The sequence below is a fragment of the Nocardia shimofusensis NBRC 100134 genome (assembly GCF_001613125.1).
Lineage (GTDB): Bacteria > Actinomycetota > Actinomycetes > Mycobacteriales > Mycobacteriaceae > Nocardia > Nocardia shimofusensis.
This window is the reverse complement of record NZ_BDBT01000008.1, coordinates 1-230,686: the sequence shown is the minus strand read 5'-3', so window position 1 is coordinate 230,686 and position 230,686 is coordinate 1. Positions and strand designations below refer to the sequence as shown.

Annotated in this window: 197 protein-coding genes, 7 tRNA genes, 1 other RNA gene and 2 pseudogenes (1 of these 207 cut by a window edge); 103 read left to right on the top strand and 104 right to left on the bottom strand. The window is 69.4% G+C overall.

The genetic code is table 11. The annotated features are described in order from the left end of the window. From NS3_RS11755 to NS3_RS11745, 3 genes are all read left to right on the top strand, one after another. A protein-coding gene (locus NS3_RS11755; RefSeq protein ID WP_067858090.1) for an acyl-CoA dehydrogenase family protein crosses the window boundary here: on the top strand, positions 1–360 show its 3' portion. The gene continues 561 nt to the left of window position 1, outside the view; the window shows 360 of its 921 coding nt (coding positions 562–921); its start codon lies beyond the left edge, outside the window; the stop codon is at positions 358–360. Positions 361–879: 519 nt separating this feature from the next. Next, positions 880–1,872: an ATP-binding cassette domain-containing protein gene (locus tag NS3_RS11750; RefSeq protein ID WP_067858087.1), complete on the top strand. Its 993-nt coding sequence runs from the start codon at positions 880–882 to the stop codon at positions 1,870–1,872. Between the two features lie 41 nt (positions 1,873–1,913). After that, positions 1,914–2,726 carry an ABC transporter permease gene (locus NS3_RS11745; RefSeq protein ID WP_169811635.1) on the top strand — a complete coding sequence of 271 codons (813 nt, stop codon included), beginning with the start codon at positions 1,914–1,916 and terminating at the stop codon, positions 2,724–2,726. A gap of 33 nt (positions 2,727–2,759) precedes the next feature. Here the strand turns inward: NS3_RS11745 and NS3_RS11740 are convergent, their stop codons facing one another. Continuing rightward, entirely contained in the window at positions 2,760–2,978 is a 219-nt protein-coding gene (locus tag NS3_RS11740; protein ID WP_067858084.1) for a hypothetical protein, read from the bottom strand. Between the two features lie 111 nt (positions 2,979–3,089). Here NS3_RS11740 and NS3_RS11735 point away from each other — a divergent pair, with 111 nt between their 5' ends. Continuing rightward, positions 3,090–3,959 carry a rhomboid family intramembrane serine protease gene (locus NS3_RS11735; protein WP_084495411.1) on the top strand — a complete coding sequence of 290 codons (870 nt, stop codon included), beginning with the start codon at positions 3,090–3,092 and terminating at the stop codon, positions 3,957–3,959. Positions 3,960–4,082: 123 nt separating this feature from the next. Here the strand turns inward: NS3_RS11735 and NS3_RS11730 are convergent, their stop codons facing one another. Further along, positions 4,083–4,550 carry a PH domain-containing protein gene (locus tag NS3_RS11730; RefSeq protein ID WP_245649572.1) on the bottom strand — a complete coding sequence of 156 codons (468 nt, stop codon included), beginning with the start codon at positions 4,548–4,550 and terminating at the stop codon, positions 4,083–4,085. A 105-nt stretch (positions 4,551–4,655) separates the two neighbouring features. Continuing rightward, positions 4,656–4,919: a cell division protein CrgA gene (gene crgA / locus NS3_RS11725; RefSeq protein WP_067858075.1), complete on the bottom strand. Its 264-nt coding sequence runs from the start codon at positions 4,917–4,919 to the stop codon at positions 4,656–4,658. A 108-nt stretch (positions 4,920–5,027) separates the two neighbouring features. Here crgA and NS3_RS11720 point away from each other — a divergent pair, with 108 nt between their 5' ends. Both NS3_RS11720 and NS3_RS11715 read left to right on the top strand, forming a co-directional pair. Then, positions 5,028–5,672 carry an aminodeoxychorismate/anthranilate synthase component II gene (locus tag NS3_RS11720; RefSeq protein ID WP_067858072.1) on the top strand — a complete coding sequence of 215 codons (645 nt, stop codon included), beginning with the start codon at positions 5,028–5,030 and terminating at the stop codon, positions 5,670–5,672. Beyond that, on the top strand, positions 5,669–6,796 hold the full coding sequence (locus tag NS3_RS11715) for a dihydrofolate reductase family protein (RefSeq protein ID WP_245649571.1): 1,128 nt from the start codon (positions 5,669–5,671) through the stop codon (positions 6,794–6,796). The genes NS3_RS11720 and NS3_RS11715 overlap by 4 nt, the downstream gene beginning before the upstream one ends. A 30-nt stretch (positions 6,797–6,826) precedes the next feature. Here NS3_RS11715 and NS3_RS11710 read toward each other — a convergent pair whose 3' ends face one another. From NS3_RS11710 to NS3_RS11675, 8 genes are all read right to left on the bottom strand, one after another. Then, entirely contained in the window at positions 6,827–7,246 is a 420-nt protein-coding gene (locus NS3_RS11710; protein WP_067858069.1) for a CBS domain-containing protein, read from the bottom strand. A 151-nt stretch (positions 7,247–7,397) separates the two neighbouring features. Next, entirely contained in the window at positions 7,398–9,317 is a 1,920-nt protein-coding gene (pknB, locus tag NS3_RS11705; RefSeq protein ID WP_067858066.1) for a Stk1 family PASTA domain-containing Ser/Thr kinase, read from the bottom strand. After that, a complete protein-coding gene (locus NS3_RS11700; protein WP_067858063.1) occupies positions 9,314–10,885 on the bottom strand; it encodes a serine/threonine-protein kinase in 1,572 nt (523 codons plus the stop codon). The genes pknB and NS3_RS11700 overlap by 4 nt, the downstream gene beginning before the upstream one ends. Before the next feature lie 35 nt (positions 10,886–10,920). Further along, the gene (locus NS3_RS11695) at positions 10,921–12,387 is read right to left on the bottom strand and encodes a peptidoglycan D,D-transpeptidase FtsI family protein (RefSeq protein WP_067858060.1); all 1,467 of its coding nucleotides are present in this window, start codon (positions 12,385–12,387) and stop codon (positions 10,921–10,923) included. After that, positions 12,384–13,859: an FtsW/RodA/SpoVE family cell cycle protein gene (locus tag NS3_RS11690; protein ID WP_067858057.1), complete on the bottom strand. Its 1,476-nt coding sequence runs from the start codon at positions 13,857–13,859 to the stop codon at positions 12,384–12,386. Before NS3_RS11690 ends, NS3_RS11695 begins: the two co-directional genes overlap by 4 nt. Continuing rightward, complete coding sequence (locus NS3_RS11685; RefSeq protein WP_067858054.1) at positions 13,859–15,466, bottom strand: PP2C family protein-serine/threonine phosphatase; 1,608 nt, start codon at positions 15,464–15,466, stop codon at positions 13,859–13,861. The genes NS3_RS11690 and NS3_RS11685 overlap by 1 nt, the downstream gene beginning before the upstream one ends. Next, entirely contained in the window at positions 15,463–15,930 is a 468-nt protein-coding gene (locus tag NS3_RS11680) for an FHA domain-containing protein FhaB/FipA (RefSeq protein WP_067858051.1), read from the bottom strand. Before NS3_RS11680 ends, NS3_RS11685 begins: the two co-directional genes overlap by 4 nt. A 159-nt stretch (positions 15,931–16,089) precedes the next feature. Next, positions 16,090–17,616, bottom strand: coding sequence for an FHA domain-containing protein (locus tag NS3_RS11675; protein ID WP_067858049.1), 1,527 nt, complete (start codon positions 17,614–17,616; stop codon positions 16,090–16,092). Positions 17,617–17,879: 263 nt separating this feature from the next. Here NS3_RS11675 and NS3_RS11670 point away from each other — a divergent pair. The 3 genes from NS3_RS11670 (at position 17,880) to NS3_RS11660 (ending at position 19,893) form a co-directional block, all read left to right on the top strand. Then, positions 17,880–17,962, top strand: a tRNA-Leu gene (locus tag NS3_RS11670). Positions 17,963–18,126: 164 nt separating this feature from the next. Next, entirely contained in the window at positions 18,127–19,116 is a 990-nt protein-coding gene (locus NS3_RS11665) for an exodeoxyribonuclease III (RefSeq protein WP_067858046.1), read from the top strand. Between the two features lie 9 nt (positions 19,117–19,125). Continuing rightward, a complete protein-coding gene (locus NS3_RS11660; RefSeq protein WP_067858043.1) occupies positions 19,126–19,893 on the top strand; it encodes an SDR family NAD(P)-dependent oxidoreductase in 768 nt (255 codons plus the stop codon). A 40-nt stretch (positions 19,894–19,933) separates the two neighbouring features. Here the strand turns inward: NS3_RS11660 and NS3_RS11655 are convergent, their stop codons facing one another. Continuing rightward, positions 19,934–20,602: a TetR/AcrR family transcriptional regulator gene (locus NS3_RS11655; protein WP_067858039.1), complete on the bottom strand. Its 669-nt coding sequence runs from the start codon at positions 20,600–20,602 to the stop codon at positions 19,934–19,936. Positions 20,603–20,692: 90 nt separating this feature from the next. Between NS3_RS11655 and NS3_RS11650 the strand changes: the two genes are divergently transcribed. After that, positions 20,693–22,849 carry an MMPL family transporter gene (locus tag NS3_RS11650; protein ID WP_067858036.1) on the top strand — a complete coding sequence of 719 codons (2,157 nt, stop codon included), beginning with the start codon at positions 20,693–20,695 and terminating at the stop codon, positions 22,847–22,849. Between the two features lie 712 nt (positions 22,850–23,561). Here NS3_RS11650 and NS3_RS11645 read toward each other — a convergent pair. Further along, a complete protein-coding gene (locus tag NS3_RS11645; protein ID WP_084495379.1) occupies positions 23,562–24,701 on the bottom strand; it encodes a stage II sporulation protein M in 1,140 nt (379 codons plus the stop codon). A gap of 44 nt (positions 24,702–24,745) precedes the next feature. On the opposite strand from NS3_RS11645, the gene NS3_RS11640 reads away from it, so the two are divergent. Next, positions 24,746–25,522, top strand: coding sequence for an RDD family protein (locus tag NS3_RS11640; RefSeq protein WP_067858033.1), 777 nt, complete (start codon positions 24,746–24,748; stop codon positions 25,520–25,522). A 35-nt stretch (positions 25,523–25,557) separates the two neighbouring features. Here the strand turns inward: NS3_RS11640 and NS3_RS11635 are convergent, their stop codons facing one another. From NS3_RS11635 to NS3_RS11615, 5 genes are read right to left on the bottom strand one after another with little or no spacing between them, the layout of a single operon-like run. Beyond that, positions 25,558–26,853 (bottom strand): DUF58 domain-containing protein, encoded by a 1,296-nt coding sequence (locus tag NS3_RS11635; RefSeq protein WP_067858030.1) that lies wholly within the window; start codon positions 26,851–26,853, stop codon positions 25,558–25,560. A gap of 2 nt (positions 26,854–26,855) precedes the next feature. Next, entirely contained in the window at positions 26,856–27,878 is a 1,023-nt protein-coding gene (locus NS3_RS11630; protein ID WP_245649576.1) for an AAA family ATPase, read from the bottom strand. 8 nt (positions 27,879–27,886) lie between these two features. Continuing rightward, entirely contained in the window at positions 27,887–28,906 is a 1,020-nt protein-coding gene (locus NS3_RS11625; protein ID WP_067858027.1) for a DUF4129 domain-containing protein, read from the bottom strand. Next, positions 28,903–29,781 (bottom strand): hypothetical protein, encoded by an 879-nt coding sequence (locus tag NS3_RS11620; RefSeq protein WP_067858024.1) that lies wholly within the window; start codon positions 29,779–29,781, stop codon positions 28,903–28,905. Before NS3_RS11620 ends, NS3_RS11625 begins: the two co-directional genes overlap by 4 nt. A 10-nt stretch (positions 29,782–29,791) precedes the next feature. Further along, a complete protein-coding gene (locus NS3_RS11615; RefSeq protein WP_067858021.1) occupies positions 29,792–31,480 on the bottom strand; it encodes a DUF4407 domain-containing protein in 1,689 nt (562 codons plus the stop codon). 1,004 nt (positions 31,481–32,484) lie between these two features. Here NS3_RS11615 and gltB point away from each other — a divergent pair. From gltB to NS3_RS11600, 3 genes are all read left to right on the top strand, one after another. After that, a complete protein-coding gene (gene gltB, locus NS3_RS11610; RefSeq protein ID WP_067858018.1) occupies positions 32,485–37,131 on the top strand; it encodes a glutamate synthase large subunit in 4,647 nt (1,548 codons plus the stop codon). Beyond that, positions 37,124–38,593 carry a glutamate synthase subunit beta gene (locus NS3_RS11605; RefSeq protein WP_067858015.1) on the top strand — a complete coding sequence of 490 codons (1,470 nt, stop codon included), beginning with the start codon at positions 37,124–37,126 and terminating at the stop codon, positions 38,591–38,593. Before gltB ends, NS3_RS11605 begins: the two co-directional genes overlap by 8 nt. A gap of 324 nt (positions 38,594–38,917) precedes the next feature. After that, a complete protein-coding gene (locus tag NS3_RS11600; protein WP_067858012.1) occupies positions 38,918–39,817 on the top strand; it encodes a cutinase family protein in 900 nt (299 codons plus the stop codon). Positions 39,818–40,076: 259 nt separating this feature from the next. Here NS3_RS11600 and NS3_RS11595 read toward each other — a convergent pair whose 3' ends face one another. The 3 genes from NS3_RS11595 to lysX all read right to left on the bottom strand — a co-directional run bounded on the left by NS3_RS11595 (position 40,077) and on the right by lysX (position 44,838). Beyond that, positions 40,077–40,691: a histidine phosphatase family protein gene (locus NS3_RS11595; protein ID WP_067858009.1), complete on the bottom strand. Its 615-nt coding sequence runs from the start codon at positions 40,689–40,691 to the stop codon at positions 40,077–40,079. Positions 40,692–40,835: 144 nt separating this feature from the next. Continuing rightward, complete coding sequence (locus NS3_RS11590) at positions 40,836–41,375, bottom strand: hypothetical protein (protein ID WP_067858006.1); 540 nt, start codon at positions 41,373–41,375, stop codon at positions 40,836–40,838. 145 nt (positions 41,376–41,520) lie between these two features. Then, positions 41,521–44,838 (bottom strand): bifunctional lysylphosphatidylglycerol synthetase/lysine--tRNA ligase LysX, encoded by a 3,318-nt coding sequence (gene lysX, locus NS3_RS11585; protein ID WP_084495377.1) that lies wholly within the window; start codon positions 44,836–44,838, stop codon positions 41,521–41,523. Positions 44,839–44,962: 124 nt separating this feature from the next. Here lysX and rraA point away from each other — a divergent pair, with 124 nt between their 5' ends. Beyond that, positions 44,963–45,463, top strand: coding sequence for a ribonuclease E activity regulator RraA (rraA, locus tag NS3_RS11580; protein WP_067857999.1), 501 nt, complete (start codon positions 44,963–44,965; stop codon positions 45,461–45,463). Positions 45,464–45,487: 24 nt separating this feature from the next. Here the strand turns inward: rraA and NS3_RS11575 are convergent, their stop codons facing one another. The 6 genes from NS3_RS11575 to NS3_RS11550 form a co-directional block, all read right to left on the bottom strand. Further along, positions 45,488–45,709: an RNA-binding S4 domain-containing protein gene (locus NS3_RS11575; protein ID WP_067857996.1), complete on the bottom strand. Its 222-nt coding sequence runs from the start codon at positions 45,707–45,709 to the stop codon at positions 45,488–45,490. A 54-nt stretch (positions 45,710–45,763) separates the two neighbouring features. After that, entirely contained in the window at positions 45,764–46,144 is a 381-nt protein-coding gene (locus NS3_RS11570; protein ID WP_067857993.1) for a DUF5313 family protein, read from the bottom strand. A 69-nt stretch (positions 46,145–46,213) separates the two neighbouring features. Beyond that, positions 46,214–46,672, bottom strand: coding sequence for an SRPBCC family protein (locus NS3_RS11565; RefSeq protein ID WP_067857991.1), 459 nt, complete (start codon positions 46,670–46,672; stop codon positions 46,214–46,216). Positions 46,673–46,718: 46 nt separating this feature from the next. Further along, positions 46,719–47,681: a CopD family protein gene (locus tag NS3_RS11560; protein ID WP_067858259.1), complete on the bottom strand. Its 963-nt coding sequence runs from the start codon at positions 47,679–47,681 to the stop codon at positions 46,719–46,721. A 14-nt stretch (positions 47,682–47,695) separates the two neighbouring features. After that, a complete protein-coding gene (locus tag NS3_RS11555; RefSeq protein WP_067857988.1) occupies positions 47,696–48,235 on the bottom strand; it encodes a copper resistance CopC family protein in 540 nt (179 codons plus the stop codon). A gap of 5 nt (positions 48,236–48,240) precedes the next feature. Beyond that, complete coding sequence (locus NS3_RS11550; RefSeq protein ID WP_067857984.1) at positions 48,241–48,864, bottom strand: DUF6474 family protein; 624 nt, start codon at positions 48,862–48,864, stop codon at positions 48,241–48,243. 244 nt (positions 48,865–49,108) lie between these two features. Between NS3_RS11550 and NS3_RS11545 the strand changes: the two genes are divergently transcribed. The 3 genes from NS3_RS11545 (at position 49,109) to NS3_RS11535 (ending at position 53,837) form a co-directional block, all read left to right on the top strand. Beyond that, complete coding sequence (locus tag NS3_RS11545) at positions 49,109–50,875, top strand: TM0106 family RecB-like putative nuclease (RefSeq protein WP_373865295.1); 1,767 nt, start codon at positions 49,109–49,111, stop codon at positions 50,873–50,875. After that, positions 50,872–52,830: a molecular chaperone HtpG gene (htpG, locus tag NS3_RS11540; RefSeq protein ID WP_067857981.1), complete on the top strand. Its 1,959-nt coding sequence runs from the start codon at positions 50,872–50,874 to the stop codon at positions 52,828–52,830. Before NS3_RS11545 ends, htpG begins: the two co-directional genes overlap by 4 nt. A gap of 245 nt (positions 52,831–53,075) precedes the next feature. Then, positions 53,076–53,837, top strand: coding sequence for a TMEM165/GDT1 family protein (locus NS3_RS11535; RefSeq protein ID WP_067857978.1), 762 nt, complete (start codon positions 53,076–53,078; stop codon positions 53,835–53,837). A 4-nt stretch (positions 53,838–53,841) separates the two neighbouring features. Here the strand turns inward: NS3_RS11535 and NS3_RS11530 are convergent, their stop codons facing one another. Continuing rightward, positions 53,842–54,498, bottom strand: coding sequence for a TetR/AcrR family transcriptional regulator (locus NS3_RS11530; RefSeq protein WP_067857975.1), 657 nt, complete (start codon positions 54,496–54,498; stop codon positions 53,842–53,844). A gap of 112 nt (positions 54,499–54,610) precedes the next feature. Between NS3_RS11530 and NS3_RS11525 the strand changes: the two genes are divergently transcribed. Then, on the top strand, positions 54,611–55,378 hold the full coding sequence (locus NS3_RS11525) for an SDR family NAD(P)-dependent oxidoreductase (protein ID WP_067858253.1): 768 nt from the start codon (positions 54,611–54,613) through the stop codon (positions 55,376–55,378). 123 nt (positions 55,379–55,501) lie between these two features. On the opposite strand, the gene NS3_RS11520 is transcribed toward NS3_RS11525, so the two are convergent. The 4 genes from NS3_RS11520 to NS3_RS11505 all read right to left on the bottom strand — a co-directional run bounded on the left by NS3_RS11520 (position 55,502) and on the right by NS3_RS11505 (position 58,714). Further along, positions 55,502–56,320 (bottom strand): class I SAM-dependent methyltransferase, encoded by an 819-nt coding sequence (locus NS3_RS11520; RefSeq protein WP_067857971.1) that lies wholly within the window; start codon positions 56,318–56,320, stop codon positions 55,502–55,504. 71 nt (positions 56,321–56,391) lie between these two features. Next, positions 56,392–56,919 (bottom strand): peptidase, encoded by a 528-nt coding sequence (locus NS3_RS11515; protein ID WP_067857969.1) that lies wholly within the window; start codon positions 56,917–56,919, stop codon positions 56,392–56,394. A 206-nt stretch (positions 56,920–57,125) separates the two neighbouring features. Then, on the bottom strand, positions 57,126–57,746 hold the full coding sequence (locus NS3_RS11510; RefSeq protein ID WP_067857966.1) for a superoxide dismutase: 621 nt from the start codon (positions 57,744–57,746) through the stop codon (positions 57,126–57,128). 356 nt (positions 57,747–58,102) lie between these two features. Then, positions 58,103–58,714 (bottom strand): hypothetical protein, encoded by a 612-nt coding sequence (locus NS3_RS11505; RefSeq protein WP_067857961.1) that lies wholly within the window; start codon positions 58,712–58,714, stop codon positions 58,103–58,105. Between the two features lie 627 nt (positions 58,715–59,341). On the opposite strand from NS3_RS11505, the gene NS3_RS11500 reads away from it, so the two are divergent. The 4 genes from NS3_RS11500 to NS3_RS11485 all read left to right on the top strand — a co-directional run bounded on the left by NS3_RS11500 (position 59,342) and on the right by NS3_RS11485 (position 62,593). Continuing rightward, positions 59,342–59,668: a rhodanese-like domain-containing protein gene (locus NS3_RS11500; RefSeq protein WP_067858250.1), complete on the top strand. Its 327-nt coding sequence runs from the start codon at positions 59,342–59,344 to the stop codon at positions 59,666–59,668. Positions 59,669–59,867: 199 nt separating this feature from the next. Then, on the top strand, positions 59,868–60,851 hold the full coding sequence (locus tag NS3_RS11495; protein WP_245649570.1) for a DUF4328 domain-containing protein: 984 nt from the start codon (positions 59,868–59,870) through the stop codon (positions 60,849–60,851). Continuing rightward, on the top strand, positions 60,848–61,615 hold the full coding sequence (locus NS3_RS11490) for a glycerophosphodiester phosphodiesterase (RefSeq protein ID WP_067857955.1): 768 nt from the start codon (positions 60,848–60,850) through the stop codon (positions 61,613–61,615). Before NS3_RS11495 ends, NS3_RS11490 begins: the two co-directional genes overlap by 4 nt. Before the next feature lie 57 nt (positions 61,616–61,672). Then, a complete protein-coding gene (locus NS3_RS11485; protein ID WP_067857953.1) occupies positions 61,673–62,593 on the top strand; it encodes a DUF5926 family protein in 921 nt (306 codons plus the stop codon). Between the two features lie 313 nt (positions 62,594–62,906). Here the strand turns inward: NS3_RS11485 and NS3_RS11480 are convergent, their stop codons facing one another. From NS3_RS11480 to NS3_RS11460, 5 genes are all read right to left on the bottom strand, one after another. Further along, entirely contained in the window at positions 62,907–63,458 is a 552-nt protein-coding gene (locus tag NS3_RS11480; protein ID WP_067857950.1) for a ferritin, read from the bottom strand. Between the two features lie 137 nt (positions 63,459–63,595). Then, entirely contained in the window at positions 63,596–64,135 is a 540-nt protein-coding gene (locus tag NS3_RS11475; RefSeq protein ID WP_067857947.1) for a ferritin, read from the bottom strand. Between the two features lie 9 nt (positions 64,136–64,144). Further along, on the bottom strand, positions 64,145–65,659 hold the full coding sequence (locus NS3_RS11470) for an LCP family protein (protein ID WP_373865294.1): 1,515 nt from the start codon (positions 65,657–65,659) through the stop codon (positions 64,145–64,147). Positions 65,660–65,820: 161 nt separating this feature from the next. Further along, a complete protein-coding gene (locus tag NS3_RS11465; protein ID WP_174550459.1) occupies positions 65,821–66,606 on the bottom strand; it encodes a CPBP family intramembrane glutamic endopeptidase in 786 nt (261 codons plus the stop codon). 383 nt (positions 66,607–66,989) lie between these two features. Continuing rightward, positions 66,990–67,751 carry a DUF2470 domain-containing protein gene (locus NS3_RS11460; protein WP_067857937.1) on the bottom strand — a complete coding sequence of 254 codons (762 nt, stop codon included), beginning with the start codon at positions 67,749–67,751 and terminating at the stop codon, positions 66,990–66,992. Positions 67,752–67,927: 176 nt separating this feature from the next. Here NS3_RS11460 and NS3_RS11455 point away from each other — a divergent pair, with 176 nt between their 5' ends. From NS3_RS11455 to NS3_RS11445, 3 genes are all read left to right on the top strand, one after another. Further along, positions 67,928–68,353 (top strand): hypothetical protein, encoded by a 426-nt coding sequence (locus tag NS3_RS11455; RefSeq protein ID WP_067858248.1) that lies wholly within the window; start codon positions 67,928–67,930, stop codon positions 68,351–68,353. Between the two features lie 103 nt (positions 68,354–68,456). Then, entirely contained in the window at positions 68,457–69,371 is a 915-nt protein-coding gene (gene pheA, locus NS3_RS11450; RefSeq protein ID WP_067857934.1) for a prephenate dehydratase, read from the top strand. Beyond that, entirely contained in the window at positions 69,368–70,048 is a 681-nt protein-coding gene (locus NS3_RS11445; RefSeq protein WP_067857931.1) for a histidine phosphatase family protein, read from the top strand. The genes pheA and NS3_RS11445 overlap by 4 nt, the downstream gene beginning before the upstream one ends. 28 nt (positions 70,049–70,076) lie before the next feature. Here NS3_RS11445 and NS3_RS11440 read toward each other — a convergent pair whose 3' ends face one another. The 5 genes from NS3_RS11440 to NS3_RS11420 form a co-directional block, all read right to left on the bottom strand. After that, positions 70,077–70,913 (bottom strand): ESX secretion-associated protein EspG, encoded by an 837-nt coding sequence (locus NS3_RS11440; RefSeq protein WP_067857928.1) that lies wholly within the window; start codon positions 70,911–70,913, stop codon positions 70,077–70,079. Then, entirely contained in the window at positions 70,910–72,067 is a 1,158-nt protein-coding gene (locus NS3_RS11435) for a PPE family protein (protein ID WP_067857925.1), read from the bottom strand. The genes NS3_RS11440 and NS3_RS11435 overlap by 4 nt, the downstream gene beginning before the upstream one ends. A gap of 37 nt (positions 72,068–72,104) precedes the next feature. After that, positions 72,105–72,428: a PE domain-containing protein gene (locus NS3_RS11430; protein WP_067857922.1), complete on the bottom strand. Its 324-nt coding sequence runs from the start codon at positions 72,426–72,428 to the stop codon at positions 72,105–72,107. Between the two features lie 214 nt (positions 72,429–72,642). Continuing rightward, positions 72,643–72,993 (bottom strand): metallopeptidase family protein, encoded by a 351-nt coding sequence (locus tag NS3_RS11425; RefSeq protein WP_067857919.1) that lies wholly within the window; start codon positions 72,991–72,993, stop codon positions 72,643–72,645. A 59-nt stretch (positions 72,994–73,052) separates the two neighbouring features. Then, entirely contained in the window at positions 73,053–74,162 is a 1,110-nt protein-coding gene (locus tag NS3_RS11420) for a septum formation family protein (protein ID WP_157101283.1), read from the bottom strand. A 107-nt stretch (positions 74,163–74,269) separates the two neighbouring features. Here NS3_RS11420 and serS point away from each other — a divergent pair, with 107 nt between their 5' ends. The 4 genes from serS to NS3_RS11400 all read left to right on the top strand — a co-directional run bounded on the left by serS (position 74,270) and on the right by NS3_RS11400 (position 79,903). Beyond that, positions 74,270–75,532: a serine--tRNA ligase gene (gene serS / locus NS3_RS11415; protein WP_067857916.1), complete on the top strand. Its 1,263-nt coding sequence runs from the start codon at positions 74,270–74,272 to the stop codon at positions 75,530–75,532. 84 nt (positions 75,533–75,616) lie between these two features. Next, positions 75,617–77,452, top strand: coding sequence for a putative bifunctional diguanylate cyclase/phosphodiesterase (locus NS3_RS11410; protein WP_245649569.1), 1,836 nt, complete (start codon positions 75,617–75,619; stop codon positions 77,450–77,452). Between the two features lie 164 nt (positions 77,453–77,616). Then, entirely contained in the window at positions 77,617–78,903 is a 1,287-nt protein-coding gene (locus NS3_RS11405) for an MFS transporter (RefSeq protein WP_067858242.1), read from the top strand. A gap of 31 nt (positions 78,904–78,934) precedes the next feature. Continuing rightward, on the top strand, positions 78,935–79,903 hold the full coding sequence (locus NS3_RS11400; protein WP_245649567.1) for a DMT family transporter: 969 nt from the start codon (positions 78,935–78,937) through the stop codon (positions 79,901–79,903). A 61-nt stretch (positions 79,904–79,964) separates the two neighbouring features. Here NS3_RS11400 and NS3_RS11395 read toward each other — a convergent pair whose 3' ends face one another. Continuing rightward, entirely contained in the window at positions 79,965–81,500 is a 1,536-nt protein-coding gene (locus NS3_RS11395) for a Rieske 2Fe-2S domain-containing protein (protein WP_067857910.1), read from the bottom strand. 90 nt (positions 81,501–81,590) lie between these two features. Continuing rightward, positions 81,591–82,577 carry a hypothetical protein gene (locus tag NS3_RS11390; protein ID WP_067857907.1) on the bottom strand — a complete coding sequence of 329 codons (987 nt, stop codon included), beginning with the start codon at positions 82,575–82,577 and terminating at the stop codon, positions 81,591–81,593. 117 nt (positions 82,578–82,694) lie between these two features. Between NS3_RS11390 and NS3_RS11385 the strand changes: the two genes are divergently transcribed. The 4 genes from NS3_RS11385 (at position 82,695) to NS3_RS11370 (ending at position 84,943) form a co-directional block, all read left to right on the top strand. Then, positions 82,695–83,444: a lysophospholipid acyltransferase family protein gene (locus NS3_RS11385; protein ID WP_067857904.1), complete on the top strand. Its 750-nt coding sequence runs from the start codon at positions 82,695–82,697 to the stop codon at positions 83,442–83,444. Between the two features lie 92 nt (positions 83,445–83,536). Continuing rightward, a tRNA-Gly gene (locus NS3_RS11380) sits at positions 83,537–83,612 on the top strand. A 106-nt stretch (positions 83,613–83,718) separates the two neighbouring features. Then, complete coding sequence (locus tag NS3_RS11375; RefSeq protein WP_067857901.1) at positions 83,719–84,153, top strand: ATP-binding protein; 435 nt, start codon at positions 83,719–83,721, stop codon at positions 84,151–84,153. Beyond that, positions 84,146–84,943 carry an RNA polymerase sigma factor SigF gene (locus NS3_RS11370; protein WP_067857898.1) on the top strand — a complete coding sequence of 266 codons (798 nt, stop codon included), beginning with the start codon at positions 84,146–84,148 and terminating at the stop codon, positions 84,941–84,943. Before NS3_RS11375 ends, NS3_RS11370 begins: the two co-directional genes overlap by 8 nt. 29 nt (positions 84,944–84,972) lie before the next feature. Here NS3_RS11370 and NS3_RS11365 read toward each other — a convergent pair whose 3' ends face one another. The 10 genes from NS3_RS11365 to NS3_RS11320 form a co-directional block, all read right to left on the bottom strand. Beyond that, positions 84,973–87,267, bottom strand: coding sequence for a heavy metal translocating P-type ATPase (locus tag NS3_RS11365; RefSeq protein ID WP_067857895.1), 2,295 nt, complete (start codon positions 87,265–87,267; stop codon positions 84,973–84,975). A gap of 33 nt (positions 87,268–87,300) precedes the next feature. Then, positions 87,301–88,278: a DUF8832 domain-containing protein gene (locus NS3_RS11360; protein WP_084495376.1), complete on the bottom strand. Its 978-nt coding sequence runs from the start codon at positions 88,276–88,278 to the stop codon at positions 87,301–87,303. Positions 88,279–88,494: 216 nt separating this feature from the next. Beyond that, the gene (locus NS3_RS11355; RefSeq protein ID WP_067857892.1) at positions 88,495–89,148 is read right to left on the bottom strand and encodes a sterol desaturase family protein; all 654 of its coding nucleotides are present in this window, start codon (positions 89,146–89,148) and stop codon (positions 88,495–88,497) included. Continuing rightward, positions 89,145–89,966: a FadR/GntR family transcriptional regulator gene (locus NS3_RS11350; protein WP_067857889.1), complete on the bottom strand. Its 822-nt coding sequence runs from the start codon at positions 89,964–89,966 to the stop codon at positions 89,145–89,147. The genes NS3_RS11355 and NS3_RS11350 overlap by 4 nt, the downstream gene beginning before the upstream one ends. A 116-nt stretch (positions 89,967–90,082) precedes the next feature. After that, positions 90,083–90,766 (bottom strand): hypothetical protein, encoded by a 684-nt coding sequence (locus NS3_RS11345; RefSeq protein WP_157101282.1) that lies wholly within the window; start codon positions 90,764–90,766, stop codon positions 90,083–90,085. Continuing rightward, positions 90,763–92,427: an ABC transporter family substrate-binding protein gene (locus tag NS3_RS11340; RefSeq protein ID WP_067857883.1), complete on the bottom strand. Its 1,665-nt coding sequence runs from the start codon at positions 92,425–92,427 to the stop codon at positions 90,763–90,765. Before NS3_RS11340 ends, NS3_RS11345 begins: the two co-directional genes overlap by 4 nt. Positions 92,428–92,470: 43 nt before the next feature. Then, entirely contained in the window at positions 92,471–94,153 is a 1,683-nt protein-coding gene (locus NS3_RS11335) for an ABC transporter family substrate-binding protein (RefSeq protein ID WP_067857880.1), read from the bottom strand. Positions 94,154–94,163: 10 nt separating this feature from the next. Continuing rightward, positions 94,164–96,290, bottom strand: a complete 2,127-nt coding sequence (locus NS3_RS11330) for a dipeptide ABC transporter ATP-binding protein (RefSeq protein ID WP_245649566.1) — start codon at positions 96,288–96,290, stop codon at positions 94,164–94,166. Continuing rightward, the gene (locus tag NS3_RS11325; RefSeq protein WP_067857877.1) at positions 96,287–97,204 is read right to left on the bottom strand and encodes an ABC transporter permease; all 918 of its coding nucleotides are present in this window, start codon (positions 97,202–97,204) and stop codon (positions 96,287–96,289) included. Before NS3_RS11325 ends, NS3_RS11330 begins: the two co-directional genes overlap by 4 nt. A gap of 55 nt (positions 97,205–97,259) precedes the next feature. Further along, positions 97,260–98,237 (bottom strand): ABC transporter permease, encoded by a 978-nt coding sequence (locus NS3_RS11320; protein ID WP_067858233.1) that lies wholly within the window; start codon positions 98,235–98,237, stop codon positions 97,260–97,262. A 202-nt stretch (positions 98,238–98,439) separates the two neighbouring features. On the opposite strand from NS3_RS11320, the gene NS3_RS11315 reads away from it, so the two are divergent. Further along, positions 98,440–99,240, top strand: a complete 801-nt coding sequence (locus tag NS3_RS11315; protein WP_067857872.1) for a Cof-type HAD-IIB family hydrolase — start codon at positions 98,440–98,442, stop codon at positions 99,238–99,240. Positions 99,241–99,342: 102 nt separating this feature from the next. After that, complete coding sequence (locus NS3_RS11310; protein WP_067857869.1) at positions 99,343–100,584, top strand: DUF1444 domain-containing protein; 1,242 nt, start codon at positions 99,343–99,345, stop codon at positions 100,582–100,584. Positions 100,585–100,704: 120 nt separating this feature from the next. Here the strand turns inward: NS3_RS11310 and NS3_RS11305 are convergent, their stop codons facing one another. Further along, positions 100,705–102,834 (bottom strand): N-acetylmuramoyl-L-alanine amidase, encoded by a 2,130-nt coding sequence (locus NS3_RS11305; RefSeq protein ID WP_245649565.1) that lies wholly within the window; start codon positions 102,832–102,834, stop codon positions 100,705–100,707. A gap of 298 nt (positions 102,835–103,132) precedes the next feature. Here NS3_RS11305 and NS3_RS11300 point away from each other — a divergent pair, with 298 nt between their 5' ends. The 19 genes from NS3_RS11300 (at position 103,133) to NS3_RS11210 (ending at position 131,992) form a co-directional block, all read left to right on the top strand. After that, the gene (locus NS3_RS11300) at positions 103,133–104,530 is read left to right on the top strand and encodes a SpoIID/LytB domain-containing protein (protein ID WP_245649564.1); all 1,398 of its coding nucleotides are present in this window, start codon (positions 103,133–103,135) and stop codon (positions 104,528–104,530) included. 121 nt (positions 104,531–104,651) lie between these two features. Continuing rightward, positions 104,652–105,425, top strand: a complete 774-nt coding sequence (locus NS3_RS11295) for a MerR family transcriptional regulator (RefSeq protein WP_067857862.1) — start codon at positions 104,652–104,654, stop codon at positions 105,423–105,425. 237 nt (positions 105,426–105,662) lie between these two features. Further along, positions 105,663–106,220 carry a hypothetical protein gene (locus NS3_RS11290; RefSeq protein ID WP_067857859.1) on the top strand — a complete coding sequence of 186 codons (558 nt, stop codon included), beginning with the start codon at positions 105,663–105,665 and terminating at the stop codon, positions 106,218–106,220. Positions 106,221–106,515: 295 nt separating this feature from the next. After that, a complete protein-coding gene (gene glf, locus NS3_RS11285; RefSeq protein WP_067857857.1) occupies positions 106,516–107,739 on the top strand; it encodes a UDP-galactopyranose mutase in 1,224 nt (407 codons plus the stop codon). 74 nt (positions 107,740–107,813) lie between these two features. Further along, on the top strand, positions 107,814–109,724 hold the full coding sequence (locus NS3_RS11280; RefSeq protein ID WP_169811632.1) for a glycosyltransferase: 1,911 nt from the start codon (positions 107,814–107,816) through the stop codon (positions 109,722–109,724). Between the two features lie 101 nt (positions 109,725–109,825). After that, on the top strand, positions 109,826–110,356 hold the full coding sequence (locus NS3_RS11275) for a phosphatase PAP2 family protein (RefSeq protein ID WP_067858225.1): 531 nt from the start codon (positions 109,826–109,828) through the stop codon (positions 110,354–110,356). Positions 110,357–110,449: 93 nt separating this feature from the next. Then, complete coding sequence (locus NS3_RS11270) at positions 110,450–111,382, top strand: decaprenyl-phosphate phosphoribosyltransferase (RefSeq protein WP_067857851.1); 933 nt, start codon at positions 110,450–110,452, stop codon at positions 111,380–111,382. 7 nt (positions 111,383–111,389) lie between these two features. Continuing rightward, positions 111,390–113,327, top strand: coding sequence for an arabinofuranosyltransferase AftB family protein (locus NS3_RS11265; RefSeq protein WP_067857848.1), 1,938 nt, complete (start codon positions 111,390–111,392; stop codon positions 113,325–113,327). A 247-nt stretch (positions 113,328–113,574) separates the two neighbouring features. Further along, the gene (locus NS3_RS11260) at positions 113,575–114,618 is read left to right on the top strand and encodes an alpha/beta hydrolase (protein WP_067857845.1); all 1,044 of its coding nucleotides are present in this window, start codon (positions 113,575–113,577) and stop codon (positions 114,616–114,618) included. A 342-nt stretch (positions 114,619–114,960) separates the two neighbouring features. Then, positions 114,961–116,040, top strand: a complete 1,080-nt coding sequence (locus tag NS3_RS11255) for an alpha/beta hydrolase (RefSeq protein WP_067857842.1) — start codon at positions 114,961–114,963, stop codon at positions 116,038–116,040. Between the two features lie 367 nt (positions 116,041–116,407). Next, positions 116,408–117,445, top strand: a complete 1,038-nt coding sequence (locus tag NS3_RS11250) for an alpha/beta hydrolase (RefSeq protein ID WP_084495370.1) — start codon at positions 116,408–116,410, stop codon at positions 117,443–117,445. A 193-nt stretch (positions 117,446–117,638) separates the two neighbouring features. After that, positions 117,639–119,492, top strand: coding sequence for an alpha/beta hydrolase-fold protein (locus tag NS3_RS11245; protein ID WP_084495368.1), 1,854 nt, complete (start codon positions 117,639–117,641; stop codon positions 119,490–119,492). Between the two features lie 73 nt (positions 119,493–119,565). Then, positions 119,566–120,111, top strand: a complete 546-nt coding sequence (locus tag NS3_RS11240) for a DUF732 domain-containing protein (protein ID WP_067857838.1) — start codon at positions 119,566–119,568, stop codon at positions 120,109–120,111. After that, positions 120,108–121,097, top strand: coding sequence for a cutinase family protein (locus tag NS3_RS11235; protein WP_157101280.1), 990 nt, complete (start codon positions 120,108–120,110; stop codon positions 121,095–121,097). The genes NS3_RS11240 and NS3_RS11235 overlap by 4 nt, the downstream gene beginning before the upstream one ends. 198 nt (positions 121,098–121,295) lie before the next feature. Beyond that, a complete protein-coding gene (locus NS3_RS11230) occupies positions 121,296–122,315 on the top strand; it encodes an LLM class F420-dependent oxidoreductase (RefSeq protein ID WP_067857835.1) in 1,020 nt (339 codons plus the stop codon). Between the two features lie 192 nt (positions 122,316–122,507). Then, positions 122,508–124,424, top strand: coding sequence for a long-chain-fatty-acid--AMP ligase FadD32 (gene fadD32, locus NS3_RS11225; protein ID WP_067857832.1), 1,917 nt, complete (start codon positions 122,508–122,510; stop codon positions 124,422–124,424). Between the two features lie 121 nt (positions 124,425–124,545). Further along, positions 124,546–129,840: a polyketide synthase Pks13 gene (gene pks13 / locus NS3_RS11220; RefSeq protein ID WP_084495366.1), complete on the top strand. Its 5,295-nt coding sequence runs from the start codon at positions 124,546–124,548 to the stop codon at positions 129,838–129,840. Continuing rightward, positions 129,837–131,381, top strand: coding sequence for an acyl-CoA carboxylase subunit beta (locus NS3_RS11215; RefSeq protein ID WP_067857829.1), 1,545 nt, complete (start codon positions 129,837–129,839; stop codon positions 131,379–131,381). Before pks13 ends, NS3_RS11215 begins: the two co-directional genes overlap by 4 nt. Before the next feature lie 236 nt (positions 131,382–131,617). Further along, positions 131,618–131,992 (top strand): hypothetical protein, encoded by a 375-nt coding sequence (locus tag NS3_RS11210; RefSeq protein ID WP_067857826.1) that lies wholly within the window; start codon positions 131,618–131,620, stop codon positions 131,990–131,992. 61 nt (positions 131,993–132,053) lie between these two features. Here the strand turns inward: NS3_RS11210 and NS3_RS11205 are convergent, their stop codons facing one another. Then, positions 132,054–132,551, bottom strand: coding sequence for a peptidylprolyl isomerase (locus NS3_RS11205; RefSeq protein ID WP_067857823.1), 498 nt, complete (start codon positions 132,549–132,551; stop codon positions 132,054–132,056). A 158-nt stretch (positions 132,552–132,709) separates the two neighbouring features. On the opposite strand from NS3_RS11205, the gene NS3_RS11200 reads away from it, so the two are divergent. Continuing rightward, complete coding sequence (locus NS3_RS11200; protein ID WP_084495364.1) at positions 132,710–136,039, top strand: arabinosyltransferase domain-containing protein; 3,330 nt, start codon at positions 132,710–132,712, stop codon at positions 136,037–136,039. A 96-nt stretch (positions 136,040–136,135) separates the two neighbouring features. On the opposite strand, the gene NS3_RS29510 is transcribed toward NS3_RS11200, so the two are convergent. The 5 genes from NS3_RS29510 to dprE1 form a co-directional block, all read right to left on the bottom strand. Beyond that, positions 136,136–136,297: a hypothetical protein gene (locus NS3_RS29510; protein WP_169811631.1), complete on the bottom strand. Its 162-nt coding sequence runs from the start codon at positions 136,295–136,297 to the stop codon at positions 136,136–136,138. A gap of 146 nt (positions 136,298–136,443) precedes the next feature. After that, on the bottom strand, positions 136,444–139,680 hold the full coding sequence (locus NS3_RS11195; protein ID WP_067857820.1) for an arabinosyltransferase domain-containing protein: 3,237 nt from the start codon (positions 139,678–139,680) through the stop codon (positions 136,444–136,446). A 153-nt stretch (positions 139,681–139,833) separates the two neighbouring features. Then, entirely contained in the window at positions 139,834–142,026 is a 2,193-nt protein-coding gene (locus NS3_RS11190) for an arabinofuranosyltransferase (RefSeq protein WP_084495362.1), read from the bottom strand. Positions 142,027–142,197: 171 nt separating this feature from the next. Then, positions 142,198–142,977: a decaprenylphospho-beta-D-erythro-pentofuranosid-2-ulose 2-reductase gene (gene dprE2, locus NS3_RS11185; RefSeq protein WP_067857817.1), complete on the bottom strand. Its 780-nt coding sequence runs from the start codon at positions 142,975–142,977 to the stop codon at positions 142,198–142,200. Then, positions 142,974–144,455, bottom strand: a complete 1,482-nt coding sequence (dprE1, locus tag NS3_RS11180; RefSeq protein ID WP_245649561.1) for a decaprenylphosphoryl-beta-D-ribose oxidase — start codon at positions 144,453–144,455, stop codon at positions 142,974–142,976. Before dprE1 ends, dprE2 begins: the two co-directional genes overlap by 4 nt. Before the next feature lie 155 nt (positions 144,456–144,610). On the opposite strand from dprE1, the gene NS3_RS11175 reads away from it, so the two are divergent. After that, positions 144,611–145,075: a GtrA family protein gene (locus NS3_RS11175; RefSeq protein ID WP_084495360.1), complete on the top strand. Its 465-nt coding sequence runs from the start codon at positions 144,611–144,613 to the stop codon at positions 145,073–145,075. A gap of 27 nt (positions 145,076–145,102) precedes the next feature. Here the strand turns inward: NS3_RS11175 and NS3_RS11170 are convergent, their stop codons facing one another. The 3 genes from NS3_RS11170 to NS3_RS11160 form a co-directional block, all read right to left on the bottom strand. Next, the gene (locus NS3_RS11170; protein WP_067857814.1) at positions 145,103–145,738 is read right to left on the bottom strand and encodes a pyridoxamine 5'-phosphate oxidase family protein; all 636 of its coding nucleotides are present in this window, start codon (positions 145,736–145,738) and stop codon (positions 145,103–145,105) included. Between the two features lie 290 nt (positions 145,739–146,028). After that, on the bottom strand, positions 146,029–148,209 hold the full coding sequence (locus tag NS3_RS11165) for a molybdopterin oxidoreductase family protein (RefSeq protein WP_067857809.1): 2,181 nt from the start codon (positions 148,207–148,209) through the stop codon (positions 146,029–146,031). A 193-nt stretch (positions 148,210–148,402) separates the two neighbouring features. Next, on the bottom strand, positions 148,403–148,885 hold the full coding sequence (locus tag NS3_RS11160) for a hypothetical protein (RefSeq protein WP_067858196.1): 483 nt from the start codon (positions 148,883–148,885) through the stop codon (positions 148,403–148,405). Between the two features lie 243 nt (positions 148,886–149,128). Between NS3_RS11160 and NS3_RS11155 the strand changes: the two genes are divergently transcribed. Beyond that, on the top strand, positions 149,129–149,722 hold the full coding sequence (locus NS3_RS11155) for a DUF4282 domain-containing protein (protein ID WP_067857806.1): 594 nt from the start codon (positions 149,129–149,131) through the stop codon (positions 149,720–149,722). Between the two features lie 160 nt (positions 149,723–149,882). Further along, positions 149,883–150,758 carry a helix-turn-helix domain-containing protein gene (locus NS3_RS11150; protein ID WP_174550457.1) on the top strand — a complete coding sequence of 292 codons (876 nt, stop codon included), beginning with the start codon at positions 149,883–149,885 and terminating at the stop codon, positions 150,756–150,758. Between the two features lie 111 nt (positions 150,759–150,869). On the opposite strand, the gene NS3_RS11145 is transcribed toward NS3_RS11150, so the two are convergent. Together NS3_RS11145 and rfbA are read right to left on the bottom strand one after the other, a co-directional pair. Next, positions 150,870–151,418: a dTDP-4-dehydrorhamnose 3,5-epimerase family protein gene (locus NS3_RS11145; RefSeq protein WP_067857803.1), complete on the bottom strand. Its 549-nt coding sequence runs from the start codon at positions 151,416–151,418 to the stop codon at positions 150,870–150,872. 1 nt (position 151,419) lies between these two features. Next, positions 151,420–152,292 (bottom strand): glucose-1-phosphate thymidylyltransferase RfbA, encoded by an 873-nt coding sequence (gene rfbA / locus NS3_RS11140; protein WP_067857800.1) that lies wholly within the window; start codon positions 152,290–152,292, stop codon positions 151,420–151,422. A gap of 248 nt (positions 152,293–152,540) precedes the next feature. Between rfbA and NS3_RS11135 the strand changes: the two genes are divergently transcribed. After that, complete coding sequence (locus tag NS3_RS11135; RefSeq protein WP_067857797.1) at positions 152,541–153,506, top strand: alpha/beta hydrolase; 966 nt, start codon at positions 152,541–152,543, stop codon at positions 153,504–153,506. Positions 153,507–153,584: 78 nt separating this feature from the next. Here the strand turns inward: NS3_RS11135 and NS3_RS11130 are convergent, their stop codons facing one another. After that, a complete protein-coding gene (locus NS3_RS11130; protein WP_067857794.1) occupies positions 153,585–154,295 on the bottom strand; it encodes a DUF8020 domain-containing protein in 711 nt (236 codons plus the stop codon). Between the two features lie 251 nt (positions 154,296–154,546). Between NS3_RS11130 and rfbB the strand changes: the two genes are divergently transcribed. After that, the gene (gene rfbB / locus NS3_RS11125) at positions 154,547–155,563 is read left to right on the top strand and encodes a dTDP-glucose 4,6-dehydratase (RefSeq protein WP_067857791.1); all 1,017 of its coding nucleotides are present in this window, start codon (positions 154,547–154,549) and stop codon (positions 155,561–155,563) included. 16 nt (positions 155,564–155,579) lie between these two features. Here the strand turns inward: rfbB and NS3_RS11120 are convergent, their stop codons facing one another. Both NS3_RS11120 and NS3_RS11115 read right to left on the bottom strand, forming a co-directional pair. Then, positions 155,580–157,259, bottom strand: coding sequence for a DUF2142 domain-containing protein (locus tag NS3_RS11120; RefSeq protein WP_067857788.1), 1,680 nt, complete (start codon positions 157,257–157,259; stop codon positions 155,580–155,582). After that, positions 157,256–158,251 (bottom strand): glycosyltransferase, encoded by a 996-nt coding sequence (locus tag NS3_RS11115; protein WP_067858190.1) that lies wholly within the window; start codon positions 158,249–158,251, stop codon positions 157,256–157,258. The genes NS3_RS11120 and NS3_RS11115 overlap by 4 nt, the downstream gene beginning before the upstream one ends. A gap of 151 nt (positions 158,252–158,402) precedes the next feature. Between NS3_RS11115 and NS3_RS11110 the strand changes: the two genes are divergently transcribed. Together NS3_RS11110 and NS3_RS11105 are read left to right on the top strand one after the other, a co-directional pair. Next, entirely contained in the window at positions 158,403–158,873 is a 471-nt protein-coding gene (locus NS3_RS11110) for a GtrA family protein (protein WP_067857785.1), read from the top strand. Positions 158,874–158,975: 102 nt separating this feature from the next. After that, a complete protein-coding gene (locus NS3_RS11105; protein ID WP_067858187.1) occupies positions 158,976–160,880 on the top strand; it encodes a glycosyltransferase in 1,905 nt (634 codons plus the stop codon). Between the two features lie 127 nt (positions 160,881–161,007). Here NS3_RS11105 and NS3_RS11100 read toward each other — a convergent pair whose 3' ends face one another. The 6 genes from NS3_RS11100 to NS3_RS11075 all read right to left on the bottom strand — a co-directional run bounded on the left by NS3_RS11100 (position 161,008) and on the right by NS3_RS11075 (position 167,224). Next, entirely contained in the window at positions 161,008–161,853 is an 846-nt protein-coding gene (locus NS3_RS11100) for an SDR family oxidoreductase (protein ID WP_067857782.1), read from the bottom strand. A gap of 270 nt (positions 161,854–162,123) precedes the next feature. Beyond that, positions 162,124–163,170, bottom strand: a complete 1,047-nt coding sequence (rsgA, locus tag NS3_RS11095) for a ribosome small subunit-dependent GTPase A (RefSeq protein ID WP_067857779.1) — start codon at positions 163,168–163,170, stop codon at positions 162,124–162,126. A gap of 256 nt (positions 163,171–163,426) precedes the next feature. After that, positions 163,427–164,338, bottom strand: a complete 912-nt coding sequence (glfT1, locus tag NS3_RS11090) for a galactofuranosyltransferase GlfT1 (RefSeq protein WP_067858184.1) — start codon at positions 164,336–164,338, stop codon at positions 163,427–163,429. 371 nt (positions 164,339–164,709) lie between these two features. Beyond that, positions 164,710–165,564 carry a galactan export ABC transporter ATP-binding subunit Wzt/RfbE gene (gene wzt / locus NS3_RS11085; RefSeq protein WP_067857776.1) on the bottom strand — a complete coding sequence of 285 codons (855 nt, stop codon included), beginning with the start codon at positions 165,562–165,564 and terminating at the stop codon, positions 164,710–164,712. A 9-nt stretch (positions 165,565–165,573) separates the two neighbouring features. Then, positions 165,574–166,407, bottom strand: a complete 834-nt coding sequence (gene wzm, locus NS3_RS11080) for a galactan export ABC transporter permease subunit Wzm/RfbD (RefSeq protein ID WP_067858181.1) — start codon at positions 166,405–166,407, stop codon at positions 165,574–165,576. 208 nt (positions 166,408–166,615) lie between these two features. Beyond that, a complete protein-coding gene (locus tag NS3_RS11075; protein WP_067857773.1) occupies positions 166,616–167,224 on the bottom strand; it encodes a bacterial proteasome activator family protein in 609 nt (202 codons plus the stop codon). 117 nt (positions 167,225–167,341) lie between these two features. On the opposite strand from NS3_RS11075, the gene NS3_RS11070 reads away from it, so the two are divergent. Beyond that, a complete protein-coding gene (locus tag NS3_RS11070) occupies positions 167,342–168,544 on the top strand; it encodes a cysteine desulfurase-like protein (protein ID WP_067857770.1) in 1,203 nt (400 codons plus the stop codon). A 48-nt stretch (positions 168,545–168,592) separates the two neighbouring features. On the opposite strand, the gene NS3_RS11065 is transcribed toward NS3_RS11070, so the two are convergent. Continuing rightward, the gene (locus tag NS3_RS11065) at positions 168,593–169,588 is read right to left on the bottom strand and encodes an NAD(P)H-quinone oxidoreductase (protein WP_067858178.1); all 996 of its coding nucleotides are present in this window, start codon (positions 169,586–169,588) and stop codon (positions 168,593–168,595) included. A 98-nt stretch (positions 169,589–169,686) separates the two neighbouring features. On the opposite strand from NS3_RS11065, the gene NS3_RS11060 reads away from it, so the two are divergent. The 3 genes from NS3_RS11060 to NS3_RS11050 all read left to right on the top strand — a co-directional run bounded on the left by NS3_RS11060 (position 169,687) and on the right by NS3_RS11050 (position 171,506). Continuing rightward, positions 169,687–170,862, top strand: coding sequence for a lactate 2-monooxygenase (locus NS3_RS11060; protein WP_067857767.1), 1,176 nt, complete (start codon positions 169,687–169,689; stop codon positions 170,860–170,862). A 47-nt stretch (positions 170,863–170,909) separates the two neighbouring features. Then, positions 170,910–171,398 carry a MarR family winged helix-turn-helix transcriptional regulator gene (locus NS3_RS11055; protein ID WP_067857763.1) on the top strand — a complete coding sequence of 163 codons (489 nt, stop codon included), beginning with the start codon at positions 170,910–170,912 and terminating at the stop codon, positions 171,396–171,398. A gap of 20 nt (positions 171,399–171,418) precedes the next feature. Further along, positions 171,419–171,506 (top strand) — tRNA-Ser (locus tag NS3_RS11050). A 26-nt stretch (positions 171,507–171,532) separates the two neighbouring features. Here NS3_RS11050 and NS3_RS11045 read toward each other — a convergent pair. The 4 genes from NS3_RS11045 to NS3_RS11030 all read right to left on the bottom strand — a co-directional run bounded on the left by NS3_RS11045 (position 171,533) and on the right by NS3_RS11030 (position 173,502). Beyond that, positions 171,533–172,417, bottom strand: coding sequence for an alpha/beta fold hydrolase (locus NS3_RS11045; protein ID WP_084495355.1), 885 nt, complete (start codon positions 172,415–172,417; stop codon positions 171,533–171,535). 65 nt (positions 172,418–172,482) lie between these two features. Further along, positions 172,483–172,555: transfer RNA gene (locus NS3_RS11040), tRNA-Arg, on the bottom strand. 34 nt (positions 172,556–172,589) lie between these two features. After that, positions 172,590–172,679, bottom strand: a tRNA-Ser gene (locus NS3_RS11035). A 91-nt stretch (positions 172,680–172,770) separates the two neighbouring features. Further along, positions 172,771–173,502, bottom strand: coding sequence for a dienelactone hydrolase family protein (locus NS3_RS11030; RefSeq protein WP_067857757.1), 732 nt, complete (start codon positions 173,500–173,502; stop codon positions 172,771–172,773). Positions 173,503–173,671: 169 nt separating this feature from the next. Here NS3_RS11030 and hisC point away from each other — a divergent pair, with 169 nt between their 5' ends. After that, on the top strand, positions 173,672–174,766 hold the full coding sequence (gene hisC / locus NS3_RS11025; RefSeq protein ID WP_067857754.1) for a histidinol-phosphate transaminase: 1,095 nt from the start codon (positions 173,672–173,674) through the stop codon (positions 174,764–174,766). Between the two features lie 137 nt (positions 174,767–174,903). On the opposite strand, the gene NS3_RS11020 is transcribed toward hisC, so the two are convergent. From NS3_RS11020 to NS3_RS11005, 4 genes are all read right to left on the bottom strand, one after another. Further along, positions 174,904–175,632, bottom strand: coding sequence for a maleylpyruvate isomerase family mycothiol-dependent enzyme (locus NS3_RS11020; RefSeq protein ID WP_067857751.1), 729 nt, complete (start codon positions 175,630–175,632; stop codon positions 174,904–174,906). A gap of 27 nt (positions 175,633–175,659) precedes the next feature. Next, the gene (locus NS3_RS11015) at positions 175,660–176,049 is read right to left on the bottom strand and encodes a Rid family hydrolase (RefSeq protein ID WP_067858175.1); all 390 of its coding nucleotides are present in this window, start codon (positions 176,047–176,049) and stop codon (positions 175,660–175,662) included. Positions 176,050–176,268: 219 nt separating this feature from the next. After that, positions 176,269–176,760 (bottom strand): very short patch repair endonuclease, encoded by a 492-nt coding sequence (locus NS3_RS11010; RefSeq protein ID WP_067857748.1) that lies wholly within the window; start codon positions 176,758–176,760, stop codon positions 176,269–176,271. Beyond that, positions 176,757–177,890, bottom strand: a complete 1,134-nt coding sequence (locus NS3_RS11005) for a DNA cytosine methyltransferase (protein WP_174550461.1) — start codon at positions 177,888–177,890, stop codon at positions 176,757–176,759. Before NS3_RS11005 ends, NS3_RS11010 begins: the two co-directional genes overlap by 4 nt. Before the next feature lie 165 nt (positions 177,891–178,055). Between NS3_RS11005 and NS3_RS11000 the strand changes: the two genes are divergently transcribed. Further along, entirely contained in the window at positions 178,056–178,661 is a 606-nt protein-coding gene (locus NS3_RS11000) for a putative glycolipid-binding domain-containing protein (RefSeq protein WP_245649559.1), read from the top strand. Between the two features lie 39 nt (positions 178,662–178,700). Here the strand turns inward: NS3_RS11000 and NS3_RS10995 are convergent, their stop codons facing one another. Continuing rightward, the gene (locus NS3_RS10995) at positions 178,701–179,651 is read right to left on the bottom strand and encodes a prephenate dehydrogenase (protein WP_067857742.1); all 951 of its coding nucleotides are present in this window, start codon (positions 179,649–179,651) and stop codon (positions 178,701–178,703) included. Positions 179,652–179,709: 58 nt separating this feature from the next. On the opposite strand from NS3_RS10995, the gene NS3_RS10990 reads away from it, so the two are divergent. The 4 genes from NS3_RS10990 (at position 179,710) to NS3_RS10975 (ending at position 182,221) form a co-directional block, all read left to right on the top strand. Beyond that, positions 179,710–180,249, top strand: coding sequence for a tRNA adenosine deaminase-associated protein (locus NS3_RS10990; protein ID WP_040793938.1), 540 nt, complete (start codon positions 179,710–179,712; stop codon positions 180,247–180,249). Positions 180,250–180,316: 67 nt separating this feature from the next. After that, positions 180,317–180,751, top strand: coding sequence for a nucleoside deaminase (locus NS3_RS10985; RefSeq protein ID WP_067858169.1), 435 nt, complete (start codon positions 180,317–180,319; stop codon positions 180,749–180,751). Positions 180,752–180,808: 57 nt separating this feature from the next. Further along, positions 180,809–180,899: transfer RNA gene (locus NS3_RS10980), tRNA-Ser, on the top strand. Positions 180,900–180,982: 83 nt separating this feature from the next. Next, entirely contained in the window at positions 180,983–182,221 is a 1,239-nt protein-coding gene (locus NS3_RS10975; protein WP_067857739.1) for an amidohydrolase, read from the top strand. 78 nt (positions 182,222–182,299) lie between these two features. On the opposite strand, the gene NS3_RS10970 is transcribed toward NS3_RS10975, so the two are convergent. Both NS3_RS10970 and NS3_RS10965 read right to left on the bottom strand, forming a co-directional pair. Beyond that, positions 182,300–183,082, bottom strand: a complete 783-nt coding sequence (locus tag NS3_RS10970; protein ID WP_067857736.1) for a DUF899 domain-containing protein — start codon at positions 183,080–183,082, stop codon at positions 182,300–182,302. A gap of 146 nt (positions 183,083–183,228) precedes the next feature. Next, positions 183,229–183,888 (bottom strand): maleylpyruvate isomerase family mycothiol-dependent enzyme, encoded by a 660-nt coding sequence (locus tag NS3_RS10965; protein ID WP_245649558.1) that lies wholly within the window; start codon positions 183,886–183,888, stop codon positions 183,229–183,231. A 183-nt stretch (positions 183,889–184,071) separates the two neighbouring features. On the opposite strand from NS3_RS10965, the gene NS3_RS10960 reads away from it, so the two are divergent. Together NS3_RS10960 and NS3_RS10955 are read left to right on the top strand one after the other, a co-directional pair. Next, the gene (locus NS3_RS10960) at positions 184,072–184,323 is read left to right on the top strand and encodes a type II toxin-antitoxin system Phd/YefM family antitoxin (protein WP_067857730.1); all 252 of its coding nucleotides are present in this window, start codon (positions 184,072–184,074) and stop codon (positions 184,321–184,323) included. Continuing rightward, complete coding sequence (locus NS3_RS10955) at positions 184,316–184,729, top strand: type II toxin-antitoxin system VapC family toxin (protein WP_067857728.1); 414 nt, start codon at positions 184,316–184,318, stop codon at positions 184,727–184,729. Before NS3_RS10960 ends, NS3_RS10955 begins: the two co-directional genes overlap by 8 nt. A 219-nt stretch (positions 184,730–184,948) precedes the next feature. On the opposite strand, the gene NS3_RS10950 is transcribed toward NS3_RS10955, so the two are convergent. Beyond that, entirely contained in the window at positions 184,949–185,938 is a 990-nt protein-coding gene (locus tag NS3_RS10950; protein WP_067857725.1) for a YeiH family protein, read from the bottom strand. 266 nt (positions 185,939–186,204) lie between these two features. Between NS3_RS10950 and NS3_RS10945 the strand changes: the two genes are divergently transcribed. The 12 genes and pseudogenes from NS3_RS10945 (at position 186,205) to NS3_RS10890 (ending at position 197,311) form a co-directional block, all read left to right on the top strand. Then, a complete protein-coding gene (locus tag NS3_RS10945) occupies positions 186,205–187,044 on the top strand; it encodes a GntR family transcriptional regulator (RefSeq protein ID WP_084495351.1) in 840 nt (279 codons plus the stop codon). Positions 187,045–187,049: 5 nt separating this feature from the next. Next, a pseudogene (locus tag NS3_RS10940) lies at positions 187,050–189,715 on the top strand (fumarate reductase/succinate dehydrogenase flavoprotein subunit). Continuing rightward, the gene (locus NS3_RS10935) at positions 189,715–189,942 is read left to right on the top strand and encodes a 4Fe-4S dicluster domain-containing protein (protein ID WP_067857722.1); all 228 of its coding nucleotides are present in this window, start codon (positions 189,715–189,717) and stop codon (positions 189,940–189,942) included. The pseudogene NS3_RS10940 and the gene NS3_RS10935 overlap by 1 nt, the downstream one beginning before the upstream one ends. A gap of 16 nt (positions 189,943–189,958) precedes the next feature. Further along, complete coding sequence (locus NS3_RS10930; protein ID WP_067857719.1) at positions 189,959–191,389, top strand: ABC transporter substrate-binding protein; 1,431 nt, start codon at positions 189,959–189,961, stop codon at positions 191,387–191,389. A gap of 38 nt (positions 191,390–191,427) precedes the next feature. Next, positions 191,428–192,303: an ABC transporter permease gene (locus NS3_RS10925; protein WP_067857717.1), complete on the top strand. Its 876-nt coding sequence runs from the start codon at positions 191,428–191,430 to the stop codon at positions 192,301–192,303. Further along, the gene (locus NS3_RS10920) at positions 192,300–193,058 is read left to right on the top strand and encodes an ABC transporter ATP-binding protein (RefSeq protein ID WP_067858166.1); all 759 of its coding nucleotides are present in this window, start codon (positions 192,300–192,302) and stop codon (positions 193,056–193,058) included. Before NS3_RS10925 ends, NS3_RS10920 begins: the two co-directional genes overlap by 4 nt. After that, positions 193,055–193,390 carry a ferredoxin gene (fdxA, locus tag NS3_RS10915; RefSeq protein ID WP_067857715.1) on the top strand — a complete coding sequence of 112 codons (336 nt, stop codon included), beginning with the start codon at positions 193,055–193,057 and terminating at the stop codon, positions 193,388–193,390. Before NS3_RS10920 ends, fdxA begins: the two co-directional genes overlap by 4 nt. A gap of 10 nt (positions 193,391–193,400) precedes the next feature. Then, a complete protein-coding gene (locus NS3_RS10910) occupies positions 193,401–194,798 on the top strand; it encodes an FAD-dependent oxidoreductase (protein WP_067857713.1) in 1,398 nt (465 codons plus the stop codon). Continuing rightward, positions 194,795–195,658 carry an Mrp/NBP35 family ATP-binding protein gene (locus NS3_RS10905; RefSeq protein WP_067857710.1) on the top strand — a complete coding sequence of 288 codons (864 nt, stop codon included), beginning with the start codon at positions 194,795–194,797 and terminating at the stop codon, positions 195,656–195,658. The genes NS3_RS10910 and NS3_RS10905 overlap by 4 nt, the downstream gene beginning before the upstream one ends. Positions 195,659–195,665: 7 nt before the next feature. Further along, positions 195,666–196,595: a LysR family transcriptional regulator gene (locus NS3_RS10900; protein WP_067857708.1), complete on the top strand. Its 930-nt coding sequence runs from the start codon at positions 195,666–195,668 to the stop codon at positions 196,593–196,595. 178 nt (positions 196,596–196,773) lie between these two features. Beyond that, on the top strand, positions 196,774–196,983 hold the full coding sequence (locus NS3_RS10895) for a hypothetical protein (protein WP_067857706.1): 210 nt from the start codon (positions 196,774–196,776) through the stop codon (positions 196,981–196,983). Positions 196,984–197,074: 91 nt separating this feature from the next. Next, a complete protein-coding gene (locus NS3_RS10890) occupies positions 197,075–197,311 on the top strand; it encodes a hypothetical protein (RefSeq protein ID WP_245649557.1) in 237 nt (78 codons plus the stop codon). Between the two features lie 80 nt (positions 197,312–197,391). Here the strand turns inward: NS3_RS10890 and NS3_RS10885 are convergent, their stop codons facing one another. Next, positions 197,392–199,683, bottom strand: coding sequence for an MMPL family transporter (locus tag NS3_RS10885; protein ID WP_067857703.1), 2,292 nt, complete (start codon positions 199,681–199,683; stop codon positions 197,392–197,394). A gap of 202 nt (positions 199,684–199,885) precedes the next feature. On the opposite strand from NS3_RS10885, the gene NS3_RS10880 reads away from it, so the two are divergent. From NS3_RS10880 to tgt, 5 genes are all read left to right on the top strand, one after another. Continuing rightward, positions 199,886–200,479, top strand: a complete 594-nt coding sequence (locus tag NS3_RS10880; RefSeq protein ID WP_067857700.1) for a TetR/AcrR family transcriptional regulator — start codon at positions 199,886–199,888, stop codon at positions 200,477–200,479. Between the two features lie 59 nt (positions 200,480–200,538). Further along, a complete protein-coding gene (locus tag NS3_RS10875) occupies positions 200,539–201,003 on the top strand; it encodes an RrF2 family transcriptional regulator (protein WP_067857698.1) in 465 nt (154 codons plus the stop codon). Positions 201,004–201,139: 136 nt separating this feature from the next. Then, complete coding sequence (locus NS3_RS10870; RefSeq protein ID WP_067857695.1) at positions 201,140–202,876, top strand: ABC transporter ATP-binding protein; 1,737 nt, start codon at positions 201,140–201,142, stop codon at positions 202,874–202,876. Beyond that, positions 202,873–204,792 carry an ABC transporter ATP-binding protein gene (locus NS3_RS10865; protein ID WP_067857692.1) on the top strand — a complete coding sequence of 640 codons (1,920 nt, stop codon included), beginning with the start codon at positions 202,873–202,875 and terminating at the stop codon, positions 204,790–204,792. The genes NS3_RS10870 and NS3_RS10865 overlap by 4 nt, the downstream gene beginning before the upstream one ends. A gap of 194 nt (positions 204,793–204,986) precedes the next feature. Further along, a complete protein-coding gene (tgt, locus tag NS3_RS10860) occupies positions 204,987–206,243 on the top strand; it encodes a tRNA guanosine(34) transglycosylase Tgt (protein ID WP_067857690.1) in 1,257 nt (418 codons plus the stop codon). Between the two features lie 73 nt (positions 206,244–206,316). Here the strand turns inward: tgt and NS3_RS10855 are convergent, their stop codons facing one another. Next, a complete protein-coding gene (locus NS3_RS10855) occupies positions 206,317–207,099 on the bottom strand; it encodes a queuosine precursor transporter (protein WP_157101278.1) in 783 nt (260 codons plus the stop codon). Between the two features lie 28 nt (positions 207,100–207,127). Between NS3_RS10855 and NS3_RS10850 the strand changes: the two genes are divergently transcribed. Then, positions 207,128–207,781, top strand: a complete 654-nt coding sequence (locus NS3_RS10850; RefSeq protein ID WP_067857688.1) for a DUF4190 domain-containing protein — start codon at positions 207,128–207,130, stop codon at positions 207,779–207,781. Between the two features lie 67 nt (positions 207,782–207,848). Here the strand turns inward: NS3_RS10850 and NS3_RS10845 are convergent, their stop codons facing one another. The 3 genes and pseudogenes from NS3_RS10845 to NS3_RS10835 all read right to left on the bottom strand — a co-directional run. Next, on the bottom strand, positions 207,849–208,535 hold the full coding sequence (locus NS3_RS10845; protein ID WP_067857685.1) for an RDD family protein: 687 nt from the start codon (positions 208,533–208,535) through the stop codon (positions 207,849–207,851). Between the two features lie 52 nt (positions 208,536–208,587). Beyond that, entirely contained in the window at positions 208,588–209,514 is a 927-nt protein-coding gene (gene gluQRS / locus NS3_RS10840; protein WP_373865293.1) for a tRNA glutamyl-Q(34) synthetase GluQRS, read from the bottom strand. Positions 209,515–209,645: 131 nt separating this feature from the next. After that, positions 209,646–210,131 (bottom strand): annotated as a pseudogene (locus tag NS3_RS10835) (DUF309 domain-containing protein); the annotation flags it as partial. 423 nt (positions 210,132–210,554) lie between these two features. Between NS3_RS10835 and NS3_RS10830 the strand changes: the two are divergent. Then, positions 210,555–210,764, top strand: a complete 210-nt coding sequence (locus NS3_RS10830; protein ID WP_067857679.1) for a DUF397 domain-containing protein — start codon at positions 210,555–210,557, stop codon at positions 210,762–210,764. A gap of 224 nt (positions 210,765–210,988) precedes the next feature. Continuing rightward, positions 210,989–212,365, top strand: a complete 1,377-nt coding sequence (locus NS3_RS10825; protein WP_169811630.1) for a wax ester/triacylglycerol synthase domain-containing protein — start codon at positions 210,989–210,991, stop codon at positions 212,363–212,365. A 71-nt stretch (positions 212,366–212,436) separates the two neighbouring features. Here the strand turns inward: NS3_RS10825 and NS3_RS10820 are convergent, their stop codons facing one another. From NS3_RS10820 to NS3_RS29775, 6 genes are all read right to left on the bottom strand, one after another. Further along, positions 212,437–213,084: a hypothetical protein gene (locus tag NS3_RS10820; protein WP_157101277.1), complete on the bottom strand. Its 648-nt coding sequence runs from the start codon at positions 213,082–213,084 to the stop codon at positions 212,437–212,439. Positions 213,085–213,287: 203 nt separating this feature from the next. Then, entirely contained in the window at positions 213,288–214,892 is a 1,605-nt protein-coding gene (locus NS3_RS10815; RefSeq protein WP_067857671.1) for a TROVE domain-containing protein, read from the bottom strand. Between the two features lie 428 nt (positions 214,893–215,320). Then, entirely contained in the window at positions 215,321–215,746 is a 426-nt protein-coding gene (locus NS3_RS10810; RefSeq protein ID WP_067857668.1) for a hypothetical protein, read from the bottom strand. A gap of 1 nt (position 215,747) precedes the next feature. Beyond that, positions 215,748–216,032: a DUF7718 family protein gene (locus NS3_RS10805; RefSeq protein ID WP_067857665.1), complete on the bottom strand. Its 285-nt coding sequence runs from the start codon at positions 216,030–216,032 to the stop codon at positions 215,748–215,750. A 297-nt stretch (positions 216,033–216,329) separates the two neighbouring features. Next, a complete protein-coding gene (locus tag NS3_RS10800) occupies positions 216,330–216,809 on the bottom strand; it encodes a hypothetical protein (RefSeq protein ID WP_067857662.1) in 480 nt (159 codons plus the stop codon). Between the two features lie 14 nt (positions 216,810–216,823). Beyond that, positions 216,824–218,380 (bottom strand): NsdA family TPR-like regulatory protein, encoded by a 1,557-nt coding sequence (locus NS3_RS29775; RefSeq protein WP_218018221.1) that lies wholly within the window; start codon positions 218,378–218,380, stop codon positions 216,824–216,826. Positions 218,381–218,409: 29 nt separating this feature from the next. Here NS3_RS29775 and NS3_RS10790 point away from each other — a divergent pair, with 29 nt between their 5' ends. Further along, positions 218,410–218,745: a hypothetical protein gene (locus tag NS3_RS10790; RefSeq protein WP_067857659.1), complete on the top strand. Its 336-nt coding sequence runs from the start codon at positions 218,410–218,412 to the stop codon at positions 218,743–218,745. Positions 218,746–219,011: 266 nt separating this feature from the next. Here the strand turns inward: NS3_RS10790 and NS3_RS29770 are convergent, their stop codons facing one another. Continuing rightward, positions 219,012–219,392, bottom strand: coding sequence for a hypothetical protein (locus NS3_RS29770; RefSeq protein WP_067857656.1), 381 nt, complete (start codon positions 219,390–219,392; stop codon positions 219,012–219,014). 3 nt (positions 219,393–219,395) lie between these two features. Continuing rightward, positions 219,396–219,483 (bottom strand) — tRNA-Ser (locus NS3_RS10780). Positions 219,484–219,588: 105 nt separating this feature from the next. On the opposite strand from NS3_RS10780, the gene ffs reads away from it, so the two are divergent. Both ffs and NS3_RS10770 read left to right on the top strand, forming a co-directional pair. Beyond that, positions 219,589–219,683: signal recognition particle sRNA small type (ffs, locus tag NS3_RS10775), an RNA gene on the top strand. Positions 219,684–219,954: 271 nt separating this feature from the next. Next, on the top strand, positions 219,955–221,241 hold the full coding sequence (locus tag NS3_RS10770) for an aspartate aminotransferase type Ic (RefSeq protein ID WP_067858153.1): 1,287 nt from the start codon (positions 219,955–219,957) through the stop codon (positions 221,239–221,241). Between the two features lie 91 nt (positions 221,242–221,332). On the opposite strand, the gene NS3_RS10765 is transcribed toward NS3_RS10770, so the two are convergent. Both NS3_RS10765 and NS3_RS10760 read right to left on the bottom strand, forming a co-directional pair. Then, complete coding sequence (locus NS3_RS10765) at positions 221,333–222,139, bottom strand: class I SAM-dependent methyltransferase (protein WP_067858150.1); 807 nt, start codon at positions 222,137–222,139, stop codon at positions 221,333–221,335. 102 nt (positions 222,140–222,241) lie between these two features. Continuing rightward, on the bottom strand, positions 222,242–222,694 hold the full coding sequence (locus NS3_RS10760; protein WP_067857653.1) for a VOC family protein: 453 nt from the start codon (positions 222,692–222,694) through the stop codon (positions 222,242–222,244). Positions 222,695–222,843: 149 nt separating this feature from the next. Between NS3_RS10760 and NS3_RS10755 the strand changes: the two genes are divergently transcribed. The 3 genes from NS3_RS10755 to NS3_RS10745 all read left to right on the top strand — a co-directional run bounded on the left by NS3_RS10755 (position 222,844) and on the right by NS3_RS10745 (position 225,879). After that, entirely contained in the window at positions 222,844–223,431 is a 588-nt protein-coding gene (locus NS3_RS10755) for an HhH-GPD-type base excision DNA repair protein (protein ID WP_067857650.1), read from the top strand. A 135-nt stretch (positions 223,432–223,566) separates the two neighbouring features. Then, positions 223,567–224,268, top strand: coding sequence for a DUF8020 domain-containing protein (locus NS3_RS10750; protein WP_067857647.1), 702 nt, complete (start codon positions 223,567–223,569; stop codon positions 224,266–224,268). A 342-nt stretch (positions 224,269–224,610) separates the two neighbouring features. Beyond that, complete coding sequence (locus tag NS3_RS10745) at positions 224,611–225,879, top strand: ROK family protein (RefSeq protein WP_067857644.1); 1,269 nt, start codon at positions 224,611–224,613, stop codon at positions 225,877–225,879. Between the two features lie 136 nt (positions 225,880–226,015). On the opposite strand, the gene NS3_RS10740 is transcribed toward NS3_RS10745, so the two are convergent. Next, complete coding sequence (locus NS3_RS10740; protein ID WP_067857639.1) at positions 226,016–227,635, bottom strand: DUF2207 family protein; 1,620 nt, start codon at positions 227,633–227,635, stop codon at positions 226,016–226,018. A 409-nt stretch (positions 227,636–228,044) separates the two neighbouring features. Between NS3_RS10740 and NS3_RS10735 the strand changes: the two genes are divergently transcribed. After that, a complete protein-coding gene (locus NS3_RS10735; RefSeq protein ID WP_067857636.1) occupies positions 228,045–228,971 on the top strand; it encodes a neutral zinc metallopeptidase in 927 nt (308 codons plus the stop codon). A 64-nt stretch (positions 228,972–229,035) separates the two neighbouring features. Further along, positions 229,036–230,686, top strand: a 1,651-nt coding sequence (locus NS3_RS10730) for a DNA polymerase III subunit gamma and tau (protein WP_245649555.1), incomplete at its 3' end; no start/stop codon positions are given.

Here is a 230,686-nt window from a genome sequence, read left to right as displayed (position 1 = left end):
CCGTTCCGCACGATCGAGGACATTCACGTGACCGCCGCGGCACTGGGGTGGCTGGTGCGGGTCGGCAGACAGGCGGACTGGCCACGGCCGGTGCTGCAACGTCTGCTCGGGATCGTCGCGGCGCTGCGCGGGCTGGGCGGGTGTCGGCCGTCCTCGTCCGGTGTGCACGTCGCCCTCGCCGGGATATTCGACGATGCCGAACGGCTGTTCGGGGAGATCGAGCCGCTCTGGGCCCGGGTCGAGGAGCAGACGCGGGCGCGCTGGGAGCGGGATCGCCCGTTGCTCGGCGTCGCGGGGCGGGCGCGGGATCTGCGACTGGCAACCGCCTGGCGAGCGGTCGGGACCGGGGATCGAGGATGACCGCTCGACCTGCCGCGGACATGGAGCGGGCCTCGGCGAAGGGGGGGAGTTAGCCGAGGCCCGCGTATGGTCGGCCCGGGGGGGAGGGGCCGACGCCAACGATCCTACGCGATAACCGGCCGATTGTGTGCGCGGCACGGCTGCGATTTCGCAGACATTCTCGACGTGTCCGACGGAGGTTCGACGCCGGCTTTCGGGTCTGCCCGCATCGGTGTGCAGCCGAACCGGAACGCCGTGGCATTCGGCCGGTTACGTTCGATTTCGTGATCTCGACGATCGCCGCGAGGTCGCGTGAATACGCGCTACCGATCGCCACGGGCGAACATGTCGTACCCCGGTGCCAAGATGGCGCGATGGCGATCGGGACGCGGGGGAGGCCGGTGTGACGACGGAACCGAGCGGGCGCGCGGCACGCGCGAAAAATGGGCTGCGTCCGGCGGGTGACGGGCAGATACTGGCACCAGCGCGCAACGGACGCCGAGAACCTCAGAGCGAGCAATCGTCTACGTCAGGAGAATAATGCCCGACGCAATAGTTGCCGAGGGGCTGGTCAAGCGTTACGGCCGGTTGGTCGCCCTCGACGGCCTGGACCTGACGGTGCCGGAGGGCACCGTGACCGCCCTACTCGGGCCCAACGGGGCGGGCAAGACCACCACCGTCCGCGTGCTCACCACGCTGCTCATCCCCGACGCGGGCAGCGCCACCGTCGCGGGTATCGACGTGCTGCGCAATCCACAGGCGCTGCGCTCCCGGATCGGCGCCTCCGGGCAGTACTCGGCGGTGGACGAATATCTCACCGGGTTCGAAAATCTGGAGATGGTGGGGCGGCTCTACCACCTGGGCGTCAAGCGCAGCAAGGAACGCGCGCGCGAACTGCTGGAGCGTTTCCGGCTCACCGACGCCGCCGACCGCCCGGTGCGCGGCTACTCCGGCGGTATGCGACGCAGGCTCGACCTGGCAGGCGCGCTGGTGGCCAACCCGCCGGTGTTGTTCCTCGACGAGCCGACCACCGGCCTGGATCCGCGGGCGCGGCTGGACCTGTGGGACGTGATCGAGGAACTGGTCGCCGGCGGCACCACGCTGCTGCTCACCACGCAATACATGGAGGAAGCCGATCGGCTGGCCGACGCCATCGCGGTGATCGACCACGGCAAGGTCATCGCGCGCGGCACCGCGGACGAGCTCAAGACCATGGTCGGCGGCGACCGGATCGAACTCACCGTGGAATCCGCCGCCGTGTTGCCCACGGCCGAGCGCGTGCTGAAACCGCTGGCAGACGGGGACATTCACCTCGAGCCGGGGTTGCGGCGCATCATCGTTCCGGTCAGCAACGGCTCGCAGGCGCTGGTGGACGCCATCGGCCTGCTCGGCGGCGCGGGCGTACAGATCCACGACGTCGGATTGCGCAGACCCTCGCTCGACGACGTGTTCCTCACCCTCACCGGCCACGAGGCCGAAGAACGCCCGTCCGGTCCGGGTGCGAGCGACGCGACGGAAAGGATCTCTCGATGACCTCGGCACCGACGACGTTCGACCCCGCGGCGGAACCGGGCATGACCAGCCGGATCGCCATGGTCGTCACCGACAGCATCACGGTCACCAAGCGCAATGTCATCAAGATCAAGCGTGTACCGGACGTCCTGATCTTCTCGACGCTCTCGCCGATCATGTTCGTGCTGCTGTTCGCCTACGTGTTCGGCACCGCGATCCAGGTGCCCGGCCTCGAGGGCGGCTACCGCGAGTTCTTGATCGCGGGCATCTTCGCCCAGACCGTCGTGTTCGGCGCGTCCTTCACCGGTGCGAGCCTGGCCGAGGACATGCAGAAGGGCATCATCGACCGGTTCCGTTCGCTGCCGATGGCGCCGGTGGCGGTGCTGATCGGCCGGACCGTCAGCGACGTGGTGATCAACATCGTCAGCCTGACGGTCATGTCGGTGACCGGACTGCTGGTCGGCTGGCGCATCCGCGGATCGTTCCTGGACGCGGTGCTGGCCTACCTGCTGCTGTTGCTGTTCGCCTACGCGCTGTCCTGGATCATGGCCGTGGTGGGCCTGCTGGTCCGTTCACCGGAGGTGTTCAACAACGCCAGCTTCATGGTGATGTTCCCGCTGACCTTCCTGGCCAACACCTTCGTCCCGATCGAGGATCTCCCCTCGGTGCTGAAGACGTTCGCCGAGTGGAACCCGGTCTCGGCAGTGGTGGCGGCGACCCGTGAACTGTTCGGCAACACCGGCGGGCTCACACCGCAGTCCGACGCCTGGTCGATGCAGCATCCGGTGGCGACCACGCTGATCTGGGTGGTCGTGATCCTGGTGGTGTTCGTGCCGCTGTCCTTGCGGCAGTACAAGCGGACCGTCAGCCGCTGAGCCCGCGAGGCGGGGACGCGCGCCGGCCCCGCCTCAGTGCGCGTCGGCCCCGGTCTGCGGAGCCGACGTCGCGCCCTCGGGCGAGGCGATGTCGCGGGTGTGGCCGATGCGCGGGGGCTCGGGGGCCGGCTCCGGCGTCATCGGTCGCTTGCTGCGCACGATCCAGGCCGCGCCGCCCGCCGCGCCGAGCAGGGCCGCGGCGATGAGCCGGTTACGGGAGTTCGGGGAGAGGAGCGAGGGCCTCGAGGTCATCGGACCACTCTCGCACAACGCGGCACATGATGCAGAAACCCCTGGTGACTGGTGGTGGAAGGATCGCTCGCCGCGGGCCGGTGTCCGAATCTGATTAGCATGGCCAGGGTGATGAACGCTCGCCCGTACGCGCCCACCTGCGTCCGACACCCCGATCGCGCGACAGGTCTGTCGTGCACGCGCTGTGGACGACCGGCATGCCCGGAGTGCCTGCGGCCCGCGGCCGTCGGACAGCACTGCGTGGATTGCGTGCGGGAAGGACAGTCGCAGGTGCGTCCGGTGCGCACGGTGGCGGGCGCGCCGGTCGCGCAGACCTCGACGCCCTATGTCACCTACGGCCTGATCGCGGTGAACCTGGTGTTCTACGCCATCACCGTGCTGCAGTCGGGCAGCCTGATGGAGAACTACCGCTCCTCGCTGTTCCTGCGGTTGGCGTTGATACCGTCCCTGGTCGCAGACGGGGAGTGGATCCGGTTGCTCGGGGCGGGCTTCCTGCACTGGGGGCCGCTACATCTGGCGCTCAATATGTTCGCGCTCTATGTGATCGGCATTCAGATCGAACCGGTCCTGGGTCGCTGGCGCCTGCTGTCGCTCTATCTCGTCTCGCTGATCGGCGGCGCCGCCGCGGGCATGCTGTTGGAGGCGCCGAACTCGATCGGGGCGGGCGCGTCCGGTGCGGTGTACGGCATGTTCGGCATGATCGCGGTGGTGATGTTCCGGTTGCGGATGAATCCCACGCAGATCCTGGTCATCATCGGCATCAATGTGTTCCTCAGCCTGAGCCTGCCGGGGATTTCGCTCTGGGTGCATCTCGGTGGCCTGGTGGCGGGCACGCTGGCCACGCTCGGTGTGCTGTTCCTGCCGGAGTGGCTGCGGGTGCGTGACGCCGAGACCGCGCGGCAGGTCGGCTGGGCGTCGATCGCCGGGGTGGCCGTGGTGTCGATCGTCGTCATCCTGGTGGCGGCAGCGCTGCTCAGCTGACCCATCGCGGTGATGCCTCGGCGGTGATGACTCAGTGGTGATGCCTCGGCGGTGATGACTCAGTGGTGATGCCTCGGCGGTGATTGCTTCACGTGAAACGTTGCGTGGAGCCGGTCCGGACGGTCAATCGCGCAGGAAGGCGAGGCGGTGCACGACCAGCGCCTCGAATACATTCTCCGGGTTGGTCCCGAGATCCCAACGGCCGAAGATCAGCAATCGCTCGCCGTCACCGTGGCGGACGTCGATCTCCAGCATGGGGGTGCGGCGGCCGAGCCTGCGATAGCTCACGACTCGGGCCCGGATCAACTCGTCGGGGCGATACTCGGTCGGGCCGAGCAGGTTACGCACGATCAGGCGCGGTTCGGCGCCCGGGCGCACTTCCAGGCGGGGGCGTTGCCGTACGCCGAGCACGGTGAGTCCGAGCAGGGCGGCCGCGGCCACGCCGACGATCAGCTTGCTCGGCGCGTCACCGGCGAAGAGAGCGGCGACCGCCAGCACCACGCCGCCGATCCCGACGGCGACCAGTGCCGGGGTGGGGGTGGACCAGGTGAGGCGAGACGGCGATTCCGGGTCGGTCGATTCCGGGTTCACGTGGAGCTGTCCCCCATCCATCCTCGAGTTGTCCACAGGCTCATCCACAGGGTGTGCATGAATGACACAGGTGTAATTAACCGGCCCGGTACGGATGGGCGCAGGTCAGCGCCATCGCATGGTCATGATGAGACCGACCACCATGAGGCCGAAGCCGATCAGGAAGTTCCACGCGTTGAGGTCGCTCATCCAGCTGATCTGCTCGGCGGCCAGGTAGTACACCAGCAGCCAGAGCAGCCCGGCGAGCATGAAGCCGAGCATGATCGCGACGTACCAGACCGGCGATGGACCCGCTTTGACCTTGACCGGAGTACGGCTGGCGGGGTTGATCGAGTAATCGGCCTTCTTGCGGACCTTCGACTTCGGCATGACATCCTCGGTATCGGCGTACGGTGGACCGGAGGGCGGTCGCTGTCAAGGCTATCCCAACAGGTAATCGATGGGGCAGCCCGGCGAACCTGCACTAATGTCGAAGCCATGCGTGTTCTGGTCGTCGACAACTACGACAGCTTCGTGTTCAACCTGGTGCAGTACCTGGGCCAGCTGGGAGCCGAGGCCATCGTCTGGCGCAACGACGATCCCCGGCTGGCGGATGCCGAAGCCGTCACCGCCGATGTCGACGGCATTCTCATCAGCCCCGGCCCCGGCACCCCGGACCGCGCGGGCGCCAGCATCGACCTCGTGCGCGCTTGCGCGAAGACCGGTACGCCACTGCTCGGCGTGTGCTTGGGCCACCAGGCCATCGGCGAGGCGTTCGGCGCCACCGTCACCCGTGCCCCCGAACTGCTGCACGGCAAGACCAGTTCGGTCTTCCACATCGGTGCGGGCGTGCTCGCCGGGCTGCCCGACCCGTTCACCGCCACCCGATACCACTCGCTGACCGTGCTCGAAGAGACTCTGCCCGCCGAGATCGAGGTGCTCGGGCGCACCGAATCGGGCGTGGTGATGGCGATGCGCCATCGAGAACTGCCGATCCACGGCGTTCAGTTCCATCCCGAGTCGGTGCTCACCCAGGGTGGGCACCGGATGCTGGCGAACTGGCTGGGCGTGTGCGGTGAGCGCCCGGCCGAGGGGCTGGTGGAGAAACTGGAGGCGGAGGTCGCGTCGCTGGTGCTGCGGTGAGCGCGCCCGCCAGGCCGTACGTGCTGCTTTCGGCGGCGATGAGCCTGGACGGCTATCTCGACGACGACGGTCCGCACCGCCTGCTGCTCTCCGATGCGGCGGATTTCGACCGTGTCGATCAGATTCGCGCCGAATCCGACGCGATCATGGTCGGCGCCCAGACCCTGCGTTCGGACAACCCGCGCCTGCTCGTCGCCGACGAGTCCCGCAGGCGGGCGCGGATCGCGGCGGGCAAGCCGGAATTCCCGGCGAAGGTCACCGTCACCGCCGGCGGCCGGCTGGATCCGCGGCTGCGGGTATGGCACGACGGCGGGGTGAAACTCGTCTACACCACCGAGGCGGGCGCCGCGGCGATCGGTGATTCGCTGTCCGGGCTGGCCGAGGTGATCGTGCTCGGCCGGCAGGTGGATCTCGGCGCGCTGCTCGACGACCTGGGCGCGCGGGGGATCGAGAGGTTGATGGTGGAGGGCGGGACCAGGATCCACACCGCGTTCCTGGCCGGTGAGCTCGCCGACGAACTGCGCCTGGCCGTCGCTCCCTTGCTCGTGGGCGCGGCGAACGCGCCGCGCTTTGTGGATCCGGCGACATTTCCCCGGCGACGGGCGGTACTGGCCGACCTCACCCGTGTCGGCGATATGGCTGTGCTGCGGTATCTGTTGCGCGGGGAATCCATCGCCGACCGGGACCGGCGTTTCCTGCGCCGCGCGATCGAGCTGGCCGAGGCGTGCCCGCCCAGCCCGACGGCCTTCTCGGTGGGTGCGGTGATCGTCGCCGACGGTGTGGAGATCGCCACCGGGTATTCCCGCGAGACCGACGAGAAGGCGCACGCCGAGGAGTCGGCGCTCGCCAAGCTCGACCCGGCCGATCCGCGCCTGGCCGGGGCCACGATCTACAGCACGCTGGAACCGTGCTCGCAGCGCGCGACCGCGACCCGGCTGCCGTGCACCGACCGCATCCTGGCCGCGGGCATCGGCCGGGTGGTCATCGCCTGGCGTGAGCCCGCGACCTTCGTCCGCGATTGCGTGGGTGTGGAGAAACTGCGGGACAACGACGTCGAGGTGGTCGAGATCCCCGAGCTGGCCGAGGCGGCGATGTCGATGAACCGCCACCTCGACCTGGGCTGACCGGCTCTCGGGACGCGGTGATCGGGGCGGTTACGGCCTGCCGTAGACGGCGGTGACGAATTCGCCGAGCTGGTTGTCGTCGAGATGCCTGGCCAGATCGGCCTCGCTGATCATGCCGACCAGCCGCTTGTTGTCGATCACGGGCATCCGCTTGACCCGATGATTCTCCATCGCGTCGAGCACGTCCTCGACATCGGCGTCGGCCGACACCCAGCGCGGGGTCGCCTGACAGAGCTCGGCGGCGCGCGTGTCGGCGGGCGAGCCGCCGCGGGCCACGCACTTCAGCACGATGTCGCGGTCGGTGACGATGCCGCACATCCGTTCGTTCTCGTCGGCGACGACGAGCGAGCCGACGTCGAGCTCGGCCATCAGCTGGGCCGCGTGTTCGACGGTGTCCTGCTTGGAGATCCACTGTGCGCCGGGCTTCATGATGTCCCTGGCTGTGGTCATGGGTTCTTCTCCTCTTCCCTGCGGGATATTTGGTCCGGACGATCGGTCGTCCGACGAAGACCTGCCCATTCTCACGCCGCGGCCACCCGATCGCGCCCGTCATTCGGGTAACGATCGGGTGGCCGGGCCGAGCGAGGAGAGAGCCGGGGGATCAGGGTGGGCCGAGGACACCGGTGGTGATGGTGATGGTGCCGGTCTTCGACACCGATGAACCGGCCTGCGGCTGCTGGCTGACGATGCGGCCGACGCTGCCGGTGTCGAAAGTGCCGACGGTGGACTGGCTGATCTGCGCGGAGGTACCGGTCCAGCCCGCCTGGCGCAAGCGGTCCACCGCCTGGGAGGGGGTCAGCCCGACCAGGCTCGGCATGGTGATGTTGTCACCGGTGGAGACCTGCACGGTCACCGTCGAGCCACGATCGGCGCTGGTGCCGCCCGCCGGGTTGGTGCCGATCACCTCGCCCTTCGGGCGCGCCGAATCGACCTCCTCGATGGTGATCTTGAAGCCCGCGCTGTCGACGAGGTTCGGTTCTGCCACGCTGATGTCCTGGCCGACCACACTGGGCACCCGGACCTTCTCCGGCCCCTTGCCGACCCACACCACGATCGCCTGATCGATGTCGACACGCGAGCCGGCCGCGGGCTCGGTGCCGATCACCGAGTCGATGTCCTGGACGCTGGACTCCTTGCGTACCACGTTCGGGTCCATCCGCAGGCCGACGGCGTTGAGTTCCTGCTGGGCCTGCTCCACTGTCAATCCGTCGAGGCGGGGCACCTGCACCTGCGCGGGTCCGGAGGACACCTGCACGGTCACGGTGCTGCCCTCGTCGATGCGAGAACCGCCCAGCGGCTGAGTCGCGATGACATTGCCCGCGGCGACCTTGCTGTCGGGTTTCTGCTGGATCGCCACCGAGAAACCGAGCCGTTGCAGGGTGTCCTGCGCCTGCTGGGACGTCTTGTTCGACAGGTCGGGCACGGCCACCTGATCGGGCTTGCTGCCCGGACCGAGGAACACCCAGAACAGGGCGAACGCCACGGCCAGCACCGCCGCGGCGCCGAAGGCCAGGTAGGCGGTCCGCCGTCCGCGGCCGGGGTCGGCGGCCTCCTGCTCGGCGGTGGCAGGGTCGGCGTTCTCCTCGCGCGGATGCGTGCGGTAGCCGCGCGGCGCGGGCTCCTCGTCATCGAGGAAGGTGGTGCGGTCCTCGTCGGTCATCACCATCGGCGCGCTGGGCTTCTGCCCGCCCAGCACCCGGATCAGATCCGCGCGCATCTCCGCGGCGGTCTGATACCGGTTGGCCGGGTTCTTGCTCATCGCCTTGAGCACGATCGAGTCCAGTTCACGCGGCACCCCGTGGTGGACGTGCGAGGGCAGCCGCGGATCCTCCTTGACGTGCTGATAGGCCACGGCGACGGGGGAGTCGCCGCTGAACGGCGGTTCTCCGGTGAGGATCTCGAAGAGCACGCAGCCGACCGAGTACACATCCGAGCGGGCGTCCACGGTCTCACCGCGCGCCTGCTCGGGGGACAGGTACTGGGCGGTGCCGATGACGGCCGCGGTCTGGGTCATCGGGTTGGCGGCGTCGGCGATCGCGCGCGCGATGCCGAAGTCCATCACCTTCACCGCGCCGGACCGGTTGATCATGATGTTGGCCGGCTTCATGTCGCGATGCACGATGCCGTGTTTGTGGCTGAAGTCCAGCGCGGCGCAGACGTCGGCGACGACCTCCATGGCTCGTCTCGGCGCGAGCGGGCCCTTGCCACGCACGATGTCGCGCAGGGTGTCGCCTTCGACGTACTCCATGACGATGTAGGGCAGCGGGCCGCCGTCGATCTCGGCTTCGCCGGTGTCGTAGACGGCGACGATGGCCGGGTGGTTCAGCGCCGCGGCGTTCTGCGCCTCACGCTTGAAACGCAGGTAGAACGTGGGGTCGCGGGCCAGGTCGGCGCGCAGCACCTTGATCGCGACATCGCGGCTCAGCCGCAGATCCCTGGCCCTGTGTACTTCCGACATCCCGCCGAATCCGATGATCTCGCCCAGTTCATAGCGCGACGAGAGATTCTTCGGGGTCGTCATTGTTGTCCTTGCTCAGGTGTGGTGGGCGCGCTGGGAGTGGCCGTCGGACCTCCGGCACCGGAATCGGAATCCTCCGGGAATGGTAGGTCGAAAGTCGGGAACAAGGTGCGAGTAGTGGTCGTGCGCCGGGTCCGGGTCGGCTCCTGAGTGGTGGTCGGCGTTTCGGTCGTCGGCGCCACCGTGGTCGTGGTGGGCGGGACGGTCGTGGTGGTCGGCTCCGGCGTGGTCGTCGTCGGCTCCGGCTCGCTGGTCTGCGGCGGAGCGGGCGGCACGTACTGGGTGGTGGTCGGGTCGGCGGTGGTCGTTGTCGGTTGCGTCGGCGCCACCGTGGTCGTGGTGACCGGCGGGGTCTTCGGATCCGGGTTGGTGTCGCCGCCGAAGAGCAGCCACAGCACCGCGCCCGCCAGCACGAGCGCGGCCGCGCTGAGGCCGGCCATTACCTTCTGGGTGGTCGTCCACGGCTTGTCGCCGCCCTGCGGGTCCGGACCGTAATGACCGGGCGCGGCGTTCGGCCCCGTCCCGCTGTATCCGCCGCCGTTGTGATTGCTCATCATGGTCGCGGGTGCGTCGGCCTGACCCATGCCCGCGCCGACGGCGGCCGCGGCCGGTCGGCTGTAGCGCACTGTCGGACCGTCGTCGTGCGTCACGGGAATGGCGACCGTCGGCCCGGGCGGCAACAGTTGGGTGGCATCCTCGATCGGCCCCGACCCCGCGACGCCCTTGGGCGGCGGCGGACGATGTCCGGCGCGCACCGCGGCCACGGCGTCGGCGAATTCGCCGCCGCTGGCGTAGCGCCGCTGCGGGTCCTTGCCGATGGTGATCTCGATGAGTTCGCGCACGTTCGGCGGTACGTCCGACGGCAGTGGCGGCGGGGTCTCGCGCACGTGCTTCATCGCCACCGTGATGGCGCCGTCGCCGGTGAACGGGCGCTTGCCCGCCAGCGCCTCGTAGCCGACCACGCCGAGGGAATACACATCGCTGGCCGAGGTCGCGTCCTCGCCGACGGCCTGTTCGGGCGCGATGTACTGCGCGGTGCCCATCACCATGCCGGTTTTGGTGACCGGGCTGGCGTCGACCGCCTTGGCGATGCCGAAGTCGGTGATCTTCACCTGGCCGGTCGGCGTCACCAGGATGTTGCCCGGCTTGACGTCTCGGTGCACGACACCGGCGGCGTGCGCGGCTTCGAGCGCCCGGCCGGTCTGCTCGAGCATGTCCAGGCCCTGGTTGACCGAGAGCTTGCCCAGCCGGTTGAGCACCGCGTTGAGCGGTTCGCCCTGCACCAGCTCCATCACCAGGTACGAGGTCTCACCCGCGCTCGGGTCGTAGGTCTCGCCGTAGTCGTAGATTCCGGCGATGCCGGAATGGTTCAGCTGGGCCGTGGTCTGGGCCTCGGTCCGGAACCGCTGCCGGAAGGTCGGGTCGGCGGAGAATTCGGCCTTGAGGACCTTGACCGCCACCCGGCGGTTCAACCTCGTGTCCAGCGCTTCCCAGACCTGGCCCATGCCACCGGTGGCGATCAGGCGTTGCAGTCGGTAGCGGTCGGCGATCAGCGCACCGTTGTTCAGCATCGGGGCCCCCGAACCTCTCCTCGCACGTTCAATTCCTAGCCCCCTTGCAGACCGGCGTCGAGCACGGCCCTGGCGATGGGCGCCGCCACCGAGCCGCCGGTCGCCGCGAGCGCGCGGTCGCCGCCGTCCTCCACGATGACCGCGATGGCGATCTTCGGGTTCTGCGCCGGCGCGAAAGCGATGTACCAGGCGTGCGGCGGGGTGTTCCGCGGATCGGAACCGTGCTCGGCGGTGCCGGTCTTGGACGCGATCGTGTAGCCGGACCGCCCGCCGCCCGTGGTGTTCTTCTCCGACTCGATCATCATGGCGGTCACCTGGGAGGCCACGCCCGCGCTGACCGCCTGCCCGACCGAGACCGGCTTGGTCTCCGACAGCTCGCTCAGATCCGGGCCCTGTGTGGAGTCCACCAGGTACGGCTGCATGCGGACCCCGCCGTTGGCGATGGTGGCCGCGATGACCGCGTTGTCGAGCGGGGTGAGTGCCACGTCGCGCTGCCCGATGCTGCTCTGCCCGAGCGCGGCGTCGTCGGGGATGGGGCCCAGCGTGCTCTCGTACCAGTCCAGCGGGGTGCCGGGGTGCTCGCCGACGCCGAACGCCGCCGCGGTGTCCTCGAGCGCGGACGCGCCGACATCGATGCCCAGCTCCACGAAGGCGGTGTTGCACGACAGCCGGAACGCGTTGGTCAGCGTCGTGGTCGGGTCGCCGCCGCACGGATTGCCGTTGTAGTTCTCCAGCGAGGTGGTCGTGCCGGGCAGGGTGATCGACGGCGCGGCGGTGAGCTGGGTGTCCGGGGTGGCGACGCCGTTGGCCAGCGCGGCCGCGGTGACCACGACCTTGAACGTCGAGCCGGGCGGATAGGTCTGCGACACCGCGCGATTGAGCATCGGCTTGTCCGGATCGGACTGGAGCTCCTCGAGCGCCGCGGTGGTCTGCGCCGCGTCGTGGCCGGCCACCATGTTCGGGTCGTAGCTGGGGGTGGAGACCATGGTCAGGATCTTGCCGGTGCTCGGCTCGACGGCCACCACCGAGCCGGTGTAGCCCTTCGCCGTGAGCTGCTCGTAGGCGACCTGCTGCATCACCGGGTCGAGGGTGGTCAGCACATTGCCGCCGCGCGGATCCCGGCCGGAGACCAGGTCGATGAGTCTGCGGCCGAACAGCTGGCTGTCGGAGCCGTTGAGCAGCGGATCCTCGGTGCGTTCCAGCCCGCCGCTGCCGTTCTGCATCGTGTAGTACCCGGTGACCGGCGCGTAGGCCTGCGGATCGGTCGGGTAGACGCGCAGGTACTTGTACCGGTCGCCGGTCTCGATCGAGGAGGCCAGCACCGTGCCGCCCGCGGCGATCTGCCCACGCTGGCGGGAGTACTCGTCGAGCAGCACCCGGGAGTTGCGGGGGTCGTTGCGGTAGTCGTCGGCCTTGATGACCTGCACGTAGGTGGCGTTCATCAGCAACGCGACGACCATCACCATCACCGCGACCGCTACCCGTCGTAGTGGTGTGTTCATTCTGGGTGCCTCTGGTCCGGACGGCGGAGCATCTCGGTCTGCGCCTCGGCGATCGGCGCCGCCGGCTCACGCTTACGTACCGGAGCCGGGGCGCGGGCCGCGTCGGACACTTTGATCAGCAGCGCGAGCAGCGCGTAGTTCGACAGCAGCGAGGAGCCGCCGTAGGACATGAACGGTGTGGTCAGGCCGGTCAGCGGGATCAGCTTGGTGACACCGCCGACGACCACGAAGATCTGGATGGCCAGGGTGAAGGCCAGGCCCGCGGCGAGCAGCTTGCCGAAGCTGTCGCGCACCGCGAGCGCGGTGCGCAGTCCGCGCACGATCAGCACCAGGAACAGGATCAGCACGGCGGTCAGGCCGATCAGCCCCATCTCCTCGCCGATGGTGGTGACGATGAAGTCGGTCTTGGAGAAGGGCACCTGGTTCGGGCGTCCGCTGCCGAGTCCGGTGCCTGCCAGCCCGCCGGTGGCCAGTCCGAACAGCGACTGGGAGATCTGGTAGCCGGTGTTGCTGTAGTCGGCGAACGGGTCCAGCCAGGTGTCGATGCGGACCTTCACATGCCCGAAGATCTGGTAGGCGAAGACGAAACCGGCCAGCAGCAGGCTGAATCCGATGATCAGCCAGCCCACCCGCTCGGTGGCGATGTACAGCATCACCAGCACGGTGCTGAAGATCAGCAGCGAGGTGCCCAGGTCCTTCTCCAGTACCAGCACGCCGATGCAGATCACCCAGACCGCCAGGATCGGGCCGAGGTCGCGGGCGCGGGGGAAGTCCATGCCCAGCCAGTGCTTGCCCGCCACGGTGAACAGGTCGCGCTTGGAGACCAGCACCGAGGCGAAGAAGATGATCAGCAGCAGTTTGGCGAACTCGCCGGGCTGCACGCTGAAGCCGGGCAGCCTGATCCAGATCTTGGCGCCGTTGATCTCGGACATACTCGCGGGCAGCAGCGCCGGGATCATCAGGGCGACAAGGCCGATCAGGCCCAGGGTGTAGCTGTAGCGGGCCAGCGTGCGGTAGTCGCGCAACACCATGAGCACCGCGACGAACACCACCATGCCCAGTGCCGTCCACAGGATCTGCTGGTTGGCGTCGGGGGAGGGGATCGGCACCGAGTTGAACACCGCGTCCTGCGCCGCGCCCAGGTCGAGACGATGGATCAGCACCAGCCCGAGACCGTTGAGCACGGCCACGATCGGCAGCAACAGCGGATCGGCGAACGGCGCGAACCGGCGCACCGCCAGGTGCGCGACCGCGTACAAGGCCAGGAAAGCCGCGCCGTACTTGGCGATATCCCAGGTGATCGACTGCTCCTGGCTGGCTTCGACGAGGAACAGCGCGGCGGTCACCAGGACAGCCGCGAATCCGAGCAGCAGCAATTCGACATTGCGCCGGGTCGATGGTGGCGGCGCCGGCGCGAAACCACCCGGTGGACTCGGAAAGGCCCCGGCGGACGGCGGTGCCGGTGCGGACATCAGTCCGTCACCCGGCAGTTCTCCCCCGCGGTCTGGGGGCTCGGCGCCGGAGTCGCCGCGGCCGTCGGAACGCCGGTCTCGGGCGCCGGCTGCGGTGCGGGCTCGGGTGCGGGCGGTGCGGGCTCACCGGTCGGAGCGGGCGCCGGCTCACCGGTCGGAGCGGGCGCCGGCTCACCGGGCGCGGGCGCCGGTGCGCCGGGCACCGGTTGGCCACCGGGTGCGGGCTCGCCGGTGGGCGCGTTCGGCTGTGGCTGACCGGGTGCCGGAGTTCCGGGTGCGGGAGTTGCGGGTGCGGGCGTGGCAGGTGCGGGCGTGGCAGGCGCGGGCGTGGCGGGTTCGGTGCGGCACGGCGGCAGCAGTTCCTGCTCGGCGAGCACCCTGATCTGCTCCTGCGCCTTGTCCAGCGCACCGGGCGGCAGGCCGGCCTCGACCTTGTCCCGGCCGGTCTGGGCGAGGTCGTCGACGCGCAGCTTGTGGCATCCGGCGGGCAGCGGTTCGCCGGGGGCCAGCGTCGTCAGTTCGCCCTCGGCGTTCACGCAGCCCACGGTATGGACCTCGTGGATCGAATATCCGAGGATCGAGCCGGGCAGCCCGCGCAGGATCACCACCTGGCCGTCGTCCGCACCGACGTAGTAGTTGTTGCGGATCATCTTGTAGCCCACCAGAAGACCGGCGACGACCGCCACGATCAGGCCGACCGCGAGCAGCGCCCAGCGCAGCTTGTGCGACTTGGCGGGCGGCGGCGGTTCGGCCGGGGTGGCGGCGCGGCGTGGCGGAGTGGCGCGCGGCGGGCGCATGGCCGCGGCCCGGCCCGCGGCGGTGTTCGGCGGCGGGGTGTCCTCGTCCTGGCCGGAGGCGGCGCCCGCGACGATCGGATGGCTCTGGCCGTAGTCCAGGTCGATCACATCGGCGACCACGACGGTGACGTTGTCGGGTCCGCCGCTGCGCAGCGCGAGTTCGATGAGCCGGTCGGCGCACTCGTCGGTGGTGCCCTCGCGCATGGTGTTGGCGATGGTCTCGTCGCTCACCACATCCGACAGCCCGTCCGAGCACAGCAGGTAGCGGTCACCGGCGCGGGCTTCGCGCATGATCAGCGTGGGCTCGATCTCGTTGCCGGTGAGCGCGCGCATGATCAGCGACCGCTGCGGATGGGTGTGCGCCTGCTCGGCGGTGATCCGGCCCTCGTCGACCAGCGACTGGACGAAGGTGTCGTCCCTGGTGATCTGGTTCAGTTCGTCGCCGCGCAGCAGATACGCGCGGGAGTCGCCGATGTGGGCGAGGCCGAGCTTCTTGCCCGCGAACAGGATGGCGGTGAGCGTGGTGCCCATGCCGTCGAGTTCGGGTTCCTCCTCGACCTGATCGGCGATGGCGGCATTGCCCTCGCGCACCGCGCGATCGAGCTTGCCGAGCAGATCGTCGCCGGGTTCGTCGTCATCGAGGTGGGCGAGCGCGGCGATCATCAGCTGTGAGGCGACTTCGCCCGCCGCGTGTCCGCCCATGCCGTCGGCGAGAGCGAGCAGTCGCGCCCCGGCGTAGACGGAATCCTCGTTGTTGCCTCGGACGAGACCGCGGTCGCTGCGCGCTGCGTAGCGGAGAACAAGTGTCACGGTCGGAGCTCGATCACTGTCTTACCGACCCGGACCGGAGTACCGAGCGGAACACGGACGGCGGTGGTGACTTTCGCGCGATCCAGATAGGTGCCGTTGGTCGAGCCGAGATCCTCGACGTACCAGTCGTCACCCCGCGGCGAGAGTCGTGCGTGCCTGGTGGAGGCGTAGTCATCGGTGAGTACCAGCGTCGAGTCGTCCGCACGCCCGATCAGCACCGGCTGGGTGCTCAGGGAGATGCGGGTGCCGGCGAGTGAACCTTGAGTCACCACAAGATATTTGGCGCCCTTCTGGCCTCGACGCAAGGATGGCAGCACCGCGGAACCGCGCGCGGCCCTGGGCTGGATCCGAATGCCGGATGCCGCGTAGATGTCGCTGCGCAGAGTCCGCAGCACCGCCCAGACGAACAGCCACAGCAGCAGCAGGAACCCCGCGCGGGTCAGTTGCAGGATCAATCCCTGCACGGCGTTCCACCTCCTGCTTCGACCATGGGTATTCCGGTGCCATCGGTGCGGATCGGCCGACCCCCACACAACTGCCTGCCGCGAGACTCCGTGCGGAGCCGCGCGTAGGCAGCATCATAGGGCTGTCGGCCGATTCTCGATGATCGCGAGCTTACGGGATCACACGATCCGGATCAGGATCTCCGAATGTCCGGCCCGGATCACGTCGCCGTCGGCGAGTTGCCAGTCCTGCACCGGTGAGCCGTTGACCAACGTGCCGTTGGTCGAGCCGAGGTCGGAGAGCATGGCCGTCTGGCCGTCCCAGCGGACCTCGATGTGGCGGCGCGAGACGCCGGTGTCGGGCAGCCGGAAATGCGCGTCCTGACCACGGCCGATGATGTTCGAGCCCTCGCGCAGCTGGTAGGTACGGCCGCTGCCGTCGTCGAGCTGGAGGGTGGCCGAGTAGCCGGAGCCGGCGGCCGGAGCGCCGCCGTAGGCGGGAGCGGCGTAACCGGCCTGCTGGCCGTAGCCCGGCTGTTGCGGGTAGCCGCCGCCCGCGGCCGGAGCGGGAGCCGGGGCCGCCTGGCCGTATCCGGCAGCCGGTTCGTCGGCGCCGTAGCCGGGCTCGGCGTAACCGGGATCACGGTAGCCGGGTTCGGCGTAGCCCGGCTGGCCGTAGCCGGGCGCGCCCTGGCCGTAGCCGGGTTCGGCGTAGCCCTGGTCGCCGTAGCCGCCCTGCTGGGCGCCGTAGCCCGCGCCCTGTCCGTAGCCGCCCTGGTCGGCGTAGCCCTGCTGGCCCGCGCCCGGCTGTCCGTAGCCGGGATCGGCGTAGGCCTGCTGGCCGCCGCCCTGTCCGTAACCGCCCTGGTCGGCGCCGCCCTGGGCATAGCCCTGATCGCCGCCGTAGCCGGGCTGCTCGTAGCCCTGATCGCCGTAGCCGGGCCGACCGTAACCGCCGCCCTGCGGGGCGTACCCGGGCGCGCCGCCCTGCTGGTAGTCGGCGCCCTGCTGGTAGTCGGCACCCTGCTGGTAGTCGTAGCCGTTCTGGTAGTCGCCGTACCCCTGACCGGACTCCGGTGCGCGGTAATCGCCGCCCCCGCCGCCGTACGGCGCGCCACCGCGGCCGTACTCGTCGGGGTATGCGCCGTTCGGGCCGGCGGCGGGACGGCCCGCGGGCGGCGGAGCGTACCCGCGATTACGTGGATCGGACTCCGCGGGCTCACGGCTCGGGTCGTAGCCAGAGTTCTGCGTCATGGGGCCAGCTCCTGGGTGCGGGTGTGCAGGTCGTTGTGGCGTGGGTTCTGGGCTCGGGGCCGGGGAGCCCCGGCGACCGACGTCCGGATCGACGCGGCCGCTCGCCCTGAACTGTCCGGTGTGCAGCGTAGGTGATGCCTCGAACGCTACGTGTACTTCGCCGTAGGTCTGCCACCCTTGATCACGGATGTAGTCCTGGAGATGTTTGGCGAACGCGCGGGTCGTGAGGTCGTGATCGGCGTCCAGTTGCTGGTGGTCTGCGGAGTTGATGGTGATCACATAGCTGTTGGGAGCCAACAGGTGACCGCCACCCACGTCCTGCACATTGTCGGCGGCTTCGCGCTGCAGCGCAGCCTCGACTTCCTGGGGCACGACGCTGCCCCCGAAGACCCGGGCGAACACGTCACCGACGGCGCCCTGCAGACGACGCTCGAACCGTGAAACGATGCCCATGCCGGCCTCCCTTCGGTGAGCGTCTTCCTTTGGTCATTCCCAGCTTGATAACAACGACACACGCGGCGGGCGTGTCGTCGAACGGCCACGTCCCCTGCATGATATCCGCGAACCGGCACCGCTGATTCGCTACATCGGTAACTCACGGGAACACCACAGGGTTCCCGGGTCGTTCTCCGGGCTGTACACAGGACCGTACAACCAACCCTGAGCTGCCGATTTCATGTCTCCCAGATCGGCGTGTTACTGTCTTCGAGTCGCTCGGGCGAGTGGCGGAATGGCAGACGCGCTGGCTTCAGGTGCCAGTGTCCGAAAGGACGTGGGGGTTCAAGTCCCCCTTCGCCCACAGAGAGCAGTTCGGTGAACTGTGACAGATGAGGCCGGGAACTCGCATCGAGTTCCCGGCCTCATCTGTGTTCCGCCCGGCTGATCCGACCCGGCTGTACCGACCCGGGCTCGATCGAGCACCGGCTCAGGAATCCGGACATATCGAATCTAGACTCGCCGATCGTGCGCATCGCGACCTTCAATATCAACGGGATTCGTGCGGCGCAGCGCCGCGGGTTCGAGGAGTGGCTGCGTGCTCGAGCGCCCGATGTGGTCGCGTTGCAGGAAGTCCGTGCGCCCGCGGCGGCGATTCCGGCCGGAGTGTTCGGTGATCACCACCTCACCTATGAGCAGGGAACCGTGCCGGGACGCAACGGCGTCGCGATCCTGACCCGCCACCCGCCGCGGGCGGTGCGTTCGTGGAGCGGCACGGTGCTGCTTCGGCAGCCGGGCGGCGATCACCTCGACACGGTGGATCTCGACACGGTGGACCTCGACCCTGTCCCCTTGGCGCGGGGGTTGCGGGAATTCGCCGATCAGGGCCGCTATGTCGAGGTCGAGCTCGCGGACGCGCCGATCACCGTGGCGTCGCTGTATCTGCCGAAGGGCGGGTTACCCGCTCATCTGCAGAAGCCGGGCCGGATGCGGGAGGCGCCGGACGGTGGCGCCCGCTATCACCGCAAGATGCGGTTCCTCGAGGCGTACGCGCGTCAGCTCACCAGGGCCAGGCGCGCCGCTCGTGCGCAGGGCCGAGAACTGTTGCTGATGGGCGACCTCAATATCGCGCACACCCGGCACGACGTGCGGAACTGGCGCCGTAGTAATCAGGTCGAGGGCTACCTCCCCGAGGAACGGGCGTGGTTCGACTCGATCCTTTCGCCGCGCACCCTCGTCGACGTGGTGCGTCACCATCATCCGGGTATCGACGGACCGTATTCGTGGTGGTCCTGGCTCGGGCGGTCGTTCACCGACGATGTCGGCTGGCGCATCGACTACCACCTCGCGACGCCGGCACTCGCGCGCGCCTCGGTCTGCGCGGGAACCGATCGGGATCCGGCGGCGGACCGGCGGATCAGCGATCACGCGCCGGTGGTCGTCGACTACGACCTCGCGGCCCTGGAGAGCGGGTCCGCGAGGCGCCGCACTGTTGATCTGGACGATAACCTGTTCTAGTTTCTCTCCATGCGTAGATACGACGGTCGTCGCGTCCTGGTCACCGGTGCGGGCTCGGGCATCGGACAGGGCATCGCCCTGCGGCTGCTGGCGGAGGGGGCGCAGCTGGTCGCCGCCGACATCGACTCCGCCGGGCTCGACCTCACCGCCGAGAAGGCCGGCGAGGACGCCGACCGGCTGCGGTCGGTGCAGATCGACATCACCGCCCCGGACTCGGTCGCGGCCGCCCTCGCAAGCGCGCGCGAATTCCTCGGCGGGCTCGATGTGCTGGTCAACGCCGCGGGCATCCTGAAACCGGCGCGCACCCACGAGATGCCGCTGGAGGCATGGAACCAGGTCATCACCGTCAACCTCACCGGCACCTTCCTGGTGACGCAGGCCGCGCTGCCCGCGCTGGTGGAATCCGGGCACGGAGTGGTGGTGAACCTGTCCTCCACCTCGGCCTTCAGTGCCGCGCCCTACCTCGCGGCCTACGCGGCGTCCAAGGGCGGCGTGAACGCTTTCACCCACGCCATCGCGCTGGAGTACGCCAAGGACGGTCTGCGCGCGGTGAACATCGTGCCCGCGGGCATCACCAGCGGGATCACCACGAAATCGATCATGGATCAGCCCGACGGAGCCGATTTCAGTCTCTACGCCCGCCAGATCGGCTGGCTCGACGGCGGCAAGCTCGGCTCGCCGGAGGATATCGCGGGCGTGGTCGCGATGGTCGCCTCCGACGACGGTCGCTACATGACCGGCACCGAGATCCGCGTCGACGGCGGCGCGCTCATGTGAGTTCGCCGACAGTGTGACGGGTGATTCCGCGAGTGCGGGGTCACCCGTTTCGCGTTCGTCCGACCGGCGTCGCCGCGGCCAGCAGTGTCGCGGCGTTCGGTCCGGTCGCCAGGCCGAAGCGCACCAGGTCCAGGGTGCGGGCGATGGCGGCCGCGCGTTCGTCGGAGTTCAGATGGCCGACCGCGCGGTCGACGATGAGCGAGGCCATCCCGTGCACCGCGGCCCAGGCGGCGTATTCGGCGTCGGGCCGGTGTGCCGGATCGGTGAAGCCGATCTCGACCAGTTCGTCGAGCACCGTCGAGAGCAACTGGAAGGCGGGCGCGTTCCATTCGCCGGGGCCGGTCGGTTCGGGCTTGCTGCAGAAGGCGGTGCGGAACAGGCCGGGCTCGCGCTGGGCGAAGGTGATGTATCCGTGCCCGATCGCCGAGAGCCGGGCCACCGCGTCGGCACCGGGGGGCAGCCCGGCGAGCACCTCGCCCATGGCCGCGAACAAGGTCTGCTGCGCCTGCTCCTGCGCGGCGTCGAGCAGCTCCTCGTGATTGGTGAAGTGCCGGTACGCGGCGGTCGGGGTGACGCCGACACGCCGAGCCGCCGCGCGCACCGTGACCGCTTCCGGACCGCCGGTCTCCGCCAGCTCCGCAGCGGCCGTGACCAGGGCGTTCCGTAGATCTCCATGGTGGTAGCGACGTGCTTTCGCGGAAGTGGTCACTCTTTCGATGTTGACACCTGTGCACATGCGGTGGCAAGTTAACACCTGCAAAGTTGTCACCCGTAAACATGTGTGATCGAAAGGGTCGAGATGTTCGACAACCTGGGCAGATTCATCGTCCGGCGGGCCCGCTGGATCCTCGTCGCCAGCGTTCTCGCGCTGGTCGCGGGCGCGGCGCTCGGTGTCACCGCCTTCTCGAAGATGGATTCGGGCGGCCAAGAGGACCCGGGCGCGGAAGCCAGTCTCGCGGCCGACGCGCTCACCGAGCACTACGGCGCGGGCACCGACTACGTGTTCCTGGTCCGTGCGGGCAACGGCGATGTGGACAGCTCCGCGGTGGCCGAGTTCGGCCGGAACCTCACCCGGGAACTCCGGGCCGACGCCCGGCTCACCGACATCGTGTCCTACTGGGAGACCGGTGCTCCCGCGATGAAATCCACCGACGGGGCCGCCGCGGTGATCCTGGCGGGCAACCCGGATGCGGAAGCTTCCGAGCACGCCGGGCAGATCATCGCCGACTATCGCGCCGACGGGCCGGTAGCCCGAGTCCAGGTAGGCGGCTTCGATCCGACCTTCCACGCCATCAGTGCACAGATCGGCAAGGATCTCGGCCTGGCCGAGGGGATCGCGGTGCCGATCATCCTGGCGTTGCTCGTGCTGGCCTTCGGCAATGTGATCGCGGCCCTGCTCGTCCTGCTCACCGGCGGCATCGCGATCCTGGGCACATTCGCCGAACTGTCGGTGCTCGGCTCGCTCACCGATGTCTCGATCTACGCGGTCAACCTGACCACGGCATTGGGCTTGGGGTTGGCCGTGGACTACGGGCTGCTGATGGTCAGCCGCTTCCGGGAACGCCGGGCCGACGGAGCGGATACCGGGGAGGCGGTGGTCCTCGCGGTGTCGACCTCGGGGCGCACCATCGCGTTCAGCGCCGCGACCGTGGTGGCGGCGCTGTCGTCGTTGGTGATCTTCCCGCAGTACTTTCTGCGCTCCTTCGCCTACGCGGGCATCGGGGTGGTGGCGATCTCGGCGGCCGCCGCGGTGTTCACCCTGCCCGCACTGCTGACCGTGCTCGGCGACCGTTCCGACGCGCTGCGCGTCCCCGGCGTGCGTGGCCTGCGCGGTGACGCGGCGCCGTTCTGGGCAGGTGTGGCGCGCACAGCGATGCGCAGGCCGCTGCTGACCGGCGTGCCGGTCGTGCTGGTCCTGCTGCTGGCCGCCGCGCCGCTGCTCGGGGTGCGCTTCGGTACGCCCGACGATCGGGTGCTGCCCACCGCCACCGAGGTCAGGCAGGTCGGGGACGCGATGCGCTCGGAGTTCGGCGGCGGCGAGTCGGGTGCGCTGACGGTCGTGATCGCGTCCCCGGTCGCCGGGCCGCCATTGGCCGACTACGCCGCCGCGCTCTCGCGGGTGGACCGGGTGGGCCAGGTCGATTCCGCCGCAGGCACATTCGCAGGCGGCGCGCTGGTCGCGACCTCCCCGGCGGACCTGCGCTTCGCGCGCGCCGACGCCCAACGTCTTGACGTGCGCACCGATCTGGACCGCGACTCCGCCGAGGCACGTGACCTGGTCGACCGGGTGCGCGCCGTGCCGGCGCCCGCCGGGACCACCGCCTTGGTCGGCGGTGAGGCCGCCGAACTGCGAGACAGTCTGGCCTCCATCGGTTCCCGGTTGCCCGCCGCGCTCGCCTGGATCGTGCTGACCACCTTCGTGCTGCTGTTCCTGTTCACCGGCAGCGTGATCCAACCGCTGCGGGCGCTGGCGTCCAACGCGCTGAGCCTGGCGGCCACGCTGGGACTGATGGTGCTGGTCTTCCAGGAAGGCTTCCTGTCGGGTCCGCTCGGGTTCACCCCGGCGCCGCTGGACGTGTCGATGCTGTTGCTGCTGTTCTGCATCACCTTCGGCCTGTCGATGGATTACGAGGTGTTCGTGGTCAGCCGGATCAAGGAGTTGCACGACGGCGGAGCGAGCACCGAGACGGCCGTGGTCGAGGGCGTCGCGCGCACCGGCAGGCTGGTCACCACCGCGGCGGCGCTGATCTCCATCAGCTTCCTCGCCTTCGTCACCAGCGACGTGCGGTTCATCCAGTTCTTCGGATTGGGGGCGGGCCTGGCGATTCTGATCGACGCCACCCTGGTGCGCGGTGTGTTGGTTCCGGTCACCATGCGCCTGCTCGGGCGCGCGGCCTGGTACGCGCCCCGGCCGTTGCGTCTGGTGCACGCGAGGTTCGGCTTGGCCGAAGCGTGATCGTCGCTGCGGTATGACGACCTGTCGCCGTGCCCGGCCGGTTCGGAGAACACCGGCCGGGCACGGCCGTGCGGTCGCGAAAACCCCAGGTAATCACCTGCATGTAGCGAAGATCACAGTTTGGATATCCAGTTGCGCACATGCTGCTGAGGCGGTGCGTTCGTATCCACGGAGGGGGCCGCTGGTTACCTTCCGGGCATACCGTCGGAAGTGATGCCCGAACCGTCCGAACAGTATGCGAGTACTGGATATTGCGGCCTAAACAAACTGCAAGTCTTTTTTCGAACTCGAAACTTCCAGCAATCCCGCGATTGTCCGCAAAAGTCCTGGCAGGCAGTCCATCTGGTGGGCATACCGAATTCTTGGTGGGTGTACCGCTATTTCTTCAAGACTCCATTGAGAGGTCTATGGCGAGGCGCCTGCCGGTGCAGGTGCATGAGCATTCAACCCTGTTTCCGGGACCGCGAACGCGCCGCCGTGGCGGGCGCTGCGGATTAGCTGAATGTGGGCCGGCGGGGCGTTGGCGAGGGTTAACTGGACCGTGATCAAACCGGTTGACAATGCCCGGAAGGGGTTGCGTGGGGGTAACGATTGTGTAGAGTCAACGGCAACGCTGGCCGCAGCTGAGCTGGACTCGCTGCGGCCAGCGGAACTCAAATGGGGGATGTCGCAAGGTAATTCGCAGGACGCGATTGCTGTTTATTATCCCGCCTCATCGCGAGCCCGGTGTGCTCACTGTTGTCTGCTCGTTCATCTCGCCGACACCCGAACCCGGGACAGCCGCACCCGACAGGCCCCACCGCGCGGCGTTCGCGCCCGTGATGCCGGCGTCCGCTTCGATCGCCGCCCGCGTAAAGCCCGGCACGACGGCCCGCGCATCGATCGGATCACTCCCGCTCGCGCCGGACGAAGTCCCCGCCGCGCGGCGGCCCAGCACGAAGACGTAGGCGAGGAACAACGCCTCGGCGAGGAAGCCGATCGCCACCCGCACCGGCGCGGGCAGGCCGCTCGGGGTCACGAAGCCCTCCAGCAGGCCGGAGACGAACAGCACGAGTACCAGGCCCATCGCGATCGCCGCGGTCGCCCGGCCCTGCCGCGCCACCGCTTCCAGCCGGCCGAGCCTGCCCGGATCGATCAGCGTCCAGCCCAGCTGCAATCCGGCGCCGCCTGCCACGAACACCGCGGTCAGCTCCAGCGTGCCGTGCGGGAGGATGAATCCGAAGAAGGCGTCCAGCCTGCCCGCGTCGGCCATCAGGCCCGCGCTGACGCCGACGTTCAGCGCGTTCATGAACAGCAGGTACACCGCGGGCAGGATCAGCACGCCGGTGAACAGGGCGATCGCGGCGACCCACGAGTTGTTGGTCCACACCTGGGCGGCGAAGGCGTCGTTCGGATGCTCGGTGTAGTAGGTCTCGAAGGCGCCGCCCGGCGCGGTCAGCGCCTCGTGGTCGTCCGGGAGGCCGAAGAACTCCTTGGCCCGGCCGGAGCCCTCGATCCAAGTGCCCAGCCCAGCGGCGACCGTGAGGAACGTCGCCGCCACCCCCACCCACCACGGCCAGGCGCGATACACCGCTGCCGGGAAGGTGTGGGTGAAGAACCTGCCGATCTGGACCCAGGTGTCGGACCTGGTGCCTGCCACGCGGACTCGTGCCCTGGTCAGGATCGCGCTCAAGCCCGCGACCAGCTGCGGGTCCGGGCTGTGTGTCTGCAGACGCGCCAGCTGCTGGGAGGTCCGCCGGTAGAGCACGACCAGTTCATCGGCCTCGGCCCCGGTGAGTTTGCGCTTGCGCGCGAGCTGGTCGAGTCGAAACCAGGCCCGCCGGTGTGCGTAACTGTATGCGTCTACGTCCATGTCGGTTGCCTTCCACTACCGCCGGTCGAGAGAATGCTGACGAGATGGCTGAATTCACCACCGGCGAAGCGGTCGCCCTCGAGCTGCCGATCGCCCGCATCCCCACCAGGGCTGCCGCGTTCCTCATCGATGTGGTGGTCCAGGTGACGTGCGCCTTCGGGTTGTTCCTGGCCATCGCCGTCCTGCTGGTCGACAGCGGCGCGGACTCCGCCTGGCTGGACACCGCGACCATTGTCACGATCGTCGCCGTCCTGGTCGGTTACCCGGTCGCCTGCGAGACCCTGACGCGCGGGCGGACGCTCGGCAAGGCCGCGCTCGGCCTGCGGGTGCTGCGCGCGGACGGCGGGCCGATCGACTTCCGGCACGCGGTCACCCGTGGGCTGGCGGGCGCGATCGTCGATTTCTGGATGTTCGGCGGCTTCGGTGTGATCGCGGTGCTCACCTCGCTGTGCTCGCCTTCGGCCCGCCGGGTCGGCGATGTGCTCGCGGGCACCGTGGTCGTGCACGCCGAGGCGCCGTTGCCCGCGCCCGCGCTGGCCCGTACCCCGCCCTGGCTGTCCGACTGGGCGGCGCGTCTGGATCTGTCCGGCATCTCCGAAGATCTCGGGCTCGCGGTGCGTCAGTACCTCACCCGGCTGCCGACTCTCACCCCGCAGGCACAGGACAGTCTCGGCCACCGGTTGGCCGAGGCGGTCTGTGCCCGGTTGGCGGTGCCCCGGCCACAGGGTTACCCGCCGGTGCAGATCCTCGGCGCGATCCTCGCCGAACGTCAGCGGCGCGCACTGGCCCCGGGCGGGCCGGGACTGCTCCGGACGGTCTGACCGTCCGGGTCGCCCCGATCGATCGACAGCGCGTCTCATAGCGAGCCGGACTGTTTGAGCTCCAGGTATTCGTCGGCCAGCAGACTCGGCAGTCGATCGGGCGCCGCGGAAACCACCTCGATACCCTTGCGCCGCAACGACTCCTGCACCAGCGATCGTTCGGCGAGCGCGGATTCGGCGGCGGCGGCGAGATAGATGTCGTCGAGACTGTCGCGCGCGGCGGCGGCCGCGGCGATCTCCGGATCGACCACCGACACCACCAGCACCCGGTGACGGTGGGCCAGCACCGGGAGCGCCGGGAGCAAATTCTCCTCCACGACAGCGGCGTCCAGGCCGGTGAACAACACGACCAGGCACCGCCGCCTGGCGCGTTCCAGGGTGGCACGGACCAAGCCCGCGCTGTCGGTGTCGGTCATGACGGGCACCACGCCGGCCAAGGCGTGCATGAGTTGGGGCTGCAGACGATTGCCTGCCGCGCCGCGCACTTCGGCGCGCACCGTGCGGTCGTAGGCCAGCAGATCGACGGTGTCGCCGGCCGCGGCGGCCAGTCCGCCCAGCAGCAGCGCGGCCTCGATCGCGGCGTCCAGGCGGGTGCCGTCGCCGACGCGGCCCGCGGCGACCCGACCGGTGTCGAGCACCATCAGCACGTGCCGATTGCGTTCCGGGCGCCAGGTGCGCACCAGTACATCGGTGGCGCGGGCGGTGGCGCGCCAGTCGATGGAGCGCACGTCGTCCCCGGCGACGTATTCACGAAAGGAGTCGAATTCGCTGCCCTGACCGCGGGTGTTGGCGACATTGCGGCCTTCCAGATGCTGCAGCCGCCTGACCTTCGAACGCAGCAGGTACTCGCTGCGGAAGGCGGGCAGCGTGCGCAGTCCGGCCTCGACCGTGCGGCGGAACTGTCTGCCCGCCAAGCCGAGCGGGCCGAACAGCCGAATCGTGACCGGACCGGCGACGCGATCGCCGCGGTGGCGCGGGGTCAGCGTGGTCCGCGATCGCAGCTTGGTGTTCGGCGCCAGATCGAAGCGGCGGATCCGGTGCCGGGCACCCGCGCTGTCGGGCCAGTCGTCCCACAGCATGCCGCGCGCGGTGCGCGTGCCGGTGTTGACCACGGTCAGTTCGACGTCGGCGTCGCGGCCGAGCCGCACCGTGGTCAGCGCCTGCCTGGACAGCGCGAGGTCCTCGGGTCGCGCGAGGGCGGCCAGATCCGCGCACACCAGCATCACCAGCACCGCGGTGGCCGCCACGACGCCGATCCAGGAGGGCAGCACGAGCGCGACGCCGAGCGCCAGCAGCGCTGCCACCGCGACCAGTCGACCGCTGACGACCACGACTACACCGGAACCGGGACCGAGTGCAGCAGCCCGGCCAGCACGGCCTCGGCGGTGACGCCGTCCAGCTCCGCCTCGGGACGCAACTGGAGGCGGTGCCGCAGCACCGTCGTCGCCACGAACTTCACATCGTCGGGGGTGGTGAAGGCGCGCCCGTTCAGCCAGGCGAAGGCTCGGGCGGCGGCCATCAGCGCGGTCGCGCCGCGGGTGGACGCGCCGTGCCGGACGGCGGGCGCGCTGCGAGTCGCCCGGCACAGATCCACGATGTAGGCGAGCACCTCGGGGCTGACCGCCACCGTGCCGACGGCCGCGCGGGCCGCGGCGATGTGCGCGGGCCCGGCGACCGGGCGCAGACCGGCGGCGGCCAGATCGCGCGGGTCGAAGCCGGCGGCGTGACGCTGCAGGACGCGGAACTCGTCGTCGCGGCCGGGCAGCTGGATGTCGACCTTGAACAGGAAGCGGTCCAGCTGCGCCTCCGGCAGCGGATAGGTGCCCTCTTGCTCGATCGGGTTCTGGGTGGCGATCACCACGAACGGGTCCGGCAGCGGCCGTGGCTGACCGTCCACCGAGACCTGCCGCTCCTCCATCGACTCCAGCAGCGCGGACTGGGTCTTCGGCGGGGTGCGGTTGATCTCGTCGGCCAGCAGCAGATTGGTGAACACCGGGCCGTGGCGGAAGGTGAACTCGGCCGAATGCGGGTCGTAGATCTGCGACCCGGTCACATCGCCCGGCATCAGGTCGGGAGTGAACTGCACGCGGGCGTGCTCGAGATCCAGCGACCTGGCCAGTGCGCGCACCAGCAGCGTCTTGGCCACACCGGGCACCCCCTCGAGCAGCACGTGGCCGCGGCACAGCAGCGCGAGCACCAGATACAGCACCGCATTGTCGTTGCCCACCACGGCCTTGCCGACCTCGGCGCGCAGCGCGGCCAGCGCGGCGAGCGCCTGCTCCGCGGTCGGTGCTGTCTCGGCCGGGACGCCGCCCGTCGGGGCGGAGCTCGCGGGGGCGTCCGGGGATTTCGTCATGTCCGTGGTCATCGGACCTCCGTCTCGATCGAAGCCAGCTGAGCGGCGACCACGCGCAGCGCGGACGCGTCGGGCACCGGGGCGAACATGGCCGCGTACACCAGGCCGGGATCGAGGCCGGTGCGGGCGGCGACCGCGCGCACCAGCCCGTCGTGATCCGCGTCGGCCGCCGCGCCGAGTTCGGGCCTGATCCGGCGCAGCGTGGCCGCGCGCAGTTTCGCCGCGATGTAGTCGTGGTCGCCGCCGCGCCGGTACAGCGCGGCCTGCCCGGCCAGTAGCTCGTTGGCCGCGACCTCCACCGGGCGCGGCTCGCGCACCAGCGCGCCGCGCCGCCTGGCGCGCCACCAGATCAGCAGCGCGAACGCGATCAGCAACTGCAGTCCGCCGTAGGCCAGCGGCGCGGGCAGCCGGGAGAAGATCGAGTCCTCGCCCTCGATCGAGGGCAGGTCGGGGTCGTCAGGGGGCGGCAGATCCGGCGGCGGCGGCTGCGGCGGCGGCGCGGTGGGCGCGGCGCAGGAATGCAGCGCGGCGTAGAGCAGCAGACCCAGCACGAGCACGGCCGCCAGCCCGGCCCAGAACCTGGGATTGCGCAGCAGCGCGGGCAGTGGCGGCACCCTGCGGCGGGTGCGTGGCGCGGCCTCGACGACCTCGCGCACTTCCGGTTCGGGCCGTGGCGGCGGCGCGGCCGCGGAGAACGTGTCGGCGTATTCGAGCCTGCGGTACTCGTCCTCGGTGGCGCCGCGCCCGCCGTAGACGACCTCGTCGAAACTGTGCGCGGCGGGTTGTAGTTCGGTGGACACCTCGAGCGGGAGCACAGCGGAGGCGTCGACGGCGGTCTCGTCGGCGGTGCGCGAGCGGCGGGTCTCGAGCACGCCGCGCTGTTCCATCCCGCGCAGCACCGCGCGGAACCGTTCCCGCAGCGCGCGGTCGAAGTCGCGGCGAGCGGCGGCCTCCTCGGCGGCGGCGCGATGCTCGGCCGCGGCTCCTAGCAGCGGCGGGTCGGGGGCTCGGCGATCGTGCTCGGTCATGCTCGCCGCCCTTCCCGGCCCGCGTCGGGCACCCGGATGTCCATGCCCTCCCTGCGGCATCGCGCGTCGATGTAATGGACCACCCGCGAGCAGGATTCGACGATCTCGGCGAAGGCCGCCAGCACCAGCGACATCGAGGTGAGCAGCACGATCACCGGCCACATGCGGGTACCGGAGACATCGGAGACGTACATCGCCAGGCCGAACAGCGGCACCGTCAACACCGCGAACAAACCGCGTTGCAGCAGCCACAATCCGGTCAGCCGCCACTGCGCTCCCGAGGTGAGCACCTTGGTGCGGGCGACCCCCTCGCGATAGGACACCGGCTCGGCGTAGAGCACCGCGGGCAGCGGGAAACGCCCGCCGCGCAGATAACCGAGCCAGACCACGACGAACGGAACCGTGATCAGCAGGATGCCCAGCGCGAGTACCCCGACCCCCACCAGCGTGAACACCACGTGCGCGGTGAGGACAGCGGCGGCGTGCGAGCCCAGGGCGGCCAGGGCCGCGCGCGGGCGCATCCGCCGCCCGAAGACGGACGCCAGTGCGATCGGGACGACGGTGCCGCGCAACACGACGCGCACCATCCAGGCACAGGCCAGCGTGGTCAGCACCGCCGTCCACCCGATGGCATCGTCGGAGCCGCCGGTGAGCTCGGCGACGCTCACGGTGAGCAGCGCGACGGTGAGTTCGGCGATCACGACGGCACCGCCGCCGAGAATCGCCAGAGTGGCGAGGTCGGCCTGGATCAACGCGAACGGCAGATCCAGCAGTTCACGGAAGGTCAGCGGGCGGATGGGGACGGGTCCGGGCGACCCCGGCGCCGGTTCGTCCCCCGCCCCGGTGACGCCGGCCGGATCAACGGCTGGCAGCACGGTTCGGAGTCTAATGGAAACGTGTTCCGGGGGAGGGGGCGCGAGAATCCGCCTCGACCGTCGGTTCCCCGTGAATCATCGGCTCCACGTCCACAACCGTCGCGGTCACCGCGCGGTCGGACCAGACCCCCGCCCCAGGAACCGTCTCCCGGACGGCCACGGTGATCGTGCGGCTGTGCCGCAGAGTGAAGGTGAGTTCCTCGACGTCCTCGACGGCCTGGCGAGCGGCCCGCAGCGGCCGGGTCGCGGTCTCCACGGCGTCGAGGACGAACGTGGGCACCAGCGGCCCGATCCATCCTGTGAACGGCAGGTTCCCCAGGACGGGCAGATCTGCTCGGCCGTGTTCCGGTGCGGCGTGTACCGGCCGGGCGAACTCCGTGATACCGATTTCCAGCCCGCCGAGCGCGGCGATCACCCGGGTACGGCGCTTGCCGTCACCGAACGGCTCGACGACCGGGGTGCCTTCGCCGGGGCCGGATTCCGGCCCTGCCGGGGGTGCCGCGGCGGTTGCCGCGGACCTCACCGACGACGCCCCGGCCCATCCGGAAGGTGACGATCCGGTGCCCGCGGCCGCCGATCCAGCTCCGGCAGCGGGCGATCGGGTTCCTGGTATCGGTGATCGAGCCTCGCCGAGTTCCGGCAGGGGAGCGGCGGCGTGGATCGCGGTGCTCAGCCGGACCGCCGCCAGTTCCTGTTCGGCGCGCAGTTCCTCGGCGGCGGCGCGCAGCCGGGCCCGCTGCACGGCGATCGCGGCTTCGGCGTCGCGTTCGGCGGCGTCCACGGCCGCGCGGGCGGCGGCGTGGCGGTCCAGCGAGGTCACCCCCAGCCACCGGCGAACCAGCAACGGCAGCAGCGCGACGAGCAGACCGGCGAGCAGTGCGGCCAGGCGGGGCAACAGGGCGGCGGCCGAGGCGGTGGTGTGCTCGTGCATGGCCGCCCAACGCGCGCCGGGCCCGCGATCACCGGTCCGCTCGGCCGTTTCGTACGCCGTGGTCAGGTTCTGTTCGGCTGCCCGGACGCGCTGATCCAGGCCGGGAGCCAGGTCGCGGGCGGCGGCGAGCCGGCCGCGGGCATCGTCGAGCACGGCTTGTGCGGTCCGGTGCTCGGGACCGTCGCCGGGGACGCCGGTGATCCTGGTGGACGGGCACTGTTCGGTCGGGTTGAACTCGCAGCGTGCGGTCACCAGCGCTCGATCGGCCTCGGCCGCGGCTTCGGTGATCGTGTGTTCCAGCGCCGCCCGGTCGGCGACGGCGCGCTCGAGGGCGGCTCGTGCGGCGATCACGTCGGGCGCGGATTCCGCTGCGGCATGCGCCTTCTCGTCGAGAACGCGGTCCACGGCGGCAGCGTGGGCCACGACGGTGGCGGCTTCGCCCAGGAGCACCCCGAGGGCGAGGGCGAGCAGCACCCGCCCGAGGAACCAGAGCCTGCGCGGCGCGGTACCCGGCGAGGACACCAGCGCCCTGGCGATCACCCCGGCCACCGCGGCCACCGCGGCGACCCCGGCGACCCCGGCGGCGACGACCGCCACCCCCGCGACCGGCCGGATCGACGCGCTCGCGGCGGCGGCGACACCACCGGCCACCAGCGCGGACACCGTGACCGCCACCCCGGTGAGGGCATAGCCGGCGCGCTCGTACGCTTCGCCGATCGCACTCGGCTGCGCGCCACCGAGCCGGATGAACATTCCGGTGACGGACATGGGTGCACTTCCTCCGGAATCGACGGGTCGGCGAGGGCGGCGGCGCTTGGCATTCGAGCGGATATTCGGAGAGCCAGAGTGGCAGGCCGTGGCCCGACACACCGAGCATGCGAGGGCGGATGTGGGCAGGCTCACATCGCGGGATCGGCGACGCCGGGCGAGACCCCGGCGGCCAGGCTGTTCGCCGAGGTGAGAGGGGTCCGCGAGAAGTGGTACGGCACCGCGAAAACGTCGGTCGAAGGGTGTGGCGCAGGGCCGCAACGGTTTTGACGGGACAGGGGCATCCGAGGCCGGAAACCCTGCGGTAGCGGCAAGGTTGCCGAAAGTGTGCTGTGGCACACGACGAGAAAAAGAATCCGGACGGTCGGATCAGGTTAACGGCCTGTCGCACCCGGTGTCGGAAATGTCTCACCGGACGGCCGGGGAGTTAGCCGCGCAGAGGTTGGTTTGCCGCTGGAGGCGGCTGGGAAATCATCTTCGATGCAGGTGGCGGCCGATTCCGAGGTTCGGCGGCCGCCGTAGGAGCCCCCTCGAACCCTCTTCTTCGCGCCCCTGGCACCCGGTGCCGGGGGATCGATCGGGGCCGATGGCCTGCTTTACACTGGACAACGCGCACACGTGGAGGACCGATTTGAAGAAGCCCAGCTAGACCAGGTTATTAGCATTACCTAAGTTTGTTGGGCCCCGGACCTGACTTATCGTTTGCTCTTACGCCGAACGCCATAAACGCTCGGCACCTCGCCTGCTCGGGCTCTCGAAGCCGGTGCCCACAGTAGTGGGCGAGCACCCGCGCGGAGGTAAGGAACGTGTAAGCGTTCCGTTACCGCCGAGCACCCACTTGTATTAACCAGCGGGTGGACAACTGGAGACGTGACTGCACGCCGGAAGACCATCAGCGCGGCTGGTTTCCGGATCGTACGGGCGCAGTCTTGACGGAGGCGTTCAACGAAAGACCGTTTTCCTCGAGGTCTTTCTCCGAAGGCCACTTTCTTGAAGGCAGAGGCATGACGCAACTTCCTGGCCACAGGTCACCTGGCCCCATCGGTCTCTACGACCCGGCGAACGAACACGACGCCTGTGGTGTCGCATTCGTCGTCGACATGCACGGCCGTCGTAGCCGCGACATCGTCGACAAGGCCATCACGGCCCTGTTGAACCTGGAACACCGCGGTGCCGCGGGCGCCGAGCCGAACTCCGGCGACGGCGCGGGCATCCTGATCCAGATTCCGGACCGCTTCTTCCGTGCCGTGGCCGGATTCGAGCTGCCGCCCGAGGGCTCCTATGCCTCCGGCATCGCCTTCCTGCCGCAGGCGCGGCGCGAGGCCGCCCGCGCGTCCTACGGCGTGGAGAAGATCGTCAAGGAAGAGGGCCTCGAGGTTCTCGGCTGGCGCGAGGTGCCGATCGACGAGAGCTCCCTCGGTGCGCTGGCGCGCGACGCCATGCCGACCTTCCGGCAGATCTTCATCGCCTCCCCGAAGAACTCGGCCGAGCAGCTCTCCGGCATGGACTTGGAGCGGCGCTCCTATGTCATCCGCAAGCGCATCGAGCACGAGCTCGGCAACCAGGGTGCCGGCGAGGGCGCGACCGGTCGCGAGACGGTCTACTTCCCGAGCCTGTCCGGGCAGACCTTCGTCTACAAGGGCATGTTCACCACTCCGCAGCTGCGCGCGTTCTACCTGGATCTGCAGGACGACCGCGTCGAGTCGGCGCTGGGCATCGTGCACTCCCGGTTCTCCACCAACACCTTCCCGTCCTGGCCGCTGGCCCATCCGTTCCGCCGCGTCGCGCACAACGGTGAGATCAACACCGTCACCGGCAACGAGAACTGGATGCGCGCGCGTGAGGCGCTGCTGAACAGCGACGTGTTCGGCATCGATTCCGCGGGCAACAACCGGCTGTCGAAGATCTTCCCCGTCTGTACCCCGAAGGCCAGCGACACCGCGCGCTTCGACGAGGTCCTCGAGCTGCTGCACCTGGGCGGTCGCCCGCTGCCGCACGCCGTGCTGATGATGATTCCCGAGGCATGGGAACGCCACGACAGCATGGACCCGCAGCTGCGCGCCTTCTACGAGTACCACTCCATGCTGATGGAGCCGTGGGACGGTCCGGCCTCGGTCTGCTTCACCGACGGCACCGTGGTCGGCGCCGTGCTCGACCGCAACGGCCTGCGCCCCAGTCGCGTCTGGGTGACCGAGGACGGCCTGGTCGTGATGGCCTCCGAGGTCGGCGTGCTCGACATCGACCCGTCCAAGGTGGTCCGCAAGGCCCGCCTGCAGCCGGGCCGCATGTTCCTGGTCGACACCTCGCAGGGTCGCATCGTCGACGACAACGAGATCAAGACCCAGCTCGCCGCCGAGCACCCCTACCAGCAGTGGCTGGACGAGGGCGTGACCCGGCTGGCCGACCTGCCCGACCGCCCGCACGTGCACATGTCGCACGATCGCGTGCTGATCCGGCAGCAGATCTTCGGCTACACCAACGAGGAACTGAGCCTGCTGATCTCGCCGATGGCCAAGACCGGCGGCGAGGCGCTCGGCTCGATGGGCACCGACACCCCGATCGCGGTGCTGTCGGCGCGCCCGCGGCTGCTGTTCGACTACTTCTCCCAGCTGTTCGCGCAGGTCACCAACCCGCCGCTGGACGCCATCCGGGAAGAGGTCGTCACCAGCCTCAAGCGCAACCTCGGCACCGAGGCCGACCTGCTGCACCCCGGCCCGGAGTCGTGCAAGCAGATCGCCATCGAGCAGCCGATCCTGGACAACGACGAGCTGGCCAAGCTGGTCCACATCAACGACGACGGCTCCCAGCCGGAGCTGCGTTCGGTGGTCGTGCGCGGTCTGTACCAGGTGAAGGACGGCGGCGAGGGCCTGCGCCGGGCCCTGGAGGCCATCAACACCCAGGTCTCGGCCGCGATCGAGGGCGGCGCCAAGCTCATCGTGCTCTCCGACCGCGAGTCGAACGAGAAGCTGGCTCCCATCCCGTCGCTGCTGCTGACCTCCTCGGTGCACCACCACCTGGTGCGCGAGCGCACCCGCACCAAGGTCGGCCTGATCGTGGAGGCCGGTGACGCCCGCGAGGTGCACCACATGGCCATGCTGGTCGGCTTCGGCGCCGGCGCGATCAACCCCTACATGGCCTTCGAGACCATCGAGGACATGATCGAGCGCGGCGCGCTCGAGCTGGGCACCGGCAGCGTCGCCACGGACTACGAGAAGGCCGTCGCGAACTACATCAAGGGCGCAGGCAAGGGCGTGCTGAAGGTGATGTCCAAGATGGGCATCTCCACCATGGCCTCCTACAACGGCGCGCAACTGTTCCAGGTCATCGGTTTGTCGCAGGACCTGGTCGACGAGTACTTCACCGGTCTGCGCTCGCCGCTGGACGGCATCGGTCTCGACGAGATCGCCGACGATGTCGCCGCCCGGCACCGGGTCGCGTTCCTGGAGAACCGCAACGAGCGCGCGCATCGCGAGCTCGAGGTCGGCGGTGAGTACCAGTGGCGCCGCGAGGGCGAGTACCACCTGTTCAACCCGGACACGGTGTTCAAGCTGCAGCACGCGACCCGCTCGGGTCAGTACTCGATCTTCAAGGAGTACACCAAGCTGGTCGACGACCAGTCCGAGCGGCTGGCCTCGCTGCGCGGTCTGTTCAAGTTCAAGACCGGTGCGCGCGCGCCGATCTCCATCGACGAGGTCGAGCCCGTCTCCGAGATCGTCAAGCGCTTCTCCACCGGCGCGATGAGCTACGGCTCGATCTCCTCGGAGGCGCACGAGACGCTGGCGATCGCGATGAACCGCATCGGCGGCCGCTCGAACTCCGGTGAGGGCGGCGAGCATCCGGCGCGCTTCGAAGTCGAGGACAACGGCGACTGGCGGCGCAGCGCGATCAAGCAGGTGGCCTCCGGCCGCTTCGGTGTGACCGCGCACTACCTGACCAACTGCACCGACATCCAGATCAAGATGGCCCAGGGCGCCAAGCCGGGCGAGGGCGGTCAGCTGCCCGCGCACAAGGTGTACCCGTGGGTCGCCGAGGTACGGCACTCGACGCCGGGCGTCGGCCTGATCTCGCCGCCGCCGCACCACGACATCTACTCGATCGAGGATCTGGCGCAGCTGATCCACGACCTGAAGAACGCGAACCCGCAGGCTCGGATTCACGTGAAACTCGTGGCCGAGCCCGGTGTCGGCACCGTCGCCGCGGGCGTCTCCAAGGCGCACGCGGACGTGGTGCTGATCTCCGGCCACGACGGCGGCACCGGCGCCTCGCCGCTCACCTCGCTCAAGCACGCGGGCGGCCCCTGGGAGCTCGGCCTGGCCGAGACCCAGCAGACGCTGCTGCTCAACGGCCTGCGCGACCGCATCGTGGTGCAGGTCGACGGCCAGATGAAGACCGGCCGCGATGTCATGATCGCCGCGCTGCTCGGCGCCGAGGAGTACGGCTTCGCCACCGCTCCGCTGGTGGTCTCGGGCTGCATCATGATGCGCGTGTGCCACCTGGACACCTGCCCGGTCGGCGTCGCCACCCAGAACCCGGTGCTGCGCGAGCGCTTCACCGGCAAGCCGGAGTTCGTGGTGAACTTCTTCCAGTTCATCGCCGAAGAGGTGCGCGAACTGCTGGCGCAGCTGGGCTTCCGCACGCTGGACGAGGCCATCGGCCGGGTCGACCTGCTCGACACCACCAAGGCCAAGCAGCACTGGAAGGCCAGCAAGCTGGATCTCTCGCCGATCCTCGACGACATCGAGACGGCGTTCATGTTCCAGGATCGTCGCTGCACCAAGACCCAGGACCACGGCTTGGACAGGGCGCTGGACCAGCAGCTGATCACCGAGGCGCGCGACGCCCTGGAGCTCGGCAAGCCGGTCAAGATCGAAACCAAGATCACCAACGTCAACCGGACGGTCGGCACCATGCTCGGCCACGAGGTGACCAAGCTCTACGGTGGCGCGGGCCTGCCCGACGACACCATCGACATCACCTTCACCGGTTCGGCGGGCAACAGCTTCGGCGCCTTCGTCCCCGCGGGCATCACGCTGCGGGTGCAGGGCGACGCGAACGACTATGTCGGCAAGGGCCTCTCGGGCGGTCACCTGGTGGTCCGCCCGGCGCCGAACGCCCCCGAGGACTTCGTCGCCGAGAACAACATCATCGCGGGCAACGTGATCCTGTTCGGCGCGACCAGCGGCAAGGCGTTCATCAACGGCGTGGTCGGCGAGCGGTTCGCGGTGCGCAACTCGGGCGCGACCGCGGTCGTCGAGGGCGTGGGCGACCACGGCTGCGAGTACATGACCGGTGGCCGCGTGGTGATCCTCGGCGCGACCGGGCGCAACTTCGGCGCCGGTATGTCCGGCGGCGTCGCCTTCGTCTACGACCCCGATGCCACGTTCGTCACCCAGGTCAGCCCGGAGCAGCGCGAGGCGCTCGAGCAGCTGTCCGGCGACGACTTCACCTGGCTGCGCGACATCATCACCGAACACCGCGACAAGACCGGTTCGGCGGTCGCCGATCGCATTCTCGGCGATTGGTCCCAGCAGGTGAATCACTTCGTGAAGGTCATGCCGCGCGAATACAAGAAGGTTCTGCTCGCCATCTCCGAGGCCGAAAAGGCTGGGAAGGATGTCGACGAGGCGATCATGGAGGCCGCTCGTGGCTGACCCACAGGGATTTCTGAAGCACACCAAGCGGGAACTGCCCGCCCGGCGCCCGGTTCCGCTGCGGCTGCTGGACTGGAAAGAGGTCTACGAGGACAAGTTCTCGCACGAGACCCTGCAGACCCAGGCCAGCCGTTGCATGGACTGCGGTATCCCGTTCTGCCACAACGGTTGTCCGCTGGGGAACCTGATTCCCGAGTGGAACGACCTGGTGTACAAGGACCGCTGGCGCGAGGGCATCGACCGGCTGCACGCGACCAACAACTTCCCGGAGTTCACCGGGCGGCTGTGCCCGGCGCCGTGCGAGGCCTCCTGTGTGCTCGGCATCAACCAGGATCCGGTCACGATCAAGCAGGTCGAGGTCGAGATCATCGAGAACGCCTTCGACGAGGGCTGGGTGACCCCGGTCTACCCGACCCGTCTGACCGGCAAGAAGGTCGCCGTCGTGGGCTCCGGTCCGGCCGGTCTGGCCGCCGCGCAGCAGCTGACTCGCGCCGGTCACACCGTGACGGTGTTCGAGCGCGCCGACCGCATCGGCGGCCTGCTGCGCTACGGCATCCCGGAATTCAAGATGGAGAAGCGCTTCATCGACCGCCGTCTGGCGCAGATGGAGGCCGAGGGCACCATCTTCCGCACCGGCGTGAACGTCGGCGTGGACATCACCGCCGAGGAACTGCGCGAGCAGTTCGACGCGGTCGTGCTGGCCGGCGGCGCCACCCAGGCCCGTGATCTGCCGATCCCGGGTCGCGAGCTGGACGGCATCCATCAGGCGATGGAGTTCCTGCCCTGGTCCAACCGGGTGCAGCACGGCGACCCGGTCACCGACGACGAGGGTCTGCCGCCCATCCATGCCAAGGGCAAGAAGGTCGTCATCATCGGCGGCGGCGACACCGGCGCGGACTGCCTGGGCACCTCACACCGGCACGGCGCGGTCTCGGTGCACCAGTTCGAGATCATGCCGCGTCCGCCGGAGGAGCGCGCCGCCTCGACCCCGTGGCCGACCTACCCGCTGATGTACCGGGTGTCCTCGGCGCACGAGGAGGGCGGCGAGCGGGTGTTCTCGGTCAACACCGAGCGCTTCGTCGGCAAGGACGGCAAGGTCACCGGCCTCGAGGCGCACGAGGTGAAGATGGTCAACGGCCGCTTCGAGAAGGTCGCGGGCACCGACTTCACCCTCGAAGCCGATCTGGTGCTGCTGGCGATGGGCTTCGTCGGCCCCGAGAAGGGCGGCCTGCTCACCGATCTCGGCGTCGGCTACGACCAGCGTGGCAATGTGCAGCGTGACAAGGGCTGGGCCACCAATGTGCCCGGCGTGTTCGTCGCCGGTGACATGGGCCGCGGCCAGTCGCTGATCGTGTGGGCCATCGCCGAGGGTCGCGCCGCGGCGTCGGCGGTCGACCAGTACCTGGAGGGCGAGACCGCGCTGCCCGCGCCGATCACCCCCACCATGGTGGCCCAGCGCTGAGCTGACCACCGCGCGGCACACTGCCCGCGCGAAACTCCAGGCGCCCGTGGACAACTCGTCCACGGGCGCTTTTTCGTCACAGTGGCACAGCTTGTTTCAGCACGTCGCCGGCGCGTGGAAAGGGTAATTCGCCGGGAATCGCCGGTCCGAATGGCGGGCGCGCCGCGCGAGCCCTAAGGTGATGACGATCGGACTGCGATCCCGGGGTGGGTAGCCGGAAGAAACCGCGTGTTCACTGACGCGAAATCCGCAGGGTCCAGCATGATCAGCGCGAACTTTGTCGGGGCTGCTCCCGCGTGGGGCACAGGTCGAAACTGGAGCGGTATGCGGTGGAAGAAGATGGTCGCCGGGCTGGGTGCCTCGGCGGCGATTGCCTCCGGTCTGATGGTGGGTAGCGCGGCGACGGCGGTGGCCGCGCCGTGCCCGAGCTTGTATGTCGTGGCGATTCCGGGAACCTGGGAAACCGGTCACGACAAGCAGCCCCAGCCGGGCATGCTGTCCGGCGTCACCCGTGGGCTACCTCGCTCAGTCGAGGTCGATTACGTGACCTACGCGGCGACGGCCTTCCCCTGGGAAGGCGAGGCGTACGGCAATTCCAAGAAGGAAGCCGTATCCAACGCCCGCGGCCTGCTCAGCCGGATGGCATTGCGCTGCGGCGATACCAGGATGGCTGTGGTCGGCTACAGCCAGGGCGCCGACGCCGCGGGCGATCTCGCGGCCGAGATCGGCACCGGCCTCGGCGCGGTGCCCGCCGACAAGATCGCCGGCGTCGGCCTGATCTCGGATCCGCGACGCTCGCCCACCGACGTTCAGGTCGGCCCGCTCGCTCCCGGCGCGGGCGCGGGCGGCCCTCGGCCCGGCGGCTTCGGTTGGGTCGCCGACCGGGTGCGCACGATCTGCGCGGTCGACGATCTCTACTGCGCCACCGCCACCGACGATTTCGTCACCCGCTTCGCGGGCTTCCTCGCCCAGAGTTCGGATGCCAACCCGGCCAACGTCTGGCGCTACCAGCTGGAGGCGGGCGCGATCATCAACGATCTGATGGCGCACGGCGGGATGTCGGTACTGCAGTCGCAGCTCTCGGAGTCGGCGAATCAGAAGCGCGTCGACGACATCGAGCGCTTCTACAAGTCGCAGACCCATACCGCCTACGGCAGCTACTCCGTCGGCGGCGGACAGACCGCGATCAGCTGGATGCACAACTGGATCGCCGGAATGGCCTGAGCGCGAGAGGTTCCCGGCACCGATACGTGACCGACGGCCCGTTCCCCGATCGGGGGACGGGCCGTTCGTGCGTCAGCCCGCGGAACCGGCGGACGGCAGCCGAGGATGCCGCGGAACAGCAGGTAGCGGGATCGGGTTGTGCGGGCCGTGCTGTTCGGGGCGGTCCGGTGAGCCCGGACGGTTGCCGCGGTGGTCGCGGTCGTGCGGTGCGGCGACCGGCGGTCCTGCGACCGAACTCCGGATTCGCTGTGAGCGCCGGTCAGCGGCCCTGGTTGCGCGGCAGCAGGTCCCAGACGTGACCGTTCTCGTTCACCGTGGCCGCGCTGCGGCGGCCGGTGCGGGAGAACAGCACGCGGGTGATCGAGCAGTAGTCGATCGGGAAGGTCAGCGGGCGCGGCAGGCCGAGCACGTTCTGCAGCAGCACGTTCACCACGCCGCCGTGTGCGAACGCCACCACGGTGTCGTCGGGTTCGGCGCTCGCGGCGATCTCGTCGACGGCGCGCAGCACCCGGGTGACGAACGCGGCCTCGTCGATCTGCTCGGGCAGGTGCCCGGCCTTGATCCGCTCGTAGGCGTCGCGGAACTCGATCTTGGCGTCCTCGACGGGGATGTAGGCGGGCAGATCGCGGTCGTATTCGGCCAGATCGTCGACGATGTCGACCGGCAGGCCGAGCTTCTCGGCGGTCGGGACGGCCGTCTGGCGGGCCCGCGCCTGCGGGCTGCTCAGCACCCGGGTGACCCGGTGGTGGTGGGCGAGCGCGGCGGGCACCCGGGCGGCCTGTTCGCGTCCGATCTCCGCGAGATCCGGATCGGCGGGACCGGACGTCGCGGTCAGCCGCAGTGGCTGGGCATGGCGGACAAGGATCAACTGCACCCGTTCACTGTGCCGCACCGGACGGACCGGGCGTGCGGCAGGGGCGCGGCGGGCGTTCGCCGCCGGAGAACCTGCGCGCCGACGGGGTCGAATGCCGGAGCCTGTCGAGCCGGTGCCGGACAGGTCCGGCGCGACAGGGCAAACCTACTTGTACAGCGACGGCCCGCTGTCGGGCCCCGGCCCACCGTGCGGTGGCTGACCGTAGGGCGGCTGACCACCGGGCGGGCCGTACGGCGGCTGGCCCGGATACGGGGGTTGACCGTAGGGCTGTCCCCCGAAGGGCTGGTCGCCGGTGGACTGACCGTATGGCTGACCGGGACCTGCGTGCGGTGGCTGACCGTAGGGCGGCTGACCACCCGGTGCACCGTAGGGCGGCTGACCACCGGGCGGGCCGTACGGCGGCTGTGCGGAACCGCCGTAGGGCGGTTGCCCGTTACCGGCCTGGTCGTCCTTCTTTTTCTTCTTGGTCAGCAGATAGATGCCGATCACCAGGGCGATGACGAACAGCAGGCAGCAGATGCCGCCGATGATGAAGCCGCCGCCACCGGAGCCTCGGCTGCGGTTGCGCTTCTTGGCCAGGTGCTCGACAGCCTGTGCGTAGCTGTCCGAGGCGAGCAGTGCGTCCGGGTTCGCCCAAACCGTGTGGTCCAGCAAGCCCGTGGTGGTCAGCACGTCGACGTACATAACCCCCCATTCCGTGTGTAGTTTCCCCGGCTCCTCCCGGCCGGACCCGACAGGTTATCGCGGGGACCACGGCGCTGTTAACCCGCAGCCCGCGTGTTCCCGGTGTTTCGCTCGGCATCACCTCAGCGCTTCGCTCGGCATCACCTCAGCGCGGCCTGACCAACGGGAAGGGCAGGGTCTCGCGAATGCTGTGGCCGGTGATCATCATGACGATGCGGTCCACGCCTACGCCGAGGCCACCGGTCGGCGGCATGGCGTGTTCGAGGGCTTGCAGGAAGTCCTCGTCGAGTTCCATCGCCTCGGGGTCGCCGTTGGCGGCGAGCACGGACTGCGCGGTGAGCCTGCGCCGCTGTTCCACCGGGTCGGTGAGTTCGCTGTAGGCGGTGCCCAGTTCCACGCCCCAGGCGACCAGATCCCAGCGTTCGGCGACGCCGGGGGTGCTGCGATGCGCACGGGTCAGAGGGGACACCGAGGTCGGGAAATCGATGTAGAAGGTCGGTCCCTCGGTGCGGCTCTCCACCAGATGCTCATACAGCTCGAGCACGATCTGACCGGCGTCCCAGCCCGGTTGGCAGGCGATGTCGAGCTGGTCGCACAGCGCGCGCAGTTCGTCCTCGCCGGTCCTCGGGGTCACCCGTGCGCCCGCCGCCGCCGAGACCGCGGCGTGCACGGTCTGCACCGGCCACTCGCCGGAGATGTCGACCGGAATCGGCGAGCCGTCGGTGCCCGGCCGCATAACGACCATCGATCCGTGCGCGGCCAGCGCCGCGTTCTGGATGAGCTGCCTGCAGGTGTCCATCATGCGCAGGTAGTCGCTGTGCGCCTCGTAGGCCTCGAGGATGGTGAATTCCGGGTTGTGGCTGAAGTCCACACCCTCGTTGCGGAAGGTGCGGCCGAGTTCGAACACCTTCTCCATCCCGCCCACACACAGCCGCTTCAGATAGAGCTCGGGCGCGATGCGCAGGTAGAGGTCCAGATCGTAGGCGTTGATATGGGTGGTGAACGGGGTGGCGTTCGCCCCGCCGTGCACCTGCTGCAGGATCGGGGTCTCCACCTCCAGGTAGCCCCAGGCGTTGAGCGAGTCGCGCAACGAGCGCACCACCGCGCTGCGTTTGGCCAGCAGGTCGCGGGCCTCGGGGTTGATCGCCATGTCGACGTAACGCCTGCGCACCCGCGCTTCCGGATCGGCCAGGCCCTTCCACTTGTCCGGCAACGGGTGCAGGCATTTGCCGAGCATCCGCCAATCCGCGACCAGCAACGACAGCTCGCCGCTGCGGCTGCGCCCGATCCGGCCGCTGACCTCGATGAGGTCGCCCAGATCGCAGTACTCGCCGAAGGCGGCCATCCGTTGCGCGCCGGTGCGCTCGCGGTCGAGCACCAACTGGATGTCGGCGGACCAGTCGCGCAGCTGCACGAAGATCACGCCGCCGTAATCGCGCAGGCGCAGCATCCGCCCGCACACCCGCACCGTGGTGCCGCGCGGCGAGTGCCGCGCGGCGGCGACGGTGTGCGTCGGAGGATAGGCGACCGGGTAGGCCTCCACGCCCGCGGCGGTCATCCGGTCCAGCTTGTCCAGGCGCACCCGGACCTGATCCGGCCTGCGCGGACCAGCCTCCAGCACATCGGCTTTCGGCCAGTCCGGCGGGCTGCCGTCGGCGTGTAGCCCGGTCATTCCCGCGGGCACGGCGCTGCGGTCGCCGGTGTGCGCGCTCGCGTCCTGCGCGTCGCCCCAGCGGGGCAGGAAGCCTTCGGCCAGAGCACCGGCCACCGCCACCCTGGGCAGGTGCCTGCGCTCTTCGAACAAGAAGAACCGGGGCACCCAGTGCGGCTGGTACTTCATATTGGAGCGATACAGCGCCTCGAGCTGCCACCAGCGCGAGAAGAACAGCAGCACACCGCGCCACAGCCGCAGCACCGGTCCCGCGCCGATCCGCGCGCCCTCGTCGAACACCGAACGGAAGACCGCGAAGTTCAGCGAGATCTCGGTGATGCCGTACTGCTCGGAGTTCAGCGCCAGTTGCGAGATCATCAGCTCCATCACGCCGTTGGGGCTCCTCGGGTCGCGCCGCATCAGTTCCAGCGAGACCCCGGTGCGGCCCCACGGCACCAGCGAGAGCATGCCGAGCACCCGATCCTGACCGTTCACCGCCTCCACCAGCAGACAGTCGCCGTCGAGCGGGTCGCCCAGCCTGCCCAGCGCCATCGAGAAACCCCGTTCGGTCTCGGTGTCGCGCCAGGCGTCCGCGCGCGCGGCGATGTGCGGGAACTCGGTGGCCGGTATCTCGCGGTGCCGCCGGATACGTACCCGCACACCGTGTTTGCGCAGCCGGTTGGCGGCCTGGCGCACCTGGCGCAGCTCCGGCCCGGCCAGCGAGAAGTCCTTGGTCCGCAGCACCGCCTCGTCGCCGAGGCGCAGCGCGGAGAGCCCGGCCCTGCGGTAGGCGGTCGCGCCCGCCTCGCTCGCGCCCATCACCGCGGGCGCCCAGCCGTAGTGATCGGCCAGCCGCAGCCAGGCATCGATGGCGTGCGGCCAGGCCTCGTGCACGCCGATCGGGTCGCCGCCGACCAGGCACACACCCAGTTCGACGCGGTAGGTCAGCGCCGCCTTGCCGCTGGGCGCGAAGACCACCGCCTTGTCCCGGCGGGTGGCGAAGTAGCCCAGCGAATCTGCCACGTCCGAACGCTCCAGCAGGCCGCGGATGGCCGATTCGTCCAGGCCGGTCATGGCGTTGGTCGCGCGCTGGGACCGCAGCAGTGTGATCGCCGCCGCCAGCAGTGCCACCGCGCCGAACACGCCGAGCAGCAGGTTGACGAAAGCCCTTGGGCGCCCGTCGAAATGCTCGTTCTCCACCAGGATCGCCGCGGTCACCCGATAGACCGCCCAGCCGGGCCGTTGCCAGCCCGGGGGCAACGTGCCGGGGAAGAGTTCGATCAGCCCCCAACCGAGCAGGCAGCCCACGGCGAGGCCGCCGGCCAGCACCCCCAGCGCCCGCAGGCCCGCGCCCCGCCGGACCCGCGTGTAGAACTGCGGCCATGCCGCGATCAGCACGCCGACGACCGCCAATTGCACGAGCATGGCTGCCAGTGCGTTCACATTGCGGTCGCCGGCGAATTCGATCGCGTTGGACACCGCGAACAACAGGAGATAGGCGGTCAGCAACCACCAGGCGATCCGCTTTCGCGCGGCGACGGCGCCCGCCAGCAGACCGACGATCAAGGCCCACATGACATTGGTGTCGGGCGCATCGAAGTAGTAGTCGTCGATATAGCGGCGCGGTGGCCCGGTCAGATACCGCAGCGTCGGCGACAGGCTCCACAGCAGACAGGCCACCGCGAAGAGGCCGAGCGCCAGACCCACCCGATGAGGCAGCTCACGCAGTGCTCCGTGAGCGCGGTGCGGCACGGATGCCGCCGGTGCCTCGGGAGCCGGGTCGGGGGACGGACGCTCTGGCGAGGAAGTCACCGAAACAGTGTGGACGCATCGGGGGGCGAATGGCGGGGGTGCCACGCCGGTTCACTCGGGGTCCGCGCAGCGGCCGGACGGGGGTCGTGCGAACCGGTGTGCACGGGCGGGGGAGAATCGACTCATGTCCGAACCAGCGAATACCGAGTCGACAACCGAGATCGCGACGGCGGATCTGGCCGATGAGATCGGCCCCGAGATCCGCAGCTGCGATACGCAGTTCATCCAGTTCGGCGGTCGGGCCGTCTTTTCCGGCCGCATCACCACGATCCGCTGCTTCCAGGACAACCTGCTGGTGAAGCAGACCCTCGGTGAGCCGGGCGAGGGCAAGGTGCTCGTCGTCGACGGCGGCGCGAGCGTGCACACCGCCCTGGTCGGCGACATCATCGCCGGGCGCGGTGTGGACAACGGCTGGGCAGGTGTCGTCGTGAACGGCGCGGTCCGCGACTCGGCGATCCTGCGCACCCTCGACATCGGGGTGAAGGCGCTGGGCACCAACCCGCGCAAGAGCACCCAGACCGGCAGCGGCGACCGCGATGTGCCGGTGGAATTCGGCGGCGTCACCTTCGTTCCGGGCGAAATGCTCTACAGCGATCACGACGGCGTGGTGGTCCGCGCCGAGTGACCCGGCGTCCGGGATCCGGGGTCGTCAGGCGCCGGACACCCGGACCTGGCGGCCTGCCATGGTGACCACGTCGCCCGACTGCAGTTGGCGTCCGCGCCGCAGTTCGACCTCGTCGTTGACCCGGACCAGTCCGGCGGCGATCACGGTCTTGGCCTCCGCGCCGGATTCGATCAGATCGGCCAGTTTGAGGAACTGGCCGAGCTTGATCTGGTCGTCGGAAATGGGGACGTCGACAGGCTCGGACATGGTTCGATTATCGCCTCGTGGGCTCGCCGGGTACCTGTCGGGTGCCGTCGGTGCTCAGGCGCGGCCGTGCCTGCGCTCGTAGTCCAGGCGTTCGGCGCTCCCGCGCGCCCTGGCTTCGGCGTCGGCCAGCGCCGGATCGAGTCCGTGCTTGATCAGCCGATGTCTGCGATAGACGTACATCAGCGCGATGGTGAAGTAGATCAGCGGCAGGTACAGCAGCGCCATCATCGACAGGCCCATCCACGCCGGGCCGGGCAGCAGCAGGAACAGGCACAGCACCGGCAGGACCGGGACGAGGAAGCGGGTCAGGTAGCGCCTGGTCGCGCCCGGGCCGGTCACATCGTCGAGCACCCAGTCCGACATCGATGCGGGCAAAGTCTTGCCGCAGATGTAGCCGATCCGCTGCACGAGGGTCGGAGTGGTGCGTTCGCTCATGGATTCAGCATCCCACGTCCCGGCATCGAGCCCGCCGGGCCGAACGCCGCGATCGGGCCGACGCCGCAATCAGGCCGAACGCCGCAGGTGGAACTCGGCGATCTGGCGCAACAGGTTGTCGGTGGTGTGCTTGACCGCGATCTTCACGAACGGCTCGATGGTGCGGCCGAGCGCCTTGCCCGCCAGCCCGCCGGGCACCCGGTAGTCCACGATGGCGTCGACCTCGCAGCGGTCCACGCCTCTGGGCAGGAACAGGAACGTCGACTCGATCTCGAAGCCTTTGACCGATTCGACCGCCAGCGCGTGGTTCTCCTCCCAGCGCACCACCTCGACCCGGGAGTGCAGGGTGGCCGGGCCCAGCTTGACGGTGGCGTCGAAGACCGTGCCCACGCCTTCGGTCTGCGTGCCGACCGGCACGAAGGCGTGCACGCCGTGCAGAAAGCTCGGCAGATTCCGGTAGTCGTCGACGTACGCGAATGCCGATTCGGCCGAGGCCGCGCAGGTGCCGGCGATCTTCACAACGGTCATGGCGTCACTGTATCGGCGCGGATCGCAGATGCCGGGCCGGCGGGGATCACGCGGTGACGGCGAGCGCCGCGGCGAGACCGAACGCGACGGCCATCAACGCCACGTCGAGTACCGCCCGGCGCAGCGATTCCGCCGCGCTCATCCGGTGCCCGCTCGCGCGGCGCACCCAGTCCCGCCGCCACCACCAGCCCAGTGCCAGCAGTCCGAGCAACATCGTCGCCTTGGCGGCCAGGATCCGTCCGTAGCCGGTGCCGAACAGCGCGGCCGGCCCGCCGAGCCGGATCAGCCCGTTCAGCACTCCGGTGACCGCGACCACCCCGACCAGCGGCAGGGCGATGGCGGAATAGCGCGGCAGGGCCGCGGCCCATTCGCCGCGGCCCCGCACCACCAGCGCCAAGGCCACCAGCAGCCCGAGCCAGGCGGCCGCCGCGAGCGCGTGCACCGCCGCCAGCACCGAGCCCAGTGGCTGCTGGGACATGTGCCCGGTGATGGGCCGCAACGCCAGCGCGACGGCCGCGAACACCAGCACCAGATCGGCGGACAGATCGGTGTCACGCCGGAAGGCCAGTGCCGAATACCCGGTGAGCACGGCGATGCCGATCAGTACCGCGAGCCCGATCCGGCCGCCGCTGACCTCGCTCAGGTAGGTGGTGAACTGCTCGGCGCTCAGATCGGACACCGGCACCCCGACCACCTCGGCGGCCGCGGACACCAGCACGGCCGCCTCGGCGACCCACCAGATCCCGCCGAGCACCGCGAGCGGCAGCCACGGCGTGCGCAACCGGTCGTGCAGCCGGGGCAGCGCGGCCAGGCCGAGCACCGTCGCGCCCACACAGTCGGCCAGTACCCGGACCATGCCGGCGACCAGCGCGACATCGGGCCTGGCGAGCACCCAGGCCGAGCCGACGCCGAGTAGTCCGGCGGGCACGATCGCCAGCAGGGCGGTCGAGTCCCGGCCGGTGGTCGGCGTGCTCACCGCAGCGGCGCGCGCGCTCAGGGCGCGCCGCATGCCCGGGCGCGGACTCACGCGCGGTGGTCTCGGCCCCGGAAGCCGAAGAGCACCACGGCGAGTCCCACGCCGAGCAGCACCACGACGCCGACGATCAGCAGCCACAGCGGGAACCCGGAGTCCTCGTCGGCGGCGTCGGCGCTCTTGCCGTCGGCGCGCTGACCGGGGACGCCCTCGCCCGGGGTGGTGAGGGTGAAGGTGCGCGTCCCGCTCACCACGTGCCCGTCGGCGGAGGTGACCCGGAAGGCGATCGTGTATTCACCGGCCGGGCCGAGCTCGCCCGCGGCGACGCTGACGGACTTGCCCTCGATCGTCGGCTCGCCCTTGGACCAGAGGTTGCCGTCCGGTCCCACCAGGGTCAGCGAGGGGAAGCCGGGCTGCAGTTCCTCGTTGAACGTCACGACCACCCGCTCCGGCCCGGTGTCGATCCGCGCGCCGTCCTCCGGGACGCTGCCGACCGCCCCGGAATGCGCGGCCGCGAATCCGCCCGCCGTCAGCGCCATGCCCAGGGCGAGCAGCGCGGTGATCAGTGCGCGCGCGAGATGTTTCGGCATGGTGATCAGCGCACCCCGAGGCGCGCGAGCACCTCGGCCTCGATGCCGGACAGTTCGTGGGAGATCGAGGCGTGCACCCCGCGCCTGCGCGCCGGGGGCATCTGCTCGGCCGTGCGCACGGCGGTGCCGAGGCCGGCCAGCCGGTCCTTGGCGGTCGCGACGAAATCGCCGCCGGGGTCCTGCACACGGTCCAGCGCCGCCTCGGTGTTGGCGATCCTGGCCTGCAGCTTCGCGCCGTGCCCGGTGTATTCGCCGAGCTGGTCGATGCCGATGCCCAGCTGCTGCGCGCGGCGGGTGTCGAGCTGACCGCGCACGAAGGTGGCGCCCCGGTAGGCCAGTGGTGCGAGCACCGGGATCAGCACCCTGGCCACGCCGATGTACTTCTTGACCTGTCCGGCGCTGAACGGGTCGCGCTCGGCCTTGGCGGCGACCTTCAGCGCGGCCTTCTCCTCGGCCTTGAGGGTGGCGACCTGCTGCTTGGCGACCTTGCGCTGCGAGCGCTGCTCGGCGCGACGGGACTTGCGATCGTTCTTGGCGGCCAGCTTGGCCTCCAACCCGGCCTTGTGCTTGAGGGCCTTGGCCTCGGCCCTGCGGCTCGGGCGCCGTGCGCGTTTCGTGAACAACCCCATCGGAAAAGGCCCTCCGTCATGCCGTTCTGCCATCGAGCGCGTCGCCGTAGTGCGTCGTCTGCCCCTGTACCACGCGGTTCGCGCCCACCTTATCCGGTCGGCCCGCGGTGCTGCGATAGTGCCGGGCAGGCGCGTGTTCGCCGGGGACCGGATGGCGTGGTGTGGATACCCGGCGCCGATCACATGGCGCCGGGGGATTCATGCGGTGCGCGGGGGTGTCGGGGGTCTGGACCATACTGCTTACGTGAATTCGGGCAGCGGCGACCGGCACGGTCGCGAGGACGAGGGCTCGGCCGCGGTGCGGCCGGCCGGGATCGACGCGCCCGAAACGCCCGCCGGTTTCACCGAGGCGGTCACCGGATATCTCGACGCGCGCGCTCTGATCGGCTGCCGTCACCGGCTGCGCATGGACGCCGCGCACGGTGGCGAACTCACCGGTGTGATCGAGGATTCCGGGGTGCGCCAACGTCGTGAGGCCGCCGCCGCGCACCGCGCCTCGGTGCGCGACACCCTTGTCGCGGCGGCCCCGTCGCGGTGGGTGATCATCGATCCGGCCCTGCGGGCGGGCGCGCGCGCCGAGGCCACCGTGGGCGCGTTGACGGCCGGGGCGCAATGGATCTGGGGCGGCCTGCTGCCGCAGGAACCCGACACCGGCAGGCGTGGCGGCTCGGAGATCCTGATGCGCGACACCGAGCGCGGCGGCTACATCCCGATCATCGTGGTCAACCACAAGGTCACCGATCCGCGCAGGCCGGGTCCGGCCGACTTCCATCCGCTGACCTCGGACCCGGTGCGCTGGGACCCGCAGCCGGACAAGTCCCGCAAGCTGCGCCAGCAGCCGCGCGACCAGCAGCGCCTGGCCCATCTCTACCGGATGTTGCAGCGCCACGGCCTGGCCAGCCCGAGCCTGCTCGGTGGTGTGATCGGCCTGCAGTCCGACCGAATCCTGGTGCACGACATCGCCGCGACGCTGGCCGACTACGACCGCCGCTACGCCGATCGCATCGCGGTGGTGCGCGGCCAGTCGCCCACCGCGCCCGCCAAGGTGCCCGAGTGCAGGCAATGCCCCTGGTGGACACGGGGAATCGACGGCCCCAGCTGCGAGCAATGGCTCATCGAACGCCGCGACGTCAGCCTGGTCGCGCCCGGCTCGCGCGCGGAGGTGCTGCGCGGGCACGGGGTCGCCACCATCGAGGAACTCGCCGCGTGGACCGGTGAGGACCCGCAGGACTGGCAGCACGGCCCCTTCGACGAGGCCGTGGTCACCGCCCGCGCCTGGCTGGCCGGCGCGCCGCTGGTCCGTCGCTTCGACCGGGTGCAGGTGCGCCGCGCCGACGTCGAGGTCGACGTCGACCTGGAGAGTTACCAGGAGTACGGCGCCTACCTGTGGGGCACGCTGCTCGACGGGCAGTACCGCCCGTTCGTGACCTGGGATCCGTTGCCCACCAGGGACGAGGGTCGCTCCTTCGGCGAGTTCTGGACCTGGCTGATGACGGTGCGCGCCCGGGCGCACGCCGCGGGAAAGACCTTCGCCGCCTACTGCTATTCACGCACCGCCGAGGACAAGTGGCTCTACGAGTCGGCCCAGCGGTTCGAGGGCATGGCGGGGGTGCCGACCACCGAACAGGTGCGCGCCTTCGTCGACGGGCCGGAGTGGGTGGACATGTTCCAGGCCGTCACCGAGCAGTTCATCTGCCCCAACGGCAAGGGCCTGAAGAAGGTCGCCCCGGTGGCCGGGTTCTCCTGGCGTGACCCGGAGGCGAGCGGGGAGGCGTCGATGAGCTGGTACCGGCTCGCGGTCGGCTACGACGGGGCTGTCGACCTCGGTCAGCGCACCCGCCTGCTGGAATACAACGAGGACGATGTGCGCGCCACCATGACGCTGCGGGAGTGGATGGCGCCGCGGGTGCCCAACCCGCACAGCGCGGTGGCGCAGGTGCCCTCGCTGGCCGATTTCACGCACGCGCCCGCGGTGATTCCGCTCGGCGGCGGCGGTACCCTGTCGTCGTGACAGAGCACGTCGAACAACTCGAGTTCCAGGCAGAAACCCATCAGCTGCTCGAGCTGATGATCCATTCCGTCTACTCCAACAAGGACACGTTCCTTCGCGAGCTGATCTCGAACGCGTCCGATGCACTGGACAAGCTGAGGCTGGCGTCCTTCCAGGACAAGGATTTGCAGGTCGACACCTCCGATCTGCACATCGAGCTGGAAGTCGACAAGAACGAGCGAGTCCTCACCGTCCGGGACAACGGCATCGGCATGTCGCGCGCGGAGGTCGTGGACCTGATCGGCACGCTGGCCAAGTCCGGTACCGCGCAGCTGCGCAAGCAGCTGGCCGAGGCCAAGTCCGAGGCCTCCGCCGAGGAATTGATCGGTCAGTTCGGCATCGGCTTCTACTCGACCTTCATGGTCGCCGACAAGGTCGTGCTGACCACCCGCAAGGCGGGCGAGACCACCGCCACCCGCTGGGAGGCGAGTTCGGGCAGTTCCACCTACGCCATCTCCGATCTCGACGAGGCCCCGCAGGGCACCGCCGTGACGCTGCACCTCAAGCCGGCCGACGAGGACGACCATCTCTTCGACTACACGCAGGAGTGGAAGCTCCGCGAGATCGTCAAGAAGTACTCCGACTTCATCGCGTGGCCGATCCGGATGAGCGTGGAGCGAGTGGTTACCGAGGGGGAGGGCGAGGAGAAGCAGGAGAAGACCCTCGTCGAGGAGCAGACGCTCAACTCGCAGAAGGCGCTGTGGACGCGCCCGCGCTCGGAGGTCTCCGAGGAGGAGTACAAGGAGTTCTACAAGCACGTCAGCCACGCCTGGGACGAGCCGCTCGAGATCATCCCGCTCAAGGCCGAGGGCACCTTCGAATACCAGGCGCTGCTGTTCCTGCCCTCGCAGGCGCCGTTCGACCTGTTCACCCGCGAGCACAAGCGCGGTGTGCAGCTCTACGTCAAGCGGGTGTTCATCATGGACAACTGCGAAGAGCTGATGCCGGAGTACCTGCGCTTCGTCAAGGGTGTGGTCGACGCCCAGGACCTCTCGCTCAATGTCTCGCGCGAGATCCTGCAGCAGGACCGTCAGATCCAGATGATCCGCAAGCGCCTGGTCAAGAAGGTGCTCTCCACGGTCAAGGATCTGCAGGGCGCCGAGGACCAGAGCAAGTACCAGACCTTCTGGCGCGAGTTCGGCCGCGTCCTCAAGGAGGGCCTGCTCTCGGATTTCGACAATCGCGAGACCATCCTGCAGGTCAGCTCGTTCGCCTCGACGCACTCGGAGTCCGAGGCGACCACGCTGGCGCAGTATGTGGAGCGGATGCCCGAGGGCCAGGACGTCATCTACTACATGACCGGCGAGTCGCGGGATCAGATCGAGCGCTCCCCGCACATGGAGGCGTTCCAGGCCAAGGGCCGCGAGGTGCTGATCCTGACCGATCCGGTCGACGAGATGTGGGTCGGCTCGGTGCCGGAGTTCGACGGCAAGCGTTTCCAGTCCATCGCCAAGGGCGAGGTCGACCTGGAGTCCGAGGACGAGAAGAAGGCCTCCGAGGCGCTGCGCGAACAGCAGGACAAGGAATTCGCCGACCTGCTGACCTGGCTGGGCAACACCCTCGAGGACAACATCAAGGAGGTGCGCCTGACCAACCGGCTCACCACCTCGCCCGCCTGCCTGGTCGGCGACGTCTTCGACTTCACGCCCATGCTCGAGCGTATGTACCGTGCCTCCGGTCAGGAGCTGCCGGTGAGCAAGCGGATCCTGGAATTGAATCCGGCTCACCCACTGGTGACCGGCCTGCGCGAGGCCTACGACCAGCGCAAGCCCGACGCCGACGAGGGCAAGGTGCCCGAGCTCACAGAGACCGCCGAACTGCTGTACGGCACGGCGGTGCTGGCCGAGGGCGGCGAGTTGAAGGACCCCGCGCGTTTCGCGCAGATCCTCACCGAACGGCTGACGCGCACACTGTAGCCACGGCGCAAAACCACCGGCCCCCTTCCGCTTTCGCGGGAGGGGGCCGCTTTCGTCTGCGCGTCCCCTTGCTCGCCGGGATTGCCGACAGTTGCGTAAGGGTAACCGAACTTTACCAACTGGGCATCCAAACTTATTGTGCGCATTGGTCTTTCGAGATAGAGGCCGTAGCCGGGGAGGTTTGCTCGAGGTAATCTCGAAGTCCGGGCAGCCGACGAGCCCGAGCAGGGGAGTGAACACCGACCATGACCGCCACCATCGTGCTGAGCATCGGCATAGTGTTTCTGGCCGAACTCGGGGACAAGTCCCAGCTGATGGCGCTGACCTTCGCGCTGCGCTATCGGTGGTGGGTCGTTCTGGGCGCGATCGCCACCGCCACCGCCGGTGTGCACGTCATCTCGGTCGCGGTCGGCTACTTCCTCGGCGCGTCCTTGCCGACCACCGCGATCGCCTTCGTCGCGGCGCTGACCTTCCTCGCGGTCGGACTCTGGACGTTGCGCGAGCACCTGTCCGCGGACGAGGACGCAGCGCCCGCCGCCCCCCGCGGCACCACCGCACCGTTCCTGGTCGTGCTCTCCGCCGTCCTGCTCGCCGAGCTGGGCGACCGCACCATGTTCGCCACCGCCGCGCTGGCCACCGACAACCACTGGTTCGGAGTCTGGCTCGGTTCGACCATCGGCATGGTCGCCGCCGACGGCCTGGCCATCGCGGTCGGCATCCTGGTGGGCAAGCATCTGCCCGAACGGCTCATCGGCCTGGTCTCGGGCGTGCTGTTCACGATCATCGGCACGGCTGTCCTGCTGTCCGCGCTGACAGTCGCACCGCTGGTGGCGGCGGGTGTCGTCGCGGCGGTCGTTGCGCTCGTCGCGGCCGTCTCGACCGGACCGCTGTTGCGCAGCCGCCGCGCCCGGGCGTCCGCGGACGAGGCGCCCGCGGCGGACGTGAGCGCGATGGACGTGTTCGCGCCGGCCGGCGACGAGACGGACACGCTGCCCGCCGCGCGCTGACCGCTCAGTCCTGCGGCGGGCCGCCGTAGAGCGCGCCGCCGCGGCGCACCATATCCAGCAGGGGCTCGCGGAGTCGCCGCAAACCCTCGATGTCGTCGTCGGCGATGCGGGCGGTCGCCATCGCGCCCACCGCGGCGGCGAAGGCGATGCACGCGAAGCGCTGCGCGTCGGTGCGGGCGTCGAGCACCTCCGCGATCAGCGTCACGAACGAGGCCTGCAACTGCGCTCTGGTGGTCAGCGCCTCGGAGCCGACCGCGTACACCTCGACCAGGTACAGCCGGGCGTAGGCGGGATCCTCCACCAGACCCTCGAGATAGGCGGTGACCAGCCGGTCCATCCGCTCCAGGTCGGGCTGGTCGACCGGTGCGTCCGCGCGTTTGTCCGCCGCCGCGGCGATCCGCGCGACCAGCCGCTCCACCGCGCGGGCGTAGGCGGCCTCGAAACAATCCTCCTTCGAGCGGAACTGTTCGTAGAAGGTCTCGCGAGACACGCCCGCTCGCTTGAGCACCGCCGCCACCGAGGTATTGACGTATCCCTGCGCGGCCATGGCGTCGGCCATCGCGTCCAGGATCCGGTCCCGCTGGGAGGCGATCACCTGCTCCCGGGGGAGCCCGTGGCGTCCCCGGGGGAGCTGGCGCGCGCTGCCTGCCTTTCGCTGCATGCCTCGATTTTCCCCGCCGTGTTCGAGGGAGCCGTGGGTGGGGGCTCGAGTGGCACGGGTTAGGGTGCCAATGACGAAGGGCCAACTGGCTGTCACGAACGAGAGGACCATCGTGGAGATTTCGGGTTCCGCCGCCATCATCACCGGCGGCGCAAGCGGCCTGGGCGCCGCCACCGCCAAGCGTTTCGCCGAGCTGGGCGCCACCGTTTTCGGCCTGGATGTGCCCGCGTCGATCGAGCGCGCCGGTGACAATGTGCCCGCAGGCGTCACCCTCATCCCGGCCGACGTCACCAGCAACGACGAGGTTTCCGCCGCCGTCGCGCAGGTCGTCGAGTCCGGTGTACCGCTGCGTATCGTGGTCAACTGCGCCGGTGTCGGCTGGGCGGGTCGCATCCTGTCCAAGAACGGCCCGCACGACCTCGAACTGTTCCGCACCGTGATCACGGTCAACCTGCTCGGCAGCTTCAACGTCATGCGCCTGGCCGCCGACGCCATCGCCAAGACCGAGCCGGTCGACGAGTACGGTCAGCGCGGCGTCGTCATCAACACCGCCTCCGTCGCGGCCTTCGAGGGCCAGATCGGCCAGATCGCGTACTCGGCGTCCAAGGGCGGCGTGCACGGTATGACCGTTCCGGCCGCGCGCGACCTGGCGCAGTTCGGCATCCGCGTGAACACCATCGCCCCCGGCATCATCGACACCCCGATGCTGGCAGGCGTCACCGAGGAGTACCGCAAGGGCCTCGAAGCCGGCGTGCCCTTCCCCTCGCGTCTGGGCCGCCCCGACGAGTACGCGCAGCTGTCGCAGTACATCGTCGAGCACGACTACCTCAACGGCGAGACCATCCGGATGGACGGCGCGCTGCGCATGGCGCCGCGCTGATCATCCCGCACCGAGCCGCACCCGCGACGGCCGTCGCCGAACTCGATTCGGCGGCGGCCTTCGCCGTTTCCGCGCCGGAATGTCGCCGGGCCCTGGGGCGCCGCAGTCCCGAGGGTCGCTCGGTCAGTTCTCGGGGCGGTGACCGATGCCCAGCAGCGCGGTCGTCGTCAGCGGGGCGTTCGGCCGGTAGTTCTCCTCGAGGTAGGCGCGCATGATCTCCTCGCGCCGCCGCCACTCCGCCTCGCCGACCTCGTAGCGCATCACTGTCAGCGGCGCGCTGCCCCGCAGCATGTGCTCGAGGAACGAGCCGGGGCTCGGGAACGTCACCATGCTGGTGTGGCGCTGGATGGAGACCCCGGCGAAGCCCGCATCCCGCATCTCGCCTGCGAACACCTCGGGGTTCTCCAGGCTCGAATAGATCGGCGCGGGCTCCTCGGTGATCGATCCGGTCGCGCGCAGCGCCGCGTACACCGTCCGCATCAGCGACGACTCCGCGACCGGCGCCCAGCTCGACACGACCGCGACGCCGCCGGGCCGCAGCACCCGGAACATCTCCGCGAATCCACGGCGACGGTCGGGAAAGAGCATCAGGCCGAACATCGAGAACGCGGCGTCGAACGACGCGTCGGCGTAGGGCAGGCGCTGGCCGTCGCCCAGGCGTGCCTCGACATTGCCGAGGCCGGCCTTCTCGGCCTGCTCGCGCAGCAGCCGCACCATCTCCGGGGAGAAGTCGATGGCCTGCACCTCGGCGACCTGCGGCGCCGCCAGCAGGGTCAGCGTCCCCGGCCCCGCGGCCACGTCGAGCACCCGGGATCGGGCGTCCACGCCCACGAGCTCGAGCGCTCGTGCCGAGTAGGACGACATCTGCCGACGGGAGAACGTGGCATAGCCTTCGGCGGCCAGATCCCATGCCTTCGCCGCCGGCAGCGGGATAGTGGACATGTCTGCCGGATTCCTTTCGACCGTCACAGGCTAACCGGCAGTTCCCTCGCGAACCCGTCGAGGGCGAAGATTCAGGCGGCCAGCAGCATGGCCAGTACCGCGGTGTCCGGATCGCTGATCGGATCCAGTCCGATCCGGCTGATCAGCGAGGTGACCGTGCCGTCGGATTCCGCCTCGGCCCAGGCCGCGCGATGCTCGAGCCCCAGGTGCGGAACCCCGGGCAACAGCACGCAGCCCGAGGCCGCGCCGGTGCACTCCGGCAGCGAGGGACGGGTCTCCGCGGGCGGATGCAGCATCAGCAGCGCGGGCGGAATGTGCGCGGCGAATCGGCCCGGTTGCAGCGCCTGCTCGCCGAGCACCGGACCCTCGGCCAGCACCATGCCCACCGTGCCGGGACGGGGATCGTCGGGCAGTTCCTCACGCACACCGAAGACCGTGGTGGTCGGCAGCAAGCCGGGCAGCGAGGCCACCCGCACCGCGAGCACGAGTACCTGCGCCCATTCCTTGGTGGTGTCGGGCCAGCGCCCGGAGATGATGAAGCCGCGCAGGCTGCCGCGGGCGTGGAACGGGGTGATACCGATGGAGTCGCCGATCGTCATGTCTGTGCCTCCCGAACTCCGGCTACCGGGGGCGGCGGTGCCCATCCGCGAAATGTCTGGATCCGTCGAGAATGACTGATGTGTCATTTGGCACACAAGTACCAGTGAGTGCCAGCTCCCGTCGGGAACGACGAAGGCCGCGGCCTTCTCGTCGTGAGAAGACCGCGGCCTGTGGTCCGGCTGCCGCCGGGCGGGGGGCTAGCCGATCAGAAGACCAGGCCCTTGCCCTGGCCGACGGCGCGCGCGAAGCGATCCTGCACATCGGCCCAGTTGACGACATTCCAGAAGGCCGTCACGTAGTCGGCCTTGACGTTCTTGTACTGCAGGTAGAAGGCGTGCTCCCACATGTCGACCTGCAGCAGCGGGATGATGCCCAGCGGCACGTTGGCCTGCTGGTCGTAGAGCTGGAAGGTCAGCAGCTTCTGGCCGAGGGTGTCGTAGCCGAGCACCGCCCAGCCCGAGCCCTGCAGGCCGTTGGCGGCGGCGGTGAACTGGGCGCGGAACTTGTCGAACGAACCGAACTGGTCGTCGATGGCCGCGGCGAGCTCGCCGACCGGCTTGTCGCCACCGTTGGGGGACAGGTTCTTCCACCAGATCGAGTGGTTGACGTGGCCGCCGAGGTGGAAGGCCAGGTTCTTCTCGTGCAGGAAGATGGCGCCGTGGTCGCCGGCCTCGCGGGCGGCTTCCAGCTTCTCCAGCGCGGTGTTCACACCGGCGACGTAGGCCGCGTGGTGCTTGGAGTGGTGAATCTCGTTGATCTGCCCGGAGATGTGGGGCTCCAGAGCGCTGTAGTCGTAGTCCAGATCTGGCAGCGTGTACTCAGCCACGATGTCCCTTCCTCGATGTCGGGCTGTGGCGCCCGGGTTGTGAGCGCCTCAGCCATCATTCGTACACCCGCTCGGTACCAACTCGCCCGCACGCCCCCGTGTTCCGCCGGGGATCGGCGGAGCGACGAGCCGGCGCGCGCGCTCGCCCTTCTCCCGAATCCGGTCGTGTGGGTTCGGCCGCGGGCGTTCCGGCCGGGTGCGGTTGCCCGAACCGGTGCCGGTGTCGCCGGAACAGGCGTTACCCGGCCGGGACGAGCTGATCTTGGTTCCCGGCATGGGCGATGTCAATGACACCGGTGCGGGCAGCGATGTCATACGGATCAGGCCGGGATGTGGTCGATTTCACCGGCTCCCGGTCACAGCGGCGGAATGATTTCGAACTCCAGCGTGCGCGGATCGCCCTTGTCGTGAGCCTGCCACCACCGCGCGCCGTTGGCGATGAAGTCGGCCAGCGGAATCTCGGTGCCGGACCGGTCGTGAATGGTGAGGTCGTCGAACCACACCCGCACGTCGAGTTCGCGCGGATTGGTGCCCTCTTCCTGGGAGAACTCCAGGACGTGGGCACTCACCCTGTCCTCGACCACGGTGTCGAAGCTGAGCAGTTCACGCCAGAGTGCCCAGCCGCTGTCGTCGACGTCGATGTACTCCCAGCCGTGCAGGCGGCCGCCGCCGAAACTGCGAATCGCCCTGGCCAGGCCGTCGATGGTCAGCGGAAGAACGTCCGGCGGCGCGTCTCCCCAGGCGTGCACGCGCAGCGACGCGGCGATGCGGGTGACGCCGCTGAAAGTCAGGCGCAGCGGCCGCTCGCGCGGGGCGTCGCCGTTCTCCGGGAGGATCGGAACTCCGAGGTCGAGCACCAATCGGGCACCGGCAGGGTCGACATCGGCATTGAGGCAGACCGCCTCGGCGAGCGCGGTGTTGAGTCCGTCGGCGTCGAATCCATCGCGAAGCCCCCTGGTCTGAGTCATGCGCCCCAGGCTAGCGAGACCTACGGCGATGTTGCGAGATTTCGCCTTTTCGTTACGTCGTGGCTCGGATGGAACCGATCCGGCGGTCGTCGCGTCCAAGTAGTTGTCGGACTCCGTACAGGCTCCGACCGGCGCCGGGGGACGCAGCGGCGGCGCCGGGCTCACGGTCACGCGGCCGGCGGGGAGGTGCCTGTGCCGCAGCGGATTCCGAGGCGTCGGCGGGCGGTCGCTCCGGGATGTTCTAGGAGGGGAGTCCCGGATCGATCGCTCGCGGCGTCCGTGCCGGGCGGTCGTGGTCCCCGGCTTCCGGGCACGGTCGTTCATCGCGGGTTTGCTTATAGTTCGCCCCTGTGAATCCCGGTACGGCGATAGTCGCCGCCTGTGGATCAGGTTGTGGATTATGTGGATAACTTCGACGAAGATATGCACAGGCCACAGGGAACAGGGCGCAGACCGGCCGGATGTCGGGAAAACAAACTCCGAGTTCGGAAAAAGGTTTGCGCGGATACCGCTGGTCCCGGTCGCCCCCGGTACCGCCCCGCACGGTGGGACACATGGCAGGATCGAACTGTGAGGAGCTCGGAAATTCCGTCGGCCCAGGTGGCCGAGCTGCCCGGCGAATTCGACATGCCCGGTCCCTCGGATCTCTCGGATCTCTCGGGGGGACGGCGCGCCATCCTGCTCGATGTGCGCGAGGACGACGAATGGCAGCTGGGCCACGCGCCGGGAGGGGTCAACATCCCGATGGTGGACGTACCAGCGCGGATCGACGAACTGGACTACGACAGCGAGATCTATGTGATCTGCCGTCAGGGTGGCCGATCGATCGAGGTCGCCATGTACCTCGCCCATGTCGGGTTCGAAGCCGTACAGGTCGAGGGCGGCATGGTGGCCTGGCAACAGATCGGTCGCCCGCTGGTCACCGAGGGGGAAGGACAGGCGAAGATCTACTGACGGCGATGTACTGGCAGCGGTCTACTGGCAGCGATCTACTGACGAGGTCTACTGATGGCGAAGGGCGGGAATGCGCGGTGAGTCCAGTGGGAGTGAGTTCGGTGGTGCGGTGAGTTCGGTAGTTCAGCCGTGTGCGCGCTGCGGTGCGCGATGGGCGGTCCAGAGGGCCCCGATGCATTGGTGCCCGCGTTGTCGCGGCGTGCTGCTCTCGCCCGCGCCCATCGACGCGCCCGCGCAGCGCCGCAATTACCGCTGGGTCGCGCGCAAGCCGGACCACCGGTCCTCGCGTCAGCAGAATCGCTCCGGCCTGCCCCGATCGCTCGGTCCGACGCCGCGCTATCGCGAGATCCCGCGCTGGGGTCTGCGCGATGTACCCGCGCCCGCCGCGCCGGAGATCCACCACCGCCTGGAGCGCTACGCGCCGAAGGTCGAACAACTGCTGCTGATCACCGCGTGGCTGTTCGGCGCGGCCGCGCTCGCCGAGATCGCGCGCTATCTCATCCTGCTGCGTAATCGCACCCGGTTGATCGATCCCACGGTCCTCGCCGTCTCCGACGCCTTCGTCTGGATCTGTTCGGTCGGCGCGGCGGTGTCCGCGGTGACCGCCGCGGTGGCGCTGGTCGGCTGGCTGATACGCCTGCGCAGACGGGCCTTCGCCCGCTCGGGCGCCGCCGACCCGCGCTCGCCGATCGCCATCGCCTTCGGTTGCCTGGTGCCGGTGGTCAATCTGCTCTGGCCGGGGGTCTATCTCACCGAGGCCGCGGGCGCCCACGACGATCCGCGGCTGTTGCGTGCGGTGCGGATCTGGTGGTTCGCCTGGGTGGCCGACGGCCTGCTGGTGGCGGCCGCGCTGCTGTGGCGCACGGCCGATTCGCTGCAGGTGGAGGCCGACGGTGTGGCTTTCACGGCGTTCACCGACGCGGTCGCCGCCGGGATCGCGGTGCTGACGTTGGTCGTGGTGCGACACTTCGACGGCCGGGATCTGCGCGGTCGTGCCAGGATGGCCCATCGATGGGTGGTCACCATCGACCCGGCGGTGCCGGTCATCGAACCGGTGCAGGCCGGTTCCGAACCCCGGGATGCGGACGATCGCGCGATGACCGAGGATCTACGGATCGACAACGGTGAGCAGGATCGGTCGCGGGAGCAGGGCCGGCTACAGGAGGAGGTCGTGGCCAAGTGAGCCGGGGTAATCGCGCGCCGTTCGTCGTCGCGCACCGGGGTGCGTCGGCGGCGCGGCCCGAACACACCCTCGCGGCGTACGAGCTCGCGCTGACCGAGGGCGCCGACGGTGTGGAATGCGATGTCCGGCTCACCAGGGACGGACATCTGGTCTGCGTGCACGACCGCACCGTCGACCGCACCTCCTCGGGCACGGGCCTGGTCAGCGAGCTGACTCTGGCCGAGCTGAAGGATCTCGACTTCGGCGCCGACGGCGAACCCGCCTCGGTGCTCACTCTCGGCGAACTCATCGAACTCGTGCTGGACTGGCGCAGCAGGCCCACCAAGCTGTTCATCGAGACCAAGCACCCGGTCCGCTACGGCGCGCTGGTGGAGAACAAGCTGCTGGCCGAGCTCCAGCGCTACGGGATCGCGACCCCGGCCTCGGCCGATCACTCCCGGGCGGTCGTCATGTCGTTCGCGGCGACCGCGGTCTGGCGTATCCGCCGGGCCGCCCCGCTGCTGCCGACGGTGCTGCTGGGCGAGTCCTCGCGCTATCTCGGCGGCGGCGCGGCCACCACGGTCGGCGCCACGGCTGTCGGCCCCTCGGTCAAGACGTTGCGCGAGCACCCCGAACTCGTGGACCGGGCGGCGGCGGCCGGGCGGGCCACCTACTGCTGGACCGTGGACGAGGCCGCCGACGTCGAACTGTGCGCCGACTTGGGGGTCAGCTGGGTGGCGACGAACCATCCCGGCCGCACCAAGACGCTGCTGACCGACGCCTGATCGGCATGCCGGGCGCGTTGTCCGCGTCACGGCGGCTGCCGTGTAGTTTGTGCGCTCGTGGGAAAGAGCAAGCGCAACAGTCCGAAGCCCGGAGGGAACCGGGCGCAGCGTCTCGCCGAGCGCAAGGCGGCGCTGGAGCAGGCGGCCCGGAGCGTGACCCGGCCGTTCGAGGGCCTGGCCGCCGAATGCGACCTGGTCGCCCTGCGCGAATTCGTGCCGTCGGCGACCGGCACGCTGCCGTTGGTCGCCTCGGTGGCCGCCGAGCGCGAGGTCGTGCTCGGCACGGTGCTGCCGGGCGCGGTCGCCGCCCTGGTGCGCGCCGGTGAGCCGCCGGTGGGCTATGTCGGTGCGCAGGTGCAGTTCTCCGGCGCCGATCCTGGGTCCGATCTCGCCGCGTCGATTCTGTGGACGCAGTCGGCGGAGCCGGGCGATTCGCTGACCTCGGTGGAGAGCGTCGCGGGCGGTCCGAAGCTGACCGATGTGCTCGATCCGGCGGCGAGCCTCGAACTCACCGTCCATCAGGACTTCGACTGGTGGGTGCCCGAGGGCGTGACCCCGGACCCCCAGGTGGCCGCCACCATCGAGCAGGCCAAGCAGGCGATCATGCCTTCGGCGCGGCTGGCGCTGGGCGCGGACTCGATCGGCGCCGCCTGGTGGGTGGACGCGGGCGAGAAGGCGCATGTGCGCTGGGTGCGTCCGGAGGGCGAAGACGAGCTGATGGCGGCGCTGGCGCGGCTGCACGCGGCAGGCGGGCTGCATCTGGGTGAGGGTTCGCGCTTCGCCGGTTCGTTCCGCACGCACGGCCTGCTGGTGCCGGTCTTCGACCTCGATCCCGAGCGGCATCCGAGCGAATGGGAAGCGCCCGCAGGGGAATTCGGCGCCCGCCTGGCCGAGGCGCTGGCCGCGGGGACCGAGCTGACCGCCGACGAGCGCAGGTCCAGGGACGGACTGCGGTCCCGTCAGGTCACGCTGCGCTGAAATCGGTGCGAGAATTTTTGTGAAAACGACCGTTTTCTCATCGGCCCTGGGTTAGGTTCGTCTCGTCGCCGCAAGGAGGCGCCGGGACAGGAAACCTCTGGACCGGAATGATGAGGAAAGTAGGGATCCACCATGGAAGCCATTCTCGGTCTGCTCACCGGTCTGCTCAGCTCCCTGAGCGCTGAGTGACATTCGATTCGTCGAACGCGACAGGCCCGGCTCGCCACCACGAGCCGGGCCTGTTCGTTGTCCGGGTCCTGCCGGGAGTCGCCTCGATGGCCGCCGATGGAGCGGCGGTCTCCGAGCGATGGCCTCAGGCCACCGAGCCGCCGGCTACCGAGGGTGCGCCCGACGCGTCGGGAACGCCGCTCATCTCCCTGGCCACGAAATCTTCCAGATCGAACAGATTCGACCCGGCGCGATCGGCGATGTTGAGCAGCGTGGTCATGGCGGCGACCTCTTCGACCTGTTCCTTGAGGAACCACTGCATGAACTGCTCGCCGAGGTAGTCGCCCTCCTCGCGGGCCGTGCTCGCGAGCCGGACGATCTGCTCGGTGACGGTGCGCTCCTGGGCGAGCGCGAGCGCGATCGGCTCGCGCGCGGTCTCGAAGTGCGATTTCGCCGAATCGATGCCGGCCATGTCGACACTGATGTCGCGGTCGAGGAAGTAGCGCACGATCATCAGCGCATGATTGCGCTCTTCCACCGATTGCCGGTAGAAGCGTTTCGCCAGCTGCGGAAGGTCAGCGTTGTCGAACCAGACCGCGATGGCGATGTACTGGTGTTCGGCATTGAATTCGTGACGGATCTGATCGTGCAGCAGGCTGTGGAATTTGCTGTGCGGGCTCTCCGAATGACTGGACATATTCCAGACATTAGTGCTGGTCAGAGAGGTTGTCATGCAAGTGCACCCTTATTGAGGTTAGTGTTTCCTAAACTCGTGTCGGCGGCTCGGCCGATGATTTCGAAATCGTCCGAGGACGGTCTCATCGGATCGGGGATTCACTGACCTGCGATTTTCGGAGCCGCCGGATCGGCGTTTTTCGGGGCGGGCATATCACGCTCGACGAACTCCTCGACGTCGAACAGCGTGCCGTTGTCGCGGTCGAAGACGTCCAGCAGCGTGGTCATGGCGGCGACGTTGTCCACCTGCTCGGCGAGGAACCACGCGGCGAACTGTTCGCCGAGGTAGTCCCGCTGGGACCGGGCGGTGTCGACCAGCATCGTGGAGGCATCGGTGAAGACACGCTCGGCGTCGAGCAGGATCTCCACCGCCGCGCGCGGGGATTCGAATTCCGAGCGCGGCTCGTCGACGCCGCTCACCCGTACCTCGAGATCGCGGTCGAGCAGGTATCGCACGACGCGCAGCGCGTTCTCCCGGTGCCGGGCGTGGCGTCGATAGCATTGCGCGGCCAGCTGCGGTAATCGCCGCGAATCGAAATAGACCGCGGTCGCGAGATACTGCTGGGCGATGGCGAACCCGCGCCGCAGCTGTTCGCGCAGCGACACCGGGAACACCTCGGTGAGTGTGCTGTCGGTCATAGCTGAACGCTACCGCGTCAGCAGCTCCTCGGGAATCGGCTTGTCGTCGGCCAGGGCCTCGAAGAACGGTACCGCCTTGTCCTTGTCCCACAGCAGCACGTTCCCGCTGCCGGACACGTCGTCGAATCCGCCGATCGGCACGGTGGTCGCGATGGTCTCCCCGCGCATCGCCCAGCCGAGCCTGCCCAGATCCCACAGGTGGTCGCCCTCGTCTACCGTCAGGGACTTCGCCGCGCCCGAGGCCAGCGGCCACAACCGGAACGGATTGGCCAGCGTCGCCGTGCTGGTCGCCTTCTGCAACAGCGCCGACATGAACAGCCGTTGGTTGTTCATGCGGTCGACGTCGGCGAGCGCGGTGGCGCGGGTGCGGACGAAGCCGAGGGCTTCCGGGCCGTCCAGGTGCTGGCAGCCCGCGGGCAGGTTGATACCCGCCAGCGGATCGTCGATCGCCTGCGGCAGGCAGACGTCGATACCGTCGAGCGCGTCGACCACATCGGCGAAACCGGCGAAACCGATCTGGGCGTAGTTGTCGATGCGCAAGCCGGTGGCGACTTCGACGGTCTGCACCAGCAGTTGCGGTCCGCCCAGCGCGAAGGAGGCGTTCAGTTTGTCGCGGCCGTGACCGGGAATGCTGACGTAGGAGTCGCGCGGCAGGCTGATCAGCGTGGTGGCGCCGGATTTCGGGATGTGCACCAGCATGATCGTGTCGGTGCGTTCGGGCCCGACCTCGCCTCCGGTGGCGAGTTCTTGTTCCTGCTCGGCGGTCAGCCCGGAACGTCCGTCCGAGCCCACCAGCAGCCAGTTCGTGCCCGGCGTATCGCCGACTCGATCCGGATAACCGCCCAGCGCGTCGATCCTGGTGAGCTTGCCGTCGAGATGGATCACGCCCGCGACCGAACCGATCAGCAGGACCAGCAGTAAGACCAGGAACCAGCGGAACGGATGACGCTTGCGTGCGCGGCGGGCCGGGCGCGGCGCCGGATCGTTGCGCTGCGGCGGAGCCGAAGGGGGTGGCGGCGGCACGGTCCGGCGCGGTCCGCGTGCCTGCTGGACAGGGCGCTGGTCCGCGAAAGGTTCCGGCCGCTGCGTCGGCGCGTACCGGGGACCGCGGTCCAGCGTGGGCGACTCCTCTCGCGCCTGCGAGTAGGCCATCGGCCCGTCGGCGGCGTGCTGATCGCGTCGCAGCACCTTGGTGGGTTCGACGTGACGCTGCGGGGGACCGGCCTGCCCTGGACGGCCCCGGTCGGCTTGCCCGCGCGCGCCCTGGTGACGCGGGTCGACACCGCGTGGATCACCCTGGCGCGGATCGTGCGCGCCGCGCTGCGGGCCGCCGTGCTGCTGTGGCCGCCCCTGCTGTGGCGCGCCACCGTACGGCGGGGCCGAATCGCGGTGATCGGCGGGGCCGGGGCCGTACGGGTCGCGCCCGTGCGGATCCCGGCGGTGTGGCGGGGTAGCGGGCACTCCGGGACCTGCCTGCGGCGGCACCCGGCGTGTCCGCGCAATGCGGGGGTCGTCGCCGTTCATCGATGTCGACTCTACTGTTCGGGGGTGGAAAAGGGGTCTACACCGGATCGCCGTAACCGGGTTCACGCGTTACCGGAATCGGCATGTCGTCGCCGGTGTCGCGCGGGTGCCGGATAGGCGGGAAGCCGCAGCAACCGCCCCGCAGCAGCGCGCCCCGCGTCTCAGGGCAGCCAGTCCACCCGCCCGCGCAGCGCGACGTAGCCGAGATAGGCCACGGCATCGATGACCGCGTGTGCGATCACCAGCGGCCAGAGCTTGTTCGTGCGCTGCCAGTACCGTCCGAAGATCAGGCCCATCACCACATTGCCGAGCCCGCCGCCGACGCCTTGGTAGAGGTGGTAGCTGCCGCGCAGCAACGCCGAGGCCAGCAGCGACGAATTCGGCGACCAGCCGAGCGCGCGCAGCCGGGTCAGCAGGTAGCCGACGACCAGCACCTCCTCGGCCACCGAATTCGCGCACGCCGACAGGATCAGCACCGGCAGTCGCCACCAGTGGTCGTCGATGGCGCTGGGCACGATGGTCACGCTGAAACCCAGCGCGTGCGCGATCAGGTACAGCCCGAGGCCCGGCACGCCGATGAGTGCGGCCAGCGCCACAGCGGGCGGCAGATCCGCGCGCGTTCTCGGCACGGCGAATCCGATCACCCGGGGCCCGATCCCGCTGCGCCACAACAGATACAGGCCCAGCGCCGCCCACCCGGCCAACCTTGCCACCCCGACCAGCTGATACAGCAGATCGATGAACGAGTGATCGGAGCGCGAGGCATTGAGCGCGACCGTCCGTCCGCTCACACCCTCCGGCGACAGCGCGCTGTTGATCAGCGACAGCGCCGCGCTCACACCCTGCAGCCCGAAGGTGACGGCCAGCACCACCACGATCTCGATCCGGATCCCCAGGCGCTCGCGTGCGGTCAGCTCGGGAGCCGGCTGCTCCGGGGCGGTGAACACCCCCCGCAACCGTCGGCCGACCCGCTCGGGTCCGGCCGGTGCGGACGGCGCCGATTCGCCGGTGGTGGGTGCTGACGATCCCCCGCCGGTGAGTGCCGGTTCGGCGAGTTCGGGCGTTGCTGTCTCGCTCCGCGGGGATGCAGGTCCTGAAAGTCCGGGTGCTGGTGAGTCGCTTCCGGGAGGAGTGGGTACTGTCGCCGGTCCCGAGTGCTCGGGCGCTGATGTCTCGCCCGCGGTGGGCGCTGGTACGGAGAGTTCGGGCGCTGACGGGTCGGTCCGGTGGCGGCGCGCGTCCGAGTCGGCTGACATGTCGTCGAATCTAGGCGGAGCCGGCGGCGCGGTGTGCGGGCCGGTCGGCCGAACACCGACCGGGCGTGCGCTGGTCAGCTGTGGCGCAGGCCGTTCAGGAACGGGCAGCCGGCGAGGGTGCGGATGGCCCGGCTCAGCGATTCGACGTCCTCGGCCGGGGCGGTGAAGGACAGGCGGACGTCGTGGTCTCCGTCGTGGCCCTCGACCCGCAGAGTGAGGCCGTAGCGGTCGACGGCCAGCGGGCGCACCTCGCCGGTCCGGAGGCGGGGCGGTAGCCGGCGGGCGAGTTGTTCGAGGAGCTCGGGGTGGTCGGCGTCGAGGTGCTGCAACCAGGCCGCCTCCATCTGACAGAACGGGTCGGGCCGGGCCGAGCGCACCTGAGCCGCGGGCACCGATTCGGCGCCGGTCGCGTCGGCGAGCACGGCGGTGCCGATCACCAGGCGCAGCAGCGTCGCGCCGTGGCCCACGTCGAGCAGTTGTGGGTGCGGGAACTCCGCGGCCACCTCGCCGGCCAGCGCCCGCTCGGCGTTCTCCGGCACCGTGCGAACCACGCCGCGCAACCAGACCAGCGCGCGCACCGGTTCGCGCAGTGGCAGCGGCGCGTTGTCGGTGAGTTCGAGCACGGCGGGCGCGCCCGCCGGACCGGACTTCGCCGTCAGCGCCGCCGCCGAGCCGGTCGGCACCGCGATCACCACGTCGCCGCACCGGCGCAGATGGTGGACCGAGGTAGGAGTGGGCTCGATGCCGGGGAGCGCGAGGACCGAGGTCTCGGCGTGGGCACAGGCGCTGCGCACCCGCTCGGCGGCGTTCGGCGAGGTACTCGATTTCGTCGGCATGCGGACCTCCGGAAGGTGCGGCGGCGTTCGGCGCCGCTATTTAGGTAAACCTAAGCTAAGTGAGGGGGAGGTGATCCGCAACCCTGTCGGCGAGTCGAGTCCGATCGATTCGCGGGCTCGCGGCGGTGGATTCACCGGCCCGAGGAGACATGAGCGTGGCGAGATACCGTGATCCGGTGGCAGACGCACTCCCCCTTCCGGACGGCCCCGCGCACGAACCGGTCCTGGTCACCCTCAGCACCCCCGCGCGCCGCAGCCTCGTCGCCGGGCTGGTGCGCTCACCCACTCCGGACCCGGCGGAACCCGTGCTCGACGCCGACGCCACCGACGCCGAAGTGGCCGGTTTCCTGGCTGCCATCGCCCACGCGGACACCGGCTACATCGCTCGCACCGCCGATGGCGCTCGCGCCCTGGCTGTTCTCGCGGCCACCGCCGCGGCGTTGTGCGGGGAGGACATTCGCGCTGCCCTCGCCCAGCCCGACATCGCCTTCCTGACCGCGCTGAAGCCACCCGCCGTGGAAGCGGTGCGCACCGTGTTGCTGGCGGTCGAGACCGACCGCCGGGAACCGGTCCGGAGATCGCTGGCGGTCCTCGAACCCTGAGGCGGTTCGCGCTTGCGGCCGGGGCAGAGGTCGAGGCCACTCCGGACGCGCGAAGCAAACACCGCGCAGACACGATCACCGGAAAACAAATACAGTCGAAGGCGTGCCGCACATCGCCTACTTCGGACCGTCCGGAACTTTCACCGAGATGGCTCTGGCCGAACTCGAGTCCGCGAATGTCCTCGCCGGGCCGGTCGAGCGTGTCCCGGCCCCGTCGCCGCCCGCCGCGCTGGAGATGGTGCGCCGGGGCGAGGTCGAGGGCGCCGTGGTGCCGATCGAGAGTTCGATCGAGGGCTCGATCTCGACCACGCTGGATTCGCTGGCGGTCGGCCCGCGCCTGCAGATCGTGGCCGAGACCGAGATGGAAGTGACCTTCGAGATCCTGGCCGCGCCGGGCACGGCCGTCTCCGAGGTGCGAACCCTCGCGGTCTTCCCGGTCGCGCTGGGGCAGGTGCGCGAATGGGTCGGGCGAACGCTGCCGGGGGTGCGGATCCACACCTCGGCGTCCAATGCGGCGGCCGCGGAGGACGTCGTCGCCGGTCACGCCGACGCCGCGGTGTCCACGACGCTGGCAGGCCAACGGCTCGGCCTGATCTCGCTGGCCTCCGGCGTGGCCGATCACGACCAGGCCGTGACCCGGTTCGTGCTGGTCCGCCGCCCCTGCGTCGCGCCCGCGCCGACCGGATCGGATCGCACCTCCATCGTCCTGGAACTGCCGAACGTGCCCGGTTCGCTCATGCGGGCCTTCGCCGAATTCGCCACCCGGGGTATCGATCTGACCCGCATCGAATCCCGTCCGACCCGAACGGGTATGGGCGCGTACCGGTTCTATCTCGACTGTGTCGGCCACCTCGACGATCCAGCGGTCGCCGAGGCGCTCAAGGCGCTGCACCGCACGTCCCGGATCAGGTTCCTCGGCTCCTGGCCCGCGGTGTCGCAGGCAGGCACGCAGCCGCCGTCGGACGAGGAAGCGGCACAATGGTTGACGCAGTTGCGAAAGGGAGTGGCGGATCTATGACGACGCCCGGCACCGTGGGCAAACTGATCCTGGTGAGGCACGGTGAGACCGAGGGCAATGTGGCCCGGCTGCTCGACACCAGGGTCCCCGGCCTGCCGCTGACCGAACGCGGTGCGGCACAGGCGAAGACGTTCGGCTCCCGTCTGACCGCCGCGCCCACCGTGTTGCTCAGCTCGGTGGCGCTGCGCGCACGCCAGACCGCGAGCTACATCGAGGAGGTCACCGGCGTGCCCGCGACCGCGCTCGAGGATGTGCACGAGGTGCAGGCCGGCGATCTGGAAGGTCTTGCCGACGACCACGCCCACCGCACGTTCCAGCGGATCTACGGCTCCTGGCATCAGGGCGATCTCGACATCGCGGTACCCGGCGGCGAATCCGGCGCCGACGTACTGTCCCGGTTCCTGCCGGTGATCGAGGATCTGCGCGACCGGTATCTGGACCCCTTAACGCACACCGGCGACGTATTGCTGGTGAACCACGGCGCCGCCATGCGCCTGGTAGCGCGCACTCTGGCAGGCATCGCGCCACCGTTCGCGACCACCAATCGACTCGACAACACCGAGACCATCGAGTTGGTGCCGCGTGCCGATGGCAGCTGGGAGTGCGTGCGGTGGGGCCAGTTCGTCCCGCCGTTCGACTACGCGAAAGTGACTTCGGCTCAGCCGACCATGGGCTGAGCCGAAGTACCGACCGAAAAGACCCGAATCAGAGTGATTTCGGTGCCACCTGCGGCGGGAACTCCTCCCGCTCGGGCAGTGAGCTGATCAGATCCTTGATCGCGGTACGCAATCGCGCCGTCGAGCCGCTGCTGATCGACGTCCACTTCGTGCCGTCGTCGGCGACCGCCGCCGTGAGGACGATCCGCCCGCCCCGTGTATCGAAGACCGCGATGTGACTGTCGGCGATCTCGCGAGTGCCGTCGCCGTATACCACCGCGGAAATCTGGGTGTGCGAATGAATCTCGACCAGTGCCGAGGCCAAGGCCTGAGCATCGCGCGCGGGCGTGCAGATCTTCGCCAGCCGGTTCGCGGTGGCCGCCGCATCACCGGTGTCACCGAAAACGGGTGCGAGCAATTCGGTTTCGGCGTTCATGCTTTCGATGTCGAGTGGTTCGGCTCGGCCGAGAGCGGCGATCAGCGGGCCGGGCAGGTCCTCGTCCACCTCGTCGAGCACGTAGGAGAACGGCCCGCGTAGCGCGACGACCGTGCGGTCGTCGCCCTTGGCCAGCGCCAGCCGGTTGATCTGACCATTCATCACCAGCCGCAGTGCCAGCACCCAGTGCGGGCGATACAGGGTGCGTAGCCGGTCCTCGAGTTCCCGGTGGACCACGCCGTCCGTCAGGAAACCCCGATCGATCAGCGTGCGCTCGGCGACCTGCATGGCCGCATCGTGATCGGTCTCGTTGTCGTAGCGGCCGACAGCCTGCAGCACGACCGGCAATTCGTCGAACTGCAGTCGCTCCAGCAGGAACTGCATCTCGTCGAGGCCGACCGAGACGCTCCCCAGCGTCGACGGACCACCGGTGGCCCCCAGTACGCTCACTCGGCCGACCCCGCCGGCGCCGCTCCGATCACACCGTCGGCGGCGAAGCGGTGGTCGCCGAAGTGGTCGTCGTGCAGGTAGTCGGCCGCCTTGTGTTGTGTCTCGTCATCTCCATCCGACTGCGCGGTGCGGCCGAGCAGCGGGCTGCCCGAGCCGGACACCGGTCGGGCGGCGGCGGAATCGACGCGGGTGACGACATCGGTGACCGGTGCGGCGGCGGGTGCGGCGGCCGGCGCGCCGGAACCCCAGCCCTGCGGCAGTTGCAGCGATCCGCTCTGCAGAGCGCTCGAGGAGCCGAGCCCGACCGTGGCCGAGTGGGTCGCCGTCGTGAGGCCCGCACCGGCGGCGGCCAGGCCGGCCCCCGTCACGCCGGCCGGGGTGGCGGCCATCGCCGGAGCGGTGGTCTGCGCGGCCGCGATCATGCCGGCGCCGAGGTTGCCCACGGTGCTCGCGCCACCGCTCGCGACGGTGCCCGCCACACTGGCGACCTGGTTGACCGCGCCGACCACACCGGGGTTGTTGAGGGCCGACACGGCGCCCGCGACCGCGGTGCTCAGCGGATCGCTCTGGAAGGAGCTCTCCGCGGCCGTCCCGACATCGGTGGTGCCCGCACCGTCGGCGATGGGCGGCGGCGTGGAGAACTCACCCGGCGTCGTCACCGTGGCGGTGGTGGCGGCCTCGTAGGTCTCCATCACCAGCGCGGCGCGCAAATCCATGGCGCTCTTGGCCAGTTCGGCCGCCTCGAACGCGCCCGACACCGCGCCGGGCGGGTTGGCCGAGGCGACGACCGCGGTGTTCACCGCGACGATCTCGGGCAGGCTCGGCATCGCCAGCGAGGCCACGGTGTAGGCGGTGGCGTTCGCGGCCGCCTTGGTCCCCATGGTCGCGGCCATGACACTCTGCTCGTAGGCCCATGTGGTGAAGGGGACCAGCCTGGAGAGCGCGGCGATGCCGTTCACGCCCTGCATACCGACGCCCAGTTCGGCGATCACCCTGGCGGCGGTGGCGGTCGCGTCCGCCCATGCCGTGGTGAGCCCGCCCCACGCGGTCGCGGCCGCCGAGATCGGTACCGCGTGCGCGCCCGCGTTGAGCGCGATGGAGTTCGCTTCGGCCATACGGGGCAGCCAGAACACCCCGGTGATACCTGCGGTCATGCTTGTGTCTCCCCTGTGTCGATGATCGCGCGAGCCGTCAGGCCCCGATGGTTCCGGCGACGGCCTGCATCACACCGGCCTTGGCCACGTCCTCGGCGACGTGCGTGCCGAGCTGCAGCCGCAGCACTGCGGCCGCGTGGTGGAGCTCGAGGATGGCCTGGGCGATGGAATGGTCGTGGGTGGCCGCGGCTCGGTTGAAGTGGTTCGCCGCCAGCAGCGAGACCTCTTCGGCGCCGGAGGGCAGCACGTGGGTCGCGGGACCGGCGAATGCGGCCGCCCCTGCCAGCCGCTCGGCGAGCAGGTCGAGCTCGGCGGCGGCGGCGAGGACGAGCTCAGGTGAGATGGAAACGTGGCCGACCATTACTCGACTCCTTCTAGTGGCGGTCCGTCTGATGCAGACAGTTGGGCTGATGCAGACAGTTGGGCGGAACCACGAGAATTCCCCCTACGAGTGATTGGACGCGACAGCGCCGCGATCGGTTCCATCGAATCCCCTCCTTCGTCAGATCTTGCCAGTCGCCCTTCTCGCCCTCCGATCACCCCGATGCAGGCGGGTGCGGCGACTGCGCCGAGACCTATCCCCATCCCAGCTGATGAAGCCGGTCCTCGTCAATGCCGAAATAGTGTGCGATCTCGTGGATCACGGTGATCGCGACCTCCTCGACCACCTGCTCCTCGTCGGAGCAGATGTCCAGGATCGCCTCGCGGTAGATGGTCACCGTGTCGGGAAGCGACCCGCCGTAATGACTGTCGCGCTCGGTCAGGGCGATGCCGCGGTAGAGACCGAGCAGGCTGGGCTCGTCGGGGTCGCGCGCCTCGACCAGGATGACGACATTGTCTATGGCGCTGGTCAAATCGGGTGGGATGAGGTCGAGGGCATCGGAGACGAGCTCCTCGAACCGGTCCTCGGACATGGCGATCGTCATGGCCGGTTGCCTGTCATCGCGTGTCCCGTCATCGCGTGTCCCGTCTACCCTCGGCGGGTTCACCGAGGCTGCGGCGGCAGCGGCGCCGCTCCCGGCAACGGCGCGGGCGTCGAGCGACCCGAATTCGGTGGCGGCACAGGCGCTTGCCCGTTGATCAGGATGTCGCCCCTGGCCGAGCCGATGATCGGAGCGAAGCCCTCCCGGTCGGTGCCCTTGCCGATCATGCAGTCCAGCTTGCGGCTGCCCGCGAGCCAGCTCGCGGCGTCCACGTAGTCGAAGAACAGCGTCAGCGTCTTGTTGCGGATGGCCTCCGGCGAACCGAGATACGCGTTGACCGCCTCGGTGCACTGCTCCTCGACGTACTTGTCCTGGTCGGCCTTCGCGGGCGGGCCGCCGGTGAAGCGCGCGGCCAGGTCGACCGAGGAGACGATCTCCACCGCGTGCTCCTGCGCGCAGTCGATCGGGTCGGTCGGCAGATTCTGGTTGATGCCGAGGCAGGTGCCCGGCTCGAAGACCTTGGACTGGTCCTGCTCGGCGGCGCTGCCGGTGGTCGGCAACGGGGTACCGGTGCTGGCCGAGAACTGCAGGCCGCACCGCAGTGTGCGGTCACCGGCCGACCAGCCGTCCGCGCTCGGGTACATCAGGCCGACCACGTAGCGCCCGCGCGGATCGAACTTGCCGTTCATGTAGCGCTGCACCGCGGGCACGCAGTGCTCTTCCTTCAGCTCGGTCAGCCGCAACGAATCCGGGAACCGTGAGCCGGGACCGAATTCCACGCCCGGGTACCGGGACATGTCGATGTCGGCGGCCACTTCGAACAGGTGCCGGTTGTCGCAGGCGACCTTCACCAGGTCGCTGCGATCGGCTTTGTTCCAGCTCAGGCAGTCGCCGGTGGAGGCGGTGCCGAACTCCTTGTCCAGCACGGTGTGCGCGGGCGCCGCCGGATTGTGCACCTCCAGGCCGGACTCGTTCTCGAAACCGCTCACTGCCATGGTCACCAGGGCGGCCACCACCGCGCCCGCGGCGGTCGCCAGCAGACCCCAGCGCAGCTTGGGCGCCGACAGGCTCGGCCCGCGCGTCCCGGCCTGCTCGGCGGTGCCCGCGGAAGCCGCGTCGCCGGAGGCGGTGTCCGCGGGCGCAGGCGTCTGTGGCTCATCATCGGTGGACATCGCGCTCCATCATGGCAGCACCCTTCGCGCGGTGCCACGAGCCCGGCGGGGTCGCTGGTGGTAATCGGTGTGACCGGCCGACATCGCTGCGACTAGGCTGATTGCCCATGATCGACCTCCGACTCCTGCGGGAGGCCCCCGATGTGGTGCGCGCCTCGCAGCGCGCGCGTGGCGAAGACCCCGCTCTGGTCGACGCGCTGCTCGAGGCGGACGCGGCCAGGCGTGCGGCGGTCGCCTCCGCCGACAACCTGCGCGCCGAGCAGAAGGCGATGAGCAAGCAGATCGGCAAGGCCGCCAAGGAGGACCGGCCGGCCCTGCTGGCGCACGCCGGAGAGCTGTCGGCCAAGGTCAAGGAGGCCGAGGCGGCCCAGTCCGCCGCCGACGCGGATCTGGAGGCCGCGCACCGCGCGATCTCCAACGTGGTGCTGCCCGATGTTCCCCCGGGCGGCGAGGACGATTTCGTCCTTCTCGAAACCGTCGGTGAGATCCCGGAATTCGGCTTCGAGCCCAAGGACCACCTGGAGATCGGCGAATCGCTGGGCCTGTTCGACATGGAGCGCGGCGCGAAGGTCTCCGGTTCGCGCTTCTACTTCCTCACCGGCTACGGCGCGATGCTGCAACTGGGCCTGCTGCAGCTGGCCGCGCAGAAGGCCGTCGCCAACGGCTTCACCATGATGATCCCGCCGGTGCTGGTGCGCCCCGAGATCATGGCGGGCACCGGCTTCCTGGGGCAGCACTCCGCCGAGGTCTATCACCTGGCCGACGACGATCTGTACCTGGTGGGCACCTCGGAGGTGCCGCTGGCCGGCTACCACTCCGAGGAGATCCTCGACCTGAGCAAGGGCCCCAAGCGCTACGCGGGCTGGTCGTCGTGCTTCCGCCGGGAGGCGGGCAGCTACGGCAAGGACACCAGGGGCATCATCCGGGTGCACCAGTTCGACAAGGTCGAGATGTTCGTCTACACCACTCCCGACCAGGCCGCAGCCGAGCACAAGCGGCTGCTGGAGTGGGAGCGCGAGATGCTCGCCGCTGTCGAGGTGCCTTATCGCATCATCGACGTGGCGGCCGGAGACCTGGGCAGTTCCGCGGCGCGCAAGTACGACTGCGAGGCCTGGGTGCCCAGCCAGCGGACCTACCGTGAGCTGACCTCCACCTCCAACTGCACCACCTTCCAGGCCCGCAGGCTCGCGGTGCGCTACCGCGACGAGAACGGGAAACCGCAGATCGCGGCGACCCTGAACGGCACGCTGGCGACCACGAGGTGGATCGTGGCGATTCTGGAGAACCACCAGCAGGCCGACGGTTCGGTGCGGGTCCCGGCCGCGTTGGTGCCCTTCGTCGGCACCGACGTGCTGCGGCCCGCGAGCTGAGCGAGCGGATAACCGACAGGTCGCCGGTGTCGGAATTGCGGGATGTGGCGACCAGTGTGCTGTGCAGTGTCTAGGCTGTGGGGCGTGCGAGGAATCGGGGCGCGCGGCGATACCCGAACCCGGGTGCGGGCGGCATCGGCGCTGGCGACGGCAATGGTCATGGCGAGAACCACCGGGGCGTTCTACGTCATGGGTGGCGTGCTCGGCCTGGTGATCACCGCGGTCGCCCCGGGTGACGAGGGTAATCGGCCGCTGGTCGGTACCGCGGCGGCGATCGCGCTGCTGCTGGGCTTGACGCTGCTCGCGTGGGGTCCGCGGTTACCGCACGTGATCCATCACGGGTACGTCGTCATCGCGACCATCCTGATCACCATCGCGGTATACGCCTTTCCCAACACCGTGGGCGCCATCAGTCTGGCCGCGTTCTATGTCTTCGTGGCCTGTGATGCCGCGCTGTTCTTCCGGTGGATCCAGGCGAACGCGCACATCGCCTTCGCCGTGGTGCTGTGTCTGTGGGCGCTGCCGACCCGCGATCTGCCCTGGTGGTCGGGCATCATCCCGGCCGGGGTGACCTTCGGGGTCGGCGTGGTCGTCGGCATCCTCACCAGGATGGCCTCGGAAGCCGATATCGACGTGCTCACCGGCTTGCTCAACCGGCGCGGCTTCGATCGAGCGCTCAACACCGCGATCGCCCAGGCCACCCGCACCGGGCAGAACCTCTCGCTGGTGCTGGTCGATCTCGACCGCTTCCAGAAGATCAACGATCACCTCGGCCATCGTGCCGGCGACGCCGTGTTGCAGCGGGTCGCCGACACCTGGTCCAAGCTGCTGGCCCCCGATCAGCGCCTGGCCCGCTACGGCGGTGATGCCTTCGCGCTGCTGCTGCCGAACGTGACCGAACAGGCGGCCATCCTGCTCACCGAGCAGTTGCGCGCCGCGGTCACCACGGGTTGCTCGGCGGGGGTGACCTCCTGGCAGCCGGGGGAGTCCGGCTCGCTGCTGGTCAGTCGCGCCGACGTCGGCCTGTACCGGGCCAAGCAGGCGGGCCGCAACCGCACCGTGCTGGAGTCCTCGCGGCAGCTGCCGCTGGCGGTGGAGCTGCGCGAGGCGATCGACCGGGGCGCACTGGACGTGCACTACCAGCCGATCGTCAGTCTGACCGAGGGCGGTGGCAAAGCGGTCGGCGTCGAGGCGTTGCTGCGCTGGTCGTCCAGCGCGCAGCCGGACGTCACCACCGAGGGCCTGATCCGGGTCGCCGAGGAATACGACCTGATCTCCGACCTCGACGAGCTGGTGCTGCGTCGCGCCTGCGCCGACGCGGCCCGGCTGCAGGAGACCTTCGCCCAGCTGGACCTGACCCTCAACGTCAATGTCAGCGGCCTGGAACTGGCCGAATCCGGCTACGCCGACCGGGTGTGGGAGATCCTCTCCTCCACCGGGTGGCCCGCCGATCAGCTGGTGCTCGAGGTGACCGAGAGCGAGCTGGCCGCCGAATCCCAGACCGCCATCGCCAACCTGCACGCCCTGCGCGACCGCGGCGTGCGCATCGCCATCGACGACTTCGGCACCGGCTACTCCTCGCTGAGCCGGTTGGCCACCCTGCCCAGCGACATCCTCAAGGTCGACCAGTCCTTCGTCGCCGCCATCCGCTCGGATTCCCCGGCCCCGCCGCTGCTCGGGGTGATCGCCGCACTGAGTTCCGCGCTGGACCTGCAGGTGATCGCCGAAGGCGTGGAGACCGAGTACCAGGCGGCGGTGCTGACCGAACTCGGTTTCGCGCTGGCGCAGGGCTACCACTACAGCGATTCGCATCCGGTCTCGGAGTTGATCAACGACCTCAATCACGGGCAGGGCCGCATCGGCGGCGCCATGGATCGCGAGGACGCGGTGGCCTCCAACGGCTGGGTGCCGCTGAACTGACCCCGCTCGACGTGGGCTCCGGGAAAAGCGCTTGACGACCGACGATGTCAGGGGCAAGGCTGGGAGCCATGACCATTCGCTTCAGTGGTTATTGACACAATTCCAGCTCCGGTACACCGCGTGAGCGCCGCCCTGGTTCCCAGTCGAACCTGGCCGTGCGCGCGGTGCTGTTCAAGGGCTCACGGGAATGCGTCCCGCTCTACGCCCTCTATGCGTTGCTGTTCGCCGACCACGGCCTGAACACCGCGCAGATCTCCTCTTTGCTCGCACTCTGGTCGGTGACTTCGTTCGTGCTCGAGGTGCCCTCCGGCGCATGGGCGGACACGGTCTCGCGACGCGGACTGCTCGTGCTCAGCGGCGGGTTGGTCGCGGGCGCCTTCACCCTCTGGACCGTCACACCGTCCTACCTCGGATTCGCGCTCGGTTTCGTGCTGTGGGGTGTGTCCGGCGCATTGGAGTCGGGCACCTTCGAGGCGCTGATGTACGACGAACTCGCCGCCCGTGCGCGGACCGGCGCCTACGCCCGCCTGATGGGCTACGCCCGCGCCGCCGCCGAGACCACCGTGATGGTGGCGATCCTCGCGGCCGCGCCGCTGTACGCCCTGGGCGGCTACGCGCTGGTCGGGTGGGTGAGCGTGTCGATGGCGGTGGTGCACACCGCGATCTGTCTGCTGTTGCCGAACGCGCCCAAGGCGGTGGCCGCGCCGGAGGAGGGAACCGCGGATGTGGTCCCCGTCGGACACGCTCCCGCGTACGCCGTGGGCAGGCCGGCCGCGGCCGCCGAACTCGACCTCGGCGCCGAGTCGACGGTGACGCGCTATCTGGCGATGCTCCGGGCCGGCGTCGCGGAGACGTGGCGGGTGCGCGGCGTGCGGCGTGGCGTGCTGCTCGGGGCGCTGCTGTTCGGCATCACCGCCTACGACGAGTACTTCGCGCTGCTGGCGCAGTCGGCGGGCGTCTCGACCACGGTGGTACCGGTGCTGATCGGCGTGACCGTGGCCGGGTCGATGACGGGCACGCTGCTGGCCGGGCGGACGAGCTCGTTCTCGGCGCGGGCGCTGGCCTGGATGGTCGCCGCGGGCGGTGTGCTGTTCGTCGGCGGCGCGCTGGTCGCCGGGGCCGCGGTGGGCAGGCCGGAGTGGATGTATCCGCTGACCGTCGCCGGGTTCGTCGCCATCGGGATCGGTTACGGTGCGGTCCTCAATGCCGAGATCGTGGCCGATGCCCGGCTGCAGGACGCGATCGAGGGACCGGCCCGTGCCACGGTGACCTCGGTGTCCGGCCTGCTCGCCGAAGTGGTCGCGCTCGGTGTCTTCGGCGTCGCGGCGCTGGCGGGCGCCTGGCTGTCCATGTCGGCCACCCTCGCGATACTCGGCTCGGCCATGTTCGTCATCGCGGCGCTCACGCCCGTCTGGCTTCCCCGCCGCCGGGCCGAGCAGGTGGCTCGCTGATCGGCGCGGGGCCGCCGGTACGGTTTCCGGCATGACCGCGCGGATGAGGTTGGGGGTGGCGTGCGGGTTCGGCATCGGCGCGGGTGTGGCGGTGCAGGCGCGGATCAACGGTGCGCTGGGGGCGCGGTTGCACGACGGGATCGCCGCGGCGGTCGTCAGTTTCGGTACCGGGCTGGTGCTGTTGGTGGTCGCCTTCGCGGTGAGCGGGCGATTGCGGGGCGGGCTGGGGCAGGTGCGGGCGGCCCTCGGGGACGGACGGCTCCGCGGGTGGCAGTTGCTCGGCGGACTGTGCGGGGCGTTCTTCGTGGCGAGCCAGGGGCTGACGGTGGCGGCGATCGGGGTCACCGCGTTCACGGTGGCGGTGGTGGCCGGGCAACTGGTGAGCAGTCTGGTGGTGGATCGGCTGGGGCTGGCGCCGAACGGGCGCACGCCGGTGACGCCGTTGCGGGCTGGAGCGGCGGTGATCGCCGTCGGCGCGGTGTTCCTGGCCGCCGGCGGACGCTCCGGCGCCACGCCCGCCGGTCTGGCGCTGCCGGAGTCCTGGCGCGAGGCGCCGCACGTGCTGCTGATCGCGCTGCCCGCGCTGGCGGGGATCGGGCTGGCCTGGCAGCAGGCGGTGAACGGGCGGGTCGGGGCGGTGGGCGGTCCGGCCCCGGCCACATTGATCAATTTCGCGGTCGGGTTCGCGGCGCTGTGCGTGGTGGAGTCGGTGGTGCTGCTGACCGTGAGCGGGTTCGGCGAGCTACCGACCGAGCCGTGGCTCTACCTCGGCGGCGCCATCGGGGTCGCGTTCATCGGGCTGGGCGCCGTCACGGTGCGCTGGATCGGCGTTCTGCTGCTCGGGCTCACCTCGGTGGCCGGCCAGCTCGTCGCCTCGGTGCTGCTGGACCTGCTCGTCCCGGGCGGTCCCGGAGTGTCGCTCCGGGCCGTCGTCGGCTGTGCCCTGACGCTGATCGCGCTGGCCCTGGCGACGCGAAGGCCGGGCACGACCCGGGAATGAGCAGGCGACGCCGGCCTCGAACTCCCGGCGATCGGCGCGGACCCGACCGGACCGGTGCGAATCAGAGCTTGCCGGAACGCAGTTCGTGACCCCTGGAGGTCTTGCAGCGACCGGACTCCAGATCCCACTGCCAGCCGTGCAGGTTGCAGGTCAGGGTATTGCCCTCCACCACACCGAATTTCGACAGGTCGGCCTTGAGGTGCGGGCACCGGCGCTGCACCTGCCAGCCGTCCAGCTCGATGGTGGCCGAGTCGTCGTGGGCCTCGGAGAACCAACCGTCGGCGTAGGCGATGCGCTCGTCGGTGAGGCACTTGAAGAAGGTGTAGAGGAACTCGTTGTAGCCGCCGATGCGCCAGGCCTGGAACCGGGTGGACAAGAAGATGGTGTTGACCCAGTCCGGCTCGTTGTCGCGCAGCACGGTGCGCACCAACTCGGGCGCGATGCGGAAGCCGTAGCGGTAACGGCCCTCGCCCTCGATCGGCTCCCGCACGACCCGCTTGGGGAAGTCGAGGACCACGGTCTCCTCGCCGAGCACCAGGCCGACCGGGTAACCGATGCCGTCGCAGATCAGATCGCTCTGCGCCATGATCGGCTCGAACAGCGCCTTCAGCGGTTCCAGCAGCGAGCCCTCGCCGGTGGCCCAGGTGGCCTTCTCGGCTTCCAGCACCGGCGCGAAGCGCTGGGCCATGTCCTCGATGTAGGCGGCCTTGTCGCCGTAGATCCGGTCCGGATCGAACGGGTGGGTGAGTTCGAGTTCCTTGCCGCGCACATCGGCGACCGAGCCGGGGATCATCAGGATCCCGCCCTCGTTGCCGTGGATGCGCATCTGCTCGAGGAAGACCATCTGGTCGGGGAAGATATTGCCCTCGTCGCCGTGGTCGTCGTTGAGGTGGCGCAGCTCGGGGTCCAGGAACACCGGCGGACCGGCCGAGGGCACCACCCAGGTGGCGCCGACCTGCTCGATGTAGCTGCGGGCGCGGTCCATGCCGCGCTGGCGCTTCTGCTTGCCGAAGTTCGTTTTGGTGCGCGAGGGGATGTCGTAGACCATCGGGTACCAGATGGCCCCGGAGTACTGCAGCAGGTTGACGTCGATGTGGCCGAAGGCCTCGTGCAGCACGTCCATGTCGACCGGCCGGGCGTCGTTCATGTTGAAGCAGGTGGTCTCGCCGTCGGAGACGACCAGCCCGGAGTCGCCGATCGGCCCGTCGGCGGGCGCGCGCAGCGCGATGATCATGATGTCGAGTTCGCCGCCGGGACCGGTGACGGTGTGCTTGACCGAGTCCTCGGTCTCGAAGAACTTGTGGAAGCCGAGCTTCTCGAGCTCACGGCGCAGGTCCGGCACCGGGAAGTCCGGCAGCAGCACCGTGGCGTCCTTGCTGACGTGCTCGGCGAGGTTCTTCGCGTCGAAGTGGTCGCGGTGCAGGTGCGAGACGTAGAGGAAGTCGCAGTCGCCGAGGGCGTCCCAGTCCAGCCCGCTGTTGTCCGGGAAAGGGACCCACGAGCCGAAGTACGCCGGGTTGACCCAGGGATCGCACAGGATCGTCCCGGCCGCGGTACGGATGTGGAAACCGGCGTGTCCGACGCTGGTGATCTGCACGAGCTGTTCCTCCTGACCGTTGCCAGCACCCCAGGGTAGTGGCTGGCGGATGTGTGCCGAAGGCGGCTGCCCCGGGTGGTGACCTCGGTCCTACGAGGTCGTGACGTCGCCGATGCAGTAGCCGGCCGAATTGCCCGAATCGGTCTCGCGCTGGGTCAGCGTGAAGGTGTGGGTCTGCGTGGTGCCGTCCTCGTCGGTGACCGGGGCGTCGACGGTGATGTAGTCCGCCGACAGCCAGGCCGAGGTGAGCTGCTCGCCGGTGAACGCCGCGATGCCCCCGAAGTCGTCCTCCAGCTTGCGCGGATTCGCGGCCGGTGGCGCGGTCACGGACTCGCCGCTGCCGGTGGGATCCCAGGCCGCGGGTGAGGCGGCGCAGATCAGCGGGTGCGTGTCCTCGGTGTCGGCCGGGTCGAGCGGTTCGCCGACCAGGCGCGAGAGGTAGCGGCGCACGGTGTGCCTGGCATCGGCGTCGTTGTACTGCGCGGGCGCGCCCGCGCTGCCGACCCGGGGGCAGGCGTAGCCGTCGGCCAGGGCCGCGCGCTCCACGGTCACCGTGAGCGTGCCGCTCTCCCAGGTCACCGAGTCGGCGGTGGCGGTGCCCGGCTCGGCGAGCGCGGCGAGCACGCCCTGCGGGTACTGGTACATCTGCGTCACATTGCCGGGAGCCAGCGTCCAGCACTTCTCCTGGAGTTCGGCGATGGTGCCGTTCTCCAGATCGGCGGCCCATCGGCGCAGCGCGGGTACGGCTTCGGGCACGCCGGGTACCGCGCCGACCTCGGGGGCGTCGTCGGGCACCGGCGCGAGCGCGGGGGCGGGCACCGCGGAGGTCGCGATGGTTCCCGAAGTCCCCGAGGTTTCGGCGTCGTCCGTGCCCGCCGCCGAAACGGTCTCCTCGATGGCCGGGGAGGAGGACGGCACGTCGTCGACCGGGATGCCCGATACCGAGTCGCAGCCGGTGAGCAACAGGGCTGCCGCGGCGAGACCGCAGGTCAGCGCGCGTCCGCCGCGGCGCGGCGCGCCCGCTCCGCGTGCTGCTGTCCGGTCGTGTTCACTCGCGTGCGGACGGGCACGTTCCACTTCGACGATCCTCTTTCGCTGGCAGGTGCGGATGGGGCCGGTGCGGCGGCGCGTCGACGCGGGTTTCCGGCGGCGGCCGTTCCGGTCGGGCGATGCTGCGACTACGCTAGCGGAATTGTGGAACCCGTCTACCGGACGATCATCGGCTTGGCCCGGACCGTCTTCTTCGCCCAGGGCCTGAAGTTCACCGTCACCGGCGCCGAGCACATCCCGGCCCGGGGTGGCGCCGTGCTCGCGATCAACCACACCGGCTATCTCGACTTCACCTACGCGGGCCTGCCCGCGCGCCGGGTGAAGCGCTATGTCCGGTTCATGGCCAAGAAGGAGGTATTCGACAATGCGATCTCCGGCCCGATCATGCGCGCGCTCAAGCACATTCCGGTCGACCGTGTCGCGGGCGCCGATTCCTACCTGGCCGCCGTCGAGTACCTGAAGCGCGGTGAACTGGTCGGCGTCTACCCGGAGGCGACGATCAGCCGCAGCTTCGAGATCAAGCAATTCAAGTCCGGCGCCGCGCGGATGGCGATCGAAGCGGACGTGCCGATCATCCCCGTCGTGATCTGGGGCGCCCAGCGGGTCTGGACCAAGGGACACCCGAAACGCCTGGGCCGCACGAACACCCCGATCTCCATCGCGGTGGGCGAGCCGATCGCGCCGAACCTGCCGCCCGCGGAGCTGACCGAGCTGCTGCATTCGACCATGCAGCGCCTGCTGGCCGGATTGCAGGAGAACTACGCACACGAGCCGGGCGCCTACTGGGTGCCCGCCCGGCTCGGCGGCAGCGCGCCCACGCTGGCGGAGGCCGACGCGCTCGATGCCGCCGAGATCGCCGAACGCCATGCCAAGCGAGCCGCGGCCGGCGACTGACGCCTCCGCGCGCGGCCCGGTGACCAGGCGATTTTGTGCCGGGCGGCCGGACGACTAGAGTTCTCGATCGCACGGTCGAAGCGGCCGGGCACGCGGATGTAGCGCAGCTGGTAGCGCATCACCTTGCCAAGGTGAGGGTCGCGGGTTCGAATCCCGTCATCCGCTCCACGCGAGAAGTTCCTGACGGCGTGCCGTGGCCCGCGTCATGTCCGCAATCGCCGCAGCGGTACGCTGACGGTCCGGGCTCGACAGCAGCGCATCCAGGAGTACTCCTATGGGTAAGGGCGAGAAGGTGTTCCCCTCGGCGGCGACACGAACCACCACCATCGGTGTGCGCGTACCCGCACGCTACGACCAGCTGGTCATGCTGCGCGCTCTGGCCGAGACCATCGCACTGATCGCCGATTTCGGCATCGACGAGGTCGCCGACATCCGGCTGGCGCTCGACGAGGTGGCCACCGCGCTCATGCAGGACGCGGTACCGGGCACCGATCTGGACTGTTCGCTCGCGTACGGCGAAGCCTCGATGGACATCTCCGTCACCGCGCGCACCGTCACCGAGGACGGCCCGGACCGCACCGGATTCGGCTGGCACATCCTCACCACCCTCACCGAATCGGTGTCGATCGACACCGGCCCCCGCGACGCCTCCGGCGGTTACCTCACGACCGTGCACTTCCGCTGGTCGCGCGGACGCGCCGATGCCTGACGCCGTCCCCGCCGATCCGGCGGAGCCGGAGGTCAGGGGCTACCAGGATCTGGAACCCGAGTTCGCCGAGCTGGCCGCCCTCGACGAGGACGATCCGCGCCATCGTGAGCTGCGCGAGGATCTGATCGAGCGTTGCCTGCCGCTGGCCGAGCACATCGCTCGCAAGTTCAGCGGTCGCGGGGAGAACTTCGAGGATCTTCTGCAGATCGCCAGGGTCGGCCTGGTCGCGGCGGTGGACCGCTTCGATCCGGCGCAGGGCGCGCCGTTCCTGGCCTTCGCGGTGCCGACGATCATGGGCGAGGTGCGCAGGCATTTCCGCGATCACACCTGGTCGGTGCGGGTGCCGCGCAGACTCAAGGAATTGCAGGCGACCCTGAACCCGGCGATCGAGACGCTGACCCAGCGGCTCGGTCGGGTGCCGAGGGCGCGTGAGATCGCCGAAGAACTCGACGTCGACATCGCCGAGGTGACCCAGGCACTGGTCGCGCGCAATGCCTACCAGACCTCCTCGATCGACGGTTCGGCGAGCAGCGAGGAATCCGGGATGCCCGGGCTCGCCGAGACGCTCGGTGAGGAAGATCCCGAATACACCACGGTGGAGAACTATCTCGCGGTCCGACCGCTCATCGCGGCGCTGCCCGATCGCGAGCGCCGGGTGCTGGAGATGCGCTTCTTCCAATCGATGTCGCAGGATCAGATCGCCAAGCAACTCGGCTGCTCGCAGATGCAGGTGTCGCGCATCCTGTCGCGCACCCTGAAGAGCTTGCGCGAGCAGGCATTGCGCGACTGAATCTGCCCCCGGGCTCGGTTTCGCCGGGCTCAGTGCGCGCCGCCCGAGGAGGAGAATCCGCGCAGGCGCAGGCTGTTGCTGACCACGAAGACCGAGGAGAAGGCCATCGCCGCGCCCGCCAGCATCGGGTTGAGCAGTCCGGCCATCGCCAGCGGGATGGCGGCGACGTTGTAGGCGAAGGCCCAGAACAGATTGGCCTTGATGGTGCCCAGGGTGCGCCGGGACAGCCGGATGGCGTCGACGGCGGCGCGTAGGTCGCCGCGCACCAGCGTCAGATCGCCCGCCTCGATCGCCACGTCGGTGCCGGTACCCATGGACAGGCCCAGATCGGCCTGCGCGAGCGCGGCGGCGTCGTTGACGCCGTCACCGACCATCGCCACGACCTTGCCCTCGTCCTGCAGCCGCCGCACCACCGCCGCCTTGTCCTGCGGCAGCACCCCGGCGATCACCTCGTCGATGCCGACCTCGTCGGCGATGGTGCGCGCCACGGACGCGTTGTCACCGGTCACCATGATGGGAGTCAGACCGAGCCCGATCAGTTGCGAGACCGCTTGCGCGGAGGTCGGTTTCACCGCATCGGCGACCACCAGGACGCCGCGCGGTGCGAGTCGGCCCGCGGGGGAGTCCCAGGCGATCGCGACCGCGGTGCCGCCGCTGTGCTCGGCGGCCGAGAGCGCGTCGGCGAGTTCTCCGGTCAGCGCCACGTCGCGGTCGGCGAGCAGCCTGGCCCGCCCGATCAGCACCCGGCGTCCGTCCACGACGCCCTCCACACCCAGACCCGCCAGATTCGCGAAATCGCGCACCTGCTCGAGTTCGCCGGTCTTCTCGCGGGCGGCGTCGGCGATCGCGCGTGCGATGGGATGCTCGGAGGAATGCTCCAGCGCGCCCGCCAGCGCCAGCACCCGGTCGGCATCCTCGCCCTCGGCGGGGATCACCTCGCGCAGGGCCATCTTGCCGGTGGTGACGGTGCCGGTCTTGTCGAGCAGGATGGTGTCCACGCGCCGGGTCGATTCCAGCACCTCGGGCCCCTTGATCAGCACGCCGAGCTGCGCGCCGCGGCCGGTGCCGACCAGCAGCGCCGTCGGGGTGGCCAGGCCGAGCGCGCACGGGCAGGCGATGATCAGCACCGCGACCGCCGCGGTGAACGCCGCCGCCACCGAACCGCCGGTGCCCAGCCAGAAGCCGAGCGTGGCGACCGCCAGCGCGATGACCACCGGCACGAACACCCCGGAGATCCGGTCGGCCAGCCGCTGTGCCTGGGTCTTGCCGGTCTGCGCCTGCTCCACCAGCCGGGCCATCTGAGCCAGCTGGGTGTCGGCGCCGATCCTGGTGGCACGTACCACCAAGCGGCCGCCGACATCGACCGTCGCCCCGGTCACCGCGTCTCCGACGCCGACCTCGACCGGCGCCGATTCACCGGTCAGCATCGAGGCGTCCACGGCCGAGGCGCCTTCCACGACCACGCCGTCGGTGGCGATCTTCTCGCCCGGCCGCACCACGAATTCGTCGCCTACGGCGAGCTGCTCGATCGGAATCCGTTGTTCGGTCTTCCCGCGCCGCACCGTGACCTCTTTCGCGCCGAGTTCGAGCAGCGCGCGCAGCGCCGCCCCCGCGGTGCGCTTGGACCTGGCCTCGAAGTAGCGCCCGGCCAGCAGGAAGGTGGTCACGCCGGCGGCGGCCTCGAGGTAGATGTTGCCGCTGCCGTCGGCCCTGGCGATGGTGAGATCGAACGGGTGCGTCATGCCCGGCGTGCCCGCCGTGCCGAGGAACAGCGCGTACAGCGACCAGCCGAAGGCGGCCAGCGTGCCGATCGAGACCAGGGTGTCCATGGTGGCCGCGCCGTGGCGCAGGTTGACCCAGGCGGCTCGGTGGAACGGCCACGCGCCCCACACCACCACCGGAGCGGCCAGCGTCAGCGACAGCCACTGCCAGTAGTCGAACTGCCAGGCCGGGACCATCGCCAGCGCGATCACCGGGACGCTCAACAGCGCCGAGACGGTCAGGCGCTGCCGGAGCGCGTCGGTGGGATCGGCGGGTTCGGCCTGCGCCTGCGCCGGGGCGGCGGAGGCGGAGGCGGGCGGCGGGGGCAGCTCGGCGGTGTATCCGGTGGCCTCGACGGTGGCGATGAGGTCCTCGGGGGTCAGATCGCCGGTGATCTCGACGGCGGCCTTCTCCGTCGCGTAGTTGACCGTGGCCGTCACGCCGTCGAGGCGGTTGAGCTTCTTCTCGATGCGGTTGGCGCAGGAGGCGCAGGTCATCCCGCCGATCTGCAGTTCGATCAGCTGAGGGGCCCGCTGCGACAGCGTGGGTGTGGCGGTGCTCATGGGGTGCTCCGTTCGATGTGGCACGGGTGCGACTCAGTGGCCGTGGTCGCCGTGCTGGTCGCCGGGGGCTCGGCCCGGCACGGTGCTCGGTGTCTGGGTGCTCGGTGCGGTCGTGCCGGTGGCGCCCACCGGACGCTCTCGGGTCTCGTAGGGCACCGTCACGGTGAATTCGGCGGTGCGCACGACGCCTTCGTGCCGGAAGTCCAGGAACAGGCGGTAGTCGCCCGGGCTCGGCGCGGTCATCGCGAAGGTGATGCCGGGTCCGGCGGGGGTGGTGCCGTCACCGGGACGGCCTTCGGGGTGGACGTGCAGGTAGGCGAGGTCGGCACCGCGCAACGCGACCAGGTGGCCGTACGCGCCGAGGTAGGGCTCCAGGTCGGTGACCGGGCGTCCGTCGCGCGCGACCGAGAGGGTGACCGTCGATTCGGCGCCCGCGGTCACCGTGCCGTCCAGGGTCACGGTGTAATCGTTCGCGGTGGCGGTCTTCGCGGGGGCGGGCAGCGGCCGCGGGTCGTAGTCGCCCGCCACGTGCAGGTCCGCGCCCAGCGTGAGGTTCTCGCCGCCCTCGGGCACGAAGTCGGCGAACACCCGGTAGTCGCCCGCGCGGGTCAGGTCCACCGGCACGCTCCAGGCGCCGTCCGTGCCGAGGACCGGGTGCACATGCTGGAAGGCGGTCAGATCGCGGCGGACCACGATCAGATGCAGGTCCTTGTCGTGGCTGGTGGTGTAGCGGGTGAGCGGAGTGCCGTTCTCGTCGAGGATGCGCAGCCGCAGCGGCGCCCCGGCGGCCGGAGCCTTCTCCAGTTGCAGGGTGTAGCCGTCGTCGGTGACGAGCAGGCCGCCCGGCCGGGAATCACCGCTCGCCTCGCCGTCGTCCGGGGTGTGGACGTCGTGGCCGGCGGGATCGGTGGTGGTTCCGGTGGGGCCGACCAGCGCGCCGATCCCCAGCGCGGCTGCGAAGACCGCGGCGATCCCCACGGCGAAGCCGGCGAACTTGGTGGCGGTCTTCATGCGAGGCCACCGGCTGCCGTGGTCCCGGAGGTTGTCGGACTGCTCTGCGGGCGCATCGCACACTCCTTCGGTCGATGCCAATTGATGGCGGAGATCTGGGCCGACCGGTGGGGCGCGATGGTTCGGGCGGTACCGCCGGTCAGTTCCGACGATACCCCCCTGGGGTATTTTGTCAAATGTCGGCGGTGTCGCCGCCGGGGCTGTGCGGGAGGTGGCTCAGGCGCCGTGCAGGTGACGCGCGGTCGGGGAGGTGGGCACCTTCGCGGGATCGGGGTAGGTCCCGAAGAGCCGGTCGGCGGTACCGGAACTGGTCACCGTGAACCAGAAGTGCTCGTTCTTGTAGTGGTGGTGGCGGTGATTGCGCCAGATCGCCCGGTAGGGCGCGTGGCGCGGCTTGTAGTCGGTGTGGATCAGGAAGTGTGTCCACTCGTAGCAGAGCCCGAGCGTCGCCACGGTGAGCACGAAGGTCAGGCCGAGGCCGAGCCGTGGGAAGGCGAACACCGCGATCGCCGCCAGCGCGGCGATGACGACGAGCAGCGAGCGGGTCGGGATGAAGATCAGCGGGATGTCGCGCGGATCGACGTGGTGCTCGCGGTGTTTGCGGGCGAGCTCGGAATCCAGTCGGACCGGCCCGATCCGCTTGGGCCGCCAGTGCAGCACCAGCACATGGATCACCCATTCGACCAGGGGGAAGGTCGCCAGGATCAGCAGCGGCACCAGTGCGTCGGTCGGTTGCCAGTCGCCGACGGTCACGCGCGCGGCCGACGCGACGACCAGCGTGATCCCGATCAGCCAGGGGGAGGGGTGATGGACGAATTCGGTTCGGGCCTCGCGCAGGGTCATCCCCCTGCGGACGGTCGTTCCGGTCATGAGGACACCTCGCTGTGCGTGATCGGTTCGTCGGATTGCGCGGCCGCGGATTGTGCGGACACGGGAGTTTCGGAAGCGCGGTCTTCGGAGGCGGAGATGGCGCTGTCCAGAGCGGCGATCAGGCTGGTGGTCGCGGGTGCGAGGAGTGTGTGCGCGCGTTCGGCGGCGGCGGCGGCATCGCCGGCCAGTACCGCCTCGGCCACCGCGCGATACCCGGCGGCGTTGCCGACCTCGAGCGTCATGAGCGGGGCCAGTGCGGCGAGCGCGGGCTCGTAGGCGGCGCGCAGCATGTTGTTCATCAGGCGGAACACCAGCGAGTCGGCCGCGTCGACCAGGTGCTCCCAGAATTCGAGCGCGTGCACCTGCAGGGCGATCGGCTCGGTCTCGCTCGCCAGCGCGGCGAGGCTCTTCTCGAGGGAGCGGCGCAGGCTCTCGTGATCCGCGGACCGGGTGCGCAGCGCGGCCAATTCCGCGACCTTGGGCGCGTTGTGCAGCCGGGCCTCGAGAATGCTGCGGGCCACGGTGGGGTCGACGGTGCCCTGCCGGATCAGCAGTCGCGGCAGGATCTCCAGGCCGGAGCCTCGCCGGTAGTCCAGCACTGTCGTGGTGTCGCCCTGGCGGACCGAGACCAGCCCGGCCCCGGCCAGCCGCTGCAGTGCCTCCCGCACCGCGGGCCGGGACACGCCGAGCGCCTCGGCGAGTTGCCGTTCACTGGGCAGCGCCGAACCGGGGGCTCGTTCACCGCTGAGTACCTCGTCGGCGATCTGCTCGAAGACCTCCGCCGACACCGATCGCTTGACGACTGGTTGCAATGCCATGCGCCCACTCTGCGCCTCACTGGTCAACTGGTCAAGTGGTAATACCAGCAAATCGCGCAACGGCAGCAGGTGCGCGGTACCGGCGGACGGGACCCCTCAGCGCGGACGAACGCCTGTCAGCTCGGGTCGGAGCCCCGGATGGCGGTCAGCCACACGGCGGCCGCTGACGCGACGCACAGCGCGCCGAGAAAAGCGCCGAAACCACCGCCGTCGAGGTAGACCCACAGCAGGGCGGCGACCGGTGCCGCGACGGCGGGTTGGGCGTCCAGCAGCAGCCGCCGGGACGGGCGGTTCGCGGCGCGTGCCCGCTGCTCGGCATCCGGGGCGGGGCGCACCGGGTTGTCGAACAGCCGACCGGCGGGTTCGGTGTCACGCGCTCGTCCGGCCGGGAACATCCGCACGCCCGCGACCTCGATGTGTCGCGCGCCCACTCGCGCCCCGGATGCGGTGAGCCCCACCAGTTCCGGGGTGAAGTACACCGGCAGCCACCGTCGGTCCGGCCGCCCCGGCGCGCCGAATTCCAGCCACGACCGGCTCACCAGGCGGTGCTGCTGACGGACACGGCGCACCGGCGACCCCGAGGTCCACACCTCGTCGGGCAACCCGTGCGGCAGCGCGCCGAGTGCCCTGGCCAGGCGAATCCCGCTGTAGCCGAGCACGACCAGCGCCACCGCCGCCGCCCCCGCGCGCTGATCGGCCGTGCCGAACGGCAGGACCGCCGCGCACACGGCGAGCGTGGCAACGGTTACCCCGAGCGGATAGGCGAGCGGGTGCGCCCGCGCGCCCGTCCCGGAAATCACTGCAGGAAGCCGACTTTCGTCCAGTCCTCCGACTGCAGGCCGAACGCGCCCCAGTTGGCGAGTTCCGCGCGCTGGGCGACGAGGCCGACGGACTGCATGAGCGGCAGCGAGAAACCGAGTTCGAAGATCATCCGGTCGGCCTCGTTGGCCATCTCGATCGCCTTGTCCGGGTCGAGTTCGGAGATGATGCGCTCGATGAGTTCGTTGAGTTCCGGCGAGCCGATCCTGCCCTTGTTGCTCAACGGGTTGGCCGGGTCGTAGGCGTAGATCTGCGGCAGCGCGCCGAGCGGGAAGATGCTCTTCTCCCAGACGAAGTTCGCGATGTCGAAGTTGCCCGGGTCGATGACGTCGGTGAACAGGCCGTTGCCCGGATAGGTCTCGATCTTCAACCGGACGCCGACCTGGGCCAGGTTCTGCTGGGCGATCTGCGACATCTGCACCCAGCTCTGCTGCTGGTACATGACGATGCGGATCTCGAGCGGGCGCCCGTCCTTGACCCGTACGTCGCCCTCGCGCACCCAGCCCAGTGCGTCGAACTCGCGTTCGGCGGCGGCCGGGTCGAAGGCGACCGCCTGCGCGTTGTCCTGGTAGCCCTTCTGTCCGTCGAGGTAGAGGTGGTTGTTCAACGGCTTCGGGTCCGTGACGAGGCCGTTCTGGATGGCCGAGGCGATGGCCTGACGGTCGATGGCCTTGGAGACGGCCACCCGCAGGCGGGCGTCGGCGAGGATGGAGCCCGGCGCGCCGTTGAAGGTCATGTGCGAGAACCGAAGGGCAGGCGCGCGCCGCACCACCAGTCCCGGCGACTGCGCGGCGGCGGTCGCCTCGTCGAGGCCGGAGATGTCCGCGGAGTCCAGTTCGTTGTTCTGCAGCGCGTTCAGCCGCGCTGCGTAGTCGAGCACGCTGAAGGTGATGTTCTCCAGCTTCGGCGTCGCACCCCACCAGGAAGGATTGCGGCTCAGCACGATGCGCTGCTGGGCGCGGTCGATGTCGGTGACCACGAACGGCCCGGCCGACACGCGCGGCGCCTGCCGGTCCAGATTCTCGAAGGTCTCCGGCGATTCGGTGGTGGCCTTCGGGTAGAGCGGATTGAAGATGCCCTGCCATTCGGCGTAGTGGTCGGACATGGTCACGATCGCCTGCCGGTCGTCGACGCCGCGCTCGACCGAGGCGATCCGGCTGTAGCCCTGGGTGGCCGACACCCGGTAGGCGGGGTCGCGTCCACTCAACGCGTTCGCCTGGGAACGGAGATCCTCCCAGGTGATGGGTGTGCCGTCGGACCAGACCGCCGCCGGGTTGATGGTGTAGGTGATCTGCTGGGGCTCGGTGCCGGTGAGCTGGACGTCGGTGAAGTAGTTGTGGTCCACCGAGATCTGGCCCGCCGCGTCGGAGGTCACCGTGCCGGGCAGCGTCGCCGCCAGCACATCGGACACCTCCCCGTCGGCGTCGACATGCAGGGCGTTGAAGGTGGCGGGGAAAGCGGTGAGCGCCAGCCGAAGATTGCCGCCGTCGCGCAGCTCACCCGGGTCGCGCGGATTGATGTCGCTGGTCGATCCCACGGCGGACTCGCCGAGGAGTTCGCCGGTGTCGCCGCCACAGGCCGCGAGGACCAGACCGATCGCGAGCATCGGGCCCGCGAATCGCATGGCCGACCGTATCTTCATCGTCGCCTCCCTGGATGTCGCGCCGTACGCGAAGGATTCGGGTTCACCGGACGAAGCCGATGGCGGTGTAGTCGTAGGTCGCCAGACCCGGCGAGCCGAAGTTGGCCAGGTCGGCGCGCGCGCCGTAACTGCCGTCCCACTGGTACAGCGGCAGTGAATGGCCTTCGGCGAACACCGCCCGGTCGACCTCGTTGGCCAGCTCGATCGCCCGCTGCGGATCGAGTTCGGACAGCGTAGCCTCGATCAGCTCGTTGAGCTCCGGGGAACCGATCCGCCCGAAATTGTTCTGCGTATTGTCCGGATAGAGCCCGTAGGTCTGCGGCACGCTGCTGAGCGGGAAGGCGTCGCCCTGGAAGATGAACTGGGCGGCGTCGAAATCGCCGGGCTGGATGACATCGGTGAAGAAGCCCGCTCCCGGACGGGTGTCGATCTGCAGGCGCACCCCGATCCGCGCCAGATCGTCCTGGATGATCCGCGCGATCTGCACCCAGGCCGGATCGTCGTACATGACGTCGCGGATCACCAGTTCGCGCCCGTCCTTGACCCGCACGGCGCCCTGACGCACCCAGCCGAGGTCGTCGAGCTCGCGTTCGGCGGCCGCCGGATCGAAGGCAGGGGCGTTGTCCTGGTACCCCTCCTGGCCCTGCAGGTAGACATGGTTGTTCAGCGGCGTCGGGGACTCCACCAGCCCGTTCTGCAGGGCCGAGGCGATGGCCTGCCGGTCGATCGCCTTGCCGATCGCGACCCGTAAGCCCGGATCGGCCAGGATCGAACCGGGCGCGCCGTTGAAGGTGATGTGCCGCCAGCGATTACCCGGCGCGCGCCGTACCTGCAGACCCGGGGTGTCGCGGACGAGCAGCACCTCGTCGACGGTGTTGAGCGGTGAGACGTCCAATTCGTCGTTCTGCAGAGCGGATACGCGCGCGACGCTGCTGAGCACGCTGAAGGTGATCGTGTCGAGTTTGGGCGTCTTTCCCCACCACAGCGGGTTGCGTTCGAGCACGATCCGGCCCTGGGCGCGGTCGGTGGACCGGATGCGGAACGGGCCCGCGGTCGGGCCCATCTCGTCGGTCAGGCTCTCGTTGAACGCCTCGGGGTCGGCGGTCACCGACTTCGGGTACAGCATCGCGTTGCCGGCGAACTGGCCACGCCACTCGGCGTAGGGCCGTTCGAAGGTGATCACCGCCTGGCGCTCGTCCACGCCCGGCTCCACCCGGGCGACCCGGTCGAAGCCGTTGGTCATGGCGATCTCGAACCGGGGGTCGCGACCGCTCAGCGCGGCGGCCTGAGAGGCGATGTCGGCCCAGGTCACCGGGCTGCCGTCGGACCACGTCGCGCTCGGGTTGATCGTGTAGGTGACCTGCTGCGGGGCGGTGTTCGTCAGCGCGACATCGGTGAAGAAGTCGGTGTCGACGGTGAGTCTGCCCGCCGCGTCGGAGACGAACGAACGCGGCATCATCGCATGGGTGATGGAGGCGATATCGCCTTCGTTGCCGTCGATCGACAGGGTGTTCCAGTTCGCCGGGAAGGCGGCGACCGACAGCCGCAGATTGCCGCCCTCGGCGATCAGGTCGCGCTCGACCGGATTGACGTCGCTGGTGCTGCCGATCGCGTCCGACAGGCCCTCGGCGGATCGGTCGTCCGCCGAACAACCCGCCAGGGTCGCGGCGAACAGCGTGCCCGCCACCAGCCCGGTCAGTAGCCGCCGCGATGCGCGCTCACCCATGGTCTACCTCCTACCGCGACAGCGCCGGTGTCGGCACCGCGTCGATCAGCGCCCGCGTGTACGGGTGCCGTGGGTCGCCGAGCACCTGCTCGGCCTGCCCGGATTCCACGATCTTGCCCCGGTGCATGACCGCGATGTCGTGCGCGAGATTGCGCACCACCGACAGATCGTGCGAGACGAACAGGTACGACAGCCCGCGATCGGCCTGCAACTGCCGCAACAGATTCAGCACACCCGCCTGGATGGACACGTCCAGCGAGGACACCGGCTCGTCGAGCACCAACAGCTCCGGGTCCAGTGCCAGCGCCCTGGCGATGCTGATGCGCTGCTTCTGCCCGCCGGAGAAATCGGCCGGATAGCGTTCGGCGTGCTCGGGACGCAATCCCACCAGCTCGAGCAGTTCAGGCACCCGCCGCGCGATCTCCGCGCGCGATCGCCCGTCGATGCGCAGCGGCTGGGCCAGCACATCCGAGATCGGCAATCGCGGGTCCAGCGCCGCGGTCGGATCCTGGAAGACGATCTGCATCTTGCGCCGCAACTGCCGCCGCTGCGCCTTGGTGAGCGTGGCGACATCGTGGCCGAGCACCTCGATCCGGCCCCGCTCCGGCGGCGCCAGATCCAGGATCTGGGTCAGCGTGGTCGACTTGCCCGACCCGGACTCCCCGACCAGCGCCAGCGTGCGGCCCTCGTACACCTCGAAGTCGATCCCGTCGACCGCGCGCACCTCGCCGGTCCGCCTGCGCAGGATCACTCCCGAGGTGAGCGGGTAGGTCTTGGCCAGATCGGTCACCCGCAGGACCACCGCCCGGTCCGACCCGGCCTCGCCCGCCGTGGCGGGGGTGGTGCCGGATCCCGGGGCGTCCTCGGCGGTGGAGGTCGCCGCGCGGCCAGGGGAGCTGGTCGTTGCGGAGCGAGCATCCCCCTCGGCGTCGGTGCCAGTCTTCGTGGCGGAACCGGCTGTGGTCGAGCCGGTCTCGCGGACCCGGGCGGGCGATGCCTCGTCCTCGGTATGGGCACCCGTGCGGTCCAGTTCGCGGCGATACGCGGCGAACAGGTCGGTGGCGGTCAATTCGCGGGTGCGGATGCAGGCGGCGGAGCCGTTGTCGCCCGTCGCCGCCAGGACCGGATCGGTCGTGCGGCATTCGTCGAGCGCGACCGGGCAGCGCGGGGCGAACGCGCACCCCGGCGGCAGGGCGTGCATCGCGGGCGGCGCGCCGGTGATGGGGATGAGCGGACTGCGCGCGGGACTGTCCATCCTCGGGATGGAGCCGAGCAGGCCCACGGTGTAGGGCATGCGCGGCTCGCCGAACAGGTCGGCGGCGGGCGCGGTCTCCACCACCCGCCCGGCGTACATCACCGCCACCCGGTCGGCCAGCGTCGCGGCGATGCCCATGTCGTGGGTGATCATGACGACGCCCGCGCCGGTGATGTCGCGGGCGGTGCGCAGCAGGTCGAGGATCTGCTTCTGCACGGTCACGTCGAGTGCGGTGGTGGGCTCGTCGCACAGGATCAGCGCGGGATCGTTGGCGATGGCCATGGCGATCACCACCCGCTGGCGCATGCCGCCGGAGAACTCGTGCGGGAACGCCTTCGCGCGCACCGCCGCGTCCGGGATGCCGACCAGATCGAGCAGCTCCACCGCGCGCTCCGCGGCCTGCTTGCGGTTCATCCGGCCGTGCGCGAGCAGAGCCTCCGCCACCTGATCGCCGACCCGGTACACCGGGGTCAGCGCCGACAGCGGGTCCTGGAACACCATGCTGATCGAGCGGCCGCGCAGCTTCGACATCGGGCGGTCGCCCAGGCCGATCAGTTCGCGCCCGCGCAACCGGATGGAACCGGTCACTCGGGCCTGGTCGGGCAGCAACCCGATCATCGCCAGCGCCGACACCGACTTGCCCGACCCGGATTCGCCGACCACGGCGAGCACTTCGCCCTCGCCGACGGTCAGATCGACCCCACGGACGGCGTCGATGCGGCCCTCCTCGCCGGGGAAGGACACCCGTAGGTCCCTGACCTCCAGCAGTGCGTCCGGCCGGTCGCGGCCCGTCCCGTCGGCGCGATCGTCGCGGCCGCCCGTGCCGCCGTTGCCTGTGTCGCGTTTGCCTGTGCCGCCGTTGTGGGGGGCCTCGTCGCTCATGCCTCGGCCCGCTTTCGTTTGCGCGCGCCCTTGGCGCTCGGGTCGAACGCGTCCCGCAGCCCGTCGCCGACGAGATTCGCGCACAGCACCACCGTGACCAGGAATCCGCCGGAGAACAGGAACAACCACGGATAGGTCAGGGCCGAGGCGGTGCCGTCGCGGATCAGGGTGCCCAGTGACACATCCGGCGGCTGCACGCCGAAACCGAGGAAGCTCAAACCGGTTTCGGCCATGATCGCCGCGCCCACCGAGAGAGTGGTGTCGATGATGAGGATCGAGGCGATGTTGGGCACGATGTGGGTGGCGATCACCGTCCGGGTCGGCGCGCCCATATAGCGTGCCGCGCGCACGAATTCGCGTTCGCGCAGGCTCATCGTCAAGCCGCGCACGATGCGCGCGCTGATCATCCAGCCGAACACGCTCAGCAGCACCACCAGCATCGCGATCCCGCCGCCACCCTTCACCTTGGGGGCGAACAGCATGATGATGATCGTGGAGGGCACCACCAGCAGCAGGTCGACCAGCCACATGATCGCCCGATCGGTCCACCCGCCGAGCAACCCGGCCACCGACCCCGCGATCGCGGCGAGCACGGTGCTGAACACCGCCACACAGAACCCGATGATCAGCGATTTCTGGGCGCCGCGCAGGGTCTGGGCGAGCACGTCGTGGCCGATCGGGTCGGTGCCGAAGGGGTGATCCGGGCTCGGCGGCTGCCGTAGTGCGGTGCGGTCCTGGTCCAGGTAGTCGTAGGGCAGGAAGTGCGGCAGCACGAAACTGGCGAGCACCAGCAGGATCAGCACCACCACCGCCACCACCGCGGGCTTGTTGCGCAGGAACCGCCGCCACACCAGTGCGCGTCTGCCGGTAGCCGCCTGTGGCGCTCCGGCAACGATGATCTCGGCTTCGGTCACATCCGCCCGCCCCTCGTATCCCGGCGCCGCATCCGGCGCTCGCCGCGACGGCCGCTCATCCGACCCGCACCCGAGGATCCAGCACGGCGTAGACGATGTCCGACAGCAGTCCCGACACCAGCACGACCACGCCGGTGAATACCGTCACCGTCACCACCACGTAGATGTCCTGGGCGTTGACCGAGTCCACCAGCCATTCCCCCACACCGTGCCAGCCGAAGATCTTCTCGGTGAACGTGGCTCCGGTGATCAGGCCGCCCAGGCTGTAGGCGAACAACGTCGCCATCGGGATCAGGGCGGTGCGCAGGCCGTGCTTGTACAGCGCGCGCTGCCTGGTCAGGCCCTTGGCTCGCGCGGTGCGGATGAAATCGCTTCCCAGCACATCGAGCATGGCGTTGCGCTGATACCTGCTGTAGCCGGCCATCGCGCCGAGCGCCAGCGCCAGCGTCGGCAGCACCAGATGCTGGAGCCGGTCCAGCAATTGCGGCCACAGCCCCTCGATCCGATGCGCGGAAGTCTCACCGGTATAGAGGAAGATGCGCTGACCGGTCATCGAATTGATCTCCAGCGCACCATATTTCAGCAGCGTGGCGAGCAGGAAGATCGGCGTGCTCAGCAGTACCAGCGAGACGATGGTGGTGAGGTAGTCGCTGAATCTGTATTGGCGTATCGCGCCGGCGGCGCCGATCAGCACACCCAGCACCGTGCCGAGCACCGAGCCGATGACCAGCAGTCGCAGGCTCACCCCCACCCGTCTGCCCAGTTCCTCGCTCACGGGCTGCCCGGCCAGCGTGGTCCCGAAATCACCGCGGACCGCGCCGCTCACCCAGGTCAGATAGCGCTGCGGGATCGGCTCGTCCAGGTGCAGTTCAGCGGCCTTGGCGTCGATCACCGACTGTGGCGGTCGCGGATTGCGCTGCTCGAGGCTGTCCAGTGGACGGAAGGTCAGGCCGGCGACGGCGAAGGTCAGGAACGAGGCCAGCAGCAGCAACACCACGTAGTTCGCGGCGCGTCGCAGCAGGAAGCCGATCATCAGTTCTGGTCCTTCGCCGGGCTGGCTCACTCGTTCGGGCAGGTGTGCGGGTATCGGACCCTGATCATAGGGACGAGGGCCGATGCGCGTGCGGCACTGTCGCAGGTCGGGCATGTTTGCCGCCCGGCGACTTCGCAACCGGTCCGAGACGCTTTTCCGGCAGTATGGACAAGTGACGCGCTTGCACCTGCCTCGGCCGACGATGGTCGCCACCGACGTCGACGGCACCTTGATCGACCACGACGAACGGGTCAGCGACCGTACCAAGGCGGTCGTGACCGCGCTCGTCGCCGACGGTGTGCCGTTCGTGCTGGCCACCGGCAGGCCGCCGCGCTGGGTCGATCCGATCGTCGAAGGCCTCGACCACGCGCCGCTGTGCGTCTGCGCCAACGGCGCGGTGATCTACGACAGCGCCACCGACCGGATCATGGCCGCCTACACCCTCGGGGTCGAGACCCTCGCCCTGGTCGCCGAGATCGCCGAACGGGTGTTGCCCGGCTGCGGGCTGGCCGCCGAACGGGTCGGCGCCTCGGCGCACGACGCCGCGACCCCGCAGTTCGTGAGCGCGCCGGAATACGAACACGCCTGGCTCAACCCCGACGACACCGCGGTCGCGCGGCACGAGGTGGTCGCCGCGCCCGCCATCAAACTGCTCATCCGGCTACGCGGCGCCGACAGCGGGCAGATGCGCGCGGCGCTGGCCCCCTACGTCGGCGACCGGGCCGACATCACCTACTCCACCGACCACGGCCTGATCGAACTGTCCGCGCCGGGCATCACCAAGGCCTCCGGTCTCGTCACCGTGGCACAGCGGCTGGGCATCGACCAGGACCGGGTGATCGCCTTCGGCGACATGCCCAACGACGTGCCGATGCTGGAACTGGCCGGGCACGGGGTGGCGATGGCCAACGCGCACGCCGAGGCGATCGCCGCCGCGAACGAGGTCACCGCCACCAACGTCGACAACGGCGTGGCCAGGGTGCTCGAACGGTGGTGGAAGTAGTCCCGACCTCGTATCGGTTTGTGCCGCAATAGTTTCCGCACAGCTCTGGTAACGTCTCGCGGTTCTGCCGCGAACGGCCGGTGGGGCGGGAGCGAGGGCGGTATGGGAATCGGAAGCTGGTTCGGCAGGCGTGGGCGTGACGGGGGCGCGCAGCGGGAGTTCGGGCACCTCGCGTTGTCGATCGTGCGGGCCCAGCCCGGCGTCGCCGGTGCGGAATTCGACGAGCGGGAATTCGTGATCCGTTACGGGACCCCGGACGGTCAGGTATTCCATATGGGGCTGACCACGCCGTTCCGGCGTTGTCGTGGTGCGACGGGGGCCCTCGCCCGCCAGGTGCTCGAGCCCTACGTGCGCGGTCTGGTCGACGCCGTGGCGACGGACCCGATGGAGTCGTGGGAAGCTCTCGCGCCGCGACTGCGTCCGGTGCTGCGGCAGGCCGGAATCCTCTCGACTCGGGTCGAGGGACAGAGCCTCGCCGAGAACACGCTGTGGCGGCCGGTGGTGGCGGGACTGATGGAACGGGTCGTCATCGACGCCCCGGCGGCCATGACCACGGTGACACCGCATGATCTGACCACCTGGGGTGTCGACGCGGAGACAGTGTTCGCCACCGCCCGCGCCAACCTGGCCGGTCTCGCCCGAGCCACCGTCGAAGCGTTCGGGCAGACCGACGACCCGATTCTGTACCTGGCCGACGAGGACGGCGACCTCTACGCGGGCGCGTTGCCGCTGGTGCCCGGTTGGATCGGCGCGCTGCGCGACAGATATGGCTGCGAGGTCATGGCTTTCGTCGCGGGCAGTGCCGGTGTCCTCGCGGGTGCGGTCACCTCGCCGCAGCGCGCCGCCGAGCTGGTCGAATTCGCGCGAGAACTCTACGAAGAGGCGGACCGGCCGGTCTCACCGGTGCCCTATACCGCCGACCAGTACGGTCGGCTGGTTCCGTTCCAGGTGCCGCCCGGGCATCCGGCCTGGCTCGGGATCCGGTCGGCGGAATCGACGCTGTCCGCCTCGGTCTACAGCGACCAGTACGCCGGGTTGCGCGCCGACCTCGAGAACGAGACCACCGATCTGTTGCCCGGGCAACTCCTCCACCTTCGCGACCGGGACGGCGTCGAGTCCACCATGACCCCGTGGGTCGATGCCGTGCCGACCTTGCTGCCGCACGCCGACCGCGTGGTGCTGACCTCCGCGGAGTCGGGCACCGCCGTCGAGGTCGCCTGGGCGGATCTGGCGCGCGAACTGGCCTTGCGGCCGGTGCCGGGGCTGTTTCCGGAGCGCTACCGGGTCGAATGCCATCCCGACCACGCGACGGTGGCACGGCTGGCGGCGGCCAACGCGTCCTGATCGGCGGGCTCGTAGTACTGCCCGGCGCAGGAGTGCCGGTGGCGGTATCGCCGGTCGCGGGAGTGCCCGGCGCCCGGCAGGAAGTGGTCAGCTGTCCCGAGACCGGTCGACACGACAGCGCTAGGCGGGGGCCGGGGCCTCGGGGCCGGTTGCCGGGGGGACGGCGCCGTCCTGGCCGGGAACTGGGACAGCGCCGTCGGGGGCTGATTCCTGGGGCGAGCCCTCGGACGGTACGCCTGCGGGCGCCGGGCCGGGGCCCGGTTCCGGCGCCGGGGGAGTAGCCGGGGCGGGGGCTGTGTCGGCCGGGGCGGGGACTGTGTCGGCCGGGGCAGGCACTGCGTCGGCCGGGGCGGGAGCGCCTTCATGACCCGCGGCCGGGTGACGGCTCATCTCCTGGTAGTCGTCGTTGTAGGTCTTCCAGACCGTGGTGACGATGCCGGTCAGCTGGTTCAGGATGAGCGAGCCGTGCTGGAAGTCCGAGCGCAGGCCGTCGGGCACGGGGTAGGGGCTCGACAACGGCAGGCCGAGGATGCCGGAGTCCGCGCCCATGGCGAGGAACCGGTCGAGGATCGCGCCGGCCACTTCCACCGCGTTGCCGTCGGGGGCGGTGTAGACGTAGCCGTTGACGAACTTCGCGTACTGCTGGCCGTGCACGGCGGGCAGCGGTTCGGAGGTGGCCTCGCCCAGGGGGCCGTTCGGGCCGCCGGTGGCGGCGTAGTGCTTGGCGATCAGATTGTCGTTGACCATGCTCAGCAGCCGGGCGGTGAGCTGGGCGAGCGCGGCGAGATCGGATCCGACGCGCCTCGGCGCGGAGGAGCCGGGCGTACCCGCGGCGATCTCGCGGATGCGGTCCATCATCCCGTAGGCGGCGTCGCCGGGGCAGGTGGTGTAGCCGACGTCGCGGTGCGCGAACACGATCGGCAGCTCCACTTCCTCGCCTCGCGCGTACGGGGTGAACTCGGTGCCCTCCGACCACATGACGGTATGGCCGAGGGGGTCGAGCCCGGCGACCCGGGTGCGCCAGCCGATGAACGAGCCGATCGACTGGATCGCGGCCTCCGTCGGCGGCACCGATTCGTGATTGCCCATCAGCGCCACGCCGGAGGTGTTCTCGTTGAACCCGCCCGCGTGGGCGCCCTGCACCGGGCGGTCGAGCCCGCCGCGCCTGCCCTCGAAGATCTGGCCGTACTTGTCGACCAGGGCGTTGTAGCCGATGTCGCACCAGCCGAGGGTTTGCGAGTGGTAGGTGTAGATCGCGCGGACGATGCCCGCCGACTCGGCGCGGGTGTAGTCGTTGCGCCCGGCCGTGTGGTGCACGGTGACGCCGCCGAGGCCGTCGTCGTAGGTGGGGTCCTGGCAGTTGATGGATTCGTCGGCGCCCCATTGGCCGCGGGTGATCACGTTCGGTCCGCCGTTGGGCAGCGCGGCGGCGACCTCGTGCAGCGAGTCGTCGAGCGCGCCACGGCCGGGATCGATGAGCACCGCGGTGAGATCGTCGATCGCCTGCGCCGGATCGAAATCGGGGTGCGCGATCGGCGTGGCAATATCGGATTGCGCTGCACTGCTTGATGTTTGCGCATCCGTTGCGACAGGTTTGCGACTGATCAGAATCTGGACCGCGGTGGTGTCGCCGACGTAGACCGGCTCGGTGCCGTCGGCGGCGCTCGCCGCAGCGGTGCCGGCGACGCCGGCGTCGAGCTGTGCGGCCGGATACCACTCGCCCCAGCTGCCGTCGGCGCCGCGCGCGCGGATCATCGCGGTGGTGCCCGACAGGTCCGGCGCGGTGAGCGCGACCATGCTGAACGGGGTGTCCCTGGACAGTTCCTTGACCTGTGCGCCGAGCTGATCGAGCAACTCCTGCGGCAACACGCCGGGGGCCAGCGCGGGCGAGTCGGGCGTGATGCCCTCGGGCAGGTCGCCTGGAGCGGCGATGGTCTCCGGGTCCGCCGGGGCGGGGGGAGTCGCCTCGGGAACCGGCAGTTCAGCGGCGGGTAGTGGTAGTGCGCGGAGGTCGGACAAGCGTAGGTCGGGGAGGTCGAGTCCGGTCAGTTCGCGCAGTGGGAGGGTGATGTCGGCGGCCTGGTTCAGGACCACGTTCGCCAGCTGAGCCGGTACCGCGGCCATCTCCGATTCGTTGACGGAGCGGACCTCCGCCGAGTCGCTCATCGCCAGCGCTGCCAGTGGGGCGGCGACCGCCATGGTGGTCACCATCGGTAGCACGAAGGAACGTTTCGGCTTGGGGTACGGCACAGGTCTCTCCCATCGGATCGAACAGTGATCAGGCGTTGGATCGGGGTTGTGTCCGGAAAGAACAGCCATCACACTGGTTCACATTCACCACAAATATAAACCTCTGGTTTAGGGTTAGATCCGTGATTGCTCGAATGTAGCCCCCGGAGTGCGGCTGGTCCGGGAGACATGCCGACGAGGTGGGAGTGTGACGATGCGTAGCGACGGACATCAGAACGACTGCGGACCGCTAGGCCGGACCCGGCGCCGAACGCGACTTCGGAACCGGGTCGGACCCCCGGCGATCCGACTGCGACCGGTGGTGCTCACCGGCGCGACGGCACTGCTGATCGGCGGCGCGCTCGCCGCCACCGATCGGCCTGCCGCACAAGACTATTCACCCCTGGCCGGTCCCGGCCACGGCCGCGGCATGAGCCAGGCGGGCGCCTTCGACAGCGCCACCGAGGGCAGGACCGCCGAGCAGATCCTGGCGCACTACTACCCCGGCGCGACCATCGGCACGATCGGCCCGACCACCCTCGCCGTGCGACTGACCGGTCTCGACGACAGGGCACTGGACGCCTATGCCGAGGCGGGCGCCCGGGTGGCCGGACGAGTCCTGGAACCAGGGCAGGTCGCGCATCTGACCCCGTTGCCCGACGGCGGCGCGAACGTCGTGGTCACCGTGGGGTGCGACGGTGACGTCGTCTGGCAGACGGCGACATCGGATCCGTGGCTCTACCCGCTCGACCCGAAGCCCGCCCGTCCGGCCGCCGAGCATCTGACTCTCTGCGAGGGAGGCGCCTACCGCGGCGCGCTCGGCGTGGCCACCGAAGACGGCGCGTTCCGCACGGTCAACCGGGTCGACGTCGAGGACTACCTGCTCGGCGTCGTGCCCGCGGAGATGCAGGCGAACTGGGCCGACAAGGGCGCGAACGAAGCACTGCGCGCCCAGGCCGTCGCGGCCCGGTCCTACGCGCTGGCCGAGACGCGCTACCCCTACGCGCAGACCTGCGACAGCACCGATTGCCAGGTCTATCCCGGCACCGAACGGGAAGATCCGCGCTCGGCCGCTGCCGTGGCTTCCACCGCCGGTCAGGTCCTCCTGCGCGACGGGCACATTCTGCGGTCGGAGTATTCCGCGGCGCCCGGCGGCGGCAGTCCCGCCGACATCCAGACCTTCGAGGTCGGCCCCACCCCCGCCGAACTCGCGATCGTCCGCCCGCCGGTGGGGCCCGGCGACATCGACCCCGACGCCCCGGCGCCCTCCGAGGGGCCGACGGTGATCGACATCGAATACGAGCGCATCGGCGGTCCCGCGAGCGCCCTCGGCTCCCCGCTCGGCCCGGAGTCGGAACTGCCGCAGCAGGCGGGCACCTATCGGCTGTTCGGGAACGGGGTCATCATCGCCACCGAACTCCTCGGCGTGCAGGTCGTCGACTTCACCACGCTGCTGGAGATGATCCCGGGCACCGACATCCTCGACCCGCCGGCCGAGGTCACTCCGGGCGAGGCGGAAGGTGGCGTGGCGGAAGGTGGCGTGGCCGGAGGTGGCCCGACCGAGGACTCGGCGCCGGGCGAGAGCCTGTTCGCCATACCGCCGGTCGAGGCGGTGATTCCGGCAGGCGCACCGGCGTCGCGCCGGCCGCTCGCCGATCCGGTCCGCCCCTCCGAGATTCCCGCACCCTCCGGTCCGCCTGCGGTTCCAGCACCCTGAGCGTGTCGCCGAGCAGGGCCGATCGTGTGGCCGATCGGTCCTGGAAAAGATGCTTGACCTTGACGTAGCGTCAATTTGCAGACTGGTTTCACCGAGAAGATCGGGGGAAGGAGAACCGGTCATGGCGACGGACACCCGCACCGGGGAATGGTCGATCCAGAACCTGGCGAGAGCGGCGGGCACCACCAGCCGGACGCTGCGCCACTACGGGCAGCTGGGGCTGTTGCCGCCCAGCCGGATCGGCGCCAACGGGTACCGATACTACGACCAGGACTCCCTTCTGCGGCTGCAACGCATCCTGCTGCTGCGCGAACTCGGCCTCGGCCTGCCCGTCATCGCCGAGGTCCTCGCAGGCGAACAGGACACTGCCGCCGCGCTGCGCACCCATCTGGACCTGCTGAAACAGGAACAGGAGCGGATCGTGCGGCTGATCGACTCGGTGCGAACCACGTTGCACAAGACGGAAAGAGGTGAGCAACTCGTGGCAGCAGAGGTTTTCGACGGCTTCGACCACACGCGATACAAGGACGAGGTGATCGAACGCTGGGGCGAAAAGGCCTACACCAGCAGCGACGCCTGGTATCGGTCGCTGACCGAGGAGCAGAAGCGGCAATTCGGGCAGGACTGCCTCGACATCGCCGCCGACTTCGGCCGGGCGCACGCCGCGGGACTGCCGGTCGACAGCGAGCAGGTGCGTGCCATCACCGCCCGCCACCGCGACTGGATCGCGCTGGGCTGGGGGAACAGGGAGGTGACCGCGGACGCGTTCATCGGCCTGGGTGAGATGTACGTCGCCGATCCCCGATTCGGCGCGAACTACGACAAGCACGGCGAGGGCACGGCCGCCTACGTCCGGGACGCCATGAAGTCCTACGCCGAGGCGGTGATGCGCTAGCCGTGGCGAGGCCGGTCGAGCCCGCGCCGGTCCCGCGTCGCCGGGCCGGGTGGAGGCGATCGACGCCGAGAGCCTGCCGTGAACACGACGCCCGCGCGGGAGAATCCCGCGCGGGCGTCGCTGTTTCCGGCACGGGTCCCGGGCGTACGAGGCCCGGCCGTTGCGCATACTTGGTCCGTTCGCGCCCGACTTGTGCGGAGCCCGATTCGTTCCGTCGTCGCGTATCAGGAGGAACCCATGAGCCAGGGTGAGGTCAGCTCCACCGGACCGGGCGGCGTCGCCGCGACCGTGGCCGTCTGGCTCGCCGCGCTCGCCGCCGCCGCGAACCTGATCGGCCTGCTCGTCCTGGGTGGCTCGTTCGTCACCGACTCCGGTGTCTACGACAACTCCCTCGCCGTGGCCACCGTGCTCGGCGCGGCTCTGCTCACCGGCCTGTTCGCCTACGGCGCGCTGCGGATGTACCGCAGAGCCGAGGAGGGTCGCGTGACGGTCCTGCTCGGCGCGGGCGCGTGGCTCGCCTTCGCTCTGCTCGGCCTGCTCGCATCGTTGTCCGGCTACGAGTCCGACTACGGCGTGCGCTGGTCGGAGCCCGGCGGCGCCGCCGTCGACATCGCCGTCGCCACCACCGGCCTGCCCGGTGTGATCGACGCCCTCGTGCACGGCGCCTGGCTCCCGAGCGCCCTCGCCTGCGTCCTGCCGCTGATCCTGGTCCTGGCGGTCAACGCCCCGGCCACCGCCCGCTGGTTCGTGCCCAGTCCTGACTTCGCCACCGGCCCCGCTACGCCGAGCCGGTAAGGCCGCATCCTCGCCCGGTCGACCACGCGCTGGCTCGAGGCCCCACGGCCACCGAAGAGATACAGCACGCCTGTCGCCTTCGCGGGCCGGGCGAACGGCGGCCTCACGCCGGGTTCCGCGGCGCACGGCAGTCGTCCGGCGCCGCCCGGGCAGCAGCCGCCGTGCCGGTGAGGCGGGGTCGGCGGGCCGGTGTGAACGCTCTCACCAGGGCGGAGAGCGGCGCGGGACCGGGCGGCCGCCGTCAGGGTGTGACTGCACCCTGCGCCCGGCCGGACTTCCGATACTCTGGGCTCCCGTGACCGTCGCATCGTCTCCCGGCTCCGCAAAATCCCACGCACAGTTCGACCTGATCGTCGTCGGCTCCGGCTTCTTCGGGCTGACCGTCGCCGAACGCACGGCCACCGTGCTCGGCAAGAGAGTGCTGGTGCTCGACCGGCGCTACCACCTCGGCGGCAATGCCTATTCGGAGCCGGAACCCGAGACCGGGATCGAGGTCCACAAGTACGGCGCTCACCTGTTCCACACCTCCAACAAGCGGGTCTGGGACTACGTCACACAGTTCACCGAATTCACGAACTACCAGCACCGCGTCTTCGCGATGCACAAGGGCCAGGCCTACCAGTTCCCGATGGGCCTCGGCCTGATCTCGCAGTTCTTCGGCCGCTACTTCACCCCGGACGAGGCACGCAAGCTCATCGCCGAGCAGGCCGCCGAGGTGGAGACCAAGGACGCGCAGAACCTGGAGGAGAAGGCGATCTCGCTGATCGGCCGCCCGCTCTACGAGGCGTTCGTGCGCGACTACACCGCCAAGCAGTGGCAGACCGATCCGAAGGAACTGCCCGCGGGCAACATCACCCGCCTGCCGGTGCGCTACACCTTCGACAACCGCTACTTCAACGACACCTACGAGGGCCTGCCCATGCAGGGGTACACGAAGTGGCTGGAGAACATGGCCGCCTCCGACCTCATCGAGGTGCGGCTGAACACCGACTGGTTCGAGGTACGTGACGAGTTGCGCGCCGCGAACCCGGACGCCGCGGTCGTCTACACCGGCCCGCTGGATCGCTACTTCGACTACGCCGAGGGCGAACTCGGCTGGCGCACCATCGATTTCGAGACCGAAGTGCTCGAGACCGGCGACTTCCAGGGCACCTCGGTGATGAACTACAACGACGCCGACGTCCCCTATACCCGCATCATCGAACCGCGCCATTTCCATCCCGAGCGCGACTACCCCACGGACAAGACGGTCGTGATGCGCGAGTACTCGCGTTTCGCGCAGACCGGCGACGAGCCGTACTACCCGATCAACACCCCTGAGGACCGTGCCAAGCTGCTGGCCTACCGGGAGCGTGCCGCTCGCGAGACCGCCGAGGCCAAAGTGCTTTTCGGCGGGCGTCTGGGCACCTACCAGTATCTGGACATGCACATGGCGATCGGTTCGGCGCTGAGCATGTTCGACAACGTGCTGCGCCCGCACCTGGAAACCGGCGCCCCGCTGGTCGACGAGCAGAACTGAGCCGAGAACCCGGGGCGCATACAACGAAAGTCACGATGACTCCACCAGCGACCTCCCACCCGATATTGGAAGACATGACGACCGAGACCCGCGCGAAATCGCTGCTCCAGCGCATCATCCTGCCCCGCCCCGGTGAACCGCTGGATGTGCGCACCCTCTACCTGGAGGAATCGGCGACCAACGCCCGGCGCGCGCACGCGGCCACCCGCACCTCGCTGGCCATCGGCGCGGAATCGGAAGTCTCGTTCTGCACCTACTTCAACGCGCTGCCGGCCAGTTATTGGCGCCGCTGGACGATCCTGACCTCGGTGGTGCTGCGCCTGGAACTGGCCGGGCACGGCCGGGTGGACGTCTACCGCTCCAAGGCCGACGGCTCGCGAATCCACGTGCAGGGCAAGGAGTTCGCGGTCGCGGCGGGTGCGGATTCGACCACCGTGGAGTTCGAGACCGAGCTGGCCCCGTTCGAGGACGGCGGCTGGATCTGGTTCGACATCACCACCGACACCGCGGTCACCCTGCTGTCCGGCGGCTGGTTCGCCCCGATCGAGGCGCCGGGCGAGGGCAGCATCGCCGTCGGCATGCCCACCTTCAACCGGCCCACCGACGCGGTCAAGACGCTGACCGCGCTCGGCTCGGACCCGCTGGTGCTGGAGAAGGTGGCCGCGGTCATCATCCCCGATCAGGGCACCCGCAAGGTCGTCGACGAGCCGGGCTTCGCCGAGGCCGCCGCGGTGCTCGGCGACCGGCTGGCCATCCACGACCAGCCCAACCTCGGCGGTTCCGGCGGCTACAGCCGGGTGATGTACGAGGCGCTGAAGACCACCGACGCCCAGTTCATCGTCTACATGGACGACGACATCGAGATCGAGCCCGACTCGATCCTGCGCGCGCTGGCCTTCTCCCGCTTCGCCAAGTCACCGGTGCTGGTCGGCGGCCAGATGCTCAACCTGCAGGAACGTTCGCATCTGCACGTGATGGGCGAGGTCGTCGACCGCTCGATCTTCATGTGGAGCGCGGCGCCCAACGTCGAGTACGACCACGACTTCGCCAAGTACCCGCTGCGCGACCGTGACAACTCCAAGCTGCTGCATCGGCGCATCGACGTCGACTTCAACGGCTGGTGGACCTGTGTGATCCCGCGTCAGGTGGCCGAGGAGCTCGGCCAGCCGCTGCCGCTGTTCCTCAAGTGGGACGACACCGAATACGGTCTGCGCGCCAAGGCCGCGGGCTACCCGACCGTCACCCTGCCCGGCGCGGCGGTGTGGCACATGGCGTGGAGCGACAAGGACGACGCCATCGACTGGCAGGCGTACTTCCATCTGCGCAACCGGCTGGTGGTCGCCTCCTTGCACATGCCCGGCGACGGCCGCGGCCTGATCCTCAGCACGATCAAGGCCACCCTCAAGCACCTGCTGTGCCTCGAGTACTCGACGGTCGCCATCCAGAACCTGGCGATCCGCGACTACCTGGCGGGCCCCGAGCGGCTGTTCCAGCTGCTGCCCTCGGCGCTGGGCGCAGTGCACGAGCTGCGCAAGCAGTACCCGGACGCGGTGATCCTGCCCTCTTCGACCGAGCTGCCGCTGGCCTCGCACCTGAACGTGGGCGCGGTCGGCGAGCCGGCCAACCCGATCGCCAAGATCGGCAGGCTGGTCAAGGGCGTGGTGCACAACTTCCGCCCGGCCCGCCCCGAACACCACGACACCCCGCAGCTGAACGTGCCGACCCTGGACGCGCGCTGGTATCTGCTCTCGCAGGTCGACGGCGTGACAGTGACCACCGCCGACGGGCGCGGCGTGGTCTACCGTAAGCGCGACCCGCGCCAGGCACTGGCCCTGTTCAAGGAGGCCATGCGGCTGCGCAAGGAACTGGCCGAACGTTTCCCCGAGCTGCGCGAGCGCTACCGGGCCGCCCATCCGCGGCTCACCAGCACCGCCGCCTGGGAGAACGTCTTCGGCATCGAGCAGACCGAAGGCGAGAACCGGTGAACCCGAGCAGTGCTGTGGACGAAAACGACGGCGTGAGCGAATCCCCGAACGCCCGCGCGGAGGCCTTCGCGGAATCCGCCGCCGCCGTCGAGCAGCCCGGGGTGGCCCCCGGTTCGCCGGAGGTCGCGATCATCAACGCCGTGCAGTCGAGCATCGGCGCGAACCCGGCGGTGGTCTCGGCCGCGCGCGGCATGTCGCACTTCGGCGAGCACGCGCTCGGCTGGGTGGGCGTCGCGGCGGCGGGCTGGCTGGTCGACAAGCCGCGCAGGCGGCAGTGGGCCGGTGTCGCCGTCGGCGCGGTCGGCGCGCACGCGGCGTCCATCGTGATCAAGCGGGTGGTCCGCCGTCCGCGGCCCCATCATCCGTCGGTGCAGGTCAACGTGGGTACGCCGAGCAAGCTGAGCTTCCCCTCCTCGCATGCCACCTCGACCGCGGCGGCGGCGGTGTTGCTCGGAAAACTCACCGGGCTACCCTTGCCTGCGGTGCTGATCCCCCCGATGCTGCTCTCCCGGGTCGTGCTGGGGGTGCACTACCCCTCCGACGTGCTGGCCGGTTCGGCGCTGGGCGCGGCGTCGGCGTCGGCGCTGCTCGCCGTCGAGAAGCGGCGCGAGCGACGGGCCGCGGGACGGTAGCGTGCGAACGCACGCCTATCGCCCCGCGCGACACAGCAGACAGCACGGACGAGATCGAAGACAGTGACCGCTCGAGAAAAGGCCTTGGTTGAGATGAGTGAAGAGCCGACCGGCGCCGACCTGGCCGATGCCGTCGTCAAGGGTCCGCCCAAGTCGCTGGCCGGAGGACTGATCAAGGCTGTCCGGCCGCGCCAGTGGGTCAAGAACGTGCTCGTGCTCGCCGCCCCGCTGGCGGCCGGGCCGGATACGGTCAGCGACCTGACCGTGCTCGGGCACGTGGCCATCGCCTTCATCGTGTTCTGCATGGCGGCCTCGGGCATCTACCTGGTCAACGACGCGCTCGACGTCGAGGCCGACCGGGCGCATCCGACCAAGCGGTTCCGTCCGATCGCCGCGGGCGTGGTGCCGGTCAATCTCGCCTTCGGCCTGTCGGTGCTGCTGCTGACCGCGTCGGTGCTGCTGGCCTTCCTGGCCTCCTGGCAGCTCGCGGTGGTGATGGCGGTCTACATCGGCATCCAGCTGGCCTACTGCTTCGGGCTCAAGCACCAGGCGGTGCTCGACATCTGCATCGTGTCCTCGGGCTTCCTGCTGCGCGCGGTGGCGGGCGGGGCGGCCGCGAATATCGTGCTCTCGCAGTGGTTCCTGCTGATCATGGCGTTCGGTTCGCTGTTCATGGCGGCGGGCAAGCGCTACGCCGAACTGCAGATCGCGCTGGGCACCGGCGCCAAGATCCGCAAGTCGCTCGAGTACTACACCCCGACCTACCTCCGCTTCATCTGGACCCTCGCCGCCACCGCGGTCGTCGTCTTCTACGGCCTGTGGGCCTTCGAGCAGGATCGTGCCAACGACACCACCTGGTTCGCGATCTCCATGGTGCCGTTTACCATCGCCATCCTGCGTTACGCGGTCGACGTCGACGGCGGTGAGGCAGGGGAACCGGAAGAGATCGCCTTGGGGGACCGCATTCTGCAGTTCCTCGCCATCGCCTGGATCGGAGCGGTAGGTGTCGCTGTCTATCTCACCTGACGAGAAGTTGGTCGATGCAGCGGAGCGAACTGAAGACGAGACGGATCGTCCTGCCGCGCAGGAGCGATCGGTCTCGTCGGCGCTACGCCTGCCTTCGGCCCTCTTCGTCGGTGGGATAACGCTCACCGTCGCGCTGTTCGCGATCGGCGGGTGGAACCGTCGCTGGATCGCCGACGACGGCCTGATCGTGTTGCGCACGGTGCGCAACCTGCTCGCGGGCAACGGCCCGGTGTTCAACATGGACGAGCGGGTCGAGGCGAACACCAGTACCGCCTGGACCTACATCGTCTGGTTCTTCAGTTGGCTCACCCAGGTTCGCCTGGAGTACGTGGTCCTCGGTGTGGCGCTGACCCTTTCGCTGATCGCGGTCGTGTTCGCCATGCTCGGTTCGGCCCGATTGTGGGGCGGTGCGGGATCGTCGTTGCTGCTGCCCGCGGGTGTGCTCGTCTACATCGCGCTGCCGCCCGCCCGCGACTACGTCACCTCCGGCCTGGAGACCGGCCTGGTGATCTGCTGGCTGGCGGTGCTGTGGTGGTCGATGATGCGCTGGGCGCAGACCGACCGGGTGCGGCCGGGCGGGCTGGCCTGGCTGGTCTTCCTGGCCGGGCTCGCGCCGCTGATCCGCCCGGAGATGACCCTGGTCGGCGGCCTGGCGCTGCTGATGATTTTCTTCGCGCCGATGCCGACATGGCGGTTCGGCCCGGTGACCACCCGGATCGGGATCGTCGCGGTCGCCGGTGTGGTGCCGCTGGGCTACCAGATCTGGCGGATGGGTTACTACGGCCTGCCCTATCCGAACACCGCCGTCGCCAAGGACGCGGGCGGCGCCAAGTGGGAGCAGGGCTTCACCTACCTGTGGGATCTGGTCGGCCCGTACCTGCTGTGGCTGCCGTTGCTGATCCTGTTGGCCGCGGCGGTGGTCGCGATGCGCGGCGGCGGGCTGCCCGCCTGGTCGCCCGCCCCCCTGGCCGAGGACGAGGGCGCCGGCGCTGCCCGGTTCGCGAAGGTCCGGCGGTGGCTGCGCTCGCCCGCGGCGGTGGTGACCCTGGTGATCCTCAGCGGCCTGATCCTGACCGTCTACGCGTTGCGCGTGGGTGGCGACTTCATGCACGGTCGGATGCTGCTGGCGCAGGTGTTCCTGCTGCTGCTGCCGGTCTCGGTGCTGCCGTTGCGGCTGCCGCGCTCCGGGTCGGCCGTCGCGCGGCGCAGCTTCGGCTTCGTGCTGCTGGCCTGGATCGCGACCGTGGGCTGGGCACTGTTCGCCGCGGGCACCACCGCGATCACCTCCGGCACCAAGATCAACGAGTCGGGCATCGTCGACGAGCGCGTCTACTACGTGCTCAACACCGGCCACGACCACCCGATCCGCGCCGAGGACTACCTCGACTATCCGCGTATGCGGGCGATGGTCGCCGATATCAGGCGCAACCCCAACGGCGGCCTGCTGCTGAATTCGCCGTCGTTCATGTTCTGGTACATCGCGCCGCCGCCGCAGCCCATCCCCGAGGACGGGGCCGGACACACGGTCTACTTCCTGAATCTGGGTATGACGAGCATGAACGTCCCGCTCGACGTACGGGTCATCGATCCGATGGGACTGGCCTATCCGCTGGCCGCGCACAGCGACCGGCTCGTGGACGGACGCATCGGCCACGACAAGAGCCTGTACCCGGACTGGGTCATCGTCGACGCGGGCATGGTCGACCAGAAGCCGTGGATGCCGTGGTTCCTCGACGAGAAGTGGGTGACCCAGGCCAGGACCGCGCTCAGTTGCGAGGACACCCACGCGCTGCTGGTCTCCACGCGCGATCCGCTCACCTTCGAACGATTCCGGCACAACCTGCGCAACGCGCTGGACTTCGCGAAGTACCGCATCGATCGGGTGCCCAAGTACGAGATCGCGCGATGCGGTCTGGTCGACCCGTTCCCGCAGCCGCCGCGCTGAGTTCGCCGAGCCGATAAACATCACGGGTTGTCACACGGGCCTCGAACGTGCACTCTTGGCGCAGAGGTTGCAGTGTGATAGTGGGATATACCTCTTTGTCTCGGTTTGGTAACGTCCGTGGCGGGGTAGGGAGTTAGGCTCGTCCGCGACGCCCGCGGGCGTGTTCTGGACTTAGTTCAATTCCGGTGGCCCAGGCGCCGCTGGACGCGGTCGAGTCCGGCCGCTCGAAGGAAAGGCCGAAAAGAAGATGCGAGCTCGAAGAGCCGGCGCATGGCTCAAGCGCGCGGTGGTGATGTCGATTGCCGTGTTGATGCCGCTCGGTGTGACGGTGGCCGGTGGTGGAGCCACCGCCTCGGCGGCGTTCAACCCCTCCGGATTCGATTTCTGGGTGGACTCGGACATGGGTCCGATCAAATCCAGGATCTTCCGCGCCGCGGACGGAAACACCAACCGTGTGGTCTACGCGCTCGACGGTATGCGCGCGCGCAACGACCTCAGCGGCTGGGAGATCGACACCGAAGTCGCCCGCGAACTGACCAAGTGGAACATCAATGTGGTCATGCCGGTCGGCGGCATGTCCAGCTTCTACGCCGACTGGAATGCCCCGAGCACCATCCTGGGCATCGGCGGCGGGTCCAGCGGCTCGGCCTCGGCGTCCTCGTCGGGCTCGGGCGCGATGCAGATGCTGGCGGGCGGTCCCGGCAAGAGCACCCGCTACACGTGGGAGTCCTTCCTGACCAACAATCTGCGCTGGGCGCTGCGCGACCGTCTCGGGTTCAACCCGAACCGCAACGGCGTGTTCGGTCTGTCGATGGGCGGCTCGGCCGCGCTGACGCTGGCCGCCTACCACCCGGACCAGTTCGGCTACGCCGCGTCCTACTCCGGCTACCTCAACGTCTCCGCCCCCGGTATGCGTGAGGCGCTGCGGGTCGCGATGATCGACGCGGGCGGCTACAACATCGACTCGATGGCGCCGCCGTGGGGTCCGCAGTGGCTGCGGATGGACCCGTTCGTGTTCGCGCCCAGGCTGAAGGCCAACAACACCCGCCTGTGGGTCTCGGCGGGCAGCGGCCTGCCCGCCGCGCAGGACGGCCTGAGCTTCGGCACCCTCAACGCGATGGGGCTGGAGGCGCTGGCACTGGCCAATACCCGTGCTTTCCAGGTGCGAATGGCGACCCTGGGCGCGAACAATGTCACCTACGATTTCCCGGCGGTCGGCGTGCACAACTGGCGCTACTGGGAGACCGAGGTCTACCGGATGATCCCGGATCTGTCGGCGCACATCGGCTGACCGATTGCCCCGAGGGCCGGGCGGCGGGTGCGCGATCACCCGGCAACCCGGCCGGCGGGACCACAACCGCCCGCGGCGTTGACGTCGCGGGCGGTTTTTCATGCCCCCGACCGGGGGAGATCCGTAACCGAATCGGCAACGAATCAGTAGCGGCAGCCTCGCATGCTTGTGAGCGGTATCACTTTCCAGCAACATGTAGGCGATCGTTGTCGATTGATACTCGGAGAGAATGCGCCGAGGTCGTCTCGCCCGGTCCGCTCTCGGACCTGTCCCTGGGCTCGGATGAGGCGACCAGCCAGATAGCTAGACAGTTGCCGATCGTCCCGGAGAAAGGTCGATGGTATGCGAGGTCTCCGCTGGAAACGTGCGACGCCGAGGGCGTCCGGATCGCGCGGTGGGTCCACATCGCGCTCGTGGAGGCGAGGCTGGGCGGCCGGACTGGCAACCGCGTTGCTGGTGCCCTTCGGGGTCTCGATGGCAGGCGGCGGAGCGGCGGCCTCGGCCGCATTCGACCCCCGGGCGTTCGATTTCTGGGTCGATTCCGATATGGGCGCTATCAAAACCCGTGTGCTGCGAGCCGCGAACGGCAACACCAATCGCGTCGTCTATGTGCTCGACGGGATGCGCGCGCCGGAGACACTCAACGGCTGGGAAATCGAGACCGATATCCCGGCGCTGCTGGCCTCCTGGAACATCAATGTGGTGATGCCGGTCGGCGGTATGTCGAGTTTCTACGCCGATTGGAACGCGCCGAGTGAATTCTTCGGCATTCCGGCGGGCAGCGGATCGAGTACGGGTTCGGGCGGCTTGAACGGGTTCACCGGCGGTCCGGGCAAGAGCTATCGCTACACCTGGGAGTCCTTCCTGACCAACAACCTGCGCTGGGCGCTGCGCGACCGGCTGGGGTTCAATCCGTACCGCAACGGCGCGTTCGGCCTGTCCATGGGCGGCTCGGCCGCGCTGACGCTGGCGGCCTATCACCCGGATCAGTTCAGCTTCGCCGGCTCGTTCTCCGGCTACCTCAACATCTCCGCCCCGGGCATGCGCGAGGCCATCCGTCTCGCGATGCTCGACGCGGGCGGCTACAACGTCGATGCCATGGCACCGCCGTGGGGTCCGCAGTGGCTGCGCATGGATCCGTTCGTGTTCGCGCCCAACTTGGTGAGAAACGGCACTCGGATCTGGGTCGCGGCGGCCAGTGGCCTGCCCTCATCCTCGGACCCGCCGAGTTTCGGCACCCTCAACGGCATGATGCTCGAAGCGCTCGCGCTGGCGAATACGCGTTCGTTCCAGGTGCGGATGGCGACCTTGGGCGGCGGCAACGCGGTGTATTCGTTCCCGCCATTCGGAATCCACGCGTGGAACAACTGGCGTGACGAGGCCACCAGGATGTTGCCGGATATGTCGGCGCATATCGGTTAGCGCAGCGATAACGAACCGCCGGGTGCGCCGCCGCGCGCCCGGCGGATTCCGGTGCGCGACTTGGCATCGGCCGACGGCAATCCGGCATCCGAGACGACATCGCGGCGCGAACGCGGTATGGTCACCGCACGATCACACTGCCGTGCGTGGTGGGATATCGGCCAACGGAAATATCTCGGTCTTGCCGGGAAATCTCCGGTCGAATATTCTTCCGCGAGCACAAGTGTGACCAGATCGTTGTAGCGCCGTCACCAAGCGCCGGACTGTCGGGGCCGGTGCGTGGTGACGTGCGTCTCGTTGGCAGCACGGGTGGTGCCGCGTCGGCTCGGCGTGGCTACACCACAACAGCAGAAAGAGAGCGACATTCATGCGATTCGGCAGGGCCGCCGCGCCGAAGAGAGTCCCGTCGGGTAAGCGAGGCACACCTCGCGGTTGGCGTCATCGGATCCTGGCAGTGGGTGCCGCCACGCTGGCGCTACCGCTCGCCGCCGGAGTGGCGGCCCCGACGGTCGCTACCGCCGCTCCCGTGCACGCCCCGGTGCTGCGCGCGCCGGCCGGTGGATACGAAGAGCTGATGGTTCCCTCCTCCATGGGTCCGATCAAGGTTCAGGTCCAGTGGGCCTCGCGTGGCGGCAGCGCCGCGCTGTACCTGCTCGACGGCATGCGGGCGCGTGACGACCGCAACGCCTGGTCCTTCGAGACCAACGCCGTCGACCAGTTCAAGGACGCCAACATCACCCTGGTGATGCCGGTCGGCGGTGAGTCCAGCTTCTACACCGACTGGTACGCCCCCTCCAGCACCAACGGCCAGAAGACCACCTACAAGTGGGAAACCTTCCTGACCGAGGAACTGCCGAACTTCCTTGCCGGATACGGTGTTTCCAAGACCAACAACGCCGTCGCCGGTCTGTCCATGGGCGGCAGCGCCGCGCTGGCACTGGCCGCCTACCACCGCGATCAGTTCAAGTACGCCGCGTCCTACTCCGGCTACCTGAACATCTCGGCGCCGGGCATGCGTGAGGCGATCCGCATCGCGATGCTCGACGCGGGCCGCTACAACGTCGACTCGATGGCCGCCCCGTGGAGCCCGCAGTGGCTGCGCATGGATCCGTTCGTGTTCGCGCCGCAGCTGCGTGGCCTGCCGATGTACATCTCGGCCTCCAGCGGCCTGCCGGGCCAGCACGATCGCCCGAACTCGGCGGTCGGCGTGTTCAACACCGGCAACGCGATGGCGCTGGAAGCCCTCTCGCTGGTCAACACCCGCGCGTTCCAGGTCCGTCTGAAGTCGCTGAACATCCCGGCGCACTTCGACTTCCCCGCCACCGGCACGCACTCCTGGAAGTACTGGGAGTCGCAGCTGTGGAACTCGCGTCAGGGCATTCTGGACGCCACCGGCGCCTGGTGACCACCGAACCCACCGTCTGAGACGGGCCCGGTCCACCACGGACCGGCCACGAAGACCACGAGGCCGTCGCTTCCGAATCCGGAAGCGACGGCCTCGTTCGTTCCGGTCACCGCTTGCTCACGCGCGGCGTGCCTTACCCGGAATCCCGCTTCGACCGGGGTACAAACAGCGGGTGGCCGGATTTGCTTGGAGTATGCCGAGTCGGCGCCGCGCTGGCGGTGTCCGGTCGATCTTCGGTGGATTCGCCCTGGTCGCCGCGATGACTCTGCTGCCGACGGCGATCACGACGACCCCGATGAGTGTGAAAGCGGTCGCTGAGCCGACAGCGGCGGCTTCTGGAGCAACTGTCCAGCAGGCGGTCTGGCTGAACGATCGACGGGTCACGCTGTGGGTCACCTCACCTGCCATGGGCGCCCCCGTTCAGGTGCAGCTGCTGCTCGCGCGCGACTGGAATGCCCGGCCCGACACCAGGTTTCCGGCTCTGTTCCTGCTGGACGGATTGCGCGCCGACGACGACGAGAGCGGCTGGACCAAGGATGCAGGCGCCGCGGAGTTCTTCGCCGACAAGAACGTGACCGTGGTGCTCCCGGTGGGCGGCCAGTCCAGCTTCTACGCCGACTGGCTGCGTCCGGACAACGGACGCAACTACCAGTGGGAGACCTTTCTGACCAAGGAGCTGCCGCCGCTGCTGGAGAGCCAGTGGCGCGCCACCGACGCGCGCGGCCTGGCCGGGCTGTCGATGGGCGGCACGGCGGCGATGTTCCTGGCCGGACGCAACCCCGGTTTCGCCCGCTACGCCGCGTCCTACTCGGGCTTTCTCACCACCACGACCCTCGGCATGCCGCAGGCCATCGAGTTCGCCATGCGCGACGCGGGCGGCTTCGACTCCGACGCCATGTGGGGCCCGCCGTCGAATCCCGAGTGGGCCGCACACGACCCGTACCTGCTGGCCGACAAGCTCGCGGGCGTCAGCCTCTACATCTCCAGCGGCAGCGGCACCACGGGGCCGTTCGACCAGGCATCCGGCATCCCCGGCGTGAGCACCAACTACGGGGGCACCGGCCTGGAGATCCTGTCCAGGCTGACCTCGCAGAACTTCGTGACCAAGCTGGGCGAGCTGAAGATCCCGGCGACGGTGAACTACCGCGCCTCCGGTACGCACAGCTGGCCGTACTGGGATTTCGAGATGCGGCAGTCCTGGCCGCAGGCCGCGGCCGCGCTGGCCGTGGAGCCGGACAAGCCCGCGTGCGCTCCCGGCGGCGCGATCGCGCCGGTGGTGGCGGGCAACGGCTGGCTGGGCGAATGCCTCACCGGCGAATACCGGGTGAAAGGCGGGGTGGCCCAGGACTTCCGGGGCGGGCGGGTGTTCTTCTCGCCCGAGAGCGGTGCGCACGTGGTCGCAGGCATGATCGGCGGTGGCTACCAGGCCGCGGGTGGTCCGGACGGCGTGCTCGGCCTGCCGACCGGCGGTGAACGCGATCTGGGCGACGGCCGCGGGCGGGTGCAGTCCTTCCAGCACGGCGCGCTGTACTGGACACCGCAGACCGGCGCGCAGGTGGTGCGCGGGGCGATTCTCGAAGAATGGGGCAAGCAGGGTCACGAGCGCGGCCCGGCGGGCTACCCGATCGGTCCGGAGGTCCAGACGCCGAACAAGCCCGGCGCGGTGCAGGCCTTCGAGGGCGGGCCGTTCTACTACAGCCCGAACACCGGAGTGTTCCGGGTGCAGGGTCTGGTCCTGGGCAAGTACGCGCAGATGGGATACGAAAGCAGTTGGCTCGGCTTCCCGGCGGCGGAGGAGGCCCCGCTGAAGGATCTGGGCCGGTTCAGCCGGTTCGAAGGCGGCAGCATCTACTGGAGCCCGCTGTCGGGCGCCTGGGCGGTCCGCAACGGCCCGATCATGGACGCCTGGCAGTCCGAGGGCTTCGAGAACGGCAGGCTCGGCTTCCCGATCAGCGACGAGTTCCCGGTCTCCGGAGGCGTGCAGCAGAACTTCCAGGCCGGGTTCGTCACCGTGCGCGACGGCAAGGCGGAGATTCACTCCGTCTGACCGGCGGCGGCCGATGCCGTTACCCTGGGGGCCGACCGAACCCCCTTGCGCACAGATCGAGGACACCACATACATGCACCGGATTCGTGGAAAGGTTTTCGGCGTTGCCGTGGCGATCGCGGCCACCGGTCTGCTCGCCGGCTGCGGCGATGACGATTCGACCGCAACGAGCACGCCGACGTTGACCACCACGGCGACCTCATCGGCCGCCGCTCCCAGCTCCCAGGAGGGCGAGCCCGCGAGCCCGGCTCCGGAATCGCCCGCGCCCGCGCCGGAGCAGCAGCCGGAGCAGCAGACCGAGACCGCCGCCCCCGAGCGGCCGCAGCCGGTGCCGAACGAGCAGATCCCCGAGGCCGACACCTCCGGTCTCAGCGACAAGGACAAGCAGTTCCTCGCCGCGCTCGAGGAGAAGGGCATCAAGCCCTCCAGCCCGGACATCGCGCTCAGTGTCGCCACCTACGTGTGCCAGGGTGTGGCCGCGGGCGCGGCCGAGAGCGACCTGACCACCTTCGTCAACGCGATGGCGGGTTCGGACGCGGCCTTCGATCCGTCGAAGATGCCGGTCGAGGAAGCAGGCCGGATCTACATCGACACCGCCAAGCAGACCTACTGCCAGTGAGCGCACGTCGCGGGCGCGGGCAGACGGCCCGCCGGTTCCGGCCGGTGGGTTGTCTGTTCGCGCTGTTGATCGCCGTGCTGTTGATCGCGGTGATCGTGTTGCTGTGGTTCCTGCTCGCGGGCAGGCTGCGGGTACCCGGTCCGGGGCCGCAGCCGCCCGGCCCGCCCATCAGTCAGCCGGCGAGTTGCCCCGACGTGCAACTCGTCTCGGTTCCGGGCACCTGGGAGTCCAGCAGCATCGACGACCCGCGCAATCCGACGGCCAACCCGCTGTCGCTGATGCTCAATGTCACCGGACCGCTGCGCCAACAGTTCCCGGCGCAGCGCCTGGACGTCTACACCGTGCCGTACGTGGCCCAGTTCTCCAATCCGGTGGCGATCCCGCCGGACGGGCAGCAGTCCTACAACAACAGCCGCTCCGAGGGCACCCAGCGCACCGTCGAGGTGCTGACCGAGCGGGCGCGGGAATGCCCCTTGACCACCTACGTGCTGGCCGGCTTCTCCCAGGGCGCGGTCATCGTCGGCGACGTGGCCGAGCGGATCGGCGCGGGCGAGGGCCCGGTGCCCGCCGACAAGGTGCTCGGCGTCGCGTTGATCGCCGACGGCAGGCGCACCGGCCTGTCCGGACCGGGGCAGGCCGTCGAGATCGGTCCGCCGCCGCCCGGCGAGGGCGCCGAGGTCGCGCTGAACGGCTTGAAGGTGCCCGGCATCACGATGACCGGCGCGCGTTCGGGCTTCGGCGAACTGGCCGAGCGCACCTACACCATCTGCGCACCGGGCGACATGATCTGCGATTCACCCAAGCAGGCGCTGAACCCGGTGAACTGGATTCCCAGCGTGTTGAGCCTGGTGCGCGCGGCCGGGAATCCGGTGCACGCGCTGTACAACACCTACGCCGTCGACGAGAACGGCACGACCGCCACACAGTGGACGGTGGGCTGGGCGAGCGGCCTGATCCAGGGCGCGCCCTATCCACCGCACTCCTGATCACCGCAGTCCCGAGCACCACAACCATGAGCTCACACAACACCGGTCACCCTGGTTCTGTGCCGGGCCAACCGGTGCGGTGACAACCGCACGACACATCACCGGAACGCTGTAAAGTGCGCTGGTGATTCGCGACCGGCCCCCGATCCCGGGAAGGCCGTCGCGCCGCATTTTCCGCACAGCCAGGAGCATGTATCCATGACACAAGCCGCCGCACCGGCCGGTGAGCTGACCGCCTTGGGCACGCCGCTGCGCCCGTTTCGTTTCGCGGCCGCGGGCGAGGGGAACAAGCAGGAGGGCGGCGCTCGCAAGTTCGTCCAACTGGCGCAGCAGGCCGAGGAGTACGGCTACGACACCTTCGTGGTGCCCGACCACCTCGGCGACCAGATCGGCCCGATCGCCGCGCTGGGCGCTCTCACCCAGGCCACCGATAAGATCCGGCTCGGTACCTCGGTGCTGGCCAACGGTTTTCGGCACCCGGTGGTGCTGGCCAAGGATCTGGCCACCATCGATGTGCTGTCCAAGGGCCGCCTCGAGGTCGGTGTGGGCGCGGGCTGGAAGCAGGACGAGTTCCTCGCCGCGGGCCTGCCCTACGAGACACCGGGCGTGCGCCTGGCCAAGCTCGACGAGACCCTGACCATCCTGGACGTGCTGCTGCGCGGCCAGGAGTGCACCTTCGCGGGCAAGTACTACCAGGTCGACGGGGTCAAGGGCACCCCGCGCCCGCGGCAGGGCCCGCGCCCGCCGCTGTGTACCGGCGGCGGCGGCCCGAAGATGCTGCGGCTGGCGGCCAAGCACGCCGACATCGTCTCGGTGGTGCCGATGACCACCAAGACCGGCAAGGGCCTGCTCTCGGGGATCACCCTGGAGAAGGCGATCGAGAAGGTGAACCTGGTCAAGGAAGCGGCAGGCGACCGTTTCGCCGACATCGAGCTGAACTGGGCGATCACCGCCGTCGTCATCACCGACGACCGGGAGAAGACCGCCGAGATGGCATTGTCCGCGCTGGAGCGGGGGCTGGCCCCCGATCTCGAAGTGGATGTGAAGCTCACGGTCGAGGAATTGCTGGACTCGCCCTACGTGGCGATCGGCAGTTTCGAGGAGATCGCCGAGCAGATCAAACGGGTGCGCAAGCTCACGTCGATGTCCTATGTCGGCATCTATCCCACGCAGATGGACGCATTCGCTCCGGTTATCCCCCTGCTGAGGGATGAGTGAGCGGGTCTTCTCTGTAACATGACCCTGGTTTGAGGACATCTAGCCGATAAGGCGGTCACCGCGCAGACCGCACGAAATCTGCAGGTTGACTCTGCGACATAGAGCACCCGCGGGCGAAAGCGAGTCGGGGCCCCACAGATACCAGCGGCGGTGTCGCCGTCATGCTGCGTGTGCCTCGGAGGAGAAGAAGGAATGGACGAGACTTTCGACGACTACCTGGACGAAACCGGGAACATCCGTATTCCCGAGGGTCAGACCCTGGTTGATCACGTCGAGAAGCACACCCGCAATGACGCGAACACGCTCGCGTACCGCTATATCGACTATTCGCGAGAACGCGATGGCGAGGTGCACGAGCTGACCTGGCAACAGTTCGGTGTCCGGCTGCGCGCGGTGGCCGCCCGACTCCAGCAGGTGACCAAGCGGGGTGATCGGGTCGCCATCCTCGCCCCCCAGGGCCTGGACTACGTGGTTTCCTTCTTCGCCGCCATCTACGCCGGCGCCATCTCGGTGCCGCTGTTCGATCCGGACGAGCCGGGCCACACCGATCGCCTGCACGCCGTGCTGGGCGACTGTGAGCCCTCGGCCATCCTGACGGCGGGTTCCTCCGCCGCGGGCGTGCGCCAGTTCTTCCGCTCGCTGCCCGCCGCCCAGCGCCCGCGCATCATCGCCGTGGACGCGATCCCCGACAGTGTCGGTGAGAGCTGGGTGCGCCCGGACATCTCGATCGACGACATCGCCTACCTGCAGTACACCTCGGGCTCGACCCGGGTGCCCGCGGGCGTGGAGATCACCCACCGGGCGGTCGCCACCAACCTGCTGCAGATGGTCGACGCGCTGAACCTGGACTGGAACTCGCGCGGGGTCACCTGGCTGCCGCTGTTCCACGACATGGGCCTGCTGACGGTGATCCTGCCCGCGGTCGGCGGCAAGTACATCACCATCATGTCGCCGAGCGCGTTCGTGCGCCGTCCCTACCGCTGGATCAAAGAGCTCGCCGCGGTCTCCGACGGCGCGGGCACCTTCGCGGCCGCGCCGAATTTCGCCTTCGAGCACGCCGCCGCGCGCGGCCTGCCCCGCAACGGCGAGTCCCTCGACCTGTCCAACGTCCTCGGCCTGATCAACGGCAGCGAGCCGGTGACCACGTCCTCGATGAAGAAGTTCAACGAGGCGTTCGCCCCCTACGGCCTGCCCAAGACCGCCATCAAGCCCTGCTACGGCATGGCCGAGGCCACCCTGTTCGTCTCGGCCACCAAGGCCGAGGACGAGGCCAAGGTGACCTACGTGGACCGCTCCGAGCTCAACGCGGGCCGCATGGTCAAGGTGGAGCAGAGCGCGGAGAACGCCATCGCGCAGGTCTCCTGCGGCTACGTCGCGCTGTCGCAGTGGGCCGTGATCGTGGACCCGGAGACCGTCGAGAGCGACGGCGGCGGGCACGAGCTGCCCGACGGCCGGGTCGGCGAGATCTGGCTGCACGGCAACAACATGGGCATCGGCTACTGGAACCGTCCGGACGAGACCAGGAAGACCTTCCGCAACCGGGTCACCGAGCGGGTCGCCGAGGGCAGCCACGCCGAGGGCACCGCCGCGGACGCGAACTGGATGCGCACCGGTGACTACGGCGTGTACTTCGACGGTGAGCTCTACATCACCGGCCGGGTGAAGGACTTGGTCATCGTCGACGGCCGCAACCACTACCCGCAGGACCTCGAGTACTCCGCGCAGGAGGCGAGCAACGCGCTGCGGCCCGGCTTCGTCGCCGCGTTCTCGGTGCCCGCCAACCAGCTGCCTGCCGAGGTCTTCGAGTCCGACAGCCACTCGGGTCTGAAGTTCGACGCCGACGACGCCTCCGAACAGCTGGTCATCGTGGCCGAGCGTGGTCCGGGCGCGGGCAAGGCCGATCCCGGCCCGATCGGCGACGCGGTGCGCGCGGCGATCTCCCAGCGTCACGGCGTCACCGTGCGCGACGTGCTGCTCGTGCCCGCGGGCTCGATCCCGCGGACCTCCAGCGGCAAGATCGCGCGCCGCGCCTGCAAGACCGCTTATCTCGAGGGAACGCTGCGGGGTGGTTACACCCAGCAGGCTTTCCCCGATGCACCGGAAGAGTAATTCGCAAGGGTGAGCTTCGACCGCCGGTCGTCGGCGCTCGGCGGGGACGCTCTGATTCCGGTCCCCGCCGAGCGCCGATTCGCGGCGCGCCCGGTACGCAGACGAGTAGCTTGAGGAACTGATGGCTGACAACGAGGGCACGCCCGAGCAGACGACCCCCGCCGCGACGACCGGAGACGCGACCACCGGAGCCGTCGCGCCGGTGTCGGCCGGCGAGACCGTGCGCACCGAGTTGTCGGTGGCCGAGGTGCGTGAGTGGCTGCGCAACTGGGTCGCCGAGGCCACCGGGCAGCCGGTGGACAACATCACCGTGGACCGGCCGATGGAGGAATTCGGCTTGGCCTCGCGCGACGCTCTCGCACTCGGCGGCGACATCGAGGAACTCACCGGTGTCACGCTGAGCGCCACGGTCGTCTACCAGCATCCGACCATCGGCTCGCTGGCCGAGGTGATCGTGCACGGCGAGCCCGAGGCTCCCGAGAGCGCGGGCGAGGACGCCTACTACACCGGCGGCTACACCCCGGGCGAGGCGCACGACATCGCCGTCGTCGGCCTGTCCACCCGGCTGCCGGGCGCCGGCGACACCCCGGAGTCGACCTGGGAGTTCCTCATCAACGGTGGCGACGCGATCCGCGAGCTGCCCGAGGGTCGCTGGTCGGAGTTCCTGTCCGATCCGAGCACCGCGCAGATGGTCGCCGAGAGCAACACTCGCGGCGGCTACCTGGACCAGGACGTCGTGAAGGGCTTCGACGCGGAGTTCTTCGCGATGTCGCCGATCGAGGTCGAGCGGGTCGACCCGCAGCAGCGGCTGATGATGGAGCTGACCTGGGAGGCGCTCGAACACGCCCGCATCCCCGCCAGCGAGCTCAAGGGCGCGCCGGTCGGCATGTTCGTCGGCTCCTCCACCCAGGACTTCCAGCTGATCGCGGCGCTGAGCCTGGGCGATCGTGACCCGAGCCTGCCGATCTCGGCGGAGGCCTACGCCCTGCTCGGCGCTTCGACCGGCATCATCGCCAACCGCGTCTCCTACTTCTTCGACTTCCGCGGTCCCTCGGTGACCGTCGACACCGCGTGCTCCTCGACGCTGGTCGCGGTGCACCAGGCGGTACGCGCGCTGCGCGACGGCGACGCCGACCTGGCATTGGCCGGCGGCGTCAACATGATCCTGGCGCCCGTGGCCACGCTCGGTTTCGACAAGAACGGCGCGGTCTCCAAGGAGGGCCACATCAAGGCGTTCTCCGCCGATGCCGACGGCATGGTCCGTTCCGAGGGCGCGGGACTGGTGGTGCTCAAGCGCCTGGCCGACGCCGAATGCGACGGCGACCGGGTGCTCGCGGTGATCAAGGGCTCGGCGATCAACAGCGACGGCCGCTCCAACGGCCTGTTCGCGCCCAACCCCGATGCCCAGGCCGAGGTGCTGCGCCGCGCCTACCGCGACGCGGGCATCAACCCCGCCACCGTCGACTACATCGAGGCGCACGGCACCGGCACGCTGATCGGCGACCCCATCGAGGCCGACGCGCTCGGCCGGGTGGTCGGCCGCGGCCGTGATGCCGACAAGCCCGCGTTGCTCGGTTCGGCGAAGACCAACTTCGGTCACCTGGAGTCCGGCGCGGGCGCGGCGAGTCTGGCGAAGGTGCTGATGTCGTTCCAGCACAACGTCATCCCGCCGAATATCAACTTCGCCGGCCCCAATCCCTACATCCCGTTCGAGCAGGCCCGGCTGAAGGTCGTCGAGACCCCGACCGAGTACCCGCGCTACAGCGGCGTCGCGACGGTCGGCATCTCCGGCTTCGGCTTCGGCGGCACGAACGCGCACCTCGTGCTCCAGGAGTACGTGCCCGCGGGCGCACGCGCCGCCGTCGCCGAGCCGGTCGCCGAGAACACCGAGGCTGTCGAGAACACCGAGATTGCCGAGACCGCCGCCGAACTCCCGGACGTCGAGAGCACCGACGTGCTCGCCGAGGTGAGCGAGATCGTCGCCGAGGTGGAGACCGAGGCCGCCGAGGTCGTCGCCGAGGCCACCGAGATCACCGCCGAGGCCGCGCAGGACGCCGAATGGTCGCCCACGCGGGCCGAGCCGCTGCCGGTGATCATCGCGGTCTCCGGGTACCTGCCCTCACGTCGCCGCCGCGCCGCGGCCGAACTCGCCGACTGGCTGGAGTCGGAAGCGGGCCGCGACGTGCCGCTGGCCGATGTGGCCCGTTCGCTGGCCAAGCGCAGTCACTGGCGTTCGCGCGGCGTGGTGCTGGCCACCACCCACGACGAGGCCGTCGCCGGTCTGCGGGCCATCGCGGCGGGCAAGCCGGGCACCGGCGTGTTCACCGCCGACGCCCCCGCCGCGCAGGCCCCGATCTGGGTGCTCGCGGGCTTCGGCGCCCAGCACCGCAAGATGGGCAAGCAGCTCTACCAGGAGAACGCGATCTTCCGCCGGGCCGTCGACGAGGTCGACGAACTCGTCGTGGACGAGGCCGGGTACTCGGTGCGCGAGATGATTCTCGACGACGCCCAGGACTACGACGTGGGCACCTCGCAGGTCGGCATCTTCACCATCCAGGTCGGCCTGGCCGCGCTGTTGCGCGCGCACGGCGCCCAGCCGGACGCGGTGGTCGGCCACTCGATGGGCGAGGTGGCAGGCGCCTACATCGCCGGAGGCCTGACCCTCGAGGACGCCGTGCGGGTGATCTGCGCCCGGTCACGCCTGATGGGCGAGGGCGAGGCGATGATCACCGACGCCGACGTGCGCAATATGGCGCTGGTCGAGCTGAGCGCGGCCGATGTCGAGGCCATGCTCGCCGACTACCCCGATGTCGAGGTCGCCGTCTACGCCGCGCCGACCAACACCGTCATCGGCGGTCCGTCCGAACAGGTGATGGCCATCGTCGCGAAGGTCGAGGAGTCGGGCAAGTTCGCCCGTGTCCTGCCGACCCGCGGTGCGGGCCACACCTCACAGATGGATCCGCTGCTCGGCGAACTCGCCGCCGAACTGGCGGGCATCGAGCCGACGAAGCTGCGGCACGGCCTGTACTCGACCGTGCGCAAGGAGCAGTTCTTCCGCCCAGGCCACGATCCCGTGCACGACGAGGACTACTGGGTCACCAATATGCGCCACAGCGTGTACTTCACCAACGCGGTGAAGCTCGCGGTGGACAGCGGCCACACCACCTTCCTGGAGCTGGCGCCGAACTCGGTGGCGCTCATGCAGGTGCTGGGCACCACCTTCGCCGCGGGTCTGCACGATGCGCAGCTGATCCCGACGCTCAAGCGCAAGGAAGACGAGTCGGCCGGTGTGATCGCCGCGCTGGCCCAGCTCTACGTCCACGGTCACGCCGTCGACCTGCCCTCGCTGCTGCCCGCAGGCGACTACGCCGACATCCCGCGAACCAGGTTCGTGCGCAAGGAGTTCTGGCCCAAGAGCCGGCTGTCGAGCGGCAGCGGCGACAGCCGGGCGCCGGGCGCGCACGTCGCGCTGCCCGACGGCAGGCACGTGTGGCAGGTGCAGGCGGGCGCGGTCGCCGATCCCGCCGCCCTGGTGCGGGCCGCCGCCGCGCAGGTGCTGTCCGAGGTGAGCCTCGGTGCGTCCCTCACGCACGCACCGGTCCCGGCCGCGGGCACGCTGACCACCACGTTGACCCCGCACCCCGGCGGAGCCTCGGTGCAGGTGCACGCCAACGAGGGCGGGCAGTTCCGGCTGCTGTTCGACGCTGTCGTCACATCCGGCGCCCCGGTGCCGACCCCGGCCCCGGTCGCCGCGCCTGCCGAGACCGCCGTCGGGCAGTCCGCCGTCGGGCAGTCCACAGAGCCCGAGGTCGTGGCGAACCACGGCGACCGCTGGGATCCCCACGGCTCCCAGACCCTCGAAGACCGCCTGGCGCTGATCGTGGCGGAGTCCATGGGTTACGCGGTCGAGGACCTGCCGATGGAGATCCCGCTGATGGAGCTGGGTCTGGACTCGCTGATGGCGATGCGGATCAAGAACCGCGTCGAGTACGAGTTCGACATTCCGCAGCTGCAGCTGCAGGCGGTGCGCGATGCCAACCTCAACGAGGTCGGCAAGGTGCTGCGCTACGCGATCGAGCACCGCGACGAGGTCGCCGCCATCGCCGAGCGGCAGGCCGCGGGCGAGGAAGTGGTCATCGACGCCGACTTCGTCGAGACAGCCCGCGCCGCGATCGAATCGGGCGAGAGTCCTGACGCCGTGGCGAAGGCGGCCGGTGTCGCCGCCGAGCCGGTCGCCGCCGATGTGCCGATCGCCGAACCGGTCGTCGAGGAGGCACCGGTCGATCCCGAGACCGCCGCCTTCGGTGAGGCGCTGGCCGACGTTTCCTCCGACGACGTGCCCCCGCGCGACGCCGCCGAACGCCTCACCTACGCCACCTGGGCGATCGTCACCGGCAAGTCGGCCGGTGGTGTGTTCAACACCCTGCCGATCCTCGGGGAGGAGGTCGCCGAGAAGCTGGCGGCGCGGCTGTCGGAGCGGATCAAGGCCGAGATCACCGTCGACGACGTGCTCGACTGCGAGACCATCGAGCAGTTGGCCGACATCGTGCGGGAACAGCAGGACAACAGCAACGACGTGGAGGGCTTCATCCGCCCGCTGCGTCCGCGCCCGGAGGGGTCGAACGCCGTGCCGGTGTTCGTCTTCCACCCCTCCGGCGGCAACACCTTGGTCTACGAGCCGCTGCTCAAGCGCTTGCCCGCGGACACGCCGATGTACGGCTTCGAGCGCGTCGAGGGAGATATCGAGCAGCGCGCCAAGCAGTACATTCCCGAGCTGCGCCGCATCCAGGGCGACGGCCCGTTCGTGCTCTACGGCTGGTCGCTGGGCGCGGTGTTCGCGCTGCAGGTCGCGCAGTTGTTGCGGGCCGAGGGCGCCGACGTACGCGTGGTCGGGCTGATCGACCTGGCCATCCCGACGCAGAACGAGGACAACAGCCCCGAGGAGCGGGTGCGCCGCATCGAGCGCTACCAGGCGTTCGCGAAGAAGACCTACGGCTTCGACGGCGAGCTCGATCGTGAGCAGCTCGAGGAACTCGCCGCCGCGTCCGACGAAGAGCAGTTCCAGATGATCAGCGATCTGATCAAGATCAGCGGCGCGAAGATTCCCGGCGGCGTGCTCGAGCACCAGCGCACCTCCTGGGTGGAGAGCCGCCATCTGGCCCGCACCACGCCCTCGCGCTACGACGGCGATGTGGTGCTCTACCTCGCCGATCGCTACCACGACGGCATGATCGAACTGGAGCCCCGCTTCGCCGAGCGCAAGCCCAACGGCGGCTGGGACGAATACCTCCCCCATCTCCAGGTCGTGCATATTCCGGGAGATCATCTGCAGATCGTCGACGAACCGCGGATCGGGAAGATCGGTGCCGACCTGGCCGCGAAGCTCGTGGCGATGGAGGCGAAAGGGGACCAGTGAGCACTACGGCCGAGAAACTCGCGGACCTGCACAAGCGTCTGGAACAGGCGCAGGAGCCGGCGGGTGAGGCGGGGGTCGCGAAGCGGGCGAAGAAGGGGATTCCCAGCGCCCGGGACCGGATCAACATGCTGCTCGATCCGGGCACCTTCGTGGAGATCGGCGCACTGGTGCGCAAGCCCGGCGATCCGACGGCGCTCTACGGCGACGGCGTGGTCACCGGGCACGGCCTGGTCGACGGGCGGCCGGTCGCGGTGTTCTCCCACGATCAGACCGTCTACGGCGGTTCGGTCGGTGAGATGTTCGGCCGCAAGGTCGCCTACATCATGGAATACGCGGCGCGCGTCGGCTGTCCGGTCGTCGGCATCAACGACTCCGGCGGCGCGCGTGTGCAGGAGGCCGTGACGTCTCTGGCCTGGTACGCCGAGCTGGGCCGCAGACAGGAACCGCTCTCGGGCCTGGTACCGCAGATCTCGATGATCCTCGGCAAGTGCGCGGGCGGCGCCGTCTATGCCCCGATCAACACCGACGTCGTGGTGGCGACCGAAGAGGCCTACATGTTCGTCACCGGCCCGAAGGTGATCCGCGAGGTCACCGGCGAGGATGTGAGCCTCGAGGAGCTCGGCGGCGCGCGGAGCCAGGCCGAGTACGGCAATATCCATCACGTCGCCGCCGACGAGAAGGCCGCGTTCCAGTGGGTGCGCGATTATCTGGGCTTCCTGCCGACCAGCTGTCAGGAACTCGCGCCGATCGTGAATCCCGGCCTGGAACCGGAGATCACCGACAGCGACCGTGAACTCGACTCGATCGTGCCGGACTCCGACAACGCCGGCTACGACATGCACGAGATTCTGCTGCGCATCTTCGACGACGGCGACTTCCACGAGGTCGGCGCGGCCGCGGGCCGCAACATCATCACCGGCTTCGCCCGTGTCGACGGCCGCAGCGTCGGCGTGGTCGCCAACCAGCCGATGGTCTCCGCGGGCGCGCTCGACGCGCGCGCCTCGGACAAGGCGGCCCATTTCGTGCGCCTGTGCGACGCCTTCGAGCTGCCCCTGGTGTTCGTGGTCGACACGCCGGGCTTCCTGCCGGGCGTGGAGCAGGAGAAGATCGGCGTCATCAAGCGCGGCGGCCGGTTCCTGTTCTCCTACGTCGAGGCCAGCGTGCCGAAGGTGACCGTGGTGATCCGCAAGTCCTACGGCGGCGGCTATGCCGTCATGGGCTCCAAGCAACTGGGCGCCGACGTCAACCTGGCCTGGCCGACCGCCCGCATCGCGGTCATGGGCGCGGAGAGCGCGGTCAGCCTCATCGGCGGCAAACAGATCGAAGCCGCCCCGGAGGATCAGCGCGCCGCCGTCCGTCAGCAGATGATCGACTTCTACAACGCGACCGTCGCGACTCCGTGGGTGGCGGCCGAACGCGGCTACATCGACGCCGTCATCGAACCGTCCACCACTCGGCTGGAGATCCGCCGCGCCCTGCACCTGCTGCGGGACAAATCGGTGGCCAGGAACCCGCGCAAGCACCACCTGCTGCCGCTGTAGGGGGCCGCGCCTCACGTCACCGTCCTGCCGTTCGCCACCGTGGCGGGCGGTGGGTTCGGTCTCGCGGCCTGTTCGAGACATGACGCGCGACGGTCTTTACATCCTCGCGACTCTCACGCAGTATTCACTACCAGCACGTGCGACAAATGGCCCTCCGGCCAGGATGAACAGTCTCAGACGATCGACACAGTGAACTCGCGGCAAACATTTGTCGTGAGCTGAACGAAGGGATCGGCATGACACGCAGGCTGCTGTGTACGGCATTCTTCCTCGGTATAGGCGCGGCCACGGTCGCCCCGGGAATCGCCGGTGCGAATACCGCTGTCCCGGCGAACCCCGCCTCGGGCTGCCCCGGAGCCGCGACATTCGCCGGGCCGGGCACGATCACGATCAAGGACCCGAACGCGGCGAAGACGGGCACCATCGGCGGGACGTACTTCCAGCTCGCGCCGCCGTTCGTCGGCCCCGTGACCGTCACCTACAACGAGGGTGTCGAGGTCGTCGTCCAGACCGGCACCGCTCCCGGCTTCGGCATGCTGGCCGGTTCCTACGATCGGCTCGGCCTGCCCGTCAGGTGTGATCTGGTCCCCGGCTGGTTCATCCAGCCGTGAGCAGCGGTGGGGCCGGACGCGCAACGCGTCCGGCCCCACCCCTCACGGATGTATTCGCTGATCAGGCCACGGTGGCCGAAGTGATCACCACGTCCTCGCGCGGGACGTCCTGGTGGCCGCCGGCAGAACCGGTCGGCACGCCGACGATCTTGTCGACGACCTCGGAGCCCTCGACGACCTTGCCGAAGACCGCGTAGCCCCAGCCGGACGGGCTGGGGGAGGTGTGGTTGAGGAAGGCGTTGTCGGCGACATTGATGAAGAACTGGGCGGTGGCCGAGTGCGGGTCGTTGGTGCGGGCCATCGCCACGGTGTACTTGTCGTTCTTCAGGCCGTTGGTGGCCTCGTTCTTGATCGGGGCGTTGGTGCCCTTCTGGCGCATGCCGGGCTCGAAGCCGCCACCCTGGACCATGAAGCCGGGGATCACGCGGTGGAAGATGGTGCCGTTGTAGTGGCCCGAGTTGACGTACTCCAGGAAGTTGGCGACGGTGGCGGGCGCCTTGGCCTCGTCCAGTTCCAGCACGATGGGTCCGAAATTCGTCTCGAGATTCACCTTGGTCATACCCCTACCTTTCCATCCCGCCCGGCACCGGTCTGCAAGTCGGGTCGAGTTTTCGCCGGAGGGTCGCGGTCGAGTTGCCGAACCCGTGGCCGACGGTTGCGCCGGGCCGGTCGCGGCGGGGGTACCGCTGATTCGGGTAGCGGCTAGCATTGCGTTCCGTGCCCGACGTCGCCACAGCTGTCTTGACGAAGCCGCCCGCAGCTCCCGAGGTTCGCCCCCGCGATTTCCGTACCGCGCGAATTGTCGCTGTGGTTGCCGGTGTGCTGGGCGCTGTGCTGGCGGTCGCGGTGCCGTTCCTGCCCGTCACCCAGACCACGGCCGTGCTGAGCTGGCCGCAGGGTGATTCGCTGCAGAACGTGCAGGCGCCACTGATGTCGCAGGTGCCGATCGAACTCACCGCGAGCATTCCGTGCTCCTCGGTGAACACGCTGCCCCCGGAGGGCGGCATGTTGCTGGCGACCGCGCCGCCGCAGGGCGACCGCGCGGCGCTGGAGGCCATGTTCGTCCGGGTCTCGGACACGTCGGTGGACGTGGTGAACCGGAACGCGGTGGTGGCCTCGGCCGAGCGCGCCCGGATGGGCGAGTGCTCCTCGATCGACATCGCCTCGGACAACCAGAGCACCAGCGCCGCGTTCCCCGGCATGTTCTGGGATGTCGAGCGGCCGGTCGACGGCGAGCCGGGACGCACCGAGATCGTCCAGGTGCCCGCCGAGGGCCGGATGGCCGGCGATTTCCGCCCGCAGGTGGTCGGCGTGTTCTCCGACCTGGAGGGCGCGGTCCCGGCCGGGCTGTCCTTCGACATGACCGTGGACACCCGGTTCTCCTCCAGCCCCACCTGGATCAAGCTGATCGCGATCATCGGCGCCGTGCTGTGCACGCTGCTCGCGCTGGGAGCGCTGGCCCGCCTCGACGCCAGCGACGGCCGCGGGCATCGCCGGTTCCTGCCGAGCGGGTGGTTCAAGCCCACCGGCGCGGACGGCGCGGTGATCGGCACTCTGGTGCTGTGGCACTTCATCGGCGCGAACACCTCCGACGACGGCTACATCCTGAGCATGGTCCGGGTGGCTCCCGAGTCCGGCTACATGGCCAACTACTTCCGCTGGTTCGGCGTGCCGGAGGCGCCCTTCGGCTGGTACTACTACGTCATCCAGGTGTTCGCCGAGATCTCCACGGCCAGCCCGTGGGTGCGCCTGCCCGCGTTGTTCTGCGCGATCCTGTGCTGGATGGTCATCAGCCGCGAGGTGGTGCCCCGCCTCGGGCGCGGCGTGCGGACCAGCAAGGTGGCGCTGTGGACCGGCGGCCTGGTGTTCCTGGCGTTCTGGCTGCCCTTCGACAACGGGCTGCGCTCGGAGCCGATCGTGGCGCTGGGCGCACTGCTGACCTGGGTCTCCATCGAACGGGCCATCGCCACCGGTCGCCTGCTGCCCGCCGGCATCGCGGTGCTGATCGCGGCGTTCACCCTGGCCGCCGCGCCGACCGGCCTGATGTGCGTGGCCGCGCTGCTGGCGGGCATCCGCCCGCTGGTGCGGATCGTGGTGCGCCGTCACCGTGAGCACGGCGCCACGGCGCTGCTCGCCCCGATCGCGGCGTCCGGGCTGCTGGTGCTGGTCGTGGTCTTCGGCGACCAGACCTTCGCCGGGATCATGGAGGCCAACCGGGTCCGTCAGGCCACCGGGCCGAACCTGGCCTGGTACGAGGACTACCTGCGCTACTACTACCTGTTCGTGGAGACCGTGGACGGCTCGCTGTCGCGGCGCTTCGCGTTCCTGGTGATGCTGCTGTGCCTGTTCACCACCATGCTGGTGCTGCTGCGCCGCAGGCGGGTACCCGGCATCGCGAGCGCCCCGACCTGGCGGTTGATGGGCATCGTGTTCGGCACGATCTTCTTCATGATGTTCAACCCGACGAAGTGGACCCACCACTTCGGCGCGTACGCGGGCATCGCCGGTTCGCTGGCGGCGGTCACGGCGGTCGCGGTCTCGGCCACAGCGCTGCGAGCGCGCAAGAACCGGGCCATCTTCCTGGCCGGTCTGCTGTTCGTGCTGGCGATCTCGTTCTCCGGCATCAACGGCTACTGGTATGTCTCCAGCTTCGGTGTGCCGTGGTTCGACAAGCCGATCTCGCTGAGCGGCTACCAGTCCAACACCTTCGCCTTGATCCTGTTCGGGCTGGCGCTGGCGCTGGTCGCCTGGTTCACCCTGCGCGAGGACTACACCGCGCCGCAGCCCTCGGCGAAGACGGTGCGCGGCAGGCGGATCCGCCGATTCGCCGCGATCCCGTTGACCGTGGTGGCTGCGCTGATGGTGCTGCTCGAGGTGGCCTCGCTGGCCAAGGGCGCGGTCTCGCAGTATCCGGCCTACTCGCTGGCCCGCTCGAACGTCGACGCGCTCACCGGCGATTCCTGCGGCCTGGCCAACGACGTGCTGGTCGAGCCCGACCCCAACCAGGGCAGGCTCACCCCGATCGCCGACCCGGCCTTGCCGCCCGAGTCCGATCCGCTGGCCGGGGTGAACCCGGTGGGCTTCGACCCCAACGGCGTGCCCGACGACTTGTCCGCCGACGCCGTCGAGGTCAAGCCGGGCACCGGCAACACCTCGAGCCAGTCGGTCGGCGCCAACTTCGCCGAGGGCGAGAGCGCGGGCACCGGCGGCGGCCAAGGCGCGCGCGGCGTCAACGGCAGCACCGTGGCCCTGCCCTTCGGCCTCGACCCGGCCACCACGCCCGTGATGGGCAGCTACCAGGCGGGCGTGCAGAAGCCCGCCAACCTGGTGTCGAGCTGGTACGAGCTGCCGGAGCGCTCGGCGGATCGCCCGCTGATCGTCATCTCGGCGGCGGGCCGGGTGCTGTCCTTCGACGACACCGGCGCGATGAGCTACGGCCAGGAACTGAAGCTCGAATACGGCAAGCGTCAGCCCGACGGCACCGTGGTCAAGCAGGGTGACTACCTGCCGCGCGATATCGGCCCGTTCCCGTCCTGGCGCAATCTGCGGGTGCCGCTGGACGCGCTGGCCGCCGACTCCGACGCCGTGCGCATCGTGGCCAACGACCCGATCCTGATCGGCGACCAGTGGCTGGCGTTCACCCCGCCGCGTCTCGCGGCGCTGGAGTCGCTGCACAGCTACCTGGGCACCGAGCAGCCGATCCTGCTGGACTGGGCCGTCGGCCTGCAGTTCCCGTGCCAGCGGCCGTTCTACCACGAGAACGGCGTCGCGGAGGTGCCACGGTACCGGGTGCTGCCGGACCGTCCGCTGGCCATCAGTTCCACCAACACCTGGCAGGCCCAGGAGTTCGGCGGCCCGCTCGGCTTCTCGCAGATGCTGGCGCGCTCGACCACCCTGCCGACCTACCTGCGCGACGACTGGGCCAGGGACTGGGGTTCGCTGGAGCGCTACGACCAGTACGATCGCGATGCGGTGCCCGCCGAGCTGACCACCTCGACCGAGACCAGGAACGGTCTGTGGTCGCCGGGGGAGATGCGGGTGTTCTAGAGACCGACCGGCCGAACAGAGAGGGCCGTGGCAGCGGATTTTCCGCGGCCACGGCCCTTGGTCGTTCGTGGGGAGAGCTTGCTTCTGGAGAAGGTGTCAGACCTCGAGTAAGCGCCGCCCTAATTCGCGGCGCAGCACCTCCTGCGCCGGGAGACGGTCCAGCACTCGCAGCACCGAGGGACGTAGCTCGCGCTTCTCCTCGTCGGTGAGCAGGTCGACGAGATCGCGGAGATCCATGTCATCGAAGGCTCCTGTCATACCCTCCACAGTACGTTCCGAAACATTGGATGTCTCGTTTTCGTTGCTTCGGTTACGAAGGTGTCATTTCATCGAAACCCGGCGTAGCGCAGCAGGTTTCGCCGCCGAATACCGGACGCTTGTCCGGTATTCGGCGGCCGCCCCGGTCAGCGCGCGCGAATCGGCGGGTCGGAGGCGAGTCCGGATCGGGTGACCGTGACCACTCCGATATTCGCCGGCTCGGCGGTCGTGTCGTAGGGGGTGAACCGCTCCAGCGAGCCCCAGTCCCTGCGCCAGTCGTGCTCGAGGTAGCTGGGCACCGTCTCGGCCTTCGACAGCAGTTCGGTCCAGCCGAGCGGGCCGCCGCCGATGTGATCCTGCCAGGCGTTCGAGGCATCCGAGCCCACTCGGTCGGGCAGGATGCGCCACTGCGGCGCCTCGGCGACGCCCGCGTGATGGTCGAACGGCCGCTGGCAGGGGAAGGCCAGCCCGACATGCCAGTCCAGCAGCACCGGCGCGGTCTCACCGACCACCGATTGCAGCGTCTGCAACTGCGGCAGCCGCGGCGGGGTGACCGCCAGCCAGTGCCGTTCGGTGATGTCGTTGTCCACGGCCACCAGGCGCACCGCGTTCACCTCGGCGGGCAGCTGGTCCAGCGGCACCCGCAGATTGCGCCACGACGGGGCGGGCCCGATGTCCAGCGGCAGCGCCGAACCCAGCACCCGGACCTCGCCGTCGGCGCCGCGGACGCCGTACTCCAGCGTCAGATCCTGGCCGTAGGTGACCACGCCGTCGGCGTCGATCGAACGGATGCGACCGGCGGCGGTGATGATCAGCACCTGGTTGGCCGGGTCGTTACGGAAGCTGTCGGCGGTCTGGTCCAGGCGGTACCAGTGCGTGGTGAGCGACGCCTGACGCTGGTCGTCCTGCTGGTACGAGCCGAGTACGGGAGTGCGTGCGGGATCCAGGCCGAAGGGCAGCGCGACCGAACTGCCGTTGATGCCTGCCTGCTCGGTGACACCGCCGCCGGTGCCCGCGCCGGTGGTGTCGGTGGTCTTGTTCTCCGCGCCGCCGTCGACGGAATTGGCACCGCCGGTGGCGGTTTCCTCGGCGTCGGCGGTGAGGTCGCGCGCGACGCCGTCCGGGGTGAAACCCTCGGCCTCGGCGGCCAGTCCGTCGGCCGGGGCCACGTCGTAGGGCTGGAGCAGCGAGTCGGCGGTGTCGGTCTCCACCAGCACCTCGTCGGCCAGCGCGCACGGATTGCCCGCCAGCGCGGCGATATTCGACTTGGCGATGGAGTAGGCCGGGCTCTGGCCGACCGCGCCCTTGGCCAGCGAGGCCACCTCGAACAGCACCATCAGCGCCGCGGCGATCGTGATCGGCGCCGCCGCGAGGCGATCGAATCCGTTGCCCGAGCTGCGTGGACGCGTGCGGTAGGGCAGCCGGTAGTGATGCCAGAGGGCGAACAACAGCGCGACGCCGGTCAGTCCGAGGAACAGCGTCGAGACGCCCTTGCCCGCGATCATCGGCGCTTTGTCCCACCACGGGACGCCGTAGCTGGACACGTACCACCAGCCGTTGGAACCGGTGAAGGTGATCGCCAGCACGAACAGCACCGCCGCCGCGAACAGCGCGCGGTTGCGCGGCGAGCGGATCGCGACCGTGCCCACCGCGACCGCGGCCAGCGCGGCCAGCGATCCGGCCAGGCCCGCGTAGACGCCGAAGTGGTGGGTCCACTTGGTCGGGGTGAACATCATCAGCAGCAGCGCGCCGAACACGATGCCCAGAATGCGCACCGACGGTCCGCGCGAGGTGCCGGGGATACGGCCCTTGCGCAACACCTGCAGAATGCAGACCACCAGGCACAGCAGCATCAGCAGCACACCGAACCGCCGCGCCAGCGAGCCGTCCGGAGCCAGCATGAGCAGCGAGTCCCAGCGGGTCCGCTCGTCGAACCACGCGACATTCGGGCCCACCAGCGTGCGGACCCGCGTCGCCTCCATGACCGTCGACAGCGTCTGGTCGGCGAACACCACGATCAGCACGAGCGTGCCCGCGGCCAGGCCGGGCAGCAGCAGCGCGAGGTACCCGAATACCCCGGTGCCGCGCCCGCGCTCGACGATGATCCGAAGGACCGGTCCCGACCCCGCGATCAGCGCGGCCACGCAGATCAGGCCGGTGGGCCCGGCGGCCAGCGAGAACGCGGCGATGAGGACGGCCAGCGCGGCGGGCAGCAGGCGCCCGGTGGCGACCGCGCGTTCGATCGAGCACCAGGTCAGCAGCGCGCCCGCGGCGATCAGCGGCTCCGGGCGCAGGCCGTTGTCGTAGGGCAGCCAGAACGCCAGGAACACCAGCCCCGCCGTCCACAGCGCGATCTTGTCGCGGCGCACCCGCGCGCCCAGGCGGGGCAACACCTCCCGGCTGATCACCAGCCAGCAGACGATGCCCGCCAGCAGCGTCGGCAACCGCATCCACATGCTCGCCGTGGAAACCTTCGCCATCCAGGCCAGCAGTTCGTAGGACCAGCCGAACGGAGCCTCGGGGACGGCGAACCAGCGGTAGTAGTTGGCCATGTAGCCCGAATGCTCCGACGCGCGAGCCATGTTCAGGATGTAGCCGTCGTCGGAGGTGTTGGCGCCGATCACGTGCCACACCAGCAGCGTGCCCAGGATCGCGCCGTCGGCGACGGTGAACTTCCACCAGTGCGCGGGCAGGAATCGCCTGGCACGCCGCCCGTCGGAGGTGTCGAGCATATGCAGCGCGATCAGCGCGACGACGGTGAACACGGCCGCGGCGATCATCGCCGCCAGCTTGAGCACGCTCGGCGAGGAACTGAACCGGGAGTCGATATCGGCGTGCAGCCGTGCGCCGTCGAGCCGCCCGGCGTCGAGATCGGTGAACACGCCGACCATCTGGGGTCGGATGTCACGAGTCACGGTGTTGGCGAACGCCGTTCCGTCCTCGCGCTCGACCCCGGTGAACTCGACCGTCGTCGCCGCGTCGGTGGCCTCGATCTCGATCGCACTACACGTGGCGATCTCCGCGACCGGCGCCGACAACAGCGGCACGTCCCGCTGGATCACCGAGACGGTGTCGTCGGCGATCGAGACGACCAGCCCCTTGGCGGTGGCCTCCCCGGACGCCGCCGGAATCGTCGACAGCAGCGTCCCCGCACCGGAGGTCAGGGTGGAGCACGGCAGCGAGGCCTCCACGCGCAGCGGCACATACGACACCAGCGGCGCGGTCACACTCGACGCGTCCGCCTGGGGCCAGTCCAGTGTCGCCACCTCCTGGCGCACCGGCAGCAGCGGCGTCAGCAACGCCAGCAGGAAGCCGAGAAGCCCGGAGACCAGGGCGATCAGGCGGTAGCGGGAGAACGCTCGAGTAGTTCGGTCCGGTCGCACGATCAGTCATGCTAGCCACCGGCCCGCAGCGGTCCACCTCACGAACGCACCCCTGGCCGCGTTCGACGCTGTCGTGCTCGTGCTGACCGCCGGGTTCTCGTCTACTGCCGTGATGTCTATGCGGTTCTGCGCCGAGGATGTGCCCGCACCTTCTCAGCGCCGCGCGGTGACCAAGGTGAACGGGCCGATGTCGGTGACGGTGAAGGCCGGATCGTCGAACAGGGCCCCGGGGAAGGTGACGGTGTAGCGGCGCACGTTCGGGTCGTTCGGGTAGACGTCCTCGGCCAGGCGCAGGGTGTAATCGTCACCGCTGCGGCGGAAGAGGAAGGCATCGGGGGCGCGCCACGGGCTCTGCTCGAGGGCGGCGAGCAGTTCGGCGGGCGATGCCAGCTCGCTCCATTCGGCGATGAGCGCGGCGCGGGCCGGGAAATCGGCGAGCGGATTGGCGTAGTGCGAGGTCAGGCCCTGGAAACCGAAGTACGGATAGAAGGCGAGGAAGGTGGTGTCGGCGGTGAGGACCACGGTCTCGTCGCGCGGCTTGCCGGTCTGCGCGCGCAGCGTCTCGTCCACCTCGCGGTAGTAGGAAGCCGCGCCGGGCGGGCGCTTGTCGGCGCGCTCGCCGTCACCGTCGGTGTCGGTGTAGGCGGTGTTGATCTCCGCGGTCAGCACGTGCGGAATGTCCTGGGCGAAGGCCAGCGCGCCGACCAGCGCGATCGCGGCCACCGCGAGCGGGAACCGCTCCGGCTCGTTGAACGCCTGGTAGGCCGCGCGTGCTCCTTCGGCGAAGCCGAACGTCCCCGCCGCGGCGAGCAGTACCAGCAGCGGCGCCTCCAGCCGGAACGACAGCAGCGTGGTGCCTGCGGCGGTCGCCAGCATCGACAGCAGGCACCACAGGTAGATCGCCAGCACGCCGATGCCGAGCGCCTGCGCCCGCCGTGACGAGGAAGCCCGCACCACCAGCCAGATCGTGCCGATCAGGCACAGGCCGCCCAGCAGCGTGAACCGCATCATGGGCAACGGCAGCTCGGCCCCGGCGCGCGGCAGGTAGTGCAGCGCCGTGCCCGAACGCGGGGTGGTGGTCGTCAGCATCTCGACAAGCACCGGCAACCACACGGTCGCCGCCACGAGCCCGGCGATCACCGCGATGACCAGTAGTCGCACCAGCGGCGGTACGGCGGCCCGCCACGCCGGACCCGCGGCCGACGGAGTCCGTCCGCGTCCCGGCCGGGCCGCCTGCCTGCGCGCCCGCACCGCGAGCCCGGCGGCCAGCAGTCCCATCAACGTCACCGCGAAGGCGGCGACACCCAGGTAGAGGGTGTAGAAGGTGGCGGCCAGGCCCAGCAGCAGGCCGGCGCCGAGCACCGCGCCCCAGCCACCCGCCGTGCCGTCGCCGCTGCCGATCCCCGCTGCCTTGGTCTCGGCAGCGCCGCTATCCGCGTTGTCCGTGCCGGCCGCGGTACCGGTGGTGTCGGCGGTGTTCGCGTCCGCGGTGGCGGTATCGGTGTCCTTCTCGGTGCGTATGGTGCCGGCAGTGGTGGTGTCTGCGGCAGTCGTGGTACCCGCCGCAGTGGTGATGCTGGTGGTCTGATCGGCTGCGGTCGCGTCGGGCAGCATCTCGGGTGCGGGCCGGTGCAGCGCTCCCCAGGCGAGCAGCAGCGTGGGGCCGAGCAGGAGCACGATGACGGCGCTGTAGGCCTCCGGCGAGGCGTAGGCCAGCGTGACGGCCGTGGTCGCGGCGGCGACCGCGATGGCCCAGTCGGTGCGCACCAGCCAGGTCCACAGCACCAAGGCGAGCGCAGCGGCGGCCGCGAGCGAGACGATGGCGTAGGGCTTGAACGTCTCCCAGCCCGCCAGGCCGAGCGCGTCGCCGAACCGGCCGCCGATCCAGAACCAGCCCGCCGGGTAGAACGGCGGGATGTCGGCGTAGGTCATGTCCCGCAGGGCGGGGCTGTCGGTGAGCCTGGTCAGGTACTCGGTGCGGAACTCCTGGTCGACCGAGACGCCGAACAGATAGAGCTCGGTCGCGGCCAGCGGCATGCCGAGCGTCACCGTCACGAAAGCGGAAATTCCCGCCCAGGACAGCAATTTCGCGACCCACCCGGCCCTGCGCCCGCGCACCAGCACGATCGCCGCCACCAGCATGGCCGCGGCCACGACCTGCCCGACCGTGGTCAGCGCCCTCGTCACATTCGAGGCGTTGAAAGCGGGCCACTCCACCAGGGAGAAGGCGATCAGCCCGATCGCGGCCACCGCCACCGCCACCAGCACGGCGAGCAGGGCCTCGCCTGCCGCACCGCTCGCCTGACGCACCAGCGGCCGCAGCCGTCCTCCGTCGCTCGTCGTCATCGGCGCGCCAACCTCCGGCTTCGTCCATCCGCCTTCACGTCGGGGCCAGCCTAGTGGAGGCACGCGCCCGCGCTGTCGCGCCTGCGCGCCGAAACGACCGAGGGCCGCGCACCTCGGTGGATGCGCGGCCCTCGTCTCGAGTCCTGTTCACGCCGTGGCGCGAAACTCCGCTCAGAGCGGCAGCTTGCGGAAGATCGGCCGCGGGATGTGGCGCAGCACCATCATCACGTACCGGAACACGCCGGGCGCCCAGATGAGCTCCTTGCCCTTGTCCGACGCCGAAACCGCCATGGCGGCAACGTCTTCCTTGTCGACGGTGAACGGCGCCTCCTTGGTGCCGGTCGACTTCCAGTGCGCCAGCGTCGTCGAGGTGCGCACCTGACCGGGCCGCACCACGAGCACGCGCGGGCCGAACGGGCGCAATGCCTCGCCGAGGCCGAGATAGAACCCGTCCAGACCGGCCTTGGTGGAGCCGTAGACGAAGTTGGAGCGCTTGACCCGCTCACCGGCCGCCGAGGACATGGCGATGATGCGCCCATAGCCCTGCGCCTTCATCTTCTCGCCCACCAGCACGCCCACCGACACCGCGGCGGTGTAGTTCACGCCGGCGATCTGGACCGCCTTGCGCTGGTCGCGCCACAGTTCCTCGGCCTCGCCGAGCAAGCCGAACGCCACGATCGCCACGTCGATGTCGCCGCGCGCCCAGGCCGCCTCGATCACCTTGGGATGGCTGTCGGTGTCCAGGGCGTCGAAATCGATCACCTCGACCTCGCTCGCACCGGCCGCCGTCATCTGCTCGACCGCGCCCTCGGTGAGCCGGTCGCCGGGCAGCGTCGCGAGGATGACGCGGGCGGGGCCCTTCTTCAGGTACTCCGCGCAGATCGCGAGACCGATCTCGGACGTGCCGCCGAGCAGCAGGATGGCTTGCGGGTTGCCTACGGCATTGATCACTGGAGTTCCAGCCTCCTGGCCATATCGGACATGAAAACGCCTGCGGGATCGACGCTCCGGCGGACCTTGATCCACTCGTCGATCCGGGGATACATCTTGTGGAAGGTCTCGGCGGTGGTGCGCGAGTCCTTGCCGGTGTAGAGCCTGCCGCCGAATTCCAGGACGCGGGCGTCCAATTCGGTGACGAACTCGTTGAGGCCCGGCCGGATCGGGAAGTCCAGGCAGACATTCCAGCCGGGCATCGGGAAGCTCAGCGGCGCCTGGTTGCCCTCGCCGAAGTACTTGAACACGTTCAGGAACGAGTAGTGCCCGCTGCGCTGGATGTCGACGAGGATCCGCTTGAACTCCTCGACGGCCTCCGGCGGCACCACGAACTGGTACTGCAGGAAGCCCTGCGAACCGTAGGCGCGATTCCACTCGCCGAGCATGTCCAGCGGGTGATAGAACGCGGTGAGGTTCTGCGGCTTCTGCCGGTAGGTGGCGCCCTTGCGGTACCAGACCTCGGTGGCCAGCGTGAAGGTCTGCTTGTTGAGCAGGCCGTTCGGGAACAGGTCGGGGAAGGTCAGGAAGGTCTTGCCGGTGAAGCCGAGCGGGTTCTTGCGCAGCTTCTTGGGCAGCTGGTCGAGCGTGGCCAGCGAGCCACGGGAGATCACCGCGCGTCCCAGCTTGGGTGGGGCGCTGATCGCGTCGAACCACGCCGAGCTGTAGGTGTAGTTGTCCTCGGTGCCGTCGCTGTGGAAGGCGATGGTCTCGTCCAGGCTCGCGGTGACGTCGCCGTCGGCGATGAAGTACGCCGTCTCGGTCGGGGTCATCTCGATGGTGACGCGCAGGATGATGCCGGTCAGGCCACAGCCGCCGACGGTCGCCCAGAACAGCTTGGCGTTCTTGCGCGGGGTGAGGTGCTGGACGGTGCCGTCCGCGGTCAGCAGGTCCATCGAGCGCACGTGGTTGCCGAAGCTGCCGGCGCTGTGATGGTTCTTACCGTGGATGTCGGAGCCGATGGCGCCGCCGACGGTGACCTGGCGGGTGCCCGGCAGCACCGGAACCCACAGGCCGAACGGCAGCGCGGCGCGCATCAGCTGGTCCAGCGTCACGCCCGCGTCCACGTCGACGAGCCGGGTGTCGGCGTCGATGCGGTGGATCTTGTTCAGCGCGGTCATGTCGACGACCAGGCCGCCCGCGTTCTGGGCGTTGTCGCCGTAGGACCGGCCGAGACCGCGCGCGACGATGCCGCGGCGCAGGTGGGCGGGCTTGGCGTCGTTGTCCTCGGCGACCATCGCGACGGCCTTGGCGATCACTTCCGGATCGCTGGTCGAGAGCACTTCGGCGGAGGTGGGTGCGGTGCGACCCCACCCGGACAGGGAGCGGGTCCGGGTCGGCAGCGTGAACGTCCCGGCGCGCTCGGCGCCGCCGTCGATGCTGCTCGGGGACTCGCCGTCGCCGGTCGTCGGGGTGGAGGTCGGAGCTTTCGTGGACATCGGCTCACAGGCTACATGCCCGCGCGGACGCGGGTTCGTTCTCGCTGTACTCGCCGGTACGGCGTCGGTGGTACGGCCTTGTTCTCGCCGGTACGGCACGACGTTCTCGCCGGTAGGGCACGCCCCCGCCCGCGTGCGGCGTTAGGCTCGTCGCCGTGCACGCCGAACAGCAGTTACCGCCCACGGTCGAGTTGCCCGTGGTCGACGAATCCCTCGGGGACCCGGAAGGCACGGTCGACCTGAAGACGCAGATCATTCGCTTCACGGTGACCGGCGGGCTGTCGGCGATCGTCGACTTCGGCCTGTATCTGATCCTGCTCGAGCTGGTCGGCCTGCCGGTGGCGGTCGCCAAGGCGATCGGCTTCATCGCGGGCACCACGACGGCCTACCTGATCAATCGCCGGTGGACCTTCCAGGCCGCGCCGAGCCGGGCCCGGTTCCTGGCGGTGGTCGCCCTCTACGCGACCACCTTCGCGGTGCAGGTCGGCATCAACCAGCTGATGGTGCACCTGCTCGGCAGGGAGTTCCTGGCGGTGACCGCCGCGTTCGTGGTCGCCCAGGGGACCGCGACGGTGATCAACTTCCTCGTGCAGCGTGTGGTGATCTTCAGAATGCGCTGAGCCGCTCCGGCCGGAGCCGGTGAGCGGCTAGGACCCCGCGAGGACCGCCTGCTTCTGCGCCTTGGCGCCGAAGTAGTCGCCGCCCTTGGCGCGGGTGTTGTCGGTGCCCCACTCGCGCTGTTCGCGCTCGGCCGGAACCATGTGCGGTATGTGCTTGCGGCAGTGGATGTAGGCCTCTTCGACCTCGACCACCACCCAGCGCTCGGCGATCTTGCCCGCGGTGGCCTCGGGCAGGTCCGGTAGGCTGCGCCGCAGGGTGGCGTCCTCCACGATGCGCGCCGAGCCGTTGATGTGCAGGCCGATCAGATCCTGCACGAAGTCGACCATGAGGATGCCGACGTGCGGGTTCTCCGCGATGTTGCCGAGACTGGCCATCACCCCGTTGCCCCGGTACTCCGGGTAGACGACGGTGCGATCGTCCACGACGTGCAGGAAGCCGGGCGGCCCCGCGCGGAAGGTGTTGTCGCACTCGCCGTTCTTGTCGGCGGTGGCGATGAACGCCATCTCCATCCGGCCGACGAAATCGATCATCTGTTCGTTGAGCCGGTCCAGTACCTGGTCGTTGTAGAAGCGCTCGGCCCGCGCGGTGGTGCCGTAGCGCTCCTGTAGGGCGTGTTCGCCGTCGCTACCGATCTGGTTGCCCGTCGTGGCGCTGCCCGTCATTGCTGCCCCCTGAAGGTGGTCGCGGGTCCGGGGGTCGTCGTCGTCTGCTCCGCGTCGAACGTCGTTGTTGCTCCGCGTCGATCACATGCCCGAACCTCGAAAAGCTGAAACTGCGAATAAACCGGAAAGCGGGTCCGATCCTAAGCGACGATCCGCGGCGGCGAAGGATTATGGTCGCACCGACCGTGCGAATTCCTGTGTTACGCAACCCATTGACCTGCAACAACAGTGCGAACCATACGGCTTGTTCTCCCGCGGGCCGAAATGCTCGCGGTGCGGGATTCGCGGCCTCAGACCGGTCGCACCGTCACCGGAACGCCGTTGAAAACCGCATTCCCCGACGGCATGTCCACCACCGAATCATCGGTCAGCGCATTGGCGTTCACGCCGGCGTGGGCCTGCGCGACCGCCTGCGGACTGTCGCCGTGTCCCCAGCCGTGCGGCAGGCTCACCACGCCCGGCATGATCGTCTCGGTCGGCTCCAGCGGCACCGTCACCGTGCCCACCGCGGAACTGACGATCGCCTGCTCGCCGAGCCCGAGCCGGTCCACATCGGCAGGATGGATCTGCAGCGTGCACTTGTTCGTGCCGCTCACCAGCGTCGGCACATTGTGCAGCCAGCTGTTGTTGGAGCGCAGATGCCGACGGCCGATCAACACGAATTCCGGCGCCTCGACGGCCGTCGCGGCCCGTAGCCGGTCCACGTCGCCGATCAGTTGCGCGGGGGCCAGATCCACCTTCCCGGAAGCCGTACGCAGCGCCTCGGGCAGGCGCGAAGTCAACGGTCCCAGATCGACGCCGTGCGGATTGTCCAGCAGCGTACGCAGATTCAGCGTGCCGCCGTTCCACTCCCCGTACGGGCCCAGCCGCAGCATGAGGTCGATGCGCTGCTCGGTGCTGTTCTCGCCGATCAACTCCTCGCGCCGTTCCGGTATGCCCGCTTTGTGCAGCATTCCCGCGATGACCAGCTCGTCCACGGCCGCCACTCGGCTCTGCTCGCCGGTGTCGCGGTGCTCCCGCCCGGACAGCGCCGCGGCCAGCCGCACCAGGATCTCGATCTCCGAGAGCCTGCCGTCTTGCAGGGTGACCAACGGCGGTGAGTATCGCGCGTAATTGCGTACCGCGAACTGCAACAGCGCGAAGTCGTAGTGCGGCGCCTCCACGATGCGCGGCGGCGGCAGGATCACGTCGGCGTGCCGGGTGGTCTCGTTGACGTAGCGGTCCACGCTGACCATGAAGTCGAGTCCGGCGAACGCCTCGTCCAAGCGCGCGCCGCCGGGAGCCGACAGCACCGGATTGCCCGCCACCGTCACCAGCGCCCTGATCTGCCCCGCACCGGGCGTGCGGATCTCGTCGGCGAGCGTGGCCACCGGGAGTTCGCCCATCGCCTCGGGGAGCCCGCGCACCCGGCTCGACCAGCGACCGGTGCGGAACGGCTTGCTGCGCACGATGCCGAGCGCGGCGGCGTTCGCGAACATCGCGCCGCCCGGGCGGTCCAGGTTGCCGGTGAGGACATTGAGCACGTCCACCAGCCACTGGGTGAGCGTGCCGAATTCGGCGGTGCAGGTGCCGATCCTGGCGTACACCGCGGCGGCAGGCGCGGCGGCGAGTTCCCTGGCGATGCGCACCACGGTCTCGGCGGGCACGCCCGTGCGGGCGGCCACGACCTGCGGAGTGAAGTCGGCCGCCGCCGCTCGTACCTCGTCCAGGCCGTCGACCGGCAGCCGCACCTCGGTGAGGTTCTCGGCGAAAAGTGTATGGACCAGGCCGAACAGCAGATAGGCGTCGGAGCCGGGCCGGATGAACAGATGCTCGTCGGCCAGCTTCGCGGTCCTGGTGACTCGCGGGTCCACCACGACCAGTCGACCGCCGCGCTTGCGCAGCGCCGACAACCGGCCGGGGAAATCCGGTGCGGTGCACAGCGAGCCGTTGGACTCCAGCGGATTGGCCCCCAGCATCAGCAGATAGCCGGTGCGATCGAGGTCGGGTACCGCGACGGTCAGCGGGTCGCCGAACATCAGCCCCGACGCGACCTGCTTGGGCATCTGATCGGCGGTGCTGGCCGAGAACAGATTCTTGGTGCCGAGGGACCGGATCAGCATCGGCAGGTACAGCGTGCCCGAGACGGTGTGCGCGTTCGGGTTTCCGACATACATGGCGGTGGCCTGCGCCCCGTGCTCGGCGACCAGTGCCGGGAAGCGCTCGGCGATGTAGTCGAGGGCCTCGTCCCAGCTCACCGTGCGCCGCTGCCCGGTGGCACGGTCGCGGATCACCGGCGCGGTGAGGCGGTCGGGATCGTCGTCGAGGCGGCCGAGGCTGGCGCCCTTGGGGCAGAGGAAACCCTTGCTGAAGGGGTCGCTCTTGTCGCCGCGCACCGAGAGCACGCGGTCGTCGGCGTCGAGGGTGATCTCGAGGCCGCAGACCGCCTCACAGAGTGGACAGGTGCGCAGCAGGTTCCGACCGGAGCTCATATCGGCAATCTTCGTCGCGGAAGGCAGCCGGCACAGCCCTCTCGGCGACATTTGCCGAAGAATTTCTGGGTAGCGAGTGCGCGCGGGGCAACGAGAAAAACCGGCATCCGTTACATGGATGCCGGTCGGGGGCAGCGGGGTAGTGCGGGCCGCCGCTGCGCGCGGGAGGCTTTCAGCGGGTGGGAGTGCGGCTTCAGCAGGCGACGCTGGTCAGCTGCGTGCGGCGACGGCTCGAGGCCGAACGGACCGCGGCGGCCACGGCGACCACCGGCGGAACCCAGCGGGCCTCGTGCGGCGCGACGCCCCAGTGGGCGCAACCGGCCGACAGCTTGCTCGGCGGCAGCGGTACGCCCGCGCCGTCGGTGTAGACGATCGCGCCGGCCTCGCGCAGCGCGTCCAGCGCCATCGCGGCCTTGCGCATACCGGTGACCAGATGGATCTCCCGACGCTCGGAGCCGGGTACCTCGATCACCGGACCGCTGAGGTTGTTCGCGCGCATGAAGCGCCGGACCTCGCCCGCCAGCTCGCCGCTGATCTCGATCGCCGAGACCTCGTCGTCGGTGATCAGGCACAGCCCGTTGGCCGTTTCTGCGACCGTCCATCCACGCTGGATGTAGTCCTGCGCCGCGGCGTCCATGTCGGCCGCGGAGACGGAAGTCGGAAACGTGGTGCGCACTGTGTTCTCCATTCCCGGATAGCTCTTGGGTCTGTGTTCATGGGGCGTATCGACGGGCAGGGGCCCGCGCGTTACGCCTTTGCGAAAAAATTTCTCGAGTGTGCAGTACGTCTCATTCGGCGCGGTAGTGTATCGCTTCGATCACGGTGTTCTCACAACCGCACCCCCGTGTGTCTGTCCGATGATGGTGAACTCCCGCGCTCTGCGGTGGTTTCGGCCACCGAAGAGGGGCACTATGCGAACATGAGCGATTCCGGCGCGAACGGGGAACCGAGCGACGGCGTGCCGCCCGCCCCCGGCGAGTTCGAGACCGAATCCCGTTGGATCACCTGGAAGGCTTCGGCATTGCGGCGCCTCGGTGGCGAGGGTGGTGAGGGTGGCGAGGCCGCCCAGGTCGACGAGCCCGCCCGGCCCTTCGGCAGCCTCGGCGACTTCCGGCGCTGGGTCGGCGAGGCTTTCAGCGCGCTGCTGGACGTGCAGTTCCAGCGCTCCGCGACCCGAACCCTGTTGCCGCTGGCCTATCTGCTCGGCCTGATCCTCGCTGTCGCGGTGCCGATCGCGGTGGTGGTGCTGATGTGGAGGGTCACCTTCGTGCTCGGCATCCTGGCCGTGCTGGTGGCGATCCCGTTGGGCCTGACCATCGCCGCCGTCGTGCGCTTGGCGCTCGAGTTCCTGGTCAACGCTTCCCGGCTGGCGACCAGAGTCGAGCACATCAGCGATCTCGCCGACGACCTCTTCCAAGCGCTCTCGGATGTCGCCGAGCCGGTCAACCAGCTTTCCGAGGATGTGCGTGCGGTGCAATTCTGGCGATTCCGGCGCGGCAATTCCCGGAAGTAGCGAGTTCTTAGCTTGCCGTGGCGTGCCGGACAACCCGCCGCGCCCCTGGATATCCGGTGTTGCGCTGCGCGGGATCTGTTGTGAAACAATGCCGTTCGGGTGACCCCGTATCCATTGCGGAGCCGCCCGATGCATCACAAGGGGCTCATAGGGGGAACATATGGTTCTGTCGCAGATGACCACCGGATCGACGATGCCGCGAAGACGGCTGGGCCGGAATCTCCGGGATCTGCGCACGCGCGCGAGAATGACGACCAGGACCGCCGCGCGGCAACTGGAATGGTCCGAAGCCAAGATCTGGCGGATCGAAACCGGTCAGACTTCGCTGCGCAGTCTCGATGTGGAAGCGATGTGCAAGGTCTACGGCGCACCCGCCGACGTGGTCGCCCCGCTGGCGGCGCTGGCGAAGGAGACCAAGGCCAGGGGCTGGTGGACCGCCTACACCGATGTGGTCGCCGAGGGGTTCGACATCTACATCGGCCTCGAGGAGGCCGCTCGCCAGCTCGCCGGATACGAGGCCGATCTGATCCCCGGACTGCTGCAGACCGAGGCCTACACCCGCGCCCTGCTGCGCACCGCCCGGCCCGCGGCGGGCGCGACCGAGATCGAGCGTCGGGTGGAACTGCGCCGCACCAGGCAATCGCTGCTCACCCGACCCGGCGCGCCGCTGCGGCTGGACGTGGTGATCCCCGAAGCCGTGCTGCGCCATCGCGTCGGCGGCCCGGAGGTCGCGGCCGAACAACTCGATCACCTGCGCCGGATCTGTGACCTGCCGACGGTGCGGCTTCGCGTGATCCCCGCCGGATCGGACTACCACGCGGGCATGGAGACCAGCCGCTTCGCCATCCTCGAATTCCCGGCCGACGGCACGACCGCACCCGAACCGCCCGTGGTCTACGTCGAGACGTTCACCGGTCCGGTGTATCTCGACAAGGAGGCCGATTTCGCCCGCTACCGGGCGGCGTTCGCGGATATCGCCTCGGCCGCGGTGGACGCCCGCGAATTGCTCGACGACGCCGTCACCGCGCTGGCCTAGCCCGCCCGGCCCGGATCAGACCAGCCGCGCCGCGGCCGATCAGACCAGCTGCGCCGCGGCCGATCAGACCAGCTGCGCCGCGGCCGATCAGACCAGCCGCGGCGCGGCCGATCAGACCAGCCGCGGCGCGGCGGTGTCCTTGGGGGAGCGCAGGTAGGTCAGCGGTGTGCCGTCGCGCCCCACGCGCGGCCAGTCGATGGCCAGCGTGGGGTCGAAGGCGTCGAGGTCGTGGTCGGCCTCGGGCGTGTACTCGAGCGAGCACAGATACGTGACGGTGGATTCGTCCTCGAGCGAGAGGATGGCGTGGCCGAGGCCCTCGGAGAGGAACACCGAGCGCCGGTCCACGTCGTCGATCAGCACGCTGTCCCAGTGCCCGTAGGTGGGCGAGCCGGGGCGCAGGTCCACCACCACGTCGAGGAACGCGCCGCGCACGCAGGTCACGTATTTGGCCTGGCCGGGCGGATCCTCGGTGTAGTGGATGCCGCGCAGCACGCCCGCGGCCGATACCGACACGTTCACCTGCCGAAGATCCATCGGGCGGCCGATCGCCTTCTCGAACTCCGAGGCCTTGAACGATTCGGCGAACGCGCCGCGCTCGTCGGTCAGTACCCGCGGGGTGATCACCCACGCGCCGGGCACCGACATTTCCCGGATGTCCATCTCACCAATCCCGTCCGCGCTCGAGCAGATCGAGCAGGTAGCTGCCGTAGCCCGAGCGCACCAGCGGTTCGGCCAGGGCCCGCAGCTGTTCGTCGTCGATGTATCCGCGCCGCCAGGCCACCTCTTCGGGGACCCCGATCTTGAGTCCCTGCCGCTGCTCGATGGTTCGCACGTAGTTCGCCGCGTCGAGCAGCGAGTCGAAGGTGCCGGTGTCCAGCCACGCGGTGCCACGGGCCAGCACGTCCACCCGCAACCGTCCCTGTTCCAGATACGCCCGATTGATGTCGGTGATCTCGTATTCCCCGCGATCGGAAGGACGTAACCCGCGGGCGATCTCCACCACGTCGTTGTCGTAGAAGTACAGGCCGGGGATGGCGTAGTTGGAGCGGGGTTTCTTCGGCTTCTCCTCGATCGACACCGCCTTCCCCTCGGCGAATTCGATGACGCCGTAGGCGGTGGGGTCGAAGACCCGGTACGCGAAGACGGCGCCGCCGTCCAGGTCGGTGAAGCGGTCCAGGCTGGTGCCCAGGCCGGGGCCGTGGAAGATGTTGTCGCCCAGCACGAGGGCGACCGATCCGTTGCCGATGTGGTCGGCGCCGAGGACGAAGGCGCGCGCGAGACCGTCCGGCTCCGGCTGCACCACGTAATCGATCGAGATGCCGAACTGGCTGCCGTCGCCCAGCAGCCTGCGGAAGGCCGGCGCGTCCTCGGGAGTCGTGATGACCAGCACCTCGGTGATGCCGGCGAGCATCAGCGTGGACAGCGGGTAGTAGACCATCGGCTTGTCGTAGACCGGGACGAGTTGCTTGCTCACCCCGCGCGTAATGGGGTGCAGCCGCGAACCGGTGCCGCCCGCCAAAATGATTCCGCGCATGTCCTGAAGTCTGCCAGTTGCGTCCTCGCTCGGCTTCGGTGAGGTTCCGGGTAGCGCACGATTGCGTCACGGGGGTTTCGCATTCGGGCGTGTCGGTCCATAAATGTTGCGTGGGTCACATTCGTGTGGTCTTCTGAAATGTCAATGTGTGAGATGTCGACGCCGACGCTCGCCCTGGTCGCGGACGCGGTCCGGCCGGCTACTGCCGACCGGTGGGTGACGGTGGCTCGGCGGCGAGGCGGTGCGCGATGGTAGTGCTCAATCCGGAAGGGCCGAGCGCTCCCGCGCGGCTGCTCATGGCGACCTGCCGGGGCGTGGTTCGGCCCGCCCTGCGCGTCGCGCCGATCAATCGGACCACCATCCCCGTCGGTGCGCTGGCTGTGGAAAGTCTGGCCCGGCTGCGCCCGCACCCGCGCGGCATCGAGCGCGAACAGGTCACCATGCCCGGTTTCCGTATGGAGATCATCCGCCCGGCGGGAGCTGCCCGCGCCCTGCGCCACGGCGCCATGCTGTACATGCACGGCGGCGGCTTCGCCATCTGCGGCCTGGAGACCCATCGGCCGGTGGCCGCCAGCCTGGCGCGGCGTACCGGGCTGGCCGTGGTCAATGTCGAATACCGCCAGCTGCCCGGCCGCAGCATCACCCAGTCCATCGACGACTGCCTGACCGCCTACCGCTGGCTGCTGCGCCACGGCGCCGACTCCTCCCAGGTCGTCTTCGCGGGCGATTCGGCGGGCGGCTACCTCACCTTCGCCACCGCCCTGCGCACCATCGAACTCGGCCTGCCCACGCCCGCGGGCCTGATCGGCCTGAGCCCGCTGCTCGACCTGGACTACGCGGCCAAGCGCGAATACATGAACGTCGCGCTCGATCCCTACATCCCGCTGTCGGCCCTGGAGGCGGTGGTGCGCCTCGGCGCGGAGATCGACGGCGTTCTCGACCCGCTGCTCTCCCCGGTCAACGGCATCCTCGGCGGGCTGCCCCCGGTCCTGCTCATCGCCGCCGAGGACGAGGTCCTGCGCTACGACGCCGAACTCATGGTCCAGCGCCTGGCCGCCGCGGGCGTCCCGCACGCCCTGGAACTGTGGCGCGGCCAGGTCCACGCCTTCACCACTATCTGGCCCGGCCTGCCGGAGAGCCGGGCCGCGCTGGGGCGGGCTGCCCGATTCGTGCGCACCTGCCTGGCCGCCGGTGAGCAGGCTCGGACGGCCTGATTCGGTCGGCCGGACGAGTCGATGAACCCCGCTCCGGGACGCCGGAGCGGGGTTCGCGCGATCACCGGGCCGGTGCGATTACTTGGCCGGCGGGGTGAACGGCTGGTTGATGGTGGCGAAGTACTGGATGGCAGCACCGATCGCGACGGGCGCGGTCACCAGGATCTGACCGGCGAGGGTGCCGATCGCGCCGACGGCCAGGATGCCGCCGATGCAGCCGATCGCCGCGGCGGGGATGAACGGGCCGAACAGGCCGACGATGGTCGCCGAGGCCACGGTCGCGCCCGCGATGCCGCCGAGCACGCAGCCCAGAGCGCCGCCGCCGAGGCCGCCGACCAGGGTGCCGAGGGCGGCGCCCATGCCGATGGTGTCCTTCATGCGGTTGAACGCGGCCAGTTCGCGGTCGTACTCGGACTTCCACGGCGCCTTGTCCTCGAAGGGCAGGGCGACCGGCTTGTAAACAGCCTTTTCCATATCCAGCTGCGGGGTCAGCGTGGCGGTGCGATCGGCCACTTCCGCGACGATCGGGAATTCGAACTCGTCGACGCGGAAGGTCAGCGGAGTGCCCGCGACGGTATCGCCGTTGGCGGCCTTGATCTTCAGCGCGTTGTCCTCGACGACCAGCGAACCGGAGTCGATCGTGATGATCGACTGAGTCTCGCCGGCCTGCGCCGTGAAATTGATCGCGCCGTTGTCGGCGGGAGTGGGCTCGGCGTTGACGGCGCCCGCGGTGACGCCCATAGCGGCGATCAGCAGAGCTGACGTGGCGGCGAACTTCTTGAAGAGCATTCGATTTTCCTCGATCCGGAAGCTTCTGAAGGGACTTGTCGATCGAAAGCGAGATCGGCTAAGAGTCGGTGAACCAGCTGTGACAGCTGCCGCAATTTCAGCGCATATTTGCGGTGCACTTGTGGTGAGAAATCGGAAATCTCTATCGCACGTGTGCTGTCGCCGATCCCGGCCGGGGCGGTGCCGTCGGCTCGCGGGCCGTCGCCGTCGGGTGTATCGGTGGACCGGCCGGGCGACGTAGTATCGCCCGGGTGCGCTTGCTCGTCACCGGAGGAGCCGGTTTCATCGGTGCCAACTTCGTCCAGCAGACCGTCGCCGAACGACCGGACGTGACGGTCACGGTCCTCGATGCCCTGACCTACGCGGGGAACCGGGCTTCGCTCGACGCGGTCGCCGACCGCATCGACTTCGTGCACGGCGACATCGCCGACCTCGACCTGGTCGACGAACTGGTCAGTGGCGTGGACGCGGTGGTGCACTTCGCCGCCGAATCGCACAACGACAACTCCCTGGCCGAGCCGTGGCCGTTCGTGCAGACCAATATCGTCGGCACCTACTCGCTGTTGCAGGCCGTGCGCCGCTACGACGTGCGCTATCACCACGTCTCGACCGACGAGGTCTACGGCGACCTGACCCCGGACGAACCGGCGTTCACCGAGACCACCGCCTACAACCCGTCGAGCCCGTACTCGGCGACCAAGGCGGCCAGCGACCTACTGGTGCGCGCCTGGACCCGCTCGTTCGGGGTGCGGGCGACACTGTCGAACTGCTCCAACAACTACGGCCCGTACCAGCACGTGGAGAAGTTCATCCCGCGCCAGATCACCAATCTGATCGACGGCGTGCGGCCCCGCCTCTACGGCGCCGGTCACCAGATCAGGGACTGGATCCACGTGCACGACCACAATCGCGCGGTCTGGGACGTCCTCGACCGCGGCCGCATCGGCCGGACCTACCTGATCGGCGCGGACGGCGAACTCGACAACAAGACCGTGGTGCGCCTGCTGCTCGAGGAATTCGGTCGCGATCCCGACGATTTCGACCACGTCACCGACCGCCCCGGCCACGATCAGCGCTACGCCATCGACTCCACCCTGCTGCGCACCGAACTCGGCTGGCAGCCGCGCTACGCCGACTTCCGCGCCGGGCTCGCCGCCACGATCGCCTGGTATCGCGAGAACGAATCCTGGTGGCGGCCGCACAAGGACGCGACCGAGCGGGCTTATGCGGCCGCGGGAGAGAAGACGCTGGACGCTCCGCACGACTGAGCGGTCCGGCGAACGGTCAGCCCCAGACGATGGTGTGGTACTTGACGACCGTGGCCACCAGCGCGATCGTCGTCGCCGACACCACCACGATGCTCGGCCCGAAGACCGGGGTACGCCCCTGTGCGTCGGTGAGCCGCAACGGCATCCAGCGCAGCAACGCCGCGAGGGCCAGCAGCGCCAGCGGGACGAAGTAGCGGCCCTGCACGCCGTCGATGATGTAGTAGCCGACCGGCGTGAACGACATGTAGAGCGTCACATAGATCATCGCGACGCCGGCCGCGACGGTCAGGGCGATCAGCGCCGTGCGCCACCGGGTGGCCGAGGTCGCGTCCATCCGGTCGCCGATGCCCACGCCGACCGCCAGCGCCAGCAGGCAGGCGAGCACGGCCGTGGCGGGCACCTCGATGTAGGCGAAGCCGAGTTCGCCGAAGAACTGGGTGAACCAGAGTTGGTCGCGGTAGATCAGGCTGTCGCGGAACACCTCGAGGAAACCGATCGGGTCGCCGAGGATCTCGCCGAGCTGCTCGTCCGGCTGCACCGTGTACCACTGGTGCTGCGGGCGCATCAGCCCCATGCCCTCGCCGGTGGGAGCGGCCACAGCTGTCCAGGCCAGGAAGGACACACCGCCGACGCCGGCGAACGCCCACGGCACCAGCCGCCGCCAGTCGAACCCGCTGTAGGCGACCTTGCCGAAGAAGGCGAAGCGGCGCACCGGGACCAGCACGATCAGCATGGCCAGCAGGATGTAGGTCGGCTTGCTCAGCGGCAGCAACAGCGTCGCGGCGAGGTAGGACAGCGTCTCGGCCTTGCTGTACTCGCGGCCCAGGAACAGGCCCTTGACCAGGAGCGCGGAAACCAGCAGCGCAAGGGCGTTGGTCATGGTGTCGGCGGTGACGGTGCCCGCCTGGAAGATCGCGATCGGCAGCACGGCGACGGTGAACGCCAGCCACTGGATGCGATGCGCGCGCAGGGCGTAGAGCGCGAAGCCGACGACCAGCAGGTAGCCGAGCAGTCCGGCCAGCCGCGTCAGCAGTACCACGCCGCCGACATCGAGTCCGAGCGCTTCGCCGGTTCGGATGCCCACGGCGGCGGGCACATACGCGACGGGAGAGTAGGCGGCGGTATTGGTGAACCAGAGGGGGCGCAGTTCGTCGCCGACCTCGGCCGCGCGCAAGCGCTCGTAGACCATCGGATCGGCGACCATCGCACCTGGCTCTTCCGGGTTCTCCCGATAGTCGCCCATCGCGTAACCCATGAGGTCGTCGATACCGGCGGGAACGACGTGGCCGTAGGCGACACCGCGATCGTCGTCGATCTCGGTGGGCAGGAATCCGCCGTGCGCGACTTGATAGGCGCGCCCGAATTGGGTGATTTCGTCGTGACCCCAGAACGGCGGGGTGATGACGCTGAACACCGCGCCGAAAATTCCCGCGAGCACCACGAACGCGATGGTCGCGCCACCGAATCGCCGATGCGCGCGGCCGGCGAGCACACGCGCACGGCTGGTTTTCCGGGCCACCGTGTCGTCGTTGTGCGCGCGAGCGTCCCGCGCGGCATCGCCCTCCCGCTCCGTCTCGTTCAGCCGAGTCGGGGTGTCCGGCAATGCTGTCTCGGAATCGTCGTCGGCGGAATCGACGGACGCGGTCGAATCGGGTTCGGGCGGAACTGCGGTGTCGCGATCGGCGGACCTGGTCAAAGCGCGGCCTCGTCCTCGCGCAGCACTCGGACGGGCCGTTGGGACCGGAGTGTTTCGTCGGTTCCGACCGCCGAGTAGCGCAGGTAGATCAGGCGAGCGGCCTCGTGGCGGGAACGTCGGATGCCGTCGAGGATGAGGCCGGCGGTCCAGGCCAGGCTGCCCAGCAGCAACAGGGTGAAGCCGAGGAAGAGCGTGGGGAAGCGCGGCACCTCGCCGATGCGGGTGAACTCGATGACGATCGGCACGGTCAGGACGATCGAGATCAGCCAGGCGAGGGTGCCCGCCAGGCCGTAGAAGGCGACGGGGCGTTCGTGCCTGGCCAGACCGATGATCAGCGACAGGATCTTGAAGCCGTCGTGGTAGGTGCGCAGCTTGGACTCGCTGCCTGCCGGACGGTCGCGGAAACCCACCGGCACCGCGGTCCGCGGCACGCGCAGGTGCAGCGAGTGCACGGTCAGTTCGGTCTCGATCTCGAACTCGCGCGAGACGGCGGGGAAGCTCTTGACGAAACGGCGGGAGAAGACGCGGAACCCGCTGAGCATGTCCTCGACGTTCTCGCCGAAGACTTTGCCGACGACGCCGTTGAGCACCTTGTTGCCGGTCTCGTGGCCGGTCCGGTAGGCGGAGGCGCCCTCGTCCTGCCTGCGCACGCCGAGCACGTGGTCGTAGGGGCCCGACAGCAGCGTCTCGATCATCTGCGGAGCGGCGGACGCTTCGTAGGTGTCGTCGCCGTCGATCATCAGGTAGACGTCGGCCTCGATGTCGGCGAAGGCGCGCCGAACCACATTGCCCTTGCCCTTGGTGTGCTCGTAGCGCACGATCGCGCCTGCCTCGCGCGCCTTCTCGGCGGTCCGGTCGGTGCTGAGATTGTCGTAGACGTAGACGACGATGCCGGGCACGGCGGCACGCAGGTCGGCGACGACCTTGGCGACGGATGCCTCTTCGTTGTGGCAGGGGACCACTGCGGCGATGCGAAGGTCGGTGGAGTCCACCCGGGTCACAATCCTCATCTCGGGGGCGAAGGGGACATCGGGGAGGGTACACGGCTGGGGTACCGTCGCCGAGGTGTCCTACCCCGACCCTGTTGTCCCACCGGCCGAGCGATCGGCGGCCGCTTCTGTACCCGCATCGGGGAAAGACCGGATGTCGTCGCGTGCGCGCAACGCCGCCGCCGCGCTGCGTAAGGGCAGTGCGTTCCTGATCGTGGGCGCCATCGGCTTCGTCGTCGACGCGGGCGTCTACAACCTGCTCGTGTTCTGGGGCGGCGAAGGTGTGATGTATCACTCCCCGCTGCCCGCCAAGATCATCGCCATCGCGGCGGCCACGGTGGTCACCTATTTCGGCAACAAGTGGTGGACCTACCGGGACAAGAAACCGGGCAACGCGGCCCGGCAATATCTGCTCTACGCGGCGGTCAATGTGGCCGCGATCGCCCTGCAACTGAGCTGTCTGGCCTTCTCACGTTATGTGCTGGGGCTGTCCTCACCGCTGGCGGACAATATCGCCGGATTGTTCGTCGGACAGGGCGTCGCGGTCGTGTTCCGTTACTGGGCGTATGACAAGTTCGTATTCACCGACAGCGGCGACCGACCCGCCGGGCACACCGGTCGCTGACACACATGTTCCTTCGACGGTTGATATTCTCGCCACGCCGCGCTCGGCATCCGGGGCGTGTGGTTCGTCCCCGTCGGCACCAAGTTGAATTTCGAGGACTTCATGGACCAGTCGGCTATTCAGGCCGTTTCCGAATCTGACGACCGCCGAACCGCCGCAGCCGCTCCGGCCGCGCTGCGCGTCGACCATCGGGCGCCCGACCGGCTCGTGCTGCAACGCGGCATCTTCACCGGGCCGTCCGCCAAGATCAACGACGAGCTCTACGCCGTCGCCAAGGGCGGCAAGGTGACGCGCGAGCGTCTGTCGCTGCGCCTGGACAAGGGCGTCACCGTCCACACCAACACCTACTTCGGCCGGTTCGCGGCCAGCTACTGGCAGCGCTGGACCACCGTCACCGAGGTGACCGTCACGATGGCGCTCGAGGTCGGCCGCCGCGCCCGCGTGCGCCTGGTGGCCTCCGACATCGCCGGGCACCGCCGCATCATCGACAGCCTGACCACCACCGCCAGCGGCGTCGCCACGCTGAGCGCGCCGCTGGACCAGTTCGTCGACGGCGGCGCGCTGTGGCTGGAGTTCGACGCCGACGGCGGTGAGCTGGGCATCGAGGAACTGGTCTGGACCGCCGGGGCGCCCGAGCGGATCCGGCCTGTCGCCATCGCCATCTGCACGTTCAACCGTGCCGCCGATTGCGCCGAGACCGTTGCCGCCCTGGCGGGCGATCCCACCGTGCTGGCCGCCATCGACGCGGTCTACGTCGTCGATCAGGGCACCGATCCGGTCGCCGATCGCGCTCGCTACCGAGAGGTCGAACCGGCCTTCGGCGACAAGCTGCGCTACATCCGCCAGCCCAACCTCGGCGGCGCGGGCGGCTTCACCCGCGGTCTCTACGAGGTGTCCGCGGTCAACGAGCACGCCGATGTCATCCTCATGGACGACGACATCCTGTGCGAGCCCGAGACCGTGCTGCGGTTGAACGCCTTCGCCAACATGACCGTGGAGCCGACTCTGGTCGGCGCGCAGATGCTGTTCCTGCTCAACCCCGACTACCTCAATGTCGGCGCGGAGGAAGTGCATCTGGGCGAGCTGCGCCACGGTCAGCGGGTGCCCAAGGCGCTGCGCAACACCTCCATGCTCAAGAAGAACCAGGAGCGCCGCGTCGACGCCGGCTACAACGCCTGGTGGACCTGCCTGATCCCGGCCGAGGTGGTCGCGAAGATCGGCCTGCCCATCCCGATCTTCTTCCAGTGGGACGACGTCGAATACGGCGTGCGAGCCCGCGAACACGGGTTCGTCACCGTCACCCTGCCGAACGCGGCGGTCTGGCACGCGGACTTCTACTGGAAGGACTACGACGACTGGGCCAGGTACTTCTCCACCCGCAACTCGCTGATCGTCGGCGCCATGCACACCGACCTGGACGGCAGGAAGATCACCAAGCAGCTGTTCCGCAATATCGCCGAGCAACTGGTGGCCATGCAGTACGGCCTGGTGCACACCACCCTGCAGGGCATCGAGGACTTCCTCGACGGCCCGAAGACCCTGCGCGACGGCGGCATCGCCGCGCTGGCCGCCGCCCGCGCCGAGCGCGCCGACTACCCGGAGACGATCAAGCATCCGGCCGCCACCCCGCCGGTGAACGCGGCCGACATCACCGTCCGCCGCGCGGGCGGCGAGCCGAGCCGGGCGTTGTTGGTGCTGATCAAGCGCGCCGTCGACCAGTGGTTCGGCCGCACCCAGCACGGGCTGATCGGCGTCACCCGCGAGGACGCCTACTGGTGGCACGTCTCCCTGTTCGACCACGTGGTGGTGACCGACGCCTCCCAGTCCGGCGTCCGTATCCGCCGTCGTGACAAGGCCCGCGCCCGCGCGCTGCTGTTGCGCACCATCCGGGTGCTGCGCCGCCTGCGCCGCGAACTTCCCGCGCTGCAGTCGCAGTACCGGGCCGCGATGCCCGAGCTCACCAGCCGCGCCAACTGGGAACGGCTCTACGGAATCAAGGCGAGCTGAGTTCCGCTCGGACGAAGTTCCGCCCGGACGAACGAAAGGCCGCACACCCGCTCGGGAGTGTGCGGCCTTCGTCGTTCCACGCTGTCCGCATCGGCGAAAGACCTGGCGGTCGGCCGACGCGCTGTTCTCAGAGGAACAGATCGGTGCTCAACGGCCCGTCACCGGGCACCACGCGGTACTTGTCCAGATCGGTGATGCCGTGCGCGGCGAGCACGTCGTCGTCGATGAAGAAGTTGCCGGTGGTCTTCTCCGCCGGTGAGGTGAGCACCAGGTAGGCGGCGTCGGCGTAGATGTCGGGGGTGCGGGAGGTGGCGATCATCTCCTCGCCGCCGAGCAGGTTGCGCACGGCCGCGGTGGCGATGGTGGTGCGCGGCCACAACGAGTTCACGCCGATGCCGTCGTTCTTCAGTTCTTCCGCCAGACCCAGTGTGGTCAGCGACATCCCGTACTTGGCGATGGTGTAGCCCAAGGCCGCGCCCGCCCACTTCGGGTCGAGGTTGAGCGGCGGGGACAGGGTCAGGATGTGCGGGTTGCGGCCGGCGCGCGCGGACTCGCGCAGGTGCGGCAGGCTCAGCTTGGACAGCAGGAAGCTGCCACGGCAGTTGATGTCCTGCATGAGATCGTATTTCTTCATCGACAGGGCGTCGGTGGGGGAGAGGTCGATCGCCGAGGCGTTGTTCACCACGAGATCGATGCCGCCGAAGCGCTCCACGGTCTGCCGCACCGCTTCCGCCACCGACTCGTCGACGCGGATGTCGCCGACGAACGGCAGAACCTGACCGCCGGCCGCCTCGACCTCGGCGGCCGCGGTGTGGATGGTGCCGGGCAGTTTCGGATGCGGCTGGTCGGTCTTGGCGATCAGGGTGATGTTGGCGCCGTCGGCCGCGGCACGCTTGGCGATCTCGAGGCCGATGCCCCTGCTGCCGCCGGACATGATCATCGTCTTACCCGCGAGCGGCTTGTTTTCCGTCATCGGACATGCTCCTTCGTCGCGAGCGTCCGCGCGGTCTTGTCCGCCCGAACGCGCCTCGTGTCGCGGTGGGTTGCCCGCGACGGTCGTCTCTCACCGTAAGCGGGTCCGCGTCGATATGCAACCAGTTGCATAGTCCCATTCGGAAAGGCGCCGGGTACCGCGCGGCCGCCTCATGGCACTCGCGGTGCGGCACCCGGTGGTCGGCCGGCGCTACACGCCCCGGGGCCTCCGGGCGCCGGTGTGACGCGCGGAGGCCCCGGGGTTCATGCCCTAGCGGCGGTTGTCACGTTCGCGATAGTTCCGCCGCTGCTGTTTGACGATGCCGCGCCACGCGCGGTCCCGCTCGGCCTGCAGCCGTTTGTCGGTGCGTGCCGCCATCCACGCGTTCTCCTTGGCCAGCTTGCGATAGCTGGTCAGCCTGCGCTCGGTGATCGCCCCGGACTCGACGGCCTCGCGGACCGCGCACCCCGGCTCGGATTCGTGCGCGCAATCGGTGAACCGGCAGCGCGCCGCCAGCTCCTCGACATCGCTGAAGGTGCGCTCGATGCCCTCGGCCGCATCCCACAAGCCCACGCCACGCAGGCCGGGAGTGTCGATGAGCGTGCCGCCGCCTGGCAGCGGGCGCAGTTCCCGGTGCACCGTGGTGTGCCTGCCCTTCTTGTCCACCGCGCGAACCTCGTCGGTGGCGAACACCTCCCGGCCGAGCAGGGCATTGGCCAGCGTCGACTTGCCCGCGCCGGACGGGCCCAGCAGAGCGACGGTCCCGTCCAGCAGTGCGGTGAGCACGTCGAGGCCGAACCCGGCACTCGCGCTCACCGCCAGCACCGTGGCACCGGGCGCGACCGCCCGTACCTCGTCCAGCGGGATATCGTCCGCCGCATCGGCTTTGGTGAGCACGACGACCGGTTGCGCGCCGCTCTCCCACACCAGGGCGAGCATCCGCTCGACGCGGCCCAGATCCACATCGCCGTCGGCGGCCGTGCAGATCAACACGGTGTCGACATTGGCGGCGAGCACTTGGCCGGTGGATCGGCCGGAGGCCGACGAGCGCACGATCGCGGTGTGTCGCGGCAGCAGCGCGCGCACCTCGCCGCGGGCGTGCAGGCTCACCCAGTCACCGGTGCACAGCCCGCTGATCGGGGAGTCCGCACGCGGGCACTGCGCTCGCCGCTGCCCGGTGGGCGTGATGACATCGCATTCGCTGCGATCCATGCGCAGGACGCGCGCGGGGACGCAGTCCTCGTCCAGATATGCCGCGTACCGCGCGGCGACGGTCTCGGTCCAGCCATAGGGAACGAGCAGGTCGTGGTCGACCATTTCCAGAGCATCCTTCGTCGGGCCGAACCCGACGCGGGCTCGGCTAGGAGTGGGGGAGGCCCTCGGGGAGGAAGAACACCCCGGGGGAGGGGAACAACGGGGACACGGCCGCGCGGGCCATGACCCGGCGCACGACAATCCGCGCATCCGTCATGTGTTCCACCTCCTCGTCTCTCTCGTTCCGATACCGACGCCGGATACTCTCGCACGATTCGCGAGTACCGGGCAAGGGATTTTCTACCTGGGCGAACGGATACTAATCCGGCTTGCCGAAGTGCTCGTTGCGGCCGAGCGAGCGCAGATGGAACCACTCGCGCAGTCCGGCCGGATCGCGGCGGGTCACCAGGAAGAACCAGGAGAACCGGATCCACTCCTGCGGCAACAACTTGCGCATGCCGGGCTGCGACATCAGGTAGCCGCGGTTGCGATAGGTGAAGTACCGCTTCACCGGATCGTCCGGATACTGGGTGTGCATCCGACCGCCCAGAATCGGCTTGAACTCGGCCGCGCCGTTCGGATGCAGGTAGGCGGTCTGCAGGCAGGTGCCGAAGGGCAGCCCGGAGCGGACCAGCCGTCGGTGCACCTCGACCTCGTCCCCGCGCACGAACAGCCGCAGGTCCGGCACGCCGATCACGTCGACCGCCTTGGCGGAGATGAGCGCGCCGTTGAACAGCGAGGCGATGCCAGGCAGGAAATCGTCGTCACCGAGCTCGGAGCGCAATCGCCGCCACACCACGCCGCGCCGCAGCGGGAAGGCCAGCCGATCGGGTTCGTCGATGTCGCAGACCACCGGGGAGACCTCGACCAGGCCGTGCCGCCCCGCGCAGTCCAGCAGGGTCGCCAGCACCTCCGGCCCGTCCGGGCGGCCGTCGTCGTCGGCCAGCCACACCCAGTCCGCGCCGAGGGTCAGCGCGTGCAGCATGCCCAGCGCGAATCCGCCCGCACCGCCCAGATTATGGGCCGAACCCAGATAGGTCGTCTCGATCGGCTGCTGCTCGACCAGATCGGCGACCTCGGCCTCGTTGGCGTTGTCCACCACGATCAGGTGATCCACCGGCCGCGTCTGCGAGGTCAGCACCTTCAGCGACTCGGCCAGCAGCTCCCGGCGCTTGTGGGTGACCACGATCGCGACGATCCGCGCGTCGGGTCCGGTGCCCGCTTCGGGCAGATACGACGAGGCTTCGCCCCCGGCAGGGGCGACCTCGAAGCCGTCGAACGAAGGCCGCGCCGGTTCCGTCGCAGTCGGGGTCTCGGTGTCGCTGCCTGTGGTGGCGGTGCGAGAGGTCTCGCCGCTCTTCGATCCACCGGTGCCGGAGCTGTCGTCGACCGCATCGCTTGTGCCCGCCGAGGCGTCGGCAGCGGAGGTGTCCGCTGCCGCAGCGCTCTCGTTCGGCGGGCTCGCCGGCGGCGAAACGGCTTGTACCGCACCACCTTCACCGAGCGATTCGCTCCCGAGCGCGTCGCCGGAGCCGGGCTCCGGGGTGGGGCGAGCTTCCGGCTGCGTGGTTACGCGAGCTTCCGCCTTCGGGCGCTGACCGCTCATGCAGTGTTCTGCTCCAGTTCTTTCTCGCTGTCCGCGGATTCCTTCGCGCGGCCTGCCCGCTCGGCTTCCATCTCACGCAGCACGGTCGCCACGTGATTTCCCGCCTCGGGGCCTTCGTAGGCGCGCACCACGTCCTCGATACCGCCGCGCTCGCGGATCTGGCCGTGGTCGATCCACAGCGCGGAATCGCAGAGCTGGGCAAGGAATTCGTTGGAGTGGCTCGCGAACACCAGGATGCCAGACCGGGCCACCAATTCCTGCAGCCGCAGCCTGGCCTTCTTCATGAATTCCGCGTCGACCGCGCCGATGCCCTCGTCGAGCAGCAGGATCTCCGGGTCGATGGAGGTGACCACGCCCATCGCCAGGCGCACGCGCATACCGGTGGAATAGGTGCGAAGCGGCATGTGCAGGTATTCGCCGAGTTCGGTGAAATCGGCGATCTCATCGATCTTCGCCAGCATCTGCTTGCGGGTCTGCCCGAGGAACAGGCCGCGGATGATGATGTTCTCGTAGCCGGAGATCTCCGGGTCCATGCCGACGCCGAGATCGAACACCGGCGCCACCCGGCCGCGGATGCGGGCGCTGCCGCGGGAGGGTTCGTAGATGCCCGACAGCAGCCGCAGCAGCGTCGACTTGCCCGCGCCGTTGTGCCCGACCAGGCCCACCCGGTCGCCCTCGCGCAGTTTCAGGTTGATGTCGCGCAGCGCCTCGACCACGACCACGTCGGACTGGTTGCGCCCGATCGCGCCGCCCGCCTTGCCGAGGAACGCCTTCTTCAGCGACCGCGACTTCGCGTCGAAGATCGGGAACTCCACCCACGCGTGGTGGGTATCGATACTCACACTGCTCATGTGCGGCTCCTACACCCAGTACGGCACGCGGGCACGGTACTGCTTCATGGCCAATACCGCGCCGATCCAGCCGATCACCGTGATCGTGCCGACGATCACCCAGTGACGCGGCTCCTGCGGTTCGCCCAGCAGGGGAGCGCGCACGATCTCGAGGTAGTGGAAGGTCGGGATGATCTCGACCAGCCGCGCCCGATCGCTCGCGCCGCCGATCTGGTCTTCGAGGGTCTTGGTGGTCCACATGACCGGGGTCAGCACGAACAGCATCAGCGTCATCGAGCCCAGGATCGGGGCGATGTCGCGGTAGCGGGTGCTGAAGATGCCGAACAGGATCGACACCCACATCGAGTTCAGGAAGATCAACAAGATCGCCGGTATCGCCAGCAGACTCGCCCAACTGAGGTTTTCCCACACCCCGAAGCCGACCAGCAGCAGCAGGTAGATCACCAGGTTGTGGGCGAAGAACAGCAGCTGCCGCCACACCAGCCGGTAGATGTGCACGCTCAGCGCCGAGGGCAGCTGTTTGATCAGCCCCTCGTTGGCGATGAACACATCCGAGCCCTCCAGGATGCTGGCGGAGATGACGTTCCACACGATCAGGCCGACCGTCACGTAGGGCAGGTACTCGCGCAACGGCTGACCGAGCAGCGTCGCGTAGAGGATGCCCATGGCGGCGGCCTGCACGCCGGTGGCGATGGTGATCCAGAACGGGCCGAGCACCGAGCGGCGGTAGCGCTGCTTGATGTCCTGCCAGCCGAGGGACAGCCACAGCTCGCGCTGCCCGAAGCCCTCGCGCATATCCCGGAAAGCGCGCCGGAAGGTCTGCGAGTCGGACACGAAAGCCACCGCTGCGTTCGCCTCGGGGTTCTCGGGGGTCGCCGGGTTCTGCTCGGTGGTAGGTACCGAGCTCTGTTCAGGAGGCACCGCACTCACTTCGGAGTCGGGGCGAGCGGCAGCGGCGGGCACGGTGCTCGACACTACCCTCCGAGCAGGCGTCCGCGGTCGGGATGGTCCCAGCTCATAGGACGCATATGACCCTGGCCGCTCGCCGGGTTCACAAGTACTGGCCGGAACCGCCGGTGACATGGTCGCCGCGGCCCGCGCGCGGATCGACCATCTGCAACCCGGGCGGTAGCGCACCCTGACGCATCTGTTCCAGCTGGGCGCGGGCGGCCATCTGCTGGGCGAACAGCGCGGTCTGGATACCGTGGAACAGGCCCTCGAGCCATCCGACGAGTTGGGCCTGCGCGATGCGCAGCTCGGCGTCCGACGGCACCGCGTCCTCGCTGAACGGCAAGGTCAGCCGCTCCAGCTCGGCGCGCAGTTCCGGAGCGAGACCCTGCTCGAGTTCGCGCACCGAGGAGCGGTGGATCTCCTTGAGGCGGCTGCGGCTGGCGTCGTCGAGCGGAGCGGCGCGCACCTCTTCGAGCAATTGCTTGATCATGGTGCCGATGCGCATCACCTTGGCGGGCTGCTCGACCATGTCGGTCAGCGATTCGCCCTGGTCGGCGCGCTCGTCGGGGGCCTCGGCGGTCACGTCGCCCACCGCGCCGTCGGCGGGCACCGCACCGGCGCGGTCGCTCGCGCCGGTTTGCAGCACCAACGGCTGCCCGTCGGGGCCGACCACGACGATGGAATCGGGTGTCTCGTCCGAATGCGTCATGACCCCTATCATGTCGCGTTGTCGCCGGACGCGCTAAACCGCCGGCGTGCGGGACCGGACGCCGGGCGTTCGCCGGGTCCGTACCGAGCCGCGTGGACGCCGATTAGAGTGGCCGATATGACTTACGACGTCGCGAGGGTTCGGGGCCTTATACCGTCCCTGGGCGACGGCTGGATTCATCTCGATCCGCAAGCCGGCATGCTTGTCCCGGATTCGGTATCTCGTGCCGTGTCAACGGGTTTCCGTACGACGTCGTTCTCCCATGTCGGGCGCAACGGAGCGGCGCGGCGAAGCGCGGCCGTGCTGGATGCCGCCCGCGAGGCGGTTGCCGACCTGGTCGGCGGCGACCCGGCGGGTGTCGTACTCGGCCCGGATCGAGCGGTGCTGTTGGCCTGGCTCGCGGAATCTCTGAGTTCGCGGCTGGGCCTGGGCACCGGGATCGTGCTGTCGCGCTTGGACGACGAGGCGAATGTCGCGCCGTGGCTGCGCATCGCCAACCGCTACGGAGCGCATGTGCGCTGGGCGGAGGTCGAGATCGAGACCTGTGAGATGCCCTCATGGCAATTCGAGGAGCTGATCGGACCCACCGCCCGGCTCGTCGCACTCACCGCGGCCTCGCCGATCGTGGGCTCCGCGCCCGCGGTGCGGGTGGCCGCCGACCGGGTGCACGAGGTGGGCGGGCTGCTGGTCGCCGACGCGTTCGGCGCCGCGCCCTACGCGCTGATCGACATCGACGAACTCAATGCCGACGTGGTCGCGCTCAGCGCCCCGGCCTGGGGCGGTCCGCAGATCGGCGCGCTGGTGTTCCGCGATCCGGCCTTCCTGGACCGCATCCCCTCGATGTCGCTGAACCCCTACGCCAAGGGCGCCGAACGACTCGAGGTGGGCGGTCACCAGTACGGCCTGCTCGCCGGTCTGACCACCTCGATCGACTACCTGGCCGGTCTCGACGAACGCGCCGAGGGCACCCGCCGCGAGCGCCTGGAGATCTCCATCACCTCGCTGCAGGACTACCACGACTCGCTGTTCGAGCACCTGATGGACACCCTCGACAAGATCGACGACCTCACCGTCATCGGTCGCGCCTCCACCCGCATCCCGACCGTCAGTTTCACGGTGGCCGGGATGCAGGCGGAGAAGGTCGCCGCCAAGCTGGCCGACGCGCGCATCGGCACGCTCAGCGGCGTGCACGGCGGCAGCAGGCTGCTCGACGCGCTGGGCGTGAACGACGAGGGTGGGGCGGTCACCGTCGGGCTCGCGCCCTACACCACCAAATTCGAGATCGACCAGCTCGGCCGCGCACTGAGTTCGCTGGAATAGCGGCCCCCGGAAGGCGGGTGGGAGTACCGCCTGCCGGGATCGTGCCGCTCACTCCTCGCGGACCCGCAGCACGACCTTGCCGACGACCTGCGAGGAGTCCAGCAGCTCGTGCGCTCGGCCCGCCTCGGCGATGTCGACTTCGGCGTGGATCACCGGCACCACCGATCCGTCCTCGACCAGAGGCCACAGCTTGGCGCGCACGTCGGCGATGATCTCGGCCTTGCTTCCGGTCCCCGTCGCGGGCCTGTTGCGCACATTGGTGGCGTGCACGCTGCCCCACTTGCCCAGCAGCGCACCGACGTTCAGCTCGCCCTTCACCCCGCCCTGCATGCCGATGATCACCAGGTGGCCGTGCGGGGCCAGCGCGGCGACATTGCGCGAGAGGTAGGACGCGCCCATGTTGTCCAGGATGACGTTCGCGCCCCGCCCGTTGGTGTGCCCGCGCACCACCTCGACGAAATCCTCGTCGCGGTAGTTGATCAGCACTTCCGCGCCGAGTTCGCGGCAGCGCTCGAGTTTTTCCGCCGAACCGGCCGTCACCGCCACATGCGCGCCGCGCTGTTTCGCGACCTGGATGGCGTGCGTGCCGATCCCGCCGCCACCGCCGTGGATCAGCACGGTCTGCCCGGCGTGCAGGCCCGCGGTCGTCACCAGGTTCGACCACACCGTGGCCGCGACCTCCGGCAATCCGGCCGCCGCGCCCAGATCCATGTCGTCGGGCACCGGAAGCAGCTGAGTGGCGGGCACCGCGACCCGCTCGGCGTACCCGCCGCCGGACAACAGCGCGCACACCCGGTCACCGACCCGCCAGTCCCGCACGCCCGCACCGAGTTCGGCGATCACGCCGGAGCACTCCAGGCCGGGCACCTCGCTCGCCCCGGCCGGTGGCGGGTACTTGCCCTGCCGTTGCAGCAGGTCCGCGCGGTTCACCCCGGCGGCCACCACGTCGATCAGCACCTCACCGTGTCCGGGCGAGGGGTCGGTCGCCTTCCCCCACACCAGCACTTCCGGCCCGCCGAATCCGTTCAGTTCGATCGCACGCATGCCCTCCATACTGCTCTGTGCGCCCGGCTCGCCGACCTCGAACCCGGAACTCGCTGTGTGAGCTGCGCGATCGCCGCTGTCGGGCTAGCGTTCCAGCCGTGAGCAGTTTCATCGACTTCCAGAACGAGATCTACCTGCGCGGACTGGGCGGTGAACTGCCCGAACTGCCGATGACGGCCGACGGTCTCGAGCAGCGCGCCCGCGAAGTCCTCGGCCCCGCCGAATACGCCTATGTGGCGGGCAGCGCCTCCTCCGGCCGCACCGCCGCCGCCAACCGCGCCGCCTTCGACAAGCACCGCATTCTGCCCCGCATGCTGCGCGGCACCACCGGTCCCGGCGCCCGCGACCTCTCGGTCGAAGTGCTCGGTACCCGCCTGGCCGCGCCCGTGCTGACCGCCCCGATCGGCGTGCTCGAACTCGTGCACGAGCGCGGCGAGGTGGTCGTCGCCGAGGTCACCAAGGAACTGGGCATCGGCTCGGTGCTCTCGACCGCCGCCTCGAGCACCATCGAGGACGTCGGCGCCGCCGCGGGCGAATGGTGGTATCAGCTCTACTGGCCCGCCGACGACGACCTGGCTCGATCCTTCGTCGAGCGCGCCGAGCGCGCCGGAGCCAAGGCCGTCGTCGTCACCGTCGATACCCCCTCCCTCGGCTGGCGTCCCCAGGACCTCGAACTCGCCCATCTGCCGTTCCTGGCGGGCAAGGGCATCGCGAACTACCTGTCCGACCCGGTTTTCCGCGCCAAACTCCCCATGCCGCCGGAGGAGAGCGAGGACGCGATGCGGATCGCCATCCTCACCTGGGTCGGTCTGTTCGGCAACCACACCCTGCGCCCCGCCGACATCACCCGCCTGCGCGAATGGACCGATCTGCCCATCGCGGTCAAAGGCATCCTGCACCCCGAAGACGCACGCGCCGTGGTCGACGCGGGCGCCGACGGCGTGATCGTCAGCAACCACGGCGGCCGCCAGCTGGACGGCTCCGTCGCCGCCCTCGACGCCCTGCCCGCCATCGTCTCCACCATCGGCGACCGCGCCGACGTGCTGTTCGATTCCGGCGTTCGCACGGGCTCGGATGTCCTGATCGCGCTGGCGCTCGGCGCGAAAGCCGTCCTGTACGGCCGTCCCTACGCCTACGGTCTCGCCCTCGCGGGCCGCGACGGCGCCCGTCACGCCCTGCGTCTGCTGCTCGCCGACTTCGATTCCGCTCTCGGCCTGTCCGGCCGGTCCAGCGCCGCCGCCCTCGACCGCTCCGTGCTCACCACGCCGTACTGACCGGCCTGTCCGCATAGTGCGACTTATGCCCGTTTTAGAATCTCGCGGTGCTCGAACCATCGAAACCCGCCGCCGCTGAACCTCGTTGGCTGTCCGCGGATGAACAGCGCGCCTGGCGGGCCTACATGGACGGTCATCAACGCCTCATGGCCACCCTCAACCGCCAGCTCCTGCGCGACTGCGACCTCACCTTCGGCGAGTACCGCATCCTCGTCCTGCTCTCCGAAGCCCCCGGCCACGCCCTGCGCATGAGCGAACTCGCCGACGGCGTCCTGTCCTCCCGCAGCCGCCTCACCCACCAGATCCGCGGCATGGAATCCCGCGGCCTGGTCCGCCGCTCCTCCTGCCCGCGCGACGGCCGCGGCGTCCTCGCCCAGCTCACCGACACCGGCCTGCGCACCCTCCGCACCGCCGCCCCCGGCCATGTCGAAGCCGTCCGCCGCCATTTCGTCGACCTTCTCGACCCCGGCGAACTCGACACCATCCACCAGGTGTTCACCCGGGTCGACGGCGCCACCGCCGCCCCGTCCGCCTGACACGTTAAGATCGCTGCACTGGAGACGTGGCAGAGCGGCCGAATGCACTCGCCTTGAAAGCGAGCGTCGCGAGAGCGACCGGGGGTTCAAATCCCTCCGTCTCCGCCAGTTTTCGCCTCGGCCTCCACCGAGCGTCACCTCGGAGGTTCGGAGGCCGGTGCGCCTTGCATGAAGCTGTGGATGGATCGCGCGACCTGTGCGGGCTGCTCGATAGTGGGGGAATGCCCGGCGTCCTCGATGATCTCGACGTGCGCACCGGCTCGCCGGTACCGCGCGCTGGTGGTCTCCCAGTCGTAGAACCGGTCGTTGCGGCCGTGGATCACCAGCGTCGGTAGGGCGAGCTCCCGGATCTGCTGATCGAGTGGCCGGGCGGCCAGCCTGGCGCGGCGCTCGACCAGCACCGTGCGCGCCATGACCGGGCTCATCGCCCGGTGGTCCCGCACGGCCTGGCCGCGTTCGGGGAAGCCCGTCTCGATGTCGAAACCGGGCCCCACGCCATAGCGCAGACCGAGCTCGATGAACGGCGCGATCGCCAGCCGATGCAGGATCGGTCCGAGCAGGCGGTGCGCGAGGAGCTGGCTGCCGAACGGATAGCGCGCGCCGTCCAGGTCGGGAGCCTGGTCGATCACCACGAGGCCGGTGATCCGCGCGCTGCTCGCCGCCGCGGCCAGCACCACGTCGGCGCCGAAGGAATGCCCCACGGCGGTCACCTCCGTCAGTTCCAGGAAGTCGAGCGCCTCGGCAAGCATCCGGCCCTGATCAGGGCTGTCGAGATGGGTGTCTCCCCCGGTGTGACCGTGACCGCGCAAGTCCACGCACACGAGGTGATAGTGATCGGCCAGAATCTCGGCGAGCAGGTCGTACCAGTGCAGCGAGCCGGCGAACCCGTGGACCAACAGCAATGGGCGTGCGTCCGGGTTGCCGCTGCGCCGCAGATGCACCGGCCCATAGCCGGTCGGGACGAACTCCGCCCGTGGCCGTCGGGACTGCCGAACACTCGGCCGGTCTGTCCGTCTCATGCTGCACTCCTTAACGCACCGAACGAAACATCCCCTCCACCGGATGGTGAAGGGGATGTTCTCTGTGCGCCCGAAGGGATTCGAACCCCTAACCTTCTGATCCGTAGTCAGATGCTCTATCCGTTGAGCTACGGGCGCATGGGTATTCAGTTGTCACCCGGCGAACCGGGCTTGGCGGAGGCGAGAGGATTTGAACCTCCGGTCCCCGTGAAGGGACAACTCATTAGCAGTGAGTCCCATTCGGCCGCTCTGGCACGCCTCCTGGTAGCCCCTCTTCGAGGGCGCCGACCCTTTCGGGCCGCCGAGCAAGAAGGTTACAGCACCTGGTCGCCGGTTAACAAAACGCCTGGTAGTCAGCGTAAATTGCTGTCGAACCAGTCGAAGATCCTGGTCTGTGAATCGGTGGCGAAGGAGTCGTCGTCCTCGGCGTCGGGGTCGGGTGCGGTGGCCTCGCTGGAGTCGGCGCGGTGCCGGAGGCCGGGGTAGGTGATGACGAGGCTGGCGACGGCGGCGCGGGCGGCGGCGTCGCGCAGCTTCTCGATGTCGTCGGGCGGGGTTTCCGGGTCGTCGGCGCCGTAGAGGCCGAGCCAGGGCGCCTGGAGGTCGGGGGCCGCCTGGATGAGGGCGGCGGCTTCGTCGGTGAGGGGTTCGGCGATGCCCGCGGCCGAGACGGTGACGGCGGCGCCGACGGGACGGTTGGTCGCGACCAGGAACGCGGCGGTGCCTGCGTGGTCGAAGCCGAGGACGCCGATGCAGTCGGGGAAGACGCCGCGCGCGGTCAGCCAGTCGAAGCTGGCGTCGAAGTCGTCGAAGAGATCCTGGCCGAACACCTCTTCGCCGGTGGTGGTGTCCGTGCGGTGGAACAGGTCCGGGGCCACGACGGTCCAGCCCTCACTCGACAGCGACCGCATGAACTCCAGCAACGCGCCGGTGAACTCTCTGGACTCGTGCAGCAGCACGATGCCGCCCCGGGAATGACCCTCCGGTTCGACCACCGTCACGGGAACCCGAGTCTGCGCGCCGGAGCGCTCTTCACCGTCCGCGTCGCCACGGAGCTGAGCGACGTCGCTGAACATGCCCGACATGAATCCAGGGTAGGGCGGTTGACGGACATTGGCGAGAAATTGCTTTCGAGCGGTGTTCGACCGCAACTTTTCCGGTATCGGCCGGGGAACCGAGCTGTTGCTTTCCGCGTGTACCGGGCTGTTCCACCGGGCCGAAACAGCGATCGGCGGGCTGGCTAGGCTGAGGGTTGTGAGCGCCCATATCCGTCCCGACCTCGCCTCGATCCCCGCCTACACCCCCGGGCGCAGCAACCCGGGCGCGGTGAAGCTGGCGAGCAACGAGACGACGCTGCCGCCGCTGCCCGCGGCGGCGAAGGCGATCGTGGCGGCGGCGGAACTCTCGCACCGCTACCCGGACAACCAGTCCAGCGAACTGCGCGCGGCGCTGGCGGAGTTCCTCGGCGTCGATGTGGCGAACGTGGCGATCGGCTGCGGCAGCGTGGCGCTGTGCCAGGAACTGGTGCAGATCACCTGCTCGTCGCCGCAGGACGAGGTGCTGTTCGCGTGGCGCTCGTTCGAGGCGTATCCGATCGTCACACAGGTGGGCAATGCGACGGCCGTACAGGTTCCGCTGACCGGCGCCCACGGGCACGATCCCGCCTACATCCACGATCTGGACGCGATGGCGGCGGCGGTGACCGAGCGGACGCGGCTGATCTTCGTCTGCAACCCGAACAACCCGACCGGCACCGCTGTCGGCCGCGCCGAGCTCGAGCGGTTCCTCGACGCCGTGCCGGCCGGGGTGCTGGTGGTGCTGGACGAGGCCTACTACGAGTACATGCGGCTCACCCCGCAGAGTCACCCCGACGGCGTCGAGATCGGTCGTCATCGCCCGAATGTGGTCGTGCTGCGCACCTTCTCGAAGGCCTACGGGCTGGCCGGGCTGCGCGTCGGCTACGCGGTGGGCGCTCCGGAGGTGATCACCGCGCTGCTGAAGGTGCACATCCCGTTCAGTGTGAACCGCGTGGCGCAGGCGGCGGCGATCGCCTCGCTGGAGGCGCGGCACGAGTTGCTCGAGCGCACCGACGGGGTGATCGCCGAGCGCGAGCGGATGCGGACGGCGCTGCTGGCGGCCGGGTATCAGGTGCCGCCGAGCGAGACCAATTTCGTCTGGCTGCCGCTCGGCGCGCGCAGTCCGGAGTTCGGTGAGGCGGCCGCGGCCGCCGGTGTGCTGGTGCGGCCCTACGCAACCGACGGCGTGCGGGTCACCATCGGCGATCCGCACGAGAACGAGCTGTTCATCGGCTTCGCGACCGAGGCGGGCGTGGTCGCGCGCTTCACCTGAGCGGAACCCGGGTCGAGAGGTCGTCGAGAACCGGGGTCGCTCGGCGGCGAGCACAGGCGAATGCGTCGTCGGCGCCCTGTCGTGCTCTCGATGAGGCGCTGCCACGAGAGGCATCGACAGGGCCGACGGAGTGCGGATCAGCGCCAGGCGGGAAGGCCCGGCAACGGGCCTGCGAGCTCGTTTCCGGAGGAACGGCCGATCAGCCAGGCGAGGAGCTGGGCGGACGGTCCGGTGACGGTGTGTTCCGGCTCGCCCTCGCCGAGGGTCGCCCGGAAGTCGCTGTCGGTGGATTCCAGAGCGAATGCCGGTGCGCCCGAGGGCAGTCCGGTGGCGATGTCGACGGCGACGCGGGGGAGTTCGTCGGCGACGAAGACCGACGGCCAGTCGGCGGGGGTGTAGGACGCGGCCAGGTCGACGTGGTGGATCTCGACTTCGAGCAGGCGCATCCGGGCGATCGCCGAGGCGTGGGTGGGCTTGCCCTGACGGGTGCGCACGGTCGCGGACCAGCTTTCCGCGGGGGCTGTGGTGGCGAGCGCGGAGAAGCGGTCGACTGCCGCGCGCAGATCGAGCAGTAGCTGTTCGGCGGGGCGCGGCGCACCTGCCTCGATGTCGGCATCGCGCAGGTACGCGCTGGGGTACTGGGCGATCTCGACGCCGGTGCGGGCCCAGATCAGCAGGTTGACCAGGCTGTCGGCATTGCGCGCCAGGTGAGCGACCACGTGGCCCCTGGTCCAGCCGGGCAGCAGGGACGGGGCGCGCAGGTCGTCGTCGGTGAGCTTGCGCACGGTCTCGAGTACGCGGGTGGTGCCTGTCGAAACCTGGTCTAGCAGGGCGTGCGGGGTGAGGTCCGGTGCGTCGCTGGTCACCTCTGTGAGCCTATCGGGCAAGCGGATTCAGGCGGTCACGACGGCGTCGGCCTCGATCTCCACGAGCAGGGCCGGGGTGATCAGAGCGCGCACCTCGTACATCGAGGCGGCCGGGCGGATCGTGCCGAACACCTCGGCGTGCGCGGCGGCGACCTCGGCGTAGCGGGAGATGTCGGTGACGAAGATCCGGGTGCGGATCACGTCGGACAGGCTCGCGCCCGCTTGTTCCAGCGCGAGGGCTATGCGGCGCAGCGCTTCCCGTGCCTGCGCGCCCATGTCCTCGCCTCCGACGGCGGTGCCGCCCGGGGCAGCGGCGGTGGTGCCGCTCACGGCGATCACATTCCCGATCCGCACGGCTCGCGAATAGCCGACCAGGGCTTCGAATTCCGATTCCGACGAAATATTGGTGCGCGTCATGCCGGACAGCTTCCGTGGCGCCGTCCCGAATGCCAAGCCATTTCTCGAGGCGTCATTTTTCGATGCGTCGTTTCCCGAGGCCGCGAGAACATGTGATTCCGAGAACATCGGCACGGTGCGCACAGCCTCCTGTCAGGTTCATCGGCCAGGCTGGTCGGTGAACCTATCGAGGAGGACTTTCGATGTTCGAATTTCTGTCGGCCCTGACGGGCTTCGTCGTCATCGCGGCTGTGGCCGCGTCCGGTTACCTGGCGCAGAGCGCGCCGCGGGCGTTGGTGCGGGTGCGTTCGCGGCGCTGAGAACCTCCAGCGCGGACTGCACCCTGTCGGCGGCCGTGGCGGCGTCCTCGTGTTCCCAGATGCGTACCACCTGCCAGCCCGCCGCGCGCAGGGTTTCGTCGGTCGCGCGATCGCGGGCCACATTGCCCGCCAGCTTCTCGGCCCACCACTGCGCGTTGTTCTTCGGATCGGTGGCGTGCTGCGGGCAGCGATGCCAGAAGCAGCCGTCCACGTAGACGGCGACCTTGCGGCGCGGGAAGACCACGTCGGCGCGGCGGCGTTGCCCGCGGATCGGGGCGCGGTCGACGAAGTAGCGCAGACCGCGCCGGTGCAGTTCGCGGCGCAGCGCCAGTTCCGGCTCGGTCCCGGCGCGCCGCTGGCGCGACATGCGCGCGCTGGTCGCGGCGTCGGTGAGCGGGCGCGGGCCGGTCATGCCGCCCAGCCGCCCATCCGGTCGAGATGCCCGGACACGTCGTCGAGGAAGCCTTCGGGGAAACGCAGGCTGCCCATGCTCGCCCGGCGCAGGAAACCGGCGGTCGCGCGGGCCGAGAGCAGCCGCGAATCGGTGAGGAAGTTCTTCAGATCCTCGTACGGTTCCTGCACCGGCCACGTCGACACGGGCACCCGATAGGCCCGGCCCCCGTGCCCCCATGCCGCGATCGGCCACGGTTTACCCGGGCTCAGCGGCTCGTCGTGCGGGATGGGATCGCTCGGGCAGGCCAGCCGCTGCCCGACCCAGTCGGCCATCCGCACGCTGACCGCATTGCCGACCAGCTTCCAGCGGTGTCCCGGCCGGATGCCGGGGGCGTTCAGCGCGGGCGCGGTCCAGTCGGGGTCGAAACCCTGCAGCCGTTCGCCGTCCACGATGCCCGGCGTGACGATCTCTCCGGCGGGCAGTCGCACGGCGGGCGGGCTGGCGATGCCCAGCGCCGACCCGCCCTTCAAGGTGGGCACGGCATTGACCGCCCAGCCCAGCCCGCGCACTCCTTCGGTCCAGTAGAAGCCGCACGGATCGCTTTCCGGGTCGCCGACGATCGCCTCGCCGGCGTCTTCGCCGAACAACACCGGGCGGGGGTCCTCGGTGCGGGAAGCCAGCATCAGCACCCGCCTGCGCCGCTGCGGCAGGCCGAACGCGCGCGCGTCCACCACGCGGTAGGCCCAGGTGTAGCCCAGGTCGTCGAGGGCGGTGGTGATGTGGCGCATGGCCGCGCCGCGCCCGAGTTGCAGCATGAACGGCACGTTCTCGATCAACAGCCAGCGCGGGCCGCGCTTGCGGCGCACCAGCCGGAACACCTCGTCGACCAGGCCCGACCGCTGACCGGTGATGCCCGCGGTTCGACCGGCCTGGGACAGGTCCTGGCAGGGGAAGCCCGCGGCGACCAGCTCGGTGCCCGCCGGGATGGCGCGCAGGGCGGTGACGTCGGTGTGCAGTTCGGTGCCGGGGAAGTGGGCGGCGAGCACGGCCAGCGCGCCGGGTTCGATCTCACACAGCAGCTCGGAGGTCCAGCCGTGCGCCGACAGGCCGAGTTCGAGCCCGCCGATCCCGGCGAACAACCCCACCATTCGCCCGCCCGTCACCGGTCACCCTTTCTGCGCTCCCACGACGGGCGCCGACACGTTCGCACCCGGTGCTGCACGACAACGTTACTCGAGTCACGGGCCGACCACGGTAGCGGTTCGCGTCATGTGAGGCGTGGCCCCCGGCCGATCGTCGCTTACGGTAGATGAGTGACCAACTCAGCCTCTGGCCCCGACAGCGAACCGGTGGCACCCCGGTGGCCGGCGATTCTCACCTGGCGTTCGCACGACGCGAGACGGATCGAGTCGGTACGCGTGACGCTGAACGGCAACCGCATCCGCGCCGCGGGCCGGATGATCGGTGGCGAATGCGCCGACCATCCGGCGTTCAGCGCCTCCTACGATCTGGTCACCGACGAGAACGGCCGGACCAAGCGGCTGTCGCTGCGTTCCACGACCGCCTCGGGCGAGCGCCAGGCCTCCATCGCGCGTGACGAGGAGAACTACTGGCTCGTCGATGCCGGCGGCACGCATGTGCGCTCGACCTTCGGTGGCGCGCTCGATGTGGACGTGGTGCTCAGCCCGTTCTTCAACACCCTGCCGATCCGCCGCTACGGCCTGCAGCACGCGGTCGACGAGGTGGTGGTCCCGGTCGTGTACGTGCGGTTGCCCGATCTGCTGGTGCAGGAGGCCGCGCTGACCTACAGCAGCGGCGCCGACGGGATCGGCGTGCTGTCACCGGTATCGAGCGCCACGGTCACCGTCGACCCGGACGGGTTCCTGCTCGACTATCCAGGGCTGGCCGAACGCATCTGAGGGCCGCGACTCCGGCGGCGGACCGCGCCGGGGGCGCGGTCAGTCCAGCGCGGTGATCACCCCGCCGCGCGCACCGGCGTCACGCAGCCGGGCGAGCCAATCGTGGTCGCCCGGTCGCACATCGGTGATCTCCCAGCGCGCGGCCGTGCGGTAGGCGGTGTGCCCGTCGTGCCCGGCGGCGACCAGATCGGTCAGCGATCCGTCGGCGCGCAGACTGTCGCGGGCCGCGCCGAGCGCCGTGAGCGTCTCCTCCAGCACCTCGAGCAGCGCGCCGGCGTTCGGCTCGCAGATCGCCCGCACCAGATCCGGCGCGGTCCCCGCGACCCGAGTGCCGTCCCGGAACGAGCCCGCCGCCAGTCCGAGCGCGAGCGGACCTCCTGCCGCGCCTGCGGCCGCCAGCGCCTCGGCCAGCACATGCGGCAGATGCGAGATCCGCGCGACCGCCCGATCGTGATCGGCGGCGACGACCGGAACCACCACCGATCCGCACGCCAGCGCCAATCGCACCACCCGCGTCCACGCGACGGCCTCGGTGCCCTCGTCGACCCCGACCGCCCACACCGCGTCACGGAACAGCTCGGGATCGGTCGCCGCCCAGCCCGATTCCGCGGTGCCCGCCATCGGATGCCCGCCGACATAGCGCCCGGCCAGGCCGTGCTTCGAGACGGCATGGGCGACCGGGGTTTTCACACTGACCACATCGGTCAGCAGGCACCCCGGGGCATAGGTGGCGACCATGGACAGCATGTGGTCGACCGCGGGCATCGGCACCGCGAGTACGACCAGGGCGTCGTTCTCGGCGACCCGGCGCAGCACTGCGGGCAGATCGGCGACGACGTCGAAACCGTCGGCGCGAGCGGCGCGCGCGCCCGCCTCCGACCGGTTGTAGGCGAAAGCCTCATATCCGGCCCCGTGGGCGGCGCGCAGGACAGAACCGCCGATCAAACCCGTCCCGAGCACACACACCGGTGCTTTGTCGTCGCCAGTCATCCGAACAGATTGGCATACGAGTTCAACATTTGACCTCGAGCCGACTACCGTTGCGCGCATGGCAGCACAGCGCTCGGGCACGAACAGCGCGACGTCGGAAGATTACGACGACGTCGAGGGGTTCGCAGTGGCCGTGGTTCGCGAGGAAGGCAAGTGGCGGTGTAGTCCGCTGAGCAGTGCGGCGCTGACCGATCTGTCGATCGCGGAGACCGAACTGAAGGCTTTGCGCAGCTCCGGCGCGGTGTTCGGGTTGCTGGACGTCGACGACGAGTTCTTCGTGGTGCTGCGTCCCGGACCCAGCGGCACCCGGCTGCTGGTCTCCGACGCCACCGCCGCGATCGACTACGACATCGCCGCCGATGTGCTCGAGGCCCTCAACATCGAGGTCCCCGACATCGACCCGGACGAGCTCGACGACATCGAGCCGTGGGAAGAGGGCGACCTCGGCGTGCTCGCCGACCTCGGCCTGCCCGAGCCGGTCCTGTCGGTCATCCTCGCCGAGACCGATCTCTACCCCGACGAACAACTCGGCATGATCGCCCAGCGCCTCGGCTTCGCCGACGAACTGTCCGCGGTGCTGGACAAACTGCCGAGGTGACGGTGGCGCTGTGAGCGCACCGGGTGCCGATCCCCTGGGCGCCAACCCGTTGGCCGCCGACACGGCGATGATGCGCGTCGCCATCGAGGCCGCCGGGGCCGCCGACCCGCGCGACGTGCCGGTCGGCGCGGTCGTGTTCGATGCCGACGGCCGTGAGCTGGCCCGCGCCGCCAATGCCAGGGAGGCTCTCGGCGACCCCACCGCGCACGCCGAGGTGCTGGCCCTGCGCCGCGCCGCCGAAGTGCACGGCGACGGCTGGCGGCTGGAGAACGCCACCCTCGCCGTGACCCTGGAACCGTGCACCATGTGCGCGGGCGCGCTGGTTCTGGCCCGCGTGGGCCGCTTGGTCTTCGGCGCCTGGGAGCCCAAGACCGGCGCGGTCGGCTCGCTGTGGGACGTGGTCCGCGACCGCCGCCTCAACCACCGCCCCGAGGTCCGCGGCGGCGTCCTGGAACCGGAATGCGCCGCGCTGCTCGACGCCTTCTTCCGTGCCCAGCGCTGACAATGCTCTGACCAGCCGATTTAGTGATCCGGCCACGGTAGCTGTATTGTTTTCGGCGGTGGCGTGTCCGAGCGGCCTAAGGAGCACGCCTCGAAAGCGTGTGAGGGGTAACCCCCCTCCGAGGGTTCAAATCCCTCCGCCACCGCCAAAGCCTCTCACCTGAATCGCCAGGTGAGGGGCTTTTTTCTGTGCAGACAGTGCGGTCGCGGAGAACGCGGGTATCCAGGTCCGATGACTGCCTCTGACGCCCTCACACTCGACCCGTCGCTGGCCGAGTTGTACAAGGATCTGCACCGTCATCCCGAACTCGGCTTCCAGGAACATCGGACCGCAGCGCTGGTGGCGGAGCGACTGCGGGACCACGGGTTCGAGGTCACCGCTGGAATCGGAAGAACCGGGGTGGTCGGCGTGCTGACCAATGGCGCCGGCCCGACCGCGCTGCTGCGAGCGGACATGGACGCGCTGCCGGTCCGTGAGGACACCGGGCTGGAGTACGCCAGCACGGTCACCGCCGCCGACGGCACCGGGAAAGAGGTGCCGGTCGCCCACGCGTGCGGCCACGATCTGCACACGACGTGCCTGCTCGGCGCGGCGGGGATCCTCGCCGCCGACCGGTCGGCCTGGTCGGGGACTCTGCTGCTGGTGTTCCAGCCCGCCGAGGAGTTGGGCGCGGGCGCCCAGGCGATGGTGGACGACGGCCTCTTCGACCGGTTCCCGAGGCCCGATGTGGTGCTCGGCCAGCACGTCGCGCCGTTGCCTGCGGGCAAGGTCGCCGGACACCCCGGTCCGTCGTATGCGGGCTCGGATTCGTTGCGCGTGCGGCTGGTGGGCCGGGGCGCGCACGGATCGATGCCGGAGGCCTCGGTCGATCCGATCGTGCTGGCGGCCGCGACGGTGTTGCGCCTGCAGACCGTCATCTCCCGGGAGATCCCGGCCACCGCGACCGCCGTGCTCACCGTCGGTTCCATCCATGCCGGGGAGGCGGCCAACGTGATCCCCGGATCTGCCGAGATCCAGCTCAACATCCGTAGCTACGACACGGCTGTGCGCCGTCGGATACTCGATGCCGTCGAACGCATCGTGCGCGGCGAGGCGGCCGCTGCGGGCGCGCCTGCGCAGCCGGCCATCACCGAGATCGAGCGTTTTCCCGTCGTCACCAACGACGGCCAGGCCCTGCACAAGAGCCTCGACGCCATCGCGTCATGGCTCGGCGAGGACAACATCCTCGACCCCGGCGCGGGCGCGGGGAGCGAGGACGTCGGCATTCTCGCCACGAGTTCCGGTGCACCGCTGTCCTATTGGTTGCTCGGCGGGGCGGACCCGTCGCTGTTCACCACCGGCGACACGAGCGACCCGGCCCTGCTCGACATCCCCTCGAATCACTCGCCGCATTACGCGCCGGTCATCGACCCCACGCTGCCGATCGGCGTGCGCACGTTGGTGACCGCGGCGCGCGCCTGGTTGCCATGACCACCTCGCTCCGGACGCCTCGGGCGCCTCGACCTGCCCGCCGGTGCGTCATCGCTGTCGACAGCGCCGGTGTGCGCGTCAGTGGTGGTGGCCGTGCCGACCGAGGGTCTGCACGGGGGTCGCGCCGGGGCGGGTCCACTGCGGCACGGGGCGGCTGGTCGGGCCCCAGGTGGCGTTCCCCTCCGCGTCCGAGCGCCAGTACCAGCATGCGTTGTTCCCTTCGGGCCACCCCTCGGGGTTGTCCTCCCACGCCTCGCCGCGGCCGTAGGGCGTCCTGTCGAGTAGGGCGAAGGTGCCGTTGAACGGCTCGATGCCGCGGCCCGTCGTGGAGTAGGTGAGGAACGTGCGGTCGCCGTCGCGCAGGAAGCAGGTGAGGAAACCCATGTTGCCGCCGACCGGCTCGTCCACGCCGCGCACCGAGTACCACGGCTGGGTGTAGCCCATGAAGTCGATATAGGAGGCCACCTCATCCCATCGGCCGGTGGTCAGGATGGCGAGCGAGACGCCGCGGGCGTTGAGGTAGACGGCGTCCTTCAGATGCCAGGCCATGGTGGTGCAGCCCTCGCACTGGCCCTGATGCGGCGCGCCGTCGTGCCACATGTGCTTGTAGACCACGAGTTCGTCGCGGCCCTCGAACAGGTCCAGGAACGGGACCGGGCCCTCGGGTCCGACGACCTCGACCGTCCCGTCGAATTCCACCATCGGCAGCCGTCGGCGGGCCGCGGAGAGAGCGTCGCCCGCGCGGGTGTGGGCCTTCTCGCGGACCAGAAGCTCGTCCCGGGCGGTCTGCCAGGTGTCCGGATCGACGATGGGCGGGCGGCCGGGCAGCGCGGTCGTCGGGTCCTTCGGTGTGATCGTCATGGTGTCCTCCGTGGTCTCTGGTGCGGCAGCGTCCTACGACGGTCACCAGTACAGACTCGCGACGCGGTCGAAACTCATCGGTCCAGGGGTGTCCTCGGCCGGGGACTGCACGGACGCGTCGGGCCGGTGAGTACCCGGACGCACACTCAGGGGGTGGGGTTGCCGGCTTCGGTGGCGAGTCGGCCGCGCAGGACGGAGACACCCGGTCCGTCGAGATCAGCGACATAGGCGGATCGACCGGCCATCGCCATCGTGAGTGCGAGCGTCGTTCCGGTGACCAGGGGGCCCGCACCGGCGGTGAAGGGCCCATCGGTCGCCTCGAGGCGCAGCCCCCGGACGGCGGTGCGGCTGTTCACGGCGAAATCCTTGCTCGCGTAGAAGCGGGCGACTTCGGTCACGGTCGATACCGAAGGAAGGTAGGTCAGACCGAGTGGGCGGCGAATGTCCTGGGCATGGACGACGACCTCGCCGAGCCACGCACCCGTGTGCCCGCTCGGGGCGGTCGTGCTGGGGATGATGGCGCGGAAGTTCTCCAGGCTCTCGGCGGGACTCGCGCCCGAGTGTTCGGCCAGACGGCGTCGGTTGTGCAGGTCGGCGTCGAAGCGAGCGCCGATCATGCTGGCCAGCCAGCGCCACCGCCCGAGGCTCGCGGCCGCGGTCAAGTGCGCGACCACCTCCTCGACGATCCACTCGCCACACAGCGATCGCCGCGCCCACCCGCTGTCGTCCAGGCCGGCCAGATCATCGGCGAGAGCGGCTCGTTCGGCGTGGACCATCGCCCACATGGTGTTGCGATCTCGTGGCACAGGGACCTCCGGTTCGGATGCCGCCGGGCATCGGACGAACGGGTGTAACTCCTCGCGCCGGCGGCGTGCGGTTCACCGGTTCAGACGGCTTCGGCGCGCCGCATTCATCGGTTCCGTGTGTTAGCCGCTCATCCACCAAGTAGCAATATGTACACCGCGTAGCACTTTCGGTAGCATGAGGCTATGAAGACGATCCAGCAACGCGACCTTCGCAACGACAGCGGCAAGGTCCTCGCCGCGGTCGAGGCCGGTGAGAGCTTCACCATCACCCGCAACGGCAAGCCTGTCGCCGAGCTCAAGCCGCTCACACGGCGAACCTTCGTACCCATCGCCGAACTCGCCCGCACAAGCGCCCACCTGCCGCGTATCGACTACGACGAGTGGCGCGCCGACCTGGATGCGATGCTCGACCAGGAACTTCCTGGTGATGAGTGAACCCGCCGCTCCCAGGCATGTATTGCTCGACACGTCGATCCTGATCGACTACCTCGAAGTGCGGGCAGCGATGCCTGACGAGGCGGAAGCTGCCATCAGCGCGATAAGCCTCGCCGAACTCGCCGCCGGACTGCATGCCACCAAAGACCCGGTCAAACAAGCTCAGCGCCAGCTCCAATTCCAATGGGTCTCCAGATCATTCAGTCCACTGGTATTCGATGCCGAGACGGCCGACATATATGGATCGTTGGCCTTTCTCCTCGAACAGATCGGGCGCAAACCACGGGGCCGAGTGGCAGACCTCCAGATAGCGGCTACCGCCGTCCAGCACAGCCTGCCGTTGTACACCCGCAATCCGGACGATTTCAAGGGGCTCGCACCGCTGTTGAATATCGTCGCGGTTTAGCACGAGCGCCCGCGCAATCCTGTTGTCGGAACCGCAGTCGTGGCGGCGCATTCGACGTCGGCCACAGCCATGATCCGGTCCAGAGTCACCACGTCCACATGTGCCGAGGACGGCAGCAGGCCGACATCGGCACCGGAAGACTGGACCTGTTCGGCCGGCCCGAGCACCGATGCGCTGTCTGGACGGCGTTGCGGTCTCGTGTCACATGCCGCCCGGCTTTCAGAGCCAGCCGGTGACCGCCATCAGCCCCAGACTCGACAGCGCCAGCGTCACTCCCAGCAGACCGCCGAGCAGCAACGGGCGGGGCCCGGCGCTGCGGAGGCGGGCGACGCTCAACGAGGCGCCGATGGCGGCGAGTACCGCGGCGATCAGCCAGCCGCTCAGCGCGGTCAGCGGTCCGGTCGCGGACTCCGGGACCAGCCCAACCCCGGCCGCGAGCGAGGCGAGCAGGAACAGCACGACGAACATCGGGAAGGCTCCGCGCAGCGAACCGCCCTCGGCGCCGAGCCTGCGGCGGCCCAGGTGCAGTCCGACGCACAGGGGCACGATGGCCAGGCTGCGCACCAGTTTCACGACGACGGCGAATTGGGCGGCCACGGCGCCGAAGGCCACACCGGCGGCGAGCACGGACGAGGTGTCGTTGATGGCGGTGCCCGCCCACAACCCGAACGCCTGATCCGACATGCCGAGCAGCCGGCCCATCGGCGGAAAGAGCAGTACGGCGACGATGTTGAACACGAAGATGGTGCCCAGGGCATAGGCGACGCGCTGCTGATGTGGGCGCAGCACGGCCGTGGCGGCGGCGATCGCCGAGGCGCCGCAGATGGTGGTGCCGACGGCGACGAGGGTGGCCGACTCGGGGTCGACCGCCAGCAGACGGCCCACCACCAGTGCCGCGAGGCCGCCGATGACGAGCGTGCCGATCAGCACGAACGCGGTGTCCCGTCCGACGGTGAGCACCGCCCCCATCGGCAGGCACAGGCCCATCAGCACGATGGCCGCGGCGAGCAGGCGCCTGCGAACAAGATCCAGGCCGGCTTCGAAGCGAATGGAGCCGGTGCGGCGCAGTGCCGTTCCGGCCAGCGCACCCAGGCTGAGCGCGAGGACAGGCACCCCGACGGTGGGTACGACTCGGCCCAGCGGGGTCGCCAGGCCGGCGATCAGGGCGGCCAGCGCCACGCCGGGCGCGAGAGCAGACAAGCGATTCACTCGCTCAGCGTCGGACCCGCGGGAGGTCGCCGGTAGCCACCGATCCGGGAGGTGCTCATCAGTCCGACTTATGTGTGGCGTGAGGTTACGCCGCCCCTTTCGTGCGGACGCCGCACGGGTCCGCAACCACTCCGATAGTGGTGGGACTCGGGAAAGTCGCAGCATTCGCGCTGCTCACAGGGCTGCGGCGCGGTGCGGAACTGGCGTAACCGATCGGTAATTGCGCGAAACGTTCGCCGTAATCATTTCTTTTCAGGCTGAGCCGCATGAAACCCAGTCCTGCCTCGGCGGCCCGCCCCCGGCCGCCTGATCCGGGAACCGGGCGGCGCAGCGCCCCGGCCCGGCGCATCCGCGACATTCTGCGCGACCGTATCCGTAGCGGCGTCTACGGAGATCGCCCGTTGCCCGCCGAAGCCCAGCTCGCCGCGGACTTCGGCACCAGCCGCAATATCGTGCGTGACGCGTTCACCCTGCTGCGCGACGAAGGGCTGATCGACCGGGTTCCCGGCGCGGGCACCTTCGTGGTCGCCGACAAGGCGGTGCAAGGACTCGACCGATTGCGCGGGCTGGCCGAGACTTTCGAGACCCGATCCGAACGCGTCACCAACCAGGTGCTGCTCGCCGAGGTCGTGCCCGCGACACCGGTGGTGGCCGAACGGCTCGAGCTCACCCCCGGCACTCCGGTCGTCGCGTTGGAGCGGGTGCGTTTCCTCGACGGCACGCCGCTGTCTCTGGACGCCAGCTACCTCACCGCCGATGTCGGCGAGCCCCTGCTCGGCAAGGATCTGGCCGGCTGCGACGTCTTCGGGCTGCTCGAAGCCGAACTCGGCCTGCCGCTCGGGTCGGCCGCCGTGGCCATCGAAGCGGTGGCCGCCGACCCGACCGTCGCCGGACTGCTGCAGGTGCGCACGGGCTCGCCCCTGCTGTTCGTCGAGCGGCTCACCTATACCGACTCGGGGCGGCCCGTGGATCTCGAGTACATCCGCTATCGCGGCGACCGGTTCTCGCTGTCCGGCCGCCTGGACCGGGTTCCGGTGACGCCACGGCGTGTTCCCGGCGTCCCCCACGCTCCGCACGACCCCCGCGATCCCTACGAAAGAGGTTGATCCCCATGCAGATTCCATCTGTCACGCAGCGCCGCGAAATGGTCTGCGATGTGCTCGTCGTCGGCGGCGGCACCGCGGGCACCATGGCCGCGCTCACCGCGGCACGGCACGGCGCGAACGTGCTGCTGCTGGAGAAGGCCCACGTCCGGCACTCCGGCGCGCTGGCCATGGGCATGGACGGGGTGAACAACGCCGTGGTTCCCGGCAAGGCCAGCCCGGAGGACTACGTCGCCGACATCACCGTCGCCAACGACGGCATCGTCGACCAGCGCACCGTCTATCAGACCGCGACCCGCGGATTCGAGATGGTGCAACGGCTCGAGAGCTACGGCGTGAAGTTCGAGAAGGACGAACACGGCGAGTACGCGGTGCGCAAAGTCCACCGCTCCGGCAGCTATGTGCTGCCGATGCCCGAGGGCCGCGATGTGAAGAAGGTCCTCTACCGCACGCTGCGCGCCCGCGACGTGCGCGCCAAGGTCACCATCAGCAACCGGGTGATGCCGGTGCGGGTGCTGACGGTGGACGGTCGTGCCGTCGGAGCGGTCGGATTCGACACCCGCACGGGCGAATTCGTCACCATCTCGGCGGGCGCGGTGATCCTGGCGGCGGGTGCCTGCGGGCGGCTCGGACTGCCGTCCTCGGGCTATCTCTACGGCACCTATGAGAACCCGACCAACGCCGGCGACGGCTACGCGATGGCCTATCACGCCGGGGCGGAGCTGTCGGGCATCGAATGCTTCCAGATCAATCCGCTGATCAAGGACTACAACGGTCCCGCGTGCGCCTATGTGGCCAATCCGTTCGGCGGCTACCAGGTCAACGCCGAGGGCAACCGCTTCGTCGACTGCGACTACTGGTCGGGCCAGATGATGGCCGAGGTCAAGAGCGAACTCGACAGCGCCCGCGGCCCGATCTACCTCAAGCTGAGCCACCTGCCCGATGCCACGATCAGCCAGATCGAAGGCATCCTGCACACCACCGAACGGCCCACCCGCGGCACCTTCCACGCCGGTCGCGGCACCGACTACCGCACCCGCGACATCGAGATGCACATCTCCGAGATCGGGCTGTGCAGTGGGCATTCCGCTTCCGGCGTCTGGGTCGACGAGCACGCGCGCACCACCGTGCCCGGCCTGTACGCGGCCGGTGACATGGCGCTGGTTCCGCACAACTACATGATCGGCGCGTTCGTCTACGGCGACATCGCGGGCGAGGACGCGAGCGAATTCGCCCGCGGCGCCACTCATCCCGAACTGCCGGAGGACCAGATCGCGGCCGCGCACGAGCTGATCTACCGTCCGCTGCGCCATCCGGACGGCCCGCCGCAGCCGCAGGTCGAGTACAAGCTGCGCCGCTTCGTCAACGATTACCTGCAACCGCCCAAAGCCCAGAGCTACCTCACCCTCGGTGTGGAGGCATTCGAGCGGATGCGCCCGGAGATCGAGGCCATGGGCGCGAGCACGCCGCACGAGCTGATGCGGTGCGCGGAGGTGAGCTTCATCCGCGATTGCGCGGAGATGGCCGCGCGCGCCTCGCTCCGGCGCACCGAAAGCCGCTGGGGCCTCTACCACCAGCGCGCCGACTGGCCCGCCCGCGACGACGCCGACTGGTTCTGCCATCTGAACCTGTACCGGGGCTCCTCGGGGGCGATGGAATTCCGCACCAGGCCGGTCGCGCCCTACATCGTGCCCGTGCCGGGGTTCGTTCGCCCCGACGGTGTCGCCGACGCCGCCGCCCCGGAACTCGTCGGCGCGTGGAGTGGGCGATGAGCGCCCGGCTGCTGGTCCTGATGGACCTCGCCGAGGAATGCCCCGACCTCGACGACCTGCGCCCTTTCCTCACCGACTCCGATCCCGAGGTACGCCGCACGGCGCTGTCGGTGCTCAGCGAGACCACCGAGGAATGGGCCGAGGCCACGCCGTTGTTCGCGGCCGCGCTGGGCGACCCGGACGTCGATGTCCGGCACGCCGCGATCGGCCTGCTCACCGAACTGCTCGAGGTACTGGTGCCCGGCGCCGAGTTCGCCGCCGCGTTGCGCGCCAATGCCACCGCCGCGGAACCGGCCGTGCGATCGGCGGCGATCGAGGCGCTGTGGCGGCACCGACTGGTCACGGCCGGTGAGCTGGCCGTCTGGTTCGCCGACCCGAACCCGGTCGTGCGCCGGACCGTGGTCGGCGGCTTCACCTCGGTGGACGCCCTCACCGAACTCGCCGCCGCTGCCGCCGATCCCGACCCCGAGGTGCGTATCGCGGTCGCCAGAGGCATTGCCGCCGTGGGTGATCCGCGCGGCGCGGTGAGCCTGCTCGACCTGACCGCCGACCCCGAACCGCTGGTGCGCGCGGCCGCCCTGACCGGTCTGGCGGGCACCGGATGCGATGCCACCGCCGCGAGCGTGGCCGAGGGCGCACTGGCCGATCCGGCCTGGCAGGTGCGGCAGGGGGCGGCGCTGGCGCTGGCCGCCGCCGATCCCGACCTGGCCGCCGCGCCGCTGATCGCGGCGGTCACCGACCCCAATCTCGACGTCCGCAAGGCCGCCGTGCGCGCCTTGGCCGAACGGATCGCCGAACGCCGTGACATCACCGCGGCGCTGCACACCGCACTCGAGGACCCGGACGCCGACGTTCGCGCCTTCGCCCGCATCGGCATCGCCAACTCCGGAAAGGAACTCTGATGGCCCTGGTCAACTCCCGCGTCGACGTCCCCGTGACGGTCGACGAAGCCAAATGCATCGACGGCTGCACCTTGTGCGTCGACATGTGCCCGCTCGATTCGCTCGCCATCCACCCCGAGACGGGCAAGGCCTACATGCACGTCGACGAATGCTGGTACTGCGGGCCGTGCGCCGCGCGGTGCCCGGTCGGCGCCGTCACCGTGAACATCCCGCTGCTGCTGCGCTGAGAGAACCGAGACCGACATGACCATATTCACCCTCGCCCGAGTACGGGCCTGTGCTCTCACCGCGGGCGTCTGCGCTGTCGCCGGCCTGCTGACCGGCTGTGGCGCGGGCGACGACGGCAAGATCGTCACCGTCGATATCGGCTATCAGTCCAAGACCATCAACACCGTCACCGCGGGCACCCTGTTGCGCGACATGGGCACCTTCGAAGCCGAACTCGCCGAACTGGGCAAGGCCGAGGGCGTCACCTACCGCGTCGAATGGAAGGACTTCGCCGCGGGACCGCCGCTCACCGCGCAGATGCTCGCCGGGCAGGTCGACATCGGCTCGATGGGCGACGCCCCGATCCTGGTCAACGGCTCCAAGACCCGCGAGCACGCCGATGTGCGATCCGCGCTGATCGCCGTCACCGGCTACAACATGCGCGGCTCGCTCAATCAGGTGGTGGTGCCGCTGGATTCCCCGGCCGCCACCCTGAGCGACCTGCGCGGCGAAGTCATCTCCACCAGCATCGGCTCGGCCGCGCACGGCATGGTGTCCACCGGCCTGGCAACGATGGGAATGACCCTCGACGACGTGAAATTGCTCGGCCAGGACCCGGCTGTCGGTGCGTCGGCGCTGGAGGGCGATCAGGCGGCCGCTCTCGCCCAATTCGTTCCGTGGCCGCAGAAGCTCGTCTACGACGGCAAGGCCAGGCTGCTCTACGACGGTGGCAGCGCGGGCATCCCGACCTTCCATGCCGTGGTCGCCGGTCAGCGATTCGCCACCGAACATCCGGAGGTGGTGCGGGCGTTCCTGACCGCTCAGCGCAAGACCACCGACTATCTCAACAGCAATCCGCTTCAGGCGGCGCAGCGGGTCGCCGAGCTCACCGGCCTGCCCGCCGAGGTGGTCTATCTCTACAACGGCCCCGCCGGCCTGGTGAACTTCGATCCGACGATCAAGCCGCAGCTGGTCGACGCGCTGGCCGAGCTGCTGCCGTTCCTGCAGAGCCTGGGCGCGCTGTCGGACCTGGACCTCGGCGAGTTCGTCGACGACCAGTACCTTCGCGCGGTATACGGCGGTGACTACGACGCCGCCCGGGATTCGGTCGCCGCCCCCGCACCGCTGCGCGGCGTCGACCCGGTGTGCGGAGGTGTCGTCGACGGGCTGGCGACCGCCTCGGAGGTCTGGTTCGCCGATGCCGCGGGCACGTCGGTCGCCGAGACCCCGACCTGCCTGCTGCGGCAGATCGCCGGTCATGCCGGGGCGGTGCGCGCCGCCTACGTCCCCGACCACGGCACCGGGATCCGGCTGTTCGCCGCCACCGCGACCTGGGTCAGCGATCCGGCCGCCGACCCGGACCAGCGGCTGTTGCCGTTCGCCATCCGCGCCGACGCCCAGCGATATGTCCAGGCACATCCCGGCGCCGAGGTCATCGACTACCGAGCCGCGCTGACAGCGCGCTGACAGCGCGCTGACCGCACGGCAGGAAACAGGAGTCCCCCATGTCCACATCCACCGACATCCTCACCGCGCCTGTCCCGGCGCCGGCCGAGGTCATCGTGCCGCCGCGAGCGGCCAGAAGAGCCGAACGCACGCGTGCGGGCGCGCGCCGGGCCCGAGTCGCCGCGCTGACGGCGCTGCCGCTGCTGGCACTGCTGTTCGCCTGGTATCTGCTGACCGAGAACCAGGTGGTGTTCTGGCTGCGGTTCGACAAGATTCCCACGCCCGCCGAAGTATTCGACGCCTTCGGAACCCAGCTGGGCGCGGCGAGCTACTACCGTGACATCGTCGCCAGCACCCGGCGGATCCTCGTCGGCTTCGGGCTGGCGACCGTGTCCGGCGTGCTGGTCGGCATGGCGATCGGGCGCTCGGCGACGGTGAGCGCGCTGCTGCGGCCGGTGCTCGAGGTGTTCCGGCCCATCCCGGCCATCGCGCTGGTACCGCTGGCGATTCTGCTGTTCCCGACCGGCGAGCAGGGCATCGTGTTCATCACCTTCTTCGCCGCGTTCTTTCCCGTCGCGGTCTCCACCATCCACGCCATGCACGCGCTGCCCCGAGTGTGGGAGGAAGCCGCGCACACCCTCGGCGCCCGCCGCCGCGAGATCCTGTTCCAGATCGCGCTTCCCGGTGCGCTGCCGGGCATCTTCTCCGGGCTCTCGGTGGCGATGGGAGTGGCCTGGATCTGTGTGATCAGCGCGGAGATGATCTCCGGGCAGTTCGGCATCGGGTACTTCACCTGGCAGTCCTATGGCCTGCTCGACTATCCGAGCGTGATCGTCGGGATGCTCACCATCGGTGCGCTGGGCTGGTGCACGGCCTGGCTGGTGGAAATGGCAGGTCGCCGGGTCAACCGGTGGCTGCCGAGGGCCGGGCGATGAGCGCCGGCGCCGCGGTGCGGCTGGAGGGTCTGCGCATCGCCTACGGGAACAGCCTCGCCGCCGAAGTCGATCTCGATGTCGCCGCGGGACAGATCGTGGTGCTGCTCGGTCCCTCCGGCTGCGGCAAGTCCACGGTGCTGCGTGCGCTGGCCGGGTTGCTGACGCCGGTAGCGGGAACGGTCCGCGTCGATGGAGCCGACACCGTGGCCCAGCAGTGCGCCATGGTGTTCCAGGAGGACGCGTTGCTGCCGTGGCGCAGCGCGCGCCGCAATGTCGAGTTCGCCCTGAAACTGCGCGGCGTGTCTCGTCGGGACCGTCGTGCCGAAGCGCTCGAACTGCTGGACCTGGTGGGGCTCGGCGGTTTCGGCGACCACCTGCCCGGGGCGTTGTCCGGTGGCATGCGCCAGCGGGTGCAGCTCGCCCGCACTCTCGCCGCGCATCCGCGGGTGCTGCTGATGGATGAGCCTTTCGGTGCGCTCGACGCCCAGACCAGGGCCGATATGCAGCGACTGCTGGTGTCGGTGTGGCAGCAGCGGCGCACCACGGTGCTCTTCGTGACCCACGACGTGGACGAGGCGCTGCTGCTGGCCGACCGGATCGTGCTGCTCACCGCCCGCCCCGCCCGCATTCAGCGGGTGATCGACATCGAGGACCCGCGCGCGCCGGGCGCGCGTTTCGAGCCCGAATTCGCCCGGCTCCGTTATGAAATCCTCGCCGCGCTCGGCGAATCGGTAGAGAAGGAGACCGCGTCATGACCTTCGTCATCGGAGAATCCTGCGTGGACGTGATGGACCGCGCGTGCGTCGAGGAATGCCCGGTCGACTGCATCTATACCGGCGACCGGATGGCTTATATCCATCCGACCGAATGCGTGGACTGCGGCGCCTGCGAACCGGTCTGCCCGGTCGAGGCGATCTACCTCGCCGAGGACATCCCGGCCGGCCAGGAGGGCTTCGTGACCGCCAACACCGCGTTCTTCACCGAAGTCCTGCCCGGCCGGGCGGCGCCGCTCGGGTCGCCGGGCAGCGCGGCCGGAGTCGGCGACCTCGGGGTCGACATCGCGTTCGTCGCGACGTACGAGAAATGAGTGTGGGGACATGAGCTTTCGAGATATCGGCTCCGCCGAGCGCCCGCTCCGCATCGCGATCGTGGGCGCCGGACCCGCCGGGATCTACGCCGCCGACGCGTTGATGAAGTCCGAAGCCGAGGTCAGCATCGACCTCTACGAACGCATGCCCGCGCCGTTCGGCCTGATCCGCTACGGCGTCGCACCCGACCACCCCCGCATCAAGGGCATCATCACCGCCCTGCACAAAGTGCTCGACAAAGACCAGGTCCGGCTCCTGGGCAACATCGACTACGGCACCGACATCACCCTCTCCGACCTGCGCCGCTTCTACGACGCGGTGATCTTCTCCACCGGCGCCAACGCCGACCGCGCCCTGAACATCCCCGGCATCGAGCTCGACGGTTCCTACGGCGCCGCCGACTTCGTCTCCTGGTACGACGGCCACCCCGACGTCCCCCGCACCTGGCCCCTGCACGCGCAGAAAGTCGCCGTCCTCGGCGTCGGCAACGTCGCCCTCGACGTCGCCCGCGTACTCGCCAAAACCGGCGACGAACTACTGCCCACCGAGATCCCGCCCAACGTCTACGAAGGGCTCAAAGCCAACAAAGCCCTCGAAGTCCACGTATTCGGCCGACGCGGCCCCGCCCAGGCGAAATTCACGCCCTTGGAACTGCGTGAACTCGACCATTCCCCCACCATCGAAGTCATCGTCGACCCCGAGGACATCGACTACGACGAAGGCTCCGAAGCCGCCCGCCGCCACTCCAAACAGGTCGACATGGTCGCCAACACCCTCGAACAGTGGGCCATCCGCGACCAAGGCACCCGCCCCCACAAACTGTTCCTGCACTTCTTCGAGTCCCCCGCCGAAATCGTCGGCGACGACAACGGCAAAGTCGTCGGTTTACGCACCGAACGCACCCAACTCGACGGCACCGGCAACGTCAAAGGCACCGGCGTATTCAAAGACTGGGACATCCAAGCCGTCTACCGCGCCGTCGGCTACCTCTCGCAGGCCGCGCCCGACCTCCCGTTCGACGAACGTACGGGCACGATTCCGAACGAGGGGGGCCGCGTGCTCGCGGAATCGGCGGGTGTGGGCCGGTTCCTGCCCGGTGTCTACGTGACCGGTTGGATCAAGCGCGGCCCGGTCGGCCTGATCGGCCACACCAAGGGCGACGCCAACGAGACGGTGGCCTGCCTGGTCGCCGACCGGCCGCACCTGGCGCCACCCGCCGAACCCGATCCCGCCGCCGTCGTCGATTTCCTCACCGCCCGTGGGATCGCCTTCACCACCTGGGACGGTTGGTACCGCCTGGACGCGCACGAGCGTTCGCTGGGCGAGCCGGAAGGCCGCGAGCGGGTCAAGGTCGTCGAGCGCGCGGACATGCTGCGCGCGAGTCTGGTCGGCGGGGGTGTGCGATGACCGCCGCGCGCGTGTACTGCGTGGTCTCGGGCAAAGGCGGCGTCGGAAAGTCCAGTGTCACGGTGAATCTCGCGGTCACCCTGGCTCGGCGCGGGCTTCGGGTCGGCGTGCTCGACGCCGATGTGCACGGGCATTCCGTGCCCGCGCTGCTCGGGATCACCACCGCCCCCGCGCTCGTCGACGCGAAGATGGTGCCGCCCGACGCTTTCGGCGTCGCGGTGATGTCGGCGGGCATGTTCGCCGAGGACAATGCCCCGCTCGCCTGGCGCGGCCCGCTGCTGCACGGGGCGCTGCGTCAGCTGGTCGCCGACGTGGCCTGGGGGGAGCCGGACGTGCTGCTGATCGATATGCCGCCGGGCACCGGCGATATCGCGCTGTCGCTGGCTCAGCTGCTCCCCGAGGCGGAGCTGCTGGTGGTGACGACGCCGCAGCGGGCGGCGGCGCGGATCGCCGAGCGTGCGGGCGCGATGGCCGCCCGGACCGGGCAGCGGGTGGCGGGCATCGTGGAGAACATGGCTTGGTACGAGGCGCCCGACGGCGGCAGACAGGAGCTCTTCGGCGCGGGCGGGGCCGCGGTGGTGAGCCGCGCGCTCACCGACCTGCTCGGCGCTGCCTGCCCGATACTGGGGCGGATTCCCTTCGATCCGGCGGTGGGCGCGGCAGGCGACGAGGGCATACCGATGGTGATCGCCGACCCGAGCTCGCCCGTGGCGTCGGCCTTCGACGCGCTGGCCGGCGCGCTGCGGGCGGACCGTCGTGGGCTGTCGGGGATGGCGTTACCGGTATCGGTGGCAGGCCCGGCGAGTGCGGGCGCCGGGTGCGGCCGGGCGTCGTCGTGCTCGCTGTCCACGGCCGGATAATCGGACCATGACCCTGCCGCCCGGAACACCCGACCTGGAGGTCCTCGACCTGCTGGTGTCGGTGGCCGAATTGGGCAGTCTCGGCGCGGCGGCGCGCAGGCACGGCATCACTCAGCCCGCGGCGAGTATGCGGGTCAGCGCTTTGGAGCGGCGGCTGCGATTGACTCTGGTGGATCGCGGCCCGACCGGGTCGGTGCTCACCGAGGCCGGCCACGCCGTGGTCGGACAGGCCAGGCGGTTGCTGATCGCCGCGGGGGAGCTGATGGCGGAGGTGGAGGGCCTACGCGCGGTCGGCGCGGCCAAACTCCGTATCGCCGCCTCGAAAACCATTGCCGACCATCGTGTTCCGTACTGGCTGGCGGCCCTGCGGGCAGATCGGCCGGAGGTGGTGGTGTCCCTCGAGGTGGAGAACTCGGCACAGGTCGCGACGCTGGTCCGCGAGGGAGCGGCCGACCTCGGCTTCGTCGAAGGCCCGCATCCGCCCACCGGGCTGAGCAGCCGGGTGCTCGGCGTGGACGAACTGATCGTGGTCGTGGCCCCGGGGCACCCGTGGGCGGGCCGGGCCCGCCCGGTGACTCTGCGCGAGCTGGCGAGGACCGCGCTGCTGTGGCGTGAGCCGGGCTCGGGCACCCGGGACACTGTGTGGGACCTGCTCGCCGCGCAGGCGCCGCCCGCCGGACCCGCCGCCGAACTCGGCTCGGCGGCGGCCATCGTGGCTGCGGTGGAGTCGGGCATGGCGCCCGCGGTGCTCAGCCGGCTGATCGCCGCGACCCACCTGGCCGCGGGCACCCTGGTGGAGGTCCGCACGGCCGAGGCGGACAAGCTCACCCGCAAGTTCCGCGCGGTGTGGCGGCGCGGCTCTCCGCCTGTCGGCGCGGCGGCGCTGTTGGTCGAGCGCGCGGGCATGCTCGAGCGTGCCGCGTCCGCGCGGTCGTAGCCGTTTCCGGGCCGCTGTGCCGGTGTGGACTGCCGCGAGCCGATCCGTGATCCTCGCGAATCGAACTTCCCGCGTGAATCGGGCGTGATCGGGTATCCCGCTGTCGTTGGCAGCGGGAAGGGGACGGGGCGCCGGGTGCGCCGCCGAACCGTCCGCAAGAACGATGCGCGAGAGTGACATGAGAATTGGAAGTGCGATTGTTCTGATCTGGCTGGTGATCGGCGTGGTGGCCGCGGTGCAGCGGGACTACTTCGACAGCAGCGGGCCGGTCGACTGCGCCGGGTTCGGCACCATCGCGGTCACCGTGATCGCCGGGCCGCTCAACTACATGGGCGTGAACCCGAAGATCGCGGACTGCGATGTGGATGTGCCGCAACCGAGTCCGTAGTGATTTTGCGCGGTGTGGCGGCACGGCGGGGGGCGCTCGGGGATAGTTGTGATCGAGGCGGGGGCGTTGCCGGATCGCCCGAGTCGGAGGGATGGGCGTCGGTCACATGAGAATTGGCAGTGCGATTGTCCTGATCTGGTTGTTCGTAGGTGTGGTCGCGGCAGCGCAGCGGGATTACTTCGAAGGTAGCGGGCCGAGCGATTGCGCGGGGTTCGGAACCCTCGCGGTCACGGTCATCGCCGGGCCGCTCAATTACATGGGCGTCAATCCGAAGATCGATGATTGCGAGGTGCCCGAGCTACCCGAGATCGGGGAGCCCAGCCCGTAGTTCCGGGAAGCGGCCACAGTTCGCAGAACCGACAACGGCCCCGCACCTCGAGGTGCGGGGCCGTTGCCGGTCGGATCGGATCAGACGCCGACCGGTTCCTTGTTCGTCGCGCCTGCGGGCTGCTGCAGGTCGCGCAGCTTGGCGCCCTCCACATCGATCTCGGGCAGGATGCGGTCCAGCCACGCCGGCATCCACCACGACCACTTGCCCATGATCACCAGCAGGGCCGGGATCAGCACCATGCGCACCACGAAGGCGTCGAACAGCACGCCCGCGGCGAGCGCGAAGCCGAAGGACTTCACGGTGACGTCGGGTTCGAGCATGAACGAGGCGAACACCGAGATCATGATGATCGCCGCCGCGGTCACCACGCGGGCGCCGTGGTGGTAGCCGGAGACGACGGCCTCGGTCGGCGACTTGCCGTGCACGAACTCCTCGCGCATGCGGGTCACCAGGAACACCTGATAGTCCATCGCCAGGCCGAACACCAAGCCGATCAACATGATCGGCAGGAAGCTGACGATCGGGTGCGGATCGGAGATCAGGCCGAAGGCGCCCTCCTGGAAGATCAGCACCGTCGCGCCGAAGGTGGCCGCCATCGAGAGCAGGAAGCCCATGGCGGCGGTCAGCGGCACCAGGATGGAACGGAACACCAGGATCAGCAGCACGAACGCCGCGCTCGCCACGATGGCCAGGTAGGGGACGATCTTGCTGAGCAGTACGTGGTCGATGTCGGCGTAGATGGCGGTGGGGCCGGTGATGCCGTACTCCATGCCGTACTGCGCGTTCAGTTCGGCCTCGGCGTCGCGAGCGGAAGCGACCAGATCCTTGGTGGCCTGGTTGTTCGGACCCGCCTTCGGCACGGCGTCGAGCATGGCGCCCGCGCCGTTCTCGCTGATCATCGGCGTGGTCACGTAGTCCATGTCCGGGTAACCGGCCAGCCGGTCGCGCAGCGCGTTCACGGCTTCCTCGCGCCGGTCGCCCGGCACGTTCTCCAGGTCGACGACCACGTTGAGCACACCGTTGCTGCCTTCGCCGAAGCCTTCGGTGCGCAGCTCGTAGGCCTTGCGGACGGTGGAGTCCGTCGGCATGGCGTCCTCGCCGGGCAGACCGAGGTTCAGGTTCGCGGCGGGGGCGGCCAGGGCGCCGAGGACGATCACGCTGAGCACGACCGCGACCCACGGGGCCTTGCCGAGAAGGCGCCCGAACCGCATGCCGTTGGTGACCGTCGAGTCGTCCTCGGGGTCGTGCTCGGCGATGAACGGCAGCTTCGGGGTGAACAGGAAGCGGCCGAACGCGCCGAGCAGCGCGGGCATCAGGGTGATGGCGGTGATCACGGCGAACGCGGCGGCGATGGCGCCGCCCAGACCCATGAAGGTCAGGAACTGCACGCCGACGATGCTCAGCCCGGCCAGCGCGATGATCACGGTCAGACCGGCGAACACGACCGCCGAGCCCGCGGTGCCCAGGGCGATGCCCGCGGCTTCCTCGGGCGAATCCTGAACGGTCAGTTCGTGTTTGTAGCGCGAGACGATGAACAGCGCGTAGTCGATGGACAGCGCGATGCCGATCATCGAGGCCAGGAAGGTGGTGAAGCTGGGGATCTCCATGAAGGAGGTGCCGAGGGTGACCACCGAGATGGCCGCGCCGAGTCCGGCGATGGCGGTGATGATCGGGACGAAGGCGGCCACGATCGCGCCGAAGCCGACGATCATGACGACCAGTGCCACGGCCATGCCGATCATCTCGGCCTGACCGCTGGGCTGGTTCTCCTCCTGCGCGATGCTGCCGCTGAGTTCCACGGTCAGCCCGGCCGCACGCGCGGCGTCGGCCACGTCGTAGGCGGCCTCGCGGTTCTCGGGGGTGACATCGGCGAAGGAGGCGATGGTGAACGGCACCGCGATCACCGCCACCGAGTTCGGCGCCTCGGCGTTCAGCACGTTCAGCGGCGCCCCAGTGCAGGTGGCGGGGTCGGGTGCGGTCAGGCAGCCCATCGCCTCGGCGGCCAGGATCGGGTTGGTCACCGGCTTGGCGTGATCGACGAGGTCGAACTGCCCGAGGCTCGCGACGAAGGCGTCGACCGCGGCCCGGTTGGCCGGGTCGGTCAGCTTCTGGCCCTCGGGGGCGGCGATGACGTAGGTGCCGGTGACCGCGTCGAGCTGGAAGGCCGAGGAGGCCCCCGGGAAGTGCTTGTCGAGGATTTCGGTGGCGCGCTCGGAGGGCAGCGAGGGCATGCTGAAGTCGTTGCTCATCGGTTTGCTCAGCTGCGCGCCGAGCGCGCCGAGAACTCCGAGCAGGACGAGCCAGATGGGCAGCACTATCCATTTGCGGCGGAAAGCGAACTTCCCGAATCGGTACAGATAGACGGACACGAGTGGTTTCTCCTAGTGACGACTGGGACGTGCTCGTTCATGGCTTCTGTAGACAGCACTCGCGGGGCATCCGTCTGCCCCGCCTCCACAACCGCTCCTGCCTACCGTGCGGTAGGTAGACTACCTATCGACTAAGCGGAGGAACAACCTCAGTTTTCGTGACCCGGCCAACAGCGAAGGGCCGGGGTGAGAGGATCATCGGATGGCCCAACCAGACGCAGCCGAAAGCATCATCGCAGGTGGCGGCACCAAAATGGCGATTCGTGACGCCGCGGTGGAGTTGTTCGGTAGCAAAGGTTTCGAACAGACGAGCTTGCGCGAGGTCGCCGATGCGGTAGGGATCACAAAGGCATCCCTCTACTATCACTATCCCTCCAAGCTCGATCTATTGCTCGCGATCATCGACCCGGTCGTGGAGAACATCCGCGCGGTGATCGCCGACATCGACGGGTTGGCGCACGATGCCGAGAACGTGCGGCGGGTGTTGGGCGACTATCTGCGCGGCATGGTCCGGCACCGCGACGCGGGCACGATGTGCGTGCGTGACGCGGTCGCGGTGTACAACGCGCTGTCGGAGCGCTATCCCGACGTCCTGGAATCCGGCAAGGTACTCACCGACTGGCTGGCCGGGCCGGACGCGACCGACGAGGCACGGGTGCGCGCCGCCGCCGCCATCTCGGTGCTCAGCGCCGCGCTGACATCGCAGGAATACGTCCCGGGAGTCCGCGCCGAACTACTCGAGACCACGTTGCTCGACGCGGCGACCTCTGTGCTGAGCGTTCCCGCCACCGCGTAGATTCGACCTGTCGCCGGCCCGTCCGCAGGCGAATACGCCGATACACCAGGGAGTCCGTCGTGCACATCACCGCGAAGGTCGACTACGCGGTGCGCACCCTGGTCGAGATCGCACGGGTTTCGGCCGCGCCGATGGCCAAGGTCAAGGCCGAGACCATCGCCTCGGCCCAGCATATTCCGACCAAGGTGCTCGAGACGGTGCTGGCCGAACTGCGCCGCGCCGAACTGGTGACCAGCAGGCGCGGCCCCGACGGCGGGTACCGCCTGGCCCGGCCCGCCGCCGAGATCTCCATCGCCGATGTCATCCGTGCGGTCGAGGGTCCGTTGGCCTCGGTGCGCGGCGAACGCCCGGAGGACGTGCGCTACGAGGGCGCGGCCGCGCCGTTGCAGCGGGTGTGGATCGCGCTGCGGGTGAACATCCGCGCGGTCCTCGAAGACGTCTCGATCGAGCAGGTGGTCACCGACCGGCTGCCGGAATTCGTCGGCGCGCTCACCGCCGACCCGGGAGCCTGGGCCAGGCGCTGAGCCGGACGGTGTTTCTGCGCGACAGGAGGCGATCTCCGCGCGAAACGCGCAGTGAGCTCCGCGCGAAACGCACAGGTGAGCTCTGGGCGAAACGTAGGGGCGGGCGCGTCGTTTTGGCGGTAGCCTCCCTCCCATCATGTTGATCAGACTGCTCAGGACGTTTCTGTCCCCGTACCGCGCACAGCTGGCGGGGGTCGTCGCGCTCCAGCTGGTTTCGGTCATCGCCATGCTCTACCTGCCCAGCCTGAACGCCGATCTCATCGACAACGGCGTGACCAAGGGCGATATCGGCTACATCTGGGACACCGGCCTGTGGATGCTGGCGGTGACGGTGGTGCAGATCGTGGCCTCGGCCTCCTCGGTGTTCCTCGGCGCGCAGGCGGCCATGAGCGCGGGTCGCGATCTGCGCGCCGCGCTGGTGCATCGGGTCGGTACCTTCTCCGCCCGCGAGGTCGGCCTGTTCGGCGCGCCCTCGCTGATCACCCGCAACACCAACGACGTGCAGCAGGTGCAGCTGCTGGTCGTGATGTCGGTGACGGTGCTGGTGATGGCCCCGATCATGTGCGTCGGCGGCATCGTCATGGCGGTTCGCGAGGACATGAAGCTGTCCTGGCTGCTGGTGATCGCGGTGCCCGCGCTGGCGCTGGCGATGGGACTCGTGGTGGTGAAGCTGGTGCCCGGCTTCCGCGCGGTGCAGGAACGCATCGACGCGGTCAACCGGGTGCTGCGTGAGCAGATCACCGGCATCCGGGTGGTGCGCGCCTTCGTGCGCGAACGCCAGGAGATCTGGCGTTTCAGCCTGGCCAACAGCGATCTCACCGAAGCCTCGCTGCGGGTAGGCAGGCTGATGGCGCTGATGTTCCCGGCCGTGCTGCTGATCAGCAACCTCACCACCGTCGGCGTCATCTGGTTCGGCGGTCATCTGATCGACCAGGGCGAGCTGGAGATCGGCTCGCTCACCGCGATGCTGTCCTACATCATGCAGATCCTGATGGCGGTGATGATGGCGTCCTTCATGGCGGTGATGGCCCCGCGCGCGGCGGTCTCGGCCGACCGCATCGGTACCGTGCTCGACACCGAATCCTCGGTGCGCGAACCGGAATTCCCGCAGCCGTTCGCCGGTGATCCGGGCAGGGTGGAGTTCGCGGGCGCCGAGTTCGCCTATCCCGGCGCGGAGAAGCCGGTGCTCAGTGGCATCGGTTTCAGCGTCGAGCCGGGCACCACTACGGCGATCGTCGGTTCCACCGGAGCGGGTAAGACCACCCTGGTCGGGCTGGTGCCGCGGCTGATCGACGTCACCGCCGGCGTGGTCCGCATCGGCGGCACCGACGTGCGCGAACTCGATCTGGAGATCCTGCGCGAGCAGATCGGCCTGGTCCCGCAGAAGGCCTACCTGTTCTCCGGGACGGTCGCGAGCAACCTTCGCTACGGCGATCCCGCGGCCACCGACGAGCAGCTGTGGGAGGCGCTCGAGGTCGCCCAGGCCGCCGACTTCGTGCGGGAGATGGCCGAAGGCCTCGAGACTCCGGTGGCCCAGGGCGGCACCACGGTCTCGGGCGGTCAGCGCCAGCGCCTGGCCATCGCGCGGGCGCTGGTGCGCAGGCCCAGGATCTATGTGTTCGACGATTCGTTCTCCGCGCTGGACATCGCCACCGACGCCCGGTTGCGCGCGGCGCTGCGGCCGGTGACCCGCGATGCCGCGGTGATCATCGTCGCGCAGCGGGTGTCCACCATTCGCGACGCCGACCAGATCGTGGTGCTCGAGGACGGGCGCATGGCGGGCATCGGCACCCACGAACAGTTGCTGCGCGACTGCCCCGAATACCAGGAGATCGTGGCGTCGCAGCTCGGCGCGCAGGAGGAGGCCCGATGAGACCGGGTGGACCGCAGCCGGGTGCACCGGGCACCAAACCCAAATCGTTCTCCCCGTCGCTGAAGCGCCTGCTGGCCAGGCTCGCGCCGGAACGCTTCTATGTCTGGTGCATCACCGCCATGGTGATCACCTCGGTGGTGCTCAACACCCTCGGCCCGTATCTGCTGGGCAAGGCCACCAATATCGTCTTCGACGGCGTGGTCGGCAACAACCTCGCCGGCATGAGCGGGTTGTCCAAGGACGAGGCGGTCGAGCGGTTGCGCGCGGCGGGTGACGACACCCTCGCCGACATGCTCTCGGCGATGAACGTGGTCCCCGGCGTCGGCGTGGACTTCGACGCGGTCGGCCGGGTGCTGCTGATCGTGCTCGCGCTGTACGTGACCGCCGCGCTGTTCAGCTGGGGGCAGGCCTACCTGCTCAATATCGTCATCAACCGCACGGTGAAACGGCTGCGCGCCGACATCGAGGACAAGATCCACCGGCTGCCGTTGCGCTACTTCGACTCCCAGCCGCGCGGCGATGTGCTCAGCCGGGTGACCAACGACGTCGACAATGTCTCCCAGAGCCTGCAGCAGACCATGAGCCAGCTGCTGACCTCGGTGTTCACCGTGATCGGCATCCTGATCATGATGTTCTGGATCTCGCCGCTGCTGGCGCTGATCGCCCTGCTCACCGTGCCGGGCGCGGTGATCGTCACCGCCATGATCGCCAAGCGTTCCAAGCCGCACTTCGTCGACCAGTGGAAATACACCGGCCTGGTCAACGCCCAGGTCGAGGAGGCCTACACCGGCCACGAGGTGATCACCGCGTTCGGCCGCAACCGCGAGGTCGGCATCGAGTTCGACAAGCGCAACGACAAACTCTATGAATCCAGTTTCCGGGCACAGTTCATCTCCGGGCTGATCATGCCCTCGATCATGTTCCTGGGGAATGTGAACTTCGTGCTGATCGCGCTGGTCGGCGGTCTTCGGGTCGCCACAGGTCAGCTCTCGCTCGGCGAGGTGCAGGCGTTCATCCAGTACTCGCGCCAGTTCAGCCAGCCGCTCACCCAGATCGGCTCCATGATCAACCTGCTGCAATCCGGCGTCGCCTCGGCCGAGCGGATCTTCGAGATCCTCGACGCCGAGGAACAGTCGCCCGACCCGGAGATGGCAGCCGTGCGCCCGGTCGACCGCGGCCGGGTGGAGTTCGAGGCGGTGTCCTTCGGCTACGAACCCGGCAGGCCGGTGATCGAGCGGCTCTCGCTGGTCGCCGAGCCCGGGCACGTGGTCGCCATCGTCGGCCCGACCGGCGCGGGCAAGACGACGCTGGTGAACCTGCTCATGCGCTTCTACGAGCTCGACGCGGGCACCATCACCATCGACGGCGTGGACATCACCGAGATGACCCGCGACAACCTGCGCTCGCGCATCGGCATGGTGCTGCAGGACACCTGGCTGTTCCGCGGAACCATCCGCGAGAACATCGCCTACGGCAATCCGGAGGCCACCGAGTCCGAGATCCTCGACGCCGCTCGCGCCGCCTACGTCGATCGCTTCGTGCACGCGCTGCCCGACGGCTACGACACCATGATCGACGAAGAGGGCGGCGGCGTCAGCGCGGGCGAGAAACAGCTGATCACCATCGCCCGCGCTTTCCTGGCCAAGCCGTCCATCCTGATCCTGGACGAGGCCACCAGTTCGGTCGACACCCGCACCGAACTGCTGGTGCAGCACGCCACCGCCGCGCTGCGCCGCGACCGCACCAGTTTCGTGATCGCGCACCGGCTCTCGACCATCCGCGACGCCGACCTCATCGTCGTCATGGAGGCGGGCCGCATCGTCGAACACGGCGACCACCAGCGACTGCTGGAGGAGCGCGGCGCCTACTACCGCCTCTACAACGCCCAGTTCGCGGCAGCGGCCGCGGACGCCTGATCGCTGCCGCCCACGCGTGCGGCCGCCGCTGCTCGCGGCCCGGGGCTGTCGTCGCCGGAGTGCGCGGATGCGGGGGCGCGGCCGCAGGCTCCGCCTGCCGCGCATGCCGTTGGTCCGGGACTGCGCCCGGCGGTCCGAGTCGGCCCGCCGGAGACCGTGACGCGGTGGCAGCGCCGGGCGCGGTGTAGGAGAGGATGGTCGCCGTGGAAGCCGCTCGAGCACGCGAAACGTTCTCCTTCACCGTCAAGACTCGTCTGGACGGGGAACGATCCGGACGCACCGGGGTGATCAGCACCCCGCACGGTGAGATCGCCACGCCCGCCTTCGTGCCGGTCGGCACCAAGGCGACGGTGAAAGCGGTGCTGCCCGAGACGATGCGCGAGCACGGTGCGCAGGCACTGCTGGCCAACGCCTACCACCTGTATCTGCAGCCCGGCTCCGACATCGTCGACGAGGCGGGCGGGCTCGGTCGGTTCATGAACTGGCCGGGTCCGACCTTCACCGACAGCGGCGGCTTCCAGGTGATGTCGCTGGGAGTGGGGTTCAAGAAGGTGCTGGCGATGGAGGCCGTCGGCGTCGCGAACGACGAGGTGATCGCCGAGGGCAAAGAGCGGCTGGCCACCGTCGACGACGACGGCGTGACCTTCCGCAGCCACCTGGACGGCTCGAAGCACCGCTTCACTCCCGAGGTGTCGATGGGCATCCAGCACCAGCTCGGCGCCGACATCATGTTCGCCTTCGACGAGCTGACCACGCTGCTCAATACCCGTGGCTACCAGGAGAAATCGCTGCAACGCACGCACGAGTGGGCGCAGCGCTGCATCGACGAGCACGAGCGACTCACCGTGGCCCGCGGCCACCGCCCCTACCAGGCGCTGTTCGCGGTCGTCCAGGGCGCGCAGTACGAGGACCTGCGCCGCAAGGCCTGTCGTGACCTGGAGTCGATCCGCGGCACGGCGGGCACCGAGTTCGACGGCTACGGCATCGGCGGCGCGCTCGAAAAGCACAATCTCGGCGCCATCGTCGGCTGGTGTTCCGCGGAACTGCCCGAGCACAAGCCGCGCCACATGCTCGGCATCAGTGAACCCGAGGATCTGTTCGCCGCCATCGAGAACGGCGCGGACACCTTCGACTGCGTGAATCCCTCACGGGTGGCCCGCAATGCGGCGATCTACCGCGAGGACGGCCGATTCAACATCAACACCAGCCGCTTCCGCCGCGACTTCACCCCCATCGACGACGACTGCGACTGCTACACCTGCGCGCACTACACCCGCGCGTACATCCATCACCTGTTCAAGGCCAAGGAGATGCTGGCCTCGACGTTGTGCACGATCCACAACGAGCGCTTCACCATCCGGATGGTCGACCGGATCAGGGACAGCATCGACGGCGGATACTTCGACGACTTCAAGGAAGAGGCGATGGCCAGGTGGCGGGGCGGGCGCTGACCCACCCCGCCGGACCGGGCGCTCGGCCGGGCACGCCCTTCGGCCGAGCACGGGATTCGACTGTGTCACCGACTCAGCTGTGCAAGGGATCCGCGGTAATCGGCGCGTAGTTCGGTTCCCGCTTCTTCAATACCGCGATCACCCGATAGGTGATCGGCATGACCACGATCTCGCACAACGTCTTCCACAGGAAGCCGACGATCACGAAGTTCACGAACTGCGCGGTGGTCTCGATCCCGATGGCCCCCGCCGCGATCGAGCAGAAGATCAGGGTGTCGGCGAACTCGCCGACCACGGTCGACCCGATCAGCCGCGCCCACAGATGGCGCTCCTTCGTGCGTTCCTTGATCAGCACCAGCACCGCGGAATTGAGCAGCTGGCCCACGAAATACCCGGCCAGACCGGCGAGCACCAGACGCGGCACCGGGGCGATGACGCTGCGCAATGCCTCCTGATTCTCGTAGAAGCTCGCGGCGGGCAGATTCAGTACCACGGCGAAGCACAGCACGGTCAGCACCAACGCGGCGAACCCGCAGTAGATGGCGCGGCGGGTGGCGCGGAAGCCGTAGACCTCGCTGAGCACGTCGCCGAGGATGTAGGCGAGCGGGAACAGGAAGAACGCGCCGTCGGTGACGATCGGCAGGATCTGGAGCGGGCCGAACGTGACCGATCGGTCGCCGAAGAACTCGACGCCCTTGGTCGCGCAGATGTTGGAGATGATCAGCGTCGCGGTGAACAGGGCGACGATCTGTGGGTAGTACCCCCGCGCCACCTGGGCGTACGCCGCGTGAACGGGCGCGGGGTGTCCAGACCCCTCGGGCTTCAAGGACTGCTCTGAATGACTCACACAGACCATCCTCGCAGGTGTGGAATACCCTGTATCCATGACGAATCCCGGCGATTCCGACGAATGGTGGAAACAGTACGGCGGAGAAGGCGTTTCGCCCGAGTCCGGCGCCCAGGGTTCTGTGCCGCAGTACCCGCAGCAACCACCGGCGTACGGACAGTCCACGCCCCCGCCGTCGCCGGGGCAGTACCCGCCGTCGGGACCGTCGCTGTACAAGTCGGGCGAATCCGGTCCGGCGCATCCCCAGCAGTCGCAGCCGGGGTATGGCCGGCAGCCGGGCTATCCGCAGCAGTCGCAGCCGAGTTATCCCCAGCAGTCGCAGCCGGGGTACGCCCAGCAGCCCGGCTATCCGCAGCAGCCCGGCTACGGTCAGCCCGGCTATCCGCAGCCGGGCTACCCGGGGGCGGGCGGCTACCAGCCCTACGGGCAGCCGCCGTCGGGCGGACTCAACGGGATGGCGCTGGCCTCGATGATCGTCTCGATCCTCGGTCTGGTCTCCTGCTGCACCATCATCCTCCCCGCGGTCGGCTTGGTGCTGGGCATCGTCGCGATGAACCAGATGAAGACCTCGGGCGACGAGTCCGGCAAGGGCATGGCGCAGGCCGGTATCTGGGTCGGCGCGGCGGGCGTGGTGATCAACCTGCTCTACTGGATTCTCACGTTCGCGGGCGCCTTCGCGGGGACGTTCTAGCCGCGGACGACGAAAGGGGCGCTCCCACACTCGGGAGCGCCCCTTCGCTGTCGGAAGGCCGGACCGGTCAGCCCTTGACGACCTGCGTGCCGCCGGCGAACTTGTCGTGCCAGCCCTGCTTGTTCGGGTCCTGCTCGATGGTGATCGCGATGTAGATCGACAGGCCGAGGGTGATCAGCCCGCCGATGCATGGCACCAGGCTGACCGCGTAGAACAAGTTGCGCTTGAGCGAGGTGACCGGATCGATCGAGGGGGCGCCGCCGGGGGCGACCACGCGCAGTCCCAGCATCTTCTTGCCGAGGGTGGCACCGCCCTGGGTGACCTCCATACCGACGAAGTAGCCGAGGATCGCGGCGGTGGTGACGAGGTTGCTGATCAGCGAGGCGCCGATGCCGCCGTCGAAGCCCAGGATCAGGTTCATCACGATGGAGACCGGGATGCCCACGATGAGGGTGTCGATGATTCGAGCACCCAGGCGCGGCAGCAGTTCACCGGGGGTGACGCCACCGTAGTGCTCGCCGTAGGGCTGCTGGCCGTACTGCTGCTGACCGTAGTCGGGCTGTCCGTAGGGCTGCTGCCCGTATTGCGGTTGCTGCCCGTACTGGGGCTGCTGCCCGTACTGGGGCTGCTGCCCGTACTGGGGCTGCTGCTGACCGTACGGATCCTGGCCGTAGGGCTGCTGGCCGTAGGGCTGCTGACCGTAAGGCTGTCCGCCCTGGGGATTCTGATTGGGGTCGTACCCACCGCTCGTCATCTCTACGTCCTAGTCGTCGATCGGGTGAACCGAAGATCGGTCATTTCGTACGTTACGGACTACCGCTGGGCCGTAACAACCCATCGTCGGCGAAGATCGAGGGTTCTCTGGGAAGAATAGCCGGATCGAAGCGCGCCAGGGTATCTGCCGCGCTGCCCGGAGGAAACCCGAGCGAAGCGATCAGTCGCGCCGCGACCTCATCCGCGCCGGCGCCCGCGCGCCGCTGATCCTCCAAAGTGACCGAACCGTCGCGCTTGGCCAGCCGTTGCCCGTGCTCGTTGAGCACCAGCGGAACATGCGCGTAGCGCGGCGCCGGAAGCCCCAGCAGGCTCGCCAGATACGCCTGACGCGGTGTGGACGGCAACAGGTCGTCGCCGCGCACCACCTGATCGATGCCCTGATCGGCGTCATCGACCACCACGGCCAGGTTGTACGCGGGCACGCCGTCGACGCGGCGCAGCACCACGTCGTCCACTCTGCCTGTGTAGCGGCCGTGCAGTTCGTCGTCGATCACGAATTCCGTGACCTCGGCCCGCAACCGGAGCGCGGGCGAGCGGCCCTCGGCGCGGCGGGCGGCCCGCTGGGCGTCGGTGAGATCGCGGCAGAGGCCGGGGTAGGCGCCCATCGGACCGTGCGGCGCGCTCGCGGCCTGCTGGATCTCGCGGCGCGTGCAGAAGCACTCGTAGGTGCGGCCGGCCTCGGTCAGTCGCTCGATCGCGGCTGCGTAGAGGCCGAGCCGCTGCGACTGGCACACCACCGGCCCGTCCCAATCCAGGCCGATGGCCGCCAGATCGGCGAGCTGGCGTTCCTGCGCGCCGCGCCGGACCCGGTCCAGATCCTCCACCCGCAACAGGAACCGCCGGCCGGTCGAACGCGCGAACAGCCAGGCGAGCAGGGCGGTGCGCAGATTGCCCAGGTGCAGATCACCGGACGGGCTCGGCGCGTAGCGGCCCGCGCCTGCGGATTCGGGTGGCGGCACGACAGTCATCGTAGGTGCGTCTGCTCGCCCGGCTCCTCCGCTCCGCCCGGCTCCTCCGCTCCGCCCGGCTCCTCCGGTCCGCCCTCGTCTCCGGCCGCCGATGTCGTATTCGGTGCGGCGGAGTCCGGCACGAGCCGTGTCGCCAGGTCCGCCTCGATGATCGGTGCGCCGCGATCGAGCGCGTCGAGCAGCCGATGGGCGTGGGCGATGATGCCGGACCCGTCGATGCCGTAAGGGAATTCGCCGGTAGGCGAGCTATCTCCTCGCAGATGGGCCTCGAGCCTGCCGATCGCCCGGGTGAGCAGGGTCCGCGCGCCCTTCGGATTGCCGCGCTGGAGGTGCGTGATACCCACCGCGTATTGCGCGAGACCCTGCCACAGCATCTTCTCAGCGAACGGCCCGTTCTTCCATGCGGCTTCCAGTACTTCGTGGGCATTGAAAGCAAGACCGTCGTCAAAAAGTTGCTGAGCGAAGGTGAGGGTTTGCTGGGGTGGCAGATTCAGATCATCCGGAATTCGCGGCACGCCGACGCTTCCGATCGGAAGGGGCCTGCCGAGGCGATCCCGCGGGCGTGGATTTCGTGCGCGACCTGCCTCGTCGCGTGGACGTTCGACCATAACCCTCATGATCCACGGTGTGCCGGCGGAATGGCACCCCGGGCGGTCCATGTGGAACGCCGACGAGTGTCATCACGAGACAATCACGGAGCCCGGAGGCCGGCACTCGGCGCCATTCCTCGGCGCGCTTACCATCGGCAATGCTTCGGCAAACAGTGTTCTTTGCAAGCTTGGCAAACTTGTAGAGCCCAATTGGCAAGAGCCGGGCAAACTCCCGGTCAAGCTGCTACTGTCTGAACCGCGGGGGTCGCCCTCGCAGGTGTTCTCACCTCGACCCCGATGGCGATGACAACGCACGGGAGAGTTGCGCGCTACCACCAGGCGCACCGCGGGAATCGGAAGTTGGTCACCGCATTCCGGTGCTAGTCAGCACGATCCGGGAATCAGATATCTCGTTTTCGACGCAGCAAAGGAGCTAGTGCCGTGGAAGTTGATGTGACGGGCGCTGTGTGGCGTAAGAGCTCATACAGTGGTCCCGACGGGAACTGCGTGGAAGTGGCATTTCTCGGCGACGGCAACGTAGCGGTCCGCGACACCAAGGACAACGGAATCGGCCCGGTGCTGGCTTTCACGCCGGGCGAATGGGATGCCTTCGTGAACGGGGTTTCCGCGGGGGAGTTCCGGCGCGGCTGAGTCGAGCCCGCTGGAACTGCAGCAGCCGGCCCCGAGTCATCGTTCGGACTCGGGGCCTTCGCGTCCTTTCGCCTCTGCCGATCGGCTCTCGACCAGGGGTTTCGGCACGGCAGAGAGGCATGCGCGGGTCCCGCGGAGGGACTGCTGCCGGATCGGGCGCCCGAGCCGGTGCGATGCGCCGATAAGGTCGTGCTGTGGATCGGATGGCCGCGCAGGATGCGACGATGTTCTGGTTGTCGAGGCGCAGCCGCAACGATCTGTTCCTGCTCTACGCTTTCGCCGATCTCGGCCGCCCGACCGCCGAACTGCGCTCCGCGATCCTGGCCCGCGCCGCCACCGTCCCCGACCTCGGTGTGCGGTTGCGCGAGGTGCCGGGTGACCTGGCCTATCCGTCATGGGTGCCGTGCGAGATCCTGCCCGACCAGTTCGTCGAACACGCGGGCGTCACGGATTGGGCGGGATTGCGGACGGCAGTGGGGGAGTTGCTCGGTACTGGAGTGGACGCGACTCGTCGCCCGTGGCGGCTGCACGTCTTCCGCGGGATCGCCGGGGCGCCGATGCGCCGTTCTGCCGAGGAGACCACCACCGTCGCCGTGCTGCAGATGTCGCACGCCCTGGTCGACGGGCGGCGCGCCACGGCAGCCGCGAGGGAACTGTTCGGCGGGGGAGCCGAACCCGGCGGTGGACTGCCCACGCCTGTGGGCCGAGGTTCGTCCTCCGGTCCGGTCGCGGCTGCGGGCCCGCGCCCGCCCGCCTGGTCGGACCGTCTCGCCGCGGCAGCGGGCGCACTGCTGCTGCCGGTGGCCGTGGCACGAACCTTCTATCACGGCTTCCGGTCCCATCGTGCGCGGGAACGACTGGCCGCGCTGACCGAAGCGGGCCTGGTGCCACCACCCGGTCCCGGCTTCGCCCCCACCGCCGTGAACGACGGCAGCGCGCCCCCGGTGTCCGCTCACACGGTCGACATGCTGGTCTTCGACAGTGACGACCTGCGCGTTCCGGGCCACACCCTCACCGTCGTCGTCCTCACCGCCGTGTCCATCGCCCTGCCGGAATACCTTGCCGCCGAGGGCGCGCCCGTCACCGACCTCGGCGCACAGGTGCCGATGGCGCTGCCGGGCAGAGGAAAGGGCCCCGCCCGCAACAACTATCGCAATCTCTCGATCGGCCTGTGCCTCGACGAACCCGATCTGCCCGCGCGCGCCGACAGGATCGCCACCTCCTTACGCGCCCGAAGCGAACGCGCCCGCCACCCGCTGCTGACGGCTCAGGACCAGGTCACCGCCGTCACCCCCGCCCTGTTCCTGCGCCGCGACGCCGACGGCTGGCCGCTGGACACGGTCCCGGCCGCCATCGCGGGCAACACCGTCGTCTCCAGCGTGAACCGCGGTCCCGCCGACCTCGTCTTCGGCGGTCCGGCTCGATTCAGCGCCGGTTTCCCCGCCGTCGGCTCGGTCATGCGCCTCACCCACGGCGTGCACGGACTCGGCGAGACGGTGACGATCTCCCTGCACGCCGACCCGGTGGTCGTCGGCGACGTCGAGGTCTACGCGGGATACCTGCGAGATGCGCTGCGCCGGACCGTCACTGCGCTTCGGTGACCGATTCTTGCGGGACCGTGATCCCAATGCCGCCCGGGTGCGCCGGCCGACCCGCGCGGCGACAGCCGCGCTCAGGCGTTGTCGAGCACCTGCTCGCGCTCCGGCTTGACCACATCCTTCAGCGGCTCGATGCCCAGTTCGGTGCGGGTGGCGTTGACCAGCGCCCGCTCCTGCTCGATCGCCTTGCGAATCGCCTTCTCCCACAGCGAGTTGATCTCGGTGAATTCTTCGCTGGTGGCCTCGTCGTCGAGCTGCAGCTTGAGATATTGCAGGGTGATGTTGCGGGCCGCGCCGAGTGTGCTCACCAAGTCTTCGCACTGGTTCGGGATCTTCGGCGTGGCGAGCAGGCGCAGCCGGTTGACGGTGCCGTTGCACCCCCACAGCGCCTCGTGGATGTCGTGACCGGCTCGCTCGAGCTCGAAGTCGTCGTCGACTTCCCAGCGATGGCACGACCACAGTTGCTGGCGGACCGAATTCGAGGTCTCCAGTACCGAGGACACCGCGGCGACGACCGCTTCGTGCCGCCACCGGTCGTGCTCACGTCGCTCACCCGCGTCGAGCGCGACCTCGGCTGCCTTCCTGGCTTCCTCGAGCGTCTGCTGATGCCGCTCGTCGGCCGCGTCGATCGCCCGCCGGTTCGTCGCGTTGTTCACCAGGAATCCGACGAGCGCCGCACCGGCGACGATCAGCGAACCGAGCACGGGTAGCCACTGAGTCACCCGCGCATCATCGCACCGATCTGTGTCGGCCGTCTCGCCGGTGCGCCCATTTCTTCGGCTCCGGAGGGGAGTCGATGCGGCGCCGCAACGTCGCGCGCAGCGAAAATCGAACCGCGGCAACATGGTTCGATATCCATCGATACCCGATCGCTATCCGTCCGGTTCACGGCGGTCGCCGGGTAGCCGCGGCGACCGCCGGAACCTCATGCGCCCCGGGCGAAGTCCGCCAGCAGCGTCGGCACCGCCGAATCGAACCCGGCGACGTCGAGCATCCCGGCGTCGCCGGGGTCGGCGATCGTGAAGTTCGTGGCGGTCATGCCGACCACGACGAGCTTCGCGTGCGGGTTGACCCGCTCCCGGTACCGGCGCAGCGCCTGGTGCGGATGCACCGACCCGGCCCATGTCTCGTTGTCGGTGTAGACCGAGAACACGTCGACCTCGACCCGGTGGTGCAGCGCCCACAGCATCGGCAGTGCGCAGTCGGTCGCGCCGAACGGAAGGTTCGACACCGCCCGGATCGCGTCGTCGAGCCGCATCCGGGGACTGATCGGCAACGGCGACAGCGCCCGGTGATCCGGCTTCCACCGATCGCCCCCGCCACCGGTGAACCCGAGCATCGTGTGCGCGGACTCGGTGGACGCGGTGATCAGCGCCAGCGCCGCCGTCGCCTCGCGCGCCGAGATCGGCAGCCCGGACACCCGCTGCGTCATCGACCCCGAGACGTCGAGAGCGAGCAGATGCCGCAGGCCCGTCGGCTCCACCGTCTCGAACGCCGCGTAGAAGGCGGCGTCGAGGGCATCGAGAATCGGCGCGGACGGTGTCCACTCGCCGGACCCGCGGGCGGCGTGCCCACTCGCGTAGGTGCGCAGCGCGACCAGCACCTGGATCGGGTGCACCCGCGACTTGCGCAACCGGACCGGATCACCGATCCGAGCGGCGATCGCCGCCGTGCGCTTCCCGAGCGGCGCGAGCAGCCCGAGCCGCGTCAGCCGGGGCAGCTGTCGCAACAGCGCGGTCTGCGGCAACCCGTTGTCCAGCAACGCTTCCCAGACAGCGGGCGTCGACAGCGCGGCATCGGGCAACATCTCCCACGACAGCCCGTAAGCGCGCACCAGCTCCGGGATCGCCTCGGGTGCGGCGGTGCTCGCCCGCTGGAATCCCTCGATCAGCCGCAGCCCGTCGAGCCCGGTCTCGCGTCCGCAGATCCAGTCGAACAGCCGCTTGCGGTCGTCCTCCCCGGTCACCGGATGCGCCAGCCGCAGCAGGTCGCGATGCGTCCAGCCCTCCCGCTGCCGGTACTTGACCACCTGATACGCAAGGTCGTCGACCGACTTCGTGGTGTACCAGCCCGCGACCGCGCGCCGCAGCCCGCGTCCCCAGCCACGGAACTGCTCGACGTAGCGAGCGAACAGGAACAGATGGGTGCCCGTGCGCGCGACCGCGGGCAGCGCGTCCAGCGCGAGCCGCCGCCCCTGCTCGTCACCCAGCGCCGTCGCCGCGGCCAGCGCGAGCAGCGCGGGATTCTGCTTCGGCGCCCGCCCGGCGGTGGAGATCGCGACGATCTCCGCGACCAGATCCGCGCAGCGCTCCCGCGCGAAGTACAGCACCACGGCCGCGTTGTCCTCGGTCAGCTCGTTCGCGTTCGCGTAGTACGTGCCGCCCTCGGTGCCCAGGGTGAGGAACCGGCGCAGCCTGACCTCCGGCGTCACCTCGAAGACGTAGCCACCGGCGTTGTCGCGCACCTGCCGCGAGTCGGCCTGCTTGTTCTGCGCGGTGCCGCGGAGACCGATGCCGGAAAGAATGTCCATGTCGTCCCTCCCCTGGACAACTCGTGACGGGCAGGGCGGGCATGGTGCGCCGGCCGGCGAGTCGGAAGGCCAGGCCTTCCGGCGGGAATCGAACCCACAGCGCCAGATAACCGACCGGCTCCGGCCCGCCCTGCGTCGTCGTTCGCGTGGACCTGTTCGGGTCCACGTCAGGTGGCAATCGGGACGAGCGGACATGTGCGCGCCGACCGACGTGGTGCTCTGCCAACTGAGCTACGGGAGCTCATGTGCTCCCGGCAGGACTCGAACCCGCGACATCCCCATGAGAAGTGGTAACCGACCGGACTCCGGCCCGCTCTCCCCGATTGCGTATCGAAAATGTAGGCCGTCGGGGATGGGCGGTGCAACGGAATATCGCGGTGTTGCCCGGTCGGATCCGGCCGCGGGTTGGCCGTCGCCGTCCGTATCGGCTAAACGCCGGTCAGCTCGACAAGCTTGGCATCGCGCGCCCTTGCGGGATGCCCGAGAGCAGCGGAGATCTTGACACCGCTCGGACACTGCTCGACCCAATCCAAGAACATCCCGATCGTGGCGGACGGGCCGGGACGTGCGTCGGTGGAGGAGGACATGTCGTCCGGCGAATCGACCAGTGCCGACGCTTCCTGAATCACGGAGGCCATCCGGACCCGGCCGTCGCCGCGAACGAAGAGGTTCGCGAACCCGCCCACAGCTCGCAACCGTCCGAGGACGGTCGACAGGGCCTCTTCCTCGAGAGCCACCACCACAGGGCAGCCGCCGTCGGAACCGGTCACCGGGAGGTCGTAATCGGAAAGCGCGCCACATGCGAGATTGTGGTTGACCTCGCGGCGGAACTCGTCCAGTTGCGATTGGTTCATCTCACGCTCCTTTGTCCCGAATAATACGCGCCCGCTTGTCGGCCATCGGTTCGACTTTCCGAAAAGCGCGCGCCACGTCGTCCACGTCATCGAGCCGGTAGAGGCTCCGTGGGGCGGTCTCGTCGTTGTCCGCGTGCAGGTGACAGTGCCCGTGGCAGCAGTCGAACCGTTCGACATCCGTCCACCCGCCCGGAGCGAGAACCCGGACATTGATGACGAAATCCACCAGCCGCCCATCACGGTGCCACAGGTTGAACTGCAGGCTCACGGAGTTGGTGTCGTCCACCGCCGACTCCCACTGCTTTGCCCGGCAGTCGGTCCGGTCCGGTGGTTCGTATAGCCCACAGGTGGAACCGAGTTGTTCGGACAGGGCGCGCTCGGCCTGACGAAGTGCCCTCTTGCTCTGTTGTCCGCGACGAACCACGGGGAGAGAGAATAGCGACGAGCTATCGCCTACGTATGGGATTCGGCCGGATTTCTCGCGGCGAGAAGCATTGAGCACCAATGCTTTCAGTGATCGTAGGCAGAAAGAGGCAAGGTCGCCGTCGTCTCACGTAGGGAAAGCGCTCGGCGAGTGAGCCAGTCACTCGCGCGCAGAACCCTCCGGCCACACCACATCGACCGGCACCCCACGCTCCCGCGCCAGCTCGACCACCGACGCCGTCCCACCAGCCTGCCCGGCGTCGCCGTCCCAGACCGCCACCAGCCGATCCACGCTGCCCAGCACGGCTTCGTTGGCGGCTTCGTAGGCGTCCCGGCTCGCGGTGTCGAAGTCCATCACCCGTACTTCTGTTGCGCGCCCGACGAGTTCGTCGAAGACCTCGGCATGGTCAGGCTTCACCTTCGCGGCCCGGTAATCCCGCGAAGGCAGGACCACCTCGAGTCGAGCTCCGGCATCGAGTACGGCGCGCGCGAACACCGAGTCCGCGCCGCGGGCGATGCACGAGACCCCGACCAGATCCGCCGCGTCATGCGCGGCGAGCAGTTCTCGCACGGCGGCGTAGACCTTCTTCGCCGTCTCCTCGGTGATGTTCATGTGTCCGGTCACGCCGATCCGCACCATCGCGGCTGTGCTCCTCACGCTCTCGCGGCGACCAGCGGCCGCATCCGCTCCCGCAGATCGGCTACCGCGCGCACCTTCACAAACTCTTCCGTGCGGTTGTACACCCGGACCAGCTTCTTCGCGACGCGGTCCGATGCGGTCTGCTCGACCACTGCGAGCGCGGCGTGCCCGACTCGACAGGCCTCTTCGACTTCGCCTTCGATCATGCGGGCTTCGGCCATGTTGAGTTGATCCAGCGCGGCCGAACGCCGTCGTGCGGGATCTCGGAGTGCCACCGCCTGCGCGATATTCTCGGCAGCCTCACCGGCGAACCTCGGTTCGCGCCGCGCCAGCTCGAGTAGCCTGCCGCCGATCGTGCCCGTCAGCTCGGAGGCGTCGAAATAGGTGATCCAGTGCGGATCGGGCATTCGGTCGGCCTCGGCGAGCGCCGAGTGCGCCTTGTCGCAGGTGCGACGGAACGCGGTAGTTCTGTCCAGTTTCGCGTAGGCCCACGCCTCACGGCTGTAGAGCATCGCCTCGCAGCGCGGGGTGAGATACCCGGCTCCGTAGTCCTGTGCCAGGCGAATGATCTCGAGCGCGTCAGTGGCCCGGTGCAGTGAAAGTAGCTGCCGTGCCATCCCGGCCAGTACGACCGCGCAGAACGCTCGGTCCTCGGCCTCGCGTGCAGCGCGAACTGCCAGCGCGTAGTAATGCTGTGCACGATACTGCTCGCCGGAATCCCAGGACATCATCGCCGCGGTCTCGGCGAGCTGGGCCATGACGCCGGCCAGTCGTGCGCGGACCTCGGCGGGATGTTGTACGCCGAGAAGATCGTTGACTTCCGCGATTTGTCCGATGACAGCCTTGCGCCGCAGCCCGCCACCGTACTGGTCGTCCCATGCGCGAAAGATGCGCGCGGCGTTCTCCAGCGCGGTAATCTCCGGTGTGCCGACACCCAGCCGCGACCGGCCGGGCGCAGTCGACATGCTGGTCTCGGCGAGCCAGCGCTCCAACGGCTCGAGCAGCTGCACACCGACCACGACGCCTAGTAGCGCGCGATTGAGCCGACGGCGATCGAACATCAGGTCCTCCCTGGTCAAGCTGGCGGCGACCCCGCAGGTCGTAGTTGTCCACACACCGGGCAGCCACTGCGCCTCCACCGTATCGGCGTGCGCGTGCGACAGGGCGTTCGTAGCCTCGGCGAACCGCGTCCGCTGTTCCGGGGTCGCTCGATCGAGCATCGTCACCATGATTTCCACGCATTTGTCCGACAGCGTGATGTCGTCGCCGAGCGCCCGCCACTTCCTCACCGTGGAAAGGGCTATTCCCGCCTTCTCGCTGAAACGAGCTCGAGTGAGCCCCAACGCTTCTCGGAGTGCCGTCGCATGCGCACCGGTCCATGTGACCCGCATACCCAGCTCTTGCCCCCTGCCGCCGCACCCGCATACCAGAAGTAGACCGGAGTAGACCACGAATTCGACCAGGGTAGACCGCGAAGGCATTCCAGGACTTCCCGTTTCGGGATTTGCTCGACGCAGGCCCCGACGCCGGGTGGGTGGCTTCACGAGTAGGACCTCGGCGTCGGGTGTCACCCATTCCACCGACGTCAGGGGATTGCGCTATGGCGACAGCGATCGGAGTTCTGGACCGCGATGTGTCCGGCGATCGTCACGGGAACGACCGAACCACCCTCCGCGCGGCCGCCGAAGCCGCCGGGCACACGCTCGCCACGATCGTGGAGATCGATGCCGAGACGTACATGCCGACAGTGGGTGTGCTCGAGCAACTGCATCGGCACCGGGCCGTGGTGGTGATCGCGCCGAGCGTGGACCACGTGTGGGCTGCTAGTCGCGCCTTGACCGAGCACGCGCGGGTGATCGTCTGCGATCCGTACGAGGTATGGCCGCGCGGACACCGCCGGCCGTCGATCGTGCCCGCCGCCCCGATGCGGCCGTGATGCTCCGGAGCGCCGGAATCGCCGCAGTGCTGGTGGTCGTTGCCGTCTACCTCGTCGCGGTGGGCTGGTTCCTTCGGGTATGCGCGGAAATGCGGCGTGCGGTTCATCGTCCCCGGAGTATCGAGATCGTCGCGGACCGGCCTGTCCTGGAATCGCCCGTCTCAGCGGCAGTCGGTCGATGCGATCGGGGTTCTCCTCCGTTCGTGCCGCCGGCGTTCGAGGCTCCGATACCTGCCGCTCAGGCTCCTGCCGATCGCATCGATCCGCTACTCGAGGTCGCTTTCTACCTGCGTGACATATTGCCGCGAGGCGGCAAACACAGAAGTCTCGCCGACCAGCGAATCGTCTTTCCCGCGCCGCACGCGAGAGCGCGACCTCCGGCGCGCGTGCCGTGACGCGAACTGTTCCGAGGTCAGCTCGAGGCGAGGTCGCCGTAGAACCGGCAGGCGGTGCGCCGCTGCGCCGCCTTCCATCAGGAAGTCGCTGCCGGTGATGATGAAGGCGCCGTCCGGGCCTATCAGGAGGGCGGCGAGGGTGGACACCTCGTCGGGGTGCCGGGCGGAAGCTGCCCTCGGAAAGGCAGAAGGCCGGGTCGGAGAAAGGCAGAAGGCCGGGTCGGAAGAGGAAACCTCGACCGACCCGGCCATCTGTGGCGGAGGATAGGGGATTTGAACCCCTGAGGGCGTTAACCCAACCCGCGTTCCAGGCGAGCGCCATAGGCCACTAGGCGAATCCTCCGTGGAGCAGCATAGCGGGTGGTGGCGGGTGGATGCCAAACCGGGGTCCGGCGGGAGTGCGGGTAGGGGGTGGGAGCGGGGAGTGCGGGGACCGGCTATAGTGGGCGACGGATCCCGCGCGGCGCGCATCCTGTGAACTCCCCCAGGGCCGGAAGGCAGCAAGGGTCAACGGGCTCTGCCGGGTGCGCGGGGTCCCCTTAAATTTCGCCCGATCGGCCCGGCTCGGTGCCACTTCCCGAGATCGATCGCTCGCGGGCTGCCTCCCGATCGCGACCTTTTCCGCGGCACGAGGGCGATAACCGCAGGCCGACGATCATCGGGCGGTGGGGCGGCCGCGGGCGCGGCGCTGCCCTCGTGCAAGGACCCCCACGGTGAGGCGGCTGCGGGTAACGTGAACACCGTCTCCGGCGTCGGCCGCACGGCCGCGGCGGATGTCACACATTTCCCCTCGCTGCTTGAAAGGCTGCCCAGGATGCCCCGGCAAACGCAGATCGGTTTGATGAGCCATGACGAGCTCGTGTCCGAACACGAGATCCAGTCCGCGAATTACGCGAAGCTCGAGACCGAGAAGCTCACGCTGGATCTGACCAGAGGCAAGCCCGCGCCCGAGCAGCTGGACCTGTCCAACGAGCTGCTGACGCTGCCCGGTGACGGCGATTTCCGCGACGGCACCGGCACCGACTGCCGCAACTACGGTGGGCTGCACGGCCTTCCCGAACTGCGCGCCATCTTCGGCGAGCTGCTGGGGATTCCGGTGGACAACCTGATCGCGGGCAACAACGCCAGCCTGGAGTTGATGCACGACACGATCGTGTACGCGATGCTCCACGGCACCGATGATTCCGAGCGGCGCTGGGCCGACGAGCCGGTGATCAAGTTCCTCTGCCCGGCCCCCGGCTACGACCGGCACTTCGCGATCACCGAATCGCTCGGCATCGAGATGATCGCCGTCCCGATGCTGCACGACGGCCCGGACACCGCGCAGATCGCCGAGTTGCTCGCCGATCCGGCGGTCAAGGGCCTGTGGGCGGTGCCGAACTACTCGAACCCGACCGGCGTCGTGTTCTCCGAAAGGGTTGTGCGGGAGCTGGTCTCGCTGCCCGCCGCCGCCCCGGACTTTCGGCTGTTCTGGGACAACGCCTACGCGGTGCACCCGTTGACCGACACCGCCGAACCGGTGCTCGACGTGCTGGGCATGGCGGCCGAGGCGGGTAACCCGAACCGGCCGATCGTGTTCGCGTCGACTTCGAAGATCACCTTCGCGGGCGCGGGCGTGAGCTTCCTCGGCGCGTCGAAGGCGAACCTGGATTGGTACCTCGGCCACGCCGGGAAGAAGAGCATCGGGCCGGACAAGATCAATCAGCTGCGTCACCTGCGGTTCTTCGGCGACGCCGAAGGCGTGCGGGCGCACATGCAGAAGCACAGGGAGATCCTGGAGCCGAAGTTCGCGCTGGTCCGCCGGATCCTGGAAGACCGCCTCGGCGCGTCGAAGGTGGCGTCGTGGACCGAGCCCAAGGGTGGGTACTTCATCAGCCTCGATGTGCCGGAGGGCACCGCGAGCCGGGTGATCGCGCTGGCGAAGAAGGCGGGCATCGCGCTGACCGCCGCGGGGTCGGCCTTCCCGTATCGGAATGATCCGGAGGACAAGAACATTCGCATCGCGCCGAGCTTCCCGAAGCTCGCCGAACTGGAGGTGGCGATGGACGGGCTGGCCACCTGCGTGCTGCTGGCGGCCACCGAGAAGGCGCTCGGCAAGTAGCGCGGAGCAGGCGCTCGGCACGCGGGTCCTCATGACGACGCGGCCCTCGGATCCACGGTGGATCCGAGGGCCGCTGTTCGTTCTGGGCGGGTCAGGCGGGCTTGTGGGCGAGGACGGCGAACATGGTCACCGAGAGGTGGATGTCGCCGGTGCGGGCGCCGCGCTCCAGGTCGGCGAGCAACTGGTTGCGCTCGGCCTCGGTGATCGAGCCGCGGGCCACCGCCATGGCGGAGATGCGATCGACCAGCGAGCCGGGGCCCGCGGCGCGGGTCTGCACCAGGGCGTGCGAACCGACCTCGTCGATCACCAGGCCGGCCTGGGTGAGCAGGCCGGGCAGCCTGCGGCCGGACAGCGGGTTGGTGGTGGCCGAGATCAGGGTCTCGATCACCTCGCGCACCACGCGCCGGTCGCCGGGATGCACGATGGCGGTGTCCCAGTCGACGTCGACCACGACGGTCCGCCCGCCCGGGCGCAGCACGCGGGCGATCTCGTTGGCCGCGCGGGCGGGGGCGGTCAGATGCTGGAAGACACGCTCGGACAGGACCGCGTCGAAGTAGTCCGCGCCGAACGGGATTCCGTAGGCGTCGCCGGAGTGGAACTTGGCGGTCGACCCCTTCTCGGCGGCCCGGCGTTCCGCGGAGGCGAGCAGGTGCGGGTCGGGTTCGACGCCGATGGCCTCGCCGGTCGGGCCGACCACATCGGCGAAGGCGAGGACTTCCGAGCCGGTGCCGGAACCGATGTCGACGGCGCGTTCGCCGGGATTCAGCGCCAGCGCCTGGTGGGCCCAGGTGCGTAGCCGCTGGATGCCGGGCAGGGCCGCTTGCAGGTCTCGAACGTCGACCAATTGATTCTGGCCCGCGCTGTCGAAGCGGTCCGGGCGCAAACCGGGAGTGTCCATGCGCGCTTGTCCGTCCGTCGGGATCACCGTCGTCATGCGCCGAGCGTACGCGGCGGCCCACCCGATCGCAGCGTCAGGTTGTGACTCGGGTCACCCTTGCGGTCATCCCGCGCAGAACTCGTTGCCCTCTGGATCGCGCATGACCCACCAGTGCCCGGCGGGGCCTTGGTCGACCTCGTTCACGCGGCTCGCGCCGAGGGCTTCCAATCGCGTCACCAGGGCGTCCATGCCGTCCGCGTCGGCGTGGATGTCGATGTGCAGGCGGTTCTTGACGGCCTTGGGTTCGGGGACGTCCTGGAAGAGGATGCGGCGGCCCCGGCCGATTCCGCTCACCGGGTCGAACGGGTCCTCGGGGTGACGGATGGCGGCGTAACCGCGGAAGATGCGGCGGCCGTTGTGCTCGGCGACCATGTCGTCGCCGACCTGGCCTGCCGTCAGCAAACGCTCGATGAGCGGGTCGGGATCCTCCACGTCGTAGCCGAGGGCCGCGGCCCAGAAGTCGGCCAGCGCAGGCGCGTTGCGGGTGTCGACGACGAGCTTCCAACTCAGTGCCATAGGCCGGGAAACTACCCGGGGGCACCGACATCCGGCGGCCGGACGCGCAGCGCGCCCGGCATCGGATCTCGCGCCCGACGTCGGCTGCCGTGGGCGCGAGGGAGGTGGGATGATCGAGGCAGGAATTGTCGGCTACCGCGAAGGGAACGATGGTGAGCGTTGCTTTGTGTCTGGCGCAGGAGCCCGAGGCGGACAAGTTGCTGTCGGAGAATTCGTTCGCGCTGCTCACCGGCATGCTGTTGGATCAACAGTATCCGCTCGAGCACGCGTTTCGCGGGCCGCGGAAAATCGCCGAGCGCATGGACGGATTCGATATCCGTCGCATCGCCGAGGCCGACCAGGCGGAATTCGAAGAGCTGTGCGCCACGCCGCCGGCGATTCACCGCTACGGCCGTTCGATGGCCAGGCGCACCCAGGATCTGGCCAGGTATGTGATCGAACACTACGACGGCGAGACCGAGCGCATCTGGACCGACGGCGACCCCGACGGTGCGACTGTCCTGCGCAGACTCGAGGATCTGCCCGGCTACGGCAAGCAGAAGGCGCGTATCTTCCTCGCCCTGCTCGGCAAGCAGCTCGGTGTGCGGCCGGACGGCTGGGAGAAAGCGGCGGGCGACTACTCCGAGCCGAATTCCCGGCGATCGGCCGCCGACATCACCGACGAACAATCGCTGCTCGAGGTGCGCGCGTTCAAGAAGCAGATGAAAGCGCAGGCGAAGGCGGCCGCGGGCGAATAGCCCGCGCTGATGAAAGTCCGGGCTGTCGAAAGCCCGGGCTGTTGGAATCTCGCTGCGTTTTTTCCTCCCGACGGTGAGCCGGTTGCCGGATGCTTGCGACCGAACAGCTCCACCGGATGAGGGATTGCAGCGCAGATGAAGAAGAGCAAGCTTGCCGTGCTCACGGCATTGGTGTCCGTCGTGGCCGGCATCGCCGGTGGCACCGCCCATGCCGCACCGGCGCAGGAGGGCGTGAACTTCACCGCCCGCGCCACCGATACGCAGTCGATCATCTCGATCGATTCCGGCTCGCTGGTCGTCGAGGACAACGCACTGAAGATCAAGGCCGCCAACGGCGACACCCTCGCGGGCACCCCGCTGACCTTCCGCATCGACGAGTTCGAGTTCCCGATCGCCGCGCAGATCAGCGATCGCACCGCTACCCTGACCCCGCGGATCTCCGTGGACGAGGCCGTCTACAAGCCGGTCGCCCTGCCCTACGAGGACAAGGCGCCCTGGAAGAGCGAATACGAGCGTGAGGTCGCCGCCTGGACCCGGCTGACCAGCACGATCACCATGGGCGCTGCCATCGGCACCCTGGTCGGCGGCCTCGGCGGCGGCGCACTGGGCTGCGTCCTGGGCGGCGTCGCGGGCGCCACCGTCGCCTCGGCGACCATCGTAGGCCTGTTCGGTCCCTTCGTCCCTGCCGCCGCGATCGGCTGCATCGGCGGCATCCTGGCCGTGGGCGCGATCGGCACGCTGGCCGGTCAGATCCTGGTGACCGCTCCTGTCGCGATCGGCGCCGCGATCCAGTACCTGACCACCGTCAACCAGCCGTTCACGCCTCCCGCCAAGTAGTTTCCGGCGCAATTCCGGCCCCGCCCAGCGCTTCTCGCGCCGGGCGGGGCCGTTGTCGTGGGCGGGACCCGATGAGGTTTGCTGTGGATTGCCCCACCGGAGGCGGCGCAAAGCTTGGTGCGGCGGCGACGGCGGTGTTACCTTTTCTTTATGTCTTCCGGCCGTCCCACCGCCACGCGGGTCACCTACGTGACCGCCGCGCTGGGTCTTCGGCTGCCGCCGACGCGGGAACTGTGTTGTTCCCGCCGTCGGCGCTGAGCTGTTCCTTCCTCGCTCACGCGCCACCGTCGCCGCACGTGTAGGCATGTCCCGTCCTCGGCCGGGCTTCAGCAAGGAAAACAGATGTCTCTTCCCATCCTGGAACGCTCCACTTCCCGGACCTCCATCGCACGCACCCGCACCCAGCGTCCGGTCGTCGCGCCCGAACTGCGTATCAGCGACAACCCCGCCGCCGCCGTGCTGCGCGCGGCCACCGGCGGTCCGGTCTCGCGCGACAATGCCGCGCGCACCACGGGTTCGAGCATCGCGACGGTGAACCGCCAGGTGTCGGCACTGCTCACGGCCGGTCTGCTGCGCGAGCGTCCCGACCTGACCACCCCCGGCGCGGTGGGCAGGCCGCGAGTGCCCTTCGAGGTCGACCACGACAGCTACCTGACCCTCGGCATCCACATCGGCGCCGTCTCCACCAAGATCGTGGCCGCCGACCTGCGCGGACGCATCATCGGTGGACTCGCCATCGCGACCCCGCAGACCGGCCAGGATTTCGCCACCACCACCATCGCCCGCAGCGCGAAAGCCTTTCTGCGCCGGTGGCATCGGCGTCGGGCCCTGTGGGCGGGCGTGGCCGTCGGCGGCCGGGTCGACCCGCACGGCGGCACCGTGGACCATCCCGTCCTGGGATGGCAGGGCGCGCATCTGGGAGCTGTCCTCGCCGAGGTGCTCGAGCTGCCGGTCTCGGTGGCACCGCACGTCGAGGCGATGGCCGCCTCCGAACTGCTGCTGCCCGTCCCACAGCCCGGCCGCGCGCCCGAGCGTGGCGCCGGACTGTTCTTCTACGTGCGCGAAACCGCCGGTGTCGCGGTCACTCTCGACGGCCGGGTGCATACCCCGAGCAGCGGGCCCGGTTCCATCGCGCACCTGCCCACCGGCTCGGAGGTGACCTGCTCCTGCGGCAGGCGCGGCTGCCTGGAGGCCACTGTCGGCGACCGTGCCCTGGTAGCGCGGGCGGTCGGCAAGGGAATCATCCCGGCGCACAACGGAACCGCGGGTTCGACCATCACCGATCTCTACAACGCCGCCGCCGAGGGGTCGGGTCCGGCGCACGATCTGCTGGTCGAGCGGGCGACGGTCCTGGGCAACGCGGTCGCGCTGGTGAGCGACATGCTCAACCCCGACCGGGTCATCCTGGGCGGTCAGGCCTTCACCGGCTACCGTCCCGGCGTCGCGCACGTCGCCAAGGCCTTCCGCAGCGCCTCGGCCCTGCCGCCCACCGACATCCGGATCAGCGGATTCGGCGGCAAGGTGCAGGAATTCGCGGCCGTGGTGGCATCGCTGAGCAGCCTGTACGCGGACCCGCTCGCGGCGATGCGCCGTCTCGCGGCGGCGGAGTGAGCCCGCGCGTCGTTCGAACGCGCGGGGTGATCTCGGCATCCGAAACGCACTCGAGGCCCGGCGGGGATCGTCCCACCGGGCCTCGAGGCCGCCGAGCGTTGATCGCGCAAGGATGCGACCGCGTCCGGAATGCCGGTCAGACCTTGGGAGTGTGGAACAGCCCCTCGACGGCGGTGATGAAGAACGGGAAGTCGCCGGCGAATCGCTGCAGGTCGCGGTCGCGTTCGTAGCCGCCGAACCAGTAGAGGCCGGGATGGGAGTCGTCGCTGGGGTCGATCGAGCGGAAGGTGCGCACCCAACTGTCGACGCGGCCCGAGGCCACGGTGTAGGGCAGGGCGCGGGAGAAGACCGTCTCCCGATCGGTGGCGGGAATGTGGTCGATGCCGATCGCGTCGAGGCCGCGTTGCAGGGCGCGGACCCGGCGGGCGATGTCGCTGCCGAGCGCGGTCCTGGCGGGCAGGTACTTGGGCAGCAGCATGACGGCCACGCCCGCGAGCAGGATGGCGACGCCGACCAGGGCGTAACCGGAGGTCACCGCGAGGCCGACGGTGGCGAGCACGCCCGCGACGGCGAGGCCGCCGCCGAACCAGAGGCAGGGGCCGGGGCGGGTGCGGTCGACGAAGGTGCCGCGGTCCACCGAGTCGGCGATCATCGCCGCACGGACCGAATCCTGCTGGGCGCGACCGGAATCGCGCACTTCGCGCAGCGTGACCGCATCCACGCCGTCGGGCAGCAGGGCGCGGTAGACGGCCTGCTCGTAGGCGCGCAGCTGGTCGTCGGGTTCGTTGATCCGGGTGATCCGCCAGTCGCTCTCGGCGATCCGGGTGATCCACAGATAGCGGCGCACCGCCAGATCGACCACGGTGGCGGCGATGTCGATCGGGTCGACGTGTTCGTCGAGCAGCAGTCCGGCTTCGCCGGGCAGGATGCCCTCGGGCGAGATGAACCGGACATGCCCGTCCGCGCGGTCCAGCGGGTCGATCACGTCGGAACCGGTGCTCGCCGACTCGTTCTCGCGCCTGGCCCGCCAGACCAGCGCGGCCAGCGCGGCGAGCACGGCGGCAAGGACGCCGAAGGCCGCCAGCACCGGCGCGGTGACCGAGAACGGTCCCGGCGCGTTGTGGTCGATCACGTCGGCGTTGGCGGGCACCGTGCCGGGGGGAACCTGCACGGTGAGGTCGATGGCGTCGCCCTTGCGGATGTCGGTCTGCTCGAGATGCAGCACGCCGATCGCCTCGGTGCGCACGTCGGCGCAGGGGCGGGTGTTGCCGGGCGGGCCGAGCGTGCAGTCCACGATGGCCAGCTCGTAGCTGGGCGCCACCAGTGCGGCGCTGATCGAGGCGATGTCGGTGTCGACCACGCCGAGCCAGTGGAACACCTGGCTGTTCGGGGCGTCGCCGACGGTGTTGTGCACCGAGTAGCGGAAGGTCGATTCCCCGGGCGGGGCGATGATGGTGAACCGGTCGTCGGCGGTTGTGGTGGAACCCACGCCGGTGGTCTCCACGTCGGTGACCCGGAAGCGACGCTCCACGTCCGGTTCGACCTGTAGGCGCAACGGCAGCGACATCCGGAATTCGTCCCCCTCGGGGACGGTGACCTTCTCCTCGACCTGCAGGACCCCCTGGGTGTCGAGCAGCAGGTCGGCGACGATGGTGATGCCCGGAGGCTGCTCGGCCCGGGCAAGCGGGGCGGTGGCCGATATCCCCGCGGCTGCCAGCATCAGCGCGCCCGCAGCGGCCCCCCGAAAACTCAACATGGCTGCCTACTCTAATAGGGTTGGTATCCTTCGCCCGCGGCTGTTCTCGCGCAACGGCCGGCGGCGATTCGAGCATGGAGGGGCAGGGGGAGTGACCCAACCACCGCACGGCTACGGACCCGATCCATCCGGTGGCCGCCCGGTCCCGCCGATCCCTGGTCAGGGCGGTTCTCCCGGTTACGGGCAGCAGCCCGGTCACCGGCCCGCGCAGTACCCCGGCCGCGGTAGGCAACCCGGTCACGGACCGCGCCCGAATCACGGTCGGCAGCCCGGATACGCTCCACCGCAAGCCTATTCGCAGCCAGGGGCATACTCCGCGCCGCCGCAGTCCCCGCCGCCGCAGTCCCCGCCGCCGCAGCGGCCCGCCTACCCGCCGGGGTACGGACCGCAGCGGGCCTACCGGCCGCCGATGCCGCCCCCCATGCCCTACGGTCCGCCGGGTCGTGGTTCGCAGCAGCCGCCCCGCAAGAGCGGTGGCGGTGGCCGGTGGCTGGCGGTGTTGCTGGTGATCGCGGTGGTGGTCGTCGGCGGGCTGGTGCGTGCCGCGGTCCGGCTCGATCTCACCGAGCATCGCGCCACCGGTCCTACCCCCGGCTTCACCTACGACCCCGACGGGACGGCCGCTTCCGAATCCGCGAGCAACCCGTTGCTCACCGATCCGGATCTGACCTTGATCCCGGCGAACTGCGACTACGCGCCGTGGGGCACCCAGGTGAGTGTCGCGCGCGCGTTCTTCGACAGTGCCGCCGCCTGTCTGGAAGACGCGTGGAAGCCGGTGCTCGCGGACGCGGATCTGTCGTTCACGCCGCCCGCGCTGGAGGTCAGCGCGACCACCGAGGGCATCTCCACCCCGTGCACCGGCACCACCACCAATTTCGCCGCCTTCTACTGCCCGGCGAACAAGACCATCTACATGCCGGTCAGCCAGTTGCAGACCGATCTGTTCAAGGACAACTGGGTGGTGTACCTGTCGGTGTTCGCCCACGAGTACGGCCACCACGTCCAGGCGATGTCGGGGATTCTGCGCAAGGCCAACAGCGAGCGAGTCGAAGCGGGCGTCCGCAGCGACCGCGGACTCGAGCTCTCGCGCCGCATCGAGTTGCAGGCGCAGTGCTTCGACGGCATGTATCTCGGGTCGTCGCAGGAAGGGGGTGCGCTGAGCAGCTCGCAGATCAGCCTGGCGATCCGCGATGCGAACGGTCGCGGTGACGCCCCGACCGACTCGCCCGACCACGGCAGTCCGGACAACAGCGGCAACTGGTTCGAGATCGGTGTGGAGCACAACCGCGCCGCGCAGTGCAACACCTTCGCCGCTCCGGCCGAAGCGGTGAGCTGAGCTGTTCCTCCGCCAACTCCCGGCTCCTCCCTACCTCGTCGGGCCCCGGCAGTAGTCTCGGGCTGTGGCTCTGTACCGGAAGTACCGACCGGCGACATTCGCGGAAGTGGTGGGGCAGGAGCACGTCACCGAACCGCTGAGTACCGCGCTGGACACCGGCCGGATCAATCACGCCTACCTGTTCTCCGGTCCGCGCGGTTGCGGTAAGACGTCCTCGGCTCGCATCCTGGCCCGCTCGCTCAACTGCGAGCAGGGTCCGACCGCCAGCCCGTGCGGGCGCTGTGAGTCGTGCGAGGCGCTGGCGCCCGGCGGGCCGGGCAATCTCGACGTCATCGAACTCGACGCCGCCAGCCACGGCGGCGTCGACGACACCCGTGAACTGCGCGACCGCGCCTTCTACGCGCCCGCCACCTCGCGCTACCGGGTGTTCATCGTCGACGAGGCGCACATGGTGACCACCGCGGGTTTCAACGCGCTGCTCAAGATCGTCGAGGAGCCGCCCGCCCATCTCATCTTCATCTTCGCCACCACCGAACCGGACAAGGTGTTGCCGACGATCCGCTCGCGCACCCACCACTACCCGTTCCGGCTGCTGCCGCCCGCCACCATGCGCGGACTGCTCGGGCGGATCTGCGAGCAGGAGCACGTCGCCGTCGAGGAAGCGGTGTATCCGCTGGTCATCCGGGCGGGCGGCGGTTCTCCCCGTGACAGCCTCAGCGTCCTCGACCAGCTGCTCGCCGGTGCGGGCGAAGAAGGCGTGACCTACCGCCGCGCGGTCTCGTTGCTCGGTGTCACCGATGTGGCCCTGATCGACGACGCGGTGACGGCGCTGGCGGGCAACGACGGCGCGGCGCTGTTCGGGACCATCGACCGGGTGATGGAGGCCGGGCACGATCCGCGTCGTTTCGCCGTCGACCTGCTCGAGCGGTTCCGTGACCTGATCCTGCTGCAAGCGGTGCCCGACGCGGTCGAGCGCGGTCTGGTCGCCGGCCCCGGCGATGTGCTCGACCGGATGCGGGAACAGGCCGACAGCATCGGTCCGGCCGGGCTGACCCGCTTCGCCGAACTGCTGCACGAGGGGCTCGGCGAGATGCGCGGGGCCACCGCGCCCCGCTTGCTGCTCGAGGTCGTGTGCGCGCGGATGCTGTTGCCCGCTGTCTCCGACAGCGAGGCGGCCACGCTGCAACGGCTCGAACGGCTCGAACGCAGCGTGGCGAGCGGGGGCGCACTCGCGGCCGTGCCCGTCCCGGCCGGACCGGCCGTCGAATCCGCCGCCGCACCGGTCGCCCGGCCGAGCGCAGGCGATCTGTCGCGTCGGCGCGGGGCGGAAGTCCTCGCCGCCGTGCGTCAGAGCAAGGGCAAGGACGCCGCGCCGGGGCCTGCCTCCTCCGGGGCGGGCCCGGTCTCTTCGCCCGTGCGTGATCTGCCGGTCACGGGTGATCCAGCGGTCAAGGGTGATCCGGCGGGCAAGGGTGATCCGGCGGGCGCCGGGGCGGCCGCGCTCCCACCGCCGGTGAAGCACGATCCACTGACGCACGATCCACACGACTCCACGACGGGCGGAACCGGCGACGCGCGTCCGGACGACCCCGCGGTCGACACCGGCGGATCGGCGCCGTCCGGCGGTGACGAGCACATGCGGGACTCCGCCGCGCAGGCCGCGTCGACCGGCGGCGTGCCCGCGGCGCCGCGGGACGGACAGCCGGCCGGCGCGC

Excerpts from the sequence above, each read along its gene's own strand:
- NS3_RS10900 (WP_067857708.1), top strand. The coding sequence starts at position 195,666 with ATGACCCTGCCGCCCGGAACACCCGACCTGGAGGTCCTCGACCTGCTG.
- NS3_RS11045 (WP_084495355.1), bottom strand. The coding sequence starts at position 172,417 with ATGAGACGGACAGACCGGCCGAGTGTTCGGCAGTCCCGACGGCCACGG.
- NS3_RS10995 (WP_067857742.1), bottom strand. The coding sequence starts at position 179,651 with ATGACTGGCGACGACAAAGCACCGGTGTGTGTGCTCGGGACGGGTTTG.
- NS3_RS10845 (WP_067857685.1), bottom strand. The coding sequence starts at position 208,535 with ATGACGAGCGGTGGGTACGACCCCAATCAGAATCCCCAGGGCGGACAG.
- rsgA (WP_067857779.1), bottom strand. The coding sequence starts at position 163,170 with ATGGTCGACCACGACCTGCTCGTTCCCTATGGCTGGACCGAGACCGTC.
- NS3_RS11105 (WP_067858187.1), top strand. The coding sequence starts at position 158,976 with ATGGACCAGTCGGCTATTCAGGCCGTTTCCGAATCTGACGACCGCCGA.
- NS3_RS29510 (WP_169811631.1), bottom strand. The coding sequence starts at position 136,297 with ATGACAGGAGCCTTCGATGACATGGATCTCCGCGATCTCGTCGACCTG.
- NS3_RS11290 (WP_067857859.1), top strand. The coding sequence starts at position 105,663 with ATGAGCCAGGGTGAGGTCAGCTCCACCGGACCGGGCGGCGTCGCCGCG.
- NS3_RS11295 (WP_067857862.1), top strand. The coding sequence starts at position 104,652 with ATGGCGACGGACACCCGCACCGGGGAATGGTCGATCCAGAACCTGGCG.
- NS3_RS11460 (WP_067857937.1), bottom strand. The coding sequence starts at position 67,751 with ATGCCGACGAAATCGAGTACCTCGCCGAACGCCGCCGAGCGGGTGCGC.
- NS3_RS10990 (WP_040793938.1), top strand. The coding sequence starts at position 179,710 with ATGGCAGCACAGCGCTCGGGCACGAACAGCGCGACGTCGGAAGATTAC.
- NS3_RS11720 (WP_067858072.1), top strand. The coding sequence starts at position 5,028 with ATGCGTGTTCTGGTCGTCGACAACTACGACAGCTTCGTGTTCAACCTG.
- NS3_RS11430 (WP_067857922.1), bottom strand. The coding sequence starts at position 72,428 with ATGGTCGGCCACGTTTCCATCTCACCTGAGCTCGTCCTCGCCGCCGCC.
- NS3_RS11650 (WP_067858036.1), top strand. The coding sequence starts at position 20,693 with ATGTTCGACAACCTGGGCAGATTCATCGTCCGGCGGGCCCGCTGGATC.
- NS3_RS10895 (WP_067857706.1), top strand. The coding sequence starts at position 196,774 with ATGAGAATTGGAAGTGCGATTGTTCTGATCTGGCTGGTGATCGGCGTG.
- NS3_RS11735 (WP_084495411.1), top strand. The coding sequence starts at position 3,090 with ATGAACGCTCGCCCGTACGCGCCCACCTGCGTCCGACACCCCGATCGC.
- NS3_RS11260 (WP_067857845.1), top strand. The coding sequence starts at position 113,575 with ATGCGAGCTCGAAGAGCCGGCGCATGGCTCAAGCGCGCGGTGGTGATG.
- NS3_RS11600 (WP_067858012.1), top strand. The coding sequence starts at position 38,918 with ATGCGGTGGAAGAAGATGGTCGCCGGGCTGGGTGCCTCGGCGGCGATT.
- NS3_RS10765 (WP_067858150.1), bottom strand. The coding sequence starts at position 222,139 with ATGGACACTCCCGGTTTGCGCCCGGACCGCTTCGACAGCGCGGGCCAG.
- NS3_RS10920 (WP_067858166.1), top strand. The coding sequence starts at position 192,300 with ATGAGCGCCGGCGCCGCGGTGCGGCTGGAGGGTCTGCGCATCGCCTAC.
- serS (WP_067857916.1), top strand. The coding sequence starts at position 74,270 with ATGATCGACCTCCGACTCCTGCGGGAGGCCCCCGATGTGGTGCGCGCC.
- NS3_RS11190 (WP_084495362.1), bottom strand. The coding sequence starts at position 142,026 with ATGACGACGAGCGACGGAGGACGGCTGCGGCCGCTGGTGCGTCAGGCG.
- NS3_RS11110 (WP_067857785.1), top strand. The coding sequence starts at position 158,403 with ATGTCGTCGCGTGCGCGCAACGCCGCCGCCGCGCTGCGTAAGGGCAGT.
- NS3_RS10865 (WP_067857692.1), top strand. The coding sequence starts at position 202,873 with ATGAGACCGGGTGGACCGCAGCCGGGTGCACCGGGCACCAAACCCAAA.
- NS3_RS11520 (WP_067857971.1), bottom strand. The coding sequence starts at position 56,320 with ATGTCCACTATCCCGCTGCCGGCGGCGAAGGCATGGGATCTGGCCGCC.
- NS3_RS11695 (WP_067858060.1), bottom strand. The coding sequence starts at position 12,387 with ATGAACACACCACTACGACGGGTAGCGGTCGCGGTGATGGTGATGGTC.
- fdxA (WP_067857715.1), top strand. The coding sequence starts at position 193,055 with ATGACCTTCGTCATCGGAGAATCCTGCGTGGACGTGATGGACCGCGCG.
- NS3_RS11375 (WP_067857901.1), top strand. The coding sequence starts at position 83,719 with ATGGGTAAGGGCGAGAAGGTGTTCCCCTCGGCGGCGACACGAACCACC.
- NS3_RS10890 (WP_245649557.1), top strand. The coding sequence starts at position 197,075 with ATGGGCGTCGGTCACATGAGAATTGGCAGTGCGATTGTCCTGATCTGG.
- NS3_RS10760 (WP_067857653.1), bottom strand. The coding sequence starts at position 222,694 with ATGGCACTGAGTTGGAAGCTCGTCGTCGACACCCGCAACGCGCCTGCG.
- pknB (WP_067858066.1), bottom strand. The coding sequence starts at position 9,317 with ATGACGACCCCGAAGAATCTCTCGTCGCGCTATGAACTGGGCGAGATC.
- NS3_RS10945 (WP_084495351.1), top strand. The coding sequence starts at position 186,205 with ATGAAACCCAGTCCTGCCTCGGCGGCCCGCCCCCGGCCGCCTGATCCG.
- NS3_RS10825 (WP_169811630.1), top strand. The coding sequence starts at position 210,989 with ATGTTCTGGTTGTCGAGGCGCAGCCGCAACGATCTGTTCCTGCTCTAC.
- NS3_RS11205 (WP_067857823.1), bottom strand. The coding sequence starts at position 132,551 with ATGACCAAGGTGAATCTCGAGACGAATTTCGGACCCATCGTGCTGGAA.
- NS3_RS10745 (WP_067857644.1), top strand. The coding sequence starts at position 224,611 with ATGTCTCTTCCCATCCTGGAACGCTCCACTTCCCGGACCTCCATCGCA.
- NS3_RS11100 (WP_067857782.1), bottom strand. The coding sequence starts at position 161,853 with ATGACGGAAAACAAGCCGCTCGCGGGTAAGACGATGATCATGTCCGGC.
- NS3_RS10770 (WP_067858153.1), top strand. The coding sequence starts at position 219,955 with ATGCCCCGGCAAACGCAGATCGGTTTGATGAGCCATGACGAGCTCGTG.
- fadD32 (WP_067857832.1), top strand. The coding sequence starts at position 122,508 with ATGGACGAGACTTTCGACGACTACCTGGACGAAACCGGGAACATCCGT.
- NS3_RS11230 (WP_067857835.1), top strand. The coding sequence starts at position 121,296 with ATGACACAAGCCGCCGCACCGGCCGGTGAGCTGACCGCCTTGGGCACG.
- NS3_RS11350 (WP_067857889.1), bottom strand. The coding sequence starts at position 89,966 with ATGGCATTGCAACCAGTCGTCAAGCGATCGGTGTCGGCGGAGGTCTTC.
- NS3_RS11660 (WP_067858043.1), top strand. The coding sequence starts at position 19,126 with ATGCGTAGATACGACGGTCGTCGCGTCCTGGTCACCGGTGCGGGCTCG.
- NS3_RS11690 (WP_067858057.1), bottom strand. The coding sequence starts at position 13,859 with ATGTCCGCACCGGCACCGCCGTCCGCCGGGGCCTTTCCGAGTCCACCG.
- NS3_RS11500 (WP_067858250.1), top strand. The coding sequence starts at position 59,342 with ATGCCCGGTCCCTCGGATCTCTCGGATCTCTCGGGGGGACGGCGCGCC.
- NS3_RS11010 (WP_067857748.1), bottom strand. The coding sequence starts at position 176,760 with ATGACCGGCCCGCGCCCGCTCACCGACGCCGCGACCAGCGCGCGCATG.
- NS3_RS11030 (WP_067857757.1), bottom strand. The coding sequence starts at position 173,502 with ATGTCGGGCATGTTCAGCGACGTCGCTCAGCTCCGTGGCGACGCGGAC.
- NS3_RS11240 (WP_067857838.1), top strand. The coding sequence starts at position 119,566 with ATGCACCGGATTCGTGGAAAGGTTTTCGGCGTTGCCGTGGCGATCGCG.
- NS3_RS11505 (WP_067857961.1), bottom strand. The coding sequence starts at position 58,714 with ATGACTCAGACCAGGGGGCTTCGCGATGGATTCGACGCCGACGGACTC.
- NS3_RS10985 (WP_067858169.1), top strand. The coding sequence starts at position 180,317 with ATGATGCGCGTCGCCATCGAGGCCGCCGGGGCCGCCGACCCGCGCGAC.
- NS3_RS10930 (WP_067857719.1), top strand. The coding sequence starts at position 189,959 with ATGACCATATTCACCCTCGCCCGAGTACGGGCCTGTGCTCTCACCGCG.
- dprE1 (WP_245649561.1), bottom strand. The coding sequence starts at position 144,455 with ATGTCCACGAAAGCTCCGACCTCCACCCCGACGACCGGCGACGGCGAG.
- NS3_RS11130 (WP_067857794.1), bottom strand. The coding sequence starts at position 154,295 with ATGCTCTTCAAGAAGTTCGCCGCCACGTCAGCTCTGCTGATCGCCGCT.
- NS3_RS11630 (WP_245649576.1), bottom strand. The coding sequence starts at position 27,878 with ATGACGAAATCCCCGGACGCCCCCGCGAGCTCCGCCCCGACGGGCGGC.
- NS3_RS11360 (WP_084495376.1), bottom strand. The coding sequence starts at position 88,278 with ATGAAGACCGCCACCAAGTTCGCCGGCTTCGCCGTGGGGATCGCCGCG.
- NS3_RS11135 (WP_067857797.1), top strand. The coding sequence starts at position 152,541 with ATGGTAGTGCTCAATCCGGAAGGGCCGAGCGCTCCCGCGCGGCTGCTC.
- NS3_RS10740 (WP_067857639.1), bottom strand. The coding sequence starts at position 227,635 with ATGTTGAGTTTTCGGGGGGCCGCTGCGGGCGCGCTGATGCTGGCAGCC.
- NS3_RS11435 (WP_067857925.1), bottom strand. The coding sequence starts at position 72,067 with ATGACCGCAGGTATCACCGGGGTGTTCTGGCTGCCCCGTATGGCCGAA.
- NS3_RS11570 (WP_067857993.1), bottom strand. The coding sequence starts at position 46,144 with ATGAGCGAACGCACCACTCCGACCCTCGTGCAGCGGATCGGCTACATC.
- NS3_RS11310 (WP_067857869.1), top strand. The coding sequence starts at position 99,343 with ATGGGAATCGGAAGCTGGTTCGGCAGGCGTGGGCGTGACGGGGGCGCG.
- NS3_RS11155 (WP_067857806.1), top strand. The coding sequence starts at position 149,129 with ATGAGCGATTCCGGCGCGAACGGGGAACCGAGCGACGGCGTGCCGCCC.
- NS3_RS10960 (WP_067857730.1), top strand. The coding sequence starts at position 184,072 with ATGAAGACGATCCAGCAACGCGACCTTCGCAACGACAGCGGCAAGGTC.
- NS3_RS11335 (WP_067857880.1), bottom strand. The coding sequence starts at position 94,153 with ATGGGTGAGCGCGCATCGCGGCGGCTACTGACCGGGCTGGTGGCGGGC.
- NS3_RS10800 (WP_067857662.1), bottom strand. The coding sequence starts at position 216,809 with ATGGTGCGGATCGGCGTGACCGGACACATGAACATCACCGAGGAGACG.
- gltB (WP_067858018.1), top strand. The coding sequence starts at position 32,485 with ATGACGCAACTTCCTGGCCACAGGTCACCTGGCCCCATCGGTCTCTAC.
- NS3_RS11400 (WP_245649567.1), top strand. The coding sequence starts at position 78,935 with ATGACCGCGCGGATGAGGTTGGGGGTGGCGTGCGGGTTCGGCATCGGC.
- NS3_RS11250 (WP_084495370.1), top strand. The coding sequence starts at position 116,408 with ATGCGATTCGGCAGGGCCGCCGCGCCGAAGAGAGTCCCGTCGGGTAAG.
- NS3_RS11255 (WP_067857842.1), top strand. The coding sequence starts at position 114,961 with ATGCGAGGTCTCCGCTGGAAACGTGCGACGCCGAGGGCGTCCGGATCG.
- NS3_RS11480 (WP_067857950.1), bottom strand. The coding sequence starts at position 63,458 with ATGTCCAGTCATTCGGAGAGCCCGCACAGCAAATTCCACAGCCTGCTG.
- NS3_RS11170 (WP_067857814.1), bottom strand. The coding sequence starts at position 145,738 with ATGACGGGCAGCGCCACGACGGGCAACCAGATCGGTAGCGACGGCGAA.
- NS3_RS11675 (WP_067858049.1), bottom strand. The coding sequence starts at position 17,616 with ATGGGCATCGTTTCACGGTTCGAGCGTCGTCTGCAGGGCGCCGTCGGT.
- NS3_RS11150 (WP_174550457.1), top strand. The coding sequence starts at position 149,883 with ATGGTTCTGTCGCAGATGACCACCGGATCGACGATGCCGCGAAGACGG.
- NS3_RS11070 (WP_067857770.1), top strand. The coding sequence starts at position 167,342 with ATGACTTACGACGTCGCGAGGGTTCGGGGCCTTATACCGTCCCTGGGC.
- NS3_RS11530 (WP_067857975.1), bottom strand. The coding sequence starts at position 54,498 with ATGCAGCGAAAGGCAGGCAGCGCGCGCCAGCTCCCCCGGGGACGCCAC.
- NS3_RS11320 (WP_067858233.1), bottom strand. The coding sequence starts at position 98,237 with ATGATCGGCTTCCTGCTGCGACGCGCCGCGAACTACGTGGTGTTGCTG.
- NS3_RS10750 (WP_067857647.1), top strand. The coding sequence starts at position 223,567 with ATGAAGAAGAGCAAGCTTGCCGTGCTCACGGCATTGGTGTCCGTCGTG.
- NS3_RS11145 (WP_067857803.1), bottom strand. The coding sequence starts at position 151,418 with ATGGACATCCGGGAAATGTCGGTGCCCGGCGCGTGGGTGATCACCCCG.
- NS3_RS11745 (WP_169811635.1), top strand. The coding sequence starts at position 1,914 with ATGACCAGCCGGATCGCCATGGTCGTCACCGACAGCATCACGGTCACC.
- NS3_RS11700 (WP_067858063.1), bottom strand. The coding sequence starts at position 10,885 with ATGCTGAACAACGGTGCGCTGATCGCCGACCGCTACCGACTGCAACGC.
- NS3_RS11535 (WP_067857978.1), top strand. The coding sequence starts at position 53,076 with ATGACCGCCACCATCGTGCTGAGCATCGGCATAGTGTTTCTGGCCGAA.
- NS3_RS10975 (WP_067857739.1), top strand. The coding sequence starts at position 180,983 with ATGACTGCCTCTGACGCCCTCACACTCGACCCGTCGCTGGCCGAGTTG.
- NS3_RS11470 (WP_373865294.1), bottom strand. The coding sequence starts at position 65,659 with ATGAACGGCGACGACCCCCGCATTGCGCGGACACGCCGGGTGCCGCCG.
- NS3_RS11590 (WP_067858006.1), bottom strand. The coding sequence starts at position 41,375 with ATGTACGTCGACGTGCTGACCACCACGGGCTTGCTGGACCACACGGTT.
- NS3_RS11075 (WP_067857773.1), bottom strand. The coding sequence starts at position 167,224 with ATGACGCATTCGGACGAGACACCCGATTCCATCGTCGTGGTCGGCCCC.
- NS3_RS11475 (WP_067857947.1), bottom strand. The coding sequence starts at position 64,135 with ATGACCGACAGCACACTCACCGAGGTGTTCCCGGTGTCGCTGCGCGAA.
- NS3_RS29770 (WP_067857656.1), bottom strand. The coding sequence starts at position 219,392 with ATGGCCGGGTCGGTCGAGGTTTCCTCTTCCGACCCGGCCTTCTGCCTT.
- NS3_RS10870 (WP_067857695.1), top strand. The coding sequence starts at position 201,140 with ATGTTGATCAGACTGCTCAGGACGTTTCTGTCCCCGTACCGCGCACAG.
- crgA (WP_067858075.1), bottom strand. The coding sequence starts at position 4,919 with ATGCCGAAGTCGAAGGTCCGCAAGAAGGCCGATTACTCGATCAACCCC.
- NS3_RS11165 (WP_067857809.1), bottom strand. The coding sequence starts at position 148,209 with ATGAGCTCCGGTCGGAACCTGCTGCGCACCTGTCCACTCTGTGAGGCG.
- NS3_RS11740 (WP_067858084.1), bottom strand. The coding sequence starts at position 2,978 with ATGACCTCGAGGCCCTCGCTCCTCTCCCCGAACTCCCGTAACCGGCTC.
- NS3_RS11355 (WP_067857892.1), bottom strand. The coding sequence starts at position 89,148 with ATGACCGGAACGACCGTCCGCAGGGGGATGACCCTGCGCGAGGCCCGA.
- pks13 (WP_084495366.1), top strand. The coding sequence starts at position 124,546 with ATGGCTGACAACGAGGGCACGCCCGAGCAGACGACCCCCGCCGCGACG.
- NS3_RS11640 (WP_067858033.1), top strand. The coding sequence starts at position 24,746 with ATGGCTGAATTCACCACCGGCGAAGCGGTCGCCCTCGAGCTGCCGATC.
- NS3_RS11565 (WP_067857991.1), bottom strand. The coding sequence starts at position 46,672 with ATGACCGTTGTGAAGATCGCCGGCACCTGCGCGGCCTCGGCCGAATCG.
- NS3_RS11065 (WP_067858178.1), bottom strand. The coding sequence starts at position 169,588 with ATGCGTGCGATCGAACTGAACGGATTCGGCGGGCCGGAAGTGCTGGTG.
- NS3_RS10925 (WP_067857717.1), top strand. The coding sequence starts at position 191,428 with ATGTCCACATCCACCGACATCCTCACCGCGCCTGTCCCGGCGCCGGCC.
- NS3_RS11425 (WP_067857919.1), bottom strand. The coding sequence starts at position 72,993 with ATGACGATCGCCATGTCCGAGGACCGGTTCGAGGAGCTCGTCTCCGAT.
- rfbA (WP_067857800.1), bottom strand. The coding sequence starts at position 152,292 with ATGCGCGGAATCATTTTGGCGGGCGGCACCGGTTCGCGGCTGCACCCC.
- NS3_RS11280 (WP_169811632.1), top strand. The coding sequence starts at position 107,814 with ATGACGACCGAGACCCGCGCGAAATCGCTGCTCCAGCGCATCATCCTG.
- NS3_RS10855 (WP_157101278.1), bottom strand. The coding sequence starts at position 207,099 with ATGGTCTGTGTGAGTCATTCAGAGCAGTCCTTGAAGCCCGAGGGGTCT.
- NS3_RS10790 (WP_067857659.1), top strand. The coding sequence starts at position 218,410 with ATGGCGACAGCGATCGGAGTTCTGGACCGCGATGTGTCCGGCGATCGT.
- NS3_RS11515 (WP_067857969.1), bottom strand. The coding sequence starts at position 56,919 with ATGACGATCGGCGACTCCATCGGTATCACCCCGTTCCACGCCCGCGGC.
- NS3_RS11015 (WP_067858175.1), bottom strand. The coding sequence starts at position 176,049 with ATGACGCGCACCAATATTTCGTCGGAATCGGAATTCGAAGCCCTGGTC.
- NS3_RS11270 (WP_067857851.1), top strand. The coding sequence starts at position 110,450 with ATGAGTGAAGAGCCGACCGGCGCCGACCTGGCCGATGCCGTCGTCAAG.
- NS3_RS11210 (WP_067857826.1), top strand. The coding sequence starts at position 131,618 with ATGACACGCAGGCTGCTGTGTACGGCATTCTTCCTCGGTATAGGCGCG.
- NS3_RS11555 (WP_067857988.1), bottom strand. The coding sequence starts at position 48,235 with ATGCCGAAACATCTCGCGCGCGCACTGATCACCGCGCTGCTCGCCCTG.
- NS3_RS10735 (WP_067857636.1), top strand. The coding sequence starts at position 228,045 with ATGCCGCCCCCCATGCCCTACGGTCCGCCGGGTCGTGGTTCGCAGCAG.
- NS3_RS10905 (WP_067857710.1), top strand. The coding sequence starts at position 194,795 with ATGACCGCCGCGCGCGTGTACTGCGTGGTCTCGGGCAAAGGCGGCGTC.
- NS3_RS10955 (WP_067857728.1), top strand. The coding sequence starts at position 184,316 with ATGAGTGAACCCGCCGCTCCCAGGCATGTATTGCTCGACACGTCGATC.
- NS3_RS10850 (WP_067857688.1), top strand. The coding sequence starts at position 207,128 with ATGACGAATCCCGGCGATTCCGACGAATGGTGGAAACAGTACGGCGGA.
- NS3_RS11365 (WP_067857895.1), bottom strand. The coding sequence starts at position 87,267 with ATGAGCACCGCCACACCCACGCTGTCGCAGCGGGCCCCTCAGCTGATC.
- NS3_RS11370 (WP_067857898.1), top strand. The coding sequence starts at position 84,146 with ATGCCTGACGCCGTCCCCGCCGATCCGGCGGAGCCGGAGGTCAGGGGC.
- NS3_RS11615 (WP_067858021.1), bottom strand. The coding sequence starts at position 31,480 with ATGTCCGTCACCGGAATGTTCATCCGGCTCGGTGGCGCGCAGCCGAGT.
- NS3_RS11005 (WP_174550461.1), bottom strand. The coding sequence starts at position 177,890 with ATGGTGGGGTTGTTCGCCGGGATCGGCGGGCTCGAACTCGGCCTGTCG.
- NS3_RS11315 (WP_067857872.1), top strand. The coding sequence starts at position 98,440 with ATGGTCGCCACCGACGTCGACGGCACCTTGATCGACCACGACGAACGG.
- NS3_RS10935 (WP_067857722.1), top strand. The coding sequence starts at position 189,715 with ATGGCCCTGGTCAACTCCCGCGTCGACGTCCCCGTGACGGTCGACGAA.
- NS3_RS11575 (WP_067857996.1), bottom strand. The coding sequence starts at position 45,709 with ATGTCCGAGCCTGTCGACGTCCCCATTTCCGACGACCAGATCAAGCTC.
- tgt (WP_067857690.1), top strand. The coding sequence starts at position 204,987 with ATGGTCGCCGTGGAAGCCGCTCGAGCACGCGAAACGTTCTCCTTCACC.
- NS3_RS11645 (WP_084495379.1), bottom strand. The coding sequence starts at position 24,701 with ATGGACGTAGACGCATACAGTTACGCACACCGGCGGGCCTGGTTTCGA.
- NS3_RS10755 (WP_067857650.1), top strand. The coding sequence starts at position 222,844 with ATGGTGAGCGTTGCTTTGTGTCTGGCGCAGGAGCCCGAGGCGGACAAG.
- rraA (WP_067857999.1), top strand. The coding sequence starts at position 44,963 with ATGTCCGAACCAGCGAATACCGAGTCGACAACCGAGATCGCGACGGCG.
- NS3_RS10910 (WP_067857713.1), top strand. The coding sequence starts at position 193,401 with ATGAGCTTTCGAGATATCGGCTCCGCCGAGCGCCCGCTCCGCATCGCG.
- NS3_RS11560 (WP_067858259.1), bottom strand. The coding sequence starts at position 47,681 with ATGCGGCGCGCCCTGAGCGCGCGCGCCGCTGCGGTGAGCACGCCGACC.
- NS3_RS11245 (WP_084495368.1), top strand. The coding sequence starts at position 117,639 with ATGCCGAGTCGGCGCCGCGCTGGCGGTGTCCGGTCGATCTTCGGTGGA.
- NS3_RS10810 (WP_067857668.1), bottom strand. The coding sequence starts at position 215,746 with ATGAACCAATCGCAACTGGACGAGTTCCGCCGCGAGGTCAACCACAAT.
- NS3_RS11710 (WP_067858069.1), bottom strand. The coding sequence starts at position 7,246 with ATGACCACAGCCAGGGACATCATGAAGCCCGGCGCACAGTGGATCTCC.
- NS3_RS11340 (WP_067857883.1), bottom strand. The coding sequence starts at position 92,427 with ATGAAGATACGGTCGGCCATGCGATTCGCGGGCCCGATGCTCGCGATC.
- NS3_RS11625 (WP_067858027.1), bottom strand. The coding sequence starts at position 28,906 with ATGACCGAGCACGATCGCCGAGCCCCCGACCCGCCGCTGCTAGGAGCC.
- NS3_RS10815 (WP_067857671.1), bottom strand. The coding sequence starts at position 214,892 with ATGGACATTCTTTCCGGCATCGGTCTCCGCGGCACCGCGCAGAACAAG.
- NS3_RS11420 (WP_157101283.1), bottom strand. The coding sequence starts at position 74,162 with ATGTCCACCGATGATGAGCCACAGACGCCTGCGCCCGCGGACACCGCC.
- NS3_RS10880 (WP_067857700.1), top strand. The coding sequence starts at position 199,886 with ATGGCCCAACCAGACGCAGCCGAAAGCATCATCGCAGGTGGCGGCACC.
- NS3_RS11330 (WP_245649566.1), bottom strand. The coding sequence starts at position 96,290 with ATGAGCGACGAGGCCCCCCACAACGGCGGCACAGGCAAACGCGACACA.
- NS3_RS11750 (WP_067858087.1), top strand. The coding sequence starts at position 880 with ATGCCCGACGCAATAGTTGCCGAGGGGCTGGTCAAGCGTTACGGCCGG.
- NS3_RS11445 (WP_067857931.1), top strand. The coding sequence starts at position 69,368 with ATGACGACGCCCGGCACCGTGGGCAAACTGATCCTGGTGAGGCACGGT.
- NS3_RS11550 (WP_067857984.1), bottom strand. The coding sequence starts at position 48,864 with ATGGGGTTGTTCACGAAACGCGCACGGCGCCCGAGCCGCAGGGCCGAG.
- wzt (WP_067857776.1), bottom strand. The coding sequence starts at position 165,564 with ATGAGCAGTGTGAGTATCGATACCCACCACGCGTGGGTGGAGTTCCCG.
- NS3_RS10970 (WP_067857736.1), bottom strand. The coding sequence starts at position 183,082 with ATGACGATCACACCGAAGGACCCGACGACCGCGCTGCCCGGCCGCCCG.